Source organism: Mesobacterium pallidum, from assembly GCF_019966535.1.
Taxonomy (GTDB): Bacteria; Pseudomonadota; Alphaproteobacteria; order Rhodobacterales; family Rhodobacteraceae; genus Mesobacterium; species Mesobacterium pallidum.
The window spans coordinates 111,591-339,906 of the sequence record NZ_JAIMID010000002.1; the positions used below are offsets into that span (position 1 = coordinate 111,591).

At 67.3% G+C, this 228,316-nt stretch carries 196 protein-coding genes and 5 tRNA genes (2 of these 201 only partly in view); 89 read left to right on the forward strand and 112 right to left on the reverse strand.

The features are described 5' to 3' along the window. The 3 genes in view from MF270_RS03300 to MF270_RS03310 are tightly spaced (at most 29 nt apart) and all read left to right on the forward strand, a layout consistent with a single transcriptional unit that may run on beyond the window. Positions 1–146: the 3' portion of a manganese/iron ABC transporter ATP-binding protein gene (locus tag MF270_RS03300; RefSeq protein WP_238364436.1), read on the forward strand. It extends 712 nt beyond the left edge of the window; only the last 146 of its 858 coding nucleotides appear in the window; its start codon lies off the left edge, out of view; its stop codon occupies positions 144–146. Between the two features lie 29 nt (positions 147–175). Further along, complete coding sequence (locus MF270_RS03305) at positions 176–994, forward strand: metal ABC transporter permease (protein WP_238364821.1); 819 nt, start codon at positions 176–178, stop codon at positions 992–994. Beyond that, entirely contained in the window at positions 991–1,821 is an 831-nt protein-coding gene (locus tag MF270_RS03310; RefSeq protein ID WP_238364437.1) for a metal ABC transporter permease, read from the forward strand. Before MF270_RS03305 ends, MF270_RS03310 begins: the two co-directional genes overlap by 4 nt. A 127-nt stretch (positions 1,822–1,948) precedes the next feature. On the opposite strand, the gene MF270_RS03315 is transcribed toward MF270_RS03310, so the two are convergent. After that, on the reverse strand, positions 1,949–3,121 hold the full coding sequence (locus tag MF270_RS03315; RefSeq protein ID WP_238364438.1) for an ROK family transcriptional regulator: 1,173 nt from the start codon (positions 3,119–3,121) through the stop codon (positions 1,949–1,951). A 169-nt stretch (positions 3,122–3,290) separates the two neighbouring features. Here MF270_RS03315 and MF270_RS03320 point away from each other — a divergent pair, with 169 nt between their 5' ends. The 4 genes from MF270_RS03320 to MF270_RS03335 all read left to right on the forward strand — a co-directional run bounded on the left by MF270_RS03320 (position 3,291) and on the right by MF270_RS03335 (position 6,533). Beyond that, positions 3,291–4,313 carry a sugar ABC transporter substrate-binding protein gene (locus MF270_RS03320; protein ID WP_238364439.1) on the forward strand — a complete coding sequence of 341 codons (1,023 nt, stop codon included), beginning with the start codon at positions 3,291–3,293 and terminating at the stop codon, positions 4,311–4,313. A 131-nt stretch (positions 4,314–4,444) separates the two neighbouring features. Then, on the forward strand, positions 4,445–5,515 hold the full coding sequence (locus tag MF270_RS03325; protein ID WP_238364440.1) for an ABC transporter permease: 1,071 nt from the start codon (positions 4,445–4,447) through the stop codon (positions 5,513–5,515). Next, positions 5,512–5,694 (forward strand): hypothetical protein, encoded by a 183-nt coding sequence (locus MF270_RS03330; RefSeq protein ID WP_238364441.1) that lies wholly within the window; start codon positions 5,512–5,514, stop codon positions 5,692–5,694. Before MF270_RS03325 ends, MF270_RS03330 begins: the two co-directional genes overlap by 4 nt. Before the next feature lie 62 nt (positions 5,695–5,756). Beyond that, positions 5,757–6,533, forward strand: coding sequence for an ATP-binding cassette domain-containing protein (locus tag MF270_RS03335; protein WP_238364442.1), 777 nt, complete (start codon positions 5,757–5,759; stop codon positions 6,531–6,533). Positions 6,534–6,803: 270 nt separating this feature from the next. Here MF270_RS03335 and MF270_RS03340 read toward each other — a convergent pair. The 7 genes from MF270_RS03340 to MF270_RS03370 form a co-directional block, all read right to left on the reverse strand. After that, positions 6,804–6,880 (reverse strand) — tRNA-Asp (locus tag MF270_RS03340). Between the two features lie 19 nt (positions 6,881–6,899). Further along, positions 6,900–8,432: a hypothetical protein gene (locus tag MF270_RS03345; protein WP_238364443.1), complete on the reverse strand. Its 1,533-nt coding sequence runs from the start codon at positions 8,430–8,432 to the stop codon at positions 6,900–6,902. Further along, complete coding sequence (locus MF270_RS03350; RefSeq protein WP_238364444.1) at positions 8,429–9,847, reverse strand: hypothetical protein; 1,419 nt, start codon at positions 9,845–9,847, stop codon at positions 8,429–8,431. Before MF270_RS03350 ends, MF270_RS03345 begins: the two co-directional genes overlap by 4 nt. A 3-nt stretch (positions 9,848–9,850) precedes the next feature. Then, positions 9,851–10,066 carry a hypothetical protein gene (locus tag MF270_RS03355; protein ID WP_238364445.1) on the reverse strand — a complete coding sequence of 72 codons (216 nt, stop codon included), beginning with the start codon at positions 10,064–10,066 and terminating at the stop codon, positions 9,851–9,853. A gap of 175 nt (positions 10,067–10,241) precedes the next feature. Further along, positions 10,242–10,317 (reverse strand) — tRNA-Val (locus MF270_RS03360). Positions 10,318–10,601: 284 nt separating this feature from the next. Next, positions 10,602–10,676 (reverse strand) — tRNA-Val (locus tag MF270_RS03365). Positions 10,677–10,695: 19 nt separating this feature from the next. Further along, positions 10,696–11,139 (reverse strand): HU family DNA-binding protein, encoded by a 444-nt coding sequence (locus MF270_RS03370; RefSeq protein ID WP_238364446.1) that lies wholly within the window; start codon positions 11,137–11,139, stop codon positions 10,696–10,698. A gap of 420 nt (positions 11,140–11,559) precedes the next feature. Here MF270_RS03370 and MF270_RS03375 point away from each other — a divergent pair, with 420 nt between their 5' ends. Beyond that, positions 11,560–11,745, forward strand: a complete 186-nt coding sequence (locus tag MF270_RS03375; protein WP_238364447.1) for a hypothetical protein — start codon at positions 11,560–11,562, stop codon at positions 11,743–11,745. Between the two features lie 103 nt (positions 11,746–11,848). On the opposite strand, the gene lon is transcribed toward MF270_RS03375, so the two are convergent. Next, positions 11,849–14,254 (reverse strand): endopeptidase La, encoded by a 2,406-nt coding sequence (lon, locus tag MF270_RS03380; protein WP_238364448.1) that lies wholly within the window; start codon positions 14,252–14,254, stop codon positions 11,849–11,851. A gap of 270 nt (positions 14,255–14,524) precedes the next feature. Next, entirely contained in the window at positions 14,525–15,655 is a 1,131-nt protein-coding gene (gene tgt / locus MF270_RS03385; protein ID WP_238364449.1) for a tRNA guanosine(34) transglycosylase Tgt, read from the reverse strand. A gap of 93 nt (positions 15,656–15,748) precedes the next feature. Between tgt and MF270_RS03390 the strand changes: the two genes are divergently transcribed. Further along, on the forward strand, positions 15,749–16,636 hold the full coding sequence (locus tag MF270_RS03390) for an SPFH domain-containing protein (RefSeq protein ID WP_238364450.1): 888 nt from the start codon (positions 15,749–15,751) through the stop codon (positions 16,634–16,636). Next, positions 16,636–16,917, forward strand: coding sequence for a hypothetical protein (locus MF270_RS03395; protein ID WP_238364451.1), 282 nt, complete (start codon positions 16,636–16,638; stop codon positions 16,915–16,917). The genes MF270_RS03390 and MF270_RS03395 overlap by 1 nt, the downstream gene beginning before the upstream one ends. Positions 16,918–17,006: 89 nt before the next feature. Here the strand turns inward: MF270_RS03395 and hisI are convergent, their stop codons facing one another. Further along, on the reverse strand, positions 17,007–17,366 hold the full coding sequence (gene hisI / locus MF270_RS03400; RefSeq protein ID WP_238364452.1) for a phosphoribosyl-AMP cyclohydrolase: 360 nt from the start codon (positions 17,364–17,366) through the stop codon (positions 17,007–17,009). Between the two features lie 82 nt (positions 17,367–17,448). Between hisI and MF270_RS03405 the strand changes: the two genes are divergently transcribed. Further along, positions 17,449–17,901, forward strand: a complete 453-nt coding sequence (locus MF270_RS03405) for an iron-sulfur cluster assembly scaffold protein (protein ID WP_238364453.1) — start codon at positions 17,449–17,451, stop codon at positions 17,899–17,901. Between the two features lie 78 nt (positions 17,902–17,979). Continuing rightward, entirely contained in the window at positions 17,980–19,404 is a 1,425-nt protein-coding gene (locus tag MF270_RS03410; protein ID WP_238364454.1) for a methyl-accepting chemotaxis protein, read from the forward strand. A 191-nt stretch (positions 19,405–19,595) separates the two neighbouring features. Here the strand turns inward: MF270_RS03410 and MF270_RS28130 are convergent, their stop codons facing one another. The 5 genes from MF270_RS28130 to sciP all read right to left on the reverse strand — a co-directional run bounded on the left by MF270_RS28130 (position 19,596) and on the right by sciP (position 25,330). Beyond that, positions 19,596–19,718 carry a hypothetical protein gene (locus MF270_RS28130; protein WP_272490669.1) on the reverse strand — a complete coding sequence of 41 codons (123 nt, stop codon included), beginning with the start codon at positions 19,716–19,718 and terminating at the stop codon, positions 19,596–19,598. Positions 19,719–19,838: 120 nt separating this feature from the next. Further along, the gene (gene recG / locus MF270_RS03415) at positions 19,839–21,929 is read right to left on the reverse strand and encodes an ATP-dependent DNA helicase RecG (RefSeq protein ID WP_238364455.1); all 2,091 of its coding nucleotides are present in this window, start codon (positions 21,927–21,929) and stop codon (positions 19,839–19,841) included. Continuing rightward, a complete protein-coding gene (gene ligA / locus MF270_RS03420) occupies positions 21,926–24,043 on the reverse strand; it encodes an NAD-dependent DNA ligase LigA (RefSeq protein ID WP_238364456.1) in 2,118 nt (705 codons plus the stop codon). The genes recG and ligA overlap by 4 nt, the downstream gene beginning before the upstream one ends. 198 nt (positions 24,044–24,241) lie before the next feature. Beyond that, entirely contained in the window at positions 24,242–24,958 is a 717-nt protein-coding gene (gene ctrA, locus MF270_RS03425; RefSeq protein ID WP_238364457.1) for a response regulator transcription factor CtrA, read from the reverse strand. Positions 24,959–25,051: 93 nt separating this feature from the next. Further along, positions 25,052–25,330, reverse strand: a complete 279-nt coding sequence (gene sciP / locus MF270_RS03430) for a CtrA inhibitor SciP (protein WP_238364458.1) — start codon at positions 25,328–25,330, stop codon at positions 25,052–25,054. Between the two features lie 150 nt (positions 25,331–25,480). Here sciP and mnmA point away from each other — a divergent pair, with 150 nt between their 5' ends. Continuing rightward, positions 25,481–26,626 carry a tRNA 2-thiouridine(34) synthase MnmA gene (gene mnmA / locus MF270_RS03435; protein WP_238364459.1) on the forward strand — a complete coding sequence of 382 codons (1,146 nt, stop codon included), beginning with the start codon at positions 25,481–25,483 and terminating at the stop codon, positions 26,624–26,626. A 3-nt stretch (positions 26,627–26,629) separates the two neighbouring features. Here the strand turns inward: mnmA and MF270_RS03440 are convergent, their stop codons facing one another. The 8 genes from MF270_RS03440 to cysG all read right to left on the reverse strand — a co-directional run bounded on the left by MF270_RS03440 (position 26,630) and on the right by cysG (position 38,398). Further along, on the reverse strand, positions 26,630–27,271 hold the full coding sequence (locus tag MF270_RS03440; RefSeq protein WP_238364460.1) for a Hint domain-containing protein: 642 nt from the start codon (positions 27,269–27,271) through the stop codon (positions 26,630–26,632). 332 nt (positions 27,272–27,603) lie between these two features. Beyond that, entirely contained in the window at positions 27,604–31,047 is a 3,444-nt protein-coding gene (locus MF270_RS03445) for an Ig-like domain-containing protein (protein WP_238364461.1), read from the reverse strand. Between the two features lie 690 nt (positions 31,048–31,737). Next, positions 31,738–32,856, reverse strand: a complete 1,119-nt coding sequence (gene nagA, locus MF270_RS03450) for an N-acetylglucosamine-6-phosphate deacetylase (RefSeq protein ID WP_238364462.1) — start codon at positions 32,854–32,856, stop codon at positions 31,738–31,740. Continuing rightward, positions 32,853–33,698: a glucosamine kinase nucleotide-binding domain-containing protein gene (locus MF270_RS03455; RefSeq protein ID WP_238364463.1), complete on the reverse strand. Its 846-nt coding sequence runs from the start codon at positions 33,696–33,698 to the stop codon at positions 32,853–32,855. Before MF270_RS03455 ends, nagA begins: the two co-directional genes overlap by 4 nt. A gap of 39 nt (positions 33,699–33,737) precedes the next feature. Continuing rightward, a complete protein-coding gene (cueR, locus tag MF270_RS03460) occupies positions 33,738–34,136 on the reverse strand; it encodes a Cu(I)-responsive transcriptional regulator (RefSeq protein ID WP_238364464.1) in 399 nt (132 codons plus the stop codon). After that, the gene (locus MF270_RS03465; RefSeq protein ID WP_238364465.1) at positions 34,133–36,610 is read right to left on the reverse strand and encodes a heavy metal translocating P-type ATPase; all 2,478 of its coding nucleotides are present in this window, start codon (positions 36,608–36,610) and stop codon (positions 34,133–34,135) included. The genes cueR and MF270_RS03465 overlap by 4 nt, the downstream gene beginning before the upstream one ends. An 87-nt stretch (positions 36,611–36,697) precedes the next feature. Further along, the gene (locus MF270_RS03470) at positions 36,698–36,910 is read right to left on the reverse strand and encodes a heavy-metal-associated domain-containing protein (protein ID WP_238364466.1); all 213 of its coding nucleotides are present in this window, start codon (positions 36,908–36,910) and stop codon (positions 36,698–36,700) included. Between the two features lie 60 nt (positions 36,911–36,970). Continuing rightward, entirely contained in the window at positions 36,971–38,398 is a 1,428-nt protein-coding gene (cysG, locus tag MF270_RS03475) for a siroheme synthase CysG (protein WP_238364467.1), read from the reverse strand. 117 nt (positions 38,399–38,515) lie between these two features. Between cysG and MF270_RS03480 the strand changes: the two genes are divergently transcribed. Further along, positions 38,516–39,523 carry a glycosyl transferase family protein gene (locus MF270_RS03480; protein WP_238364468.1) on the forward strand — a complete coding sequence of 336 codons (1,008 nt, stop codon included), beginning with the start codon at positions 38,516–38,518 and terminating at the stop codon, positions 39,521–39,523. A gap of 289 nt (positions 39,524–39,812) precedes the next feature. Here the strand turns inward: MF270_RS03480 and MF270_RS03485 are convergent, their stop codons facing one another. From MF270_RS03485 to MF270_RS03500, 4 genes are all read right to left on the reverse strand, one after another. Further along, complete coding sequence (locus MF270_RS03485) at positions 39,813–40,715, reverse strand: dimethyl sulfoxide reductase anchor subunit family protein (protein WP_238364469.1); 903 nt, start codon at positions 40,713–40,715, stop codon at positions 39,813–39,815. Between the two features lies 1 nt (position 40,716). Then, on the reverse strand, positions 40,717–41,445 hold the full coding sequence (locus MF270_RS03490; protein ID WP_238364470.1) for a 4Fe-4S dicluster domain-containing protein: 729 nt from the start codon (positions 41,443–41,445) through the stop codon (positions 40,717–40,719). Between the two features lie 16 nt (positions 41,446–41,461). Beyond that, positions 41,462–41,998, reverse strand: coding sequence for a DUF6882 domain-containing protein (locus tag MF270_RS03495; RefSeq protein ID WP_238364471.1), 537 nt, complete (start codon positions 41,996–41,998; stop codon positions 41,462–41,464). An 84-nt stretch (positions 41,999–42,082) separates the two neighbouring features. After that, on the reverse strand, positions 42,083–44,905 hold the full coding sequence (locus MF270_RS03500) for a molybdopterin oxidoreductase family protein (RefSeq protein ID WP_238364472.1): 2,823 nt from the start codon (positions 44,903–44,905) through the stop codon (positions 42,083–42,085). 171 nt (positions 44,906–45,076) lie between these two features. On the opposite strand from MF270_RS03500, the gene MF270_RS03505 reads away from it, so the two are divergent. Further along, positions 45,077–46,054, forward strand: coding sequence for a LysR family transcriptional regulator (locus MF270_RS03505; RefSeq protein ID WP_238364473.1), 978 nt, complete (start codon positions 45,077–45,079; stop codon positions 46,052–46,054). 145 nt (positions 46,055–46,199) lie between these two features. Here the strand turns inward: MF270_RS03505 and MF270_RS03510 are convergent, their stop codons facing one another. Genes MF270_RS03510 through MF270_RS03525 form a run of 4 tightly spaced genes read right to left on the reverse strand, consistent with a single transcriptional unit; the run spans position 46,200 to position 49,401 of the window. Beyond that, a complete protein-coding gene (locus tag MF270_RS03510) occupies positions 46,200–46,922 on the reverse strand; it encodes an ATP-binding cassette domain-containing protein (RefSeq protein ID WP_238364474.1) in 723 nt (240 codons plus the stop codon). Beyond that, positions 46,919–47,626, reverse strand: coding sequence for an ABC transporter ATP-binding protein (locus MF270_RS03515; protein ID WP_238364475.1), 708 nt, complete (start codon positions 47,624–47,626; stop codon positions 46,919–46,921). Before MF270_RS03515 ends, MF270_RS03510 begins: the two co-directional genes overlap by 4 nt. Next, the gene (locus MF270_RS03520) at positions 47,608–48,372 is read right to left on the reverse strand and encodes an ABC transporter permease (RefSeq protein ID WP_238364476.1); all 765 of its coding nucleotides are present in this window, start codon (positions 48,370–48,372) and stop codon (positions 47,608–47,610) included. The genes MF270_RS03515 and MF270_RS03520 overlap by 19 nt, the downstream gene beginning before the upstream one ends. Before the next feature lie 33 nt (positions 48,373–48,405). Beyond that, a complete protein-coding gene (locus MF270_RS03525) occupies positions 48,406–49,401 on the reverse strand; it encodes an ABC transporter substrate-binding protein (protein ID WP_238364477.1) in 996 nt (331 codons plus the stop codon). Between the two features lie 181 nt (positions 49,402–49,582). Here MF270_RS03525 and MF270_RS03530 point away from each other — a divergent pair, with 181 nt between their 5' ends. Beyond that, positions 49,583–50,413 carry an ABC transporter permease gene (locus tag MF270_RS03530; protein WP_238364478.1) on the forward strand — a complete coding sequence of 277 codons (831 nt, stop codon included), beginning with the start codon at positions 49,583–49,585 and terminating at the stop codon, positions 50,411–50,413. A gap of 34 nt (positions 50,414–50,447) precedes the next feature. Here the strand turns inward: MF270_RS03530 and MF270_RS03535 are convergent, their stop codons facing one another. Next, entirely contained in the window at positions 50,448–50,846 is a 399-nt protein-coding gene (locus tag MF270_RS03535) for a hypothetical protein (RefSeq protein ID WP_238364479.1), read from the reverse strand. A gap of 1 nt (position 50,847) precedes the next feature. Next, positions 50,848–51,225 (reverse strand): ElaB/YgaM/YqjD family protein, encoded by a 378-nt coding sequence (locus MF270_RS03540; RefSeq protein WP_238364480.1) that lies wholly within the window; start codon positions 51,223–51,225, stop codon positions 50,848–50,850. 163 nt (positions 51,226–51,388) lie between these two features. Here MF270_RS03540 and MF270_RS03545 point away from each other — a divergent pair, with 163 nt between their 5' ends. Further along, complete coding sequence (locus tag MF270_RS03545; RefSeq protein WP_238364481.1) at positions 51,389–51,553, forward strand: DUF1328 domain-containing protein; 165 nt, start codon at positions 51,389–51,391, stop codon at positions 51,551–51,553. Between the two features lie 116 nt (positions 51,554–51,669). Here the strand turns inward: MF270_RS03545 and MF270_RS03550 are convergent, their stop codons facing one another. Then, entirely contained in the window at positions 51,670–52,482 is an 813-nt protein-coding gene (locus tag MF270_RS03550) for a response regulator (RefSeq protein ID WP_238364482.1), read from the reverse strand. Positions 52,483–52,589: 107 nt separating this feature from the next. On the opposite strand from MF270_RS03550, the gene MF270_RS03555 reads away from it, so the two are divergent. From MF270_RS03555 to MF270_RS03570, 4 genes are read left to right on the forward strand one after another with little or no spacing between them, the layout of a single operon-like run. Continuing rightward, positions 52,590–52,760 carry a NepR family anti-sigma factor gene (locus MF270_RS03555; RefSeq protein ID WP_238364483.1) on the forward strand — a complete coding sequence of 57 codons (171 nt, stop codon included), beginning with the start codon at positions 52,590–52,592 and terminating at the stop codon, positions 52,758–52,760. Next, a complete protein-coding gene (locus MF270_RS03560) occupies positions 52,760–53,353 on the forward strand; it encodes an RNA polymerase sigma factor (RefSeq protein ID WP_238364484.1) in 594 nt (197 codons plus the stop codon). Before MF270_RS03555 ends, MF270_RS03560 begins: the two co-directional genes overlap by 1 nt. Then, positions 53,353–55,089, forward strand: a complete 1,737-nt coding sequence (locus MF270_RS03565) for a sensor histidine kinase (RefSeq protein WP_238364485.1) — start codon at positions 53,353–53,355, stop codon at positions 55,087–55,089. Before MF270_RS03560 ends, MF270_RS03565 begins: the two co-directional genes overlap by 1 nt. Continuing rightward, positions 55,086–56,636 (forward strand): phospholipase D family protein, encoded by a 1,551-nt coding sequence (locus tag MF270_RS03570; protein WP_238364486.1) that lies wholly within the window; start codon positions 55,086–55,088, stop codon positions 56,634–56,636. The genes MF270_RS03565 and MF270_RS03570 overlap by 4 nt, the downstream gene beginning before the upstream one ends. 93 nt (positions 56,637–56,729) lie before the next feature. On the opposite strand, the gene MF270_RS03575 is transcribed toward MF270_RS03570, so the two are convergent. The 7 genes from MF270_RS03575 to MF270_RS03605 form a co-directional block, all read right to left on the reverse strand. Then, positions 56,730–57,146 (reverse strand): PRC-barrel domain-containing protein, encoded by a 417-nt coding sequence (locus MF270_RS03575; protein WP_238364487.1) that lies wholly within the window; start codon positions 57,144–57,146, stop codon positions 56,730–56,732. A 164-nt stretch (positions 57,147–57,310) separates the two neighbouring features. Further along, positions 57,311–57,805 (reverse strand): hypothetical protein, encoded by a 495-nt coding sequence (locus MF270_RS03580; RefSeq protein WP_238364488.1) that lies wholly within the window; start codon positions 57,803–57,805, stop codon positions 57,311–57,313. 171 nt (positions 57,806–57,976) lie between these two features. Further along, a complete protein-coding gene (locus MF270_RS03585) occupies positions 57,977–58,741 on the reverse strand; it encodes a FadR/GntR family transcriptional regulator (protein ID WP_238364489.1) in 765 nt (254 codons plus the stop codon). Beyond that, positions 58,716–59,669: an ABC transporter ATP-binding protein gene (locus tag MF270_RS03590; protein ID WP_238364490.1), complete on the reverse strand. Its 954-nt coding sequence runs from the start codon at positions 59,667–59,669 to the stop codon at positions 58,716–58,718. The genes MF270_RS03585 and MF270_RS03590 overlap by 26 nt, the downstream gene beginning before the upstream one ends. Continuing rightward, on the reverse strand, positions 59,666–61,546 hold the full coding sequence (locus MF270_RS03595) for a dipeptide/oligopeptide/nickel ABC transporter permease/ATP-binding protein (RefSeq protein WP_238364491.1): 1,881 nt from the start codon (positions 61,544–61,546) through the stop codon (positions 59,666–59,668). The genes MF270_RS03590 and MF270_RS03595 overlap by 4 nt, the downstream gene beginning before the upstream one ends. Beyond that, positions 61,543–62,490 (reverse strand): ABC transporter permease, encoded by a 948-nt coding sequence (locus MF270_RS03600; RefSeq protein WP_238364492.1) that lies wholly within the window; start codon positions 62,488–62,490, stop codon positions 61,543–61,545. The genes MF270_RS03595 and MF270_RS03600 overlap by 4 nt, the downstream gene beginning before the upstream one ends. Positions 62,491–62,672: 182 nt before the next feature. Next, the gene (locus tag MF270_RS03605; protein ID WP_238364493.1) at positions 62,673–64,256 is read right to left on the reverse strand and encodes an ABC transporter substrate-binding protein; all 1,584 of its coding nucleotides are present in this window, start codon (positions 64,254–64,256) and stop codon (positions 62,673–62,675) included. 119 nt (positions 64,257–64,375) lie between these two features. Between MF270_RS03605 and MF270_RS03610 the strand changes: the two genes are divergently transcribed. Together MF270_RS03610 and MF270_RS03615 are read left to right on the forward strand one after the other, a co-directional pair. After that, on the forward strand, positions 64,376–65,038 hold the full coding sequence (locus MF270_RS03610; protein ID WP_238364494.1) for a DUF1028 domain-containing protein: 663 nt from the start codon (positions 64,376–64,378) through the stop codon (positions 65,036–65,038). Next, entirely contained in the window at positions 65,031–66,236 is a 1,206-nt protein-coding gene (locus MF270_RS03615) for a M20 family metallo-hydrolase (protein ID WP_238364495.1), read from the forward strand. Before MF270_RS03610 ends, MF270_RS03615 begins: the two co-directional genes overlap by 8 nt. Positions 66,237–66,258: 22 nt before the next feature. Here MF270_RS03615 and arsJ read toward each other — a convergent pair whose 3' ends face one another. The 6 genes from arsJ to MF270_RS03655 all read right to left on the reverse strand — a co-directional run bounded on the left by arsJ (position 66,259) and on the right by MF270_RS03655 (position 79,925). Continuing rightward, the gene (gene arsJ / locus MF270_RS03620) at positions 66,259–67,482 is read right to left on the reverse strand and encodes an organoarsenical effux MFS transporter ArsJ (RefSeq protein WP_418887856.1); all 1,224 of its coding nucleotides are present in this window, start codon (positions 67,480–67,482) and stop codon (positions 66,259–66,261) included. A gap of 71 nt (positions 67,483–67,553) precedes the next feature. Next, positions 67,554–68,549, reverse strand: a complete 996-nt coding sequence (locus tag MF270_RS03625; protein ID WP_238364496.1) for an ArsJ-associated glyceraldehyde-3-phosphate dehydrogenase — start codon at positions 68,547–68,549, stop codon at positions 67,554–67,556. Positions 68,550–68,639: 90 nt separating this feature from the next. Next, positions 68,640–72,779 (reverse strand): calcium-binding protein, encoded by a 4,140-nt coding sequence (locus MF270_RS28335; protein ID WP_238364497.1) that lies wholly within the window; start codon positions 72,777–72,779, stop codon positions 68,640–68,642. A 103-nt stretch (positions 72,780–72,882) separates the two neighbouring features. Beyond that, complete coding sequence (locus tag MF270_RS03635) at positions 72,883–74,631, reverse strand: calcium-binding protein (RefSeq protein ID WP_238364498.1); 1,749 nt, start codon at positions 74,629–74,631, stop codon at positions 72,883–72,885. Positions 74,632–74,690: 59 nt separating this feature from the next. Beyond that, positions 74,691–77,393, reverse strand: coding sequence for a calcium-binding protein (locus tag MF270_RS28140; protein ID WP_272490670.1), 2,703 nt, complete (start codon positions 77,391–77,393; stop codon positions 74,691–74,693). Positions 77,394–77,549: 156 nt separating this feature from the next. After that, positions 77,550–79,925: a calcium-binding protein gene (locus tag MF270_RS03655; protein WP_238364499.1), complete on the reverse strand. Its 2,376-nt coding sequence runs from the start codon at positions 79,923–79,925 to the stop codon at positions 77,550–77,552. A 166-nt stretch (positions 79,926–80,091) separates the two neighbouring features. On the opposite strand from MF270_RS03655, the gene MF270_RS03660 reads away from it, so the two are divergent. The 15 genes from MF270_RS03660 (at position 80,092) to MF270_RS03730 (ending at position 99,951) form a co-directional block, all read left to right on the forward strand. After that, the gene (locus tag MF270_RS03660; RefSeq protein WP_238364500.1) at positions 80,092–80,748 is read left to right on the forward strand and encodes a hypothetical protein; all 657 of its coding nucleotides are present in this window, start codon (positions 80,092–80,094) and stop codon (positions 80,746–80,748) included. A 355-nt stretch (positions 80,749–81,103) separates the two neighbouring features. Further along, entirely contained in the window at positions 81,104–82,390 is a 1,287-nt protein-coding gene (gene urtA / locus MF270_RS03665; RefSeq protein WP_238364501.1) for an urea ABC transporter substrate-binding protein, read from the forward strand. Between the two features lie 86 nt (positions 82,391–82,476). Next, on the forward strand, positions 82,477–84,435 hold the full coding sequence (gene urtB / locus MF270_RS03670) for an urea ABC transporter permease subunit UrtB (RefSeq protein WP_238364502.1): 1,959 nt from the start codon (positions 82,477–82,479) through the stop codon (positions 84,433–84,435). Positions 84,436–84,448: 13 nt separating this feature from the next. Continuing rightward, the gene (urtC, locus tag MF270_RS03675; protein WP_418887857.1) at positions 84,449–85,708 is read left to right on the forward strand and encodes an urea ABC transporter permease subunit UrtC; all 1,260 of its coding nucleotides are present in this window, start codon (positions 84,449–84,451) and stop codon (positions 85,706–85,708) included. After that, positions 85,705–86,445 carry an urea ABC transporter ATP-binding protein UrtD gene (urtD, locus tag MF270_RS03680; RefSeq protein ID WP_238364504.1) on the forward strand — a complete coding sequence of 247 codons (741 nt, stop codon included), beginning with the start codon at positions 85,705–85,707 and terminating at the stop codon, positions 86,443–86,445. The genes urtC and urtD overlap by 4 nt, the downstream gene beginning before the upstream one ends. 16 nt (positions 86,446–86,461) lie before the next feature. Beyond that, complete coding sequence (urtE, locus tag MF270_RS03685) at positions 86,462–87,157, forward strand: urea ABC transporter ATP-binding subunit UrtE (RefSeq protein ID WP_238364824.1); 696 nt, start codon at positions 86,462–86,464, stop codon at positions 87,155–87,157. A gap of 125 nt (positions 87,158–87,282) precedes the next feature. Continuing rightward, entirely contained in the window at positions 87,283–87,867 is a 585-nt protein-coding gene (locus tag MF270_RS03690) for an ANTAR domain-containing response regulator (RefSeq protein ID WP_238364505.1), read from the forward strand. Then, a complete protein-coding gene (locus tag MF270_RS03695; RefSeq protein WP_238364506.1) occupies positions 87,864–89,045 on the forward strand; it encodes a CmpA/NrtA family ABC transporter substrate-binding protein in 1,182 nt (393 codons plus the stop codon). Before MF270_RS03690 ends, MF270_RS03695 begins: the two co-directional genes overlap by 4 nt. Positions 89,046–89,316: 271 nt before the next feature. After that, on the forward strand, positions 89,317–90,684 hold the full coding sequence (locus MF270_RS03700; RefSeq protein WP_238364507.1) for a CmpA/NrtA family ABC transporter substrate-binding protein: 1,368 nt from the start codon (positions 89,317–89,319) through the stop codon (positions 90,682–90,684). A 111-nt stretch (positions 90,685–90,795) separates the two neighbouring features. Then, entirely contained in the window at positions 90,796–91,881 is a 1,086-nt protein-coding gene (locus MF270_RS03705) for an ABC transporter permease (RefSeq protein ID WP_238364508.1), read from the forward strand. Between the two features lie 46 nt (positions 91,882–91,927). Continuing rightward, on the forward strand, positions 91,928–93,610 hold the full coding sequence (locus MF270_RS03710) for an ABC transporter ATP-binding protein (protein ID WP_238364509.1): 1,683 nt from the start codon (positions 91,928–91,930) through the stop codon (positions 93,608–93,610). 5 nt (positions 93,611–93,615) lie between these two features. After that, positions 93,616–94,545, forward strand: coding sequence for a GAF domain-containing protein (locus tag MF270_RS03715; protein ID WP_238364510.1), 930 nt, complete (start codon positions 93,616–93,618; stop codon positions 94,543–94,545). 14 nt (positions 94,546–94,559) lie between these two features. Further along, complete coding sequence (gene nirB / locus MF270_RS03720) at positions 94,560–96,995, forward strand: nitrite reductase large subunit NirB (RefSeq protein WP_238364511.1); 2,436 nt, start codon at positions 94,560–94,562, stop codon at positions 96,993–96,995. After that, positions 96,992–97,327: a nitrite reductase small subunit NirD gene (gene nirD / locus MF270_RS03725; protein ID WP_238364512.1), complete on the forward strand. Its 336-nt coding sequence runs from the start codon at positions 96,992–96,994 to the stop codon at positions 97,325–97,327. The genes nirB and nirD overlap by 4 nt, the downstream gene beginning before the upstream one ends. Beyond that, positions 97,327–99,951 (forward strand): nitrate reductase, encoded by a 2,625-nt coding sequence (locus tag MF270_RS03730; RefSeq protein WP_238364513.1) that lies wholly within the window; start codon positions 97,327–97,329, stop codon positions 99,949–99,951. Before nirD ends, MF270_RS03730 begins: the two co-directional genes overlap by 1 nt. A gap of 1 nt (position 99,952) precedes the next feature. Here the strand turns inward: MF270_RS03730 and MF270_RS03735 are convergent, their stop codons facing one another. Together MF270_RS03735 and MF270_RS03740 are read right to left on the reverse strand one after the other, a co-directional pair. After that, positions 99,953–100,696, reverse strand: coding sequence for an SDR family NAD(P)-dependent oxidoreductase (locus tag MF270_RS03735; protein ID WP_238364514.1), 744 nt, complete (start codon positions 100,694–100,696; stop codon positions 99,953–99,955). A gap of 562 nt (positions 100,697–101,258) precedes the next feature. Continuing rightward, the gene (locus MF270_RS03740) at positions 101,259–102,521 is read right to left on the reverse strand and encodes a cytochrome P450 (RefSeq protein ID WP_238364515.1); all 1,263 of its coding nucleotides are present in this window, start codon (positions 102,519–102,521) and stop codon (positions 101,259–101,261) included. A 210-nt stretch (positions 102,522–102,731) separates the two neighbouring features. Here MF270_RS03740 and MF270_RS03745 point away from each other — a divergent pair, with 210 nt between their 5' ends. Then, complete coding sequence (locus MF270_RS03745) at positions 102,732–103,694, forward strand: LysR substrate-binding domain-containing protein (protein ID WP_238364516.1); 963 nt, start codon at positions 102,732–102,734, stop codon at positions 103,692–103,694. A 22-nt stretch (positions 103,695–103,716) separates the two neighbouring features. Here MF270_RS03745 and MF270_RS03750 read toward each other — a convergent pair whose 3' ends face one another. The 11 genes from MF270_RS03750 to MF270_RS03800 form a co-directional block, all read right to left on the reverse strand. After that, positions 103,717–104,040: a 2Fe-2S iron-sulfur cluster-binding protein gene (locus tag MF270_RS03750; protein ID WP_238364517.1), complete on the reverse strand. Its 324-nt coding sequence runs from the start codon at positions 104,038–104,040 to the stop codon at positions 103,717–103,719. Positions 104,041–104,145: 105 nt separating this feature from the next. Continuing rightward, on the reverse strand, positions 104,146–105,144 hold the full coding sequence (locus MF270_RS03755) for an amidohydrolase family protein (protein WP_238364518.1): 999 nt from the start codon (positions 105,142–105,144) through the stop codon (positions 104,146–104,148). Next, a complete protein-coding gene (locus MF270_RS03760; RefSeq protein WP_238364519.1) occupies positions 105,141–107,090 on the reverse strand; it encodes a TRAP transporter permease in 1,950 nt (649 codons plus the stop codon). Before MF270_RS03760 ends, MF270_RS03755 begins: the two co-directional genes overlap by 4 nt. Before the next feature lie 102 nt (positions 107,091–107,192). Next, entirely contained in the window at positions 107,193–108,155 is a 963-nt protein-coding gene (locus MF270_RS03765) for a TAXI family TRAP transporter solute-binding subunit (protein WP_238364520.1), read from the reverse strand. A gap of 59 nt (positions 108,156–108,214) precedes the next feature. Next, positions 108,215–109,630, reverse strand: coding sequence for an aminomethyl transferase family protein (locus MF270_RS03770; protein ID WP_238364521.1), 1,416 nt, complete (start codon positions 109,628–109,630; stop codon positions 108,215–108,217). 155 nt (positions 109,631–109,785) lie between these two features. Further along, positions 109,786–110,697: a LysR substrate-binding domain-containing protein gene (locus MF270_RS03775; RefSeq protein ID WP_238364522.1), complete on the reverse strand. Its 912-nt coding sequence runs from the start codon at positions 110,695–110,697 to the stop codon at positions 109,786–109,788. A gap of 138 nt (positions 110,698–110,835) precedes the next feature. Then, positions 110,836–111,852 (reverse strand): TRAP transporter substrate-binding protein, encoded by a 1,017-nt coding sequence (locus MF270_RS03780; protein WP_238364523.1) that lies wholly within the window; start codon positions 111,850–111,852, stop codon positions 110,836–110,838. Positions 111,853–111,985: 133 nt separating this feature from the next. Beyond that, positions 111,986–112,960, reverse strand: coding sequence for a VOC family protein (locus tag MF270_RS03785; protein ID WP_238364524.1), 975 nt, complete (start codon positions 112,958–112,960; stop codon positions 111,986–111,988). A gap of 21 nt (positions 112,961–112,981) precedes the next feature. Continuing rightward, a complete protein-coding gene (locus MF270_RS03790; protein ID WP_238364525.1) occupies positions 112,982–113,863 on the reverse strand; it encodes a fumarylacetoacetate hydrolase family protein in 882 nt (293 codons plus the stop codon). Between the two features lie 19 nt (positions 113,864–113,882). Then, entirely contained in the window at positions 113,883–115,568 is a 1,686-nt protein-coding gene (locus tag MF270_RS03795) for an FAD-dependent oxidoreductase (RefSeq protein ID WP_238364526.1), read from the reverse strand. Between the two features lie 93 nt (positions 115,569–115,661). Continuing rightward, positions 115,662–116,621, reverse strand: a complete 960-nt coding sequence (locus tag MF270_RS03800) for a LysR substrate-binding domain-containing protein (protein WP_238364527.1) — start codon at positions 116,619–116,621, stop codon at positions 115,662–115,664. 161 nt (positions 116,622–116,782) lie between these two features. Between MF270_RS03800 and MF270_RS03805 the strand changes: the two genes are divergently transcribed. Both MF270_RS03805 and MF270_RS03810 read left to right on the forward strand, forming a co-directional pair. Beyond that, the gene (locus MF270_RS03805) at positions 116,783–117,304 is read left to right on the forward strand and encodes a TRAP transporter small permease (protein WP_238364528.1); all 522 of its coding nucleotides are present in this window, start codon (positions 116,783–116,785) and stop codon (positions 117,302–117,304) included. Next, positions 117,301–118,584: a TRAP transporter large permease gene (locus MF270_RS03810; RefSeq protein ID WP_238364529.1), complete on the forward strand. Its 1,284-nt coding sequence runs from the start codon at positions 117,301–117,303 to the stop codon at positions 118,582–118,584. Before MF270_RS03805 ends, MF270_RS03810 begins: the two co-directional genes overlap by 4 nt. A 45-nt stretch (positions 118,585–118,629) precedes the next feature. Here MF270_RS03810 and MF270_RS03815 read toward each other — a convergent pair whose 3' ends face one another. The 7 genes from MF270_RS03815 to MF270_RS03845 all read right to left on the reverse strand — a co-directional run bounded on the left by MF270_RS03815 (position 118,630) and on the right by MF270_RS03845 (position 125,942). Next, positions 118,630–120,090: an aldehyde dehydrogenase family protein gene (locus MF270_RS03815; protein WP_238364530.1), complete on the reverse strand. Its 1,461-nt coding sequence runs from the start codon at positions 120,088–120,090 to the stop codon at positions 118,630–118,632. A 39-nt stretch (positions 120,091–120,129) separates the two neighbouring features. Further along, entirely contained in the window at positions 120,130–121,074 is a 945-nt protein-coding gene (locus MF270_RS03820; protein ID WP_238364531.1) for a glutathione S-transferase family protein, read from the reverse strand. 38 nt (positions 121,075–121,112) lie between these two features. Beyond that, positions 121,113–121,895: an SDR family NAD(P)-dependent oxidoreductase gene (locus MF270_RS03825; RefSeq protein ID WP_238364532.1), complete on the reverse strand. Its 783-nt coding sequence runs from the start codon at positions 121,893–121,895 to the stop codon at positions 121,113–121,115. Between the two features lie 179 nt (positions 121,896–122,074). Next, the gene (locus tag MF270_RS03830) at positions 122,075–123,565 is read right to left on the reverse strand and encodes an amidohydrolase family protein (RefSeq protein ID WP_238364533.1); all 1,491 of its coding nucleotides are present in this window, start codon (positions 123,563–123,565) and stop codon (positions 122,075–122,077) included. 142 nt (positions 123,566–123,707) lie between these two features. Then, entirely contained in the window at positions 123,708–124,652 is a 945-nt protein-coding gene (locus tag MF270_RS03835) for an alpha/beta hydrolase (protein WP_238364534.1), read from the reverse strand. Then, positions 124,652–125,518, reverse strand: coding sequence for a fumarylacetoacetate hydrolase family protein (locus MF270_RS03840; RefSeq protein WP_238364535.1), 867 nt, complete (start codon positions 125,516–125,518; stop codon positions 124,652–124,654). The genes MF270_RS03835 and MF270_RS03840 overlap by 1 nt, the downstream gene beginning before the upstream one ends. Before the next feature lie 22 nt (positions 125,519–125,540). Further along, a complete protein-coding gene (locus tag MF270_RS03845) occupies positions 125,541–125,942 on the reverse strand; it encodes a nuclear transport factor 2 family protein (RefSeq protein WP_238364536.1) in 402 nt (133 codons plus the stop codon). Between the two features lie 199 nt (positions 125,943–126,141). Between MF270_RS03845 and MF270_RS03850 the strand changes: the two genes are divergently transcribed. Continuing rightward, positions 126,142–126,615, forward strand: a complete 474-nt coding sequence (locus MF270_RS03850; RefSeq protein WP_238364537.1) for an Lrp/AsnC family transcriptional regulator — start codon at positions 126,142–126,144, stop codon at positions 126,613–126,615. Positions 126,616–126,621: 6 nt separating this feature from the next. Here MF270_RS03850 and MF270_RS03855 read toward each other — a convergent pair whose 3' ends face one another. Then, positions 126,622–127,053, reverse strand: a complete 432-nt coding sequence (locus MF270_RS03855) for an NADPH-dependent FMN reductase (protein WP_238364538.1) — start codon at positions 127,051–127,053, stop codon at positions 126,622–126,624. Between the two features lie 339 nt (positions 127,054–127,392). Between MF270_RS03855 and mdeB the strand changes: the two genes are divergently transcribed. From mdeB to MF270_RS03880, 5 genes are all read left to right on the forward strand, one after another. Next, the gene (mdeB, locus tag MF270_RS03860) at positions 127,393–130,074 is read left to right on the forward strand and encodes an alpha-ketoglutarate dehydrogenase (protein ID WP_238364539.1); all 2,682 of its coding nucleotides are present in this window, start codon (positions 127,393–127,395) and stop codon (positions 130,072–130,074) included. 11 nt (positions 130,075–130,085) lie between these two features. Beyond that, positions 130,086–131,375, forward strand: coding sequence for a 2-oxo acid dehydrogenase subunit E2 (locus tag MF270_RS03865; RefSeq protein ID WP_238364540.1), 1,290 nt, complete (start codon positions 130,086–130,088; stop codon positions 131,373–131,375). A gap of 10 nt (positions 131,376–131,385) precedes the next feature. Then, positions 131,386–132,795, forward strand: a complete 1,410-nt coding sequence (gene lpdA / locus MF270_RS03870) for a dihydrolipoyl dehydrogenase (protein ID WP_238364541.1) — start codon at positions 131,386–131,388, stop codon at positions 132,793–132,795. A gap of 199 nt (positions 132,796–132,994) precedes the next feature. Beyond that, entirely contained in the window at positions 132,995–133,588 is a 594-nt protein-coding gene (locus tag MF270_RS03875; RefSeq protein WP_238364542.1) for a VOC family protein, read from the forward strand. Positions 133,589–133,654: 66 nt separating this feature from the next. Further along, entirely contained in the window at positions 133,655–135,328 is a 1,674-nt protein-coding gene (locus MF270_RS03880) for an FAD-dependent monooxygenase (RefSeq protein ID WP_238364543.1), read from the forward strand. A 391-nt stretch (positions 135,329–135,719) separates the two neighbouring features. Here the strand turns inward: MF270_RS03880 and MF270_RS03885 are convergent. Beyond that, a tRNA-His gene (locus MF270_RS03885) sits at positions 135,720–135,796 on the reverse strand. 247 nt (positions 135,797–136,043) lie between these two features. Here MF270_RS03885 and MF270_RS03890 point away from each other — a divergent pair. The 3 genes from MF270_RS03890 to MF270_RS03900 all read left to right on the forward strand — a co-directional run bounded on the left by MF270_RS03890 (position 136,044) and on the right by MF270_RS03900 (position 137,655). Continuing rightward, positions 136,044–137,039: an NADPH:quinone oxidoreductase family protein gene (locus tag MF270_RS03890; protein WP_238364544.1), complete on the forward strand. Its 996-nt coding sequence runs from the start codon at positions 136,044–136,046 to the stop codon at positions 137,037–137,039. A 68-nt stretch (positions 137,040–137,107) separates the two neighbouring features. Then, a complete protein-coding gene (locus tag MF270_RS03895; RefSeq protein ID WP_238364545.1) occupies positions 137,108–137,326 on the forward strand; it encodes a DUF6324 family protein in 219 nt (72 codons plus the stop codon). A gap of 80 nt (positions 137,327–137,406) precedes the next feature. Next, positions 137,407–137,655 carry a hypothetical protein gene (locus tag MF270_RS03900; RefSeq protein ID WP_238364546.1) on the forward strand — a complete coding sequence of 83 codons (249 nt, stop codon included), beginning with the start codon at positions 137,407–137,409 and terminating at the stop codon, positions 137,653–137,655. A gap of 206 nt (positions 137,656–137,861) precedes the next feature. Here the strand turns inward: MF270_RS03900 and MF270_RS03905 are convergent, their stop codons facing one another. The 5 genes from MF270_RS03905 to MF270_RS03930 form a co-directional block, all read right to left on the reverse strand. Next, positions 137,862–140,837 (reverse strand): Rne/Rng family ribonuclease, encoded by a 2,976-nt coding sequence (locus MF270_RS03905; protein ID WP_238364547.1) that lies wholly within the window; start codon positions 140,835–140,837, stop codon positions 137,862–137,864. Between the two features lie 538 nt (positions 140,838–141,375). Next, the gene (locus MF270_RS03910) at positions 141,376–142,251 is read right to left on the reverse strand and encodes an NAD(P)-dependent oxidoreductase (protein WP_238364548.1); all 876 of its coding nucleotides are present in this window, start codon (positions 142,249–142,251) and stop codon (positions 141,376–141,378) included. 395 nt (positions 142,252–142,646) lie between these two features. Beyond that, positions 142,647–143,054, reverse strand: coding sequence for a DUF1499 domain-containing protein (locus MF270_RS28340; RefSeq protein WP_418887858.1), 408 nt, complete (start codon positions 143,052–143,054; stop codon positions 142,647–142,649). 32 nt (positions 143,055–143,086) lie between these two features. After that, positions 143,087–144,055, reverse strand: coding sequence for an agmatinase (gene speB / locus MF270_RS03925; RefSeq protein ID WP_238364549.1), 969 nt, complete (start codon positions 144,053–144,055; stop codon positions 143,087–143,089). A 3-nt stretch (positions 144,056–144,058) separates the two neighbouring features. After that, positions 144,059–145,222 carry a M20 aminoacylase family protein gene (locus tag MF270_RS03930; protein ID WP_238364826.1) on the reverse strand — a complete coding sequence of 388 codons (1,164 nt, stop codon included), beginning with the start codon at positions 145,220–145,222 and terminating at the stop codon, positions 144,059–144,061. 63 nt (positions 145,223–145,285) lie between these two features. On the opposite strand from MF270_RS03930, the gene mazG reads away from it, so the two are divergent. The 4 genes from mazG to MF270_RS03950 all read left to right on the forward strand — a co-directional run bounded on the left by mazG (position 145,286) and on the right by MF270_RS03950 (position 148,808). Next, entirely contained in the window at positions 145,286–146,116 is an 831-nt protein-coding gene (gene mazG, locus MF270_RS03935; protein ID WP_238364550.1) for a nucleoside triphosphate pyrophosphohydrolase, read from the forward strand. A gap of 66 nt (positions 146,117–146,182) precedes the next feature. Continuing rightward, a complete protein-coding gene (locus tag MF270_RS03940) occupies positions 146,183–147,187 on the forward strand; it encodes a Fe(3+) ABC transporter substrate-binding protein (RefSeq protein WP_238364551.1) in 1,005 nt (334 codons plus the stop codon). A gap of 236 nt (positions 147,188–147,423) precedes the next feature. Further along, positions 147,424–148,365, forward strand: coding sequence for a nucleoside hydrolase (locus MF270_RS03945; RefSeq protein WP_238364552.1), 942 nt, complete (start codon positions 147,424–147,426; stop codon positions 148,363–148,365). Further along, the gene (locus MF270_RS03950; RefSeq protein ID WP_238364553.1) at positions 148,362–148,808 is read left to right on the forward strand and encodes a GNAT family N-acetyltransferase; all 447 of its coding nucleotides are present in this window, start codon (positions 148,362–148,364) and stop codon (positions 148,806–148,808) included. The genes MF270_RS03945 and MF270_RS03950 overlap by 4 nt, the downstream gene beginning before the upstream one ends. Before the next feature lie 4 nt (positions 148,809–148,812). Here MF270_RS03950 and MF270_RS03955 read toward each other — a convergent pair whose 3' ends face one another. Further along, positions 148,813–149,325 carry a hypothetical protein gene (locus tag MF270_RS03955; RefSeq protein WP_238364554.1) on the reverse strand — a complete coding sequence of 171 codons (513 nt, stop codon included), beginning with the start codon at positions 149,323–149,325 and terminating at the stop codon, positions 148,813–148,815. Between the two features lie 127 nt (positions 149,326–149,452). Between MF270_RS03955 and MF270_RS03960 the strand changes: the two genes are divergently transcribed. Both MF270_RS03960 and MF270_RS03965 read left to right on the forward strand, forming a co-directional pair. Then, the gene (locus MF270_RS03960) at positions 149,453–149,863 is read left to right on the forward strand and encodes a SufE family protein (protein ID WP_238364555.1); all 411 of its coding nucleotides are present in this window, start codon (positions 149,453–149,455) and stop codon (positions 149,861–149,863) included. A 145-nt stretch (positions 149,864–150,008) separates the two neighbouring features. After that, complete coding sequence (locus MF270_RS03965) at positions 150,009–151,232, forward strand: N-acetylmuramoyl-L-alanine amidase (protein WP_238364556.1); 1,224 nt, start codon at positions 150,009–150,011, stop codon at positions 151,230–151,232. A gap of 380 nt (positions 151,233–151,612) precedes the next feature. Here MF270_RS03965 and MF270_RS03970 read toward each other — a convergent pair whose 3' ends face one another. From MF270_RS03970 to purM, 4 genes are all read right to left on the reverse strand, one after another. Next, positions 151,613–153,031: a protein adenylyltransferase SelO gene (locus MF270_RS03970; protein ID WP_238364557.1), complete on the reverse strand. Its 1,419-nt coding sequence runs from the start codon at positions 153,029–153,031 to the stop codon at positions 151,613–151,615. A gap of 197 nt (positions 153,032–153,228) precedes the next feature. Then, complete coding sequence (gene rnd, locus MF270_RS03975; protein ID WP_238364827.1) at positions 153,229–154,383, reverse strand: ribonuclease D; 1,155 nt, start codon at positions 154,381–154,383, stop codon at positions 153,229–153,231. A gap of 80 nt (positions 154,384–154,463) precedes the next feature. Further along, positions 154,464–155,048, reverse strand: coding sequence for a phosphoribosylglycinamide formyltransferase (gene purN, locus MF270_RS03980; RefSeq protein ID WP_336245988.1), 585 nt, complete (start codon positions 155,046–155,048; stop codon positions 154,464–154,466). After that, on the reverse strand, positions 155,045–156,091 hold the full coding sequence (gene purM, locus MF270_RS03985) for a phosphoribosylformylglycinamidine cyclo-ligase (protein ID WP_238364558.1): 1,047 nt from the start codon (positions 156,089–156,091) through the stop codon (positions 155,045–155,047). The genes purN and purM overlap by 4 nt, the downstream gene beginning before the upstream one ends. Positions 156,092–156,712: 621 nt before the next feature. Here purM and MF270_RS03990 point away from each other — a divergent pair. After that, a tRNA-Ile gene (locus MF270_RS03990) sits at positions 156,713–156,789 on the forward strand. A 43-nt stretch (positions 156,790–156,832) separates the two neighbouring features. On the opposite strand, the gene MF270_RS03995 is transcribed toward MF270_RS03990, so the two are convergent. The 9 genes from MF270_RS03995 to MF270_RS04035 all read right to left on the reverse strand — a co-directional run bounded on the left by MF270_RS03995 (position 156,833) and on the right by MF270_RS04035 (position 167,846). Next, the gene (locus MF270_RS03995) at positions 156,833–157,624 is read right to left on the reverse strand and encodes a crotonase/enoyl-CoA hydratase family protein (RefSeq protein ID WP_238364559.1); all 792 of its coding nucleotides are present in this window, start codon (positions 157,622–157,624) and stop codon (positions 156,833–156,835) included. Then, positions 157,621–158,505 (reverse strand): hydroxymethylglutaryl-CoA lyase, encoded by an 885-nt coding sequence (locus MF270_RS04000; protein ID WP_238364560.1) that lies wholly within the window; start codon positions 158,503–158,505, stop codon positions 157,621–157,623. Before MF270_RS04000 ends, MF270_RS03995 begins: the two co-directional genes overlap by 4 nt. Beyond that, positions 158,502–160,493, reverse strand: a complete 1,992-nt coding sequence (locus tag MF270_RS04005; protein WP_238364561.1) for an acetyl/propionyl/methylcrotonyl-CoA carboxylase subunit alpha — start codon at positions 160,491–160,493, stop codon at positions 158,502–158,504. The genes MF270_RS04000 and MF270_RS04005 overlap by 4 nt, the downstream gene beginning before the upstream one ends. A 2-nt stretch (positions 160,494–160,495) precedes the next feature. Then, entirely contained in the window at positions 160,496–162,103 is a 1,608-nt protein-coding gene (locus MF270_RS04010) for a carboxyl transferase domain-containing protein (RefSeq protein WP_238364562.1), read from the reverse strand. Positions 162,104–162,189: 86 nt separating this feature from the next. Further along, the gene (locus tag MF270_RS04015) at positions 162,190–163,479 is read right to left on the reverse strand and encodes a TRAP transporter large permease (protein WP_238364563.1); all 1,290 of its coding nucleotides are present in this window, start codon (positions 163,477–163,479) and stop codon (positions 162,190–162,192) included. 78 nt (positions 163,480–163,557) lie between these two features. Beyond that, entirely contained in the window at positions 163,558–164,547 is a 990-nt protein-coding gene (locus MF270_RS04020; protein ID WP_238364564.1) for a TRAP transporter substrate-binding protein, read from the reverse strand. A gap of 36 nt (positions 164,548–164,583) precedes the next feature. Further along, positions 164,584–165,069, reverse strand: a complete 486-nt coding sequence (locus tag MF270_RS04025; RefSeq protein WP_238364565.1) for a TRAP transporter small permease — start codon at positions 165,067–165,069, stop codon at positions 164,584–164,586. A 39-nt stretch (positions 165,070–165,108) separates the two neighbouring features. Further along, positions 165,109–166,248 (reverse strand): FAS1-like dehydratase domain-containing protein, encoded by a 1,140-nt coding sequence (locus tag MF270_RS04030; protein WP_238364566.1) that lies wholly within the window; start codon positions 166,246–166,248, stop codon positions 165,109–165,111. A gap of 38 nt (positions 166,249–166,286) precedes the next feature. Beyond that, on the reverse strand, positions 166,287–167,846 hold the full coding sequence (locus MF270_RS04035; protein ID WP_238364567.1) for an acyl-CoA synthetase: 1,560 nt from the start codon (positions 167,844–167,846) through the stop codon (positions 166,287–166,289). 146 nt (positions 167,847–167,992) lie between these two features. On the opposite strand from MF270_RS04035, the gene MF270_RS04040 reads away from it, so the two are divergent. From MF270_RS04040 to MF270_RS04050, 3 genes are read left to right on the forward strand one after another with little or no spacing between them, the layout of a single operon-like run. After that, positions 167,993–168,778: an IclR family transcriptional regulator gene (locus MF270_RS04040; protein ID WP_238364568.1), complete on the forward strand. Its 786-nt coding sequence runs from the start codon at positions 167,993–167,995 to the stop codon at positions 168,776–168,778. A gap of 3 nt (positions 168,779–168,781) precedes the next feature. Next, positions 168,782–169,204, forward strand: a complete 423-nt coding sequence (locus MF270_RS04045) for a PaaI family thioesterase (protein WP_238364569.1) — start codon at positions 168,782–168,784, stop codon at positions 169,202–169,204. After that, the gene (locus MF270_RS04050) at positions 169,201–170,427 is read left to right on the forward strand and encodes a CaiB/BaiF CoA transferase family protein (RefSeq protein ID WP_238364570.1); all 1,227 of its coding nucleotides are present in this window, start codon (positions 169,201–169,203) and stop codon (positions 170,425–170,427) included. The genes MF270_RS04045 and MF270_RS04050 overlap by 4 nt, the downstream gene beginning before the upstream one ends. 143 nt (positions 170,428–170,570) lie before the next feature. On the opposite strand, the gene MF270_RS04055 is transcribed toward MF270_RS04050, so the two are convergent. From MF270_RS04055 to yajC, 5 genes are read right to left on the reverse strand one after another with little or no spacing between them, the layout of a single operon-like run. Next, positions 170,571–170,924, reverse strand: a complete 354-nt coding sequence (locus tag MF270_RS04055; RefSeq protein ID WP_238364571.1) for an Mth938-like domain-containing protein — start codon at positions 170,922–170,924, stop codon at positions 170,571–170,573. 39 nt (positions 170,925–170,963) lie between these two features. After that, the gene (locus MF270_RS04060) at positions 170,964–171,728 is read right to left on the reverse strand and encodes a sulfite exporter TauE/SafE family protein (protein WP_238364572.1); all 765 of its coding nucleotides are present in this window, start codon (positions 171,726–171,728) and stop codon (positions 170,964–170,966) included. Continuing rightward, the gene (gene secF, locus MF270_RS04065) at positions 171,721–172,698 is read right to left on the reverse strand and encodes a protein translocase subunit SecF (RefSeq protein WP_238364573.1); all 978 of its coding nucleotides are present in this window, start codon (positions 172,696–172,698) and stop codon (positions 171,721–171,723) included. The genes MF270_RS04060 and secF overlap by 8 nt, the downstream gene beginning before the upstream one ends. A gap of 1 nt (position 172,699) precedes the next feature. Continuing rightward, complete coding sequence (gene secD / locus MF270_RS04070; RefSeq protein WP_238364574.1) at positions 172,700–174,361, reverse strand: protein translocase subunit SecD; 1,662 nt, start codon at positions 174,359–174,361, stop codon at positions 172,700–172,702. An 18-nt stretch (positions 174,362–174,379) separates the two neighbouring features. Beyond that, entirely contained in the window at positions 174,380–174,667 is a 288-nt protein-coding gene (yajC, locus tag MF270_RS04075) for a preprotein translocase subunit YajC (protein WP_238364575.1), read from the reverse strand. Between the two features lie 229 nt (positions 174,668–174,896). On the opposite strand from yajC, the gene MF270_RS04080 reads away from it, so the two are divergent. The 4 genes from MF270_RS04080 to MF270_RS04095 all read left to right on the forward strand — a co-directional run bounded on the left by MF270_RS04080 (position 174,897) and on the right by MF270_RS04095 (position 180,204). Next, positions 174,897–176,672, forward strand: coding sequence for a pentapeptide repeat-containing protein (locus tag MF270_RS04080; RefSeq protein WP_238364576.1), 1,776 nt, complete (start codon positions 174,897–174,899; stop codon positions 176,670–176,672). A 73-nt stretch (positions 176,673–176,745) separates the two neighbouring features. Then, on the forward strand, positions 176,746–178,038 hold the full coding sequence (serS, locus tag MF270_RS04085; protein WP_238364577.1) for a serine--tRNA ligase: 1,293 nt from the start codon (positions 176,746–176,748) through the stop codon (positions 178,036–178,038). 126 nt (positions 178,039–178,164) lie between these two features. Continuing rightward, positions 178,165–178,890, forward strand: a complete 726-nt coding sequence (locus MF270_RS04090) for a hypothetical protein (RefSeq protein ID WP_238364578.1) — start codon at positions 178,165–178,167, stop codon at positions 178,888–178,890. A gap of 426 nt (positions 178,891–179,316) precedes the next feature. Then, entirely contained in the window at positions 179,317–180,204 is an 888-nt protein-coding gene (locus MF270_RS04095) for a Hint domain-containing protein (RefSeq protein WP_238364579.1), read from the forward strand. Between the two features lie 52 nt (positions 180,205–180,256). Here MF270_RS04095 and MF270_RS04100 read toward each other — a convergent pair whose 3' ends face one another. Further along, on the reverse strand, positions 180,257–181,147 hold the full coding sequence (locus MF270_RS04100) for a LysR family transcriptional regulator (RefSeq protein ID WP_238364580.1): 891 nt from the start codon (positions 181,145–181,147) through the stop codon (positions 180,257–180,259). Between the two features lie 121 nt (positions 181,148–181,268). Here MF270_RS04100 and MF270_RS04105 point away from each other — a divergent pair, with 121 nt between their 5' ends. Beyond that, on the forward strand, positions 181,269–181,700 hold the full coding sequence (locus MF270_RS04105; protein WP_238364581.1) for a hypothetical protein: 432 nt from the start codon (positions 181,269–181,271) through the stop codon (positions 181,698–181,700). Beyond that, positions 181,700–184,330 carry an ATP-binding protein gene (locus tag MF270_RS04110; protein WP_238364582.1) on the forward strand — a complete coding sequence of 877 codons (2,631 nt, stop codon included), beginning with the start codon at positions 181,700–181,702 and terminating at the stop codon, positions 184,328–184,330. The genes MF270_RS04105 and MF270_RS04110 overlap by 1 nt, the downstream gene beginning before the upstream one ends. A 149-nt stretch (positions 184,331–184,479) precedes the next feature. On the opposite strand, the gene MF270_RS04115 is transcribed toward MF270_RS04110, so the two are convergent. Continuing rightward, complete coding sequence (locus MF270_RS04115; protein WP_238364583.1) at positions 184,480–186,084, reverse strand: CHAT domain-containing protein; 1,605 nt, start codon at positions 186,082–186,084, stop codon at positions 184,480–184,482. Positions 186,085–186,211: 127 nt separating this feature from the next. On the opposite strand from MF270_RS04115, the gene MF270_RS04120 reads away from it, so the two are divergent. Beyond that, entirely contained in the window at positions 186,212–186,856 is a 645-nt protein-coding gene (locus MF270_RS04120; RefSeq protein WP_238364584.1) for a nucleoside/nucleotide kinase family protein, read from the forward strand. Here the strand turns inward: MF270_RS04120 and MF270_RS04125 are convergent. Continuing rightward, positions 186,832–187,599, reverse strand: a complete 768-nt coding sequence (locus MF270_RS04125; protein WP_238364585.1) for an alpha/beta fold hydrolase — start codon at positions 187,597–187,599, stop codon at positions 186,832–186,834. The two genes, MF270_RS04120 and MF270_RS04125, sit on opposite strands and share 25 nt — an antisense overlap. Before the next feature lie 195 nt (positions 187,600–187,794). Further along, the gene (locus MF270_RS04130) at positions 187,795–189,495 is read right to left on the reverse strand and encodes a thiamine pyrophosphate-requiring protein (protein WP_238364586.1); all 1,701 of its coding nucleotides are present in this window, start codon (positions 189,493–189,495) and stop codon (positions 187,795–187,797) included. A gap of 123 nt (positions 189,496–189,618) precedes the next feature. Here MF270_RS04130 and speB (MF270_RS04135) point away from each other — a divergent pair, with 123 nt between their 5' ends. Further along, complete coding sequence (speB, locus tag MF270_RS04135) at positions 189,619–190,566, forward strand: agmatinase (RefSeq protein ID WP_238364587.1); 948 nt, start codon at positions 189,619–189,621, stop codon at positions 190,564–190,566. Between the two features lie 198 nt (positions 190,567–190,764). On the opposite strand, the gene MF270_RS04140 is transcribed toward speB (MF270_RS04135), so the two are convergent. Then, positions 190,765–191,808: a LacI family DNA-binding transcriptional regulator gene (locus MF270_RS04140; RefSeq protein WP_238364588.1), complete on the reverse strand. Its 1,044-nt coding sequence runs from the start codon at positions 191,806–191,808 to the stop codon at positions 190,765–190,767. Between the two features lie 195 nt (positions 191,809–192,003). Here MF270_RS04140 and MF270_RS04145 point away from each other — a divergent pair, with 195 nt between their 5' ends. The 11 genes from MF270_RS04145 to MF270_RS04195 all read left to right on the forward strand — a co-directional run bounded on the left by MF270_RS04145 (position 192,004) and on the right by MF270_RS04195 (position 204,525). Next, positions 192,004–193,239: an ABC transporter substrate-binding protein gene (locus MF270_RS04145; protein ID WP_238364589.1), complete on the forward strand. Its 1,236-nt coding sequence runs from the start codon at positions 192,004–192,006 to the stop codon at positions 193,237–193,239. A 64-nt stretch (positions 193,240–193,303) separates the two neighbouring features. Next, a complete protein-coding gene (locus tag MF270_RS04150; RefSeq protein ID WP_238364590.1) occupies positions 193,304–194,194 on the forward strand; it encodes a carbohydrate ABC transporter permease in 891 nt (296 codons plus the stop codon). A 37-nt stretch (positions 194,195–194,231) separates the two neighbouring features. Further along, positions 194,232–195,128, forward strand: a complete 897-nt coding sequence (locus MF270_RS04155; protein ID WP_238364829.1) for a carbohydrate ABC transporter permease — start codon at positions 194,232–194,234, stop codon at positions 195,126–195,128. 310 nt (positions 195,129–195,438) lie between these two features. Continuing rightward, entirely contained in the window at positions 195,439–196,527 is a 1,089-nt protein-coding gene (locus tag MF270_RS04160; protein WP_238364591.1) for an ABC transporter ATP-binding protein, read from the forward strand. A gap of 25 nt (positions 196,528–196,552) precedes the next feature. Then, positions 196,553–197,302, forward strand: a complete 750-nt coding sequence (locus tag MF270_RS04165) for a sugar phosphate isomerase/epimerase family protein (protein WP_238364592.1) — start codon at positions 196,553–196,555, stop codon at positions 197,300–197,302. A gap of 8 nt (positions 197,303–197,310) precedes the next feature. Then, positions 197,311–198,444, forward strand: a complete 1,134-nt coding sequence (locus MF270_RS04170; RefSeq protein WP_238364593.1) for a Gfo/Idh/MocA family protein — start codon at positions 197,311–197,313, stop codon at positions 198,442–198,444. 60 nt (positions 198,445–198,504) lie between these two features. Further along, entirely contained in the window at positions 198,505–199,527 is a 1,023-nt protein-coding gene (gene mgrA, locus MF270_RS04175) for an L-glyceraldehyde 3-phosphate reductase (protein WP_238364594.1), read from the forward strand. A 367-nt stretch (positions 199,528–199,894) separates the two neighbouring features. After that, positions 199,895–201,493 carry a glycoside hydrolase family 43 protein gene (locus MF270_RS04180; RefSeq protein ID WP_238364595.1) on the forward strand — a complete coding sequence of 533 codons (1,599 nt, stop codon included), beginning with the start codon at positions 199,895–199,897 and terminating at the stop codon, positions 201,491–201,493. Then, positions 201,490–202,314 carry a TolB family protein gene (locus MF270_RS04185; RefSeq protein WP_238364596.1) on the forward strand — a complete coding sequence of 275 codons (825 nt, stop codon included), beginning with the start codon at positions 201,490–201,492 and terminating at the stop codon, positions 202,312–202,314. The genes MF270_RS04180 and MF270_RS04185 overlap by 4 nt, the downstream gene beginning before the upstream one ends. A 16-nt stretch (positions 202,315–202,330) precedes the next feature. Continuing rightward, positions 202,331–203,389, forward strand: coding sequence for a sugar phosphate isomerase/epimerase family protein (locus tag MF270_RS04190; RefSeq protein WP_238364597.1), 1,059 nt, complete (start codon positions 202,331–202,333; stop codon positions 203,387–203,389). After that, a complete protein-coding gene (locus MF270_RS04195; protein WP_238364598.1) occupies positions 203,389–204,525 on the forward strand; it encodes a Gfo/Idh/MocA family protein in 1,137 nt (378 codons plus the stop codon). The genes MF270_RS04190 and MF270_RS04195 overlap by 1 nt, the downstream gene beginning before the upstream one ends. A gap of 377 nt (positions 204,526–204,902) precedes the next feature. Here the strand turns inward: MF270_RS04195 and MF270_RS28145 are convergent, their stop codons facing one another. The 3 genes from MF270_RS28145 to MF270_RS04220 form a co-directional block, all read right to left on the reverse strand. Further along, positions 204,903–207,500 (reverse strand): M10 family metallopeptidase, encoded by a 2,598-nt coding sequence (locus tag MF270_RS28145; RefSeq protein ID WP_272490672.1) that lies wholly within the window; start codon positions 207,498–207,500, stop codon positions 204,903–204,905. Positions 207,501–207,536: 36 nt separating this feature from the next. Continuing rightward, a complete protein-coding gene (locus MF270_RS04215) occupies positions 207,537–207,914 on the reverse strand; it encodes a hypothetical protein (RefSeq protein WP_238364599.1) in 378 nt (125 codons plus the stop codon). Between the two features lie 233 nt (positions 207,915–208,147). Continuing rightward, positions 208,148–209,098 (reverse strand): GlxA family transcriptional regulator, encoded by a 951-nt coding sequence (locus MF270_RS04220; protein WP_238364600.1) that lies wholly within the window; start codon positions 209,096–209,098, stop codon positions 208,148–208,150. Between the two features lie 90 nt (positions 209,099–209,188). Between MF270_RS04220 and MF270_RS04225 the strand changes: the two genes are divergently transcribed. The 5 genes from MF270_RS04225 (at position 209,189) to purU (ending at position 215,196) form a co-directional block, all read left to right on the forward strand. Beyond that, the gene (locus MF270_RS04225; RefSeq protein WP_238364601.1) at positions 209,189–210,451 is read left to right on the forward strand and encodes a sarcosine oxidase subunit beta family protein; all 1,263 of its coding nucleotides are present in this window, start codon (positions 209,189–209,191) and stop codon (positions 210,449–210,451) included. A gap of 10 nt (positions 210,452–210,461) precedes the next feature. Beyond that, positions 210,462–210,740 (forward strand): sarcosine oxidase subunit delta, encoded by a 279-nt coding sequence (locus MF270_RS04230; RefSeq protein ID WP_238364602.1) that lies wholly within the window; start codon positions 210,462–210,464, stop codon positions 210,738–210,740. Further along, complete coding sequence (locus tag MF270_RS04235; protein WP_238364603.1) at positions 210,737–213,682, forward strand: sarcosine oxidase subunit alpha family protein; 2,946 nt, start codon at positions 210,737–210,739, stop codon at positions 213,680–213,682. The genes MF270_RS04230 and MF270_RS04235 overlap by 4 nt, the downstream gene beginning before the upstream one ends. Then, positions 213,675–214,220 (forward strand): sarcosine oxidase subunit gamma, encoded by a 546-nt coding sequence (locus tag MF270_RS04240; RefSeq protein WP_238364604.1) that lies wholly within the window; start codon positions 213,675–213,677, stop codon positions 214,218–214,220. Before MF270_RS04235 ends, MF270_RS04240 begins: the two co-directional genes overlap by 8 nt. A gap of 91 nt (positions 214,221–214,311) precedes the next feature. Next, a complete protein-coding gene (gene purU, locus MF270_RS04245) occupies positions 214,312–215,196 on the forward strand; it encodes a formyltetrahydrofolate deformylase (protein ID WP_238364605.1) in 885 nt (294 codons plus the stop codon). Positions 215,197–215,243: 47 nt separating this feature from the next. On the opposite strand, the gene MF270_RS04250 is transcribed toward purU, so the two are convergent. Genes MF270_RS04250 through MF270_RS04290 form a run of 9 tightly spaced genes read right to left on the reverse strand, consistent with a single transcriptional unit; the run spans position 215,244 to position 222,077 of the window. Next, the gene (locus tag MF270_RS04250) at positions 215,244–215,636 is read right to left on the reverse strand and encodes a CBS domain-containing protein (protein WP_238364606.1); all 393 of its coding nucleotides are present in this window, start codon (positions 215,634–215,636) and stop codon (positions 215,244–215,246) included. Further along, positions 215,629–215,796, reverse strand: coding sequence for a hypothetical protein (locus tag MF270_RS04255; protein ID WP_238364607.1), 168 nt, complete (start codon positions 215,794–215,796; stop codon positions 215,629–215,631). The genes MF270_RS04250 and MF270_RS04255 overlap by 8 nt, the downstream gene beginning before the upstream one ends. A gap of 3 nt (positions 215,797–215,799) precedes the next feature. Next, positions 215,800–216,777, reverse strand: a complete 978-nt coding sequence (locus tag MF270_RS04260) for an FAD:protein FMN transferase (protein WP_238364608.1) — start codon at positions 216,775–216,777, stop codon at positions 215,800–215,802. A gap of 4 nt (positions 216,778–216,781) precedes the next feature. Beyond that, positions 216,782–218,002, reverse strand: coding sequence for an NADH:ubiquinone reductase (Na(+)-transporting) subunit F (gene nqrF / locus MF270_RS04265; RefSeq protein ID WP_238364609.1), 1,221 nt, complete (start codon positions 218,000–218,002; stop codon positions 216,782–216,784). Next, positions 217,999–218,610 (reverse strand): NADH:ubiquinone reductase (Na(+)-transporting) subunit E, encoded by a 612-nt coding sequence (nqrE, locus tag MF270_RS04270; RefSeq protein ID WP_238364610.1) that lies wholly within the window; start codon positions 218,608–218,610, stop codon positions 217,999–218,001. The genes nqrF and nqrE overlap by 4 nt, the downstream gene beginning before the upstream one ends. After that, on the reverse strand, positions 218,607–219,266 hold the full coding sequence (locus tag MF270_RS04275) for an NADH:ubiquinone reductase (Na(+)-transporting) subunit D (RefSeq protein ID WP_238364611.1): 660 nt from the start codon (positions 219,264–219,266) through the stop codon (positions 218,607–218,609). Before MF270_RS04275 ends, nqrE begins: the two co-directional genes overlap by 4 nt. 3 nt (positions 219,267–219,269) lie before the next feature. After that, the gene (locus tag MF270_RS04280; protein ID WP_238364612.1) at positions 219,270–220,064 is read right to left on the reverse strand and encodes an FMN-binding protein; all 795 of its coding nucleotides are present in this window, start codon (positions 220,062–220,064) and stop codon (positions 219,270–219,272) included. Next, positions 220,057–220,839, reverse strand: a complete 783-nt coding sequence (locus MF270_RS04285; protein WP_238364613.1) for an RnfABCDGE type electron transport complex subunit D — start codon at positions 220,837–220,839, stop codon at positions 220,057–220,059. The genes MF270_RS04280 and MF270_RS04285 overlap by 8 nt, the downstream gene beginning before the upstream one ends. Then, positions 220,836–222,077 carry a Na(+)-translocating NADH-quinone reductase subunit A gene (locus MF270_RS04290; protein ID WP_238364614.1) on the reverse strand — a complete coding sequence of 414 codons (1,242 nt, stop codon included), beginning with the start codon at positions 222,075–222,077 and terminating at the stop codon, positions 220,836–220,838. The genes MF270_RS04285 and MF270_RS04290 overlap by 4 nt, the downstream gene beginning before the upstream one ends. 165 nt (positions 222,078–222,242) lie before the next feature. Between MF270_RS04290 and MF270_RS04295 the strand changes: the two genes are divergently transcribed. The 5 genes from MF270_RS04295 to MF270_RS04315 all read left to right on the forward strand — a co-directional run bounded on the left by MF270_RS04295 (position 222,243) and on the right by MF270_RS04315 (position 227,529). Next, the gene (locus MF270_RS04295; RefSeq protein ID WP_238364615.1) at positions 222,243–223,445 is read left to right on the forward strand and encodes a cytochrome c3 family protein; all 1,203 of its coding nucleotides are present in this window, start codon (positions 222,243–222,245) and stop codon (positions 223,443–223,445) included. A gap of 182 nt (positions 223,446–223,627) precedes the next feature. Next, on the forward strand, positions 223,628–224,689 hold the full coding sequence (locus MF270_RS04300) for an extracellular solute-binding protein (RefSeq protein WP_238364616.1): 1,062 nt from the start codon (positions 223,628–223,630) through the stop codon (positions 224,687–224,689). A gap of 49 nt (positions 224,690–224,738) precedes the next feature. Continuing rightward, positions 224,739–225,824, forward strand: a complete 1,086-nt coding sequence (locus MF270_RS04305; protein ID WP_238364617.1) for an ABC transporter ATP-binding protein — start codon at positions 224,739–224,741, stop codon at positions 225,822–225,824. Continuing rightward, complete coding sequence (locus tag MF270_RS04310) at positions 225,824–226,681, forward strand: ABC transporter permease (protein WP_238364618.1); 858 nt, start codon at positions 225,824–225,826, stop codon at positions 226,679–226,681. The genes MF270_RS04305 and MF270_RS04310 overlap by 1 nt, the downstream gene beginning before the upstream one ends. After that, positions 226,678–227,529: an ABC transporter permease gene (locus MF270_RS04315; protein ID WP_238364619.1), complete on the forward strand. Its 852-nt coding sequence runs from the start codon at positions 226,678–226,680 to the stop codon at positions 227,527–227,529. Before MF270_RS04310 ends, MF270_RS04315 begins: the two co-directional genes overlap by 4 nt. A 1-nt stretch (position 227,530) precedes the next feature. Here MF270_RS04315 and MF270_RS04320 read toward each other — a convergent pair whose 3' ends face one another. Beyond that, a protein-coding gene (locus MF270_RS04320; RefSeq protein ID WP_238364620.1) for a GNAT family N-acetyltransferase crosses the window boundary here: on the reverse strand, positions 227,531–228,316 show its 3' portion. The gene runs 48 nt beyond the window's last position; 786 of the gene's 834 nt are visible here — the last part of the coding sequence; the start codon falls outside the window, past its right edge — the gene reads right to left on this strand; the stop codon is at positions 227,531–227,533.

Here is a 228,316-nt window from a genome sequence, read left to right on the forward strand (position 1 = left end):
AACAGGCCTTCGGCGGCGTGCTGCGCCACTTCACCCTGGGCGGAGAGGCGCTGCACGACGATGACGACCCGCGCCGCGTCACGATCCTGACCGACGACGAGCGTCCCTTCGTCCATTACGGCGACCCGGCGGAGGGCGACAGGTGAGCTGGCTCGAACCCTTTTTCTACACTTACATGGTCAACGCCATGTGGGTCTCGGCCCTGGTCGGCGGGGTCTGCGCCTTCCTCTCGGCCTACCTGATGCTCAAGGGCTGGTCACTGATCGGCGACGCGCTGTCCCACTCGGTCGTGCCCGGCGTCGCGGGGGCCTACATGCTGGGCCTGCCCTTTGCCCTTGGCGCCTTCCTGTCGGGCGGACTGGCGGCGGGCGCGATGCTGTTCCTGTCGGACCGCTCGGGGCTCAAGGTCGACGTGGTGATCGGGCTGATCTTCACCAGCTTCTTCGGGCTGGGGCTGTTCATGGTCTCGCTGAACCCGATGGCGATCTCGGTCCAGACGATCACCATGGGCAACATCCTTGCCATCACGCCCGAAGACACGCTGCAACTGGCGCTGATCGGCTTTGTCTCGCTCGCCGTGCTGCTGGCCAAGTGGAAGGACCTCATGGTCACCTTCTTCGACGAAACCCATGCCCGCACCATCGGGCTGCGCGTGGGGCTGCTGAAGGCCACCTTCTTCGCGCTCCTGTCGGCCTGCGTGGTGGCAGCGATGCAGACCGTGGGCGCCTTCCTCGTCATCGCCATGGTGGTGACGCCGGGCGCCACGGCCTACCTCCTCTGCGACCGCTTCCCGCGGCTCTTGGCCCTGTCGGTCGCCATCGGTGCCGGCACCAGTTTCGCCGGCGCCTACATCAGCTATTTCCTCGACGGCGCGACCGGTGGCGTCATCGTCTGCCTGCAGACCACGATCTTCCTCGCCGCCTTCCTGCTGGCCCCCAAGCACGGCCTGCTCGCCGCCCGCCGGAAAGCCCGCGCGGCGCTGGAGGCGCTATGATCGACACCCTCCTGCTGCCGCTGCAATTTCCGTTCATGCAGAATGCCCTGCTGATCTGCATTCTCGTCTCGGTGCCCACTGCGCTGCTGTCATGCTTCCTCGTGCTCAAAGGCTGGGCGCTGATGGGCGACGCGATCAGCCACGCGATCCTGCCGGGCGTGGTGCTGGCCTATGTCCTTGGCCTGCCGCTGATCCTCGGCGCCTTCGTCGCGGGCATGGTGACCTCGCTGATGACCGGGTTCCTGAGCGAGAACAGCCGGGTCAAGCAGGACACGATCATGGGCGTCGTCTTCTCGGGCATGTTCGGGCTGGGGATCGTGCTTTACACCGCGATCGAAAGCGACATCCACCTCGACCACGTGCTCTTTGGCAACATGCTGGGGGTCGGGGCGCAGGACCTCTGGACCGCCGGCACGATCTCTCTCCTCGTCAGCGCGGGCCTGCTGCTGAAATGGCGCGACCTTGTGCTCCATGCCTTCGACGCGGCCCAGGCCCGCGCCTCGGGCCTGCCCGTTCAGGCGCTGCACTACGGCCTGCTGGTGGCGCTGTCGCTGACCATCGTCGCGACGCTCTCGGCCACCGGCCTCATCCTCGCGGTCGGCCTGCTGATCGCACCCGGCGCCATCGCCTTCCTCACCACGCGCCGCTTCGGCCAGATGCTGGCCGTGGCCACCGCCGCCTGCCTTTTCTCAATGATCGCAGGGACCTACGCGAGCTTCTTCATCGACAGCGCCCCGGCCCCGACGATCATCCTGATCCTCACCGGCCTGTTCCTCATCGCCTTCACCGCCCGGCAACTCGCGACCCGCCGCGCCAGCCGGGCCTGACCCCTTCCCTTTCATTATTCCATAAATACTCAATTCCGACCTCTCCGCAGCAAGACCGGCCCGGGGGACGCCCCCCTTTCATCTTTCCACAAATATGCAGATCCGACGCCGCCACGGGCGCCAAAGGTCAGGTCAGAAAGAACTGCGACAGGATCGGCGCCGCCGCAGCCCCCATGGCGCGGGCATTGCCGCCCACCGCCGCCGCCTCGATCCGCGGCGCGATCAACCCGCGCAGGTCAAGCTGCGCCAGCTCCTCCCGCGTCTGCGCCACGAGCCTCTCGCGCACCGCCTCGGGAAAGGCACCGTCGATCAGCACCGCCTCGAAATCGATGACGCAGCAGACACTCCGCGCCGCATGGGCCAGCGCCCGGGCGGACCCGGCGATCCAGCCGTCCAGCGCCGCGCCAAAGCCGGACCAGTCCTGCGGCATCCGCCATAGCGCGCCCGTATCGGCGCCCATGCTCGCCAGTTCGGCCTCCAAGAGATACAGCGAGGCGGCATCCAGCAGCGGCACCTCGTGCCCCGCCGGCCCCGGCACCGAAAGCGACCCCAGCGCCCCCGCATTGCGCTGCCGCCCGTCGATCACAGCGGAATTCATCACAACCCCGCCGCCGATGAAGGAGCCGATGAAGAAATACGCGTAGTCATAGAACGCCCGGCCCCGGCCGAACATCTGCTCGGCCCGGCAGGCGGCGGTGGCGTCGTTCTCGGTGATCAGCGGCAGGTCGGTGAACCGCGCCAGCTCCTTGGCAAAGTCGATCTCGCGCCAGGTGACGAAATCCTCGGGTGCGCCCAGCACCTCGCCCCAGCTCCAGATCTCGTTCGGGGCGGCGATGCCGATGCCCGACAGGCGTGCCTGCTGGCGCGGCGTCAGGTCGGCAGAGAGCACACGCATCCCCTCGCGCAGGAACGAGAAGATCTCGTCCGGCATCGGGTAGCGATAGGTGACCAGAAGCTGGCCCAGCACCTCTCCGTGCAGGTTCATGACCACCAGGTCCGAGGATCGCCGCCCGATCTTGAGGCCAAAGGACAGCGCCCCGTCCGGGTCGATCGCCATGGGGATCGAGGGCTTGCCCACCCGCCCCCGCTGCGGTTCCCCGCGCAACAGGAACCCGTCCGCCTCGAGCTTGCGCAGGATGTTCGACACGGTCTGCGCCGACAGGTCCGTGCGCTTGGCGATCTCGCTGCCCGGCATGGCCCCGTGGCGCTGGATCAGCGACAGGATCAGCCGTTCGTTCATGGCGCGCACGCCCACCTGGTTCACCCCCGGGCGCAGGTCGCGAATCTCGTTCCCGTCCATGGTGGCTCCTCCTTGCGCAACCATGGCAAAGGCAAATTAGTAAATCAACTGGATTTATTAATTGACGCGGTGACGGGAATCGCCCAGATTGCTCTCAACCCGTTGGAGGACGGGGCCAGCCCAGGCGTCGGGGCAAGGACGACGCAGACATCGTTTCTGGGAGGAAACCATGAAAAGACTTCTCGCTTGCAGCGCAGCGGCGCTTGCCTTTGCAGCCACCACGGCCAGTGCCGGCAGCCACGGCGGCGGCAGCGCCTGCCTGATCACCAAGACCGATACCAACCCCTTCTTCGTCAAGATGCGCGAAGGTGCGGCCGCCAAGGCCGAAGAGCTGGGGCTCACGCTGAATTCCTATGCCGGCAAGGTCGACGGTGACAACGAAACGCAAGTGGCGGCGGTGGAAACCTGCATCGCCAACGGCGTGGACGGGATCCTGATCACCGCCTCCAGCACCTCGGCCATCGTGCCGTCGCTGCAGCAGGCGCGTGACGCCGGCATCCTGGTGATCGCGCTCGACACCCCGCTCGAGCCGGCGGATGCGGCCGACATGACCTTTGCCACCGACAACTTCCTGGCCGGTGAGCTGATCGGCAAATGGGCCGCCGCCAAGCTGGGCGACGAGGCCGCCAATGCCAAGATCGGCATGCTCGACCTCGCCATCAGCCAGCCGACTGTCGGCGTGCTGCGCGACCAGGGCTTCATGACCGGCTTCGGCATCGACACCAAGGACCCCAACCAGTGGGGCGACGAGGACGATCCGCGCATCGTCGGCCATGACGTGACCGCCGGCAACCAGGAAGGCGGCCGGACCGCGATGGAGAACCTGCTGGCCAAGGATCCGACGATCAACGTGGTCTACACGATCAACGAACCCGCCGCCGCCGGCGCCTACGAAGCGCTGAAGGCCCTCGGCCGCGAGAACGACGTGATCATCGTGTCGGTCGACGGCGGCTGCCCGGGCGTGGCGGATGTCGAGGCCGGCGTGATCGGCGCGACCTCGCAGCAATACCCGCTGCTGATGGCCTCCAAGGGGATCGAGGCGATCGCCGCCTTTGCCAAGGACGGCACCAAGCCCGAGGCGACCGAGGGCAAGAGCTTCTTCGACACCGGCGTGGCCCTGGTCACCGACGAGCCCGTCGAGGGCGTCGAGTCGATCTCGGTCGCAGAGGGCAAGGACCTCTGCTGGGGCTGATACCCCGCTTCGGCCAGGCGGGCGCGCCCCGCCTGGCCCTTTACTGAACCCATCCGACACCGCAGACTGACCCTACGGGCACGGACAGGCGTCGCCTGGCTGTCCCCGTGCGCCATGGGAGGAACAGCGTCATGAGCAATACCGACAGCTTCGAGGACGTGGTCAGAACACGCCGAGAAGAGACACACGCGGAATTCACGGACAGCCGCAAGGGCCTGCTGGGGGCCTTCCACCATGCCCTGCACACGACGCCGGCACTGGTGCCGCTGATCGTGCTTCTGGCCGCGGTGGTCGTCTTCGGCCTGGTGCTGGGGTCCAAGTTCTTCTCGCCCTTCGCGCTGACGCTGATCCTGCAACAGGTGCAGATCGTCGGCGTGCTGGCCGCGGCGCAAAGCCTGGTCATCCTGACCGCCGGCATCGACCTGTCGGTCGGCGCGCTGGCGGTGCTGAGCTCGGTCGTGATGGGCCAGTTCACCTTTCGCTACGGCATCCCGCCGGTGGTCGCGGTCGCCATGGGGCTTGCCTTCGGAACCGCCGTGGGCGCGGTCAACGGCTGGCTGGTGAGCCGCGTCAAGCTGCCCCCGTTCATCGTCACGCTGGGCATGTGGCAGATCGTGCTGGCCGCCAACTACCTCTATTCCCGGAACGAGACGATCCGTGCCCAGGACATCGAGGAACAGGCCGGCTTCCTGCAATTCATGGGCACGACGCTCAAGGTTGGCGGGGCCAATTTCACCTTCGGCGTGATCCTCATGCTGCTCCTGGTGCTGGCACTGGCCTACATGCTGCGCTCGACCGCCTGGGGCCGCCACGTCTATGCCGTGGGCGACGACCCCGAGGCCGCCAAGCTGGCCGGTGTCAACGTCCACAGGACGATCATGTCGGTCTACATGCTGGTCGGCTTCATCTGCGCGCTGGCCGGCTGGGTCATGATCGGCCGCTTCGGCTCGGTCTCGCCCTCGGCCACGACCGGGGTCATCGGCAACATCCAGTCGATCACGGCCGTGGTGATCGGGGGCATCTCGCTCTTCGGCGGACGCGGCTCGATCCTCGGCGCCTTCTTCGGCGCGCTGATCGTCGGCGTGTTCGAGCTGGGCCTCAGGATGGCCGGCGCCAACCCGCAATGGACCTACCTGCTGATCGGCACGCTCATCATCGGCGCCGTCACCGTGGACCAGTGGATCCGGAAGGTGACCGCATGACCCGCCTGGCCAATCTGCACCGCCGCGCGCCCTTCGATCCTTTCTCGGCGGAAAAACCCGCCGGGGCGGCGGGAGAACCCGCCATGGCGGCGGGAAAACCCGCCGGGGCGGCGGGAAAACCCGCCGGGGCGGCGGGAAAACCCGCCGGGGACCAGTGGATCCGCAAGGTCAGCGCGTAACGCCTCACCCGGCGGGCACGATCCGCCGGGCCACCGCACCAAAGCGTAGGGAGGAGACACCCATGCAACCCATTCTTCAAGGCCGCGGACTGACCAAGCGTTATGGCAAGGTGACCGCGCTCGACCGTTGCGATTTCGACCTGATGCCGGGGGAAATCCTGGCCGTGATCGGCGACAACGGGGCCGGAAAATCGACCCTGATCAAGGCCGTCTCGGGCGCCGTGATCCCGGACGAGGGCGAAGTGCATCTCGACGGCAAGCCGATCCGCTTCCAGTCGCCCATCGACGCCCGCGACGCGGGGATCGAGACGGTTTACCAGACCCTCGCCATGTCCCCCGCCCTGTCGATCGCCGACAACATGTTCATGGGCCGCGAGATCCGGCAGAAGGGCCTGATGGGCAAGCTGCTCAAGCGGCTCGACAAGGCCGAGATGCAGCGCATCGCGCGGGAAAAGCTGAACGATCTCGGGCTGATGACGATCCAGAACATCAACCAGGCGGTCGAAACGCTGTCGGGCGGGCAACGCCAGGGCGTGGCCGTGGCCCGGGCGGCGGCCTTCGGCTCCAAGGTCATCATCCTGGACGAGCCGACCGCGGCGCTCGGGGTCAAGGAAAGCCGCCGCGTGCTCGACCTGATCCAGGACGTGAAATCGCGCGGCATCCCGATCATCCTGATCTCGCACAACATGCCGCATGTGTTCGAGGTCGCCGACCGCATCCACGTCCACCGCCTTGGCCGCCGCCTCTGCGTCATCGACCCCAAGGATTACACCATGTCCGACGCCGTGGCCTTCATGACCGGCGCCAAGGAACCACCCGAGGCGCAACAGGCCGCCTGAAGCAAACGACAGGCCGCGCAGCCCCTGCGCGGCCTTTCTCATGGCGCAGCCCCCCGCCTGTCATCTGTCCGGAAATATGCGCATCCGACCGCGCAGCCGGGCGCACCACCCTGCCGTCACGCCACGTTGCGGCCACGCTCCCCGCACCCTTTCATTATTCCAAAAATACTCAAATCCGGCGGCCCCACCTGGCGCCTCCGCCCGTGTTGACGCCGCGCCGAAAGCCAAAAGGCCCCCCGGTTTCCCGGAGGGCCTTTTCGATCGCAGCAGTGGCGCGGTTGACGGGGCTCGAACCCGCGACCCCCGGCGTGACAGGCCGGTACTCTAACCAACTGAGCTACAACCGCCCGCTGCGTGGGATGCGTCCTAACGGCCCGCGCGGGGGGCGTCAAGCGCTTCCGACACCTCATTCGACACTTGCGCGCCAAGAATGTCTGTGGTCAGCGCGGGCAGGCGTTTCGGCGCCGCGTCGATCCCTGCAACCTGCCCAGGCCCCCGCACCGCAAGGAAGGTGCCAAGGTTGTCCTCGGCCGTCTCGCGATCGGTTTCCCAGAAGATCCGCGCGCCGTGATCGCCATGGATCACCACGGTCACGTCTTCGCGCCCATCGAGCACCTCAAGCGCCCTCAGCAGCCGCGTGTTGGTGCACTCGGACTGGTCCCAGAAGGCGCTAAAGATCTCCTGATCCGTCGCGCCGGGCCAGACCCGCGCCGGCATCCGCCAGTCGCGCATCGGCTTCAGCGCGCAATCCCGGTCCAGCACGAAGGGATGGTGTGGCAGCAGCAGGTGCGCGATCAGCGCGTCGCCGGGCTGCAAGCCGGCCATCCGGTCCTCGAGATCGTCGATCACCGCGAGCACCACGCCCGCGCGCGAAAAGAACCCGAGGTCCGAGGCGCGGTCGCCGCGCAGCGCGTCCCAGCCATCGGCCACCAGCGCGCGATACAGCCGGATGTTCCGGCCGCCGAGGTTGTCGCGGTAATCCTGGTGCAGCGCCAGCAGGGCCAGCCACAGCCGCTGCGGCACCGCGCGCGTTTTCGGCGCAACGCCGCGCATGTCGGCGGCGCGGGTATAGGTGCGGCAGCCGATGCGCGGATCGTCTCCGCAAAGGTCAAGGAAGTTGGTCTGCACCACGTCCACCCGGTAGCCCGCATCCAGCAGCTGCGCGGCCAGGCGGTTCTCCTTCAGCGCAAAGCTGAACGCCGAGCCGCCGGCATGTTCGTGGTAATGATCGTCCCGGTCGGTCTGCCCGAACACCGCGCCAAGCGAGCGATAGGTGTTCGGCGCGACCGATTGCACGTTGCCATAGGCGCGGAACCCGGCGGCGGCATAGGCGTCCAGCACCTGCCTTCCGGGATGGTCCCCGGCCGGGTCCGACCCCGGCACCAGCGGCGATTGCTGCTCGTCGAGGATCAGGTGCACGTAGATACCCCGGTCCGGGTCGCCCGCCGGCAGGCCTTCGGCCCCCTGCCCGGCCAGCAGCGGCGCCTGGGGCGTCGCGAGGCCACCCAGGAAGAAGACGAAGGCAAAGACCGGCACGACCAGCAGCAGCGTCTGCTCGACGCGGCGCCAGGCGAGGAACAGCGTGACCAGCAACACGTAGGGCGCAACGGCAAAGCCGATGCCAAGCCCCGGGTGCAGCGCATTGGCCGCCCGCGCATTTGCGCCGGTCAGGAAATAGACGTCCAGAAAGCACAGAAGCATCGCCAGGAAGGCGATGCGGTAGTGGCGCGAGCCGCGCAGCAGCCATCCGACCCCCGCCCCGGCCGCGCCGAACAGCGCGGTGAGGCCAAGGACTTCGACCGAAACGAAGGCATAGCCCAGCTCGACCAGGTGCACGCCCGGCAGGCCCGCCAGCAGCAGGCCCGCCGCGAAGACGCGCAGCCGCTCGGGGCCGGTCATTTTTTCGTCCAGGCGAACAGCGTGCGGCCGTTCTCCTCGAACACGTGCTCGGCGGTGATCTCGGCCTGGGCCGCGATCAGGGCGCGGCAGCGTTCGGTCGTGTAGTCGTCGAACACGTCCTCGCGCACGGCCAGCAGGCCCTGCACCATCGGGTCGCGCTTGGGCACGAACTCGATCACGCCGGTGGGCGCCAGCGACAGGAACCAGGCGACGACCTCATCGAGCGGCAGGTTGCCGGCGATGCACATGTGGTGGATGACCGCCAGCGCGACCATGCCGTCGGCCCCGCCCGCGCGGGTGCCAAGGCCCTTGCGCTCGCGCTGCTGCCAGCCCATGTCCGGGCTCGGATCGCCCAGGTCCATGTAAAGCGGCATCAGTCCTGGGTGGCCCTTTTTCGTCCGCGTGCGCCAGGCCGCTTCCAGCGAATCGGCGTCGGCGTCGAGGATCACGGCCCGCTCCGCGCCGCCTTCCAGCGCGGCGAGCGAGAAGTCACCGGTGTTGCCGCCGATGTCCCAGACCGTGCCGGGCTTGGACACGCCCGCCCAGTCACGCACAAAGGCCAGCTTGGTGTCGCGCATCCCGTCGGAATAGGAATTGGCGGCGGCATAGGTCTTCCAGTAGCTCGCCGGCCGCTTGGCCGAGTCGAGCCCGGCGACGAAGTCGCGCATCTGCTTCAGGATCGCCCCGTAGCGGGCCTTCGGCAGCCTGGCCGCCTGCGCCCGGTCGCGCCCGATCTCGGAGCTTTCGCGGATCACCGCCCGGCCATGCAGCCAGACATGCAGGAAGCCCGACATCGAGGTCATCAGCTTGCGGCGCGGCAGGATCGCCAGCGCATCCTCGAAGGCGATGCCGGCCATCGAGCCGCGGTAGAGCCGCTGGAAGCCGACCCCGGCCCAGGCCTCGATCAGCAGGGGCAGCAGGAACTGGCGGCAGAACTGGTTGTAGCCGCCCCAGGCCTCGCCCTCGCGATAACGGCGCACGGACATGGCGTCGATATGCACCGCGCGCCCACCGACGAATTGCATGTTGTAGGCGGTGGCGTCCGAGAACACGAAGCCCGCGTCAAAGGCGAGGATCTGCGCATCGAGATGCGCCAGCGCGGCCTCTTTCAGTTGCGAGAATACCCATTCGTAGGGGTAGGAAATCAGCGGCACCACCGGGTGCTCGTAAAGCGCGGCGGCATGGTCGCCCCGGGCCCCGGGATACAGCGCCAGCTGCTCGGCACTGGCCGCGAGGCGCAGCGTCGGCAGCATCAGCCCGGCGTCGGAGAGGGTCTTCAGGATGCCGCTGTCATGGACATCGGCAAAGCTCTCGGCGGCGCGGGGCATGACGGCGCGGACGATCCGGCGGCCGTCACGGAAGACATAGCCGCCGGGGTCGCGAAAGGACCCCAGGTCACGGACGGGCTGGTTCATGGATCAGCTCTCGGCCTGGTCGTCTGCGGTCTGCGCCTTGTTCAGGCCGAAGAGGCCCAGCACCCGGTCCCGCACACCGCGGATCGCCACCATGGCCGCCGCGAAGCCGCCGATCAGCGCCTGCAGCACGATCGAGCCGGTGATCGGGTCGATATAGGCCAGCGCCGGGGCGGTGGAGGTTGCCAGCAGGATGCCGGCGGTCAGGAGAGTGCGTTTCATGGGTTAATCCCTCTGTCTGCTGCCAAGTCGCAGGGGTGTTGAATGCGTCCCGCTGCCACGGGATTGTCCGATATTCAGGAAACAATCCCCGAGAAGCTGGGCGAAATGATGGCGCAATGAGAACGAATTGATGAGGATTCGACTCAAGGCATTCTGGCAGGGTCAGAGGGGGGAATGGTGGGTCGTGAGAGGCTCGAACTCCCGACATCTTCGGTGTAAACGAAGCGCTCTACCAACTGAGCTAACGACCCGGTGACGGCGGATTTACCCGGCACGGGCGGGCATGGCAAGACCTTTGGTGGCGCGATCCTGGCCGGGGCGCGCCCCCCCCTGCTTTCACTTTTCCCAAAATACTCTCGCCGAAGGCCGGCGCGCCGCTGCGCCAGGCGATCGGCCGGCATGAGGGGCGCTGCCCCTCAAACTCCCCGGAGTTTATCGGCAAGATGAAGAGGGATCGGCGCGTACGTCAGGTGCAGCGCGGGGCTGGCCCCCAACGCAAAAGACGCGGCCCGTTCAGGACCGCGTCTTCGCTATCTGGTGGGTGATAAGAGATTTGAACTCCTGACATCTTCGATGTGAACGAAGCGCTCTACCACTGAGCTAATCACCCTGTGGCGGGCGATATAGACTCACTCGGCGGCGTCTGCAAGAGGGTCTTCGCCGTCGGTGGCATCTTCTTCGTCGGCCGCGCGCAGGGCCTGGCGGATGCGGGCCACGATGAGGCGGCCGTTCTCGAGCTCGTCCTGCCGCGAGACCTTGATCCGGCCCAGCGGCTGGAGGTTCATGCGGCGGCCCGCCGCCAGTTCCTCGCCCAGGATGGCGAGCACTTCCTCGACCACGGGCTTGGCGAATTTCTTGCGGATGCCGGTCTGTTCGACCACGCGGTCGATCAGCTCTCCGCGGCGCAGCTCGGGCACCTCGCCCTGCTCGGGCGCGTCGGCGGCCGGAAGCGGGGCGGCCTCCTGGGCGATCTCGGGCGCCTCTGCCGGGGTGGGCGCGGGCTTGCTGCGGCGCGCCGTACTGGCCCGGGTGGTCGAGCTGCGGGGGGTGGTCTTGCGAGTCGTGGTCGCCATCTGTGATCTACCTGTCTGTCCCTGTCGGTGTCCGGAGCAGCGCGGCCGAATTGCACGCGCAGGGTCCGGGCCCCTTGCCGTTCCGATGGCGGGGTCAGACCGGCCCCGGGCAACTTCTGTCGCCTTCGCTTGGCCCGCCAGACGAGTCGCCGCCGATCATCTGTTCCGAGTTTAGGCAAAAGCCCGGCTGGAATCTACCCAGATGTAGCGGGAAACTCAATGATATCCGCAAGATATCCGATGGCTTGATGCCCGCCCGGGGCAAGCGGGCGGGAAACCACGCCGGGCCGATCAACCCGCAGAGGTTTCCCTTTTGCGAACAATTCGTTGCCGGGCCGGAAACCGCGCCGGCGCATTGACCTTGTGTCCGCGATATCGGACACTTGGGGTGTTGAAACGACACCTTCGGGGGAAGATTACATGAAAAAACTCGCATTGGGCCTTTTGCTGGCCGCATCGCTGGCGGGCACCGCCATGGCCGGCAACCCGGAAGCACCGCGCATGGACCCGGTGGTCATCGAGGCGGGCGCCGCCTCCTCCTCGAGCGCGGCGGCCATCGTGGCGATCCTCGCCTTCTCGATCCTGGCCGCGGCCGTGTCGAACTGATCCGGCGCGGCCCTGCCAGGCCGCCCGACCCTGACGCCGCAAAAAGGCCCGCCGGATTGCTCCGACGGGCCTTGTTCTTGTGCAGGCCCAAAGGCCCGGGGGATCAGTGGGCCGTGGCCCCTGCCCCGCCATCCTTGGAGAGCGCCGCGGCAGCGGCAGCCTCTTCGGCCGCCTCGTCCCACTCCACCGGCTCGGGCGCGCGCACCAGCGCCAGCTTGAGCACTTCGGAGACGTGGGTGACGGGGATGATCTCGAGCCCCTCCTTCACGTTGTCGGGGATCTCGGGCAGGTCCTTTTCATTCTCTTGCGGAATGAGAACCGTCTTGACCCCGCCGCGCAGCGCCGCCAGCAGTTTTTCCTTGAGCCCGCCGATGGCGGAGGCATTGCCCCGCAGCGTCACCTCGCCGGTCATGGCGATGTCACGGCGCACCGGGATGCCGGTCAGCACCGACACGATGGCCGTCACCATGGCGAGACCCGCCGAGGGGCCATCCTTGGGCGTGGCGCCGTCCGGCACGTGGACGTGGATGTCCATCTTGTCGAACTTGGGCGGCTTGACCCCGATCTGCGGCGCGATGGACCGCACGTAGCTGGACGCCGCGTCGATCGATTCCTTCATCACGTCGCCGAGCTTGCCGGTGGTCTTCATCCGACCCTTGCCGGGCAGCTTGAGCGCCTCGATGTGCAGAAGGTCCCCGCCGACGCTGGTATAGGCCAGCCCGGTGACAACGCCCACCTGGTCCTCCTGCTCGGCCAGGCCGTAGCGGAATTTCTTGACCCCCAGGAAATCGTCGAGGTTGTCGGCCGTGACGGTGACGGTTTCGACCTCCTTCTTGACGATCTTGGTGATCGCTTTCCGCGCCAGCTTGCCCAGCTCGCGTTCCAGGTTCCGCACGCCGGCCTCGCGGGTGTAGCGGCGGATCATCTCCATCATCGCCTCGTCGGTGACCGCGAACTCGCCCTTGCGCAACCCGTGGTTCTTGATCTGCTTGGGCAGCAGGTGCCGCTTGGCGATCTCGAGCTTCTCGTCCTCGGTGTAGCCGGCCAGGCTGATGATCTCCATCCGGTCCAGCAGCGGCCCGGGCATGTTGTAGGAGTTCGCCGTGGTCAGGAACATCACGTTGGAAAGGTCATATTCGACCTCGAGGTAATGGTCCACGAAGGTGCCGTTCTGTTCGGGATCGAGCACCTCGAGCATGGCCGAGGCCGGGTCGCCACGGAAGTCCTGCCCCATCTTGTCGATCTCGTCGAGCAGGATGAGCGGGTTCGTGGTCTTGGCCTTTTTCAGCGACTGGATGATCTTGCCGGGCATCGAGCCGATATAGGTCCGACGGTGGCCGCGGATCTCGGATTCGTCGCGCACGCCGCCGAGGCTGATGCGGATGAACTCGCGCCCCGTGGCCTTGGCGACCGACTTGCCCAGCGAGGTCTTACCCACGCCCGGAGGGCCGACGAGGCACAGGATCGGCCCCTTCAGCTTGGCCGAGCGCTGCTGCACGGCCAGGTATTCGACGATGCGTTCCTTGACCTTCTCGAGACCGTAATGGTCGTTGTCCAGAACCTCCTGAGCGTTGTTCAGGTTCTTCTTCACGCGCGACTTCACGCCCCACGGGATCGACAGCATCCAGTCGAGGTAATTGCGCACGACGGTCGCCTCGGCGCTCATCGGGCTCATCGACTTGAGCTTCTTGACCTCGGCATCGGCTTTTTCGCGAGCCTCTTTCGACAGCTTGGCCTCGGCGATCCGGCCTTCCAGTTCGGCGATCTCGTTCGCGCCGTCCTCGCCGTCGCCCAGCTCCTTCTGAATGGCCTTCATTTGCTCATTCAGGTAGTATTCGCGCTGGGTGCGCTCCATCTGCGATTTCACGCGGGTCTTGATCTTTTTCTCGACCTGGAGGACGGACATTTCGCCCTGCATATGGCCATAGACCTTTTCCAGCCGGTCGCTGATCGACAGGGTCTCGAGCAGTTCCTGCTTTTCCTGCACCTCGATGCCGAGATGCCCGCCGACGAGGTCGGCCAGCTTGGCCGGCTCGGTCGTTTCCGCGACCGAGGACAGCGCCTCTTCGGGGATGTTCTTCTTGACCTTGGCGTAGCGTTCGAACTCTTCGGCCACCGTGCGCACCAGCGCGGTGAGCGAGGCGGAATCGCCCGGCATCTCGGTCAGGTACTCGGCGCGGGCTTCAAAGAAGTCCTCGTTCTCGAGGTATTCGACGATGCGCACGCGGGCCTGACCCTCGACCAGCACCTTCACGGTGCCATCGGGAAGCTTGAGCAATTGCAGCACATTGGCCAGCACGCCGGCCTTATAGATGCCCTTGGGTTCGGGATCGTCATCCGACGGGTCCATCTGGCTGGCCAGAAGGATCTGCTTGTCGTCGGCCATCACCTCTTCCAGGGCCTTGACCGATTTTTCACGGCCAACGAAGAGCGGGACGATCATGTGGGGGAACACCACGATGTCGCGCAGCGGGAGGACCGGGTAAGAGGCGTTGAGGGGCTCTTGCATATCGTTTCCTTGTTCTCGGCAAGACGGTCCCGCCCCGTATCCGGCAGCTTTGACCGTCTCCTGTCAGCTTAGTGAACGTGGGGGTCGCCCCCCGACGTTTCAAGCTTGTCATGCAAGGATCAGAATGACGGCTCCGCGAGCGGGGCACAAGGCGATAGCCACAGATTAAAGCAATTCGCAGGCCCGTCGCGGACCGGGAGATCATCCTTCGCGCGCGACGCGCCGCGAAGGCCCCGGTCTCGCGGGCCGGACGCATGGCGCCCCCCCCGATCAGAGCGGGGCGATGTCGCCCTTGGCGCGCTCGGCGTGGAACGCGGCCTCCCATTCCGCGAAAGTGCCGGCGGCGATGGCGTCGCGCATGCCCTGCATGATCTCCTGGAAGTAATGCAGGTTGTGCCAGGTCAGCAGCATGCCCGAGATCATCTCGCCCGCGCGGAAGACATGGTGCAGGTAGGCGCGGGAATAGCCGGTGCAGGCCGGGCAGGCGCACGCCTCGTCCAGGGGGCGCGGATCGTCGGCATGGCGGGCGTTCTTGATGTTGACCTGGCCCCGCCGGGTCCAGGCCTGCCCGGTGCGGCCCGAACGCGAGGGCAGCACGCAATCCATCATGTCCACGCCGCGCTTGACCGCGCCGACGATGTCGTCGGGCTTGCCCACCCCCATCAGGTAGCGCGGCTTGTCCACCGGCAGCATGGCGGGCGCATAGTCGAGCACGCCGAACATCGCCTCCTGCCCCTCGCCCACGGCGAGGCCGCCGATGGCGTAGCCGTCAAAGCCGATGGCCTTCAGCGCCTCGGCGCTTTCCCCGCGCAGCTCCTCGGTGACACCGCCCTGCTGGATGCCGAAGAGCGCATAACCCGGCCGGTCGCCGAAGGCATCGCGCGACCGCTGCGCCCAGCGCATCGACAGGCGCATGGACCTGGCCACGTCCTCGTCCGTCGCGGGCAGCGCGGGGCATTCGTCGAAGGCCATGACGATGTCGGACCCCAGCAGCTTCTGGATCTCCATCGACCGTTCGGGGGTCAGTTCGTGTTTCGAGCCGTCGATATGACTGCGGAAGGTCACGCCCTCCTCGGTCAGCTTGCGCAACTCGGCCAGGCTCATGACCTGGAAGCCGCCCGAGTCGGTCAGGATCGGCTTGTCCCAGTTCATGAACCTGTGCAGCCCGCCCAGCCGCGCCACCCGCTCGGCCGTGGGGCGCAGCATCAGGTGGTAGGTGTTGCCCAGCAGGATGTCGGCCCCCGTCGCGGCCACGCTTTCGGGCAGCATTGCCTTGACCGTCGCCGCCGTGCCCACCGGCATGAAGGCCGGCGTGCGGATCTGCCCGCGCGGGGTCGTGATCACGCCCGTCCGGGCCGCCCCGTCCGCGGCGTTCAGGGTGAATGCGAACCTGTTGCTCATCTGCGCCGCCCTGCCCCAGGGGCAAGGTCCCGAATTGAAAAGATCGTGACGCCCCCCGATATAGGAGGCGGACCCCGATTTGAAGGATTGATTATGGAAGAGATGGTGCTTGACCTGCTGGCCGGGAATATCTGGCTGATCCTGCTGGCATTGCTGTTGATCGTGGTGGTGCTCACCGGCGTGCGGATCGTGCCGCAGGCCGACAAATACGTGGTCGAACGCTTTGGCCGTCTGCACGCGGTGCTGGGGCCGGGCATCAACATCATCGTTCCCTTCCTCGACCGGGTGGCGCACCGGATCTCGATCCTTGAACGCCAGCTGCCGACCATGAGCCAGGATGCCATCACGCTCGACAACGTGCTGGTGCAGGTCGACACCAGCGTGTTCTACCGCATCATCGAGCCGGAAAAGACCGTCTACCGGATCCGCGACATCGACGCGGCGATCTCGACCACCGTAGCGGGCATCGTCCGGTCGGAGATTGGCAAGATGGAGCTGGACCAGGTGCAGTCGAACCGCGGGACGCTGACGGCGACCATCAAGGACCAGCTCTTTGCCGTGGTCGATGACTGGGGGATCGAGGTGACGCGGGCGGAACTGCTGGACGTCAACCTCGACCAGGCGACGCGGTCGGCGATGCTGCAGCAGCTGAACGCCGAACGGGCGCGGCGCGCCCAGGTGACCGAGGCCGAGGGCAAGAAACGCGCGGTGGAACTGGCCGCCGATGCGGAACTTTATGCCGCCGAGCAGATCGCCAAGGCCCGCCGCATCCAGGCCGATGCCGAGGCCTATGCGACCGAGGTCGTGGCCAAAGCCATCGCCGACAACGGGCTCGAGGCGGCGCAATACCAGGTGGCGCTGAAGCAGGTCGAGGCGCTCAATTCGCTGGGCAAGGGCGAGGGCAACCAGACGGTGATCCTGCCGGCCGACGCGATCTCGGCCTTCCAGAATGCATTCGGCCTGCTGAAGGGACGCGGCTGATGGGGGGCTTGCATCATGGGCTATGGTGGCTTTGGGGATCGCTGGCGCTGGTGCTGCTGATCCTCGAGGTGCTGGTGGCGCCGGGATTTGTCTTCCTCGGCTTTGCCATCGGCGCGGCGGCGGTGGCGCTGCTGTTCCTCCTGGCCGGGCCGGTGACGGGCCTGCCCATGACGCTGGTGCTGGTGGCGGCGGTGGCGCTGGTCAGCTGGCTGGTGCTGCGGCGGGTCTTTGCCGCGCCCGGCAGCGAGAAGAAGATCATTCGCCACGATATCAACGATTGATCCGCGTGGCTGGCCGAAGATGGGGGCCAGCCCCCAGGGCGCCAAGGCGCCCTTCCCCCGAGGTATTTTTGAAACAATGAAGAGTGGGGTCAGGTCATGGGGGCCATGAGTTCGATTTCCTCGCCGTCGCGGAGCGCGGTGTAGAAGCAGGAGCGGCGGTTGGTGTGGCAGGCGGGGCCGGCCTGGCGGACCACGGCGAGCAGGCAGTCGCGGTCGCAATCGACCCGCAGGTCGACCAGCTCCTGCACATGACCCGAGGTTTCGCCCTTGATCCAGAAGCTTTGCCGCGAGCGCGACCAATAGGTGACACGGCCGGTGTCCAGCGTGCGGGTCACCGCCTCGGCGGTCATCCAGGCCATCATCAGCACCTCGCCGGTGCCCTCGGCCTGGGCGATGCAGGGGATGAGGCCGGCGTCGTTGTAGACCAAGGTCGCAGGATCGAACGTCATCGGTGAAAACCCTTTTGCATGTCGCGGCTGCGCGCCTATGTATGGCAGAGATCACCTGAAGGAAATGCCCCAAGGACCTGCCATGGCTGCCGATAGCGACCTGATCAAGCTCTACTCCTCGAAGATCCTCGCCCTGGCCGCGGATATCCCGCACCTGGGCCGGCTGGATGCGCCCGGGGCCAGCGTCAAGAAACGCTCGCCGCTCTGCGGGTCGACCGTGACCGTGGACCTCACGCTGAAGGACGGCAAGGTGGCCGACTATGCGCAGGACGTGAAGGCCTGTGCGCTGGGCCAGGCTGCCGCCAGCGTGGTCGGCGGCGCCATCATCGGCGCCAGCCGGGACGAGGTCGCGGCGGCGCGGGATGGGCTGAAAGAGATGCTCAAGAAGGACGGGCCCACGCCCCCTGCCCCCTTCGACGGGCTCGAAGTGCTGCGCCCGGCGCGGGATTACAAGAACCGCCATGCCTCGATCATGCTGACGCTGGATGCCGCGCTCGAGGCGATGGACGAGGCCGCGCGGGCCGACTGCGCATAAGCGCGTGAGCGGATTGCGCTTAATCGACCGGTAACCTCCTTGTCCTAGCCTGCTGTCCGGTTCGCGCAGGAAAGGGACATGATGAAGCCTGAGATGGAGTTCGACGTGCCGGCCTCCGTACCGGACGATGATGGCTCGGGCCTGATGAACCGGCTGGCAGCGACGGCCTCGTCCCTCGGCTACGAGATCGTCGAGATCGCCGGGCTTTTCGACAGCATCAACGCGCGGGCCGCGCGGCAAACCGACGTCATCTCAATCCTGCAGACCGCGGCCGACCGCATCGCCGGCGCCAATGCCGGGGTGCGCGGCGCCATCGCCGATGTGACCCATGCGACCGAGCAGACCCGCGAGTCCATGCGCCGGTCGCTGACCATGGTGCGCGAGTCGGGTCAGCGGTCGAGCGCGGTGGCCGCCTGGGTCACCGACCTGCACGCCAACACCGATGCGGTGTCGCAGCTGGTCGAGGCGGTGAAGGTCAACAACAACCAGATCGCCGAGATCGCCATCCAGGTCCAGGTGCTCGCGGTCAATGCCAAGATCGAGGCGATCCGCGCCGGCGAGGCGGGGCGCGGCTTTTCCGTCGTCGCCAATGCGATCAACGAGTTGTCGCAAAGCACCGCCCACGCGGCCGAGACGATCAATGCCAACGTGCGGTCACTGACCGGCTGGGTCGAGGGTCTGCGCAACGGGGCCGAGAACGCGGCGGGCGATGCCGGGGCCGTGCTGGAACAGGCCGGCCGGATCGACGGGGCGCTGCACGAGATCGAGGCGCAGGTGGACGAATCGCACGTCAAGGCACTGTCGATCCAACGCCTCGGCGCCGAGGTCGAGGAGGCCGCCGGCGCCCTGCGCAACCCGCTGGACGAGATCGGCGAGCAGGCGCGCGAGACCGGGCTGCAGATCCGCGATATGACAGCCCGCGTGCAGGAGTTGATCGATTCATCGGAAACGATGGTGCAGGACAGCGTGGCGCTTGGCGGCGCCTCCGACGACCAGCCCTTCATCGACTGTGTGCAGGCCGTGGCCGCGCGCGTCGGCGCCCTGTTCGAAGAGGCGCTGGAGGCGCGGCGCCTGAGCGAACGCGATCTTTTCGACACCCGTTACCGCGAGATCCCGGGCGTGCGGCCGCGCCAGTTCCGCACCGCCTATCTCGATTTCGCGGACTCGGTGCTGCCAAAGGTGCAGGAACCGATCCTGCGCTTTGACGACCGCGTGGTGTTCTGCGCCTGCGTGGATGTGAACGGCTACCTGCCGACCCACAACCTGAAATTCTCGCATCCGCCGGGCGAGGACGAGGTCTGGAACACCGCCCATTGCCGCAACCGGCGCATCTTTGACGACCGCGTGGGGCTCAAGGCCGGGCGGTCCAAGGCGCCCTTCCTCATGCAGGTCTATCGCCGCGACATGGGCGGCGGCGCGTTCCGGATGATGAAGGACCTGTCGGCACCGATCTGGGTGCGGGATCGCCACTGGGGCGGCGTGCGGCTGGCCTACAGTTTCTGACCCGCGCACAAGAAAAAACCGCCGCACCCGGGGGATGCCGGGGCGGCGGAAGGAAACAGCGATCCCGTGATCGGGGCCGGATGGGGGCGGAAGAGGCAGAACCACCCCGGAAGGCTGATCAGGCAGTGACAGCGGCGCGCACCGGTTGGGACAGAGATGCGCCGGCGCCCGTCACGGGACACGCAGGCAGGTCAGGCGAAAACGGGGATATGCAGGGCGGCGACCAGAAGGACGCCCAGAGCGGCGACACCAAGCGCATCCTCGATAAGGTGCATGTCCTGGCGGGCCATCAGCCGGGTGAAGCGTGTGATCATCTTTCCGTCTCCTGTTCTCTCCGTTTCGTTGCTTATTTGTTCTCACATCCTTAACGATCTGTAAAGAACTTTTTGCGAACATTTGAGAACAAATGAGGTTTTGAGAAGAACGGAGAGGGACTAACCCACTGAAATCAAACGGATCGCCTCGTCCTGCCCGGTCAGCCAAAGCAGCAGGCGCGCAGCCTTTCCGCGGTCCGTTTCCAACGCGGGATCGTCGTTCAACAGCTTGCGGGCATCGCTTTGGGCGACGGCCATGAGGCCAGCCTGCGATTCCATGTCGGCGATCCGGAACCGTGGCAGGCCGGATTGCGCGGTGCCGATCAGGTCGCCCGCCCCGCGCATCTCGAGGTCGACCTCGGAGATGCGGAACCCGTCCTCGGTGTCGCGCAGGGTGGTGAGGCGCTTTTCGCCGCCCTCGGACAGCGGCGCCTGGTACATCAGCAGGCAGGTCGAGTCCTGGTCGCCCCGCCCCACCCGTCCGCGCAACTGGTGCAGCTGCGCGAGGCCGAAGATCTCGGCCCGCTCGATCACCATGATCGTGGCGTTGGGCACGTTGACGCCGACCTCGATCACCGTGGTCGCGACCAGCACCTGGGTCCGCCCGGCCTGGAAATCGGCCATGGCGGCATCCTTGTCGGCGGGCGGCATCTGGCCGTGCACCAGCCCGACATGGCCTTCGCCCAAGGCGGCGCGCAGGTGGCGGAACCGGTCCTCGGCCGCGGCAAGGTCAGTGTTCTCGGATTCGTCGACCAGCGGGCAGACCCAGTAGGCCTGGCGCCCCTCGGCGATGGCGCGGCGCAGGTGACCCACGACCTCCTCCATCCGACCGGTCGACACCAGCGCGGTCTTGATCGGCTTGCGCCCCGGCGGCTTTTCGTCAAGCACCGAGACGTCCATGTCGCCGTATTGCGCCAGCGCCAGGCTGCGCGGGATCGGCGTCGCGGTCATCACCAGCACGTCCGGCGCCTGCCCCTTGCGGCCAAGTTCCAGCCGTTGCCGCACGCCGAACCGGTGCTGTTCATCGACCACCGCCAGCCGCAGGTCGTGGAAGACCACGTCCTTCTGGAACACGGCGTGTGTGCCGACCAGCACCTGGATCTCGCCCGACGCCAGCGCGGCCAGCTTGGCCCGCCGCTCGGCCCCCTTGTCGCGCCCGGTCAGGATCTCGACCCGCACGCCGGCGCTGGCGGCCATCGGCTGCAAGCCTTCAAGATGCTGCCGCGCCAGGATCTCGGTCGGGGCCATCATGACGCCCTGCCCGCCCGCCTCGACCGCGATCAGCAGCGCGAGGAAGGCGACCAGCGTCTTGCCGGCCCCCACGTCGCCCTGCAACAGGCGGTTCATGCGGTGCCCGCGCCCCATGTCGGCCGCGATCTCCTGCACGGCCCGCACCTGGGCGCCGGTTGGCGCGAAACCGAGCGATTCCAGAACCTTGCGCTGCAAATCTCCCGTACCATGGGTTTCCCGCCCCTTGGCCTTGCGCAGCGTTTCTCGGGCCAGCGCAAGGGTCAGTTGATGCGCCAGGAATTCGTCATAGGCCAGCCGCGCCCGCGCCGGGGCCGTCGGTGCAAGGTCGGCCGCGCTGCGCGGCGCATGGGCCTGAACCAACGCCACGTGCCAGCTGGGCCAGCCCTCCTTGGCATGCTGCAACGGGTCGATCCATTCGGGCAGGTCCACGGCCCGGGCCAGCGCCGAGACCACCGCCTTGTGCATGGTCTTGCGCGTGATGCCGGCGGTCAGCGGGTAGACCGGCTCGAACTCCGGCAGCTCGCCCTCTTCATCAAGGGCAAGGATGTGGTCGGGATGGACCATCTGCGGAATGCCGTCGAAATACTCGACCTTGCCGGACACGAGCCGCCGCGCGCCCTCGGGCAGCTGGCGTTTCAGGTAATCGCCCCGGGCATGGAAGAACACCAGCTGGAACGCCAACTTGCTGTCGCGCACGTCGATCCGGTAGGCCCGCCCGCGCCCCGAGGCCGGGCGATGCGTGCCGATCTCGACCTCGACGGTGAGCGTCGCAGGCAGCTCGGCCCCGTCGATCGTGTCGCGCCGCCGGCGGTCGATCACCCCGTGCGGCAGGGTGTACAGCAGGTCGCGGGGCCGAAGAACATGCATGTTCTCCAACACCTTGGCGATCTTGGGCCCGACACCGTCCAGCGTCGTCAGCTCCGCGAAGAGCGGAAACAGGACCTCGGGCCGACCGCTCATGCGTCGCCGATCAGCGCCAGCCAGGCGTCCTCGTCGATGGTCTCGATCCCGAGCTCGGCCGCCTTCTTGGCCTTGGAGCCCGCGCCTGGCCCCGCGACCAGCAGGTCGGTCTTGGCGCTGACGCTACCCGAGACCTTGGCGCCCAGCGATTCCGCCCGCGCCTTGGCCTCGGACCGGGTCATTTTCTCGAGCGTGCCGGTGAAGACCACCGTCTTGCCGGCAACGGGCGAGTCGGCCTCGGGGCGCGCGGCCTCTTCGACATCGAGCATCGCGGCCAGCCGGTCGATCGAGGCGCGCTCGGCCTCCTGCGCGAAGGCGGTCACGACGCTGCGCGCCATGACCTCGCCCACGCCGTCGATGCTGAGCAGGTCGTCCCAGGCCTCGCCTTCGAGCGGTTCGGCGGCGCCCATCGCGGCCTCGAAGGCGGCCCAACTGCCGTAATGCCGCGCCAGCAGCCCGCTGGCGCTTTCACCGACATGGCGGATGCCAAGGGCAAAGATCAGCTTGGCCAGCGGGATGCGGCGCCGCTCGTCAATGGCGTCGAAAAGGTTCGACGCGGATTTCTCGCCCCAGCCCTCGCGGTTCTTGAGCTGTTGCAGGCCAGACCCGTAGTGGTCGCGCAGCGTGAAGATGTCGGCGGGCTCCTTGATCCAGCCGTCGCGGTAGAATTGTTCGACCTGCTTCGCGCCCAGCCCCTCGATGTCGAAGGCCCCGCGCGAGACGAAATGCTTCAGCTTTTCAATGGCCTGCGCGGGGCAGATCAGCCCACCCGAACAGCGGCGGACCGCGTCACCTTCCTCGCGGATCGCCTCTGATCCGCATTCCGGGCAGGTGGTGGGAAAGGCGAAGGGCTGCGCGGCTTCGGGGCGTTTCGACAGGTCCACGTCGGCGATTTTCGGGATCACGTCGCCGGCACGGTAGACCTGAACCCAGTCGCCGACGCGGATGTCCTTGCCGTCGCGGATCACCTCGCCTTTGCTGTCGCGCCCGTCGATGTAATCCTCGTTGTGCAGGGTGGCGTTCGACACCACGACGCCGCCGACGGTCACGGGCTGCAACCGCGCCACGGGGCTGAGCGCGCCGGTGCGGCCGACCTGGATGTCGATCGCCTCGAGCCAGGTCCAGGCAAGCTCGGCCGGGAACTTGTGCGCGGTGGCCCAGCGCGGCGTAGTCGAGCGGAAGCCAAGCCGCCGTTGCAGCCCGAGGTCGTCGACCTTGTAGACCACCCCGTCGATGTCGTAGCCGAGCGTGGCGCGCTGTTCTTCGATGGCGTGGTAATGGGCCAGCAGCTCGGCCGGGCCGTCACAGGTCACGGTCAGCGGGTTGGTCTGGAAACCCAGCGAGTCCAGCCGCTTGATCGCACCCATCTGCGTCTCGGACAGGGGCTCCGACAGCGCGCCCCAGGCGTAGGCGAAAAAGCGCAGCGGCCGGTCGCGGGTGATCGACGGGTCGAGCTGGCGCAGCGAGCCGGCGGCGGCATTGCGGGGGTTGGCAAAGGTCTTGCCGCCGCGCTCGGCCTGGCGCGTGTTCAGCGCCTCGAAATCGGCGTGGCTCATGTAGACCTCGCCGCGCACTTCCAGCACCTCCGGCGCGCCATCAAGTGTCACGGGGATGTCGTCGATGGTGCGCGCGTTCTCGGTCACGTTCTCGCCTACCGCACCGTCGCCGCGGGTGGCCGCGTGGACCAACTCGCCGTTTTCGTAGCGCAGGGACAGGGACAGCCCGTCGATCTTGGGCTCTGCGGTATAGGTCAGCGGGTCATCCGCGCCGAGACCGAGGTAGCGACGGATGCGGGCATCGAACTCGGTCACCTCCTCGCCCTCGAAGAGGTTGTCGAGCGACAGCATCCGCACCGCGTGGGTGATCTTGCCGAACCCCTCGGCAACCGGCGCGCCGACCATGTCCGACGGGCTGTCGGACCGCTTCAACGACGGAAACCGCGCCTCGATCCCGGCATTGCGGCGCTTGAGCGCGTCGTACTCGGCATCCGAGATTTGCGGCGCGTCCTCGGCATGGTAGGCGCGGTTGGCCACCGCCAGCAAGTCCGCCAGGCGAGCAAGTTCTTCGCGCGCCTCGGCCTCGGTCAGCTGTTCGACCGGCGTCTCCTGGCTCATGGCATCCCCGTTTCCTTGACCCGCGCGCATCCGCGCCGTTGCGTTGAAACTGATAGGACGCGGCGGCGCCTGCGTCCAGAAGGGGCATGCCAGAAATAGAGACCCCGATGTCCCTGGGCAGGACACCGGGGTCGGCACCGCGCAAAGGGGAAACGCGGTGCCAGGGAAGGCGGCCTGCCGATGGGCAGGGCCGTTCTTTCAGGCGCCGAGCGCGAGACGCGGGTTGGAGAGCGACTTGGGTTCGGGATCGCGCAGCACGTAGCCCCGGCCCCACACCGTTTCGATGTGGTTCTCCCCGCCCGTCGCCTCGCTCAGCTTCTTGCGAAGCTTGCAGATGAAGACGTCGATGATCTTGAGCTCGGGTTCGTCCATGCCGCCGTAGAGGTGGTTGAGGAACATTTCCTTGGTCAGCGTCGTGCCCTTGCGCAGCGACAGCAGTTCCAGCATCTGGTATTCCTTGCCGGTCAGATGCACCGGCTGGCCATCCACCTCGACCGTCTTGGCGTCGAGGTTGACCGAGATGGTGCCCGTCCGGATGATCGACTGCGAATGGCCCTTGGAGCGGCGGATGATCGCATGGATGCGCGCGACCAGCTCTTCGCGGTGGAAGGGCTTGGTCATGTAGTCGTCGGCGCCAAAGCCGAAGCCCTTGATCTTGTTCTCGGTGTCGTCGGACCCCGACAGGATCAGGATCGGCGTCTCGATCCGCGCCATACGCAATTGGCGCAGCACCTCGTGACCGTTCATGTCGGGCAGGTTGAGGTCCAGGAGGATCAGGTCGTAGTCGTAAAGTTTCGCGAGGTCGATGCCCTCTTCGCCAAGGTCCGTCGAATAGACGTTCAGGTTGGCATGGGTGAGCATGAGTTCAATACTCTTTGAAGTCGTAGGGTCGTCTTCGACCAATAGCACACGCATATCGCACTTTCTCCGCTTGAGTCCGGTTAGCAGCTACGGTGCCGAACAAAGGTTAATGACCAATTACCACGAATTAATTTTTAGATGATCTCCTTAAAGTTGTCTATACCTTTGTAACGCGGTTGCTTTCAGCGCATCCTCCCCATGCTCGGTCACCGCCTCTACCCATGAGCGAAACTCCTCTTCGCTCAGGTCATAACGTTCCAGCGCCTCGTCGCGGGTGAGAAGCCCGTAGACCACGCCGCGGACCACGGCGGACTTGCGGGACGCCACCCATCGGGTCGTGTCCGGCGGAGGCAGATCGGCACGGCTCATGACGCTGCCATCGGGGAGAGTGACCGCGCGGGGGCCATCGACTTTCTTCAGAAACATCTCGGCTGTCCAGGTAGATCTCGTCGGATTTCAATCCTGCGCGAGAGCGCTTAACGGGACATGAAGCCACCCCTTGTAGATAGATCGCATTTTCCTATATTCTCCGGGCTTTCCCGCCCTGACCGCCCCAGATCACAAGGCCGCTGACCCATGGCACTCGACCGCGACACCGCGCTGAATTCCCTCGGCTTTCCCAAGCCGCCCTCCGAGACGCGCGTCGTCGTCGCCATGTCGGGCGGCGTCGATTCCTCGGTGGTCGCCGCGCAGCTGGCCGAGGAAGGTTATGACGTGGTGGGCGTGACCTTGCAGCTGTATGACCACGGCGCGGCGCTGGCCAAGAAGGGCGCCTGCTGCGCCGGGATCGACATCCACGACGCCCGCCGCGTGGCCGAAGAGATGGGCTTTCCGCACTATGTGCTCGACTACGAGAACATCTTCCAGGAGGCGGTGATCGAGGAGTTCGCCGACAGCTACCTGGGCGGCGCGACCCCCGTGCCCTGCATCCGCTGCAACGAGCGGGTCAAGTTCAAGGACCTGCTGGAAACCGCGCGCGATCTCGACGCCGATTGCATGGCGACGGGGCATTACATCCAGCGCAAGATGGGCGTGAATGGCCCCGAGCTGCATTCCGCCGCCGATGCGCGCCGCGACCAGAGCTATTTCCTGTTCTCGACCACGCCCGAGCAGCTCGAGTTCCTGCGCTTCCCGCTGGGCCACCTGCCGTCAAAGGACGCGACGCGCGCGCTGGCCGAGAAATACGGGCTGAGCGTCGCGGCAAAGCCCGACAGCCAGGACATCTGCTTCGTGCCCGACGGCAATTATGCCGGCGTGATCGAGAAACTGCGCCCCGGCGCGGCCGAGCCGGGCGAGATCGTCCATGCGGATGGCCGGGTGCTGGGCACGCATGAGGGCGTGATCCATTACACCATCGGCCAGCGTCGGGGGCTGGGCATCGGCGGGCTCAGCGATCCGCTGTATGTCGTGAAACTGGACGTGGACGCCAAACAGGTCGTAGTCGGCCCCAAGGAAATGCTGGCGACCCGGATCATCCCGGTGCGCGAGATCAACTGGCTGGGGGATGCGCCCTTTACCTCGCAAACCGAATGGCACCTGTCGGTCAAGGTCCGCTCCACCCGTCCTCCGCGCGAGGCGATCCTGCGGCCGATTTCCGAGACCGAGGCAGAGGTCGAACTGCTGACCGCCGAGGAAGGCGTCAGCCCGGGCCAGGCCTGCGTCTTCTACGACCCGGCCAGCAGCCGCATCCACGGCGGCGGCTGGATCTGGCGCGGCTACTGACCCCTAACGACCGGCGAGGATCTTGACGTCGGTCGCCGTCAGCGACACGCGGGCGGTCTTGTAGGTGCTCTCCCCGTCCTCGGTTTCCAGCTCGGGGAAGATCGCGAGGATCTCCTGCCGCTGATGCACGCCGAGGCCACCAAGGGCCAGGTCTCCGGGCTGGAAACTTTCCGACCAGGCGCCATCGGCCACGATCAGCTCGTGCTGGTCGAAGAGGAAGTGGTAATAGGTCACGCCATCGGGCGCCGGGTCGGGCGTGATGCCTTCGAAGATCGTCAGGTGGGTGGCGGCGGCCAGCACCTCGTCCTCGCCGAACCACAGCTGGGTGCGGGCGTTCGATATCATCATCCGGTGCTGCGGCGACAGCCGCATGTCGCGCAACGGCAGCTGGTTGCCCAGCGCCCCGGCGGCGATGCGGACCGGGCGCAGGTCGGGGGCATAGGCCAACTCGGACGAGGTCAGGTGCCGCCGGCCGCACCAGCGGACCGGCTGGTAGCCACGGTCGCGGGTCAGCACCAGGTCACCGGGGCCCAGGCTTTCGACCGGCATCTCGCCGCGGATGGTCTTGATCCGGGTGCCGGCCGTGAAACACGGCGTCACCAGGTCGCGCGCCTTGGGAAGGCCGGACGAGGTCGGGTCGGTCAAGACAGGACTGGACAAGGCACACGCTCCCACACGGCGTCCCGGGGCGTCCTCCCGGATCGGGCCAATATGACCACGCAATCCGGGCAAGATTAAGGCAAAACCTGAGAAACTTCCCGGAACTCACGGAAAAGTATCAATTTTTCGTTCGACCGATAAATCGCAAGACGGCCGGGGACTTGGCTGCCCCCGGCCGGTTTTCGTGCGCATGTCTGACTTTTGCCCCCCACGCGCACGGCTGCATATTCCGTCATGCGCGACGCAGCAGGCCCTGGCCCCCACGGCCAGACCTGGTGCGGTGTGCGCATCCCTTGCGGGATGCGCAGCAAGGGGCGTTACTTGATCAGCAGTTTCGCCTCGTGCTTCTTCAGCGACCGGCGGGCGGCGGCATAGGCCTCGATGCCCTCCTGGGTCTTCAGCTCGGGGAACAGCTCGAGGATCTCCGAGCGCTGCGAGTTGCCGATGCCGTCCAGCGTATAATGGCCGGGCTGGAAGCTTTCCGTCCAGGCGCCGTTCGACAGCACGACCTCGTGCTGGTCGAACATGAAGTGGACGTATTCGACACCCAGCGTGCCCACCTCGTCGACCCCTTCGAGACCGGTCAGGTGCTTGGCCGCGACCAGCACTTCGCGTTCCTCGAAGTAGAGCGCCGATTTCTCGTTGTTGACGAGAATGCGGTGGTTGGGGCTGACCAGCATGTCATGCTCGGGCAGGTTCTCGCCCAGCGACCCGGCCTGGACCAGGATCGGCCGCAGGTGCGGATTGCGCGCCAGCTCGTGGCCGGTCAGCTTCTTGCGGCCGTACCAACGGATCTCCTGGATGCCGTTGTCCCGGGTGATGATCCGGTCGCCTTCGCGCAGCTCTTCCACCAACCGTTCGCCGATCGGGGTCGCGATCACCGTGCCGGGCGTGAAGCAGGGCATGATGATGTTCTCGATCTCGACGAAATCCGCCTGGCCCAGCAGCGCACCGTCGTCGCCGAAGAACTCGACAAAGCCGTCTTCGCGGTCGGCTGAGGTGTAGGTCACGCTGAGCGAGCCGCCGGTCGGAACCGAGTTCGACAGGTCGAGCGTGTCGTAATCCTCGGGCTCGCCGTCGCTGTCACGGACACCGGCCGGGCCGCCGCCACCGTCGATCTGGTCGCCCACCGACGCCCCGTCGAAGAAGTCGCGGTTGTCGCCGCCCGACATGGTGTCCGCGCCGTCGCCGCCGATCAGGGTGTCGTCACCGCCCCCGCCGACCAGGCTGTCTTCGTCGATGCCGCCGTCAAGGATGTCGTTGCCCGACCCGCCCAGCAGCGTGTCATCGTCGTCGCCGCCGATGATCGTGTCATCGCCAAGCCCGCCGATCAGGCTGTCGCGGTCGTTCTCGGGGACCGGGTCGAACCCGTCCACGATCTCGAGCGCGATCGGGGCCGAGCCGTCGATGTAGTCGTTGTCCTGGCCGCCGTCGATCGTGTCGGACCCGTGCCCGCCCAGCAGCGAGTCGTCGCCCTGGTTGCCGGTGATGAAGTCGTCGTCGATCCCCGCGTCGACCGTGTCGTTGCCCTGGCCGCCGTCGATGGTGTCATCGTCGTCGCCGGTCATGATCAGGTCGTCGCCCTGCCCGCCCTGGACGCTGTCGCGGCCATCGTCGGTGTTGGGGTCGCTGTCGAAGCCCAGGACCGGGAAGAACGGATCGTCGCCGGCGTAGTTCGAGAAGGTGTCGAAGCCCGCGATGATCGTGTCGTTGCCGCCGCCGCCGTCGATGGTATCGGCGCCCTGCACGTCGACGATGTAATCGTCGCCCAGGTTGCCCTGCACCAGGTCGTCGTCGATGCCCGGCAGGATCGTGTCGTCGCCGTCGCCGCCCACGATGGTGTCGGCATCGTCGCCGGTGTCGATCACGTCCGCTCCGCCGGTGCCGGTGACATCGTCAAGGTCGTCCAGCGGATCCGGGTCCTCGTCCAGCCCGTCGAACGGGTCGAGCGCCTGCAGCGAGGGATCGACGGGGAAGATATCGGTGTCGATCCGGCCCTCGTCGCCGCCGCCGGTCTCGGACACGGTGACGGTGACCGACGCGGTGTCGGTGCCGCCATTGCCGTCGCTGACGGTGTATTCGAAGGTGTCATCCCCCAGGAAGCCGGTGTTCGGCGTGTAGAGGATGGTGCCATCGGGCAGGATCGACGCGGTGCCGTTGGCCGGGGTGGTGACCGCGGTCACGGTCAGCGGGTCGCCGTCCGGATCGGTGTCGTTGCCCAGCACGTCGACCACGATCGGCGTCATCGGGTAGGTGGTGTCGGTGTCGTCGGTCGCGACCGGCGGCTCGTTCTCGCCCGCGGTCACGGTGACGATCACGCGGCCGATGTCCGTGCCGCCGTTGCCGTCATCGACGGTGTAGGTGATCGTGTCCTCTCCGGTGAAGCCGGTGTCGGGCGTGTAATCGATCGTGCCATCGGGGTTGATCGTCGCGGTGCCGTTGACCGGGTCGCTGACGTCGGTCACGGTCAGCGGGTCGCCATCCGGGTCGGTGTCGTTGTCGAGAACGGGGATCGTGACCGTCTCGTCCTCGGGCGTGGTGGCCGCGTCGTCGAAGGCGACGGGATCGCCGTTGCCGTCGGTCACGGTGACAACGACCTGGGCGGTGTCGGTGCCGCCGTTGCCGTCATCGACAGTGTAGGTGATCGTGTCCTCGCCGGTGAAACCGGTGTCGGGCGTGTAGTCGATCGTGCCATCGGGGTTGATGGTCACGGTGCCGTTGGGCGAATCCGCATCCGTCACCGTCAGCGGGTCGCCATCCGGGTCGGTGTCGTTGTCCAGCACCGGGATCGTGACCGTCTCGCCCTCGGGCGTGGTCGCGGTGTCGTCGTTGGCCTCGGGGTCGTTGTTCGGGTTGAACACGTTGATCGTGACCACGGCGCTGTCGGTCAGCCCGTCCGGGTCGGTGATCGTGTAGTTGATCGTGTCGGTGCCGGTGAAGCCGACGGGCGGGGTATAGTCCAGCGTGCCATCGGGATTGACGGTCACGGTGCCGCCCCCGGTCGAGGTCGCCTCGGTCACCGAGATCGGGTCGCCGTCCGGGTCACTGTCGTTGGCCAGCACCGCGATGGTCGCCACGCTGTCCATCGGCACGTCGGCCATGTCGTCGACGGCATCGGGCGCCTCGTTGACATCCGCATCGACGGTCGAGAAATGCAGGTCCGAGATCAGCGCGCCCTGCTCGCCCGTGCCGCCGTTGGCGTACTGGAACTCGATCCGGGCCACCGGGCCGTCGATCGAGATCAGGGTCGAGGAGTTGGCCGCTTCCCAGTCGGTGGTGACGTTGCCGTCCAGCGTGTTGCCGGTCAGGCCCACGTCCGCGCCGGGGGTGAAGGTCACCGGGACCTCGTTGCCGTCGGCGTCGTAGGCGACGATGGTCAGGTAATCTTCCCAGGTCTCGCCCGCGCTTTCGGCCAGGTCACCGCCGGTGCCGGCGTCCACGTCTTCCACGCGGAACGTGACGTTCTGCACCTCGTCGCCGTACAGCGGGTCGGCGGACGAGAAATTGATGACCGTCGCCGAGGTATCGGTGACGGTACCGGCATCGCCGCCCTCTCCGAACACCTTGAGGAAGGAGTTGGGCGAGAACGGCTCGCCATCGGCCACGTAGCCAAATGCATTGAAGGTGAATGCCTGGGCGGAGGCATCCAGCGGGGTGAACCCGACCTCGACCTCGACACCGCCTGCATCGACAGATTGCACGGCGCCCATGTCGGTTCCGTAGCTGCCAAACAAGCCCCAGCTAAAAATAAGATCAGCCATCTCAACGACCCTTTTCCACTTGCACCCGGGACAGACCCGGACCGCGTCATCGGCGGTGGCGGTGCGACGCGCACCACCGATTTTTCGTTCCATTCGGCCATGCCAACGCGGGAACAAGGGTCTGTGACAGCTGCGCATGTCCTGTCGGAAACGCGTGGCAGCTGTGCGCAAGGACGCATCCGGCGAAACGCCAGGCCCTCTCGCACCCTTGCACCCATGCGGATGCATAACGGTTCAGTGGCCGCCCCCGTGGCCAGCAGATTTAACCCCCCAGTTGGGCTGGCACCTTGATACCCCTCGGCCCGCTCCGCCACAAAGCGGAAAATGACAGGAATGGGGCAGACTGACCGCCGAAGTCCCTTGGATTCCGTCACAATCCCCGGCATGGGCAACAATTGTAAAACCGCCATTGTTTCCGGTTTCCTTCGAATTTTGGGTAAATTCGACCGAGGCCAGGGGGGCGATCCAACCGAACCGGCCGGAATCCGCCGCTCTGCCCCGCGGGCTGTTCGCGGGCCTGAAACAATGGCGTCGGCCCGGAATGTGGCACGAATTGGGCGCCTCTCCGGGCGGCAGTCGCGGGCCGGATTATCCCGCCACGAGAAACAAACATGCCGATTGCACGTATTGAGGCCAGTCGCGGAAACAGCCACCGCAACGAAACGCGAATCATTTTAGAAAAAATGTTGGTTAACGCGCCGCGCGGCCGGACACACGGTGCAGGCCGCCATCCGGTGCCAGGCAGATCACCGGCGCCGAAAGGCCCGGCGCCAGCCGGCCGAGGTCGTCGCGACCGATCAGCGCAGCCGGACGGCGGGTGGCCATGGCCAGCACCTCGGGCAGCGGCCAGCCGACATCGCCGGTCATCACCGCGATGGCGCGGGCAAGGTCGAGGTCGGCCCCCGCCAGCGTGCCATCGGCCAGCGTCAGCCGACCGCCCTGCCGCCGGATCTCGCGCCCGTCGAGCGTGAAGTCCGCCAGATCCGTCCCCGCCACGGCCATGGCGTCGCTGACCAGGAACGCCCCCTGCCCGCCCCGCGCCCTCAGCGCGATGCGCAGGGTGACCGGGTCGACGTGGTGCCCGTCGGCGATGATCCCCATGGCGACATCCCCGTCCAGCGCAGCGCCGACGAGACCGGGCGCCCGGTGGCCAAGGCCCGACATGGCGTTGAACAGATGCGTGACGCAGCGCGCCCCGGCGGCGAAGGCCGCCGTCGCACCGGCTTGGTCGCAGTCGCTGTGGCCCAGCGAGACCAGCACGCCCGCCCCCGCCAGCGCGGCGATCTGCACCGGGGTCGCGCTTTCCGGCGCGAGGGTGATCTTGAGGCACGGCAGCGCCCTGGCCGCGTCGAGGTAGGTCGCGAGATCCGCGTCCTCCATCGGCCGGATGAGGCGTTCGGAATGCGCCCCCTTGCGGCGCGGATCGAGGTGCGGCCCCTCGAGATGCAGACCCGCGATGCCCGGCACGCCCTGCCGGCACGCCTCGGTCGCGGCGGCGATGGCAGCGCTTGTGGTGGCGCGGTCGGCAGTGATCAACGTCGGCAGGATCGCGGCGCAGCCCAGCGCCATATGCGCCTCGGCCATGCGCCGCAGGGTGGCGACGGAGGGCGCATCGCCCAGCATCACGCCGCCGCCGCCGTTCACCTGCAGATCGACGAAACCGGGCATGAGGATGCCGGAGGTCTCTTCAGCCAGTGCATCGGTTTCCGGGCGGATCGCGGCGATCGTCTCGCCCTCCAGCACCAGCTCGTGGCCGTCCAGCAGGCGCTCGCCGTCAAAGATGCGCGCCCCGCGCAGCACCCGGCTCATGCGCGCCGCGCCAGGCTGAGCGCGCCGTCCAGCGGCCCGCCACCGGGCGGGCTGACGGTCAGCTCCGGCATCTGCGCCTGCCACGAGGTCGCCAGCCCGCCCAGCCAGCAGAGCCTATGCCCCGGCACCCAGCCCAACGCACCCAGACCGCGCCGCAGGTAATCGGCGCCCTGGTCGAGGATCGCCCGTGCCGTCGGGTCCTCGGCCGTCTCGAAAACCAGCCCGGCATGTTGCGCCAGTTCGGAGGACCGCGCCGACATGGCCAAGGCGACCACGGCGTTCGCATCGCCGCACCGGGCCATCACGGCGCGGTAGAGCGCCCCCTCGGGCTCCAGCCCGTCCACCGCGCGCAGGCTCGCGGCCAGCGCCGCGCGGCCCAGCCAGGCGCCCGAGGCCTCGTCGCCCAGCACCACGCCCCAGCCGCCGATGTAACGCACCGCGCCACCCTGCTGCGCCGCCAGGAACGACCCGGTGCCGGTCGAGATCACGGCCCCATCGCCCGCGCCCAGCGCGCCGATCACGGTAGAAAGCCGGTCGTCCGAAACGCCCATCCGCCAGCCGGGAAAGCCGTCGCGGACCTGGGCCATGTGGGCGTCGGACAACACCCCGGCCAGCGCGAAATGCCAGGGCAGCGCCCCCAGCGCCGCGCCCGAAACGCCCGCCTGTGCCGCCGCCTCGCGGATCGCCGCGCGGATGTTGGCCAGCGCCCCCGGCAGGTCGGCCGAGACATTGGCCGGCCCGCCCGTCGCCTCGTACCTGTGGCCGGCGATCACCAGCGCCACGCGGCAGCCGGTGCCGCCGCCATCGACGGCGGCATGGTCAGGGATCGGAGCGTTGGTCATAGGCGCACCAAGGCCCAAGCGCGGCCAAAGCGCAAGGGCTCAGGCGCGCGCCAGCCCGTCCGACAGGTCCGACAGGATCGGGCAATCGGGCCGGTCGTCGCCGTGGCAGGCGTGGACGAGATGCGCCAGCGTGTCCCGCATCTGCCTCAGCTCCGCCAACCGTACGTCGATCCGGGCCAGGTGATCCTCGGCCAGTTGCTTGACGTCGGCGCTGGCGCGATCCCGGTCGGCATAAAACGCCATCAGCTCGCGGCAATCCTCGATCGAGAACCCCAGTCCCCGCGCCCGGCCGATGAAGGCCAGCCGGTGCAGGTCGCTGTCGTCGCAGGCACGGTAGCCGTTGGACGACCGCTTGGGCTGGATCAGCCCGATGTCCTCGTAATATCGGATGGTCTTGGCGGGCAGCCCGCTGGCTTTTGCGACGTCCGAGATGTTCATGCGGTTGCTTCCGTGTAGCTGGCCGCGCCCGCCCGGTCGGCAAGGACCGGGCACACGAAGCGCAGGCGCAGCGCGTTGGTCAGCACAAAGACCGAGGACAGCGCCATGGCCCCGGCCCCCAGCATCGGCGAGAGCATCCAGCCGAACGCCGGGTAGAAGACGCCCGCCGCGACCGGGATCAGCAGCACGTTGTAGCCGAAGGCCCAGCCAAGGTTCTGGCGGATGTTGCGCAGCGTCGCGCGCGACAGGGCCACGGCGTTCACGACACCCTGGATGGCGCCGGACATGAGCACAACGTCGGCGGTTTCCACGGCCACGTCAGTGCCGGTGCCGATGGCGAGGCCAACGTCGGCGGCGGCCAGGGCGGGGGCGTCGTTGATCCCGTCGCCGACGAAGGCGACCCGGCCCTGCGCCTGCAGGCCCTTGACGGCGTCGACCTTGCCCTCGGGCAGGACCTCGGCCACCACTTCGTCGATGCCAAGCTGGCCTGCGATGGCACTCGCCGTCGCCCGGGTGTCGCCGGTGATCATCGCCACGCGCAGGCCCTGGGCCTTGAGCGCGGCAATGGCCTCCTTCGCGCCCGGCTTGACCGGGTCCGATACGCCCAGCACGCCCGCCAAAGCGCCATCGATGGCGACATAGAGCGGCGTGTGACCGGCGCCGACGAAAGCGGGCTCGGTCGCCGCGATGCCTTCGCGCACCATGTAGCGCAGCGCGCCGATGCGCACCTCGCGCCCGTCCACGCGGGCCGCGATGCCGTAGCCGGTGACCGAGGTGAAGCCTTCCACCACGCTGTCGCCCCCTTGCGGGGCCGCCGCCACCACGGCCCGCGCGACCGGATGCTCGGAAGCACTCTCGGCCGCCGCCGCGATGCGCAGCAGGGCGTCACGGGTCCAATCGCCGTGCAGCTCCACGTCGGTCAGTTCCGGCTTGCCCTGGGTCAGCGTGCCGGTCTTGTCGAAAGCGACGACCTCGACCCCCTCAAGTGCCTGCAGCGCGTCGCCTTTGCGGAACAGCACGCCCATCTCGGCCGCCCGCCCCGTGCCGACCATGATCGAGGTCGGCGTGGCAAGGCCCATGGCACAGGGGCAGGCGATGATCAGCACCGAAACCCCGGCGACCAGCGCATGGGTCAGCGCGGGTGCGGGGCCGAAGACCAGCCAGACAAGGACCGTCAGCAGCGCCAGCCCCATGACGGCGGGCACGAACCACAGGGTGATCCGGTCGACGAGGCCCTGGATCGGCAGCTTGGCGGCCTGGGCATCCTCGACCATGTGGATGATGCGCGACAGCGTGGTGCCCGCGCCGACGGCCGTGGCCCGCACGGTCAGCGCACCCGCACCGTTCACCGTGCCGCCGGTGATGGCATCGCCCCGCCCCTTGCCGACCGGGATCGGTTCGCCCGTCAGCATGGATTCGTCGACGAAGCTTTGGCCGTCCAGCACCTCGGCATCGACCGGGACGCGGGTGCCGGGGCGGATCAGCAGGGTGTCACCCGTGGCCACGGTGTCGACCGGAACCTCGACCTGCGCGCCATCGCGCAGGACAATCGCCGTGTCGGGGCGCAGACCGACGAGACGGCGGATCGCCTCGCCCGTGCGGCCCTTGGCGCGGGCCTCGAGCGTGCGACCCAGCAGGATCAGCACGACGATCACCGCCGCCGCCTCGAAATAGACCGCGCGGGCGGTGTCGGGCAGCAGGCCGGGGGCAAAGGTCGCCACCGAGGAATAGCCGAAGGCCGCCAGCGTGCCGACGGCCACCAGCGCATTCATGTCGGGCGCGCCGCGCAAGAGCGCCGGAATGCCCTTTGCATAGAACAGCCGGCCCGGCCCGGCCAACACGATGGCGGTCAGGAGAAATTGCAGCACCCACGAGGTCTGCTGGCCGATGGTCGCCATGACCCAATGGTGGAACGGCGGATAGAGATGCCCGCCCATCTCGACCACGAAGACAGGCAGCGTCAGAGCGGCGGCCAGCCACATCTTGCGCGACAGCGCCTCCGCTTCGGCCGCCTTGCGGTCGGTGGTGGGCGCGTTGACCTCGGCATCGCGGGGCTTGGCCGGGTAGCCGATGGCCTGCGTCGCGGCCAAGAGGTCGGCCAGCGCCACCTGTCCGTCGAAATAGCGCACCCGCGCGGTTTCCGAGGCGAGGTTCACCGTCGCCTCCAGCACCCCCGGTACCGCGGCCAGCGCCTTGTCGACCCGGCCGACGCACGAGGCGCAGGACATGCCCTCGACCTCCAGCTCGACCTCGGCGATGCGGGCGGGGTAGCCTGCGGTCTCAAGCGCGGCGATCACGGCGCCTGCGTTTGCCGGGCCGTCAAACCGGACCTTTCCGCTCTCGCCAGCCAAGTTGACCGAGGCGTCGGTTACGCCCTCGATCCGGTCCAATGCGCGTTCGGCACGGCCCGCACAGGCGGCGCAGGACATGCCATCGATGTGGAAACTCAAGGTGGACGGGGCTGCGGCAGACATGGGGAATCCTCTCAGAATCGGTTCTCCCGATACCAGATAAGGTTTCCACTTACTGGAAGGTCAAGGGCCGTTTGCGATCTTTCCCGCTCAGGCAGGCTGGCCGGTGTAGCCCTCTTCCGCAAGCGCGGCGATCAGCGCGCCCGTGTCGGCCCCGTCATGAGTCACCACGGCCCGGCCGGGATCAAGCGTCACCGCGGCTGATCGCACGCCCGCGACGCCGGTCAGCGCCGAGGTCGCATGTTTCACGCAGTTCCCGCAGGTCATGCCGGTCACGGTGAGGGTCAGGGTTTCAAGCGCCATCTTTCGCTCCTACATTCTGTCGCCAAGGATGTGGCGCCGCGTCGCGCGCGGCGCAAGAGGTCACACGCCCAGCGACGCCTCGGGGACCACGTCGAGGCCCCGCGCCTCGGACCGGTGATGCACCCAGTTCAGCGTGTCGCGCAGGCGCACGACGCTGCCGACGATGATGACCGCCGGGCCCTTGATCTGCTGATCGGCCACGGCGCCCTCGATATCCGCCAGCGTGCCGGTCGCGACCTTCTGCGTCGGCAGGGTGCCGTTCTCGATCACCGCGACGGGCATGTCGGCGGGCACGCCCCGGGTCAGGAAGCCGTCGATCAGCGCCGGCAGGTTGCCCAGCCCCATGTAGATCGCCGCCGTCTGGCCCTTGCGGATCAGCACTTGCCAGTCGAGCTCGAGCATCCCGTCCTTGCCATGGCCGGTGACAAAGACCGCCGATTGCGCGTGGTCGCGATGGGTCAGCGGGATGCCCGCATAGGCGCCGCAGCCGGCGGCCGCCGTGATCCCCGGTACCACCTGAAAGCCGATCCCGGCCTCGGCCAGCCGCGCGATCTCTTCGCCGCCACGGCCAAAGATGAAGGGATCGCCCCCCTTGAGGCGCAGCACCCGGTTGCCCTCCTGCGCCAGCCGCACGAGCATCTCGGAAATGCCCTCCTGCGGGACGGCATGGTCCGCGCGGCGCTTGCCAACATAGACCCGTTTCGCGTCGGGGCTGACGAGGTCCATGATCGCCGGGCTCACCAGCGCATCATAGAGCACCACGTCGGCGCGCTGCATCAGGCGCAGCGCCTTGAAGGTCAGAAGGTCCGGATCGCCCGGCCCCGCGCCGACCAGGTAGACCTCGCCCTGCGCCGGGGTGCCCTCTCCGGCGCCCAGTTCCATGGCGATCTGCTGCTCGGCCCGCATCTCGTCGCCCGCCAGGAAGAAATCGCCCGCCGGCCCCTCGATCAGCCCCTCGTAGAAACGGCGACGGCGCTTGCCGTCGGGGATCGCGGCGGCGATCTGGTCCTTGAACCGTCCCATGAAGGCGCCCAGCGCGCCGAAACCGCGCGGCAGCGTCGCCTCGATCCGGGCGCGCAGGATGCGGGCGATGGGCGGGGCCGCGCCGCCGGTGGTGATCGCCACGGTGATCGGCGCGCGGTCGACGATCGACGGGACGACAAAATCGCCCGCCTCGGTGATGTCGGCGATGTTGCTGAGGACCCCCGCGACCTTGGCCGAGGCGCGCAGCGCCGCGTCCCGCTCCGGATCGCGCGAGGCGCCATAGGCCAGCACGCAGCCGACCAGGTCGCCCGGCTCGGCCGCCCGCGCAACCCGCGTCACCGCCCCACGCAGCGCCTGCACCTCGGGGCCCGGGTCCGAGTCGCAGATGACCACCTCGCCCCCCGCCTCGAGCACGCGCGCCGCGCGGCGCGCCGCGACGGCCGTGCCGCCATCGATGAGCACTTTTCTGCCCTTGAGATCGAGGAAAATCGGCAGGTAATCCATGGTCTTCTCCTTTGCCCGGCAACAATCGCAGGCAACCCCGGCGCTTGTCCACCGATTGCGCCAAAGTGGCAAGAGATCGCCTTTGCCCCGGCGCGCGAAGCGGCCTATCCTGTGACCATGCTCAGTGAACCTCACCCCTTTGCCCAATTCGTCGCCATCCTCGGGCGCGGCAAGACCAAGCAGCGCCACCTGACCCGGGCCGAGGCCCGCGAGTCGATGGCGATGATCCTGCGCGGCGAAGCCCTGCCCGAACAGATCGGCGCCTATCTCATGCTGCTCCGCCTCAAGGAGGAGAGCCCCGAAGAGATCGCCGGTTTCGTCGACGGCACGCGGGACACGTTCCGCAAGCCGCCCGATGCGCCGCTGGTCGATCTGGACTGGTCGTCCTATGCCGGCAAGCGCACGCAGCTGCCGTGGTTCCTGCTGTCGGTGCTGGCGCTGGTCGGTGCGGGCCACCGGGTCTGCCTGCACGGGACCGAAGGCCACACCGCCGGGCGGCTTTACACCCGCGACGTGCTGACCGCGCTGGGGCTGCCGGTCTCGACTTCGCTTGGTGAGGCCGGGGCACAGATCAAGGCACAGGGCTTCTCTTACCTGCCGCTCGAGGCGATGAGCCCCAAGCTGCGCGAACTGATCGAGCTGCGGCCCATCCTTGGCCTGCGGTCCCCGGTGCATTCGTTCTCGCGCCTTTTGAACCCGTTCGACGCGCCGGCGGTGATGCAGGGGATCTTCCACCGCGGCTTCATGGACATCCACGCGGGCGCGGCGCAGGCGCTGGCGATCCATCGTTGCGCCGTGTTCCGCGGCGAAGGCGGCGAGATCGAGCGTCGGCCCAACAAGCCGGTCGAGGTCTGGACCACGGAAGGCACCGCCGATGCCCGGGTCGAGACCTGGCCCGCCCTGCTGCCGAACGGCCATGCCCCGGCGGAGGAAGAGATGGACCCGGCCCTGTTGCTCGGCGTCTGGCGCGGCGAGATCACCCATGCCTACGGCGAGGCGGCGGCCATCGGCACGCTGGCCATGGCGCTGCGCTGCATGGGTCTGACGCGGTCGATCGTCGACGCCGAGGCGCAGGCGCGCGGGCTCTGGCAGGCGCGCGACCGGGCGCGGTTGGTGGCGGCCTGAGGGGTTAGAAAGTCCCACAGATCGCGCAGTGCGCAACCTCAACGACGCGCGCTGAGCTGAGAGCGCGCGATTCTGCGGCATGGCCTCGCAATGCGGAGCCGTGCAAGGGCCAGTCCGCGGGGTGGCGCTGAAACGCTTGAACGGGGCACTTTATCCCCGCCAAGTCCGAACGACCTCTCCCGGTGGGCGAGACGGTTGCCAAGCGCCAGCCCGGTGGGGCGGACTGGCGCTCGCGCGGCGGCCTTCGGCCTTGATTCCGCACGGGGTGCATCGTCACCAAGGCAGGACATCAGACCTTGGCCGGCCCACGCCCGTAGTACAGCGCCTGCACATGCTCGGCCTGGGCAAAGAACAGCCAGCGCGCGGCCAGCAGCCCGGCCACATGGCTCGGCACCGCGACCAGTGCCAACGCATGCCCGGCCGGGAAGGCCAGCAGCAGCACCGCCGGCAGCGCGCACATCAGCCCCAGCGCAATCCAGCGCAGTTTCAGCGCATGTTTGCGCGCCACCCGGAACCCCATCTCGCGCAGCAGGTAATTCTCGCCCGCATGCGGCGGCTCGAGCAGGCGGACGCGGCCGATGGGGCCGAGGCCGGTGGCCGTCTCCATCGTGCTGCCCGCTTCGGCAAAACGCGTGTCGCCCTTGATCCAGGCGGCGATCTGAACGGCGCCGAGCACAAGCATCAGCACACCCGCAAGCCGGACCTGCCCCGCCAGCAGCGCCCCGCCGGCCAGCGCGTTCGACAGGAACAGCGCCGGGGTCAGCCGCATGTTCCAACGCGGCACCGCCCGCAGCTGGGTGTAGATCATCGCCGTGCAAAGCACCGTGCCGAGGCTCAGCACCGCGCCCAGCCAGCCGACCGGGCCCAGCCAGAGCGCCTGCCCCGGCGCCTCGAGCAGCATCCGGCCCAGCGCCACGGGCGCCACGATCAGCAGGGCCGCGACCGACAAGACTCCTTCGCGCGATAGCCAGGAGGTGCGCCATTGCGAGAAGGCCTTCACCGCGTTCTTCGGGTTGGCGAGGTGGAAGACCGAGGCCAGAAGCCCCCCCACCGCCAGCGCATAGCCGATGAAGAAGAAGGCAAAGGCCACCCAGCCGGAGACATCCGGCATCCCGAGCCCGAGAAAGGCCAAGAGCCCGAAGCCGAGCCCGGAAAAGGCGGTGAAGAAGATGACGGAAGGCGCCGGATGCATGTCAAAGCGCCCCCAGCGCGCGGTCGATCCAGGCCAGCAGGCCCTTCGGCTCTTCGGCCACGGGCTCAAGCTGCGCTTCGACGCTGCCCTTGAGGCGGGGCGGCAGGTACTTGTTCACGGGGCGTGTGCCCTGTTCGGGCATCAGGTCCATGCCGCCCCGCGCGGCCACCAGCCGCGAGACGTTGCTCTCGGGGTCCGCGAAATCACCGAAATGCCGCGCGCCGGCCGGGCAGGTGCGCACGCAGGCGGGGACGCGGTCTACTTCGGGGATGTTGTCGTTGTAGATCCGGTCGATGCAGAGCGTGCATTTCTTCATCACGCCGGCCGCCAGGTCCAGCTCGCGCGCGCCATAGGGGCAGGCCCAGGCGCAGAGGCCGCAGCCCATGCAATCGCCCTCGTCCACCAGCACGATCCCGTCCTCGGTGCGCTTGTAGCTGGCACCGGTGGGGCAGACGGTGACGCAGGGCGCGTCCTCGCAATGCAGGCAGGATTTCGGGAAATGGGTGACCTGGGCGCATCCGCTCTCGGGCTGCACCTCGAAGCTGTGCACGCGGTTGAGGAAGGTGCCCGACGGGTCCGCGCCGTAGGGGTCCTGGTCGGACAGCGGCGCGCCATGGCCGGAAGTGTTCCATTCCTTGCAATTGACCACGCAGGCGTGGCAACCGACGCAGGTATCCAGGTCGATGACGAGGCCCAGCTTGGCCTCGGTGCGGTCGGGAAGGCCGGTCATGCCCGGCCCCCGCGGCTCAGTGCACCCAGGCGAGCGGCCCGATGGCAAAGAACAGCCGCACCTTGCCGTTCACCGGCGCGGAATAGACCATGGGCCGCCCCGCCAGCCGGGCGGCGATGTTGGTCAGGTGCCAGGCTTCCTCGATCGGGACGGCAAGCATCCTTTCGGTCAGCGGCTGAAAGCCATGCGCCCGGCCATAGGCGCGCGCCGTATCGGCCGCCTGGCGCGTTTCGATGGTGATATGCGTCTCGGGCAGCGCCCAGCCCCACATCCAGCTGCCCGACCCCTCGATCCAGGAGCCGATGATGTCGAAGCCCGCCCGGCAGCGCGCCCCGTCGGCATGGGTAAAGGTAAACAGCCCCGCCTCCACGTCCATGTCCCAGCGCCCGCCGGGGTCCGAGATGCGGAAGGCGTCGTAAAGCGCCACGCTGCTGTCGGTCACCTCGGTGCAGGCGTCGCGCAACAGCGCGGTGAAATCGGCGGGTTGCGGGGCCAGCACCGGTTCTGTCCCGTCCGGCGCGAGGTAGATCGCATTCGCCCCGTGATTGCACATGGTCCTGCCCTCCGTCTGTTCGTTGGACGTCAGTCATGCCACGAATTGGTGAATCCTTTATGGCCGCGCCAAGGATTTTCCGGGTCATGTGAAATCGTCTCCGTAGGTCAGCCGGTCCGGGCCCTGCCCGACCGGGCTTTTCTGCGCGGGCAGGCGCGGCTCGGACGGGCCGCGGGTCGTGGCGCGCTCGATCCGCACGCGCAGGTCGAACCAGGCGGCCTGGCCGGTGATCGGGTCGGAATTCGCCCAGCGCAGCCCGTCGCCCTTGGGCGGCAGAAGCTCAGCGATGAGGTGGTTCAGAAGAAAGCCGTCGGTGGCCTCGGGCGCGTTCTCGGACAATGCCCAGGCGCCGCGCTTCTTGCCGATGGCGTTCCAGGTCCAGAGCGTCTGGCCGTTGACCGCATCCATCCGCGCGACCGGCACCTTGATGCGGCCGTGATGGGACGTGAGATACGCCCAGTCGCCTTCGGCAAACCCCTGCGCCTCCCAGATGTCGCCGGGCACGAAGAGCTTGTTGACGTTGGTGATCTGCCGCAGCCAAGCGTTCTGGCTGCCCCAGGAATGATACATGTGCATCGGACGCTGGGTGATCGCGTGCAGGGGGAAATCGGCAAGGTCGACCGTCTCCCCTTCGAAGGGCGGGTACCAACTGGGCAGCGGGGTAAAGCAGCGCTTGATCCGGTCGCGTAAGTGGTCGGGCGGCTGGCGGTCGCCATGCCCTTCGGCGGCGCGCTGGAACCTGGCCAGCGGCTCGAGCCAGAGGTTGAAGACGTAGGGCTGCGGCGCGTCGAAGATCCCGCGCTCCACCGCCCAGCCTTGATACGCGGCGTTCCAGGGTTTGAAGAACTGCGCCTCTTCGGGGATATGGCTGATCCAGAAGCCGCCGTTGTCGATGTAGCGCTGCAATTGCTCAGGATTCGGCGCGCCGCGCCCTGCCCCGGTGCCATCGCCACGCCAGCCGGCCAGCGGGCCGACACCGGGGCGGCGCTGGTGGTTGACGATATAGTCCGCGTAATCCTCGTAGACCGCGTCGCCCTTGGCATCGACAAAGCCCGGCAGGCCCAGCCGCACCCCCAGTTCGATCAGCGCGGACTGGAAGCCCTTCACGTCGCGGTCCGGCTCGACCACCGGCCAGCGGATCGCATCGGCGGCGGCATCCGCCTCGCAGATCGGGCGGTCGAGCAAGCTGATGCAATCGTGCCGCTCGAGATAGGTCGTGTCGGGCAGGATCAGGTCGGCATAGGCCACCATCTCGGAACTATACGCGTCCGAGTAGATGATGCGCGGAATGACATACTCCCCGCTTTCGTCGGTGTCGGTCAGCATGTCGATGACCTGTGCCGTGTTCATCGACGAGTTCCACGCCATGTTCGCCATGTAAAGAAACAGCGTGTCGATCCGGTACGGATCGCCCGCATGGGCATTGGCGATGACCATATGCATAAGGCCATGGGCCGAGAGCGGGTTTTCCCAGCTGAACGCCTTGTCGATCCGCTTGGGCTGGCCTTGCGGGTCGAGCAACAGGTGCTCGGGCCCCAGCGGATAGCCCAGGTGCGGCCCGTCCAGCGGCTGGCCGGGCGTGGCCCCGGCATGGGGCCGCGGATGCGCCTCGGGCGGCTTGGGATAGGGCGGCTTGAAACGGAAGCCGCCGGGGGTTTCGACGCTGCCCAGCACGATCTGCAGCACATGCAGCGCGCGGGCGGTCTGGAAGCCGTTGGAATGGGCGCTGATCCCGCGCATGGCGTGAAAGCTGACGGGACGGCCGATCATGGTCTGGTGCCGCTCGCCCTTCCAGTCGGTCCAGGGGCGGTTCAGCACGATCTCTTCGTCGAAAGCGACCCGCGCCAATTCCGCCGCGATCGACCGGATGCGCGCGGCGGGGATGCCGCAGCGCCCGGCCACCGCCTCGGGCGCGTATTGCGCGTCCATGTAGGTTTCGGCGAGCAGCTGGAACACCGGGCGATAGCTCACGCCCGCCTGCCGCAGGGTCTGGGTCAGCGCGGGTTTGACGCCCGGCGCGTCGTAGGGCGCGGGCTTGCCGGTGGCGCGGTCGATGACCAGCGGCTTGCCGTCGTCGCCCCGCAGGAACAGGCCCCGCCCCGCGCCGTCGCCGTCATGCACGAGGAACCCGGCGTTGGTGTAGCGGCAGAGGTAGTCGAGATCGACCTTCCCGGCGCACAGAAGCTCGTGGATCAGCGACAGGATGAACAGCCCGTCGGTGCCCGGCGTGATCCCGACCCAATCGTCGGCGATGGCGTTGTAGCCGGTGCGCACGGGGTTCACTCCGATCACCCGCCCGCCCCGCGCCTTCAGCTGGCCAAGGCCGATCTTGATCGGGTTGCTGTCATGGTCCTCGGCCACGCCGAAGATCATGCAAAGCTTCGTGCGCTCCCAATCCGGCTGGCCGAATTCCCAGAAGGCGCCGCCCATGGTGTAGATGCCCGCCGCCGCCATGTTCACGGAACAAAAGCCCCCGTGCGCCGCGTAATTGGGCGTGCCGAAGGCCTGCGCCCACCAGCCGGTGAACGACTGGCTCTGGTCACGGCCGGTGAAGAAGGCCAGCTTTTCCGGCGCCGTCTCGCGCAGCGGGGCCAGCCAGCCGGCGGCGATGGAAAGCGCCTCGTCCCAGCCGATCTCCTCGAACTGCCCAGACCCGCGCGGGCCGACGCGCTTGAGCGGTGCCCGCAGGCGCGCGGGCGAATAGTGCTGCATGATCCCGGCCGAGCCCTTGGCGCAGAGCACGCCGCGATTGACCGGGTGGTCGCGATTGCCCTCGATATAGCGCACCTTGCCGCCGTCCAGATGCACGTTGATGCCGCAGCGGCAGGCGCACATGTAGCAGGTGGTCTGGCGAATCTCGTCCGACACCTTGGGCGAAGGCCGGGCCGCCGCGCGCTGGTCACTCATCTGTCATCCGGGGGAAAACCCTCTTGGCTCAACCGCTTGCGGCGCATCGTTCATGGGCGTCATGGGGCGATCAAAGCATATCCAGTTTATAGTGCCAATCTTATTGGATGAGTCCAGTTCAGCTTATTGACTTTGCCAATCAGTTCGATTGATCTGCGCGCAGGAGGCGCCATGACCATCAACCTTAAACATCTCGAAGTGCTGCACGCCGTCGTCGTCGCCGGCGGCATCGGCAAGGCCACGCGGCTGACCGGGCTGTCGCAGCCGACGATCTCGCAGCAGATCGCCAAGTTCGAGGAGGAATTGGGCTGCCAGCTTCTCCTCCGCAAGCGGTCCAAGGCGATCGAGCTGACGGCGGCGGGCGAGTTCTGGTTCCGCACCGCCAAGGACGTGCTGGGCCGCATGACCGAGGCCGAGGAGACGCACCGCAACACCTTCGGCACCGACCGGCTGGCGATCCGCGTCGGCACGCCTCCGTCCCTGCGCGGGCATTTCATCGAGGGCGCGGCCCGGATCGCGCTGCAGCAGGGCAAGTTCTCGCGCTTTGAATTCGTCTGGGGGATCGACAGCGAAGAGATCGTCGAGATGATGGAGACGCGCAAGATCAACTGCGCCGTGGTCAGCGCGGCCAGCGTGGAGGATCGCGGCAACACGCTGGCGGTCGAGCGGCTGTTCACCGACCAGATCGTCTGGGTCGTCCCCGCCTCGGTCCCCGAAGAGAGCGTCGCCGCCGTGCTGCGTGGCGACGCCCCCGGCCCCGAGGCGGATGCGCTGAAACGCTACGTGGACGTGACGACCAGCGTGGTGCCCTGGCACGGGATCTCGGACACCTGGTTCCGCGAGCACCTGCCCTTTGCCCTGCCCTATTTTTCCTGCATGACCCACCAGGCGGCGGTAGACATCACCGCCGGCGGGATCGCCACCTGCCATTGCCCGGTCTCGCTGATCCCCAACCTCTCCGACCAGATGCGGTCTCGCATCCGCACCTATGCGCTGAACGAGGTGACGCGCGACGCGGTGTTCTGCATGCCGCGGCACCTGTTGTCGCTGAAGCCGTTTGCGGAGTTCCAGAAGGCGATCTGCGGCTTCATGCGGGACCAGTATGACAACGGGCGGGTGCGGATGGACTTGTTGCCTTTGCCGGTGTGACCTTTGCCGTCAGTGCATGTTGAGAGCTGCGTGGGGGCCGTCTGCCCCGTCGCCATTGTCTCTCGGACCAATGGCGCGACAAGGGCGACCCCCGAAGGTATTTAAGAAACAATGAAGGAGTGGGGTGTTCTCTTGTCCGAAAGACCTAGGCGCGGCTGAGGGCTGTGTAGGCGTCGAGGAGGGAGGTGGTGCCGGTATTGGAGAGGACTTCGGACGGGGTACCATCGGCGCGCAGGGTGCCCTCGGCCAGCAGCAGGATGCGGTCGGCGTTTTCCACCTCGTCCACCAGGTGGGTGGCCCAGAGGATGGCGGTGCCGCTGTCCTTGGCAAGGCGATGCATCGTGGCGACGAGCGCGGCGCGGGAGGTGGCGTCGAGGCCGGCCGAGGGTTCGTCCATGATCAAGAGCTCGGGGCGGTTGATGAGGGCGCGGGCGATCTCGACCCGGCGCTGCTGGCCGCCCGAGAGGGTGCGGACGGGGCGCGAGAGCATGTCGCTCAGGCCGAAATCAGCGGCAAGCTGGTCTATGCGGGCGGCAAGGTCCGACCCGCTGAGACCGAAGAGCCGGCCGTGAAAGCTTAGGTTTGCCTGGACCGACATGTCCAGATCGACCGAGCGGGCCTGGAAGACCACGCCGAGGCGGCGCAGGATCTGCGAGGACGCGGCGCCATGGGACTCGCCGAAGAGCGTGAGAGCACCGCCATCGGGCGCAAAGAGCCCGGCGATCAGCTGGAACAGCGTCGACTTGCCCGCGCCGTTCGGGCCAAGCAGGCCCACGTATTGCCCGGGGCCGATGTCGAAGGAGACGCCGCGCAACGCCTCGGTCGCGCCGTAGGATTTGCGCAGATCACGGGTCGACAGGACGCTCATGGTTCGGCTCCGAAATCGGTGGTGAGGGCGCGGATCGTCCCCGCGTCGCGGTCTGCGCGCGGCTGGTCGATCCGCAGCTTGCGACGGATCGTGGCGGGGCTGCCGCCCAGCACCACGACCTTGTCGGCCAGGCGGGCGGCATCCTCGGGTTCATGCGTGACCAGCACCACCGATGGGCCGCGATCCGCGACGATGCGGGCGACCAGCGCCAGCAGCTCGCGCGCCAAAGGGCGGTCGAGAGAGACGAAGGGTTCGTCCAGCAGCAGTAGGCGCGGCGAGACGGCGAGCGCGCGCGCCAGCGCCACGCGGCGCTGCATGCCGCCCGAAAGGGCGCCGGGCAGGCGATCCTCGGCGCCCGCAAGGCCCATCTCGGCCAGCAGGGCGCGGGCCTCGGCGCGCGTCACCTCGGGGGCGACGGCGCGGATGTTCTCGGTCGCCGAGAGCCAGGGCAGGAGGCGCGGGTCCTGGAAGACGATGCCGGGCACCGGCGCCGCCTCGGGCGGGCGGCCGTCCAGCGCGACCATGCCGTCGTAGTCGCGGTCGAGCCCGGCGATGAGGCGCAAGAGCGTCGACTTGCCGACGCCCGAGGGGCCGAGCACGGCCAGAACCTCGCCCGGGGCCAGCGTCAGCGACAGCGGGCCCAGCACGGGCACGCCGCCGAACGCCTTGACCGCAAGATCGATCTTCAGCCCCTCGTCCGCCACCCCAGCACCTTTCGTTCAAGCCCCCGCATCACGCCGTATTCGAAGGCCATCACCACCGTCATGAAGGCCATCGTATAGGCAAGGATCCCGGTGATGTCGAAGTTCTGGAAATAGATGCCGACGCGAAAGCCCACCCCGCCGTCGCTGCCCAGCACCTCGAAGACCAGCACGATCTTCCAGATCAGCGACAGGCCGGTGCGGGCGGCGGCCAGCGCATAGGGCATGAGCTGCGGCAGCACGAACAGGCGCAGCCGGCGGACCATCGGCACGCGGTAGGCGCGGGCCAGTTCCGCGACGCCGTTGTCCAGCGCGCGGACCCCTTCGCGCATGGTGGTTGCGACCAGCGGGGTCTTGTTGATCACCACCGCGAGAACCAGCGCCATCTCGCTGAGACCCAGCCAGATGTAGCAGGCGATGGCGACCACGATGGCCGGCACGTTCAGCCCGATGACGACCCATGGCCCGAACAGGCGATCCGCCCCGCGAAACCGACCCAGCGCGCCGCCGATCAGCGAGCCCAGCACCATGGCGAGGACGAACGCCAACGCCGCCCGGCCCAGCGTCTGGCCAAGGTCGTCCCAGAAGACGCTGCGCCCCGCCAGGTCCCATAGCCGCCCGGCGACGCGGGCGGGCGACGGGAACAGGCGGTGATCTGCGGCCAGGGCAGCCAATTGCCAAAGACACAGCAGGAGCGGCAAGGACAGCCACTCCTGCAGGCCCGGTCCGGGCTTGGGCCGGGCGCTCATGCGCGCCACCGGGGTCTTGCGGTCATGAAGGCCTCAGTAGCTGAAGCCCGACCAGAAGGTGCCCTGGTCCATCGTGTCCGAGGCGCCGACAAGGTCCTCGCCGCCGTACTCGGCCATCAGCGCAAAGGCCTTGGCGGCCGCGTCGACGGTGGACTGGTCGTAGCTGGTCACGATGCCCGCGCGGCAATCGTCACGCAGCGTTTCGAAAAGTGTCTGGCTGTCCTTGGCGCCCATGATCTCGCGCATCGCGTCCCAGGCGGCGTCATCCGACTTGAGGATCTGCTTGGCCTCGAAGGAGGCCCGGAGGAAGGCGGTCAGCGCCTCGGGCTTGGCCTCGGCGGTTTCCTCGCGGAAGACCCAGGACAGCAGCGGCGGCTTGGGGTCGATCCCCATCTCGTCCATCATGTGCGCGACCGAGACCAGCTCGGTGTTGCCGGCCGCCTTGGCGCGGGCGTTGAAGTGCCAGAAGTTCAGCGCGGCGTCGATGTCGCCATTGCCGAGCAGCTCGTTGATCAGCGGCGGGGCGCCGAACTTGGCGGTGACCACCTCGGCCAGCTTCTCGCCCCCCGTCAGCTTGCCGTAATAGGCCTGCAACGCGATCCAGGACTTGTCGAGCGGCCCTCCGGCGATGCCGATGGTCTTGCCCTTCAGATCCTCGACCGAGGCGATGTCCGAGTCCGCAGGCACCATCACCCCGCCCACGGCCAGCGAATGCGGCACGGTCTGCATCGCCTCGCCGTTCGCGCGCAGGCTGGCGACCCAGACGAAATCCGACAGAATCACGTCGGTGTCCCCGGACATGAGCGAGACATGGCCGGCCTGCTTGCCCACCACATCGCGCAGCACCAGCTCGAACCCGTGCTTGGCGTCGAGGCCGTTCTGCTGGATCACCTCCATCTCCCAGCGGGCGGTGCCGGTCAGCATCACGCCCACGGTTAACTGGGGCAGGTCGCTGGCCGGCGCCAGCGTGCCCAGGGGCGCCACGGCGCCCGCCAGCATCAGCGCGGCGAATCTGCGTCGCTTGATCATGATCTTTCCTCCCTGGTCGGCGCATCCTTCAGCGCCGGTCTTGCATTCAAGCACGTGCATCGCGCCCGAATTCCTCCTAACCTGCAGCGTGACGTGTCGGCCGGTCGGCTGCACCCCGCCAATTGGTCGTATTGGCCAAAGCCAAGCGCCCCGGCACGTCTGTGCAAAGCGGAGGAAAATCATGCAGTCAACGACGATACAGGGCAGCGCCGGGAATGGCTACCTGCTGGGCCTGTGGGCCGTCACGGAACGGGAGCTGCTCAAGTTCCTGCGCCAGCGCGAGCGGCTGATCTCGGCCATCGTGCGACCGTCGCTGTGGCTGTTCATCTTTGCCGCGGGGTTTCGCAACGTGCTGGGCGTGTCGATCATCCCGCCCTACGAGACCTACACGACCTACCAGGAATACATCCTGCCGGGACTCATCGGAATCGTGATCCTGTTCCAGTGCATGCAATCGGCCCTGTCGATGGTCTATGACAAGGAGGCCGGAGTAATGCGCGTCATGCTGGTCAGCCCCCTGCCCCGCAGCTTCCTGCTGTTCGCCAAGATCCTTGGCGCGACAGTGCTGGCCATCGCGCAGATCTATGCCTTCCTTGCGTTGGCGGCCGCCTTCGGCATCTTCTTTCCGGGCTGGGGGACGCTGACGATCCTGCCGGCCATCGTGCTGGGCGGGCTGATGATGGGGGCCATCGGCCTCTTGATCACCGTCTACACGCGGCAGATCGAGAACTTTGCCGGCATGATGAACTTCGTCATCTTCCCGATGTTCTTCCTCAGCTCGGCGCTTTACCCGCTGTGGAAGTTCCGCGACGCGGGCGCGGATGCGATGTTCTGGGTGGCGCAGGTGAACCCCTTCACCCACATGGTCGAGCTGGTGCGCCATGCCGCTTACGGCAAGGTGCCGTGGATCTCGCTGGCAGTGGTTCTGGCGGTGTCGGTGCTGGCCTTCGCGCTGGCGGCGCGGGGATACGATCCGAACCGGGGCGCCATCCGGCGGGTCAAGCGCGGATAGGAAACGGGCGCCCCAAGGGGCGCCCGGTTTCGGCTTAGTGATGGGGGTCGTCCGCGCCGTTCGGCTTGGGCCGGGACATGGCCTGCCGGGTGCTTTGCCCGGCGGCGATGCCGGCAGTCAGCGCCTCGGCGATCCCGACGACCATGGCCGCGTTGCCGGCGGGATAGGTCGGATGGGTCATCGCGGCGGGCGGGACGGCGTGCAGGGGCACACGGGTGCGCTTGACGGCGACGGCCGCACAGATCAGCCCCAACCCGACATAGGCGGCACCCAGCACCAGCGCCGCCGTCAGCACGTCGGATGCGGCAACGATCGCGACCCAGGCCGCGATGCTGAAGAACCCGATGCCGATCACCAGGAACAGCAGCGACACAAAGCCGAAGGCCGTCCGCTTGGCGGCATCACGGGCGGCATGTGTGACCGTCGCGAACATGTCAGCGGCGGGAGCTCATCAGCAGGCCGACGACGAAACCGATGCCGGCCGCGATGCCCACGGCCGCGCCGGGATTCTCGCGCACGCTCGTCTCGGCCCGGTGGGCGGCGGCGGTCAGCTGGTCCTGCGCGTAGCGGACATTGTCTTCGCCCTTGGCGCGCAGCTCGGCGGCGGTGGCCTTGACGTTTTCCTTGGCCGCCGTGCCCTGGGCGCGGCCCAGTTCGGCCAGCGACGAGGTCAGCTTTGAGATGTCCTCGCGGATCGTGGCGAGCTGCTTTTCGATGCTGTCCTGTTCCATCTCGGCTTTTTCCTTTTCGAGTTCGGGCTTGCCGTTGGACGCCTTCGCCTTGACGCTTGCGGGAGCTTGAGCGGTGGCCATGTCAGCCTCCTGTCATATACGTTGCGATCTCTGTCGAAACGCGCCACGCGGCTCGGGAGTTCCAAAATTAATTACCGGAAAATTCCGGAACCGCCATCGCCCCTTCCGTGTTTCTCCAACATGACAGCGCCACGACGGCGCCGCAACATGAAAGGAACATATCATGCTTGGCTGGGCACTTACCTTCCTCGTGGTCGCTCTCATCGCGGCCGTCTTCGGATTTGGCGGAATCGCCAGCGCATCCGCCGGGATCGCGCAGATCCTGTTCTTCATCTTCCTGATCCTCTTCGTGATCACCATCATCGCCCGCGCGGTCCGCAAGGTCTGACGGGGGATGGCGCCGGGGCGGGTCCACTCCCCGACCCCGGGCAGCCGAACAGGCACCACGAACGAAAAACGCCCGCGTCCGAAGACGCGGGCGTTTTCATTTTGACGTCGGAAAATTCAGACGCCCAGCGTCTCGGTGGACGAGAAGAACATCGCCTGGCTGATCGCCGACTGCACCTGTTCCTCGGAATAGGGCTTGGTGATGACGAAAGCCGGCTCGGGCCGGTCGCCGGTCAGCAGCCGCTCTGGGAAGGCGGTGATGAAGATCACCGGGATGTCGCCGAAATCGCGCAGGATGTCGTTGACCGCGTCGATGCCCGACGAATTGTCGGCCAACTGAATGTCCGACAGGATCAGGTCGGGCTTTTCCTGCTTGGCCAGTTGCACTGCCCCGTCGCGGGTCCGGGCGACGCCGGTGATGGCATGGCCCATGTCGGCCACGATGCTTTGCAGGTCGAGCGCGATGATCGCCTCGTCCTCGATGATCAGGACACGTCCGGTCACGCTGCTCTCCATTTCCTTGCGCGCGGCCGACAACAGCTCCTGCGCTTCGCTCGGCGAGGCGTCGATCACCTCGGCCACTTCCTCGAGGGTGAAGCCCTCGATCACGGCCATCAGCAGCACCTCGCGCGAATTCGGCGTCAGCGACGCCATGTGCGACTGGGCCCGGCGGGCGATCTCGCTGTCTTCCTCGGCCACGGGGGTGCCGGCGCTGGTCCAGATCGCATGGAAGGCGCGGAACAGCGCCACCCGGGGCGACGAGGCCCCGTCGAAGATCGACCTGTCGCTCAGCAGCGCCTCGAGCGTGGCGGCGGCAAAGGCGTCACCGGATCTCTGGCTGCCCGTCAGCGCGCGCGCGTACCGGCGCAGGTAGGGAAGTACCGACCCGACCTGCTCTGCGAGACCCAGGGGTTGACCTTGCTCAGACATATTTTTTGCCCTTTCCGTGATTTTCTTTGGAACCCAACGTAGGCTGGTGGCGTTAGGTTCCCGATCAAAGCAAAAAAAGTGCGCGGGGGCAGCCCAGCGAGGAGAGTATGGGAAAGACAAACGCCAAGACCAACCTCGAAAGCCAGATCGAGGAGAACCTGAGAAAGGTCTACCAGCGCACGGTCGAGGAAGACGTGCCGGACCGGTTCAAGGACCTGCTGTCCCGGCTCAAGGCCATGGACGGTGAGCAGCCAAGGCATCAAGAGGACAACAGCTGATGAGCGACGCCAGTTCGGGGTCGGATCGCCCCGTCGCGGATCCCCGCGACGAGATCCTTGACCATTTGCCTTCGCTCCGCGCCTTTGCCATGTCGCTGACCCGGAACTCCGCCCAGGCGGACGACCTCGTTCAGGATTCGATCGAGAAAGCGTGGAAGAACATCGACAAGTTCCAGGTGGGCACCAACATGCGGGCCTGGCTCTTCACGATCCTGCGCAACACCTTCTATTCGCACCGCCGCAAGGCCAAGCGCGAGGTCGCCGACGTGGACGGCATCATGGCCGAAAGCCTGTCGGAAAAGCCCGGCCATGACGGTCGCCTGGCGATGAACGACTTTGAAAAGGCCTTTGCCCAGTTGCCGGACGAACAGCGCGAGGCGCTGATCCTGGTGGGCGCGACCGGCTTTGCCTATGAAGAGGCCGCCGAGATGTGCGGCGTCGCCGTCGGCACGATCAAGAGCCGCATCAACCGCGGCCGCGCCAAGCTGACCGAGCTGATGAACCTTGGCGAAGACGAGACACTCGAGATGACCGACAAGGCCACCATGGCGGTCGTCGCCAACGGCCATGTGCCAAGGAGTTTCTCGGCTTGATGACACGACCCGGGCGGGCGAGCGACGGGCTCGCCTTCAGGGTCGCGGCGATGCTTGCCGTGGCCCTCCTGCCCCTCGGCCTGATCGCCGTGTGGCAGACCGCCGCCCTCATCGACGAAACCCGCGCCGGCAATCGCTCGGACCTGCTGGCCCTCACCTCCGAGGCCGCGGGGGGCGAGGAAAGCCAACTGCGCTTTGCCTTCGGGGCCGCGCGTGCCGTCGCCGCGATGATGCCCGACATGGCCGACTCGCCCGACTGTTCGGACCGGCTGGCCTCGGTCGTCAACAGCTCGGGCGGCGCCTTCACCTACATCTCCTTCGTCGAGCCGGACGGGATCGCCCGCTGCGGCTCGAACCGGCAGGAAACGGACCTGTCCCAGCGGCCTGCCTACCTGGCCATCGCCGAAAGCGCGCGGCCGCATGTCATGATGGTGCCCAACCCCACGGTCAGCGGTGAGCCGGTCGTGGTGCTGGGCGTGCCGGTCTCGGGCCCCTCGGGCCCGGCCGATTACCTCGGCCATGTGCTGCTGTCGGTCCCGGTCGAGCGCCTGTATTACCGCTATGACGGCAACCCCGAAGAGCGGCCGCTCGAAATCATCACCTTCAACGCCGACGGCGACGTGCTGAGCGCCGAGAACGGGCTGGACCGCGCGGACCTGCGCCTGCCGGCGGGCCATCCGCTCGACCGGTTCGTGGGACAGCCGCAGACCTCCTTCATCGCCCGCAACCGGCTGGGCGAGGAACGCATCTTTGCCGTCGTGCCCATCGTGCCCGGCCTGGTCTACGCGCTGGGGTCCTGGCAGCCGGCCACCACCTTTATCGGCCAGGGCGCGCTGCGGCTGGCCGTGCCGCTGCTGTTCCCGCTGCTGATGTGGGTGGCCAGCCTTGCGGTCGCCTACGTCACCGTTGCCCGGCTGGTGATCCGCCCCACGCGCAACCTGCGCGCCCGGATGCTGATGTTCATGCGCTCGCGCGCGGTCATGTCGCCCAATTATGACATGTTCGTCCCGCGCGAGCTGCGCGAGATCGAGGGAACCTGGATTCGCATCGCGGAAAGCGTGATCCAGGACGAGGCCGAGATGGAGGATGTGCTGCGCGACAAGGAGGCCCTGCTGCGCGAGGTCCATCACCGGGTCAAGAACAACCTCCAGCTCATCGCCTCGATCCTCAACATGAAGATCCGCAAGTCGCGCGACAACCCCGAGGCGCGCACCGCCCTCAAGGAGGTGCAGGAACGGGTGATGTCGCTGGCCACCGTGCACCGCAACCTTTACGAGACCACGTTGCAGGGCCGCGTGCGCGCGGACGAGCTGCTCGAGGCCAATGTCAGTCGCATCGTGCAGGCCGGGCTCGAGGCCGGCACCGTCACGGTCGACAGCGATTTCGCGCCGGTGATCCTATATCCCGACCAGGCAGTGCCGCTGTCGCTGATCGCGGCCGAGGTTCTGAACAACGCGCTGAAATACCTCGGCCGGCCCGCGGATGGCACCAAGCCGCGCATCGGGATCCAGCTGCGGCAGTCCGAGGACGGCAAGACCGCGCACTTCCGCATCGAGAACACGCTGGGCACCCGCGTGGCGGCCGAGATCGCGCCCAGCTCGGGGCTGGGCAGCCAGCTGGTGTCGGCCTTCGCCACCCAGCTCGACGGCACGCTCGAGATCTCGGACGGCCCCGACCTCTACGTGCTCGAGCTGACCTTTCCGCTGATGGACAAGCCCGAAAGCTTTGTCCCATGACCGGCACCAGGACCGGGCGCGACCTGCGCGTGCTGGTCACGGCGGCCGAGGCCTACCCGGCCTTCGAGGCCCGGGCCCTGGCCGCCCGCGAAGAAATCCTGCTGGCCTTCCGCATCTTCGATCCGATGACCAGGCTGCGCAGCGACGGCGCGCGCAAGCTGGGCCTTCGGACCTGGGCCGACCTGGTCGAGCACAAGCTGCGCGAGGGGGTGACGGTCCGCGCCTGGCTGTCGGATTTCGACCCCGTCGGCGCGCCCGAACTGCACGAGATCTGCTGGCATTCCATCCGCATCCTCTGCGGCGTGCGCGAGGCGGCGGGGCCCGGCGCCGGCCGGCTCGACCTTTACGCCTGCCTGCACCCGGCGCGGGTCGGCGCCCTGCCCCGACTGCTGTTCCAGCCGGTTGTGCGGCTGCGCCTGCGCAAGGCGAAACAGGGCCTCGACGCCCTGCCCGAGGAACGGCGCTTCACCTCCATGGCCGAGCGGCCGCGCCTGCGCCGCATCCTGGAACGCCCGCGCGGCCAGGTCGATCTGCACCCGGCGAGCCATCACCAGAAGGTGGCCGTCTTTGACCGCGAATGGCTGTATATCGGCGGGCTCGACCTCGATGAGCGGCGCTGGGACACGCCCGCCCATGACCGCCCCACGCAAGAGACCTGGCACGACGTGCAGGTGCTGGTGCAGGATCCGGCGCTTGCCCGCGCCGGGGCCGAGCATGTCTCGAGCGTGAACGAGGTGGTGGGCGGCGAGCGGCCCGCGCCGCAGACTCCCGGCGTGCTGCGCACCCTGTCTCGCAAGCATACCGAGGGCAATTTCTGGTCCATGTCGCCGCGCCCCGTGGCGCAGGAGCTGCAGGACCGGCACCTCGAACGGATCGCCCGGGCCGAGCGTCTGATCTACCTCGAGACGCAGTTCTTCCGCGACCGCAAGATCGCCTCGGCCCTTGCGCGACGGGCGGCGCAGGCACCGGGCCTGTCGGTCATCATGGTCCTTCCGGCCGCGCCCGAACCGATGGCCTTTCTGAAAAGCCCCGGACTTGACGCGCGCTATGGCGAGTACCTGCAGGCCCATTGCCTGCGCAAGCTGCGCCGCGCCTTCACGGGGCGGCACCTGATCGCCAGCCCGGCACAGCCGCGTCGCATGAACGGCACGGACACCGATGTCGAGCGCGCCGAGATCCACGATGCGCCGCTGGTCTACCTGCATTCCAAGGTGTCGATCTTCGACGAGACCGCCGCCATCGTCTCCTCGGCCAACCTGAACGGCCGGTCGATGCGCTGGGATACCGAGGCCGGGATCGAGCTGACCGACCCCACCGAGATCGCCGCCCTGCGCGCCCGGGTGATGGGCGCCTGGCTGCCGGCCGAGGAACGCGGCGATCCAGCCGTTCTGTTGCTGACCCGCGCCCTGCCGCGCTGGAAACGGCTGGTGATGGAAAACCGCGACCTGGCGCCCGAACAGCGGCGGGGGCTTCTGGTACCCTACGATCTCAAGGCGGTGCAGGAGGCCGGCACCCCCGTCCCCGGCATGCCCGAAGAGATGGTCTGACACGCAACGGGCGGCGGCCGTCGCCCGGCGCCGCCCGAAGTCATATCGACTGTCATCAAGAGAAAATCACGCGTCCGGCGGGCGCGCCCCGGGCTAATGGCCCAGCGCTTCCAGCTCGGTCCCCGTCATCGGCACGTAGACCACCGCCGGCCGATCGGCGAGCCGCACCACGTCGAGGTTCTTGGCATCCAGAGTGACGACGGTTTCGCCAAACCCAAGAAAACCGCCCACGACCATGCGGGCGGATGCCAGGTGCCCGTCACCCGAGGTCCTGACCCCGATCACCGTGCCGACGTGCCGCCCCATCGAATCGTAGACGCGGGCGCCCTCAAGTTCGCTGCGCAGGATGTTGGGGGCCCTGCGGCCAGCGTCGATCCGCTCGACCTCGGCTGCTCTCTGCGCCGCGACCGGGTGGACAGGGGCCACCGCGACCAGCGCCAGTGCCAGCGACAGGAAAAGGACCACGCCCGACAAGGGGCGCAGCCTCAGCGGCTCCTCTCTCCTAGACATGTGTCGATCCTTCTATGCCTTTACGTGCTTGCGTTTGACTCCTGAACGCACGATCCGCGGTGCCGGTTCCCACCCGATGTCCCGAAATCTTCACAATGCGACGCGAAAGCCCCCCGGCCCTTGGGACCGGGGGGCAGGTCTTGCCCCGGGGGCGAGACGCGCGATCAGCTGTGTTCCAGCTCCTGGTACTCGGCGCCCGATTCCTCGACCTTTTCGACCGCGACCTTGGTGAAGGCGTCGATCAGGGCCGAGAAATAGTCGTCGGTGTCCGGCGCCGTGCCGTAAGCGCCCGGCTTGGCGGCAAGGCCGATCGGCATCGAGGCCAGCGGCGTCGCGCCCGAGGCAGTGTAGACGTGGACATAGCCCACCATGCGGTTCCAGGCCGGGGCATCGGCCGAGGTCGGCGTCTGCTCGAGCTCGAGATCGGCGATCTCGACCACGTAGCGGATGTCCTCGCCCCAGGAATACTCGGCCAGGGCAGCACCCAGCGAGCTTTCGAGGCCCGCTTCCAGCTCGGTCCAGCGCTGGTTGGCATCCATCGAGTTGAAGGCCTCGACGCCTTGGATGACGTCGACATCGGCGGCCGGAGCCTGCTCCTGGGCGATGACGGGGGCGGCGGCCATCATGAGGCCAGCGACAAGGGGAAGTGCGCGTTTCATGTCTCGTTCCTTTCGGTTTTGCGGACGACGCCGGTGCGCCGTGGCTTGTGGAAAGTGAACAGGATCTGTGCGCAATTGGTTCCGGGATTTATTTTCGCGCCGGCCGAGCTTTTTATGGAACCCGTTGACAAGGCTTGAAAAACTTCCGTCCGGCTTTGCGGAACCGGGCCGTCATACCGACATGAAGCGGCGCGCGATCTCGGTTTCCTGGTCCGCCATCATGCGCCAGGCGCCCTCCATATGCGAGCGCATGATGGCGCGCGCATCCTCGGACCGTCCCTCGCGCAGGGCGTCGATCAGGCGCAGCTGGTGGTCGCGGCCGCGCGACCAGAGCTCGTGGTTCGGCAGCGCGTAAAGCTCGCGGATCACGGTCAGGTCGGCCAGCATCGTGACCATGAAGTCGATGACGAAGGACAAGAGCGCATTGCCCGATTGCTGCGCCAGCACCGCGTGGAAGCGCAGCGAGTTGACGTGCTGGTCGCGTTCCTCCTCGAGCGTGGTGGCGGGCGCGTCGTAGGTGCTGACGATCCCCGCAAGCTGCTCCAGCACCGTCTCGGGCAACTGCCCGGCCAGGCTGGCGGCCAGTTCCGGTTCCAGCGCGGTGCGCAGCTGGTAGATGTCGCGCACCGACAGGTCCTTGAAGTAGAAGTAGTTCCCCAAGAGACCCTTGGCCCGGCGGGCCGAGACCTCGTGCACGAAATTCCCGCCCCCCGGCCCCGTGCGCGTCTTGATGAGGCCCTGCGCCTCGAGCACGCGCATCGCCTCGCGCACCGTGCCCTTGGACCGGCCGAACCGCTCCATCAGCTCGGGTTCGGACGGCAGCCGGTCACCCGGCCGCAGCCCCTCGCTCACCACCCAGTCCTTGATCGCCTCGGCGACCTGGACGGGACGGGACTGGCGCGGCTCGGGCTCAGAGCGGGTGGTGGCACGCGGCAAACTGGTCGTCTCCCATGCGTTCCAGGGGCGGGTCCTGGCGGTGGCAGATGTCGCTGGCCCGCGGACAGCGCCCGGCAAAGGCGCAGCCCGGCGGCGGGTTCAGCGGGTCGGGGAGTTCGGTGCCCTTTTGTTCGGGCGCGGTCAAGGGCCGACCGACCACCGGCGCGGACGAGGCCAGCAGGTGGGTATAGGGATGCTTGGGGTTGGCAAAGATTTCTTCCGCCTTCCCGACCTCGACCACGGCGCCAAAGTACAGAACCACGATGCGGTCGCTCACCGCTTCGACCACGGCGAGGTCGTGGCTGATGAAGAGATAGGTGAGGTTGAATTCCGCGCGAAGCCGCGCCAGCAGGTTCAGCACCTGCGCCTGGACGGAGACATCCAGCGCAGACACCGGCTCATCGAGGATGATGATCCGCGGCGCCGCGGCCAGCGCCCGGGCAATGCCGATCCGTTGCGCCTGCCCGCCGGAAAATTCATGCGGGTAGCGGTCCAGGAATTCCTCGCGCAGGTTCACGCTGTCGAAGATGTCGGCGATCCGCTGCGCCCGGTCCCGCCGCCCCATGCCGTAGAGGCGTTTCAGCGGCGACTCCATGATCTGGCGGATGGTCTTGCGCGGGTTGAGGCTGCTGATCGGGTCCTGGAAGACATACTGGATCAGCTTGCCGAACTCGGCCGGGTTGCCGGTGTCGGGCGCCTTGCCCTCGATCTCGATGGTCCCGGTCGTGGGCTCCAAGAGCCCCACCAGCATCCGCGCCAGCGTGGACTTGCCGCAGCCCGATTCGCCCACGATGCCCAGCGTCTCGCCCTGTTGCACGTCAAGGCTCAGCGGCCGCACCGCCCGCACCCCCGGTTTCTCCGGCCCGAAAAGCGTCTTGGGCAGTGGGAAGGTCTTGGAAAGATCGGTGAGTTTCAGCGCGAGGGTCATGCGATCTCCTCCTCGGGGAACAGGCAGCGGACGGCGCGGGGGGCGCCGGCGCGGGGGGCGCCGCCGCGCAGGGCCACGTCGCCCATGCGGCATTCGTCCCGCGCCTTGTCGCAGCGGGGCGCAAAGGCGCAGCCCTCGGGCAGGTTGTCGACCACGGGCGGCAGGCCGGGGATGGCGGCAAGCTCGCGCCGTCCCTGCCCCAGCTCGGGCACGCAGGCGATGAGCCGCTTGGTATAGGGATGCGCGGGGGCGTCGAGCACCTCTTGCGTCGGCCCCTCCTCGACGATCCGGCCGGCGTACATCACCGCCACCCGGTCGCAGAGCTGCGCCACCACGCCGAAATCATGGGTGATGAAGATGATCGCCAGCCCGCGCGACCGCCGCAGGTCATCGAGCAGTGCCAGGATCTGCGCCTGCACCGTCACGTCGAGCGCGGTTGTCGGCTCGTCCGCGATGATGACCTCGGGGTCATTGGCGAGGCTCATGGCGATGCTGACGCGCTGCCGCATCCCGCCCGACATCTCGTGCGGGTAATTGTCCAGCCGGCTTTCGGCGTTGGGAATGCGCACGTCCTTCAGCAGCGACAGCGCCTTCTTCCGCGCCTCGCGGTTCGACACGTTGTGATGCGACCGGATCGCCTCGACCAGCTGGTCGCCGACCTTGTAAAGCGGATGCAGCGTCGACAGCGGGTCCTGGAAGATATAGGCCACCTTGTCGCCCCGCGCCTGCCGCAGCTTCTCGAAGGGCATGTCCAGCAGGTCCTCGCCGTTCAGCCGCACGGCCCCGCCGGTCACGACACCCGGAGGCGAGGCGACCAGCCCCATCACCGACAGCGCGGTGACCGACTTGCCCGAGCCGGATTCGCCAATGACCCCAAGGCATTCGCCCGGCCGCACCGACAGCGTGACGCCGCCGACGGCCTTGTAGACGCGCTTCTTGACGTGGAACTGGGTTTCCAGCTCGCGGATGTCCATCAGCGCATCGCTGCCCGCCGGGATCGGCCCCTTGCGGTCCACCTTCGTGCGCGCCATCGGCCGGCTCAGCGCGCCGGACTTCAGCCGCGGGTCGAGCGCATCGCGCACCCCGTCGCCCAGCAGGTTGATCGACATGACGATGAGAAAGATCATGACCCCCGGCACGATGGACGTATGCGGCGCAGTGATCAGCGCCGCCCGCGCCTCGCCCAGCATCGACCCCAGGTCGGCCTGCGGCGGCTGGCTCCCCAGCCCCAGGAACGACAGCCCGGCCGTCTCGAGGATCATCCAGCCCACCGTCGTGGACATGGCGATGATGATCACGGGCAGCACGTTGGGCAGAAGCTCGGTCAGCATGATCCGCATGTGGCCCATGCCGGCCAGCCGCGCGGCGTCGATGAACTCGCGCCCCGCCAGCCCCACGGCGATCCCGCGGATGTTGCGGGCAAAGAACGGGATGTTGACCGCCGCCACGGCGATCAGCGCATTTATCAGCCCCGGCCCCAGCGCGGCCACGATGGCCAGCGCCAGCAGGATGTAGGGAAAGGCCATCAGCATGTCGATCACGCGCATGATGACGTTGTCGACCCGTCCGCCGAAGTAGCCCGCGACGATCCCCACGGCCGACCCGATCACGGCGGCGATGACAGCGGCGGCAAACCCGACGGCCAGGCTCAGCCGCGTCCCCCACAGCAGCCGCGACAGCAGGTCCCGACCCAGATGGTCCGTCCCCAGCAGCGCGCCCTCGGTAAACGGCCGCTTGAACCGGTTGCCAGTGTCGATCACGTCCGGATCGACCAGCGGCAGCAGCGGCGTGATCAGCACCAGAGCCAAGATCAGCGACAACACGACCGCGCCCATGGCGGCCAGGCGATTGCGGAACAGAAGCGCCAGGAAGTTCATGTCTTGATCCTCGGGTCGAGAAGGCTCTGCGCCACGTCCACCGCGATGTTGAACAGCACGTAGCAGGCGGCGACAAAGACGACGCCCCCCTGCACCAGCAGGATGTCGCGCTTGAGGATGGCATCGACCAGCATCCGGCCCACGCCGGGCCACTGGAACACGATCTCGATGAAGACCGACCCGGACAGCACGAAGCCCGCCTGGATCCCCAGAACCGGGATGATGCTGACCATGGCGGCCCGCAGCGCATGTCCCATGATCACGCGGCTCTCGCGCACCCCCTTGGCCCGGGCGGTGCGGATGTAATCCTGCCGCAGCACCTCCAGCATGGCCGAGCGTGACAGCCGCGCCACCACGCCCGTGGCGACGGCGGCCAGCGCCAGCGCGGGCATGATCAGGTGCCTCAGCAGATCCGGCAGATCCCCCCCGCCATAGATCGCGTACATCCCCGACACCGGCAGCCAGCGCAGGTTCACGGCAAACAGCAGGATCATCATCATGCCCAGGAAGAACGACGGGATCGAGATCCCGACCAGCACGGTGAAGGTGATCGCCTTGTCGGCAAAGCCATACTGCCGCGCAGCCGAAACGACCCCCGCCAGGATCCCCAGCACCGCGCAAAGCACCCAGGCCGTCCCCGCCAGCACCAGCGTCGCCTGGAACCGCTCCACGATCTCGTCCAGCACCGGCCGGTTCAGGCTGAACGACCGCCCGAAATCGCCGGTCACCATGTTGCCGAGCCAGATGAAATACCGCGCCACCAAGGGCTTGTCCAAACCAAGATCGCGGTTCAGCTTCTCCACGTTGTCCGGCGTCGCGTAGGACCCCAGGATCGCCGTCGCCGGATCGCCCGGGATCATCGCCATGATCAGGAACACGATCACCGTGATCCCCAGAAGCACCGGGATCGCCGAGACCAATCGCTTGAGTATGTAGGAGCCCATTCTGCGCCCTCCTGGCCAGGAATGTCCCCAAGACACCCAGATCCGCCGGGACGCCGCCAACCGATCACCCGACCGGCCGGACCGCGACACGCCCCTGCTTCATTGTTTCAAAAATACCTTGGGGGGTCCGGGGGGCAACGCCCCCCGGCGGGTCGGGCGCCGCGCGGCGCCCGAAACCCGGATCAGTTCTTGGTCACGCTTTCCAGCTGCAACAGGAACGACGGCTCGAGCGAGAAATCCTCCACCCGGTCCGAAGTCACCGCGTTCTGCTTCCAGTTCGCAACGAAGACCCAGGGCGCGTCCTCCTGCACGATCGCCTGCATCTCCTTGTAAAGGCGTGCGCGTTCGGCCTGGTCGGTCTCGGTCCGCGCCGCTTCCAGCAGTTCGTCCACCTCAGGGTTGGAATAATAGCCCGAGTTGAACCCGCCCTTGTCGGGCCAGGCATCGGTGCGCAGCGCGAGGTAGGGCAAAGTGTCCGGATCGTTGGTCATCCAGGCCATCTCGGCCATGTCCGCCTTGCCCTCCAGCCCCGGGTTCACCTCGCCCAGGAAGGTGTTCCACTCGTAGGTCTCGATCTTCACATCGAGGCCCACGGCGGCAAGGTCCGCTTGGATCGCCGTGCCCATCGCGATGGGGTCGAGCATGCCCGAGCCCCCTTCGGTCACGTAGAAGGTCAGCTCTGCCCCCTCGGCCCCGGCCTCGGCCAGCAGCGCGCGCGCCTTCTCGGGGTCATAGGGATAGGGGTCGAGATCGGCGTTATAGGCCCAGGCAAAGGCCGGCGGCGTCGGGCCGGCAGCGACCTCGGCCGTGCCTTCCAGCACGTCGTTGACGATGGCCTCCTTGTTGATCGCGTAGTTCAGCGCCTGCCGCACCCGCTTGTCGGCCGTGGGCCCTTCCTTGGCGTTCAGGATCAGGAACCAGACGTGGGGGCCGGCCTGCTCGACCACGCGGAAGTCATCGCCCTGGAACTGGCTCAGCGCCGTCGGCGGCACCTCGACCATCATGTCGATCCCGCCGGCCAGCATCTCGGCCACGCGGGTGTTGGCATCGGTGATGGGGCGGAAGACGACCGCCTCGGTCCCGGCCGGATCGCCCCAGTACTCGGGGTTCCTCTCGATCACCACCGCCTCGTTCGACCGCCATTCGGCGAACTTGAACGGGCCGGTGCCGACCGGGTTGCGGCCAAAGTCCGCGCCGTTCGCCTCGACCGCGGCGGGTGAGACCATCAGGCCCGTGGGATAGGCCAGGTTCGACAGGAAGGGCGCATAGGGCGCGTTCAGCGTGAACTTGACGGTCAGGTCGTCCACCACCTCGGTCGCCTCGACGGCAGAGAAGAAGAAGGCCAGCGGGAACGGGCCGGTGTCGTGGAACGGGTGGCTTTCATCCAGCATGCGGTCGAAATTGAACTTCACCGCTTCGGCGTTGAAGGGCGTGCCGTCGTGGAACATCACCCCCTCGCGCAGCGTGAAGGTATACTCCGTCCCGTCCTCGCTGATCTCCCAGCCCGTGGCCAGCGCCGGCGCCACCTCGAGCGTGCCGGGCTCGTACCGCACCAGCCCCTCGTAAAGGTTCACGAGGATGCGGAAATCGTTCACGGCGGTGACGGCGGCGGGGTCCAGCGCCTTCGGCTCGGCGATCTGCCCGACGATCAGCACGCCCGGCGGCGTCTGCGCCTGCGCGGCCTGCCCCATCGGCAGAACGGCCATGGCCAGCGCGACAGAGGCAGCGGTGAGCACGCCGCGACGCTTCCAGAATCCTGGTTTCATATTGAAAACTCCCTGTTTCATCGGATGAATTTGTGATTTTGATTGCCTTGGAATTATCATGATAATTTGATCCGGTCAATTTATCATGATAGAAATGCACGTAAAAGGGATGGGCTCGCATGACATTTTCGCTTCTTGCCAAGGATTCAGGCACCGGCGCCATCGGGGGCGCCGCCGCGACGGGGTCGCTCTGCGTCGGCGGCTGGGTGCTGCGCGGCGCCTGGGGCAAGGGGATATCCGCCAGCCAGGGCGCCGCGCCCTCGACCCTGTGGGGCGAGAACGTGCTGGACGGCATGGCCGCCGGGCTGACGGCGACCGATGCCGTGGCCAAGGTGACGGGCGCCGACGCGGGCCGTGCCGCGCGCCAGCTTTCCGCGCTCGACATGAGCGGCGGGGCCGGCGTCCACAGCGGATCGGACAATTCTGCCGTGGTGGCCGAACGGCTTTTCGACGGCGGAGTCGCGGCGGGCAACATGCTGGCCTCGGCTGACGTCGCTGACGCCCTCGCCGACGGCTACCTGTCGATGCGCGGCGATTTCGCCCTGCGCCTGCTGGCCGGCCTGCGCGCGGCCGAGGCGGCGGGTAGCGACTTTCGCGGCCTGCAATCGGCCGCCCTGCTGATCCTGCACCCCGACCGCGCCCCCTTGACCCTGCGGGTGGATTTTTCCGACGATCCGCTGACGGCCCTCGAGACCCTGCACCGCCATGCCACGACCGGCGACTACGCCGACTGGACGCGGCAGGTCCCCACGATCAATGATCCGGAGCGTGTCCTTGACTGATCCGACCACCCTCGGCCAGGAGGCCGCCCATTGGCTCAAACGCCTCGAAGCCTGTTCCGAAGACGGCCCGGGCGTCACCCGCCTGCCCTTCACCCCGCAGCACCGCGCCGCGCTGGACGTGCTGCGCGACCTCTATGCGTCGGCCGGGCTCGAAACGCATCTCGACGCCGCCGGCACGCTGGTCGGGCGGCGCGGCGACGGCCCCGCCCTGCTGATGGGCAGCCACCAGGATTCGGTCCGCTCGGGCGGCGCCTATGACGGCATCATGGGCGTGGTCCTGCCCGCCCTCGCCGTCAAGCACGCCAAGGACCTGCCCATCGCGGTCGAGGTGCTGGCCTTCGCCGACGAGGAAGGCGTGCGCTTTCCCACCGCCCTCGTCGGCTCCCGCGCCCTCTCGGGCCGCGTCCCGCCGGACGCGCTGGCGATGCAGGACTCCAGCGGCATTTCGATGGCTGCGGCGATGGAGGGCTTCGGGCTGGCACCCGCCAAGGTGCCATCCCTCGCCCGCGATCCGACAACCGTTCTGGGCTACCTCGAGACCCATATCGAACAGGGCCCGGTGCTGGAAACAGCGGGCGAAGCGCTGGGCGTCGTCACTGCCATCTGCGGGATCGAACGGCATTCCGTCACCTTCACCGGCCAGGCCGGCCACGCGGGCACCCTGCCGATGGAGGGGCGCCGCGACGCGCTCACCGGTGCCGCCGCGCTGGTGACCGAGGTCGAGCGGCTGGCGCGCAACACCCCCGGACTGCGCGGCACGGTGGGCGAGTTGCATGTCTTTCCGAACGCCGTCAACGCCGTCCCCGGAGCCGTGCGCCTGACGGTGGAGCTGCGCAGCGCCGACGATGCCCAGCGTACGGCGGCAGGGCACGAACTGACCACCTTCGCGCACGAGATCGCCCGCGCCAGGGGGCTGACACTCGACATGGCCCGCAGCTACGCCCAGCCCGCCGCGCCCTGCGATCAAGGCATGCGCGGCGCCCTGCAAGCGGCCGTCCGGCGCGCGGGCGGCAAGGGCCTCGAACTGCCCTCGGGCGCGACCCACGACGCCTCGGCTGTGGCAGATCTCTGCCCGATGGCCATGCTCTTCGTCCGCTGTCGGGACGGCGTCAGCCACGTTCCCGAGGAATATTCATCGCCCGAGGACATGGGGCTCGCCATCGCGACCATCTCGGACTTTATCTCAAATTTGAAGTGACTTGCACACCAAACCTCGCGCATCACTTGAGCCGAGACAGCCGCCCCACCGCCAGTGCCGACAACGCGAGCATCACGGCCGCCGTCCCCAGCATCAGCGGCAGCCCACCCAGCTGGTAGGACAGCCCCGACAGAAGCGTGCCCAAAAGCCGCCCGGCCGCATTGGCCATGTAGTAGAACCCGACGTCCATTGTCACCCGCTCGCCGCTGGTGAAGGCCAGGATCAGGTAGGAATGCAGCGAGGAGTTGACCGCGAACAGCGCGCCGAACACCAGCAGCCCCAGCACCAGCGTCCAGGTCAGCCAAGGCGCCGGCCCGCCCGCCACGAGGGCGGCAACCGCCAGCACCACCGGCACCGCGACCAGCGCGCTGACCCAACCTTGCGCGGCGCGCACCGGCTCGACGCCCCGCAGGATGCGCGGCGCCAGCGCCTGCACCCCGCCGTAAAGGATGATCCACAGCGCCATGAACCCGCCGACCAGGAAGAACGCCTGCCGCGCGCCCTCCTCGGTGCCATCGCTCAGCACGCCGTGGAAATAGATCGGGATGCCGACCACGAACCACACGTCCCGCGCGCCGAACAGGAACACCCGCGCCAGCGACAGCCAGTTGACCCGCGCGTCCTTGCTGAACACCTCGGAAAACTTGGCCCCCTTGCGCCCCGCCGGCAGCCCCGGCGGCATCCGCAGCGCCACCGCCAGAAGGATCACCGCCAGCACGGCGGCCATGCCCAGCACGGCGCCCTTGAACCCGGCCACGGCCAGCAGCGCGGCGCCCAGGAAGAACCCCAGCCCCTTCACCGCGTTCTTGGATCCGGTCAGCCAGGCGACCCAGCGAAACAGCCCCTCGCCCGGCGCCAGCAGCTTGACCGCTGACTTCGACGACATCTTGGCCAGATCCTTGGCCACCCCCGAGACGCCCTGCACGCACATGACATAGACGACCGAGGCCCAAAGCCCCCAGCCCGGGTCCAGCCGCGCCAGCGCCAGCAACGCCAGCACCTGCAGCCCCAGCCCGGCATAGAGCGTCCGCGTCAACCCGAAGCGCGCGGCGATCCAGCCGGCCGACAGGTTGGTCACGATCCCCGCGACCTCGTAAAGCAGGAACAGGTAGGCCAGCTGCACCGGGCTGAACCCCAGCCCCTTGAAATGCAGCAGCACCAGCATCCGCAGCGCGCCATCGGTCAGCATGAAGGCCCAGTAGGCCGCCGTCACCGCCACGTAGGCCGCAATGCCTTTCTCAGCCACGCCCCAGATCCCTCTTCATCTTGCCCATAAACTCCGGGGGTGTGGGGGCTGGCCCCCACTCCGACCGCGCCTCACAGAGCGTCGCCCACCATTCGTGCCACGTCCACAAGCCGATGCGCATAGCCCCATTCGTTGTCGTACCAAGCGTAGATCTTCACCTGAGTCCCGGCGATCACCATGGTCGAGGGCGCATCCACGATGGAACTCCGCGGATCGTTCACATAATCGGTCGACACGAGCGGCCGCTCCTCAAAGCCCAGGATGCCCTTGAGCGGGCCGTCCGCTGCGGCTTTCAGCGCCGCGTTCACCTCTTCGACGGTCACCTCGCGCTTCACCTCGAAGACGCAATCGGTCAGCGAGGCGTTCAGAAGCGGCACCCGCACCGCGTGGCCGTTAAGCCGCCCCGTCAGCTCGGGGAAGATCTGCGTGATCGCCTTGGCGCTGCCCGTGGTCGTCGGGATCAGCGAATTCAGCGCCGAACGCGCGCGGCGCAGGTCCTTGGCGGGGCGGTCGACGATGGTCTGGGTGTTGGTCACGTCGTGGATCGTGGTGATCGACCCGTGCCGGATCCCGAACGTCTCGTGGATCACCTTGACCACCGGCGCCAGGCAATTGGTCGTGCAGGAGGCCGCCGTGACGATGCGCTGCGACCCGTCGTAGACCTCGGAGTTCACGCCGAAGACGATGTTGGCGGCCTCGTCTTCCTTGACCGGGGCCGAGACCACAACCTTCTTCACGCCCGCGTCGAAATAGGGCTGCAGCTTGGCGGCGGTCTTGAAGGCGCCGGTGCAGTCGATGACCACGTCCACGCCCGCGAGCGGCAGGGCCGCCGGGTCACGTTCCCCGTGCACCGGCAGGGCCGTGCCGTCGATTGTGATCGTGTCGCCCTCCACGCCGAACGCGGCGGGCCAGCGGCCATGGACCGTGTCGAACTCGAGCAGGTGCGCATGCATCGCCGCATCGCCCACGGCATCGTTCAGCCAGGCGATCCGCGCGCCGCTTTCCAGCAGGGGCCGCAGGGCCAGTTTCCCGATCCGGCCGAGGCCGTTGATGGCATAGGTGGTCATGACGTCTCTCCGCAGCGATGCGGCGCAGTTATGCCACGGCTGCGGCCCCCGGCAAGCGCGCCGGAGACCCCGTCATCAATCCGTTACACGTCAGAGCAGGGTGATGTCGTCGAGAAGCCCGGCATTCGACGCGAGCCCGGTGAGGGTCAGCGAGCTCTCCGCGCCGAAGCTCAGCACCAGCGATCCGCTTGCCACATCGCTGATCGCATCCAGCCCGGCCTGGTCGAACGTGCCCGCCCAGAGGCCCGTTGCGAGCTGCAGCGCGTCGGTGCCGCCCTCGTAATCCTCGATCACCACATGGCCGATGGTTGCGGCAAGGACAAAGCTGTCCGCCCCCGCCCCGCCGGTCAGGCTGTCGTCACCGGCGACACTGTAAAGCGTGTCCCACCCGCCGCCCGCCCAGACCGCGTCGTGGCCCGCGGCGTCGGCGTTGTCATGCCAGGTGTCAAAGCCCTTGCCCAGCAGCACCACGTCCGCCCCGTCTCCGCCAAAGACAAGGTCGTCACCCGCCTCGGCCAGCAGGGTGTCATCGCCCGACCCGCCCCGGATCGTATCGGCACCGTTGCCGCCCAGGATGGAATCGCTGCCCGCCTCGCCGTCGATATTGTCCGCACCGTCCAGGGCGATGATCGTGTCATTGCCCGCGCCGCCGTAGACCGTGTCGGCGCCGAAGGGACCGTCCTGCGCGAGGTCCTGGAACAGGTCGTCGCCTTCGCCCAGCATGACCGTGTCGCGCCCGAGCCCGCCGTAGACGGTATCGTTGCCACCCCCGGCAAAGACCAGGTCGGCGCCGGCATTGCCCAGCAGCAGGTCGTCCCCGCCCCGCGCCTCGAGCGTGTCCTTGCCCTCGCCGCCGTACATGGTGCTGGCCTCGTCGAACTCTTCAACCAGGCGGTCGTTGCCCTTGCCGCCGCTGTAGGTGTCCTGCCCCATGCCGCCGAAGAGCCGGTCGTTGCCCTTGCGCCCGTCGAGGAAATCGTCCCCCGCGCCGCCCAGCAGCGTGTCGTCATCGGCGCGCCCGTCGAGCCAGTCGTTGCCCGCTCCGCCGACGAGGCTGTCGTCGCCCCAGTCGCCGACCAGGCTGTCGTCGCCGGCCTCGCCCCGCAGCGTGTCGTTGAAGTCCAAGCCGATAAGCGTGTCGTTGCCGTCGCCGCCGTCGAGGCTGTCATGGCCCGTTTCGCCGTTCAGGCTGTCGTCGCCGCTGCCGCCCAGCAGCGTGTCGTTGCCCGACCCGCCCAGCAGCGTGTCGTTGCCGCCCCGCCCGTCGAGCAGGTCGGCATTCGAGCCGGCCGCGACGCTGTCGTCGCCATCGTCGAGCCCTTCGATGGCCAGGGTGTACTTCCCGGCGCTATGGCTGCTGCGCGCGTTGATGTAATAGGTCCCGGTCGTCTCGGCGGTATAGGTCAGCCGCGCGCCGGGCGACAGGTGGCGCCCCTCGTAAGCACTGGTGCCCGGAATCGCGTTGCCCTCGGCATCGCGCAGGTTGGCGATCCAGGAATGGGTCAGCGGGCGTTCCAGGTTGACCGAATCGTCGCCCTCCATGGTGATGAAATAGGTGGTGCCCGCCGTCATCTCGACCGCGTACCAATCCCTGTCCTTGCCGAAATTGATCCACGCGGTGACAGGCGCATCTTCGGTCAGCGTGCCATGGTGCAGGAGGGACGAGCCGACATCGTCGTAGCGCTGCTCGATCTCGACCTGGTAATCGCCCGTGTAGAGGTGCGAGGTCGAGGTCGCGTACCTGTCGCCAAAGCGCGAGCCGACCTCGATGTAATACAGCCCGCCCTTGTCGGCGACAAAGATGTCACGGGCATACGAGACCCCATTGGAGCTGTAGGTCGCATCGTAGAACTCGTTCTGCTTGACGCCGTCCGCATCATATATGCCCCACAGGGACTTGTAGGGGATGTCATCCGCATCGTCGGCGTCCGAGTTGCGCATGTAGATCTGGTAGGCCTGCCCTGCCTCGAGCTCGACGGCGATCCAGTCGAGGTCGCTGTCAAAGTCGAGCTTGCCCGTGACTGTGCCATCCAGTTCAAGCAGGGCCGTGGTCGAGGGGCCGGCGGCGTAGTCATCCGTGCCGAATTCCGTCACCAGCACGGAATAGGTGCCAGCGTAATTTTCGTAGTCCGACCCGACGTTGATCTGCCACTCGCCCCCGTCGGCGTTGATCAGGACACGCCGGGCATTGCCGCCCGCGCCGGAATCGTAGTCGCCCCCGTTGACCATGCGCAAACCATCCGGCTGGATCAGCGATTTCAGAAGGGGATCGGCCAGGGTACCGTCGCCGGTCGCCGTGCCCAGCACGTCGATCTGGTAATGCTTGCCCGCCTCGAGCGTGGCGGTGAACCGGTCGATGTCGTCTGCGACTTCCAGCTCACCCATGGCCATGGTGCCGACCGTCAGCGCGCCCGCCGTGCCCGGCAAGCGATCGTAATCGTCCACGGTCTCTTCGAGGAACATGGTGTAGGTGCCGATATCGGTGGCATTGCCGACCACGTGGTAGGTGCCGGTCTTGTTTGCGATGAACGAGAACTCGGCCGCGTACGTGCGCGAATTGAAAGCTTGTTGGGCAAAACTCCAGTAGGTGCCGTCCGCGTCGTAGAGCCCGCCAGAAAACGGTGACCGTGTCGTGCCCATCCCGGTCAGGCTGCCCTCGAGCCGAACGGTGTAGGCCTGCCCCTCGGCCAGGTCCATGGCGACCCAGTCCCGGTCGCTGATGTGCTGGTTCTCGAGCACGACCGTCCCGCCGACCGCGAGGCTTTGCGCGGTCTCGGGCGTCATGCCCGCGTCGTCGATGAATTCCTGCACGCCCACGGTATAGGTGCCGATCCCGGCATAGGCCGACAGGTAATAGGTGCCGCTGGTCTCGGGCGTGTAGAGCAGCCGCGCGTCGCTCGACTGCCCGCCGGACGAGTCCCCGGTGTCCGCGATCAAGGTGCCTCTGCTGTCGTAGAGACCTTCGATGGTGGAATTGCTTGCCGTGCCGTAGCCGGGGTCGGTGGTGCGCGTCATGGCGTCGAACTGGTAGGCCACCCCCGCCTCGAGCGTGACCGCGACCCAGTCCCTGTCGGACACGAACTGCTGGTCCACCAGGATCTTGCCCCCGACCGCGACGTTCAGCGCCGTTTCGGGCGTGGTGCCGGCATCGTCGGCATACTCGATGTAGCGGAACGTGTGCGTGCCGACACTGCCGCCGAGCCTCAGGTAGTAGGTGCCGCTCTCTTGCGGCGTGTGGAACATCCGTGCGTCGCCGCCGACTCCGCCGCTGGTGACCCCCCCGTTCAACCAGGCATAGGATTCGTCGTAGATCGAGAGGATCGCCGGGTCCCGGTCGCTGCCGTAGCTTTCATCCGTGTCGCGGCCCATGAGGTCGAACTGGTAGACCCGCCAGGCCTCCAGCGTCACCGCCACAAGGTCACGATCGCTGGACGTGGATTGCTCGAGCATGAGCAGCTCGCCAAGGGCCAGGCTGACCGACGTCTCGCGCGAATCGCCGGCGTCATCCACGTCTTCCTTGACCGACACCGTGTAGCTGCCTTCGCGACCGCTGGCGGAGAGGTAATAGGTGCCGCTTGTCGCGACCGTGTAGAACAGGCGCGCGTCGTTGTATGGGCCGTCCGAGGCGTCGGTCGAGTAGGACAGCAGCCTGCCGCCGGCATCGTAGAGCCCGTCGATGGTGGTGTCGGTGCTGGTGCCAAGGCTGGAATGGGTCGCGAAGCCCGAGACGTCGAACTGGTAGCGGGTGCCGGCCACCAGATCGATCGCGAACCAGTCGTGGTCTGCGAACGAGACGGAAAAGACGCCCGTGGCGGTGCCGCCGATGGCGACAGAGGCGGTCGTGCTTGTCCCGGCCGCGAAGTCGTCGCCGATGTCCGTCAGGCTGACCGTGTAGGTCCCCTGGTAGCTGGAATAAGAGCCTGCGCGCAGGTAGTAGGTCCCCGCCTCGGTGGGCTGGAAGTAGATCCGGGCGTTGTAGCCTCCGCCAGAGGCATAGTCTGCAAAGCCGAGATTAACGCCCGCAGCGTCGCTGATCCCGAAGATGTAGGGGTTGTACAGTGTCCCCATGTCGGTCGCGCTGCCCTCGTGGTCGATCTGATACAGCAGCCCCGGCTCGAGCGTCATGGCGAACCAGTCCACGTCGTTGCCCGGGTTGATCTCTCCGGTGGCGGAATCGTTCATGGCAAGCACGCCAGTCGTGTTGATATCGGCGGAATAGTCGTCGGGCACAGAATCACCTTTGGCGTTGAAGGACTTGTCTGGCCATGCCTGTCAGAAATTACATGCTCCGGTCAATTGAATTGACGCAAAGGCCATACACGCCATGCGTGCATCACACCAGCACGATGTCGCCCAGCAGCCCGGCGGTGCTTGTCAGCCCCTCGAAGGTCAGCGTCGCGGTGCTGTCCCAGTGCAGCACCAACGCGCCCGTTGACAGGTCGCTCAGCTGGTTCAGCCGCGCCTGGGTCAGCGGGCCGTTCCAGAGGCCGGCGTCGAATTCCAGCCGGTCGGTGCCGGGGGTGTAATCGGTGATGACCATGTCGCCGACCCCGGGACCGAAGACAAAGCTGTCCGCCCCCCCTCCTCCGGTCAGCGTGTCGTTGCCCCCGAGGCTGCGCAGCGTGTCGGCGCCGGCGCCCGCATAGACCAGGTCGTCGCCCCATTGGCCCTGGTCGCTGTCCTGCCACAGGTCGTCGCCGGGGCGCAGGACGACGTGGTCGCGCCCCTCGCCGCCCCAGACGGTGTCGTTGCCGTCCCCGCCGTCGATGTAGTCGGCATTCGGGCCGCCGTTCAGCGCGTCGTCGCCGCCGCCGCCATAGATCGTGTCGTCGCCCTGGTTGCCGTCGATCCGGTCGCGGCCGGCGCTGATCGCGCTATCGCCGAACAGCGTGTCGGGTGCCTTGCCGCCGCGCAGCGTGTCGTGCCCCGCCCCGCCGCGCAGGAAATCCGCGCCGCCGCCCCCCAGCAGGCGGTCGTTGCCGGCTTCGCCGCGCACCGAATCCATGCCGCGGCCATAGCCCTGCACCTCGTCCTCGAACAGGTCGTCGCCCTCGCCCAGCCAGATCTCGTCCGGGCCGTCGCCGCCGCGCACGCTGTCATTGCCCGCCCCCGCGAGGATCGTGTCGGCCTGGGTGCCGCCCAGGATCAGCGAATGGCCCGAGCCCTCGATGATCAGGTCCGCGCCCTGCCGGCCCGAGATCGTGGCATCGGCCCCGGTCTGCACCAGCTCGTCCGCATCGTCGGTGCCGTAGAGGGAGGTCATGACGTCCAGGCGGTCGATGACGACCCGCTCGACCCCCGTGACCACGCTGGTCAGGACCGTGCCGTCCGGTTCGGTCACCTGCACCCAGCCCGCGCGCAGGTCGACGGCGATGGCGGCAAAGCGCGTGTCGCGGGTCGAGGTGTTCAGCTCGTCCCACCCCTCCCCGCCGTCGTAGGTGTCCACGCCAAGGTCGAGCCGCAGCGTGTCGTCGCCGGCGCCCCCACGCAGCCAGTCGTCACCATCCCCGCCCCAGATCGCATCCGCGTCCTCCTGGCCGACCACGGTGTCGTTGCCGGCGCCGCCGCGCAGCTCGTTCCGGCCGCCCTCGCCGTAGATCAGGTCGTCACCGGGGCCGCCGTAGATCGTGTCATGGCCCAGCCCGCCCCAGATCGTGTCATTGCCCGCCTCGCCCGACAGGGCATCGGCCCACTTGCCGCCCCAGATCGCGTCGTTGCCGGTGCCGCCCTCTATCACGTCGGCGCCGGACTGGCCGTGCAGCCGGTCGTCGCCCGGGCCGCCAAAGACCAGGTCGGCGCCATCGCCAGCCTCGACCAGGCCGTTGCCGACGCCCTCGTAGATGAAATCGCCCGCCGCGCCGCCGCGCAGCGTGTCGTCGCCGTCTTCGCCGTCGATATGGCCGGGGTTGTCGCCGCCGTCGATCAGGTCGTGGCCCGAACCGCCAAAGAGATAGTCGATCCCGGGCCCGCCAAGGATCGTGTCATCCCCGTCGAGCCCGTAATAGGTGTCGGTCCCGGCCAGCAGGTCGACGAGGTCGGCCGCATCCGTCCCGAAGAGGGAATCGTCGCCCGTGGTCGGCATGGGGCCCGTCCTGTTGCCAGCATCTGGCCGGACCCTAGCCCATACGGGTTATGCGGCGGTTAACCAAGCACGATGTCGGCCAGCAGCCCTGCATTGCCCGCGAGCCCGTCGAAGGTCACCGAGGCGCCGCCGCCGAAGTCGAGCACCAGGTCGCCCCGGGCATCCAGCCCCGACAGCGCGTCCAGCCGGGCCTGGTCCAGCACCCCGCCCCAAAGCGCGGCGTCGAAGACCAGCGCGTCGATGCCGCGGTCGTAGTCGAGGATGGTCATCGCGCCGATCCCGGCGGCAAAGTGGAACGTGTCCGCCCCGCCTTCGCCCTTCAGCCTGTCGTCGCCGCCCGCCGAATGGAAGGTATCGGCGCCGCGCCCGCCGGTGACGGTGTCGTCGCCATAGGCCGCTTGCGGGTCGTCCCACCAGGTATCGGCGCCGTCGCCCAGGCTTACCGTGTCGCGGCCGCCACCGCCGAACACGAGGTCGTCACCGTCGCCGCCCGACAGGTTGTCGCCCTGGTCGCCGCCGTAAAGGGAATCGTTGCCGCCGTTTCCGCTGATACGGTCGCTGCCGGAATGGCCGCGCAAGTCATCATCGCCATGGCCGCCGGACAGGGAATCGTTGCCGGCGCCGCCGTAGATCGTGTCGGCATCGGCGCCGGTCTCCGGCCGGCCGCCGTCGCGGATCATGTCATTCCCGGCCCCGCCGTAGTTCAGGTCGCGCCCGTTGCCGCCGTCCAGCGAATCCGCGTGATCGCCGCCGTAAAGCGTGTCTTCCCAGTCGCCGCCGTTCAGGCTGTCATCGCCGCGGTGGCCCATCAGCAGGTCATTGCCTGCCTCGCCGTCGATCCTGTCCCAGCCGCCGTAGCCCAGCCCGGTGTCGTCGCCGCTGCCCAGCGCGAGCCAGTCGAACCCGGTGCCGCCATCGGCCAGGTCGTCGCCCGACCCGCTGCGCAGGGTGTCGTCGCCCGCCCGCCCCTCGAGCCGGTCGGCACCGGCGTCCGATCCGAACCAGTTGGCCCCATCGTCGCCGTAGAACCGCACGTCTGCGCGGGACGAGAGGATGGATATCCCTTCGACATCGTAAAGCGTGAGGGGAGTGACGGCGGTGCCGCCCACCGTCCCGGACCAGATGCCATCGCCAAGGTCGATAACCATGGTGCCGGTCGCGCCGCCATGGTCGTCCACGATCGTGTCCTGCCCCATGCCGCCGTAGTAAAGGTCGGCGCCCGGCCCGGTGCGCAGGATGTCATGGCCCGCCCCGGCATAAAGCGTGTCGTCGCCCGCGCCCCCCGCCAGGTCGTCCGGCCCGTCGCCGCCACGCAGCACATCCGCGCCTTCTTCCCCGCGCAGGGTGTCGGCATCATGGCCGCCCTCGAGCACGTCATCCCCGAGGTTGCCATAAAGCCGGTCGCGGCCCGGACCGCCGATCAGCAGGTCCAGCCCCGGCCCGCCAAAGATCTCGTCATTGCCCTCGCCACCACGCAGGGTATCGGCGCCAGTGCCGCCGGTCACCCGGTCGTCGCCGCCCAGCCCGTCGTAGACGTCATGCCCGGCCAGCAGCTCGATGACATCGTCGGTCTCGTAGCCCACGGCGCGGTCGTCGCCCTCGGTCGGCAGGCGCCAAAGCTCCTGGTCAAAGACCTGGCCCGTCATCGCGCCCGTCCCGCTGCCGTCGGTCCAGCCGATGAAGAGCCGGTCGTCCGCAAGCTCGGTCACGAAGGGGTCGGCACGCACCGCGCCGATGGCCACGTCCGCGTCGATCGTCAGCACGGGCGAAAGCGGGGTGCCGTCATCGGCAAGCACCCGGGCCCGCAGCTCGGCGGCAAAGCCGGTCGCCGTTTCGGTCACATGGGTCCAGGTCGCGACAAGGCCGCCCCAGGACAGGACGGCCAGGTCCATGTCGGCCCGCGCCGCCTCGGCCGCGCTCATGGTCTCGGTGTCGAAGGCGTTGTAGCTGCGCCCGATCGCCAGCTCGATCCGCCAGCGGTCGCCGCCCGCCTCGTTCAGACCATAGGCGATGTAGCGACCGCCCGGCACGCCCCGGACTCCGCCGCTCATCTCGGGATTGAAGGTGGTGTCGGTCAACCGGCTGCCCGTGACATCGAGGTAATGCGCCCCGCGCACCTCGAAAGAGGACCCGTCGCCAAAGAGCAGCCAGTTGCCGGCCATCACGACGACCCGGTCTTCCCCGTGGATCGCAAGATCCTTGAACGGCAGGCCACGCCAGCCGGTGTTGGGCACGTCAAGCTCTTCCCCGGTGCGGCCGCCGGAGGCGTCGAAATACTGCGCATAGGCGCCGCTGCGCCCGTCATGCCAGATGGCCAGGAAGCCGCCGTCCGAGGTCGGCGCCAGCTGCGGCGCCGAGGAATGCCAGACCCGGGATTCGGCCAGGTCGAAGACCTCGCTGCGCGGCGTGCCCGAGGCGTTGAAGACCCGCGCGCGGGCGGTGCCGTCGCCGGCGGCGTCGTAATCGGTCCAGGCGACGACGATGCGGTCATTCGCCAGGCGGATGATCTCGGTATCGGCCTGGCGGCCGGCGGCGCCGGTGTTGACCTGGAACAGGTCGCCCTGCAGCGTGCCGTCCGGCGCGTAGATGCCGCCGACCAGCGCCGCCGCGTCGGTGTCTCCGCCCGGGCCGGGCTGCGCGGGCGAGACGGCCTGGCTCCAGGCCGCAAAGATGTTGCCGTTGCTCAGCAGGATCGACGCGCCCTGCGTGCCCCCGTCGCCATAAGTGCCCAGCGCAAAGGCGTCCCCAAGTCCTGCCAGCATGTCCCCATCCTTACGTCATGCAAGTCGGGACCTTGGCACCGCAGCCACGCGCGAATGACAACCCTGCCCCTGCGGCAGCCGCGTGGGCTGTCACCGAAAAGCAAGGGGCCGCCGCGATCCGCGACGGCCCCCGACAGGCTGCGATGAAAAGCCCGGTCAGACCAGCACGATATCGGCCAGAAGCCCCGCGTTCGTGGCGAGCCCCTCGAAGGTGATCGACCCGCCACCGGCGAACTCGAGCACCAGCGTGCCGCTCGTGGTGTCCGACAGCGCGTCCAGCCCCGCCTGGGTCAGCGACCCGCCGAACAGGGCCGCGGCGAAGGTCAGGTCATCCTCGCCCACCGCGTAGTCAGTGATGACCATGTCGCCGATGGTGGCGGCAAAGACAAAGCTGTCGGACCCGGCGCCGCCGGTCATGGTGTCGTCTCCGCCCACCGCGTTGATCGTGTCCCAGCCGCCGCCGGCATAGACCCGGTCGTCGCCAAAGGTGGTCTGGTTGTCGTCCCACCAGGTGTCGTTGCCGGTGCCCATGATGGCCAGGTCCATGCCCAGCCCGCCGGCGATCACGTCATTGCCGGCGCCGCCGTCCAGCGTGTCGCCCTGCGCGCCGCCGTACAGCGTGTCATAGCCGTTGGCGCCGGTCAGCACGTCGGCCCCGTCCTGGCCGCGCAGGTCGTCGCCGCCCGCGCCGCCGTGGATCGTGTCGTCGCCGAGCCCGCCCCAGACCGTGTCCGACAGCCCCTGCGAGGTGTCGGTGTAGCTGTCGTTGCCATCGCCGAGATAGGCCAGGTCGGTGCCGTCGCCGCCAAAGACCACGTCATGCCAGGCGCCGGCATTGATCACGTCCGCACCGCCCTGGCCGTAGATCGTGTCGGCCCCCTTGCCGCCATAGAGGTCGTCATTGCCGGTGCCGCCCTCGATGTGCTCGGCGCCGCCGCCGCCGTAGACCGTGTCGTTGCCGTCACCGCCGTAGATCGTGTCGTCGCCATAGGGCGAGCCTTGCGTGCTGTCATAGTAGATGTCGGTGCCGGCACCGAGAAAGACCATGTCGGCCCCCGACCCGCCGACCACCGTGTCGGCGCCAAGGCCCGCATAGATCACGTCGCCTTGGTCGCCGCCGTCGATGAAATCGCCGCCATCCTCGCCGTAGATCGTGTCGGCGCCGGAAAAGCCCAGCATGTAGTCGGTGCCGTCATGGCCAAAGAGGTAGCCGTTGCCCGAACTGCCGTCGACCGAAAGGTCCAGCGCCACATTCTCGAACCCCGTGCCGTCGATCTCGATCGTCTCGAGCTCGGCGCCGTTGGCCAGCGCCTCGAGGATGTCACCGGTCAGCGTGACCAGCTCTTCTCCGCCCACCGACAGGGTCGCACTGGCGACCGACAAGCTGGACAGCTGGCCCAGCAGCCACTCGAAGGTCGGGACGTCAGCATAGATCGACAGCCAGTTGTAATCGGTGAAGTCGATGGCGTAGAAATCCACGTCGCCGATGCCGTCGATCTCACCAAAGACCGAGGTATTGATATCGACGATGTAGGAGTCGGACCTTGCCGCCAAACGGGCAGCCAACGCCCAAGTATCCGCCGCGTCGCCCGTATCGGTAAAGTATTCGAACCCGGCTTCATCGACCGCATACCAGGTGTCCCAGCCATCGCTCAGCATCAGCTCGTAGGTGCCGGTCGAGCCCTCGGCGCCTTCGACCGAGACGTAGACCGTGCCCTCGATCACGTTGTTCCAGTCGTGCAGGTCGATATTGTTCCAGTCGATGGCCCAAAGGTCATAGCCCGGCCCGTCCGAGGTGATCTCGTTGCCCTGCCCGTCATAGACCCGCACACGCGGGTAAAGCTGCGACATGTCCATCAGCTCGAGCAGCGTCTCGGCCAGGTCGCCGAGATCGTTGCCGATCTCGCCCACCACCTCAAGCGTCACCTCGCCCAGGGTCAGCGTGACCGACCCGTCCGGCAGCGACAGCGCGGCCCGCTCGTTGCCATCGTCGAACAGCGTCACGCCGGTCAGCGAGGTGGCCGACAGATCATCCAGGATATCGTTGATCTCGGCCTGGCTGAGCGCCGAAGGGTCGCTCAGCAGGTTCACGCTGTCCAAGAGCAGCCAGATGTCGTCGAAGGACCCCGGCAGCGCGCCGTCCAGCACCAGTTCCTGCGTGCCCGAGGTGATGGCGATGCCGCTGGCGTCAAAGCTCAGCTCGAGGATCTCGGTCAGGCCGTCGATGTCGGTGAAGACCAGCGAATCGAACTCGCCCGTGGCGAACCCGCCATCGATGGCCGCCTCGAGCTCGGCGATGGTGCCGACCGGACCGATGCCGCTGCCCGACAGGATCGCGACGTTGCCGCTGTCCGAGATCACCTCGATCTCGGACGCGGCGATCGAGGTGAAGGTCCAGGCGCCCGAGTCGCCGAGCAGCCAGAGCGCATCCTCGTAATCGAGCGCGAAGTCGATGATCGGGGTGAAATCGAACGCGCCTTCCAGGCCGCGCAGAACCTCGGAATTCACGGTAAACGTTGTGGTAATCGCCATCGGACCAATGTCCCCATTTATGTACTTCTTCAAGCTTCTGAATATCTGACGCAGGGCGGCCTGTCACTGTGCAACGGGGGCGAATATGCCGCGAATGCCGAAAAGGTCGCGCCCGTGGTCAACCGCGGCTTGCGCGGCGGGGGGCCGGCTGCCACATCCTGCGCCCATGTGCCTGCGATCCGTCCTGCTTGCCTTGCTGACCTGCCTGCCCGGATTTGCCGCGGCCGACGGCTGGGAGGTTTCGGCGGGGCGCGGCAGCAGCCACCACCTGCGGCACGCGGGCGGCGCGCTTTATACCAGCTTTTTCGGAGAGCCTCCGGGCACCGGCGATGATTTCGGCCTGTCGGACCTGACCAGCCAGCCGGGCGGCGTCGCGGTGGATGCCGCGTCGCACTGGGCCCTGCGCCGCAGCGGCACGCTGCACGAAGGCGGCGCGCGGCTGCGCTACAGTGTCGGGCTGGAGCACGGCCGCGCACGAATCGACCTGCCGGGCGGCCTGGGCATCTTTACCGACCCCGCGCTGGCGCGGGTCGAGAGCTGGACACTCGAGGCCAGGCTGATCGCCGACAGCCCGCCCCTGCGCCTTGGCCGGGCCGAACTGCGCCACGGGGCCGAGATCGGCGCCCTGGCCACCCGCTACCGGGCGCGGCTGACCTCGGCGCTGCTGGACATCCGCACCGACGCCAGCATGGCCACCCCCTTCGTCGGGCTGGGGATCACGCTTTCCACCACTGCCGCACCGCGCATGGGCCTGCGGGCCGGGGGCCGCGCCTACGGGAACGGGGGCCGCGAAGCCCGGCTCGAGCTCTTTGCCGGATTCTGACCCCGCCGGGTGAAACGACACTTGGTATGCAATTTGCGGCATTCCTGTGCACCAAGCCTTGCTCATTCGCACAAATATTCACCACATGCTCATTTTTTTGACCAAGAATTAATCACCGCCTCTGCCCACCTGACGTTTCGGCAGCCGCGCGTTGCCATTCGCACCCGCAGCGCCATGAGCTTACGCAGCCGGTCGACAGATACCTGGGACGGACCGGCCTGCGGCACAGGCCTCGGGGGACCTGAGACAGCCAAGGCAGCGCCGCATGGGACATTAGCAACCACACCCGTCAGAGGTGGCACCAGGGCCCGTCCGGGCGCGGCGCCGATGACGACGGGGACGAGGAGATCAAGGGATGACTTTCATCAAGAAGACGCTGGCCGCCAGCACCGCCGTTCTGGCCCTGACTGCCGCCGCGCAGGCACAGGACGTGAGCTGCCCGATCAAGGTCGGCGTTCTGCATTCGCTCAGCGGCACCATGGCCATTTCCGAGACCACGCTGAAGGACACGATCCTGATGCTGGTCGACCAGCAGAACGAAAAGGGCGGCCTGCTGGGCTGCGAACTGGAAGCCGTGGTCGTCGACCCTGCCTCGGACTGGCCGCTCTTCGCCGAAAAGGCGCGCGAGCTGCTGACCGTGCACGAGGTCGACGTGATCTTCGGCAACTGGACGAGCGTGTCGCGCAAATCCGTGCTGCCCGTGATCGAAGAGCTGAACGGCCTGCTGTTCTACCCCGTCCAGTACGAGGGTGAAGAGAGCTCCAAGAACGTGTTCTACACCGGCGCCGCGCCGAACCAGCAGGCGATCCCGGCCACCGACTACTTCCTCGAGGAACTGGGCGTCGAGAAATTCGCGCTGCTGGGCACCGACTACGTCTATCCCCGCACCACGAACAACATCCTCGAGGCCTACCTCAAGGACAATGGCATCGCCGAGGAAGACATCTTCGTCAACTACACCCCCTTCGGCCACTCGGACTGGTCCAAGATCGTGGCTGACGTCGTGGCCCTGGGCGCCGACGGCAAGAAGGTCGGCGTGATCTCGACCATCAACGGCGACGCCAACATCGGCTTCTACAAGGAACTCGCGGCCGCCGGCATCAGCGCCGACGACATCCCCGTCGTCGCCTTCTCGGTCGGCGAAGAGGAACTGTCGGGCCTCGACACCTCGAACCTCGTCGGTCACCTGGCCGCATGGAACTACTTCCAGTCCGCCGACACCGAGGCCAACGCCGAGTTCGTCGAGACCTGGAAAGCCAAGATGGGCGAAGAGCGCGTCACCAACGACCCGATGGAAGCCCATTACATCGGCTTCAACATGTGGGTGAACGCCGTGACCGAAGCGGGCACCACCGACGTGGACACCGTGGAACAGGCGATGATCGGCCAGACCTTCCCGAACCTGACCGGCGGGATCGCCGAGATGCTGCCGAACCACCACCTGAGCAAGCCGGTCCTGATCGGCGAGATCCAGGCTGACGGCCAGTTCGACATCATCAGCGAAACCGACGTCGTGCCGGGCGACGCCTGGACCGACTTCCTGCCGGAATCGGCCGTCCTGATCTCGGATTGGAAAGACCTCAAGTGCGGCATGTACAACACCGAGACCAAGACCTGCGTGCAGCTGAAGTCCAACTACTGATCTGACCACCAGATCCGGGGGCAAGGTGCCGCGCGTGCCTTGCCCCTTTTCGGCACTGCCCTTCCCTCTGCAGACGGGATCTTCCTATGCTCCGGCCTCTCCTCGCGGCGCTTCTCTGCGTCTCCCCCATATTCGCAAGCGCCCAGACGGCCCAGCCGATGCAGGACATCCTGCAGGACAACCGGCAGCTTATCGAAGACAGTTCGCGTCGCACCATCCAGCCCGCCATCGACGCCATTGCCGGATCGGGCCTGCCCCAGGCGCAGACCGTGCTCGAGACCTGGCAGGCGCGCGAGATGTGGCAGCGCGAAAGCGACGGGCTGTTCTTTCGCGGCGCGGAAATCGACCGTGACACCATCGAGCTGTTCGATTTCGACACCGGTGAGAGCCTGGGGCCAACGCCGGACGACGGGCTGGACCAGCTCAAGCCCAACTCGGGCATCCAGGGCCTGATCGGCAACGCGCTGGTGCAGTTCCAGCTGATGGACCCCAACCCTGCCCGCCGGCTTGACGCGCTGACCGCGCTTGGCCGCGACGCCGAGGCGAGCCACCTTGCCCCGCTGCGCGCCTCGATCGAGGGCGAAAGCGATCCGGCCATCAGGGCGCAGAAGGAACGGCTGGAACGCCTGCTGACCATTTCCTACGGCGAGACCGACGAGGAGCGCATCGAGGCGATCAAGTCCGTTTCGACCGATCTCGGGGTCGACGTGCGCGCCACGCTCAACCCGCTGGTTGCCACCACCCGCCGCGTCGTGGCCGGCGAGGCCGCGCCCGAGCGGGCCAACGTCGCCCGGGTCCTGCGCCCCGGCACGGATGCCCTGCCCCGCGAGGACGCCTACCAGATGCTGGTCAGTGCAAACCTTGCCGCGCCGCGCATCAGCATGAACGACATGCGCCTCGCGCTGGCCGAGCACATCGACGGCGGCACGGTCGGCGGCGTGCCGGTGGCCGAGCTGAACACCATCGCGGCCCGCGAACGCGCCTACAAGGCGCTGGCCGACCAGGGCCTTGTCCCGCCGACCGTGCTGTCGGGCGAGGTCGACGATGCCCTCGCCGCGCATACCTTCTACGACGAATATGCCGAAAGCTCGCCCGCCGTGACCGAAAGCGCGACCTACGCGCTGGAAGCCATCGCGCTGCGCGTCGGCGCCAACCAGGCGCTCGATCTGGGCCTTGACGCGCTGTCGCTGGCCTCGATCTACTTCCTGGCCGCCATCGGCCTTGCCATCACCTTCGGCGTGATGGGGGTCATCAACATGGCCCATGGCGAATTCATCATGATGGGCGCCTATACCGGCTACGTGGTACAGCAGTTCATCCCGAACCACACCGCGTCGATCCTCGTGGCGATCCCGCTGGCCTTTGCCGTCACCTTCGCCGCCGGCGTCGCGATGGAGCGGCTGGTGATCCGCTACCTCTATTCCCGCCCGCTCGAGACGCTGCTGGCCACCTTCGGCATCTCGATCGCACTGCAGCAGCTGGCCAAGAACATCTTCGGCACCCAGGCCCGGCCGCTGACCGCGCCCGGCTGGCTGGACGGGTCCTGGGTCATGAACGACGTGGTGTCCATCAGCTACATCCGCATCGCGATCTTCGTGCTGGCGCTGATCTTCCTCGGCTTCTTCATCTTCCTGATGCAGAAGACGCGGCTGGGGCTTGAGACCCGCGCCGTGACGCAGAACCCGCGCATGGCGGCCAGCATGGGCATCAACCCCAACAAGGTGAACATGATCACCTTCGGGCTGGGCTCCGGCATCGCCGGCATCGCGGGCGTCGCCATAGGGCTTTACGCCCAGGTGACCTCGGAAATCGGGCAGGCCTATATCGTGCAAAGCTTCATGACCGTGGTCGTGGGCGGCGTCGGCAACATCTGGGGCACCCTGCTGGGCGCCGGGATGATCGGCGTGCTGCAAAAGGGGATCGAATGGTTCAACCCGTCGAACACCCTCGCGGCCCAGACCTACATGATCGTCTTCATCATCATCTTCATCCAGTTCCGGCCGCGCGGCATCATCGCGCTCAAGGGCCGCGCGGCGGAGGCCTGATCCCATGGCAGACATGACCGCAACCCCCGGCTTCGGCACCCCGCCCCGCAGCTTCTTCCTGCGCACCCCGAGCGTGCTGATCTTCATCCTGGTGCTCGCGATCTTCACAATCGGCGTGACGCTGATGTCCGAGGCGATGGGGACCGGGGTCATCTCGACCTCTTTCGTCAAGACGCTGGGCAAGACGCTGTGCCTGTGCCTCATCGCCATCGCGATGGACCTGGTCTGGGGCTACACCGGCATCCTGAGCCTTGGCCACTTCGCCTTCTTCGGGCTTGGCGGCTACATGATCGGCATGTGGCTGATGTATGCCCGCACGAAGGAAATCGTCGTCGGCTCGCTGGCCAATGTGGCGATCCCGCCCACGGACCAGGAGGTGGTGGACGCCATCGGCACGCAGATCTTCGGCGTGGTCGGATCGTCCGACTTCCCGACCGTGTGGATGTTCGCCCATTCGCTGCCCCTGCAGCTGCTGATGGTCGTGCTGGTTCCGGGCATCCTGGCGCTGGTCTTCGGCTGGCTGGCCTTCCGCAGCCGCGTCACGGGCGTCTACCTGTCGATCTTGACGCAGGCGATGACGCTGGCGCTGTCGCTCTACCTCTTCCAGAACGATTCCGGCCTGCGCGGCAACAACGGCCTCTCGGGCCTGCAGAACCTGCCCGGGCTGGGCGATGTCAGCCAGGACTGGATCTCGCTCTGGTTCCTCTGGGCCTCTGCCCTCGCGCTTGGCCTTGGCTACCTGCTGGCGGCCTGGCTGGTGTCGGGCAAGTTCGGCTCGGTCCTGCGCGGCATCCGTGACAACGAACAGCGCGTGCGCTTCCTGGGCTACTCGGTCGAGGGGTACAAGCTGGTGATCTTCACCGTCACGGCCTGCATCGCGGGCATTGCCGGGGCGCTTTATTACCCGCAGGCGGGCATCATCAACCCGGCCGAGATCGCGCCCATCGCCTCGATCTACCTCGCGGTCTGGGTCGCCATCGGTGGACGCGGCCGGCTATACGGCGCGGTCATCGGCGCGGCCTTCGTCAGCCTGGTGTCGACCTATTTCACCGGCGGACAGGCGCCCGACATCCCGCTGGGCTTTTACACCATCCAATGGGTCGACTGGTGGCTGATCCTGCTGGGCCTTTCGTTCGTGCTGGTCACGCTGTTTGCCCCCGCGGGCATTGGCGGCCTCGTGGACCTCTGGCTCGAGCGCAAGCGGCCCGACCGCCACGGCGCCGACCTTGGCCCGGACCAGGGCGCCCTGCGCGAGAAGGAGGCACAGGAATGAGCACGCTGCTTGAAGTCTCGGGCGTCTCGGTCACCTTCGACGGGTTCCGCGCCATCAACAACCTCAGCTTCCAGATCGGCGAGGCGGAAATGCGCGCCATCATCGGGCCGAACGGGGCGGGCAAAACCACCTTCATGGACATCGTGACCGGCAAGACCAAGCCGAACGAGGGCCGCATCCTTTACGGCGACAAGGGCGAGAACCTGCTCAAGATGTCCGAGGCCAAGATCGCCCAGGCCGGCATCGGGCGGAAGTTCCAGAAGCCCACGGTGTTCGAGGACCAGACCGTCCACGAAAACCTGCTGATGGCGCTGCAGAACGACCGGCGGCCGTTCTCGGTGATCTTCTGGAAGCCGAAACGCCCCGACATACTGCGGGTCGAGGAGCTGGCCTCCGAGATCGGCCTGACCGACCAACTGGAACGCAAGGCGGGCGAGTTGAGCCATGGCCAGAAGCAATGGCTCGAGATCGGGATGCTGCTGGCGCAGGAGCCGCGCCTGCTGTTCGTCGACGAACCCGCCGCCGGCATGACCCCGGCCGAGCGCGAGCACACGACGTCCATCCTTGTCGAGGTGGCCAAGAAACGCGCTGTGGTCGTGGTCGAACACGACATGGAATTCGTCCGCCGCCTGAACTGCAAGGTGACCGTGCTGCACGAAGGGTCAGTGCTGGCCGAGGGCAGCCTGGATCACGTCACGTCCAACCAGGAGGTCGTCGATGTCTACCTTGGCCGCTGAAGCCCCCACCAAGACCATGCTCGAGATCGAGGGGCTGACCCTGCATTACGGGCACAGCCAGATCCTGAACGGGGTCGACCTCAAGGCCGCCAAGGGCGAGGTCACCTGCGTCATGGGCACCAACGGGGTGGGCAAGACCTCTCTGATGAAGGCGATCACCGGCGCGCATCCGCGCTCCGGCGGGCGCATGGTGCTGGATGGCGAAGAGCTGCCGGTCCTGCCCTCGCACATCCTGGCGCAGAAGGGCGTCGCCTACGTGCCGCAGGGGCGCGAGATCTTTCCCCTGCTGACCGTGCGCGAGAACATGGAGACGGCCTTTGCCTGCCTGCCGAAATCGGACCATGTCATCCCCGACCACATCTACGAGCTCTTCCCCATTCTGAAGGAGTTCCTGCACCGGCGCGGCGGGGACCTGTCGGGCGGACAACAGCAGCAGCTGGCGATTGCCCGGGCGCTGATCACGCGGCCCAAGCTCTTGATCCTTGACGAGCCGACCGAGGGCATCCAGCCCAACATCATCCAGCAGATCGGCCGGGTGATCGAGCTGCTGCGGGACCAGGGCGAGATGGCGATCGTGCTGGTCGAGCAGTATTTCGACTTTGCCTACACCCTTGCCGACCGCTTCACCGTGCTGCGGCGCGGGTCGGTCATGCTGGAAGGGCGCAAGGGAGACCATGCGCGCGAGACGATCCTGGCGGGGGTGTCGGTATGATCTTTCGCGTGGTGCCCGTGTCGCGGGTCGCGCTGGGGGGCTGCTTGCCCCCCAGACCCCCCAGGAGTTTACTTGGCAAGATGAAGAGGGATCTGGTGCGCTGCCTGGGGGTTTTCGCCTAGGCCATGGCAACGCGGCTGAAGATCATCGTCGTCGAAAAGGACCCCGAACGCGTGCGCATCATCGTGGACGGGCTCAAGGAGCTTGGGGACCACGACATCCACGTCATCACCGAGGAAAGCGCGCTGGCCCGCAGGGTGAGCGAGCAAAACCCGGATATCGTGCTGATCGACATCGCCAACCCCTCGCGCGACGTGCTGGAGGAACTGACGCTCGCCGCCTCGCCCAATGAGCGGCCCGTGGCGATGTTCGTGGACCAGAGCGACAATTCCATGACCCGCGCGGCCATCGAGGCCGGGGTGTCGGCCTATGTGGTCGGAGGGCTGCGGCCCGAGCGCATCCGGCCGATCCTTGATGCCGCGATCACCCGGTTCCACATGTTCCAGCGGATGCGGCGCGAGCTCGAGGCGACCAAGCAGGCGCTGGAGGAACGCAAGACCATCGACCGCGCCAAGGGCATCCTGATGCGCCGCCGCGGGATCGACGAGGACGCGGCCTATGGCCTGCTGCGCAAGACGGCGATGGACCAGGGGCGCAAGCTGATCCAGGTCGCCGAGGCGCTGGTCACCGCATCGGACCTTTTGGGATGAACGCCGGTCTGCGTATCCCCGTGGCCTATGTGCCGCTTGTCGACGCCGCGCCCCTGATCATCGCGCAGGAGCTGGGGTTCGCCGCCGAGGAGGGCATCACGCTCGAGTTGATGAAGGCGCCGTCCTGGTCGGTGGTGCGCGACGCGCTGACCCTGGGCCAGGCGGATCTCGCGCACCTGCTGGCGCCGCTGCCGGTGGCGATCGGGCTGGGGCTTGCGCCCTCGCCCGTGCAGCTCGAGGTGGCGATGGTGCTGTCGATCAACGGCTCGGTCATCGGCGCCGCGCGGGACCTCGCGGCACGCGTCGCCAAGGCCGCGCCCACGGCCGGGTTCCTCGATGCCTTTTCGGTCGGGCGGGCCCTCTTGTCGGTCGGCCCGCGCGCGCTGCGGGTGGGCATCCCCTTCCCCTTCTCGACCCATTACGAACTGGTGGATTACTGGCTGGGCGCCATCGACCCCGCCGCCCGCGACCGGTTGCAGATCCACACCGTGCCACCCCCGCGCATGTCCGAGGCCGTGGCCGCAGGCGAGATCGACCTGTTCTGCGTCGGCGAGCCCTGGGGCTCCGAAGCGGTCGAGGAGGGCACGGCCGAGCTCCTGCTGCCCGGCCGGGCGATCTGGAACCATGCGCCGGAAAAGGTGCTGGCCTTGCGCAAGGGCTGGGACCTTGAGCAGCCCGCCGCGCTGCATGCCGCGATCCGCGCGATCTGGCGCGCCGGGCGCTGGCTGTCGCAGCCGGGCAACCGGTCCTCGGCCAGCGAGATCCTGTCGCGGCCCGAATACCTCGACGTCTCGCCCCTGCTGATCGACCGCGCCCTGTCGGGCCGCTTCGTCGTCTCGCCCCGGGGCGAGCGGCGCGACTGCCCGGTCTTCGTCTGCTTTCACCAGGGCGCCGCCAACTTTCCCTGGCGCAGCCAGGGCCGCTGGTTCGGGCATCGCCTGGCCCTGCGCACCGGGCTGGAGCAAGGCGACGCCATCGCCACCGCCGGCGCGATCTTCCGCTCGGACATCTACCGCGCCGCCATGGCCGAGATGCCCTCGGCCCTGCCCACGTCGTCCTCCAAGGTCGAGGGCGGGTTGCCCCAGGACCTTGCGGTCCCGGCGGTGGGCGGCGACCTGATTCTGCGCGCGGATCGTTTCTTTGATGGCGCGGTTTTCGACCCCAGCCTGCCGGAGTGACCAGCATTTAGGCAAACGCGTGCACGGGTCCTGCATAATGCTGTGCCTCAATCGAATGTTTTTGCCGCGATCGCGGAATCAAGGCAAAAGGGACATATCCGAACAATGGCGTTCGGGTTCTTCACACCCTCCTCCCCGAATGACCGGGACGCCGAGCAAAGCCGCTCGACACCCTGCGCCTCTTTTCGCGCAAGGCTGTCGGCGGCTTTTTCCGTTTTTACCGCCCCCCAGGGACCAAGCGACCAGGGGGACAACCACAGGGACCAAAGACATGACGCGACTTTCTGCACTGCTGGCTGCGACGACCATGCTGGTGACCCCGGCCATGGCCGAGATGCTGGAACTGGAAAAAGACGAACTGACCTTCGGCTTCATCAAGCTGACCGACATGGCGCCGCTGGCCGTCGCCTATGAACAGGGCTATTTCCTCGACGAAGGGCTTTTCGTCACGCTGGAAGCCCAGGCCAACTGGAAGGTGCTGCTGGACGGCGTGATCGACGGCAAGCTCGACGGCGCGCATATGCTGGCCGGCCAACCGCTGGCCGCCACGATCGGCTACGGCACCGAGGCGCATATCGTCACCCCCTTCTCGATGGACCTGAACGGCAACGGCATCACCGTGTCGAACGAAGTCTGGGAAGAGATGAAGCCGAATATCCCCACCATGGAGGACGGCCGCCCGCAGCACCCGATCAGCGCCGCCGCGCTGGCGCCGGTGGTCGAAAACTACAAGAGCCAGGGCAAGCCCTTCAACATGGGCATGGTCTTCCCCGTTTCGACCCACAATTATGAACTGCGCTACTGGCTGGCCGCCGGCGGGCTGCACCCGGGCTTTTACGGCCCCGACAACGTGACCGGCCAGATCGGCGCCGATGTGTTCCTGTCGGTCACCCCGCCGCCGCAGATGCCCGCCACCCTCGAGGCCGGCACGATCCACGGCTATTGCGTGGGCGAGCCCTGGAACCAGCAGGCCGTCTTCAAGGGCATCGGCGTTCCGGTCATCACCGATTACGAGCTGTGGAAGAACAACCCCGAGAAGGTCTTTGGCCTGTCGGCCGAGTTCACCGAGGAAAACCCGAACACCACGCTCGCCATCACCAAGGCGTTGATCCGCGCGGCCATGTGGCTTGATGAGAACGACAACGCCAACCGACCCGAGGCGGTCGAGATCCTGTCGCGCCCCGAGTATGTCGGCGCCGATTACGAGGTGATCGCCAACTCGATGACCGGCACCTTCGAATACGAAAAGGGCGACACCCGCGAGGTGCCCGACTTCAACGTGTTCTTCCGCTACAACGCGACCTACCCGTTCTACTCGGACGCCGTCTGGTACCTGACCCAGATGCGCCGCTGGGGCCAGATCGCCGAGGCCAAGCCCGACAGCTGGTACGACGAGGTCGCCAAGTCGGTCTACAAGCCCGAGATCTACCTCGAGGCGGCCCGCCTGCTGGTCGACGAAGGCCTGGCGAACGAGGCCGACTTCCCCTGGGACAGCGACGGCTACAAGGCGCCGACCCCGGCCGAGGACGTGATCGACGGCATCGCCTATGACGGCCGCGCCCCGAACGCCTATCTCGAGACCCTCTCGATCGGTCTCAAGGGCGAACAGATCATCGTCGGCACCGAAGTGCAGGGCTAACCCCCTCCTCCTCTCTCTCCCCTCCCAAGGGACGGTGGGCGGGGCGATGCGCAAGCGAGCGTCGCCCACCGGACCAATACGACCCAGCCCCGACCCGCAAGGACCAGCCCCATGACCACCGCCGACCCGAATTTCGCCGCCGCGCAGGAAGCCAAGGAAGCCCGGCGCGCCCGTCTCTTTACCCGCATCAACAAGGCCGACGCCTGGTTCAAGGTGCTGGGCCTCGCCTGGATCACGCCGATCCTCAAGGCCGCCGCCGGGGACAACCCGCGCACGCAAGTCACGGAGATCTGGCGCCTGCTGGTCGTGCCGCTGCTGGCCATCCTCGGCTTTTTGCTGCTCTGGGGCACGCTCGCGCCCAAGGTGCAGACCTCGCTTGGCGCCGTGCCCGGCCCCGCCGCGGTCTGGGAAGAGGCCGTGAACCTGCATGCCGACGCGCAGGCCAAGGCCGTCAAGCAGGCCAAGTTCGAGGAAATGGTCGACAAGCGCAACCAGAAGCTGATAGACGCCGGCCGCGCGGACGAGGTCAAGGACGTCGCCTATACCGGCGCGCCCAGCTACTACGCGCAGATCTGGACCTCGATCAAGACGGTGTTCTTCGGCTTCCTGATCGGCTCGGCCATCGCCATCCCGCTGGGCATCCTCGCCGGCCTCTCGGCCACCGCCAACTCGGCCATCAACCCGCTGGTGCAGATCTTCAAGCCGGTCTCGCCGCTGGCCTGGCTGCCCATCGTCACCATGATCGTCTCGGCGGTCTACACCACCAACGACGGGCTCTTTGCCAAGTCCTTCCTGATCTCGGCCATCACCGTGACGCTCTGTTCGCTCTGGCCGACGCTGATCAACACCGCGCTTGGCGTCGCCTCGATCGACAAGGACCTCGTCTCGGTCTCGAAGGTGCTCAAGATGAACACCTGGACCAAGATCACCAAGCTGGTCCTGCCCTCGGCCCTGCCGCTGATCTTCACCGGCCTGCGCCTGTCGCTCGGTGTGGGCTGGATGGTGCTGATCGCGGCCGAGATGCTGGCCCAGAACCCCGGCTTGGGCAAGTTCGTCTGGGACGAGTTCCAGAACGGGTCGTCGCAGTCGCTCGCCAAGATCATGGTCGCCGTCTTCACCATCGGGATCATCGGCTTCCTGCTCGACCGCGTGATGTTCGCCCTGCAATCGCTCTTCACCTTCTCGAACAACCGCTGACCCCCGCGCTCAAGGAGCGAAGCGGTAGCGCAGAAAGGAAAAGACCATGGGTATTCTCAACTTCGAAAATGTCTCCAAGTCGTTCGGCCAGGGCACCCACGCGTCCCACGTGCTGAAGGACATCGACCTCGAGGTGCGGGAAGGCGAATTCCTCGTCCTTCTCGGCTTCTCGGGCACCGGCAAGACCACGCTGATCAACCTGATGGCGGGGCTCGAGCAGCCTTCGAAAGGCCAGGTCACGTTCAAGGGCAAGCCCATCGACGGCCCGGGCCCCGAACGCGGCGTGATCTTCCAGAACTATTCGCTGATGCCCTGGCTCACGGTCGAAGGCAACGTCATGCTCGCCATCGACACCGTCTTCCCCCGCATGCCCAAGGCGGAAAAGGCCGCGAAAGCCGCGCATTACATCAAGATGGTGGGCCTTTCCCACGCCGTCGCCCGGCGCCCGGCCGAGCTGTCGGGCGGGATGCGCCAGCGGGTCAACGTCGCCCGGGCGCTGGCGATGAAGCCCGAGGTGCTGCTGCTGGACGAACCCCTGTCCGCGCTCGACGCGCTCACCCGCGCCAACCTCGCGGACGAGATCGAACACATCTGGTCCGAGGAAAAGCAGACCTGCGTGCTGATCACCAACGACGTGGACGAGGCGATCCTGCTGGCCGACCGCATCATCGCCCTGACGCCCGACGGCACTCTGGGCGAGGAATTCCCGGTCACCCTGCCCCGCCCGCGCGACCGCGGCGCGATGAACCATGACGAGACCTTCAAGGCCCTGCGCGCGAAGGTCACCACCTACCTCATGGACATCGGGATCGAGGCCCGCGCCGAGGGCTCGCGCCTGCTGCCCGACGTGACGCCGATCCACGGCGTGCCCACGGCCGTGGCCAAGGCGCAGGAAGGTCTGATCGACGAACGCTTTCTCACCTTCGAGCAGCTGCACAAGATCTACCCGACCCCCAAGGGCCCGCTGACGGTGGTCGAGGATTTCAACCTCAAGGTCGACCGGGGCGAGTTCATCTCGCTCATCGGCCACTCGGGCTGCGGCAAGTCCACGGTGCTGACCATGGCCGCCGGGCTGAACGACATCTCGAAGGGCGTCATCAAGCTGGACGGGCGCGGCGTCATGGGGGCCGACCCCGAACGCGCGGTGGTGTTCCAGTCGCCGAACCTCTTTCCCTGGCTGACCGCCAAGGAGAACGTCGCCATCGGTGTCGACAAGGTCTACCCCAAGGCCAGCCAGGCCGAACGCCAGGACGTGATCGAATACTACCTTGAACGCGTCGGCCTGGGCGACAGCATGGACAAGCCCGCGTCCGACATGTCGAACGGCATGCGCCAGCGGGTCGGGATCGCGCGGGCCTTCGCGCTCAGCCCCAAGCTGCTGCTGCTGGATGAACCCTTCGGCATGCTCGACAGCCTCACGAGGTGGGAGCTGCAGGAAGTGCTGATGGAGGTCTGGTCGCGCACCAAGGTGACCGCAATCTGCGTCACCCACGACGTGGACGAGGCGATCATGCTGGCCGACCGCGTGGTCATGATGACCAACGGGCCCCAGGCCACCATCGGCAAGATCGTCAACGTCGACCTGCCCCGGCCCCGGTCGCGCAAGGCGCTGCTGGAACACCCCGATTACTACAATTACCGCGAGCAGGTCCTGAACTTCCTCGAGGAATACGAACACGGCGCCAAGCCGAAATCCAAGCCGGCCCAAGCGGCCATCGCGGCGGAGTGACAGACATGGACATTGCAATCGACACGCCGACCCGCACCTTCATCGAGGTGACAGAGGTCTGGGTGCCCGAGGGGGACCGGCTGGTCCTCGCCAAGGGCGAATACGGCACGCTCTCGGCCTTCGAGGAGGCGTCCCGCGCCACCTCCTTTGCCAAGGGCGAGGGCCTGCCGGGCAAGGCCTGGAGCGAGGCGCGGCCCGTGGTGCTGAAAGCCTTCGACGGCAGCTATTTCAAGCGCACCGAAGCCGCGGCCGAGGCGGGGCTGACCAGCGCCGTCGCGATCCCGGTCTTCGACGGCGCCGCCCTGATGGCCGTGCTCGTCGTGCTCTGCGGTGATGACGGCGAACGCACCGGCGCGATCGAGGTCTGGGCCGAGAAGGACGGCCTGCTGATGCTCGACGACGGCTACTACGGCGCCGCCAAGCATTTCGAATGGGTCAGCCAGCACACCCATTTCCCGCGCGGGCAAGGCCTGCCGGGCGGGGTCTGGGCCGCGCGCACGCCGATCCTGATGCGCGATCTGGGTTCCGGCTACCGCTTCATCCGCGCCGAAAGCGCGGGCAAGGCCGGGCTGACCACCGGCCTTGGCCTGCCGATCCCGACGCCCTCGGGCACCGATTACGTGCTGACGCTGCTGTCGGCCCGCGGCACCCCCATCGCCCGGAGGTTCGAGATCTGGGACGCCCGCGCCGCCAAGCGCGGCGCCAAGGGCGGCGCGGTTCTGGCCGACGGCATCTGCGCCCGCGAAGGCGCGCTGTGGGACGAGGACAGCCCGCGCGAGGCACGCGTCTGGCAAGGCCCCATCGGCCAGGTGCTGGGCACCGGCCTGCCGGTGGTCGAAACCGGCGCCGGCATCGCGGCAGGCTACACCTCGATGGTCGCCCTGCCCCTCTACGGCGCGGATGGGCTTGCCCATGTCGTCGCCTGGTATCTCTGAAGGAGGCCCCTCAGATGCAGAAACTCGTTGTCATCGGGGCCGGAATGGCCTCTGGTCGCGCCCTCGAACACCTGATCGAGGCCGACCCCACCGCCTACGACATCACCCTTTTCAACGCCGAGCCGCGCGGGAACTACAACCGCATCATGCTGAGCCCGGTGCTGTCTGGCGAAAAATCCTTTGAGGAAATCGTCACCCATGACGAGGATTGGTATGCCGTCCACGGCATCACCACCCGGTTCGGCGAAAAGGTCGTATCCATCGACCGCGACCGCAAAGTGGTCATCGGCGAGAACGGCGAAGTGCCCTACGACAAGCTGGTGTTCGGCACCGGGTCGTCGGCCTTCATCATCCCCTGCCCGGGCCATGACCTGCCCGGCGTGGTCGCCTTCCGCGACCTCGAGGATACCACTGCCATGTCCGAGGCGTCGGCGACGCCGGGGGCCCGGGCCGTGGTGATCGGCGGCGGCCTTCTTGGGCTGGAAGCCGCCGCCGGTCTGAGGTTGCGCGGCATGGAGGTGACGGTGCTGCACCTCGCCGGCCACCTGATGGAGCGGCAGCTCGACCCCTCGGCCGGCTACCTGCTGCAAAAGGACCTGGAACGCCGCGGCATCACCGTGCTGACCGAGGCCTCGACCAAGGAGATCTACGGCAACGGCAAGGTCGAGGGCGTCCGCCTTGTCGACGGCACCGACCTGCCCGCAGACATCGTGGTCATGGCCGTGGGCATCCGCCCGCAGGTCCAGCTGGCCAAGGACAGCGGCCTCGCCGTGGGCCGCGCGATCCACGTGGATGCGCAGATGGTGACCAGCGACCCCGACATCTACGCGGTCGGCGAATGCGTGGAGTTCGAGGGCAACGTCTTCGGCCTTGTCGCGCCGCTGTACGACCAGGCCAAGGTGCTGGCGAAAACCCTGCTGGGGCAGGATGATACCTTCGTGGTCAAGCAGCTGTCGACCAAGCTCAAGGTCACGGGTTGCGATCTGTTCAGCGCGGGCGATTTCGCCGATGGCGACACGCGCGAGGACATCGTCTTCCGCGACCCGGCACGGGGCGTCTACAAGCGCCTGGTGATCGAGGGCGACAAGCTGGTGGGCGCCGTCATGTACGGCGACACCGCCGACAGCAACTGGTTCTTCGGCCTGATCAAGGACGGTGCCGACATCGCCGAGATGCGCGATACGCTGATCTTTGGCCCGGCCTTCCAGGGGGGTGCCCAGGCGGACCCTTTGGCAGCCGTTGCAGCCTTGCCGGATGATGCGGAAATCTGCGGCTGCAACGGCGTATGCAAGGGCGACATCGTCGCCGCGATCAAGGCCGGGGCGACCGACCTGGGCGCGGTGAAGGCCACGACCAAGGCCAGCGCCTCCTGCGGGACCTGCACGGGGCTCGTCGAACAGGTGCTGGCCGTGACCCTGGGCGACGATTTCAAGATGCCCGCCGCCCAGCCGATGTGCGGCTGCACGGACCTCACGCACGAGGACGTGCGGCGCCTCATCAAGGCGTCCGAACTGAAATCCATGCCCGCCGTCTGGCAGGAGCTGGGGTGGAAGACCAAGGACGGCTGCCATGTCTGCCGCCCGGCGCTGAACTTCTACCTGCTGGCCGACTGGCCGCTGGACTACAAGGACGACCTGCAAAGCCGCTTCATCAACGAACGCAAGCACGCCAACATCCAGAAGGACGGCACGTTCAGCGTCATGCCGCGCATGTGGGGCGGGATCACCACCCCCGATGAGCTGCGCGCCATCGCCGATGCGGCCGACAAGTACGGCGTGCCCACGGTCAAGGTGACCGGCGGCCAGCGCATCGACCTGCTGGGCGTCAAGGGCGAAGACCTGCCGGCCATCTGGAAGGACCTGAACGACGCCGGCATGGTCTCGGGCCAAGCCTATTCCAAGGGTCTGCGCACCGTGAAGACCTGCGTCGGCACCGACCATTGCCGGTTCGGCACGCAGGATTCGACGGGCCTCGGGATCAAGCTGGAAAAGGCGCTCTGGGGGTCCTGGACCCCGCACAAGGTCAAGCTGGCCGTCTCGGGCTGCCCCCGCAACTGCGCGGAAGCCACCTGCAAGGACGTGGGCGTGATCTGCGTCGACAGCGGCTACCAGGTCGGTGTCGCGGGCGCCGCGGGCATGGACGTGAAGGAGACCGAGCGCCTGGCCGACGTGAAGACCGAAGAAGAGGTGCTCGACTACACCCGCGCCTTCATCCAGCTCTACCGCGAGAACGCCAAGTACCTCGACCGGCCCTACAAGTGGGTCGCCAAGGTCGGGCTCGACTGGGTCAAGCAACAGGTGGTCGAAGACGTCGCCAACCGCCAGGCGCTCGTGGACCGGTTCGAGCTGAGCCAGAGCATCTACCGCAAGGACCCCTGGGCGGAGCACGTGGCCCGCGAACAGCCGCGCTACGCCCCCATCGCCAACCTCGTGCAGGAGGCCGCAGAATGACCAACTGGATCGACATAGGTGCGCTCGAGGACATCCCCCAGCGCGGCGCCCGCGTGGTCAAGACGGCGCGCGGCTGCGTCGCCGTGTTCCGCACCGGCGAGGACGAGGTCCATGCGCTGGACGATCGCTGCCCGCACAAGGGCGGCCCGCTGAGCGAGGGGATCGTGCATGGGGGCAGCGTCACCTGCCCGCTGCACAACTGGGTGTTCGATCTGAATTCAGGGGTGGCAAAGGGGGCGGACGAGGGACAGGTCGCCACCTACGCTGCACGGGTGGAAGACGGGCGCATCCTTCTGGACGCCACCGATCTCGTCGCGCGGAGTGCCGCCTGATGGCCGAGGTGTCCGAAATCAAGTCGACCTGCGCCTATTGCGGCGTGGGATGCGGTGTCCTGCTGCGCCCGGACGGCGCGGGGGGGCTGTCGGTCCGGGGCGACCCGGACCACCCGGCGAATTTCGGGCGCCTCTGCTCAAAGGGCGCGGCGCTGGGTGAGACGGTGGGCCATGAGGCCCGCCTGTTGCACCCGCTGGTGAACGGGCAGCGCGCCGGATGGGATGACGCACTGCAAACCGTCGCCGACCGGTTCACCGAGACGCTGGCCGACCACGGGCCGGGCAGCGTTGCGCTCTACGTCTCGGGGCAATTGCTGACCGAGGATTACTACGTCGCCAACAAGCTCGCCAAGGGTTTCATGGGGACGGCGAATATCGACACGAATTCAAGGCTGTGCATGGCCTCGACCGTGGCCGGCCACAAGCGCGCTTTCGGCACCGACACCGTGCCGGGGCAGTACACCGACCTGGAAGAGGCCGACCTGGTGGTGCTGGTGGGATCGAACCTTGCCTGGTGCCACCCGGTGCTGTTCCAGCGCATCGCGGCGGCGCGCAAGGCGCGGCCGGGGATGCGCGTCGTGGTCATCGACCCGCGCCGCACGGCCAGCTGCGACGGCGCCGACCTGCACCTTGCCATCGCGCCGGGGGCGGACGTGGCCGTCTTCAACACGCTCTTGCGCAAGATCCACGAACAGGGCGCGCTGGATGCCGCCTTCCTCGCCCATACCGAAGGGTTCGATGCCGCGCTCGAGGCCGCCTGGGCCGACATCGGTGCCGAAACGGGCCTGTCGGACCGCGAGCTGGCCGAGTTCTGCGCGATGTGGCTGCGCACGGAAAAGGTCGTGACGGTCTTCAGCCAGGGCGTGAACCAGTCCGAGAATGGCACCGACAAGGTCAACGCGATCCTGAACTGCCACCTCGCCACCGGGCGTATCGGGCGACCCGGCATGGGCCCGTTCAGCGTCACCGGCCAGCCCAACGCCATGGGCGGGCGCGAAGTCGGCGGCCTCGCCAACATGCTGGCCTGCCATCTGGACCTCGAAAACCCCGCCCACCGCGAAGCCGTGGGCCGGTTCTGGGACGCGCCGGTCGCGATCCCCGACCGCGCGGGCCTCAAGGCCGTGGACATGTTCCGAGCGGTGGGCGACGGGCGGATCAAGGCGATCTGGATCATACACACCAACCCCGTCGTGTCCCTGCCCGAAGCGGACGCGGTGCGCGCGGCCATAGAGGGATGCGATTTCGTCGTCGTCTCGGACATCACCGGCGAGGCGGACACCGCCAAGCTGGCCCACGTGGTCCTGCCGGCCACGGGCTGGGCGGAAAAGGACGGCACCGTCACGAATTCCGAACGCCGCATCTCGCGCCAGCGGCCCGTGCTGCCGGTGCCGGGCGAGGCGCGGCCCGACTGGGCGATCCTGGCCGAGGTGGGCCGCCGCATGGGCTGGCAGAGCGCGTTTTCCTGGGATGGCCCGGCCGAGATCTTTGACGAATACGCGCGTATGTCGGGGATGGCGGCGGGGTTTGGCCGCGACTTCGACATCTCGGGCCTCGCGGGGCTCAGCCCGGCCGAGTTCGACGCGATGGCCCCCGTGCAATGGCCGGTGACGTCCAGCCGCACCGGCGGCCGGTTCTTTGCCGATGGCCAGTTCTTCCACGACGGGGGCAAGGCGCGTTTCCTGCCCGTCAGCTCGCCCGCCCCCGCCCTGCCCGACGGCACGCTGCGCCTGAACACCGGCCGGGTGCGCGACCAGTGGCACACGATGACGCGCACGGGTCTCTCGCCCCGCCTCAACCGCCACCTGGGCGAGCCCTACCTGGAAATCCACCCCCGCGATGCCGAGGCGTTGGGGCTGGAGCCTGCCGGCCTCGCCACTGTGTCGAACGCCCATGGCCAGTCGATCCTGCGCGTGATGACCAGCGACCGGGTGCTGCCGGGGTCCTGCTTTGCGCCGATGCACTGGACGGGCGAGACGGCCTCGGCCGCGCGGATCAACACCTCGGTCACCGCGGTGACCGACCCGATCTCGGGCCAGCCATCCAGCAAGTCGGCCCGCGTGAGCGTCGCGCCCTTCCGCGCCGCCTGGTTCGGTTTCGCATTGAGCGAATCCAAACCCGCGCCCGACTGCGCCTACTGGACCCGGACGCGCAGTGCCAAGGGCTGGCGGATGGAGTTGGCCGGGGAAGCCGCCCCCGCCGACTGGACCGAGGCCGCTCGCGCCATGCTGGGCGCGCGCGGCGAGGCGGTGACGATCGAGGACCCGCGCCGGGGCCTCTTCCGCGTCGCCTTTGTCGAAGACGGCCGCATCACCGCCGCGCTCTTTGCCGGGCCGCAGCCGGTGGCGCTGGCGCGCGACTACCTCGACGGGCTGCTGGGCGGAGAGGACCTGCACCTGCTGGCCGGCCGCGCCGGGGCCGACCGTCCCGATCCGGGCCCGACGCTGTGCGCCTGCTTCAACGTCGGCATCAACACCATCGTGCAAGCCATTGAACAAAAAGGCCTGATGACCGTCGAGGCCATCGGCGCCGCGCTGGAAGCAGGCACCAATTGCGGATCCTGCAAGCCCGAGATCGCGGCGCTGATCGCCCGCCACGCGACGCCGCCGGCCGCGGCGGCCGAGTGACTCAGATGCTCATGCCGCCATCGACCATGTGCAGGGTCCCGGTGGCAAAGGCCGACATGTCCGAGGCCAGGTAAAGCGCGGCGCGCGCCACCTCCTCGGGCGTGCCGTGGCGGCCCATGGGGATGATGGAATTGAAGAATTCGGTGCCGTCATGGCCGGTGGCGGCGGTGAACCCGTCCTCGACCGCCTGCTGGAAGCCGTTCGAGATCGGCCCGGGATGCAGCGTGTTCACCCGGATGCCGCGCGGGGCCAGTTCCTTGGCCAGCACCCGCATCAGCCCCACCTGCGCATGTTTCGCGGTGATGTAGCCGTAAACACCCGGGTCCCCCGTGACCCCCGCCACCGAGGATGTGATGATGAGGCTGCCCCCGTCGCGCATCCTGGGCACCCCGGCCTGCGCACACAGGAACGCGCCCCGGACGTGGACGGCGAGCACCGCGTCGAAGGTCTCGACCGGGTAGTCGGCGATGGGCGCCACGGTGCCGAAATTCCCGGCGTTGGAAAAGAGCACGTCGATCGGGCCGAAGCGCGCCACCGCCGCGTCGATGTAGCCTTGGGTCGAGGCCGGATCGGTCACGTCGCCGGCAAGGCAAAGCACCTCTCCGTCCAGTCCCAGCGCCTGCGCGTCGGGCGCGACCAGGTCCACCAGCGTGACCTGCGCGCCTTCGTCCTGGAACAGCCGTGCCGAGGCGGCACCGATCGAGCCTCCGCCCCCGGTGATCAGGCAATGTCGGCCCTGAAGCATGTTGGCTGGCATATGTGTCCTCCCCCTATTGCAGGCGGCAGGATGGACGCAGGCGCTCGCCGGGCGCAAGGGGCGATGCCTGTGGACGGCGTCGACGCGGGGTCCGGACTGCCCCGTCGTCATTGTCTCTCGATCATCGGCGCGACACCGGCCAGCCCCTGTGGTATATCGGACAGGTGAAAGCGGATCGGACCACGCGCATGTGCCAGGGATTCCGAATAGATGGACAGGAAGAGATCGTACCGCCGCCCCGGTTGGACCGGGGGAGCTCTGGATCCACGATCCAACGACCCGATCCCAAGCGCAGGCGCGCGGCCCTGCAGGTCCGCGAACCTGCGCGAATATTTCGCGCAGGTCGTTGAACAGGCGTTTGGCAGACGGGCATAGGGACCGCCCGAGCCATGCACCCGGGGCTGGTCGCCCCATGCCCTTCGCAACCTTTCTTGCGCGGGAACCGGAGCGAAGGAAAAAAAAAATCTCCTCGCGCCGACCGAACACCCGAACCAACCGCAACACGCTGCGGACGGGGCCTTGGGTAGCGAGGATCAGGAGCCGAGCCCTGTCAGGCGCCGTTCAGCCGAACCCATAGGGACTTCGGACCCCGGAACGTGATGGTCGGGATCCAGTCGATCTCCTGATTTTCGACAAGCTGGAGGCGTGGAAAGGCGGCCGACAATTCTTCCAGCAGCACGCGCATTTCCAGCCGGGCGAGCGGCGCGCCTAGGCACATGTGCAGCCCCTTCCCGAACGCGAAATGGTCTCGCGCATTGCGTCGTTCGATGTCGAACACCTCGCCATCGTCGAAATGCCCCTCGTCCCGGTTGGCCGAACCAAGGGCCAGCAACACGACCTCGCCTTTCCTGACAAGCTGACCTGCGATCTCCAGGTCTTCGAGTGCCTGCCGGCGCCATGTCACGACAGACGATGCGTGTCGCAGGCCTTCTTCGACGGCGGCGCCAGCAAGGGAGGGATCGGCCACGAGTTTCGCCCATTGGTCCGGCGCGGACAGAAGTTCATTCAGTAGGTTGCCCGAAGCGTTCGTGGTGGTTTCATGCCCCGCGAGGAGGAGCGCAAAGAGCATGGACTCGATCTGGTTGATCGTCAGGATCGAATCGTCACCGCCGCGCATTTCCAGAAGGAAGCTCGGGTAATCGTCGGCCGGGGTCTTGTGGCGAGCGGCCACAATCCCTTTCGTGTAGGTCCAGAAATCGACGATCTCTCGACTGGCGTCCATCACCTCGTCATGGTCGAGCTTGCCGAACATCAACAAGAGCCGCTTGTCCGCCCATGCCTTGATCTTGAGCGGATCCACACCGGTTTCGCCCAGCAGCAGGAACAGCACGCGTGCCGGGAACTCGTAGATCATCGCGTCGATGATATCGACGGTATCGCGCCCCCTGAGCTCGGCGATGTAGTCGCGGACGAGCGCCCGAATGGCATCTTCGTACCCCGCGAAGACCTTGACGTTGAGAAACCGCGCCGCGATCCGGCGAATATGCATATGCGCCGGGCCATCGAGGTTCACGTGCACGGGTTCCGCAGTGTAGTCGGAGGCCGCGAAAAAGCCGAGAGCCTCTTGCGGGACCGGGCAGATCGGGGCGCTTGCGACAAACGCCGAAAACCGCAGGTTGTCGCGAAACACGGCCTCGATATCGGCGCGGCGCGTCACGACCCAGACACCAAGGTCGGGCTGGTAGAAGATCGGACATTCGCGGCGGGCCCGGCGGAAGAAACTGTACATCCCCTCGTGCCGATAAGGGTCATATTCCGTGCCGATACCGCTTACCGGACAGCCACCGGCCAAATTCTGGGTCATCTGAGACATGCTTGCGTTCCTCCCGCGCGTTTCGGCCGATGGCACCCGCGACCTGCGCGCCGTGGAACCGGGCCTCCGTCTCGGCGGCCCGCTCCACACCACGGGATCAGGCGAAACCGACTGTTGCAGGCTAACGGGGAAATGGGCGTGCCAAAAAGATGCCGATAGCGCGTTGCCGATGCCGGGAAAACATCGCATCTTCTGCTCGGGGAGGATGCCATGGCGATAAAGTTGACCCATATCCGGGATGTCATCGCAGCGGCCGAAACCGGCAGCCTGCGGGGCGCATCGCGCAAACTCGGCATTGCCCAGCCGGCCATCAGCCGCAGCATCCGGGAAGTCGAGAGTGACCTCGGGGCGACCCTGTTCGAGCGCCATCAGAGAGGGATTCGACTGACCGCGATCGGCCAGGCGTTCCTTGGTCGTGCGCGGCTTGTCGAATCCGAATTGCGTCGGGCCCGCGAAGAGGTCAACCAGTTGCAAGGGGAACTGACGGGCCAGATCTCCGTGGCCATGTCGGCCGTTTCGACATTCGTCATGATGCCGACTGCCGTTCAGACCTTTTCACGGAAATATCCCGATGCCGTCGTCAAAGTGACGGAAAGCTTCTTTCAGGAGGCCGAAGCCGCCCTTGCATCCGGGCAGATAGATTTCTACGTCGGTCCCTACCAGCCTCCGGGCTCACACTCTCCTTTCGTGCATGAAAAACTGTACGATCAGGTCCGGGTCGTGATTGCCCGCAAGGGCCATCCGCTGGCGAACGCGTCCCGATTGTCCGACCTCGTGGATGCCGGCTGGGTCAAGCAGACACTGTCCGAACGGGCCAGCGAAGCCGATTTCGAGCTGTCCTTCACCAAGCGCGACCTGCCCGTGCCACGCATCAAGATGCAGACGACGTCAGCCACCGCGACGCTGCTCGCGGTGGCCAACAGTGACCTTCTGACCATCGTCCCGGTGAACATGCTGGGGTCGCCGGTCGATACCAACATGTTCGATGTCGTGGCTCTGGATCAGCACCTGACGGCCCCGCCCATCTGTCTCGTGCGTCGGGCCGATCTGCCGCTCACGCCGATGGCCGAGTATTTCGCCGACATGGTCCGGCGGGTCGGGTTGCGTCAGGACCAGAAGGCCAAGACCCTGACGGCAAGCCCCAAATCGGTGACGGCGGGCCTGCAGGACTGAAGCGTTGATGCGGTGGGCCGCCTTACGCCTGACCCGGCGGGACAATGACAGTGGCGCCGCAGAATGCATCGATGATGACGACCTGACAGGACAGGCGGCTGGTCGGCACGCGGTCCGCCTCGGTGAAGTCGAGCATGTCGTCTTCGCTGTCCGAGGGCCCGCCCGCGATGGCGAACCCCGCGTCGGACAGATGGACATGACAGGTCGCGCAGGCCAGCGCGCCGCCGCAATCGGCCAGAATGCCGGGAACGTCGTTGGCGACCGCCGCCTCCATCAGGGTTTGGCCCGTCTTCGCCGGGATTTCCATCTTGCGTCCATCGGACAGGCAGAACGTGATGTTCGGCATTAATCAACCCTTCCGGTTTGTGTTTGAACACCCCTGACGCACGAACTGCGCGGCCGGCAACATGTCAAAATCCCCGGCCCGATACCCGTTGGATATCGCGCAGGGTCATGCCTCGGTCGACAGGCGCAACAACTGCTCGGCATTGCGGCGCATGACCTTGTCGCGGTCCAGGTCGCTGAGCGGCACGCTCAGAATGGCATCAATCGACGCTCCGACCGGGCCGAACGGGGCATCCGACGCGAAGACGATGTTTTCGGCGCCAAAGAACTGGAATCCGGTGGGAAATCCGGATGTTCCGCCGAACATCGCCGTGTCGGCGTAAAGCATCCGGAAATACTCGGCATGGGGGCGCTTGAGCGACGCGATCACGCCCGAGTAATCTTCGTCCGGCGTCCGGCTTCCCAGGACCTCCATGCCCGGACCGATCCGCCCGTCGAAGAACGGGATCATGCCGCCCAGGTGATGGGTGATGAGCTTGAGGTCCGGGTGACGGTCGAAAACGCCCGAGAAGATCAGCCGCGAAACCGCCACGGAGGTTTCGTATGGCCAGCCGAAACACCACCACATCTCGTACCGCGAGCGCGCCTCGGCCGCGTAATCCGTCATCGCCGCCGTGCGGGCAGGATGCAGCCAGACCGGCAGGTCATGGCGCGCCATGGCCGCAAAGACCGGCGCGTATTCCGGGCGGTCCAGCGGTTGGCCGTCAATGTTCGTGTAGATCTGGATGCCGCGCGCACCAAGGTCGTTCACGGCGCGGTCGATTTCGGCCAGCGAGCCTTCGACGTCGTTCAGGGCAACGGTCGCGACGAAGGCCGGGAAGCGGTCGGGAAACGTCGCACAGATCTCTGCCATTTCGTCATTCGCGTGTTTCGCAAGGTCGATGGCAAGGGCGGGGTCGGCCACCTCTTCCAGCACCGGGTGCGGCAGGGCGATCACCTGGCGATACGCGCCGTGCCGATCCATGTCGCGAAACCGGGCGTCAAGGTCGACCACCTCGGGCACCTGCTTCATGCGTGCCGACAGGTTCCCGAGGCCGCGCGACGCCGATTCCAGCCGTTCAAGATACGACCTCGGAAAAAGATGTGTGTAGATGTCGATGATCACGTGCGGCCCTCCCCGGCGGCAAGGGCGCCCGGCGACAGGGCGCGGCGTTGAAACCAATCGGAACCGACAAGCAGGCCCCCCAGACCCAACCCCGCGAGGTTGAGCCAGTGACTGCCCCCGAAGAGGTTCACCGGAACAAGCAGCCCGACGCCTGCAAGCACATAGGCGATGCGCGTCGACACCGGGATCAGTCGCAGCGAATAGCCCGTGAACCCGGCGGCGATGAACCAGACCGCCGCCAGGGCGGTGACGATGTCGATACCGGTCTCGACCGGTCCACCGCGCAGAAGCATCGTGTCGGAAAAGATGAACAGGAACGGAATGACGAAGGCCGACCAGCCAAAGCGGACGGCGGCAAACCCGGTCCGCATCGGGCTCGACCCGCTGATCGATGCCGCGGCAAAGGCCCCGATGGCGACGGGCGGCGTGATCATGGACAGCATGCCGTAGTAGAATATGAACAGATGCGCCGCGATCGGGTCCAGCCCGATCTCGATCAGGGCCGGGGCGACCAGTGTCGCCAGCAGGATGTAGACGCCGACCGTGGGCATCCCCATGCCCAGCACGATGCTCACGGCTCCGGTCAGGGCAAGCAGGGCCAGAACGCTTCCCCCGGCCAGTGCGACCAGCGACAGGGCGAGCGAAAAGCTCAATCCCGTGATGTTCAGAACGCCGATCACGATCCCCGCAAGCGGCGCGATCATGAAGATGTCGAGCACACCAAGACCGGTGGTGCGGAACACGTCCAGCAGGCTGGCTGCGCGCAGTTGCTGGCCGCGGTATCCAAGCAGCACGCCGCTCAGCAGCACCGCGCACAACGCGTAGATGGCCGACAGGTCCAGCGAGTAGTTCAGCCAGAAGATCCCGGCGATCAGGATCGCGAAGGGGATCGGGATGTACCACCCTGCCCTGAGCACATCCCCGGTGCGAGGAATATCTGCGGCCGGGACCCGGGCGATGCCGTGCCGCGCGGCTTCAAGGTCGACCTGTATGAACAGGGCCGCGAAATAGATCACCGCAGGGATCAGCGCAGCCATGGCAATGGTGGCATAGGACACCTGCAGAAATTCGGCCATCAGGAAAGCCGCGATGCCCATGACAGGCGGCATCAACTGTCCACCGGTCGACGCCACGGATTCGACCGCCGCCGCGACATGTGGGCGGTAGCCGGCGCGCTTCATCATCGGGATCGTGACGACCCCCGTCGACACCACATTGGCCACGACACTGCCCGAGATCGTGCCGAACAGGGCCGAGGCAATGATCGCGATCTTCGCCTGCCCGCCGCGAAAGCGACCCATGAGCGCCATCGCGATATCCGTGAAGAACCCCGAACCGCCCGACAGGAAAAGACCCTGCCCGAACAGCACGAAGGCGACCACCACCGTTGCGACGATCATCGTCGGTGTTCCAAGGATCGCGCTGGTGTTCCAGGTCAGGTAGGACGCGAGGCTGTTGACCGAAACCTTGCGCCCCATCAGGTCGCCCGGCAGCAGATAGGCGGTCAGCCCCAAGACCAGAAACGCCGCTGCCACCAGCATGATCGGAAGGCCGGCCGTCCGGCGGGCGCCTTCCAGCAACAGCGGGATCAGAATGAAGCCCGCAACAAGGCTCGACGTCGTCTTGAACGTCGCGGTCGAGACCTCGGGAAACCGGAGTGCGACGAACAGGCATGTCGCCATGCCGATCAGTGCAAGCAGGGCGTCGTACCACGGCACCGGCCCGGACCTGGCCCGCCCCGCACCGGCGGGCACGTGGAGGTAGACCAGGGCCGTTGCGATGCCAAGCATCACCGCCCCGAACTGCTCGGGATAGACCAGGATGCCGACACGCCGCAGCAGGTCAAACGCCCAGATGATTGTGCCCAGTGGCAGCGCGATCGCCAGTCCCGCGATCAACGCCGAAACGACCCTTGAGGAACCGGTCGGGACCTCTGACGTGTTCATGGCGGTAGCCTCCCTGTGTGCGGAGTTCGTCTGCTCCGAAACACTCAAATCAACGTGTTTCGCGTGCGAGGCAGGCTGCCGCCTGCCCCGAACGACGGCCGTTCAGCCCTCGGGCGTGCCAAGGCCGATCTCGCCGTATGCGGTCTCTGCGCCGGGGTGATAGGCCACGCCCGGCACCTTGGGTGCCATCTTGGACGGATCGAAGCGCGACATCGCCTTGTAGGTATCGGCCAGCATGTCCTTGTTCGCGTAGACCGCCTTGGTGATCGTCGCGACGGTGTCCTCGGGAACCGTATCCGCGCAGAACATCACGATGTCGAAGGTGATCACATTGGTCGGAGCCACGATTTGCGGCGCCTTCTCATTCGGTTCCACGAGCGAGAAATAGGCCCCCGGCAAGTTGCGGTTCAGCGCCTCCGAGTTCGCATCGGTCGCGTCGATCTGCAGGGCCTTGAGCCCACCTACGGAACTGTCGACTTCAAGCACCTTGGCCGTTCCGATAGAGAAGGCGAAGGTGTCGTTGCGACCGGTCGAGAAGTCGTCTGCTGCCTGGACGATGCTCTGGGCCGGGATCGACGTGACGTCGTCGCGGGTCAGTCCGCCAAGCGCAAGGAACGTTTCGTAGACCGCCCCGATGGCGAGTTGCGCATTCAGCTCGCTCGGGACGCGCTTGCCCTTGAGGTCGGCGACCGTTTCGACTTCGGAATCCTTGCGGACATAGATCGCAAGCTGCGACGGCAGCACCGCCGCCACCATGCGCAGGTTCGGATGCGCGCCGTCCGAGTTGTAATAGGCATCGCCATTGACGAAGTAGGCCAGATCGAAGGCGATGTTTATTCCGCATTCGGCCTCGCCCCCCGCGACCGCCGGCATGGGCGAGCCGCCGGCAGGCACGACGACCATGCGCAGGTCCGTCGTTTGACTGACGGTCTTGGCGATGGCCGATCCGACCGAATGGGCCAGGCCGCCCGGGCTGGTGGTCGACAGCGTGACCAACTGGGCACTCGCCGTCGTGGCACAAAGCGCGACAAGGGTCGCAATGGCCGTTGAACAGGTCCTATTCATGGTGGTCTCCTCCCTGAGACAAACTTGAACGCTCGTGGCGCGTGGGGTCACGCGTCCGGTCAGGCCGCCGATCTTCCGAGGCCGGATTTCTTCATTTTCTGGACCGCAAGGGCATAGGGCGCAGGCGCCACCGTTGCGCGTACCGGGATCTGGCGATGCCTTTCGACATGCGGTTTTCCTGTGCCGCCGTCGGGCTCTCCCCAGACGATCGTGACAGGCGTACCCGTCTGTGCGCAGGCTTCATCGACCACGGCGATGGACAGCTGTTCGCGTTCGTTCGAGCTGTATCCGCAGAAGCCGGACATCCCGATGAGCTCGCCCCCGGAACTGCGCACCTCGTCCGCCTGGGGAAAGCCGTAGGATGCGACGGGCATTTCGATGGACTTGCAGGGCACGCCGGGCGCGTACATGGACGCGTGGATCGCGGCGACATCCTCCTTGTTCCAGACCAAGGTCACCTTGCGGCGCTGCGGCCGGTCGGCCAGCACCTCGAGCGCCTCGCGCCCGACGAAATCATGGTCGAACCCGATCAGGCGGCCCAGCCCCATGTCATAGGGTGTCAGGTAGTACTCTTCGATGGACCGGCCTACGAAACTTCCGCTGAGCTGCGCCTGCCCGGCCCAGCTGTCGGCCGGCAGCCAGTCGCGAAAGGCTTTCAGATCAGGCGACGAATAGATGGCCGACACCGGGTAAGCGAGCCATCCGCCCTCGCTTGGCGTCGAAAAATATGCCAGTCGTCCGGCCTGCCTGAGCCCATGCGCCCTGCCCGCGTCCAACAGCGCGGCCCGGACCTTTTCGCCGTCTTTATAGGGGCCGGACAGTTCGACACCCTTGTGACCGGCCATGCCATGCCGAAGCGCCCGGACATCGCAGCCCGCAATCCTGACCATCTTCGTGTTGAAGAACTTGATCTCGGGGGCGCCGCCTTCGACGACGGACTGGAAGATCGCTTCGGCATTCGGGCCGTCCATTCCAAATCGAAAATACGTCCGGCCCTGGGTGTTGGCCGAGGTCTGGTAATCGCGGGTGATCGTGACGTCGTAGCCACCCGAGACTGCGTTGAAGGCAACCCAATCCTGCAAATGCATCCCCGAGATGAGCTCGAACGTGTCGTCCCCGATCCACTGCAGGACGGATTCGCCGATGACTTGGCCCTGCGGATTGCAGGCGATGTACTGCTTGGCCTTGCCCGGGGCAAAGTTGGCAAAGCTGTTGATCCCGAGACACGTCAGGAGCCTCAGCGCATCCGGCCCCTTGAGGAAGGTTTCGGGCATGTGATGAGACTGATCGAACAGGACCGCCGTCTCGCGCCAGGCGCGCTGTTCGTCGCGCCAATTGGTGACCTCGGCCGGTACGGGCGACGGACCGGGGCGATTGCGGCTGTGAGGCGCGCGGGTTTCGTTCCGGAAATAGGTCACGAGATCCGGGTGGTCGTCGATCAGCCTCTGCAAGGATCTTTGCGTTGTGTTCGGCATGTGCCTCTCCCTCCTGCCGCGCATCGCCTGGGTGTCAAATCATGACCCGATGCGCCATTTCTGGCCATGAGACTGCCGACAAAGATGAACTCGGAACAGATGGCATAATCTGAAAGGTGATACGCATTCCGTATCACGATCCGGCGCGGCCACCGCTAGGGCGCGACAGGATTGATGGCCAGCGCCGTGCGCTTGATCATGTCGGCGAAATACTCGGCCAGCGGGGTCAACGGCATCCCCGTCCGCCGGATGAGACAGATTTGCGTGCCCTGCATTTTCTCGGCTATGTCGAGCACCGAAAAGAGCGCGCTGTCGATCGGCGGGCTCAACATGCTGCGCGGCAGGATCGTCAACAGGTCGCTGTTCGCCACGGCCACCAGGGTCGTCGTTGCCGAGGTCGTATTCATGACCACGTTGGGCCGCATCAGACCTTCGTCCAGAAACGGACGCGCGATATAGGCTTCGTTGGCGCGTTCGGCCAGGGCCGGGCGCACCCACTCGGCATCGACCAGTTCCGCAAGCGTCCGGCATTGTGCCAAGGGGTGGCCCTTGCGCGAGATCACCACCCATTCATGGTCGAACAACTTTTCGACGATCAGGCGCCCTTCGTTCGTCACCTCGCGAAACGGGCCGACACAGAAATCGATCTGCCCGTTGAGAACCTGCGCTTCCACGGCGTGAAAAAAGGCTTCGGTGATCTTGAGTTGCGCGGCGGGGTACTTGGCGCGGAAGGTCCGCACGGCTTTCGGCATGAGCGCCAGCGACGAGACACCGGACATGGCGACGGACACCTCCCCGACCAGCTGACCGCCAAGCTGGTCGATCTCTTCCCGCGCCCGGCGGAGTTCGGACTGAACCGCGACCGCGCGTTTCAGGAAGGCATCGCCCATGGCCGTCAGGCGCACACCCTGCTGGTGGCGTTCGAACAAAGGGACGCCAAGTTCCTGTTCGACCTCTCTTATGCTTCGCGTGATCGACGGCTGGGCAATGCCCAGATGCCGCGCCGCCGCGCGCAGGCTCCCCAGTTCTGCGGCCGCGATGATATCCCTGAGATGCGTGAGTTTCATGGTCGTCATCTCTCCTACAATCTCCAGTTTGCAGCGTATGGCATCTCTGGCCGTCAAGCCACGGACACAGGGTGACGTCAGAAACGAAAAGCCAGCCGCGACGGGCGGCTGGCTGCTTGGGTCTCCGGGTGGTTTCGGTCAGCTTTGCGGCGGTACGGCGGCCGAGATCGTCTCGTAATCCGATTTCATCTGCGGATCACCGTCGACGATCGCTTTGACCACGGGCGTGATCTGGTCGAGATAGGCGCGCGTTTCCTGGTCGCTCATCCGGATCACGGTTCCACCGGACGCTTCCCAGGCCGCTTCCATCTTGTCTGCATTGGCCAGGTGTGCGGCCACGACGCTTTCGGCTTTCTGCGCCTCGTCCAGCACGATCCGGGCAAGGTCCGGCCCGATCATGGCCAGGAAGTCCTTGTTGATGACCGCCCCGACGGTCGTGTAATTGCCCGGCAGATAGGTCACGTTCTTGGCGGCGTCGTACATCTTGAACGCGTTGACCACGCTCATGCTGTTGGTGGCCGCATCGATCGTTCCGGTTTGAAGCCCCGGCAGGACCTCGCCCAGTGGCATGGCGACGGGGGCCGCGCCAACCGCCTTGAGCGGTTCGTTCAGCAAGGGAGTCGCGCCGCCGCTGCGCACCTTCTTGCCGCTGAAATCCGCCACCGTTTCGATCGGGTCCTTCGATATGATGACCCCCTGCCCATCGATCAGGACAGTCAGCGGCTGAACGCCGGCTCCGGCCCCGAAATCGGACAACAGCGACCGCACCTGCGGCGACTGGAACGTGGCCATCGCGGCTTCGGGTGACTGGAACAGGACACCGGCATCAAGCACGGCAAACCGCGGGTCGAGCGTCGAGAAGAAACCGATGATCGAAAAGGAAACCTCGATCGTGCCCATGGCCACGCCTTCGATCGCGGCAGGCAGCTGCCCCAACTGGTTCGCGGGATAAAGCTGGACGTCGATCTGTCCGTTGCTGCCTGCCTCCACGCCCTTTTCAAAGGCGACCATATAGGCGTAAACCACATCCTTTTCGGTCGGCGGGATCGGGGCCGAGACCTTCAGCACATAGTCCTGGGCCATCGCGCCCATCGGGACGAGTGTGGCCAAGGCAACGCCGCAAAGCGCGGCTTTCATGTTGGATTTCATTGTCATTTACGTGTCCTCCCTGACATCGCGAGGCGGCTGTCGTTCGCGCAGACGCTTCATGGTTCGATAGTGTTCGCGCGCCTGACCTCCAAGATTGCAGGCGCGTTCCCGCGATGCCCATGCGGCATCGCGGTCCGTCTCAGGCCGGCTCGGTCTCGGCTTCGTAGTTGTGCACGAAGTCCGACGGGATCTCTGGCCCCCAAAGGTAGATCGAGTCCTCGGCCGGATAATCTCCGGCGTCCCAGTCGTGGTCCGATGGAATGTAGTCGATATCGGCTGAGTATTCCGAATAGCTGCCCCAGGGGTCCTTGACGTAGTGAAAGTAATTCGAGCCAAGGACATGCCGGCCAAGGCCCCAGCCCTTCTGGTAGCCCTTGTCCGCCATCTGCATGGCCCCGAGACCGATCTGGTTCACGTCGTTCACATCCCACGAGCAATGGTGGAGCCCGGGCGCGGACGATTTCGCAAAGGCGATCAGGTGGTGATCAGAGCCGTGAATCCCGTGCATGAAGCAGATGCCGTCGCCGGAGCGGTCAGAAAGCCGAAGTCCCAGGTTGCGGGAATAGAACGACAGCGAGTCCGGCACCGACGGTGTGAACACCAGCAGGTGGGCCAGTCTTCTTGGCCTGACGCGGACCGCATGGGCGCGCTGCATCGAACCCATCTGGCCGGCCGGCACGGACGACATGTCGAACGACGACTTTTCGTCCGGGGACGTCTTTTCGGCGATCTTGACTTCGATCATGGTTCCGAACGGATCCATGAAGAAAAAGCCCGTGGTCTCATGGTCGTAGTAGTTTGGAACGTCTACCAGCCGCACGCCGTTCCGTTCGATCCTGCGGCGCAGGCGCTCGAAATCTTCCTCGAAGACGGCAAAGCTCAGGTGACGTAGTTTCTTCGTTGCATCCTCGGACAGGCTCGCCCAGCGATGTTCGGACCCCGTGGTGAAAAGGCCCAGCCCCTGCCCTTCTTCCCGGACGTCCAGGCCGAAGCTCGTGTAAAAGTCCTGGGCTATTCTAAGATCCGGGACGCTCATATGGAACGTGTCCATCGAATGGATGCCCAGTTCACCGGGACGCCTGGTTGCCCCGACCTTGCCGTTGATAGCAGTCATGGTTTCCTCCCTGCCACCGGATCAGGCCGATTTGGCCAGCATGTCGTTTTGCGCGTCGCGGATCGGGTTCGACAGGACGCCAAGTCCCGTGATCTCCACCTCGCAGACATCGCCGTCTTTCATCCAGAGCTTGGGGTCGCGCGCGAGACCGACACCTGACGGCGTTCCGGTCACGATCACATCGCCGGGCCGCAGGGTCATGAAGTCCGAGCAGATCGAGACAAGCTCGGCGACAGAGAACACCATCGAGTCGATGGGCGCCTGCTGGACGACCTGACCGTTGAGCCGCGTGATCAAGGTCAGGCCCTGGCAGCCCGCCGGCAATGCGTCCGACGTCACGAAGACCGGACCGAACGCGCCGGTATCGTCAAAATTCTTGCCCGCGGTCCATTGTGGCGCTTTGAACTGGTAGTCGCGCACGGAGGCATCATTGAAGATCGAGTACCCCGCCACGTGGTCGAGCGCCCGGTCGACAGGGACGTTTCGCGCCTCGCGCCCGATGATGGCAACCAGTTCCCCCTCGTAGTCGAGCTGTTCCGAGACATCGGGGCGCAGGATGGGTGCGCCATGACCGATGAGAGAGGAGTTGAAGCGGCCGAAAAGGGTCGGATAATCCGGCTGCTCGAAACCACTCTCTGCCGAGTGGTCCGAATAATTCAGCCCGACGCAAACGATCTTTTCGGGGTCCGACACCGGCGGCATCAGGACGACCTTGTCCAGGTCGATCACGGCGCCCTTTGCAAGCACGGCATGGGCACGCGGCAGGGCATCCTGGCCGCTGCGCAAGAGCGACAGGAGCGATCCCGGATATCCCGGGGCGTCCTCGGTCAGTCCCCGGAACCCGGTGTCGGTCTCGACCGCGAGGCCTTTGCGTCCGTTCTGGCTGAAGCTGGCAAATTTCATCTGGGTGTCTTCCTTCTGGTCAGGCGACATCGGCGACCGTTCGGGCGCCGGCATGTGCTGTCACGATGTCAAAAACGCATCGGGCGTCGTCGGCCGATGCATGGTCCCCCCGCCACGCGACGATCTGGTCGGGACGAACAAGCGTGAATGCCCCCTCGTAGAGGTCCATTGCGACGGGTTCGTTCGAGATATCCACGACCTCCAGGTCGATGCCCCGCTGCCGGGCCTCACCGCGCATGGCCGCAACCGTCGGATCGGACGGGTGGACACACAGCAGGGTCCAGTCGAACCCGAACGCATCGAACAGGGAACGACCGTCGGCAAGCCAGGCATGCGGCGCACGACCGCCCGGCTTGGCCGTCGGCACGTAGACCGACGGCGCATCGGGCGGGACCGGGGTGCGATCGTCGACGATCACGGGGGATCCGTCATATCGCGCCCCAAAGGTAAATCCGGGGATCGTGAACTCGCGGGCGGCATGGCTGCCCAGATAGGCGCCTGCCCGCGCACGTGCTGCATCCCCAGCCGGGCCGGCGTCCTGGATCGCGGGCGATGGCACATACAGACCGACCGAATCCGCAAAGCGAAGCGCGAAGGTCGTGTTCCGGATGGCAACGGGGCGCCGCTCGGCCTCGTAGCTGGCAACCAGGTCGGGCGCGGCCTGTCCCTTGATGACCGCCGCGAGCTTCCAGCCGATATTCACGGCATCCTCGATGGCGGTGTTGTAGCCCATGCCGCCGGTCGGTGTGAAAAGGTGGATGGCGTCGCCGCCAAGCAAGACCCGCCCGTCCAAGAACGTCTCGGCCACCAAGGCCCGGCCGGCCAGCCACGAGGCGATTCCGGTGACCGTGAACGGAAGGTCCCGGCCCACGGCCTGCAGGAAAAGCGCACCGGCTTCCGCCTCGCTCATCCTGTTGGCGTCTTCACCTTCCCGCAATTGCGTCTGCAGCACGAACGAACCACGCCCGTCGACCGTCGCCAATAGTGCGCGGCGCTTGCGATTGAAGGTCCAGTACATCCAGGCGCGCGGGATCTTCAGGTCATAAAACGCGGGCGCATCCAGATAGATCGACAGCATGTTGCCGCCCATGAAGTCGCGCTGCCGTGTCTCGCCCCCGCTGTAGCGGATGCCAAGCTGTTTTCGGACCGTGCTGCTGCCGCCATCGGCCCCGAACAGGTAGCGCGCCCGGATCTGGTAGGCCCGCCCTGTCGTTTCGCGCAGATTGGCCAGAACGCCCGTGTCATCCTGTGCGAACCCCTCCAGTTCGGTTTCGAACCAGATCGACACGGTGGGCAGGCCCTGCGCCTTTCGGCACAGCGTCTGCTCGACAAGGCTTTGCGGAACACGATGTGGCAGTTCCGCGCCGTTCCACACATGCGCCTGCTGGCGCAGGAAAGTCGCGGCATCGCGGGACGCGGGCATCTTGTGGCGCGCCAGTTCATGACCGGAAAAGGTCGTGAAATAGGCGACGTCGGTCGGATGATCGTCCGGCATCCCGAGCGCGCGGATTTCATCGGCGAAGCCAAGCCGCCGGTAATGTTCCATGGTCCGTGCCTGCGTCGCATTCGCCTGCGGCGCCGTCGCGACCGTCGCTTCGCGGTCGACCAGGATGACCCTGATACCGCGCCGCCCCAATTCGTTGGCAAGCATCAGCCCGCAAGGCCCTGCGCCCACGATCAGGACATCGGTTTCCACCGGTTTCATCTCGCCCTCCCTCTGGCCTGTTCCAGGGGACACTGGCCGAGCAAGAGCGATACCGATAGATTTCAGAAATGTCGGTGCGATACGGAAATGCTATCAGACAGGTTCGAACCCGGTTTTCGCCGCTTCCCGGATCAGGTGCGTCAGAAACTCTCCCGCCGGGGTCAGGCCGATCCCGGCGCGGTGCACCATCATGATCGGCGGGGCCGCAAAGGATTCGTCGAGTTCGAATTGTCGAAGCAAGCCGATCAAAAGCGGCGACTCGACCCATTGAACCGGCAACATCGCCAGAAGATCCGACTCCACAAGCGCCGTGAGGATCGACAACGCCGACTGACACTGCGTGACAACCCGCGGCGGCGGAAGCGCATTGTCGGAAAACACCTGGTTCAGTTCATCCCCGGCATCATGGGTGATCGAGGTCGCCAGCCAATCCGCTCCGGCCAGATCGGCAAGACGAGTGGCGCCAGCCATCGGATGCTCCTTGCGGCCCACGACGACCCTTTCATTGTCGAACAGCTTTTCCACGTTCAGCTCGGCCGCCTCCGATTCCGCTGGCACCGGACCGACGTAAATGTCGATCTGGCCATTTCGCAGGTCCTTTTCGAGCGTCGGCATGAACCCTTCGATGATGCGCAGGCGGACCGACGGATAGCGCCGCCGAAAGGTTCGCAGCGACTTGGAAAACAGGCCCAGATGCCCGGCGATCGAGAGACCGACAACCAGTTCGCCCTCGACTCCGTCCTGCTGCTGATGCACCGCTTCGCGGGCCCGGCGCACTTCGCCGAGGATCATCGTTGCACGCGTCAGGAACCCTTCGCCGATCGGCGTGAGCCTGACGCCACGCGCTTCGCGAATGAACAATTGCGCGCCCAGCGAATGCTCGAGTTCCTGTATCGACCGGGTGATCGCCGGCTGGGCCAAGCCAAGCGCGCGCGCGGCTGCCCGCAGGCTGCCGTGTTCGGCCACGGCCACGAAATCGCGAAGTTGGTTGAATTTCATCGCTGTCTGATAGCGTTTTTCGATCACCGTGACAATCAGCTCCGCATTTCGCATCACCAACTGTCAAGCTTTTCCGGACCTTGTGGATAAGCGATACAAATTTCGCATCAGAGCGACGATTGTTGCATCTAACCGATAGCAATCATCCGGGTAGAACCTGTGGAGGGTCAAGGTGCGGCCTGTCCGCTGGGGACAGGTGGCGCCGGGAGGAGAAAATGGAAAAAGTCATGGGAAAATGCATGGCCGCCGTCCAGGTGGTGCTGGGGCTGATCCTGATCGCCATGGTGGGGTTGTCCGTCTGGAACGTGGTCGCCCGGTACGTGTTCAATGCGGCCCTGCTCTGGGCCGACGAGGTCGCGGTCTACGCCATGATCGTCATCACCTGGTTCGGGGCGATCGTGGCAGCGTGGCGCCGCGCCGACATCGCGATGTCGTTGGTCGTCGACATGCTTGGGCCCCCTTGGCGGCGCGCGCTGGCCGTCATTCAAAGCCTTGTCACCGCCGGTGCCTGTGGATGGGTGACCTGGCTGTCCTACGGATACGTCCTGCGCGTGTTCAAGTTCGGCATGACGAGCGATGCCGCCCACATCCCGATGTGGATCGTGCACGGGTCGATCACCCTGAGCCTGGCCAGTATCGCCTTGATCGCGCTTTGGCGGGTGGCCGGGTTGCTGGCCGTCGGTCCGGATCGGGCGCAGCCCTACGAAACCCTTACCGCGGAGAACACATCGTCATGACTTTCGCGCTTGGCCTTCTTCCTGCGACGCTGCTTCTGTTCGGCGTCCCGATCTTCGTTGTCCTGCTCACGGCCTCGGTCGTCGCACTGGCCTTCTTCATGAACATTCCGATGACGGCCGTGCACCAGAACCTGTTCGGGTCAATCAGTTCTTCCGGCCTCCTCGCGGTTCCGTATTTCATCTTTGCCGGGGAGCTCATGTCACGCGGCACGGTGTCCCTGAGGCTGGTCGACTTCGTTCGGAGCTTTGTCGGCGGTCTCCCCGGCGCGCTTGGGGTCACCACGGTCGGGACGGCCACCGTCTTCGGTGCGATATCCGGGTCAAGCGCGGCGGCGGTGGCATCGGTGGGCAAGGTCATGCACCCCGAGATGAAGAAAGACGGCTATCCCGGTCCGTTCTCGGCCGGGATGATCACGTCTGTCAGCGCCATCGGCATCATCATCCCGCCGTCAATTCCGATGATCGTCTACGGCGCATCCTCCGAAACTTCGATTCCCAGGCTCTACGCGGCCGGTGTCTTGCCGGGCCTCCTTCTGGCCGGGGTGCTTGCGGCCTACATCATGGTCCGGGCACGTGTCGGCGGTTTCGGTTCCCGGTCGCGGCCGACCCTCACGGGCATCGCCAGCGCCATGCAACGGGCCGTCTGGGCCCTTGGCGCACCGGTCATCGTGCTGGGAGGCATCTACGGCGGCATCTTCTCTCCGACCGAGGCCGCCGCCGTCGCCTGTTTCTACGCCATGGTCGTCACGCGCTTCATCTTCCGCGAACTGTCCTGGCGGGACATCCTCGACTGTGCGGTCACGTCCATTCTCTTCTCGGCTCAGATCCTCGTCATCGTGGCTGCCGCGGGGCTCTTTTCGTGGATACTCACCGTCAACCAGATCCCGCAAAGCATGGTGGCCTGGATCGTCTCGATGGATATCTCGGCTTGGCAATTCCTGCTTGCCGTCAACATCATGCTGCTTCTCTGGGGCTGCGTGATGGATCCGCTGTCGGCCATCCTGCTGTTGACACCCATCCTGATCCCGATCGTGGACGCGCTTGAGATCGACAAGGTTCACTTCGGGATCGTGATGACGCTGAACCTCGCCATCGGCTTGTTCACACCGCCCTTCGGGATCAACATTTTCGTGGCGCAGTCAGCCCTGCGCATGAACACGAAGGATATCTACAAAGGCACCCTGCCCTTCTTCCTCGTGTTCGTCGTGATACTTGGGTTCATCACGTTCATTCCGCAGATATCGCTGTTCAGCATGAACGCTCTCATGTTCGGAAACTGAGGCAGACGCGGGCCGGGGTGAAAACCCCGGCCGTCGTTTGTGATGTCAGAACGGATAGTGGCCGGGCCCTGTCGTCACCGTCGTCAGGCGGATCTCGGTGAAATCCTCGACCGCGTAGTGCCCCGACCGGCCCCAGCCGGAATCCTTCACCCCCCCGTTCGGAAGCGACGCTTCGCCCGCCATGGTCGATCCGTTCACGTGGACGATCCCCGTGTCGAACCGCTGGGCCATGGCCAAACCGCGTGCCGCGTCACCGGTCATGATGGCCGCGCTCAGCCCGAAAGGTGTGTTCTGCGCCCTTGCGAATGCCTCTTCGGGATCGTCAAAGGCTTCGACCACCAGAAGCGGGCCGAAGGTTTCGTCGCATCCATTGGCCGCCGGCGATCCGGGCGGCACATCGGCGAGGATGGTCGGCGCGTGAACGCGGCCGGTGCGCTGCCCACCCGTCACCAGCTTTGCCCCCGCGGTCAGTGCCTCGTGAATCCGCGCCTCGGTCTTTTCGACTGCCGTATAGTTGATGAGCGGGCCAATGACAACGCCGGCCTCCAGCGGGTCGCCGGATTTCAGGGCGGCCGTGCGGGTCGCAAGACGTGCGACAAAGTCATCGTGCACCGTACGGGCCACATAGACCTTGCGCGTGTTCATGCAGATCTGGCCCTGGTGGAAGAACGCACCGAAGTTCACCGCGCGGGCCGCGTGGTCCAGATCGGCATCCTCCAGCACGATCATCGGATTGTACCCGCCCAGCTCGAAAACGGTGCGCTTGAGCGCGCGGCCCGCCCGTTCGCCAAGGATCCGCGCTGTCCGGTCCGAGCCCGTGAAGTTGATGCACCTCACATGCGGGCTTTCAAAGAAGACATCGGCGATTCCGGCCGCGTCGCCGGGCGCGTGGGTGATCACGTTGATCGTGCCCGGCGGGAAGCCCGCTTCGTGAAAGATCTCGGCCTGAACAAGTCCGGCAGACATCGGCGCAAGCTCGGACGGCTTGATCACGACGGTGTTTCCGAATGCCATCGGCAGCACGATTGTCCGCCACGCCAGGAAGAACGCCCCGTTCCAGGGCGTGAAACCCGCCACGACCCCCAGCGGCTTGCGCGTTGCCATCGCCATCCGTCCGGGCGTGTCGCTGCGCAGCAGATCGCCGTAGGGCAGATATCCCCAGGACGCCGCCTGCCTGAGCAGGTTGGCGGACAATTTCACCTGGAACGACGCAAAGGCACGTCCGGTCCCCGCCTCGACCGCCAGCAGGTGAACGATCTCATCGTGGCGTCGTTCGGTGATGTCGGCAGCCCTGAGGAACAGAAGCTGCCGTTCCCCGGGCGTCATGTTCGCCCAGGCCGGAAAGGCCGACTGGGCGGCAGCGACCGCCGCCTCTGCCTCGGGGCGTCCCCCGGCAGCCACCTTGGCGACAACGCTGTCATCCAGCGGGTTCGTGACGTCGAAGGTCGGCCCTACGTCTTCCGCCCAGACGCCTCCGACATAATGGGTGTTTGGCAATGGGTTCATGTGGCGGGTCCTCCCGATTTGTCTGACCGCGTGATCGTGTCAGGGCGTGGCGGGCTTCGGCGTCAGCCGGGCGCCCGGAAAATTCAGGATCGCCGCCTGAAGAGCGGGCAAGCCGCGCAGCCGATCGTAGTAGGCAGCGACGGCAGGCAAGGATCCGTCCGCCCAAGAGCCGCTTTCGTCCAGATCGTCGGACCGGATCAGCTCGGCGCCCCAGAACAGGTCGGCCATCGTGACGTCGTCACCGAAAAGCCAGGGCCCCGCCTGCCGGGCCAACCGGACCTCGAGCGCGGTAAACGCGCGTGCGACCGCGTCCCGCGCGGCGGCAATTTCGCCCTCTGAAAACAGCTGGTCCGCGGCCGATTGCTCCTTGTCGCGCTTTGCCTCGTAGGCGGCGCGCAAGGCCCGGTCGTCTCCGTATTCCTCGATCAGTGCGGTGCACCTGCGCACCTTGCTGGCCGCGAATGCATTCCGCGGCGCGCCTGCCGGGATGACCTGAACCGCAAGATTCTGATAATTCGGCAGATCGTCGATCATGGAAAGCTCTGCGAGGATGTCGTCCCTGATCCCGTCGGGCACCAGCGTCGCGCCTGCCATCCCGTCAATCGCCAGGCAGATCCGCAGGGAGTCGACCAGGATGTCGCCGCTGACAGAGTCGATGAGGGTTGGCACGACGCAGGCATCGCAGCCACTGGTCGCGACCGAGGTCGTGCCAAGATGCCGGTGCGACAGCCGCAGCCCGGCAGCGGCGCACCCCTCGACACGGCTGCGCACATAGACCGGATCGTAGGTCTCGCCCTGGAAGATATCCAGCACATGCGACCAGTGATCGAGGCCCAGTTGGGCAAGCACGGCCCGTACCTTTTGCGAACAGATCGAGTTGGGCGCATGAAACAGGTGCAGGCCCGGATTTGGTCCCGCCCCGACCTGCATCCCGGGAAATCGGTCCAACAGCGGGGCGATGAACGCCTGATTTGCATGTGCCATGTGTCGGAGTGTCCTGTGCCTGGAAAGATGAACGTGAATCAGTGCATCACGGACCCGCCGTCGACGACGATTGTCTGGCCGGTCATGAAGTCGCTTTCAGCGGACAGCAGGAAACCGACGGCACCCGTCAGGTCGGCAGGCATCTGGTCGCGCGGCAGACACCGCGACGCCACGGTCATCCGATTGATGTCGGCGGTATCGTCAGCCTCGGCGATACCTTCGCTCAGCGTGAAGCCGGGGGTCAGGCAATTCACGCGGACCCCGTCCGCGCCGCATTCGCGCGCAAGGACCCGGGTCAAGGCGATGACGGCCCCCTTGGACGCCGTGTAGTGCAGCAGCCCCGGCGTTCCCTTGAACGCGGTGCCCGAGGCAATGTTGACGATCTTGCCGTAGCCGGCCTGGCGCATGCCCGGCATCACGGCGCGAATGACCTCGAATGTCCCGCGCACGTTCGTGGACAGCACCCGGTCGAAATCTTCCGACGAAATCGCTTCGAAGGGACCGGGACGCAGCGAGGCGAAGATCGCGGCATTGTTGACGAGGCCGGTGATCGCTCCGACCCTGTCCGTGGCCTCTGCCACGAAATCCGCAACAGCCGGGCCATCGGTGATATCGCAGACACCCCCGGTCACGTCTGCGCCATGGCCCCGTAACTCGGCGACCAGTTCGTCCGGGCTGACGATATCGCACAGGGCCAGGCGGGCCCCGTCTGCGGCCAGTGCCCGGGCATATTCCGCGCCAATCCCCTGTGCGGCCCCGGTCACGATGATCATTCGTCCCGCAAGCCGTTCGGCTTGATCCGATCCGCGTGGCTGTCGCATGTCGCGTTTCCTCCCAAATCCTCTGTTCACTTGCGATTAGTACGACATGGCGGGGATCGCAGAAGATGGCATCATCGTCAGGATGATACCATTTCACTATCGCCACCGGATGCAGCCGCCGGGCACGAAAGGCTCCCCGCCTGCGTCTCCCGCGGCGCGGAGCCTGAAACCACGCGCGCCTATCCCCCGTAGGCGCTTGAGATTGCCGATTTCATCGCTTCGAGGTCGGCGGCATCGAGGTAGGTTCCGTTCGTGAAGACCCCGGCAATCGACGCCATGTTCGCGGCCGACTCGAGCGGGTTCGCGTCAAGCACGACCAGGTCCGCGTCGAACCCGGGAGCGACAACACCCACCGTGTCCGGACGCCCAAGGAACGCGCCGACATTGAACGTTGTCATCTGAAGAATGGACAGAGGGGACAGGCCAGCCTGTTCAAGCTCTGCAAATTCCTGGTGCAGGGAGAACCCCGGGATCAGCCAGATACCCCCCACGTCAGACCCAGCCATCATCTTGACACCCGCATCATGCATGTTCGCGACCACCCGCGTCTGGAGGTCGTACATCGCGGTCACCGCGGCCTTGGTCTCCGGGCTGAGTTCCGTGTCGAACTGTTCGCCCATCTGCTCCCAAAGAGCGCGGGTCTTCGGATGCAGGAAGCGCAGATTGGCGTCCGTCCGATACGCGGCATCGCCGCCACGGCTCATGGTCCGAAGCCGGATGAGCGTGGGCACCTGCCATACATCATGCGCGACGAAACGGGTGGCGACCGCAGCGCACATGTCGGGATCGAAACTTCCGACCAGCCCGGTCAGCGCGGGCGCGAGCCGTGCGCCGGTATAAAGCAGAGGGTTGAGAAGGAACGTGGGTGGCAAGGTGACCGGCCCGTTTGCGGCCTGGGTCATGCGCGCCCGGATGGGTTCGCCGGCCCTTGCGCAGTCAAGCATGATGCCCGGCGTTGCGCCCAGATGCTCGAAGACATCCCAGCCCGCGTCGATCGCGTCCGCTGTCGAAAGCGCCGTCGGCAGGTGGCCGGCGACATCGAAACCAAGCGCTTCGGCTTCGGTCAAAGCCGCCAGCACGCCCTCGCGCGGGCCGCCAACGACTTTCAGGAAATCCGACCCTGCGGCCATTTGCGCCGCGACGAACCCGCGGGCCGCCTCGGGCGTCGGCGCCTGCCCCAGATAGATGTCGCCGGTCACCTGTAGCGCCTCTGGCGCGACCAGCGCTCCCGATGCGATGGCCTCGTTCAATGCGCGGGCTGCCGCGATGACCTCGGCCGAGCCGGACATCTGGCGAAAGCCCGTCACGCCATTGGCCAGCAGCAGGTCCAGCTTTGCGCTGTCACCGGTCTCGTCACCGCCCGAATGGTCATGGTCGGTGACGGCATCGGCGTCACCCGACAACACGTGCACGTGCATGTCGTTGTAGCCGGGAACAACGAACCGGCCGGCCCCCTCGATGATCCGGTAGGACGGGTCGATGGCGGCGGCACCGTCCTGGACGGCCTCGATGCGTCCCATCCGAAGCAGGATCGTCCTCGCCTCGGCGATGTCGCCCGTCCGGGTGTCGACCACCGAAACATCACGCAGCGCAATGCCGTCTGCGTTCTGGGCCTGCGCCGCGCCCGCGGCCGCGCCCATGGCGAGCACGACTGCCGCGCCCTGCCACAACCGTTTCCAATCTTTTTTCATGCCATCCTCCCATGATGGTCACGCAGGCAAAGCCTGCTCCCGAGATCAGGCTAAGGACCTCGGGCTGCGTCCAGCAGGTGCTGAAAGTGTCAGAGCGATACCGATCCTTTATCGGACCCCGTCACGCGACGTCGGCGCTGGCCGACTTCAGCGCGAAAGCAAGCTGATCGTCCTGGAATGCGCCGCCGCATCGGTGGAAATCGATGCAATGGCCCGCATCCCTGACAATGTCGGAACTTACCGTGCCCGCTGATGAAAAGGCCCTGCCGAAATCGTCCACCAGGTCAGGCGTCGTGATCCAGAGCGCTTCGTGTTCGCCCATGCGCGCATGAACCGGGACCCGGACCCGCGCCGCGATATCACGAACGCGGTCTTGCCAGCCGCCAGTGATGTCGAGCAGTTCGTTGAGCGGGCAATGCGTGTTCGCAACATGGCTCGCTTCGGGCATGCCTGCGCCCCGCGTCTCTGCCGGGCCGAACATGACCTGATCCTTCATCGGTGCGGGCAAGTCCACGAAGTACACCTGCGGGAACTGCGCATAGGCTTCCGCGCTTTCGGGCGGCGTCTTCAGCCCGACACCGGAAACCGCGATCCCGACAAGGGTCCACGCGGGCTGCAGGGCGGCCATGGAAATGACCACCGCGCCTCCGATCGAATGTCCGATCATGAAAACCGGCGCAGAGGTGCCGAAATCCTCAAGCAGCGCGGGGATCCGGGGCACGAGGTATTCGGCATTCTTCTGGATCAGGTCGGGTGCATCAGGAAGTTGGGTCGACCCCCCATAGCCGGGCCTGTCGACCGCGATCACGTCGAACCCCTGGTCGGCTGCGCGTTGCAGCAGGGAATGGCCCTCGATGTCGAAGTATCGCGACGTGTAGGTCCCCCCGTGCACGGCCAGGACAAGCGGTCTGTTCGCCCCGTCCCCTGTCGTGCCGCGCACGCGCAGTCCGGTAAGCGTGCCGCCATCGACGACGACCTCGAAGTTTTCGACTTTGCCTGTGCTCATGTCTATCTCCTCCCTTGGACCCGCCCCGACCGTCCAGGCGGTCGGGACCCTTGTTTCCATCACGCCACGATCACCCGGTTTTCTATCGCGCCCAGACCTTCGATCTCTGCCCGGACGACGTCGCCAGGCTTCAGGAACTCCGGCGGTTCCCTGGACACGCCAACGCCACTGGGTGTCCCGGTCGCAAGGATGTCGCCCGGTTTAAGCGTCATCACCTGCGACAGGTACGCGATCTGTTCGTAGATATCGAAGATCATGTCCCCGGTGCTAGCGCGTTGCTTTTCGACCCCGTTCACCGTCAGTGTCAGGTTCAGGGCAAGCGGATCCGCCACTTCGTGGTCAAGCGTGAGCCATGGCCCGGTCGGGCCATGCGTATCGAAGGACTTGCCAAGTGTCATGGTCGAGGTCCGGAACTGCCAGTCCCGCACCGACACGTCGTTCGTGACCATGTAGCCACCGATCACGGCGCGCGCCGCCTCTGCCGGGACGTTGCGGCATTCCGTTCCGATCACCACGGCGAGTTCGATTTCGTAATCAAGCTGATCGCTGACGGACGGCATGACGATACCGTCGAACGGACCGCCGATGCAGCTGACCTGCTTGTTGAACCACAGCTGGTACTTGGGGACTTCAAGACCGAGCTTCCGGGCTTCCTCGCCATGGTCGGAATAGTTCATTCCGATCGCAAGGAATTTCTCCGGGGCCGGAACGGGCGCATGAAGACGGACCTCGCTCAGGGGCAGCGCCTGACCGGCATCCGCATCGACCGAGCGATACAGGTCGCGCGCCCGGTCGCCTGCCTTGAGGAAACCCGCGACGGTCGTCGGCAGGTCGGGGGCCGCGACGCTCAGGTCGACAACAACATCCCCGATCACCTTGCCCAGCCTGGCGGCCGTCGAACCCGTGGAAAAACTGGCTAGCGACATGCTCACACTCCTCTTTCGCGGCTCACACCGGCACCGGCGCGTTGTGGCAGGTATTGAGCAGCCAGACACCGTCGAGACGGATCCAGGTCTGTGTCGTCACCGCATCGAACTTCAGGATGTCCCCTGTCGCAAGCACTTCGAGCGTCTGGGAAAGCGGCCCCGTCATCACGGCGAAGTCTCCGTAGCACCGGATATTGAGGTCTCCGCGCGTCAGGTCGCGGAATGCATAGCCATGCCGCATGGCATCCATGTAGGCCGGCTTGTCGTCGGTCTTGCCGTTGAGATGGATATGGACCAGATCGTCGGCCAGCATCGCCTCGAGCACATCTGGCCGCGCCTGCAAGAGCGCCGCACACCGCTGCGCCTCGCGCGCAGCCAGTTCGGCCACACTCGCTCCATCCGGGACAATGGATTGCTCGATCATCGGGTCTCTCCTGGGTGGTCCTGTTCGCCTGTCACGTCGGCCGTGACCCGCAAACCGTAGTCGTGCGGCTTGCGGTTGAGATGACTGCAATCACTTGCCGCCGATATCAAAGAGGCATCGCAAAAACCGATTTGCCATGTGCCCGAAACAAGCCGGACGCAGTAGATCATGCCGCAAGGACCAGACCCACGAGGCAATCATGCTGAAGCGCACGCTCGACAAGACAGATATGAGAATTCTGAAGGAGCTTCAGGCGAACGGACGGCTGACGAACGTCGAACTGTCGAACCGGATCGGCCTGTCGCCGTCCCCCTGCCTTGCCCGCGTGCGACAGTTGGAACGCGATGGAGTGCTGCGCGGCTATGTTGCGCTGGCCGACCCCGAAGCGCTTGGCCTGTCGCTGAACGTGTTCGTTCAGGTCACGCTGGAACGGCAGGTCGAAACCTCGCTTGCCAAGTTCGAAGCGAAAATGCGTGTGTTTCCCGAGGTGATGGAATGCTACCTGATGACGGGCGATAGCGACTACCTGGTCAGGCTGGTCGTGCCTGACCTGGCCGCACTCGAACGGTTCATCCTGAAGGAACTGACGACCATTCCCGGCGTCTCGAACATCAGGTCGAGCTTTGCCCTCAAGCAGGTGAAATACAAGACCGAGCTGCCGACCGAAGCCTGAGGACGCCTATCCCAACCGCTCGATCAGGGCGGCGAAACGCGCGGCGAAATCTCCGACGAACGCCCGGACGGACGCGTCTTCGATGACACCCTCGTGCGAAATCATGTCCGGAGTCCGGAAGGTTATGTATGTCTCACCCGGCATCACAAACGCCCCCTGGATAGAGAGGATCTGGCGTAGGTGCTGCTGCCCGACGGCGGTTCCGATCCCGCCCGGAGACGCACCCGTCATCGCGATCACGCGGTCGCGCCAGACGTTCCTGGCCGGCGGTTTGGACCCCCAGTCGATCGCGTTCTTGAGCAGCGCCGGCACGGATCGATTGTATTCCGGCATCACAATGCAGATGGCATCGGTCCCGCTGATTTCGCGTATGAACCTGCGCACTGCTTCGGGGCGATCCGGTTCGAGATCCCCGTTGTAGAAGGGCATGTCATCCATCTTCAGCTAGCGGAACGAAAGCCCCTCGGGTGCATGACGCTCGATCGCGCGGGCCAGCCGCAGGTTGATCGACCCGGTGCGCAGACTTCCCACGAGCATGGCGGCAGTGCGTTTGGACATCGTGATCCTCCTTGATCTGAAGCCGGTCTAGCCGGGCGCCGGGAACCCGGCCAAGCGGGAATCACGTCGTATCTCGCCACTTCGGCAGGACATGCTTCAGAACCGTCCTCAGCCGCAGGATCTGCCGCGAGGCCGGTCTGCGGCCCGCGTCTTCGGCACCACCTGTTCCGGCGCGACACCTAGACTCGGATCAACACGAAAGCATCCGAGGCGAGACCGATGACACAGCCCCCCAACCACCGAGAGCTGGACGAAGATCCGATTGAAACCCGTGAATGGCTGGACGCCCTGGCATCGGTCACCGAGCGGGACGGACACGCGCGCGCCGCCTATCTGCTTCGGCGTATCGAAGAGGCCGCGCGGCGCGAGGGCGTCTTCCAAAGCGGTCAGCCCTATTCATCCTATCGCAACACGATTCCCGTTCCCCAGCAGGGCCCCTACCCCGGTGACCTCGAGATCGAAGAGCGCCTCACGTCGATCATGCGCTGGAATGCGCTCGCCATCGTCGTGCGGGCCAACAATGCCTATGGCGGTCTTGGCGGGCACATTGCCTCTTATGCCTCGGCCGCGGAAATATTCGAAACGGGCTTCAACCACTTCTTCCGGGCCCGAACCGAAGACTTCGGCGGTGACCTTGTCTACTACCAGCCGCACTCCGCGCCGGGTGTATATGCCCGGGCCTTCCTCGAAGGCCGCCTTGACGAAGAGCAGCTTGCGCATTACCGGCGCGAAGTCGGGGGCAAGGGCCTGTGCTCCTACCCCCATCCATGGCTGATGCCGGATTTCTGGCAATTCCCGACCGGGTCCATGGGGATCGGGCCGCTGAATGCGATCTACCAGGCCCGATACATGCGCTACCTGGGGCATCGCGGCCTGGCCGACACGACCGACCGCCACGTCTGGGGCGTCTTCGGTGACGGCGAAATGGACGAACCGGAATCGATTGCCGGGCTGACACTCGCCGCCCGCGAAGGGCTCGACAATCTTACCTTCATCGTGAACTGCAACCTGCAGCGTCTTGACGGCCCCGTGCGCGGAAACGGGCAGATTATCCAGGAACTGGAGAGCCTGTTCATCGGTGCGGGCTGGAACGTCATCAAGGTGCTTTGGGGGTCCGAATGGGACGGGCTGTTTGCCCGCGACACCGACGACGTGCTTCTGCGCCGGTTCTCGGAAACGGTCGACGGCCAGTACCAGGATCTTGGTTCGAAGGACGGCGACTACAATCGCACCCGGTTCTTCGACGCCGACCCCGCAACCAAGGCGCTTGTCGCGCATATGACCGACGAGGAAATCAATCGTCTCAAGCGCGGCGGACATGACTTCCGGAAACTCCATGCAGCGTTTGCCGCCGCCAAGGCGCACAAGGGGCGGCCCACCGTCATTCTGGCCAAGACCAAGAAGGGGTTCGGCATGGGCAATGCCGGGGAAAGCCGCAACACCGCCCACCAGGCCAAGAAGCTCGATGTCGGCGCCCTGGCCGAGTACCGGGATCGGTTCCAGCTGCCGTTGACTGACGAACAGCTCGAACGACTGGAGTTTCTCAAACCCGATCCGGACAGCCCCGAAATGACCTACCTGCGCGCGCGGCGCGCGGCGCTTGGCGGGCCGATCCCGTCACGCGCGCCGCACACGGTCAAGGACGCGCCGCCAAGCGTGCCCAAGCGCGACACCTATGCCAAGTTCGCGCTCGCGCCCGATGGCCGGGAAATGTCCACGACCATGGCCGCGATCCGGATGATGAGCGCCCTGCTCAAGACCAAGTCCTTCGGCCCCCGCATCGTCCCGATCGTTGCCGACGAGGCCCGGACATTCGGCATGGACAACCTGTTCCGCCAAATCGGGATCTACGCCCCGACCGGGCAACTGTACGAACCCGAAGATGCCGCGTCGATGCTGTTTTACAAGGAGGCGCAGAACGGGCAGCTGCTGGAAGAAGGCATCACCGAAGCCGGCGCGATTTCGTCCTGGGCGGCGGCGGCCACGTCGCATTCGATCCACGACGTGGCGACCCTGCCCTTCTATATCTACTATTCGATGTTCGGGTTCCAGCGGGTCGGCGATCTTATCTGGGCTGCGGCGGATCAGCGGTCCCGGGGGTTCCTGCTGGGCGCGACGGCAGGCAAGACCACGCTGTCGGGCGAAGGGTTGCAGCACCAGGATGGGACCAGCCTGCTTGTCGCCGCGACCGTGCCGAATTGCCGGTCCTACGACCCTGCCTACGCCTACGAACTGGCTGTCATCCTCGATCACGGCATGCAACGCATGTTCGCCGAACAGCAGGACGAGTTCTTCTACATCACCGTGATGAATGAATCCTACGCCCAGCCGGACATGCCCGACGGGATCGAAGAGGACCTTCTGCGCGGCCTCTATCGCATCGCGCAGGCGGGCGACGACACTGCCGAAACCCGTGTCCGTCTGCTGGGCTCGGGCACCATCCTGAACGAAGTTCTGGCCGCCGCAGACCTGCTTGCGTCGGACTTCGGCATCGCCTCGGACGTCTTCAGCGCAACAAGCTACAGCGAACTTGCGCGCGAGGCCGCGGAAACCGAGCGCCAGAACCGCTATGCCCCCGGCCAGACTGTCCGGACCGCGCACGTGGCACGGATGCTCCCCGGCCCGATGCCGGTCATCGCCGCGACCGATTACGTCCGCGCCCTGCCGGCCATGATCGCGCCCTATGTCCAGGGCCGGTTCGTCACCCTCGGGACGGATGGGTTCGGTCGCTCGGACCAGCGCGCGGCCTTGCGCGACTTCTTCGAAGTGGACCGGCGCCATATCGCCCTGGCGGCCATCGAAGCGCTGGTGCGTCAGGGCGCGGTGTCCGCCGACCTTCTGGACCAAGCGCTGCAGGCCTTCGGCATCGAACGGGCCGCGCCGGCCCCGTGGACCGTGTGAAAGGGAAAGACATGACCGGGATCATCGACATCGCGGTTCCGGACATTGGTGATTTCGCGGACGTGCCCGTTCTCGAAGTCCCGGTCTCCGTGGGCGACACGATTGAAAAGGACGACACGATCCTCGTGCTCGAATCCGACAAGGCGACGCTGGACGTGCCGAGTGACGTCAGCGGGCGCGTGGCCGAGGTGCTCGTGAGCGAAGGCGACCGGGTTTCCCCCGGCACGCTTGTCCTGCGGATCGCCCCGTCGGGCACTGCCGCCGCAGAAAAGCCCCCGGCAACCCCGACCCCGTCCCCGCCCCCGCCCCCGACCCCGACCCCGGCCGTCCCGGCGCCCGAAGTGGCACGGGACATTGCCGTCGCCCGGCCCCCCGACCCCAAGCCGCACCAGCGCAAAGCGTCGACCGGCAGCCACGCGTCCCCGTCCGTGCGCAAGCTCGCCCGCGACCTTGGCGTCGACGTCAGCTGCGTGTCGGGTACCGGCCGCAAAGGGCGTATCACGCCAGACGATCTGCACGGACATGTGCGGACGGCGCTGTCCCGGCAGGAACAGGGTTCCGACAAGGGCGCCCTGTCCGGCTTGCCCGACTGGCCCAAGGTCGACCATGCGAAATACGGCGAGATCGAGCGCATCGAACTGTCACGGATCGCACGGATTTCCGGACCTGCGCTCGCACGGAACGCGATGGTCATTCCGCATGTCACCAATTTCGAGGTGGCCGATGTGACCGACCTGGACGCGTTCCGGGCATCGCTGAATGCCGAAGGCGCCGAGACGAAACTGAGCCTGCTGCCCTTTGTCGTGAAGGCGGTCGCGCACACGCTCGGCGCCCACCCGCGATTCAACGCGTCGGTCGACGGCGCCCATCTCGTCCTCAAGAAATACATCAACATCGGTGTGGCGACCGACACCACCGAGGGACTTGTCGTTCCGGTCGTGACGGCAGCGGACACAAAAAGCGTGGGCGCCATCGCCCGTGAGATGGCGGCGCTTGCCGCAGAGGCCCGTGCCGGGAAACTGCGCCCCGAAAAGATGCTGGGTGCGACCTTCACGATCTCGTCGCTTGGCGGCATCGGCGGGACGAACTTCACGCCGATCATAAACGCACCCGAAGTCGCCATCCTCGGGATGACCCGCGCCGCGATCCAACCGGTCTGGGACGGGCAAGGCTTTGCGCCACGCCTGATCCAGCCGCTGTCCCTGTCCTGGGATCACAGGGCGGTCGACGGCGTCGCCGCGGCGAAATTCCTCGTTCACCTCAAGACCCTGCTGTCGGATTTCCGACGCATCAGCCTTTGAGGGGATGGCCATGACCGCAACGACCACCCCTTCGGCGAAACACACCGCGCTGCTTGTGATCGGCGCAGGCCCCGGTGGCTACGCCGCCGCGTTCCGCGCAGCGGACCTTGGCAAATCCGTGACCCTCGTCGACCGCCGGGCGACCCTTGGCGGCGTCTGCCTGAATGTCGGATGCATCCCGTCCAAGGCCCTGCTTCACGCCGCGCAATCCGTCGCGGACGCATCCGACGCGTCCGCCTTCGGAGTGTCCTTTGGCAAGCCAAGCGTCGACCTCGACGCGTTGCGCGACTGGAAAGACGGCGTCATCACCCGGCTGACCCAAGGCCTTGCGGGCCTCGCGCGGCGCCGAAAAGTCGATGTCCTGCAGGGCGAGGCCGCATTCATGTCAGACCGCGAGGTCACGGTCTCGGGTCCGGACGGCGTGCACCGCGTGACATTTGACGACGCAATCATCGCGACCGGATCGGTCCCGGTCACGTTGCCCTTTCTTCCGAAGGATCCACGGATCATCGACAGCACCGGCGCGCTCGCGATCGCCAGGGTTCCTGACCACCTGGTCATCCTGGGCGGCGGGGTCATCGGGCTGGAAATGGCGCAGGTCTACCAGGCCCTGGGCAGTCGGATCACGATCGTCGAGATGGCAACCCAGATCATCCCGAGCGCGGACGCGGCACTTGTCAAACCGCTGGCGGACCGCATCGGCCGGCGCTACGACATGCGCCTGGGAACCACGCTCAAGGCGGCCCAGGCCCACAAGGACGACCTGCAGCTGTTCCTGTCCGGCCCCGAGGGAGAGACGGACATCCGCTGCGATGCCCTTCTTGTCGCGGTGGGCCGAAGGCCCGATTTGTCGGCGCTTGCGATCGCGCAGGCGGGCCTGTCCCCGGACCGCCAGGGCTTTCTGCCAGTGAACAGCCGGATGCAAACACAGGTCCCGCACATCTACGCGATTGGCGACATCGCGGATGGGCCCATGCTGGCGCACAAGGCGGCCCATCAGGGCAAGACCGCCGCCGAGGCCATATGCGGCCTGCGCAGCCATTTCGACCCGGTCACGATCCCGTCGGTCGCCTACACCGCCCCGGAAGTGGCCTGGGCCGGGTTGACAGAGACCGAAGCCAAGGCGCAGGGCATCGAGATCGACATCTCGTCCTTTCCGTGGGCCGCGTCGGGTCGTGCGATGTCCATGGGCGACGCGACCGGCGTGACGCGCCTGATCACTGACCGCGCGTCCGGCCGGGTTCTTGGCGTCGGGATCACCGGCGCACATGCGGGCGAGTTGATCGCCGAGGGCGTCCTCGCGATCGAAATGGGGGCCGATGCCGCCGATCTCGCGCTGTCCGTGCACCCACATCCGACACTCTCGGAAACGCTCGGCTTCGCGGCCGAGGCCCGCGAGGGGACGCTGACAGACCTCTGACCCGTCCGGACAGATCTGGACAGATCGACAAGACCGCCGGTGCCCTGCGCCAGGCGGTCTTTTTTGCCCTGATCCCAGTGATGCCGGGTCAGCATCACACCCCCCAAGTTGCCATCTGAAACCCGTTGCGCGGCACGGCCATAGTGTCCGTGACCGGCGGCACGTTGCGCCGCGGCCCAAACGTCCAAGGAGGAGAAACATGAAAGACGTCCCTGAAATCGGGGTAAAGCCCGTCCTGCATCACGTCACGTTCAAGACGACGCGTCTGGATGAAATGCTGGCATGGTACGAAGCCGTGATCGGCTGCACACCGAACTTCAAGTTCGAAGGCGGGTCCTGGACCACGAACGACGCCGCCAACCACCGCCTCGCGTTCCTGCAGACCCCCAAGATCAGCGATGACCCCGGCAAGCTAGAACACGCGGGCCTGCACCACACCGCGTTCGAATTCCCGTCCTTCGAAGACCTGATGGCGAATTATTCGCGTCTCGCGGATGGGGGCATCGTTCCGCATATCTGCCTCGATCACGGGCTGACCATGTCATTCTATTACGTCGATCCCGACGGGAACAGCGTGGAGCTTCAAAGCGACAATTTCGGGGACTGGGCCAAGTCCACCGAGTTCATGCGGACCTCCGAAGAGTTCGCCCGCGAACCCATCGGCGTGGAAGTAGACCCGCCCAAGATGGCCCTGGCCCTGGCCGAAGGCGTCCCCGTCAAGGAGATCCTCGTGCGGTCCCGCAAGGGCGAATACCTGCCCGACGTTCCCGGCGACATCCGCCTTCCCGGCTGACCCGGTGCCGAGGCCCCGGCACATCGGGGCCTCCATGACTCCTCAAGCATACGAAAGTGTCCCCAAATGCTGCGTCCCGAAATGACCCCTGAAGTCGTCATCGTCGGAGCCGGTCCAGCCGGACTTTCCCTTGCCATCGAACTGGGAATGCGCGGCGTCCGGTGTCTGATCGTCGAACGCGACGACCGGCGCGGATGGGCGCCGCGCGCAAAGACGACGCACAGCCGGACCCGCGAACACATGCGCCGCTGGGGCATTGCAGACAAACTTGCCGAGGCCTCGCCTTTCGGGGTCGACTATCCCTGTCACATCCTGTTCGTGACCCGCATGGGCGGCTATCTGCTCAAGAAATTCGAACACGCGCTGGATTGTCGGCCGGACCGCAACGAAGACTATTCGGAACACGGTCAATGGATACCACAATACAAGCTCGAAGAGGTGCTGCTGACCCATGCCCGCAGCCTCGACACGGTCTCCATTCGCAACGGATGCGAGTTTCTCGGGCTCGATCAGGATAGCGATGCGGTCCAGATCCACCTCAAGGACACGACCACCGGCGCGGTCGAGACCATGTCGGCATCCTACCTGGTGGGCGCCGATGGCGCACGCAGTTCGGTGCGCGATGCCATCGGGGCAAGAATGGTCGGAACCTACGGTTTGTCGCGCAATTACAACGTGATCTTCCGGTCGCGCGGGCTTGCACAGGCGCATCCCCACGGGCCCGGCATCATGTATTGGCAGATCAACGCAGAGGTGCCCAGTCTCATCGGACCCATGGATCAGGACGACCTTTGGTTCTTCATGCCGACCAACGTCGGCACGGACGTCACGCTGTCTGCGGCCGATGCCGAACAGCTCATTCGCCTGTCCACGGGTTTGGATGTTGATTACGAAGTGCTGAGTTCCGACGAATGGGTCGCAAGCCGGTTTCTCGCGGACCGATACCGGAATGGACGGGCTTTCCTGATCGGAGACGCCTGCCATCTTCATCCGCCGTTCGGAGGTTTCGGCATGAACCTCGGGGTGAGCGACGCGGTCGACCTCGGGTGGAAACTCGCCGCCACGCTGGGGGGCTGGGCCGGCCCGGCGCTGCTGGACAGCTACGCGACAGAGCGCCGGCAAGCCCACGAGATCGTCCTGGACGCGGCCGAATCGAACCATGGCACTCTTGCCAACGATCTGATCCGTCCCAACATCGAAGCAGCGTCTTCCGAAGGCGCCCGGACCCGGGCCGACCTGTGCGGCTTGATCGAACGCGCCAAACGGGCCGAATTCTACGCCCGAGGCGTCGTGCTGGGCTATTGCTACAGGGGATCGGATATCGTCATCGACGACGGATCCCAGGAAGAATGGGTGCCGACCGTGGACTACGCCCCGCGCGCCATACCCGGCTGCATCGCGCCGCACCACTGGTTGTCTGACGGCAGCTCACTGTATGATCATTTCGGCGACGGCTTTACGCTTCTGGTGACCAGAGGCGGTCACGAAAGCGGCCGCAGGGCCGCAGCGCAAGATGCCTTGCGACTGGGCATACCACTCAAGATCCTGGACATGCAGACCGAGGCGCTTTCTGCACGATACGGAACTGACATGACCCTCATCCGGCCGGATCAGCATATCGCTTGGCGCGGAAACACCTGGCCGGGCTCGGGGATCCTGGCCCAATCCGTTGGATCTGGTACCTCGGATGCGCGCGTGCAGGCATCCGGAACTGCGGAACCGCAGTTCGCCCCCGAATGAATGGCCAGGCCTTCGTCTGATTGCGTCGGCCCAGGCTCGGCAGATGATCCGGGCCGGCGATCAATCCGACCAAGCAAAGCCGTCTCGGGCCCACGCTCCTGGGAGCCCACGCTCGTAGGTCTGCCCTGTTCAGGTTCGATGCGATGTGGGACGCCTCACGCGTACCGGGACATCATCGGTCCTTCAGCACGTCGGTCATGTTGACGATCGGGTCGCGAGTGCCTGAGCGTCTTCACGCGTTGGACAAACAGCTTGCAACCATGGCGCTGCGCCACCTTGGTCCGTGAGATGAAATGCATCCAACCACCGGGGCTTTGATCGCCGCATTTCACCCTTCGCAGCAGCGACAGGCACGCTCACACGACATCTTCCACTGAGTGTTTTGATTTTATGGTACCGCCTCCCTGGCTTGAACAGGGGACCTCTGGATCCACAATCCAGCGCTCTAACCAACTGAGCTAAGGCGGCACTCTGACTTGGCGGTGCGTGGCGAAATTCGCAGGTTCAGACCCGCAGGATCGCTGCCCCGTCAAGCGTGGGAGGCCACTAGCACAGCCCCGGAAGGGTTTGCAAGAGCGTTTGTGACAAAGCGGTGCGGGCAGCCGCCACGGCGCGCAGCAGCCGGCAATTTCCGCCCGCCGGAACATGGTTCCGCGCATGGTTGACAGGCGCCGCCCGGCGCGTCCTAGTGGCGCCAAGGACGGAGGAGTGGACGATGAAAGCCATGCTGAGCAAAGCCCCCGGCGGGCCCGAGACCCTGGAATTGACCGAGCTGCCGACGCCCGAGCCCGGCCCCGGCCAGGTGCGCCTGCGGGTCCATGCGGCGGGGCTGAATTTTCCCGACACGCTGATCATCCGCGACCTCTACCAGATGAAGCCGCCCCGCCCCTTTGCCCCCGGCGGCGAGGTCTCGGGCCAGGTCGAGGCCCTGGGCGAAGGCGTCACCGGCTTGGCCGTCGGCGACCGGGTGCTGGCCATCACCGGCTTTGGCGGCTTTGCCACCCATGTGCTGGCCGATTTCGCCCGGATCGTGAAGATCCCCGACGCCATGCCCTATGACGAGGCCGCGTGCTTTGTCTTCACCTACGGCACCTCGTACCACGCGCTCAAGGACCGGGCGGCCCTGCAGCCGGGCGAGTCGCTGCTGATCCTCGGGGCGGCCGGCGGCGTGGGCGTCGCGGCGATCGAGCTGGGAAAGGCCATGGGCGCGCGGGTCATCGCGGCGGTATCGTCCGAGGAAAAGGCCGCCTTCTGCCGCGAGGTCGGGGCGGACGAGACCGTCACCTACCCGCGCGAGATGGACCGCGCCGCGCAACGCGCCCTGTCGGACCGGATCAAGGCGTTGACGGGCGGCACCGGAGTCGACGTGGTCTACGACGCGGTGGGCGGCGATTACGCCGAACCGGCGATCCGGGCGCTGGCCTGGAAGGGGCGCTTTCTGGTCGTGGGCTTTCCGGCCGGTATTCCCAGCATTCCGCTGAACCTGACCCTGCTCAAGGGCTGCCAGATCCTCGGCGTCTTCTGGGGCGACGCGGTGCGGCGCGATCCGGCGGGCCATGCGGCCAACATGGCGGACCTCATGCGCCTTTACGCGGCGGGCCAGGTGCGGCCCCGCATCCTCGACCGCTTCCCGCTCGACCGGGCGGCCGAGGCGCTGAGCCTGATGCAGGACCGCAAGGTGCAGGGCAAGGTGGTGCTGATCCCCGGCTAGGGCCCTCTTGCCTTTCGCCGGCCAATCGCGCTATCGCGGATGCCAGCACCGGATGACGAGGGCGCCCCATGGGTATCAACGACGAACGCGACATCGAGGCCAACCTGCAGATCGGCCCGACCGACCAGGGCATGGTGCGTCTCTTCATCGACGCCGGGTCGTTCGAGATCCCGATGGATTTCACCCCCGAAGAGGCCGAGGAAATCGCGGACGAAATCCGCGCCGCGGCCCAGGCCGCCGTACTGATGGCCGGCAAAGGCGGCAAGGGCGGGAAGAAGAAGCGCTGAGCGTCGCCTTGGGCAACGTCCTGAAACGCCGGCTGATCCGGACCTGGTCCGTTCTTTTCTTGTCTGTTTGGCTGAGCGGCATGACCGCCAGCCTGATGGCCAGTGCCTGCCAAAAAGACCGCAATAACGGCCAGAGGAAACTGCGCGTCTGCACGATCTCCCTCACGGCCGGGGCCTGGATGCCCCTTGTCAGCGCACGGGAACGGGCGCGGAACTCGATCCTGCATCTCGAGCGCGGCATCGCGTTGTGGCAACTCGGGCGTAAGACCGAAGCCCAAGCTGCCTTTCAGCAAGCCTACAGGAACGCTCAAGCCACACCCGGGCCGTAGTCGCCCACCTGCACAGCCGCGTTGTCGACCTGCGTGACTCCGATCTCTTCGCGCTCTGACGTGCTGCCGTGCTCGGTGACGGCGAGGACTGACCTCGCCGCCCCCCCTTTCGCGCGGCCGCCCATTAGGGCGGACAAGCCCCCGGCGCAACGAAAAAGGCCCGGCACATCCGGCCGGGCCTTTCCCTCATCCTGTCATCAAGGCGCTCAGCGCCCGATGGACCACCAGCCACGGCGCTTGGGCTTGTCGTCGTCCTCTTCGGCCTCGCCCCCCGCGCCAACCGGCTCGGGCTGCGGCTCGGCCGGAGCCTCGGCGGTCTCCTCGACGGCCGGCTCGGCGGGTGCCTCTTCGGTCGGCGCAGTCTCTTCGGCCACCGGCTCGGCTGCCTCTTCGGCGGCCGCGACCGTCTCGTCCTGCGGCTCGGGCGTTGTTTCCGCCTCTGCCACCGGCGCGGCCTCGGCGGCCGTCACGTCGGTCTCGGGCACCTCCGGCTCGGCCTCGGCGACCGGCGTGGTTGCGCCGGCTTCCTCGGAGAGCGGCGCGGCGCTGCCGGCGCTGTCGCCTGCTTCGGCGACCAGATCGGCCGGCTGCTCGGCCGCGTCCTCGGCGGCCACGGGCGCCTTTACCTCGGGTGCGTTCTGATCGGCAGACGCCGCCTCGGGGCCAGCCTCCGCGACCGGGGCATCCTCGGTCTTCTTCTTGCGAGACACCGTCCGCTTGCGCGGCGCCTTGGGCTTCGGCTCTGCTTCGGCGGCCTCGGGTTCAGCCTTGGTCGCACCCGTTGCCTCGGCCTCCGCCTCGGGCTGGGCCTCGCCTTCGCCCTCGGTGGATTTCTTCGACCGGGAGCGCGACCGCGACCGGGAGCGCGACGACTTCTTGGGCTTTTCCTCGGCCTCGGCCTCGACTTCGGCATCTGCCCCGCCGGCGGCGGCTTCGGCGTCAGCCTCGGCTTCGGCCGCGCTGTCTTCGGCCTCGTCCGAGCCATCGTCATCGGACGACTCGTCGCCCTGATCGCCGGTCTCTGCATCGCCATTGCCCGACGACGATTTCCGCCGCCGACGCCGACGGCGCCGCTTCTTGGGCTTCTGTTCCTCGTCGCCCTCCGGGGTCTCGGGGGCCGACGTCGTTTCGGCCTCTTCGGCCTCCTCGATCTCGTCCTCTTCGATCTCCGGCTCGTCGAAATCCTCGGCCACGAGCGCGTTTACCGACACCACGGGCGCCGTCGCCTCGGGCACGGACCGGGTCGCGGTCTTGAACTTCTCCATGGTGAAGTCGGGCGACACCAGGTGCGGCTCACCCTCGATCCGCACGGACATGCCGTAGCGCAGCTCGATCTGGGCGACATGCTCGCGCTTCTGGTTCATCAGGTAGTTGGCAATGCCGACCGGGCACTTGACCAGCACTTCGCGCGACCGGCGGCGGGTGCCTTCCTCCTCGATCTGGCGCAGGATGTTCAACGCCATGTTGTCGTCCGACCGGATCAGGCCGGTGCCGTGGCAGGCCGGGCACGGCTGGGTCGTCGCCTCGATCATGCCGGGGCGCAGGCGCTGGCGCGACATCTCGAGCAGGCCAAAGCCCGAAATCCGGCCCACCTGGATGCGGGCGCGGTCGGTCTTGAGCTTGTCCTTCAGCTTCTTCTCGACGGCGGCGTTGTTCTTGCGCTCGTCCATGTCGATGAAGTCGATGACGATGAGGCCCGCAAGGTCGCGCAGACGCAGCTGGCGCGCGACCTCCTCGGCCGCCTCCAGGTTGGTCTTGAGCGCGGTCTCCTCGATCGAGCCTTCCTTGGTGGCCCGTCCGGAGTTCACGTCGATGGCGACCAGCGCCTCGGTCACGCCGATCACGATGTAGCCGCCGGATTTCAGCTGCACGGTCGGGTTGAACATGCCCGACAGGTAGGATTCCACCTGGTAGCGCGCAAACAGCGGCATCGCTTCCTGGTAGTTCTTCACGTTCTTGGCGTGGGACGGCATGATCATCTTCATGAAGTCCTTGGCGTTGCGGTAGCCCCGCTCGCCTTCCACCAGCACCTCGTCGATCTCGCGGCTGTAGAGATCGCGGATCGAGCGCTTGATGAGGTCGCCTTCCTCGTAGATCTTGGCCGGTGCGATCGACTTGAGCGTCAGCTCGCGGATCTGTTCCCAGAGCCGCTGCAGGTACTCGTAGTCGCGCTTGATCTCGGTCTTGGTCCGCTTGGCCCCGGCGGTGCGCACGATCAGGCCCGCGCCGGTCGGCACGTCGATCTCGGCGGCGATCTCTTTCAGTTTCTTGCGATCGGCGGCATTGGTGATCTTGCGGCTGATGCCACCGCCACGGGCGGTGTTGGGCATCAGCACGCAGTAGCGGCCGGCCAGGCTCAGGTAGGTGGTCAGCGCGGCGCCCTTGTTGCCCCGCTCTTCCTTGACGACCTGCACCAGCAGGATCTGCCGGACCTTGATGACTTCCTGGATCTTGTACTTGCGCGGACGCGGCTTGCGCGGCGGACGGATGTCCTCCTCGTCGTCTTCCTCGGCGACGGATTCGATCTCAGAGGCGGCGTCGTCCTCGTCGTCGCCATCCTCCTCGTCATCCGTGCTGAACTCGGCCGCCCGGGCGGGGGCCTCGTCAGCCATGTCCTCGTCGGCCTCGGCTGCGACCGGGGCCTCCGCGCTTTCCACGCCTTCCTCGACCGGAACGGCCGCGACCGTCTCCATCGGCGACAGGCCCTCGGCGTCGTCCAACCCCTCGACGGCGTCATCGCCCTCGAGCTCGATGGTCTCCATCCCGGCGGGGACCTTCGTTTCCACCGCGTCCTTCACGTCGGTCCTGGCCGCCTTCGAGCGCGAGGACGAACGCCGCCGCGACCGCGACGGTTTCTTTTCCTCGGCCTCGTCCCGGGCCTTCATGGCCTCGGCATAGGCGCGCTCTTCTTCCATGAGCGCTTCGCGATCCGCGACGGGGATCTGGTAGTAATCCGGGTGGATCTCGGAAAAGGCGAGGAACCCGTGCCGGTTGCCGCCGTAATCGACAAAGGCGGCCTGAAGGCTGGGTTCGACCCGCGTTACCTTTGCGAGGTAGATGTTGCCGGCGAGCTGCCGCTTGTTGTCCGATTCAAAGTCGAATTCCTCGACCTTGTTGCCGTCCACCACCACGACGCGGGTTTCTTCCGCGTGGGTGGCGTCGATGAGCATCTTCTTTGCCATGATGTCCTAATGCATCGCGCGCGCCATCCCCGGGCCCCGAAGGACCTGCGGGAAGGTGGCGGCGATGTCTGTCAATGGCGATCGAGGGCGCAATGCGGCGGGGGGCTTTGAGGCCCCTGTACCTGCCGACAACGTGTTCCGCGCGCCTCATCGCGTTTCTTCTCCGGCCGTCCCGGGCGGTGGTTCCGCCGGTCGACCCATTAGCGGCCCGTCGCACGTGGCGGTCCGGGCATTCGGGTGGAGCCCCGAAAGGCTCCAAATCGGTCTGTCATCCGACGGGGGCGTTCAGCGCCTGCACCAGCAGATGACAGCGAATCTCTCACAGGTTTCGCGGACGTGTCGCGTCGCCAAACCTGTCTTTCAACATAAGGGAGAGGCGCGGCCAAATACAATGGCCAATATTCAATGCGTCCCATTTCGCGCCGCACAGGACAGGGCGCCCGCCTGCCCTTTCATTATTCCGCAAATACTCCCGCCGGAGGCACCGGTCGGGGCCCGCCCCGACCGGTTTTGGGCGTGGCGCGCTCACGCGCCGCCCTCAGCCGTCGAAGGCCCGCAACCGCTTGATCAGGCTCGAGGTATCCCAGCGCCCACCGCCCAGCTTCTGCACCTCCTTGTAAAACTGGTCCACGAGGGCCGTCACCGGCAGGCTGGCGCCGTTCTCGTTGGCTTCCTCGAGGCAGATGCCAAGGTCCTTGCGCATCCAGTCCACGGCAAAGCCATGCTCGAAATGATCGTCCAGCATGGTCTCGTAGCGGTTCGACATCTGCCACGACCCGGCCGCGCCCTGGCTGATCACCTCGACCACCTTGCGCCCGTCCATGCCCGATTTCTCGGCGAAATGCAGCGCCTCGCTGAGCCCCTGCACCAGCCCCGCAATGGCGATCTGGTTGCACATCTTGGTGATCTGCCCGGCGCCGCTTTCGCCCAACCGCCGGCAGATGCGGGCATAGGCGTCGATCACCGGCGCGACCCTGTCGAAGACGCCTTCGTCCCCGCCGCACATGACCGACAGCACGCCGTTCTCGGCCCCCGCCTGCCCGCCCGAGATCGGCGCGTCGACAAAGCCGATCCCGGCCTCCTTGGCGGCACCGTAAAGCTCGCGCGTGACCAATGCAGAGACGGTGGTGTGATCGACAAAGGCCGCGCCCGCGTCCATCCCGGCAAAGGCGCCATCCTCCCCAAGGCAGACTGCCCGCAGATCGTCATCGTTGCCGACGCAGGAAAACACGATTTCGGCCCCTTGCGCCGCCTCGCGCGGGGTCGCCGCTGCCGCGCCGCCATGCTCTGCGGCCCATTTCTCCGCCTTGGCCGCGGTGCGGTTGTAGACCGTCACCTCGTGCCCCTTGGCCGCCAGGTGCCCCGCCATCGGGTAGCCCATCACGCCCAGTCCCAGGAATGCCACCTTTGCCATTGCTCGCCTCCTTCGCCCGCGAATTCACATGTCGGGCGAACCCTACGCCGCCCCGCGCGCCGTGAAAACCGGCTTTCCCGCAACCTGGCACCGGCGGATGCGCAAGACCCCGCCCGGCGATGCGGCAGGTGCTTCGCAGGGCGAAAAGGTCGTGCTAGGATTGCGCCATGCTGACCCGTCTCGCCTGTCTCGCAGTTCTTGCCACCAGTCCCGCCCTTGCCGATGGCACCATGGGCGGCAAGGTGATCGACTGCTACTGCACCGACAGCCAGGGCGCCCGGATCGAATTGGGAGAGGTCATCTGCCTCAGCGTCGGCGGGCGCATCTTCACCGCGCAATGCCAGATGTCGCTGAACGTGCCGATGTGGCGCGAGCTAAACGAGGGCTGCGCCTCTTCAAGCCTTGAGGGCCGCGATCCATCCGTCAAGGCGCGCCTTGTTCACGCCCATGTCGCCTTTTCCGAAGCGCAGGCGCGCGAAAAGGCGCAGGTCGCCGCCGCTCGTGTCGACCGTGGTGTAATCGGGAAACCCCCAAAGCTGTGAGCGGGTCACGTAGGTGATCCGCCCCTCCTCGACCGTGCCGGCGAGCGCCTCTGTGCGCTCGGTCGCCTGCGCGATGGCGTCCAGTTCGGCCAGCCGGTCCGCCTGGCCACGCAGGATGCGCATGGCGCCGCCCTCGAGGTCGCGATTGCCGTCGAAGGTCAGCGGGATGTGCCAGCGCTCCGGGTCGCTGGGCGCGATCCGCACCCAGAGCGCGAAACTCGCCACCATGATGAGAACGAGAACGCCAAAGAAACCCCACATGCCAACCGCCTTTCCTTGCTGCAAAGCAGAACCTAGCCCGCCTGCCGCCGTGTCCAGCCCCAAAGGCTGATGATCTCGACTGCCACATGCGCCCCGGCGACGCTGGTGATGTTGGCGCTGTCGAAAGGCGGAGAGACCTCGACCACGTCGCCGCCCAGAACCTCTGTCCCGGCCATGCCGCGCAGGATCGCGGCGGCCTGCCAGCTGCTCAGCCCGCCCCAGACCGGCGTGCCGGTGCCGGGGGCGAAGGCGGGATCGAGACAATCGATGTCAAAGGTGAGGTATACGCCGTAACCCTCCGTGATATCACGGATTCTGCGCGCCACGGCCTGCGGGCCGATGGCATGGCATTCCGGCGCGTCGATGATGTGGAAATCCAGCGGTTCGGGGTTGTCGGTGCGGATGCCGACCTGGACGCTGCGGGCCGGGTCCACCAAGCCTTCCTTGACGGCCTTGTACATGAAGGTGCCGTGGTCGATGCGGCTGCGGTCGTCATCGGCCCAGGTGTCGCCATGGGCGTCGAATTGCACCACCGAGAGCTTGCCGAACTTCGCCGCGTAAGCGCGCAGGATCGGGAGCGTAATCGAATGATCGCCCCCAAGGCAGACCGAGGCCGCACCGGCCTCGAGAATGCCGCCCACGTGGCGCTCGATCCGCGCCGGGACATCGGGCGTATGGGCGTAGTCAAAGGGCATGTCGCCGTAATCCACGATGTCGAATTCCGACATCGGATCGTAGCCCCAGCCATAGGGCGCATCGGGGCTTTGCAGCGCGCTCGCCGCGCGGATCTCTCGGGGCCCGAGCCGCGTGCCGGGCCGGTTCGTCACCGATTGGTCGAAGGGGATGCCGGTCACGGCGATATCGACGCCCGCAAGGTCCTTGGTATAGCGCCGCCGCAGGAAGGACGTGGCGCCGGCAAAGGTGTTCTCGTAGCTCGGGCCACGCAAGCTTTGCCGCGTAAACGCTTCGTCCGCCGTATTTTTCGCGTCTTCAAGCGACATGGATCACTCCGCCGGCAGCGCGGTCTCGATCAGCCGCGCAAAGAAGGACGCGCCCACCGGCGCGATCTCGTCGTTGAAATCATAGGCCGGGTGGTGGCAGCCTGGCGTGTCGCCCTGGCCGACATTCAGGTAGGCACCGGGCCGCGCCTCGAGCATGTAGGAAAAATCCTCTCCGGCCATGACCGGGCGGCGGTTGTCGTCGACCTTGTCGGGGCCGACCACACCGCGCGCCACCTCGGCGGCAAAGGCTGCCTGTTCGGGGTGGTTGATGGTCGGCGGGTAGCCGCGCTCATAGCTCACCTCGGCCGTCATGTCATAGGCTTCGGCCGTGCTTTTCACGATCTGACGCATGCGCCGCTCGGCCAGGTCCCGCACCTCGGGCGCGAAACTGCGCACCGTACCGCCGATCACCGCCGTCTCGGGCACGATGTTGAAGGCCGTCCCGCAATGGATCGAGGTGACGCTGACCACCAGCTGGTCCAGCGCATCCACGTTGCGGCTGACGATGGTCTGCAGCCCCTGCACGATGGCCACGGCGGTCATCACCGGGTCCTTGGCCTGGTAGGGCATGGCGGCGTGACCGCCCCGGCCTTTCACCGTGATCTTGAACTCGTCCACGGCGGCCATCATGGCGCCGGGGTTCACGAGGATATGCCCCTCGGGGTCCTGCGGCGTGTTGTGCACGCCGTAGACCTCGGCCACGTCGAACCGGTCCATGATCCCCTCTTCGACCATGATCCGGCCGCCGCCGTCGTTCTCTTCGGCCGGCTGGAAAATCAGCGCCACGCGGCCGGCGAAATTGCGCGTCTCGGCCAGGTACTTGGCCGCGCCCAGCAGCATGGTGGTGTGGCCGTCATGGCCGCAGGTATGCGCCAGCCCCGGAACGGTCGAGGACCAGTCGGTGCCCGACAGATCCTCCATCGGCAGGGCGTCCATGTCGGCGCGCAGCCCGATGGTGCGGCCCGGAGCCTTGCCCTCGATGATCGCCACGACGCCGCTGTTGGCTATCCCCTCGTGGATCTCGTCCACGCCGAATTCCTTGAGACGCTCGACCACGAAAGCCGCGGTCTTGTGGCAGTTGAGGCCCAGTTCCGGGTGCTGATGGATATGGCGGCGCCATTCCTTCATCTCGTCGGCATAGCCGGCAATGCGGTTGACGATGGGCATCGGCTGGACTCCTTTGGGCGGCTCGGTCAGGGTCAGCATGATCACCAGACGAGGCAAGATGCAATGCGAGACGAGCTGATCCACGATTCGAGCGGCGGCATGGAGCGGCTGCGCGAGATCATGCGCCGGCTGCGCGACCCCGAGACCGGCTGCCCCTGGGATATCGAACAGGATTTCGCCACCATCGCCCCCTACACGATCGAGGAAGCCTACGAGGTCGCCGACGCGATCGAGCGCAAGGCCTGGGACGAGCTGCGCGGAGAGCTGGGCGACCTGCTGTTCCAGTCCGTGTTCCACGCCCAGATGGCCGAGGACGCCGGCCTTTTCGATTTCGAGGACGTGGTGCGCGACATCAGCGACAAGATGGTCAGCCGCCACCCGCATGTCTTCGGCGAGGAAAGCCGCGACAAGTCGGCCGAGCAGCAGACCGTCGACTGGGAAAAGGTCAAGGCCGCGGAACGGGCCGCCAAGGCCCAGACCGGCGTGCTGGACGGTGTCGCGGTGGGCCTGCCGGCGCTTCTGCGCGCCTACAAGCTGCAAAAGCGGGCTGCGCGGGTGGGCTTTGACTGGCCCGAGGTGACCCAGGTGCTGGACAAGATCGCCGAGGAAGCGGGCGAGCTGGTCGAGGCCCGCGAAAATTTGACCGAGGCCCAGGTGGCCGAGGAAATGGGCGACCTGCTGTTCGTGATGGCCAACCTGTCGCGCCATCTGGGGGTCGAACCCGAGGCCGCCCTGCGCGCCGCCAATGCCAAGTTCACCCGCCGTTTCAGCCACATAGAGGCCGAACTTGCCGCGCGCGGCAAGACGCCGGCCCAGTCGGACCTGGCCGAGATGGACGCGCTTTGGAACGAGGTCCGGGCGCGGGACAAGGCGGACGCCGAGAAGTCCGAGTAAATTATTCAGGTATTGACCTGACCAAAAGACTCAGGGATACCTCCCTCAAATTCGAAGGAGGACACCATGTCTCAACGTTTCGCCCTGGCCGGCCTTGCCGCGCTGTTGGCCACCACCGCCGTTGCCGAAGAGGTCAACGTCTATTCCTATCGCCAGCCCGAGCTGATCAAGCCGCTGACCGATGAGTTCACCGCCGAGACCGGCATCACGGTGAACGTCGCTTACCTGGACAAGGGCATGGTCGAGCGCCTGACCGCCGAGGGCGACCGCTCGCCCGCCGACGTGGTGCTGACCGTCGACATCTCGCGCCTGGCCGCCGTGGTGAACGCAGGCGTGACCCAGCCGGTCACCAGCGAGGTCATGGCCGCCAACGTGCCCGAGCAGTACCGCGATCCCGAGGGCCACTGGTGGGGCCTGACGACCCGCGCCCGGATCGTCTATGCCTCGAAAGACCGCGTGGACCCGTCCGAGATCACCACCTACGAGGATCTCGCATCCGAGAAGTGGAAGGGCCGCATCTGCACCCGGTCGGGGACCCATGCCTACAACGTCGCCCTGACCTCGGCCGTGATCGAGCACCTGGGCGAGGAAGGCGCGAAGACCTGGCTGCAGGGCATCAAGGACAACCTGGCCCGCAAGCCGCAGGGCAACGACCGCGCCCAGGTCAAGGCGATCTGGTCGGGCGAATGCGACATCGCCATCGGCAACACCTATTACATGGGCAAGATGCTCGAGGATACCGAAGAGCAGGAATGGGCCAACTCGGTCAACGTGCTGTTCCCGGAATTCGAGGCCGGCGGCACCCATGTGAACATCTCGGGCGTGGCCATGGTGAAATCGGCGCCGCATCCCGAGAACGCGCTGAAGTTCATGGAATTCCTGACCTCGCCCACGGCGCAGCAGATCTATGCCAAGGCGAACTACGAATACCCGATCGCGCCCGGCACGCCGGCCGATCCGCTGGTCGAAGGCTGGGGGGAGTTCACCGCCGATCCGACCAACCTGATGACGCTCGCCGGGCACCGCCCCGACGCGCTGCGCATCACCGAAGAGATCGACTTCGACAACTGACCTGAATTCGGCGGGCTCCACGCATCCCGCTCGCCGATTATGCGGGCCGTGCCTTGACGGGCGCGGCCCGCGTCTTTTTCCGCCATACCGGAATTGCAACGCAGGGTCGCGTAACCCGTTACGTGCATTCTCCTTGATCGCCATGGACCAAAATGTCAGGACCGTGGAACCCGGGCCTGTTTGCCCGGGCGGACCTGGGACATCCGGACACTGGCAGAACATGGGAAGGGCACGACATGGCTCCGCGCAAGATCATCATCGACACCGATCCGGGGCAGGACGACGCCGTCGCCATCCTGATGGCGCTGGCCAGCCCGGACGAGCTCGAGGTGCTCGGCATCACGGCCGTGGCGGGCAACGTGCCGCTGCCGCTGACCCAGAAGAACGCCCGCATCGTGCTGGAACTGGCCGGGCGCACCGATATTCCCGTGTTCGCCGGATGCGACGCGCCGATGAAGCGCCCGCTGGTCACGGCCGAGCATGTGCATGGCAAGACCGGCCTCGACGGCCCCAGCCTGCCCGACCCGACCATGCCGCTGCAGGACAAGCACGGCGTCGATTTCATCATCGAAACGCTGCGCAGCGAACCGCCGGGAACCGTGACGCTTTGTCCGCTCGGACCGCTGACGAACATCGCGACGGCCTTTGCCACCGCGCCGGACATCGTCGACCGGGTGCAGCAGATCGTGCTGATGGGCGGCGCTTATTTCGAGGTCGGCAACATCACGCCGGCGGCCGAGTTCAACATCTACGTCGACCCCGAGGCCGCGGCCATCGTCTTTGAATCCGGCATCGACATCGTCGTCCTGCCGCTCGACGTGACGCACAAGGCGCTGGTGACGGGGCCGCGCAACATCGCGTTCCGCGCGCTTGGCACCCCGGCGGGCGAGGCCGTCGCCGCCATGACGGATTTCTTCGAACGTTTCGACAAGGAGAAATACGGCAGCGACGGCGCCCCGCTGCACGACCCCTGCGTCACCGCCTATCTGCTCAAGCCCGAGCTCTTCTCCGGTCGCCACATCAACGTCGAGATCGAGACGGTCTCCGAACTGACCCTGGGCATGACCGTTGCCGATTGGTGGGGCATCACCGACCGGGCCAAGAACGCGACCTTCATCGGCGATCTCGACGCGGACGGGTTCTTTGCCCTGCTGACCGAAAGGCTGGGCCGGCTGTGACCGCGCTCCACATCGCCACGCCCGAGGATGTGGACCGGCTGCTGCCGATGATCGCGGCCTTTCACGTCGAGATGGGGATCGAGCGCAGCGACGCCCAACGCGCCGAGGTGCTGGGCCCCCTGCTCGACGGCATCCCCCACGGCGTCGCCTACCTGATCGGCCCGCGCCGCAGCCCGGTCGGCTATATCGTCATCACCTTCGGCTACGCGATCGAACTGGGTGGGATCGAGGCCTTCATCGACGAGTTCTGGATCCGCCCCGCCGTGCGCGGCCGGGGCATGGGGTCGGAGGTGCTGGCCGACCTCGGGCCCGCGCTGGGGCAGCATGGCGTCAAGGCGCTGCATCTCGAGGTCAAACGCGAGGATGCGGCGGCGCAAAAGCTCTATACGCGCAACCATTTCCGGCTGCGCGACGGCTATTGCCTGATGACGCGCAAGCTCTGAGCGTTCAGCGGCGGGCGCTGGCCTCGTTGCCCCGGCCCCGCACGGTGACCCGGCGCACGCCCTCCAGCGCCTCGAGGTCGAGATACAGCGCCGCTGTCACGGTGCGCGAGGCGACCGAGCCCGTGGCCGGCGCGCGCCGGGGCGTCACCACCTCGAAGGTGTAGACCAGCGTATCGGCGCTTGACGCCTCTTCGTCCTGCACGATCCGCGCATCATAGGGCCCCTGCCGGTCCGACACGCCCGTCACCCGCACCACGGCGCCGCCGGGCAGCCGGTCGATCCCCATGTCGGTGATCTGGGCGATGGCATTGCCGGGATAGACCTCATCCCGGCGCGAAAAGGCACCCAGCCGCGGCAGCAGCGGGTTGCGCGCCTCGCCGTCGACCTCGGTCACCTGGCCACGGCCGAACCAGTTCGCCGGATTGATCGCGCTGTCGCGGATGTAGCCGCAGCCCGAGAGGCCAAGCGCCAGCACGAGGGCCCCGATCGCGGGTCGCCGGATGACGGATATGCGCATGCTCTGCCCTCTTGCTGCTCGTGCGACCGGGATAACGCACCACGCGGACTTTGAAAAGCACCGGCGGCCCTCTGGACCTTGGACGCGGCGGGCCTTAGGTGCAGGGAAACCGCAGGAGACACCGCCCATGGCCAGCGAGACCTTTGAAACCATCGTGGAAGATTTCGAGTTCCTCGAGGATTGGGAGGACCGCTACCGCTATGTCATCGAGGAGGGGAAGAAGATGGAGCCCCTGCCCGATGCGTTGAAGGTCCCGGCGACCAAGGTGAACGGTTGCGCCAGCCAGGTCTGGCTGCACCCGGTGATCGAGGGCGCGACCTTCCGGTTCGACGGCGAAAGCGACGCGATGATCGTGAACGGGCTGATCGCCCTGCTGCGCCACCTGTACAACGGGCTGTCGCTTTCCGAGGTGCTCGAGGTCGACGCCCGGGCCGAGATGGCGCGGCTGGGTCTCAACGATCACCTCTCGGCGCAGCGGTCCAACGGGCTACGCGCGATGATCGAACGCATTCGCGAAACCGCCGCCACGGCGGCCTGAGGCGCCGCCCGGCATCGTGCCCGCGGAACCGGTTTCTCCGGGCGCGGATCGCCAAGCGTCGTTGCCGCGCAAAGTGATCGGAAAACCGGTTCCCACTTTTCCGTTTGCGCTTTACCCTGCCGCCAAACAACAGGGGATGACCCCGATGCGAGCGGTCCTGATTTTTCTCACGGCAGTCCTGCTGTCCGCGCCCCTTGCGGCGCAGCAGCAGGATTTCAGCGGGCTCGCCCGGGTCGATCCCGCGACCAGCGGCGTCACCGACGACGGCGATGGCCTGCGGATCGAGCTGGGGCTGAGCCAGGGCGTGCCCTGGCGGCTCTTCACCCTGTCGGAGCCGGATCGCCTGGTGGTCGATTTCCGCGAGGTCGACTGGTCAGGCACCACGCCCCAGGGCCTTGACCGAAGCGCCCGCATCGCGACCCTGCGCACCGGGGCCTTCCGCCCGGGCTGGTCGCGGATGGTGGCCGACCTGGCCCAGCCCATGGTGGTGGCCGAGGCCGGGATGCAGGTGGCAGCCGACGGCTCAGGCGCGCGGCTCACCGTGGTGCTGGCCCCTACCGACCGCGCGGGCTTCGACGCCGCCGCCGGCGCGCCGCATGATCCGCGCTGGGACCTGCCGCCTGCCCTGCAGACCAGCAGCCCCCGCGCCCGGCCCGCCGACGGGCGGCCGCTGGTCGTCGTGCTCGACCCCGGCCATGGTGGCATCGACCCGGGCGCCGAGGCCGGCGGCGTGGTCGAAGCCGAGTTGATGCTGCAGCTGGCGCGCGAGCTGCGCGAGGCCCTGCGCCGCGCCGGCGGCTTCGAAGTCGTTCTGACCCGCGACGACGACAGCTTTGTCTCGCTCGAGCGGCGCGTGGCCATCGGGCACGAGGCGCGGGCCGACATCTTCGTGTCGCTCCATGCCGATATCGTCGACCAGGGGGTGGCGCGGGGCACCACCGTCTATACGCTGTCGCAAGGCGCCTCCGACAAGGCCTCGGCCGCGCTGGCCGAGCGGCATGACCGCGACGACATCCTCGCCGGGCTGGACCTGTCGGGGGCGGATGACGTGGTGGCCGGCATCCTGATGGACCTCGCGCGACAGGACACCAGCCCGCGCTCGCTGGCGCTGGCAAAAGCCTTGCTGACCAGCATCGAGGCCTCGACCGGCCACGTGAACCGCCGTGCGCTGCGCAGCGCCGGGTTCTCGGTGCTGAAGGCGGCCGATATCCCCTCGGTGCTGGTCGAGGCGGGGTTCCTGTCGACCGAGGCCGACCGCAAGCGGCTGACCGACCCGGACTGGCGGGCGAAGTTCACCGCCGGGGTCGTCGCGGGGTTGCAGGCCTGGGCGCTGGACGATGCGGCGGCAGCCGAGTTGCGGCGGCGGTAGGGGGCCGGGAGGGCGACATGACCCGCGTGGGTGGATGTCCGGTCCCCACAAACCCCGCTCCATTTCATTATTCACGGTCGTGGAACGCGCTCAGCAACACACGCTCGGGATCACCACAGGCGCCAGGCACGGAGACGCGCATCGTCGGGCCGCGGTGCGGCGATCCAACGGTTGTATTGGGCACTTTATCCCAGCCACGTCCGAAAGACACGTGAGCGGAGCGCCCAACCCCATCAAATCGCCGCGCCGTGGGTGCGGCCCGGCAATGCGCGGCGGCCTTGCGGCCTTGATTCCGCGCTGGGTCCAAAATGGCGATGGCGGTTTGTTCTGAGATGCTCGGGACGATCTTCAGGAACTGACCTGCCTCGGCACCGCCGCCCTCACGTCCCGCAGAACGTGGCCGGGACCTCTTCGTCCTCGGTCGGCGGGCGCATCAGGTCGGCGGCCTCGGACTGGTCCTCGTAGGGCCGCGCGAGCACCGACATCAGCCGTTCGAACGGAGCCATGTCGCCGGCGACGGCGGCGGCGATCATCTCTTCCATCCGGTGGTTGCGGGGGATGAAGGCGGGGTTGGCCGCCCGCATCACCACCTCGGGGTCGGGCTCCCCCTCGAGCCGGCGCCGCCAACCGGCCTCCCACTCATCGAAAGCCGCGGGATCGAGGAACTGGTCCCGCGCCGCGCCCGTGGCCAAGGCCCGGAAGGTGTTGGTGAAATCGGCTTGGTTCTCGGCCATGCGGTCCATCAGATCGCCGATCAGCGCGGCATCGCCGGGCTCTTCACGGCTCAGCCCCAGCTTGGCCCGGAACCGCCGCAGCCAGGCCGCGCGCAGCGTCTCGCCCATGCCCTGCACGATCTGGGTATACTCCTCCACCGCCGCGTCCTGGTCATCGGCCAGGGTGATCAGCGCGGTGGCCAGCTGCGCCACGTTCCAGACCGCGATATTGGGTTGGTTTCCATAGGCATAGCGCCCCATCCGGTCGATCGAGGAATAGACCCGCATCGGGTGAAACCGGTCCAGAAAGGCACAGGGGCCATAGTCGATCGTCTCGCCCGAGAGCGCGCAATTGTCGGTGTTCATGACCCCGTGGATAAAGCCGACCGACATCCAGGCCGCGACCAGTTCCGCCTGCGCGCGGGCCACCGCGACAAGCAGCCCGCGCGGGCCGTCGGCCTCGGGGTAATGCCGGTCGATGGTGTAATGGGTGAGCCGCTGGACAGCGTCCTTCTGGCCGCGTGCGGCAAAGACCTGGAAGGTGCCGACGCGGATATGGCTGGCGGCGACGCGGGTCAGCACGGCGCCGGGCAGCCAGGTCTCGCGGCGGATCTCTTCGCCCGTCGCCACGGCCGCGAGCGCCCGGGTCGTGGGGATGCCGAGCGCATGCATCGCCTCGCTCACCACGTATTCGCGCAGCACCGGGCCTAGCCAGGCCCGACCGTCGCCATTGCGCGAGAACGGCGTGGGGCCCGAGCCCTTGAGCTGGACGTCGCGGCGACGCCCCTGCCCGTCCACGACCTCTCCCAGCAGGATCGCGCGGCCGTCGCCCAACTGCGGGTTCCAGTTGCCGAACTGGTGCCCGGCATAAAGCTGCGCCAGCGGCTCGGCCCCCTCGGGCACGGCATTGCCGGAAAAGACCTGCGCCTGCTCGAGCGCCTCGCCGGGGGACACGCCCAGTTCGGCCGCCAGCGCGGTGTTGAAGGCCAGCAGCCCCGGCGCCTTGACCGGGGTCGGGTCGAGCCGCGCGTAGAAAACGCCCGGCAGGCGGGCATAGGAATTGTCGAAGGGGAGATGCAGGGTCATGGGGGGAAGGTAGGCGCTTGGAGCGGGGTTTGCCAGAGGGCACAAGCGGCCCCCACCACCGGAACAGGTCCGCGCCTGGTCGGACAGTGTTGATGCGGACAGTGCTGCGGCGGACAGTCGGACGTGTCGCGCAAATTACCCCGAAGCGGCCCGGCGATTTGCAACACCCGGCGCGCGGGATCGCGCGTCGGGTCCGCTCAGACCTCGATCACCGTGACCGAGCTGCCCTTGGCCGAGAGCGCGATCTTGCCCTCGCACAGCCGCAGCGCGTCGTTGCCGAAAAGCTCGCGGCGCCAGCCGGTCAGCGCGGGCGCGTCACGCTCTCCGCCCGCGATGGCATCGAGATCGGCGGCCGAGGCGACCAGCCGCGGCGCGACGCCCGCGTCCTCGGTCTTGGCCTTCAGCAGCACGCGCAGCAGGTCCGCCAGTGCCGGGTTTACCTGCAGCTTTTCCTGCCGGCGATCGATCTCGGGCAGCTCGGACTTGGGGCAGTTCACCCCGACCTTCACCGCCTCCATGATCCCCTCGGCGATGTCGCCCTTGCGCGCCTCGCGCAAGAGCAGCCGCGAACGGCCCAGATCGTTCAGGTTCATCGGCTTGGTCGAGGCCAGCTCGACCAGTGCGTCGTCCTTGAACACCCGGTTGCGCGGCACGTCGCGCGATTGCGCGTAGCGCTCGCGGAAGGCCGCGAGTTCGCGCACGATGGCCAGGAACCGGGGCGAATTGGTGCGGGTCTTGACCCGCTTCCAGGCCTCCTCAGGGCGGGTGGCATAGGTCTCGGGGTCGGTCAGGATCCCCAGTTCCTCCTGCACCCAACGGGCGCGGCCATTGTCGGCCAGCGCCTGCGACAGGAATTCGTAGATGTCGCGCAGATGCGTCACGTCGGCCAGCGCGTATTTCTGCTGGGCCTCGGTCAGCGGGCGCCGCGACCAGTCGGTAAACCGCGAGGATTTGTCGAGCGATTGCTTGGCGATCTTGCGCACCAGCGTCTCGTAGCCGACCTGTTCGCCAAAGCCGCAGACCATCGCCGCCACCTGGGTGTCGAACAGCGGATCAGGGAAAACCGCGGCATCGACGTAGAAGATCTCGAGATCCTGCCGCGCGGCGTGGAAGACCTTGACCACCGAGGTATCGCGGAAGAGCGCGTAAAGCGGCTCCATCGACACGTCGCCCTCGATCGGGTCGATCAGCACGGCCTCTCCGTCATCGCCCGGCAGGGCCATCTGGATCAGGCAAAGCTTGGAATAATAGGTGCGTTCGCGCAGGAATTCCGTGTCGATCGTCACGTATTCAGCATCATGCGCCTTCTGGCAGAAGGCGGCGAATTCTTCGGTCGTGGTGATGATCTTCAAACTGGCCTCGGGCATCTGTGAGTGGTCCGGCACTCCCCTTTGCCGGGACGGCCTTGGCCGTCACGGGATCGTAATATTGCCTAGAGCCGGGGTTGTACAGAGCCGCAGAAGGCACGCAGGCATTCCGGGTAGAGGATATGTTCCTCGGTCAACACACGGGCCGCGAGGGTCTCGGGCGTGTCGCTGGGCAGGATGGGAACGCGGCGCTGACCCAGGATCGGGCCGTCGTCAAGCCTGGGCGTCACGAGGTGGACGGTGCAGCCCGCCTCGGTCTCGCCGGCCTCTATGGCGCGGGCATGGGTGTGCAGCCCGCGGTACTTGGGCAGCAGAGAGGGGTGGATGTTCAGCATCCGCCCGTCCCATTGGCTGGTAAACCCTTCGGTCAGGACGCGCATGAACCCGGCCAGGCAGATGACATCGGGGGAATGCTTGAGGATCTCGTCCTGCAGCGCCGCCTCGAATGCCGGTCGGTCGCCCTTGTAGGGCCGGTGATCCACCACTGCCGTCGGGATGCCCATGGCGGCGGCACGGGCGAGCCCGCCGGCATCCGCGTTGTTCGACAGCACGAGGCAGGGCCGGCCGGGGTGGTCGCCCACCATGCTCTCGGCCAGCGAGACCATGTTGGACCCCCCGCCCGAGACCAGGATCGCGACGCGGATCGTCACTTGAGCGCGCCCGTGTAGCTGACGCCTTCACCGCCCGTGACGGTGCCGAGGGTGCAGACCTCTTCGCCCGCCTCCCGCAGCAGCGCGGCCAGCGCCTCGGCGCGGGCAGGCTCGACCACGAGGATCATGCCGATGCCGCAGTTGAAGGTCTTGAGCATCTCGCCCTCGGCGATCCCGCCGACCTGTTGCAGCCAGCCGAAGACGCCCGGCAGCTGCCACGCGCCCAGGTCGATGGTCGCGCCCATGCCTTCGGGCAGGACACGCGGCAGGTTCTCGGTCAACCCGCCGCCGGTGATATGGGCCAGCGCGTGCACGCCGCCCGCGCGGACCGCGTCCAGCGCCTGTCGGACATACAGCCGCGTGGGCGCCAGCAGGGCCGCGCCCAGCGTGCCCTCGCCCCAGGGGCAATCGGCGTCCCAGCCAAGGCCCGAGATCTCGACCAGCTTGCGCACGAGGGAATAGCCGTTGGAATGCACGCCGTTGGACCCGAGGCCCAGCAGCACGTCGCCCTCGCTCACGCCCTTGGGCAGGTCCTCGCCCCGTTCCATCGCGCCGACGGCAAAGCCCGCAAGGTCGAAATCGCCCGCGTGGTACATGCCCGGCATCTCGGCCGTCTCACCGCCGATCAGCGCGCAGCCGGACTGCACGCAACCCTCGGCGATGCCCTCGATGATCGTGGCCGCTTGCTCGGTCGCGAGCTTGCCGGTGGCGAAGTAATCGAGAAAAAACAGCGGCTCCGCCCCCTGGCAGACCAGGTCGTTGACGCACATGGCGACAAGGTCGATGCCGATGGTGGCGACATTGCCGGTGTCGATGGCGATGCGCAGCTTGGTGCCCACCCCGTCGGTCGCCGCGACCAGCACCGGGTCGAGGTAGCCTGCGTCCTTCAGATCGAAAAGCGCGCCGAAACCGCCGAGCCCGGACATGACGCCGGGACGGGTCGTCCGCTTGGCGGCGGGCTTGATCCGGTCGACCAGCGCATTGCCCGCGTCGATATCCACACCCGCATCCGCGTAGGTGATGCCTTTCTTGCCGTCGCTCATCCGCCGATCCTCGCCGCTGAAATCGCGCCCCGCTTAGCGCAAGGCGGGCCGCATGACCAGAGGGCGCGCGCGGGCAAATGTGCGCGCCGGGCGGAATTGGCGGGCGCGCGGGCGCGGCGCATCGGCCAGTTGCGCCGCCGGGCCCCGCTGCCAGTCTGGCCGGCGGGATGACAGGGGATTGGCGCCGGCGTGGACACAGAGACATTGGCCGCAGCGGCCAGGACGTCGCGGGCGCTATTTTCCCTGGTCGCAGGAGACCCGAGCCTTGATGGGCCTGGTTGGGATCGTCGCGTCGATCTTGCTGATTGGCGTGACCGTGCTCATCCCCTGACATGGCATCTTGCCGTTGTGCGCCAAAGTGAAGAAACGCGCCTCCCTGCCCCTCCTCATCGCAGGCTGAGGCAAGACCTCCAGCGCCGGACCCAGGCCCAAGAGGCGGCCCTTCCACCGCCAAGGCCAACGCGCAGGTCCGCGCCATCCGCGGCGGCCTCGTCCGCGCGCGCATCCGTGCCAGCCTCGTCGTGCTCATCCTCGGCGCCCCGCTCGCCTATGCCTTGCTGCGCGGCGCGCTCGCCCTTCTGCCTTGACGGCCCCGGCCCGTCTGGTAGTGAAACGGTCGGCGGGCCTGTAGCTCAATTGGTTAGAGCAGGGCGCTCATAACGCCTTGGTTGCGGGTTCAAGTCCTGCCGGGCCTACCACGGTCATCCCGCCCCCCTCACCCTTCCGCGCGGCCCGATGCGGTCATGCGCGCCGGCGCCAGGCCGGGGTTTCGCGGGCAAAGAAGGCGGCGATGCCCTCCTGCGCCTCGCGGGTTTCCCAGCGGTCCGCGAGGGCCGCCGCCGTGAGCCCGGCTGCGGCGACGGGGTCTGTCCCGGCCAGCGTCCGGCAGAGCGCCTTGGCCGCCGAGACCGCCCCCGGCGCGCAGTCCAGCACGGCGGCGATCTCTTCTTCGATGGCGGCGTCCAGCCCCTCGGCCGGGCAGATCCGCGCCACCAGCCCCGCGCGCTGCAGGAAGGCGGTGTCGAAGGGCCGCGCGGTGAAGAAGACCTGCCGCGCAAAGGCTTCGCCCAGGCGGGCGACCACGAAAGGGCCGATGGTGGCCGGGATCAGGCCCAGCCGCGTCTCGGTCAGGGCAAAGCGCGTGGACTCTTCGGCGATGACGATGTCGCAGACCGCGACCAGGCCGATGCCGCCGCCATAGGCCGCCCCGTGCACCCGCCCGATGACCGGGTGCGGCAGCGCGTTCCACAGGCCCAGCATCCGCGCCAGCGTCATCGCCTCGCGCATCTTGCCGGCCCGGTCGGCATCGGCCTGGGCGCGCATCCAGCCAAGGTCCCCGCCAGCGCAAAAGCTGGGCCCGGCGCCGGCCAGCACCACGGCGCGCAGGGTGTCGTCCGCGGCCAGCGCCTCGGCCGCCGCGGTCATCTCGGCGATCATGGCCGCGTTCATGGCGTTGTGCTTTTCGGGCCGCGACAGGGTGACCGTGACGACGCCGCGCGCGTCACGCTCCATGCGAATGGTCTGGTCGGTCATGCGGATGTCTCCGTCGTGCGGGGGGTCGAGCGCCGCGAGAGCCCGGCGACGAACCGTTCGGCCGCGGCAAGGGCGGCGCGGTCGATGCCGGTGGCAAGGCCCTGCCCCTCGAGCATCTCGACCAGCGCGGTGGTGGACAGGTTGCCCGGGGCGCCCGGCGCGTAGGGGCAGCCGCCAAGGCCGCCGACCGCGCTGTCGAAGACGCGCAGGCCAAGGTCCAGCGCCACGGCCACGTTTGCCAGCGCCCGGCCGCCGGTGTCGTGGAAATGCCCCGCCAGCCGCGCGGCCGGGACAAGGTCCAGCACCGCCTCGATCATGGCCCGGGTCGCTTCGGGCGTGGCGCGGCCGATCGTGTCGGCCAGCGAGATCTCGTAGCAGCCCATCCGGTCCAATGCGCTGGCCACGCCGCGCACCGCGCCCGGGTCCACCGGCCCCGTGTAGGGGCAGTCGACCGCGCAGGAGACATAGCCCCGCACCGGCAGTCCCGCGGCGCGGGCGGCCGCCATCAGCGGGGCAAAGCGCGCGAGGCTCTCGTCTATGCTGCAGTTGATATTCCGGGCGCTGAACGCCTCGGAGGCGGAGGCAAAGACCGCCACCTCGTCCGCGCCCGCTGCCATCGCCGCCTCGACCCCCCTGAGGTTCGGCGTCAGCACCGCGTAGCGGGTGCCGGGGGCGCGGGCGATGCCGGCCATCACCTCGGCTGCGTCGGCCAGTTGCGGCACCCATTTCGGCGACACGAAACTGGTCGCCTCGATCCTTTCGATCTTGGCGGCGGACAGCAGGTCGACCAGCGCAATCTTGTCGGCCGTGGGGATCGGGGTGGACTCGTTCTGCAAGCCGTCCCGCGGGCCGACCTCGAAGATGCGGACGGCGCGGGTCATGCCGGCACCGCCGCGAGCGTGACCAGCACGCTGCCGCCCTCGACCGCCTCGCCGCGGGTGCAGCGCACCTCGGCCACCGTCCCGTCGCGCGGGGCCAGCAGCGCGGTCTCCATCTTCATCGCCTCCATGACGCCAAGGCGCGCGCCCCCGGTCACCGCGTCGCCCACGGCCACGTCCAGCGTGACGATCACGCCGGTCATCGGCGCCAGCACGCTGTCGCTGGTATCGACCAGCGCCGCGCTGCCCGCACGGGCGTCGGGCAGCAGCAGCTCGCGCGTCACACCCCCCGCCAGGACCGACAGAAGGCGGCCGCCGTCGCGCGGCGCCACGTGCACCGTGGCCTCGGCCCGCGCCCGCGTCGGGCCGGCGCGCAGCGCGATCCGGGCGCCGTCGCGGGTCAGCCCGGCCAGCTCGAGCGGCGCGCCGCCGCCCAGCTGAAAGCCGATCCTGCCGCCGGGTTCGAGCGTCAGCCGGCAGGCCAGCGGCGTGCCCTGCCACAGGAAAGTCAGCGCATGGCTGGCCCGGCCCCAGCTGCGCCAGCCAAGATGCGGCGCCGCCGGGTCGATGCCCAGCGCCGCGATGGCGGCAAAGGCCAGGTGCAGGTCGCCGGGCGGGTCCTCTGCCGTCAGCGCCGCGAGGTCGCGCGCGATGAGGCCGGTGTCGAACTGCCCGGCGGCAAAGCCCGCATGGCCCGCCAACGCCGCCAGGAACTCGACATTGGTGGCGGTGCCCACCACCTGGGTGCCGCGCAGCGCCCCGAGCAGCGCCAGCCGGGCGGTGTCGCGATCGGGCCCGTGGGTGATGATCTTGGCAATCATCGGGTCGTAGAACGGGCTGATCGCATCGCCGCTGCGCACGCCGGTGTCGATGCGCGCCCCGGTGCCGAAGCCAAGCTGCGCGATCCGGCCGGTCGCGGGCAGGAATCCGCGGGCCGGGTCCTCGGCGTACAGCCGCGCCTCGATCGCATGGCCGGTGATCGAGATGTCCGCCTGCCGCAGGGGCAAAGGCTCACCGGCCGCGACGCGGATCTGCCATTCGACCAGATCGACACCGGTGATCGCCTCGGTCACCGGGTGCTCGACCTGCAGGCGGGTGTTCATCTCCATGAACCAGAAGCCGTCGGCGCGCAGCGGGCCCGAGCCGTCGGCGATGAACTCGATCGTGCCCGCGCCGGTGTAGTCGATGGCCTCGGCGGCCCGGACCGCCGCCTCGGTCATGGCGCGGCGGACGTCTTCGGTCATGCCGGGCGCCGGCGCTTCCTCGATCACCTTCTGGTGGCGGCGTTGCAGCGAACAGTCCCGCTCGAAAAGATGAACCACCGTGCCGTGGCTGTCGCCAAAGACCTGCACCTCGATGTGGCGCGGGGCGGTGATGTATTTCTCGATCAGCACGTGCGGATCGCCGAACGACGCCTGCCCCTCGCGCCGGGCCGAGGCGAGCGCCTCGGCGAACTCGGCGGGCCGGTCGACCTTGCGCATCCCCTTGCCGCCGCCCCCGGCGCGGGCCTTGATCAGCACCGGGTAGCCGATGCGCGCGGCCTCGGCGGCCAGCAGGTCCGGGTCCTGGCCCTCTCCGTGATAGCCCGGCACCACCGGCACGCCGGCCTGCTCCATCAGCGCCTTGGCCGCGTCCTTGAGGCCCATGGCGCGGATCGCCTGCGCCGAGGGGCCGATGAAGGTCAGCCCCGCCGCCTCGACCGCCTCGACGAAGGCGGGGTTCTCGGACAGGAACCCGTAGCCGGGATGGACCGCCTGCGCGCCGGTGGCACGGGCGGCGGCGATGATGCGCTCGGCCACCAGGTAGCTTTCGGAGGCCGGCGAGGGACCGATAGGCACCGCCTCGTCGGCCAGCGCCACGTGCAGCGCCCCGGCATCGGCGTCGGAATGCACCGCGACGGTGGCGATCCCCATGGCGCGGGCGGTGCGGATGATCCGGCAGGCGATTTCGCCCCGGTTCGCGATCAGTATCTTGGAGAAAGTCGGGGTCATCATCACATCCTGAACAGGCCGAATTTCGTATCCGCGATCGGCGCGTTCAGCGCCGCGCGCAGCGACAGGGCGACCACGTCGCGGGTCTTGCGCGGGTCGATGATCCCGTCGTCCCAAAGCCGGGCCGAGCCGTAGAGCGGTTTCGACTGCCGCTCGAACATGTCGAGCGTGGGCTGCTTGAAGGCGGCCTCCTCGCTTTCGGACCAGCTGCCGCCCTTTGCCTCGATCGCGGCGCGGCGCACGTCGGCCAGCACGCCCGAGGCCTGCGCCCCGCCCATCACCGCGATCCGCGCATTGGGCCACATCCAGACAAAGCGTGGCCCGAAGGCGCGCCCGCACATGCCGTAGTTCCCCGCCCCGTAGGATCCGCCGACGATCACCGTCACCTTGGGCACCGAGGCGGTCGAGACGGCGGTGACCAGCTTGGCGCCGTCCTTGGCGATCCCGCCGGCCTCGTATTTCGAGCCGACCATGAAGCCGGTGATGTTCTGCAGGAACAGCAGCGGGATCTTGCGCTGGCAGCACAGCTCGATGAAATGCGCGCCCTTGGTCGAGCTTTCGGAGAAGAGCACCCCGTTGTTGGCGATGATCCCGACCGGCACGCCGTCGACATGCGCAAATCCGGTGACCAGCGTGGTGCCGTAGCGCGGCTTGAACTCGGCAAAGTCCGACCCGTCCACCAGCCGCGCGATCAGCTCGCGCGCGTCATAGGGCGTCTTTTCACTGGCCGGCACGATGCCCATGACCTCGTCCGGATCGTACAGCGGCGCACGCGGGGCGCGAAAATCCACGTCCGGGCGCGGCGCGGGGCCGAGGTGGCTGACGATCTCGCGCGCCAGGGCCAGCGCGTGGCCATCGTCATCGGCCAGGTAATCGGCCACGCCCGACAGCCGCGTATGGGTGTCGCCGCCGCCCAGCGTTTCGGCATCGACGATCTCGCCCGTAGCGACCTTGACCAGCGGCGGCCCGGCCAGGAAGATCGTCCCCTGTTCGCGCACGATGATGGTCTGGTCGCTCATCGCCGGCACGTAGGCGCCGCCCGCCGTGCACGACCCCATGACCACCGCGATCTGGGCGATGCCCATGGCCGACATCCGCGCCTGGTTAAAGAAGATGCGGCCGAAGTGATCGCGGTCGGGAAAGACCTCGTCCTGGTTGTTGAGGTTGGCGCCGCCGCTGTCGACCAGGTAGATGCAAGGCAGATGGTTTTCCTCGGCGATCTCCTGCGCGCGCAGGTGTTTCTTGACCGTCATCGGAAAGTAGGTGCCGCCCTTCACCGTGGCATCGTTGCACAGGATCATGCAGTCGCGCCCCTCGACCCGGCCGATCCCGGCGATGGCCCCGGCCGAGGGCACTTCGTCCCCGTACATGCCCGTCGCGGCGAAAAGGCCGACCTCGAGGAAGGGCGAGCCGGGGTCGAGCAGCCCGGCGATCCGGTCGCGCGGCAGCAGCTTGCCCCGCGCCTCGTGCCGCTGGCGCGCGCTGTCGGACCCGCCCTGCATGATCCGCGCCGCGGTCTCTTCGATCTCGGCGCAGTGCGCCTGCATCGCGGCGGCGTTCTCGGCAAAGCCGGGGGCAGTCGGGCCCAGGCTGCTGGTCAGGATGCTCATCTGGTTCGGTCTCCGTTCGGTCTTGGGCGCAGCTCTCCCGGCCCGCGGCGGCGGGGGCGCTGGACGGCTGCGGGTTGGGCGCGGTGTCAGCGGGACATGAGGTCGGGCAGGAACAGGGTGATCTCGGGGATGCTGAGCAGCAGGATCAGCACCACGATCTCCATCCCCAGGAAGGGCAGGATGCCGCGAAAGATGGTGCCCAGCGGCACTCGGGTCTGCGCCGCCGCGACATAGGCGTTGAGGCCAAGCGGCGGGGTCAGAAGGCCGATCTCGACCGTCTTGGTGACGACGATGCCGAACCAGACCGGGTCATAATCCAGCGCCATCGCGGTGGGAAAGGCCAGCGGCATGGCCAGCGACAGGATCGCGAGCTGGTCCATGAACATACCCATGATGAGCAGCAGCAGGATGATCAGCCCCATGATCACCGCGCGCGGCAGCTCGGTCACCGCGACCCATTCGAGCATCCCGTGGGTGATGCGCGTAAAGGCCAGGTAGTTGGAAAAGATCGCCGAGCAGGCGACGATGGCGACGATCATCACCGTCGCCCGCACTGCCCCGCTGACCGAGCGGTTGAACTGCGCAAAGCTCAGCGTGCGCTGCGCCAGCACGATCAGCAGCGAGCCCATGACCCCCAGCGCCGCCGCCTCGGAGGGCGAGGCGATGCCGCCGTAGATCGCGCCGATCACGGCGATCATCAGCAGAACCATCGGGATCACGTGGCGGCTTTCGCGCACCGCCGTCTTCAGCACGAAGGGGTCGCCCTTGGGCGCCTGGTCGGTCGTTTCGGCGACGATCTTGATGACCACCGCGAGGCCGATCGCGGTCAGCAGGCCGGGGATGATCCCGGCGATGAACAGCTTGCCGATCGAGGTCTCGGTCAGCACGCCGTAGACCACCAGCACGATCGAGGGCGGCACCACCACCGCCAGCGTGCCGCCGACGCTGACCACGGCCGCCGCCAGCCGGTCGGAATAGTTGTGCGCCCGCATCTGCGGATAGGCCGAGGCCGCCATCGCCGCCGTCGAGGCGGTCGAGCTGCCGACCAGCGCCGCCAGCAGCACCGAGGCGGCCACAGTGGCCATGGCCAGCCCGCCCTTGACGTGGCCGATCCAGGATTGGCAGGCGATGATCGCCCGCCGGGTGACGTCGCCCGCCGTCAGCAGCTCGGCCATCAGGATGAACAGCGGGATGGCGACAAGGATGAAGGACGCCGAACTGTCGAAGAAGGTCCGCTCGAGCACCGCGAGCGCCGGGCGCGGGCCCAGCTGCGCGGCCAGCCCCAGGGTCCCCGCGATCCCCATCGCAAAGGCGATGGGCACGCGGAAGGCCATGAGCGCGGCCATGACGACGACAATGGCAAGAAAGGTCAGCATGAGTGGCCCGCCAAAAATTTGAGTGTGGGAAAGCCGCCGCGAGGGGCGGCTTTCATCGCCTTGCGTGGGTTGGCGGCCTTACTGGCTGGTCAGAGCCCGGTAACTGTCGAGCACGGCCTGCGCCTTATCGTTGCCCAGCCGTTCCAGCCAATCGGTGCTGACCAACTCGAGCTCATGCGTGACCTCGGCCAGCTCTTCGTCGGTAAAGCTGTAGGTGTCGATGCCCTCGGCCTTCCACTGCGCCACCAGCTCCGAGACCGAGGCGTCCTGCGCCTGCGCAACATGCAGCGCCGTCTCGTCGCCAAGGCGGATCATCTCGGCCTGCGTTTCGGCCGGCAAGGCGTCGAACAGGTCGCTGCGCACCACCATGACAAAGCTGTAGCCGCCAAAGGAGCCGTTGGTCGAAATGTGGCTGACCACCTCGTTCAGCTTGTAGCCGGGCACCGAGGCCAGCGGGAACAGTACCGCGTCCAGTCGGCCGCGTTCGACGGCCGTGTAGACCTCGGGCCCGGGGATCGAGATGCCGACCCCGCCCAGCGCCCGCGCCGTCATCGCCTGGGTCGACCCCGAGGTGCGCACGTCAAGCGAGGTCCAGTCAGACGGCTTGCCCAGCCGCGTCCTGGCCAGCACCTGGTAGGGCGGCAGCACGAAGCCGAAGACCGGCGTGACCCCGGTGGCCAGGATCTCGTCGCGCAGCGGGCCGTCCTTGATCATCGCCTGCAGCGCGCGGGTCCCCTGCTCGGCCGAGCCGTAAAAGCCCGGCAGCGCGACAACCGAGTTCAGCGGCAGCACGTCGGCGTGGTAGGGCGTGCCCAGCAGCGCCGCATCGAGGATGCCGCTTTTCACCGCGTCGAGCTGCGCCTTGGACTTGGCGGCCTGCTGCGACGGGAAGTGTTCAAAGGTGATCTCTCCGCCCGTGGCCTCCTGCACGGCGGCCATCCATTTCGACGTCCCCTCGACCGAGACGATGTGGCTGGTCGACTGGAAATCCCCCAGGCGCAGGGTCTCGGCCTGGGCGACACCGGCCAGCGCCAGCGCGGCGGCCAGGGTGCCGATACAACGTGTCATGACTTTCATTGGTTTCTCCTCCCTAAGATCGTTGGTTCAGGTCGCTGCCGGCGCGCGCCTTTGCAGCGCGTCGTGCAGCAGCCGCAGGACCAGCACGCCGCATCCCAGCGGGATGGCGGCATAGGCCCAGCCGAGCGGCCAGTCGATCACCCCGTATTCCACGTCCCCGTGGGCGATGGCGTGATAGGCGAACATGCCCGATTTCACAGTGACCGCGGCAAAGAAGGCCGCGGGCAACAGCAGGCGCAGCCGGGACACCAGCGCGCCGAAGACGCCGCGCATGTGTTCGGGCGTGAATTCCAGCGCCAGGTGGCCGCCGTCGCGAAAGACCCGCGACAGCGACAGGGTTGCAAGGGCCGGCATCAGGTACAGCTCGGTCAGTTCGAACTGGATCTGCACCGGCCGGTTGGCGAACAATCGCAACAGGATGTCCGCGTTGATCAGCGCCGCCACGGCGACAAGGCTGAGGCAGCCTGCAAGGTGCAGGATGTCCTCGATCTTGCTCAGGATCTTCTCAAGCATCGGCCTTGCCTCCTCCGTGCCGTTGCGGGGCCGGTCGCGTCAGCGCTTGGGCAGCTCGACGATGGCCGAACCCATGGCCGATTGCTCGCCGTCCTGCTGCTCGGCGCGCTGCCGGATCTCGACCAGGAAGCGGCCATCCTCTTCGAACTTTCGCACCACGGTGCCGTGGATCAGGATGATGTCGCCCTCGGGGTTGTGCCGGCGCACCTGGCACTTGGCCTGGCGCAGGAAGCCGTCGTCGCCCATCCAGTTGGTGACCTGGTGGGTCAGCCAGGACGTCCGCTCGGGGCCGTAGTCATAGGCGCCGGGGGCACCGACCTCGAGCGCGAATTCCTCTTCCCAATGCACCCGCTCGGGGCAGTCGGGAATGCCGTAGCGGTTCTTGGGCCCGGCGCTGGGGTGTTTCTGCTGAAGCTGCCAGGCCAGCTTGTTGGCGCGGATGTAAAGCCCGCCCCAGCCCTGCGCATAGGCGATGAAGCCGGTGGCCGTCATCGGCCCCTTGACCATGGTCGGCAGCTCCTGACCTTCGGTCACGTCGTCCCAGTAGCGGGTCTCGGCGCCGCGGATCTCTTCCTGCTCGTAGTACTTGTAGTAGGCCTGCAGCTCTTCGTCGGTCCAGACGCGGCGCCCCTTGGCCTTGGCCTCGGTGTACTTGGTGCCGTTCTCGCGCGCCTGGTCGCGGTCGGTGCGGAAACACCAGCTGTCGGCATCGGCCACCAGCTCGCCCGTGGCGGCGTCGTAGAAATCCACGTGGTAGATCTGCTGCACGGCGCGGCCGGCAAAGCGGGTGTTGTGCTCGATCAGGTCCTTCAGCACCGCCTCGGTGCGGAATTCCATGTTGCGGGTGATGGTCTTGTGCCAGTTCCAGTTGGCGCCCGACCACATGGCATGGACGCCCGGCAATCCGCCGACATAGCCCGAGATGATGCGGTTGGTCGCGAACAGGAAGCTCGGCAGCGCGATCACGTCGCCGTACTTGGTGCCCTTGGCATAGTCGGGGTCGCACCACAGCGGGTTGTCGTCGCCGATGCCATGGGCGTAGTGGCGAATGTTGTCGCGGGTCGCCTCGTAGCACCAGGGCTCGACCGTCTTCTCGACCTTCACGCCGATGCGCTGGCGCAGATCGTCCAGCCCCTCCTGCGTGATCTTGGGGAATTTCTTGTGGGTCATGTCGTTCATCTGTCTTCTCTCCTCAGAAGGTGTGACGGGCGCGCGGATCAGTCCGCGGCTTCGAATTTCGCGGCTTCGCGGTCGCGCAGGATCTTGCGGTTGACCTTGCCGGCGGGGGTCTTGGGCAGCTCGGTCACGAACTCGACCTGGCGCGGGTATTCATGGCGGGCGAGGCGGGCGCGGACATGGTCCTGGATGTCCTGCACCAGGCCCTCGGTCTCGTCGGTCTTGAGAATGATGAAGGCCTTGACCACCAGACCGCGCACCGCATCGGGCGCGCCGATCACGCCGCATTCGGCGACGGCCGGGTGGCTGAGCACCGCATCCTCGACCTCGACCGCGCCGATGGTCCAGCCGGCCGAGATGATGACGTCGTCCGCCCGGCCGCCGTGGTAGAAATAGCCATCCGCATCGACCCGACCGAGGTCCTTGGTCGGGAACCACGCGCCGCGCTTGCGCACCATCAGCTCGCCCGTTTCGCCGGGATCGGCGGGGCTGCCGTCGGGCCGCTGGACCTGCACCTCGACCCCCGGCACGGCCTTGCCCATGGCGCCGTCGCGCACCTCGAGGTCATCGGCCCCGGGGTAGTTCGAGATGATGACACCGATCTCGGTCGTGCCGTACATCGACCGCACCTTGGTGCCAAAGACCCGCTCCACATACTGCGCGGTCTCGCTGTCGATCGGCTCTCCGGTAAAGGACAGCTTGTCGAACCGGTAGGTGAACTGCTCGGCCGCGCCGGAATTGCGCATCATCCGGTAATGGGTCGCGGCGGCGGTCAGGTTGGTGATGCCGAAATCCTGCAGCGCGCGCAGCAGCCGCACCGGGTCGAACTTGCCGCTGAAGGTGCCGGTCGACACGCCCATGGCCAGCGGCGCCAGCGTGCCATGCCAGAGGCCATGCCCCCAGGCCGGCGAGGACGGGCAGAAGAACCGGTCGCCAGGGCGGATGCCGGTGGCGTAAAGCGCGGCCACCATCAGCGTCACGATGGACTGGTGCGAATGCTGCACAGCCGCCGGCAGCGCCCGGGTCGTGCCCGAGGTGTATTGCAAAACCGCCAGGTCGCGCCCCGTGGTATCCCAGTCGAACCGCTCGGGCAGATCGTCGAGGCTGCCCAGGAACGCCGCGTCCACCACGATCACGTCCGAGGCGCCGCCTTCCACGGCCTCGGGGGCCTTCTCGGCATTGGTAAAGAAGATCTTGGGCTGGCAATCGCCGACCCGCAGCCGGATGCCCTCGGGCCCGAACAGCGAGAACAGCGGCACCGCCACCGCCCCCGCCTTGATGACCCCGAAAAGCGCGCAGTAGAACGCAAGCGACGGGTCGATCATGACCGCCACGCGGTCGCCCTTGGCGATGCCGCGCGCCACCAGGAAATGCGCGATCTGCGATGAGCGGCGGGCGATCTCTTCGAAGGTGACGATTTCGTCGGCCCCGTCCGCATGGGCGATCCGCAGGGCGACGGCATCGCCGTCCGCGTGCCGGTCGATGCATTCGTGGGCGATGTTGAACCGCTCGGTGGTGCCGTCGAACAGCGCCCACAGACCCTCTTTCGAGTAGTGCTTTTGCGCATCTGCGTAGGACGTGAATTCCGTCAAGCGGGTCATTCCGTCTGCCTCCCATTCCCTTGTCTCGGGGCGCCGCTTGGGCGTCACCCGTCTCGTTGACAACGGTAGAGATTGAGATCAATCATTGTCAATACGCCAATATCATTGTATATATGCAATGAAATCAGGCCAAACAGGTGACCGAAATGGACAGTGAACAGACATCATCCGCGGCGAAACGACAGGTGCCCGCCGTGGCCCGCGCCCTTGCAATACTGCGGTTTCTGGCCAGGTCGAGCGAACCGGTCGGGGTCAATCCGATGGCGCGCGAGCTGGACCTGGTGCCCAGCACCTGCATGCACATCCTGCGCACCCTTCAGGACGAGGGGCTGGTGGATTTTGATTCGCAGACCAAGCGCTACACGATCGGAATCGGCATCCTGCCGCTGGCCCGGGCCGCGCTTCAGCGCAACTCGTTCTCGACCCTGATCCAGCCGCAGCTGTCGGACCTGTCGACCCGGTTCGGCGTCACCAGCATCGCCACGCAGCTGGCCGAGCCGAACCAGATGATCGTTGTTGCCCTGTCGCAATCGACCCTGCCCTTCCGGTTGCAGGTCGACCTTGGCAGCCGCTTTCCCGCGCTGATCAGCGCGACCGGGCGGCTGTTCGCGGCCTTCAACGTCACCGACGAAGCCGCGCTGCGGGCGGGGTTCGACAAGCTGGTCTGGGACCACCCGCCGGCCTTCGATACCTGGCTCGAGGAAGTGCGCGAGGCGCGGACGCGCGGCTACTCGGTCGACCAGGGCAGCTACATCTCGGGCGTCACGGTCGTGGCCGTGCCGGTCTTTGGCAGCAGCGGCCGCATGGTCCGGTCGATCGTCGCCATAGGCATCTCGGAGCGGCTCAAGGACAAGGAAGTCCCGCGGCTTGCCAGCGCCATGCAGAAGGTCCGTGACCACATCCAGGACCTGCAGATCGAAACAGGGAGTTGAGGAATGACAGCGACAGACAGCCTGCCCGAGGGGTGGAAGCCCCTGCGCACGGCCGGGTTCATGGACCAGATCGGGCCGGTCCTGGCCTCGGTGACGGACAGCAGCCACTACGGGCTGCAGACGACCGAGATGCACCAGAACCATATCGGCCTCGTGCATGGCGGTGTGCTGACCAGCCTGCTCGACCAGGTGATGGCCCTTGTGGCCTGGAACGCGGCCGACCGGCAGCCGACCGTGACGGTGCAGATGGACACGCGGTTCCTGGGCGCTGCCCGGGCGGGCGATTTCCTGGCGGCGCAGGCGCGCATCCGCCATGTCACGCGGTCGCTGATTTTTGTCGACGCGGAGATCACCTGCAAGCACCAGCCGATCGCCAGCGCCTCGGCGATCATGAAAATCTCGAGACAGGCAGGAACATCCGCATGACCGACACCGACACCGACACGCATCGCACCGGCCCGCTGGCCGGGATCAAGGTGCTCGACTTCTCGCGCATCCTTTCGGGGCCCTATGCCAGCATGGTGCTGGCCGATCTCGGCGCCGAGGTGATCAAGATCGAACCGATGGACACGGGCGACGAGACGCGCAATTTCCCGCCCTTCCAAGGCCAGCTCAGCCACTACTACATCGCGCTGAACCGCTCCAAGCAAAGCCTGGCGCTGAACCTCAAGTCACCCGAAGGCGTGCAGATCGCCCGCGACCTGGCCGCGCAATCCGACATCCTGCTCGAGAACTTCCGCCCCGGCGTCATGGACCGCCTCGGCCTCGGATACGGGACGCTGGCGGGGGACAACCCGCGGCTGCTCTACTGCTCGATCACCGGCTTCGGCGCGGACAGCCCGCTGGGCGACAAGCCGGCCTTCGACATCGTGGCGCAGGCCCTGTCGGGCGTCATGAGCGTCAACTGCGAACCCGGCCAGGCGCCGAACAAGCTGGGCGTGCCGCTGGGCGACATGGCGGGCAGCATCTTTTCCGTCTTCGGCCTGCTGGCCGCGTTGCACGAACGCAATGCCACCGGCCGGGGCCGCCACGTCGAGGTCGCGATGCTCGACAGCCTGATCGCGCTGCAAGGTTACCTGTCGCAGATCTACTTCGTCACCGGTCAAAGCCCGCAGCCGGTCGGCACACAGCATCCCAGCATCGTGCCCTATGGGTCCTTTCCCACCTCGGACGGCCACGTGATCGTCGCCTGCCTGACCGACCGGTTCTGGCAGAATTTCGCGCGCTGCCTCGGCCATGACGCGCTGATCGAGGACCCGCGCTTCGCGCTCTACGACCAGCGGCTGGCCAATCGCGCGGCGCTGCAGGCGCTGATCGAGGCGCGGATGACCCGCGACAGCACCGCCTACTGGCTCGACCGGCTGACCGCCTTCGACGTGCCGAACGCGCCGATCCTGTCGATCGGCGACGCGCTCGAACAGCCCCATGTCGCGGCGCGCGGCCTGCTGGAAACCACCGAGCACCCGACCGAGGGCGCCATGCGCATGGTGCGCGGCCCGATCCGGTTCGACGGGCAGGGGCCCGCGCCGGCCCGGGCGCCCAGCCTGCTCGGCCAGGACAGCGCCGAGGTTCTGGCCCGCGGCCTCGGCTATTCCGAGGCCGAGTTGTCGGATCTCGTCGCCCGCGGCGTCGTCGGCACCCGCGGCTGAGCGGGGCCAACAGCCCCCGGCTACGCAGCCCGGATGCCGCGTTCGCCGCCCCCCTGCTTCATTGTTTCAAAAATACCTCGGGGGGAGTCGCCCATGGCGACGGGGGGCTGGCCCCCCTTCCCCGCCCACAACAATCGCCAGCCTCAGACCGGCAGCGCCGCCACGGCCACGCGCCGCCCCTCGCTCAAGAGCACGTTGTAGGTCCGGCAGGCCGAAGGCGAGCCCATCGGGTCCGCCGCCAGCCCCTCCGCCTCGAGCCGCTGGCGCAGGGCCGCCGGCAGGTGCGCGATCTCGGCGCCCATGCCAACGAACAGCACGTCGACCTTGCCCACCAGCGCCAGCAGCGTGTCCACGTCCTCGAGCCCGCCCCAGGCGGTCAGCCCGTCGGGGCCAAGGCAGATCGCGCCCTCGACCACCTTGCCGCCGATGCGGAAGAACCCCGGCCCGTAGCCGTCGACCGGCAGGCTGTCGTTGTATTCGATTTCGGTCAGTCGCATCGCGTCACTCCTTTGCGGCGCCATAGCATGGGCGCGGCCCTAGTCCCAGAGCGGCAGGCCCGACAGGGCCGAGGCGGCGATCATGCCATAGGCGGCCCAGCGGTAGACCCGCTCCCGCTCGGGGCGGAACATCGCCGCCCCGGCCATGTTGCCCAGCAGGTTCGGCAGCACGACCACGAGCCCCAGCACCACCGGCACCAGTTCCATCCAGCCGCGCCAGGCGACCAGCCCCATGAAGAAGATGTCGAAGACGAAAAGGTAGACCAGGTTGTTGGCCCGCACCACCTGCGCCGGCTTGCCGCTGGCCATGTAAAGCAGGATCACCGGCGGCCCCGGAATGCCCGCCACCCCCCCGGTGATGCCGCCCACCGCGCCGGTGCCGATCACCAGCGGCCGCGTCATCGGCCCGCGATAACGAAAGCCCGAGACCAGCAGCACCGTCAGCACCAGCGCCAGCACCGAGATCACGTAGCGGATCACCTCGGGCTCCAGCACCGCCAGCAGCGCCACGCCCACGGGCAGCGTCGCCACCATGCCGGTGATCAGCCGCACCAGGTCGGGCCGGTCGGCGTCGCGCCAGCCACGCGGCAGGTTGGGAATGGGGCCGAAGAAATCCATGATGACCAGCGTCACCAGCGCCCAGATCGGCGGCAGGATCTGCCCCGCGATGGGCAGGTAGACCATCGCCGTGCCAAAGCCCGCAAAGCCGCGCACGAGGCCGGCAACGGTGCCCGCCAGCACGAGGACCACGAGCTGCAAGGGGGTCAGGCCGACCTCCGCGAGGCCGGCCCAGAGGTCAGGCATCGTCGCCCGACGTGGTGAATTGCGTCCCGGCCGTGGTCTTGTCGGGCCGCGACCAGTCACGTTTCACGCCCAGCATCAGCACGATGTTCTTGGCCACGTAGACCGACGAATAGGTGCCGACCACGATGCCCCAGGTGATGGCAAAGACGAAGCCGCGGATGACGTCTCCGCCCAGCACCAGCAACGCGATCAGCGCGACCAGCGTGGTGCCGGATGTCATCAGGGTCCGGCTCAGCGTTTCGTTCACGGTGAGGTTCATCAGGTCCCGCAGCTCCATCTTGCGGTACTTGATGAGGTTCTCGCGCAGCCGGTCGAAGATCACCACCGTGTCGTTGATCGAATAGCCGACGATGGTCAGCAGCGCCGCGATGGTGGCGAGGTCGAACCGGATCTGCAGGACGGAAAAGACCCCGATGGTCAGGATCACGTCATGCATCAATGCGGCCACGGCGCCGACCGAGAACTGCCATTCGAAGCGCAGCCAGATGTAGAACAGGATCGCCGCGATGGCCGCGCCCAGGGCGTAGATCGCGGTCAGGATCAGCTCTCCGGACACTTTCGGCCCGACGCTTTCGACGCTGGTGAACCGGATGTCCGGTGCTACCGTTTGCAGCGCGGCCTCGACATTCGCCACGAGGTCCGCGGCCACGCTTTCCTCGCCTTCCTGGGCCTGGATGCGGATCATCGCCACGTTGCGATCCGCGCCGAAGCCCGGATCGAACACCTGGGTGATCGATACATCCCCCAGCTCGAGCGGTTGCAGCGCGTCGCGATAGGTGCCGATGTCGATTGCCTGCGCGCTTTCCGTGCGGATCGTCGTGCCGCCGCGGAAGTCGATGCCGAAGTTCAGACCGATGAAGGCCCAGGCCGCCAGCGACAGGACCACGGCCAGGATGGACGCCCCCAGCGTGTAGCGCGCGTAGCGGAAGAAATCCCAGTTGGTGTTCTCGGGGACGAGGCGCAGGCGCATCTCAGACCTCCAGCGTCTTGGGGCGGCGGCGTTCGAACCACATGACGATCAGCAGGCGCGTCACGAAGATCGCCGTGAAGACAGATGTCATGATGCCGAGGCCGAGCGTGATGGCAAAGCCGCGCACCGGGCCGGAGCCCAGGGCGAAAAGGATCACCGCCACGATGAAGGTGGTGATGTTGGCGTCGAGGATGGCCGAGAGTGCCTTGTCATAGCCCAGTTGGATCGCGCGGCTGGGGCCGCGGGCGGTCTTCAGCTCTTCGCGGATGCGTTCGAACACCAGCACGTTGGCGTCGACCGCCATGCCGATGGTCAGCACGATCCCCGCGATGCCCGGCAGCGTCAGGGTGCCGCCGATGATCGACAGAAGTCCGAAGATCAGCGCGACGTTCACCAGCAGGGCAATGTTGGCGAAGATGCCGAAAAGCCCGTAGCTGAGCCCCATGAACAGCATGACGGCGGCAAAGGCGACGATGCAGGCGATCTTGCCCGCCTCGATGCTGTCCGCGCCCAGTTCCGGCCCGATGGTCCGTTCCTCGAGGAACGACAGCTCGGCCGGCAGGGCCCCGGCGCGCAGCAGCACGGCCAGCTGGGTGCTTTCCTCGACGGTGAAATTGCCGGTGATGATGCCCGACCCGCCGGGGATGTGGCTCTGGATCACGGGGGCCGAAATCACCTCGTCATCGAGCACGATGGCAAAGGGGTTGCCGATATTCTCGGCCGTGTAATCGCCAAAGCGCCGCGCGCCCGAGGCGCCAAAGCGGAAGGTCACCGCCGGCCGCCCGTTCTGGTCGAACGAGGGCTGCGCATCCACCAGGTCCTCGCCGGTCACGACCGGGGCTTCCTCCAGGATGTAATAAACGCCCTCTTCGTCGAGCGAGGGCAGGACCTCGTTGCCGATGCCGGGCCGTTCGTCGGGGTTCGAGCTGCGGCTGACCACCGGCTGGAAGGTCAGCTGCGCCGTGGTGCCGATGATCTCTTTCAGTTCCGAGGCCGAGCCGATGCCCGGCACCTGGATCAGGATGCGGTCGCTGCCCTGGCGCTGGATCGTCGGCTCGCGCGTGCCGACCTCGTCGATGCGGCGGCGGATGATTTCCAGCGATTGCCGCACGGTGCGGTCGTCGCTGGCGATCATCTCGGCCTCGGACAGCTGCACGGTCAGCACGTCGCCCTCGCCCGTGACCACGATGTCGGTCGTGGCGCCGCCTGTGAGCGAGACCACCGGCTGTGCCAGCCCGCGCGCCACTTCCAGCGCCCGCGCCATGCCCGAAGGCTCGCCGATCTGCACCCGCAGCACGCCCGGCTCGGCATTCTGCCGCCGGATCGCGCCGACGGTGTCCCGCTCGGGCCGCAGCGCATCGCGCAGCTCGGGCCAAAGCGCGGTCATCCGCGCCTCGTAGACGTCGGTCACCTCGACCTCGGCCAGCAGGTGCGCCCCGCCCCGCAGGTCGAGGCCAAGGTTCACCAGCCCCGAGGGCAGCCACTCCGGCCAGGCCTCGGCCTGCGCGGTCAGGGCGTCGTTGGCGCCCTGCATCTCGATGGCCTGGATGGCGTCGTTATGGCCCTCGACACGGCCGTAGAACAGGTTTGGCGCCGCGTAGAACAGGCCCAGGGCGACGATGCCCCAGATCACCACGCGCTTCCAGAGGTCGATCTGCATCATGGCGCGGGGCCTTTCGGATCAGCTTTCGGCGGGTTCGGTCTTGGAGGTCACCTGGGCAATGGTGCTCTGCACCACCCGGACCTTCACGCCCTCGGCGATCTCGACCTCGAGCTCGCCGTTGTCGCGCACTTTCACGACCTTGCCGATGATCCCGCCCTGGGTGACCACCTGGTCGCCGCGCCGGAGCGAGCTGACCATGTTCTGGTGATCCTTCATCTTTTTCTGCTGCGGCCGGATCAGCAGGAAATACATGATCGCGAAGATCAGGATGAGCGGGATGAACTGGGCGATTGCGCCACCTTCCATGGGACACCTCTTTGATGCGTTGCTACGCGTTGTTGCGGCCCCATGGGAGCCCGCGGATTTCGGCGGAACCTATGCGCGGGGGGGCGGATGTGCAAGGCGGCGCGCGTCGGGTTTTGCGGGAAATGGGGGGTGCGGGCGGGCGAGGAGGGGGTGGAGGACGGCTTTGGGTTGTGCGGGGCGGGGGTGTTGGGCAATGTCTGCGCAAGTCGAACGCCGGGATTTGCACCTGATGGAAACCACGATCACCCTGCCGATCCCGCCCGAGACGTTCCGCGCCCTTGCCGCGCTCGGCGTCATCGCTCTGGTCACGCTGGTGATCGGCGGACTTCTCGCGCTGGCAGGGCGCATGGACAAACAGCAACCCTCGACGCTCCAGAAGGACCTCGGGATGGAGCGTTTCGCCCCCGGTCTCTTCCGCCTTTTCGCTGGTGTCTGGATCGTCGTCGCAGGCATCCTCCTTTTCGGCTTGCTGGGTCTGATCTTCGATGTGCTCTGGTACCCGATGCCGGATACGCCGCCTTCACCGATCGCGCAGCTTTGGAGCAATGTCACCAGTGATGCCGACAGTCCGGAATGGAATTTTCGTTACAGGCTGGCCCAGATTGCTGCGCTGACGACGGTCCTCGGGGCCGTGATTGCGCTGCCCTTCACTTTGATTCGGGTCGCTCACTCAGCCAGACAAACGGACGCAACTGAACAGGGCCTCGTAACTGATAGGATAAATAAGGCTGTCGAAGGTTTGGGCAGCGAGAAGACCGTCAGCCGTATTGGGCGACCTGTCACGATCCTGAGCGGCGAAGTGAGCCCACACATAGTCGAAGGTCTGGCGAGCCCGACCTTCGAACTTCCGTCTGCAAGTCGGGAAACAAGTAGATGGCAGGCCAGTGAAGAGTCCGAAAATGGCGAAATCCTCGCAACTAAGTGGGGAATTTCATTCGAAACTTTTGAAAAGACTGAAACTCAAATCGAGTACCAAGGCGAACCCTTCACGCCGGCGCCCGAAGTGGTGGTCGCAGAGCAAGGCGACTGGCAGGTCTTCTCGGAATCCGTCCCCAACCTCGAAGTCCGCATCGGCGCCATCCACGCCCTTGGCCGCATCGCCCGCGAGAACCTCGATTTCCACGTGCAGATCATGCAGATCCTCTGCGCCTATATCCGGCAGAACAGCCCGCTGGAGTCTGCGCAAGACTTGCCAGACCTGCCCATGCCGAATGGTTGGGAAGACTCCGCAGCGCAGACGGACTGGGATGAATGGCGGATGTCGCAACGGGCAACGCTGCGCCAATGGGCAGCGACCCTGACGCCCCGCGCCGACATCCAGACCGCGCTTGAGGTCATCGGACGCCGTAATCACGATCAACGCGACGCCGAAGCACGGGCACATGGCGGCAACGGCAGCTTTGTCTTTGCGCAGCCGGTGCCGCCCTTTCCTGACCTGCCGGCCGAACAGACTGAGCGCCGCCCGGCTCTTGCCGAGTGGAAATCGCAGCTTGCCTCGTGGCGCAGCACGTTCCGCTCGTACCAAGGCTACCGGCTCGACCTGCGGCGCTGCAACCTTCAGGGCTACGACCTGTCCAAACTGAACCTGCAGGGGGCTTACCTCGGCGGGGCGGAGATGCAGGGGGCGGACCTCGGCAGGGCGGAGATGCAGGGGGCGGTCCTCCGCGTGGCGGAGATGCAGGGGGCGGACCTCGGCAGGGCGGAGATCGACTCCGCCACCGACCTCAGCGCGGCTACTCTCCGAGGTGCCGCGCTGAGGTCGGTGGATTGTACATCCGTACCACAAATTTCGGCGCATGTCCCGGATATGTTCGGCGACGCCTCGGTCACGCTGCCTGACGACGGGGGACCGGACAGCACTGACTGGCCTCCGCATTGGCCGAAGATCGACCTAGACGGCTGGGTAGAAATCGACGGCGAACGCGTCTTCCGCTTCACCCATGAATGGCGCAAGTGGCAACGCTCCCTCGAGACCGGAAAGACATACGTTCCGCCGACCGAGTAGCCCCCTACCCTTTCCCTTAACCATGCCGTAGTACCGTCCGCGACGAATCCGACGACCCTAGGGGAGGCCCTCCATGCACGACATCCGCGCCATTCGCGAGAATCCCGCCGCCTTCGACGCGGCCCTCGCCCGCCGGGGCCTCTCGCCGCAATCGCCCGCGCTGCTGGCGCTGGACGCCGAGCGCCGCGCCGCGATCCTCGCCGCCGAGACCGCGCAGGCCGAGCAGAACAAGGCCTCCAAGTCCGTGGGCGCCGCCAAGGCCAAGGGTGACGAGGCCGAGTTCGAGCGGTTGCGCGCGCTGGTCGCCGACAAGAAGGCCGAGGTCGCCGCGATGAACGCCCGCGCCAAGGAGCTTGACGCCGAGCTGACCGACCTGCTGCTGGGCCTGCCCAACCTGCCCTATGATGACGTGCCCGATGGCAAGGACGAGGCGGATAACGTCGAGATCAAGCGCTGGGGCACGCCGCGCGACTTCGATTTCCAGCCGAAAGAGCATTACGAGCTGGAAGGCGTGAAGCCGGGCATGGATTTCGAGACGGCGGCCAAGCTTTCCGGCTCGCGCTTTGTCGTGCTCTCGGGCGGGGTGGTGCGCATCCACCGGGCGCTGGCGCAATTCATGCTGGATACGCATGTCGAGGAAAACGGGCTGTCGGAGACCTGGACCCCCGTGCTGGTGCGCGAAGAGATGATGGTCGGCACCGGCCAGCTGCCGAAATTCGGCGAGGACAGCTATCTGACGCGCGAAGGCTGGTGGCTGGTGCCCACGGCCGAGGTGACGCTGACCAACATCGTCAACGGCTCCACGGTCGAGGAATCCTATCTGCCCCGCCGCTACGTGGCCCATACGCAATGCTTCCGGTCCGAGGCGGGCAGCGCGGGCAAGGACACGTCCGGCATGCTGCGCCAGCACCAGTTCGAGAAGGTCGAGATGGTCTCGGTCACCCATCCCGATGCCTCCGACGACGAGCACAAGCGCATGACCGCCTGCGCCGAGGGGATCCTGGAAAAGCTGGGCCTGCCCTACCGCACGGTTGTGCTCTGCACCGGCGACATGGGCGCCGGCGCGCGGCGGACCCATGACATCGAGGTCTGGCTGCCGGGGCAGGATACCTATCGCGAGATCTCCTCGGTCTCGACCTGCGGCGATTACCAGGCGCGTCGGATGAACGCGCGGTTCAAGCCCGAAGGCGGTGGCAAGCCCGAGTTCCTGCACACGCTGAACGGCTCGGGCCTGGCCGTGGGCCGGGCGCTGATCGCGGTGCTCGAGAACGGCCAGCAGGAAGACGGCTCGGTCGACCTGCCCGCGGCGCTTTACCCCTACCTCGGCGGCAAGACCCGCCTCGCGGCAGACGGCACGCTTGCGTGAGACCCCCAAGATCCTTCTGACGAAGGATCTTGCACGGCCGCCCCGCCCGCAGAATTTTCGTCAGAAAATTCTGCCCGGGACCAGTCGGAGCGGGAACCGGACGCAAGCTCCGGGCGTTTGGATGCCATGAACCGCACCCTGCCCCTTCTCACCTTCCTGTCGGCGCTGGCCTTCGCGCTCGCGCCCTTCCTTGCCGAGAACTTCGCCGGGTTCCGCCCCGACCAGTTCCCCGTGCCGCAGGACAACCCGCCCGTGCAACCGGCGGGCTGGGCCTTTGCGATCTGGGGGCTGATCTACATCTGGCTCATCCTCGGGACGGCCTACGGGGCTTTCCGGCGCGCCGGCCACCCGGATTGGGCACGCCTTTGGCCCTGGCTGCTCGCCTCGCTGCTGCCCGGCGTGTTCTGGCTCGAACTCGCCCAGGCCTCCTTCCTCTGGGCGACCGCGCTGATCTGGTGGATGGCCGTCACGGCGATTGCGGCCCTGTTCAACGCCGCCGACCGGAACCGCTGGATGCAACGCTGGCCGGTGTCGATCTATGCCGGATGGCTGACCGCCGCCGCAAGTGTCAGCGTCGGGCTTGCCCTTGGCGGCTACGGTGTGCTGGGCCCGCAGACCTCTGCCGTTGTCGCGCTGCTGCTCATCCTCGCCATCGCCCTGCCCGTCCAGTGGTCCCGGCCGGATGCGCCGGGCTATGGCGCCGCGGTGACCTGGGCGCTTGCCGGCGTAGCCGCGGCCAATGCCGGCGACGGGAGCCTTGGCCTGGCAGTCGCGGCAGGCGTGGCGGCCCTGACGGTGGCAGGGGTGGCGCTGTTCAAGAGCGCGCAGACCGCCCACCGGCCGTTGCCCTGACAGCAACAGTCCGGTGTCGGACAGCGAGAGAGCCTAAAAAAGCAGCAACAATGCGTCACACGACTGCCTCGCTTCCGCCCAGATGTCGACATATTCACACATGACGTTGCGTTAACTTTCGCATCCAGCGCCGTCGGAGCCGATGAGCGCTTTTATGTTATTTTTCAATACGTTGCAAATTTTTTCTGCCGCCAGCACGCATTTGGCCCCAATGAGGTGTGCGCAGGAAAATCGCTGTCCTTACAATTGATTAACATCTGAACAACTTCAAATGCGCGAAGCGTAACAACCTGTGGTTGCTTGAAAAATCAGACCCTGCCCGGCCAACGAGGCGATTGACAGCGCCAGCCTTTACACACCAATTGGTCGATCAGTAACGCGAAGCATTCGCGGACACCCGTAGTTTCAACAGTGGGGCACCTTACCATGGCCACCTTCGATTTTTCTTCTTACCTTAGCTACAAAACCAGCAGCACAACCTACAACTACCAGGCCGCGAGTTCGACCAACGCAACCGGAACACTCAGCGACGGTGGCCTGGGCGACGGCAGCACGTTCGAGCTGAACGAAGAACTCCTTGCCGGCTATGACTATGTCGGCACTGTGACGGTCGGCGGGGTCACGGCTGTCCTGGTGAAGGGCAACGGAAACGACTACCGCCTGTATTCCTCGCTCGACCAGACGACGGCGTTGTCTACTTTCGGCACGTCGTTCCAGCAATCGGTGGTTTCGACCGATCCCGTCACCCCCTGCTTCCTCACCGGCACCCTGATCGCCACCGACAAGGGTGAAGTCGCGGTCGAGGACCTGGCGATCGGCGACATGGTGAAGACCGCCGACGGCGACCTGCGTCCGATCCTGTGGATCGGCACCCGCGTCATCGACACGCGCTTTGGTCCGGCCGAGCGTCTGCGCCCGGTCCGCTTTGCCGCGGGATCGCTGGGCAACGGCCTGCCGCACAGCGACCTGATGGTCACCGCCGACCACGCGATGCTGGTCGTCGGCATCCTGGCCCATGCGGGCGCACTGGTGAACGGGACCTCGATCACCTCGGTTCCGCTGGCAGAGCTTGGTCAGACCTACACCGTCTACCACATCGAGACCGAGCACCAGGAACTCATCCTGGCGAACGGCGCGATCGCGGAGAGCTTTGTCGACAACATGGACCGCTCGGCCTTCGACAATTACGACCAGTTCGTTGCGCTCTACGGCAAGGGTGCTCCGGTCCAGGAGCTTGACCTGCCCCGCGCCATGAGCCCGCGCCAACTGCCGCTGGCCGCGCGCCGCATGCTGGGCCTGACCGAAGCGGCCTGACGGCGGTCGGACAGATCGACGGGGCGGCCCCTCGGGGCCGCCCGTTTGCCCGTCACTGCTCGGGCACCTCGGCCTCCTGCGCGGCTCGCAAGAAGGCGCTCAGCACCGGGGTCTGCGGATCCTGGTGCAGCGTCACCACCCCGACCGCCGGCGCCCGCCCCCCCGCGTCGAGCGGCAGCAGATCCAGGTCATGCCCCGCGGCCAGGAACGCGGCCATGGCATCGGGCAGGATCGTGCAAAGCCCGCCCTCGATCACGTGGGTGACGAGGGCGATGGTGGAATTGGCCTCGACCAGCGGGGTCGGGCTGACCCCGGCGTCCATGAACTGGCGATTGATGATGCGGCGGTTCTGCATGTCGGGCGTCAGCAGGCACAGGGGCACCGCCGCCACCTCGTCCCAGCCGACATGGCTGCGTCCGGCAAAGGGCCCGTCCCGCCGTGTCACCAGCCGGTAGCGTTCGCGGTAAAGCGGCTGCGTGGTCATCCGCCCCAGCGGCTCGTTGTCGAGATAGGTCACCCCGGCGTCGGCGTCGAGGTTCTCGATCATCTCGAGAATCTCGATCGACGACCGCGACAGCATGGTGAAGCTGACGTTCGGATGCGCGGTGACGAAACGCGACGTCAGCCGCGCCGCCTGGGTCAGCGCGGTGGGGATCACCGCGAGCCGCAAATGCCCCGACATCCCGGCGTGCGAGGCGCGCATCTCGTCGCGCAGCCGCCGCGTGTCGCCGACGATCTGCCGGGCGCGTTCCAGCGCGCGCTGCCCCTCGGGCGTCAACCCGCCGTAGCGCGACCCGCGCCGCACCAGTTGCACGCCCAGCGTCTCCTCGAGCTGCCGGATCCCGGTCGAGAGCGTCGGCTGGGTGATCCCGAGGCTGTGCGCCGCGCGGCCGAAATGCTGCTCCTTGGCGAGGGCAAGGAACATCTCGAGCTTGGCAATCATGCGAATATCCCTTCGGGCTGCGCGATTTCAATAGAGATTCTCTATCCTCCAAGGCCCCGCCCTGCAACATGACGGCAGAGTTCATTTGCCGCCCCGCGCGGCGCCACGCTAGCATCGGGGCATGAGCAAGACATCCGATATCCCCCCGCGCCGCCTGTTCATGGCGCTTGCCGGTGCCGCCCTCGCCGGCGCCTTCGGCACCTGGATCACGGGCCTCGGCGCGGCCTGGCCCGCGCTGTTGGTGCCGCTGTCGCTGGCGCTTTTCGCGGCCGTCTGGGCCGGGTCCACGCCGCGCGAGCTGCGCCGCGCCCTGCCCTGGATTCTGGCCGGGCTGGTCGGCGTGCAGCTGGCGCTGTGGCTCCCGCTGATCCTGGCGTTCTACGTCCAGGGCGGGGGCGCGGCGCAGCTGGGCCATGCGGTGGGCGCCGCGCTGGTCACGACGCTTGCGGTCGGCTGGTATGTCGGCACCCAGCACTGGGGCCTGGCGCTGGCGACGCTGGCGCTGGCCGCCGTGCTTCTGACCTGGCGCCGGATGGGACAGAAGGAGCCGTGATGCGCCATCTCATCTGCCTTTTCGCCTGCGCGCTCGCGCTGCTTGCCACGGCCCCGCGCGCGCAGGAGGTCGACGCCTCGCTCTATGACGAGCTGGTCGCCCTCACCGCCGGGGACATGGGCGAGGACGCCGCCCGGCTGATCCTGCGCCATGGCTATGCCGAGCACCTCGGGGACGTCGACACGGTGGCCGAGCTGGCCGCATTGCCCGCGGCCTACGCGCCCTCGGCCGGGAACCGGCTGACGGCGGCCATGCTGCATTACCCGATGGGCCGTGTCATCGACATCCTGCACGAGATGGGGCGCGGCAGCGACGTGGTGCTGGCCTGGCACATCGAATACCGCCTGCGCTGGCGCGCCGGGCAGGAGGCGGACGCCTGGGCCGACGTGCAGACCATCCTCGACAGCCTCGCCCCGGCGGAGCTGGGCTGGGACGACCCTTCGCTCACGTCGCTGCTGGCCGATGCCGCCGTGCTGGCGTTTCGCGCGGGGCAGATCGAGGCGGCGGAGGGCTACTTTGCCCGCGCAAAGACCTGCGGCGAGATGCCCTGCGCGGCCGACGTGGTGCAGGGCTGGGGCCAGGGCTACCTTGACGCCGAGCCGCGCGAAGGACTGCGGCCCGACCCGGCCGTACTGCTGGCCGCGGCCGAGGCGCATGTGCCGCTGATCTACGCAGACCAGAACGGGATGATGGCGGCCCTGCGCCGCGAGCACGCGTTCGCGACCGGCGGCGGCCCGGCGCTGCTGAGCGCCGCGCTGACCCGGGGCGGCACCCCGGCCGAGCTGCGCCAGATGGCCGAACGGCTGGTCTCGGCCGACCAGCGGGCCCGAATGGCGATGACCTATTACGGCGTGCTGAACGAGCTGCGCGGCCGGGCAGAGCGCGGCGCGATGATGCCCGTTGACGAGGTGGTGGAGGACACGATCTTTGACGACACCGCGTTGCGCATCACCAATGCGCTCGAGACCTTCCCGATGCTGATGCCGCTGTTGCGCGGCTCGGACGGGCCGGGTCACGCGCTGGTGGCGGGGCTGATGGAGGCGCGGTTGCGCGCCGGCATGGGCCACACCGAGGACGCTCTGGCGCAGGTCATCGGGCTGATCGCCGCCGGACGCGATGCAGGTCACGGCGACACGACGCTGGCCGCCTTTCACGCCGATGCCTGGGCGCTGGCGCGGATGCTGGGCCGCGACGCACTGGCGCAGGAGGCCTGGGCGCGGTTTGCCCCCTGCCTCGACGCCCCCTGCCCCGAGGACCTCGTGGCGCGGGTCTTCGAGCCGCCGTTCGACCTGCCGACCCCCGGCCCCGTCGGGCTGCCGCAGGACAAGGCGGCGGCCTTCCAGGCGCCCGAGATCGAGCGGATCTTTCCAGGCGACCTCCTTGTCCTGTCCGAGCTCTACCGCGCCGGAAACTCCCAGGACCGGCCGATGGATTCCGCCCGCAACGCGCTGATTTCCATCAACTACGCGCTGCGGGCCGAGGGCATCGCCCCCGCCACCCTGCGCGACCGCGCCGCGGCCGCGATGGACACGCTGATCTATGCCGGGCGCTATGCCGATGCGGCGGACGTGGGCGACCGCACCCTCGACCGCCTGCCCGAAGGCAGCCCCGTTCTGGCCGACCCCGATGCCGCCTGGTTCTGGCGCATCCGTGGCCGCGCCGCGCAGCGTCTGGGACAGCCACGGGCCGAAACCTACTACGCCCGCGCTATCGATCTCTCGGTGGGAGAGAGCCTCCTGCTCGACCTCATGGACACCTCCTACACGGACCTTCTGGATCGGGCGCTCGACAAGGCGCCCTCGCGTGAGATGCGGGCCCGGCTGCGCGCCCGGCAGGGCCGGCTCGAGGAAGCGGCCGAGCTGATCCTGGCCGAACGGCGCGCGCGCGAGGCCGGCGGCACCGGCTCGCGCGAGGTGGCGGCGGGGCGTTTCACGGCCCGGGCCGAAGTGGCGTTGCAGCACGGACGGCTGGACGATCACGTGGCGCTGCTGGCCCGCGCGGCAGCGGCGACCGAAGGCGCGGTGCCCCCCGACCTCGGCCCGGTCTATGCCCGGTTCTGGGACATGCGCGGGCTCGCCTGGCAGGAGGCAGCCTATCGCGAGGCCGCCGGCCAGCCGCTGGCCGCCGCCCGCCTGCGCGCGCTTGGCGGCCCGGTCGACTGGATGCCCGCGACCTGGGCACCGCTGCCTGCCCGCGTCGGGCCCGAGCATGACCAGGGCTTTGCCGACAGCTCGGGCGGCTTCTCCAGCAATTCGAGCTACGACAAGATCCGCCACCTGATCGACTTCCGCGACCGAGGCAATTACGAGGCTGCCGCCGCGCTGATGACGGGCTACCGCTGGGTCGCCCTCGGGGCCGAGGCGAACGGCGCCTATGTCGATGCGCAGACGCTGTGGCAGATGGCCTTTACCTTCGCGCGGGGCGGCGACACCGGGGTGGCGTTCGATCTGATGAACCGCGCCGCGCGCATCGCCGCCACGCTGAGTTTCGAGGGCGCGGGCGGCGCCGGGGGCGGCACCTTGCAGCTGCTGGAACGCGACCGCTGGCGGTACCTTCTGTTCGTCGACATCGCCTGGGCGCGGCTCTCGGGCCAGGCGCCGGAGGAAATGCTGGTGGTGTCGCGCTACTAAGCGCGCCGATGGAAATGCGCTACTAAGCGCGCCGATGGAAATGCGCTACTAAGCGCGCCGATGGAGATGCGCGACTAAGCGCGCAGATGGAATTGCGCGACTGAACGCTCAAACGGAAGCCCGCCACCCGGCGCGCCGATAACCCTGCGCTAACCACCCCGCGGCGCCCCGCCTTCGCCCACCACCACGAAGGGCGCCCAGGCCGAAGGATGCGCAAGGCTCGGATCGACGCCATCTGCCATCAGCGCCAGCGTCGCGCGGCGCAGTGCCTCGGCCCGTCCCAGGCCAGGGTCCTCGGCCAGCCGCGCCAGCGTGTCGGCCGTAAGCCGCGCCGCCACGTCGTCGCGCACGGGCCAGTGCGACACGAGGATCGCCCGCGCGCCTGCAAACAGGAAGGCCCGCGCCAGCCCCGACAGCCCCTCGGCCCCCGGCGTGCCATCCCCGGCGGCCGTGTTGCAGGCCGACAGGATCACCCAGTCGGCATCGAGCGTCAGCGCCGAGGCCTCGGAGGCGGTCAGCAACCCGTCATCGGCCGCGCAGGCCACCTTTGGCGGGGTAAAGGCCAGCGCCGGCTCGGCCAGCCCCGAGATGTCGCCGGTGATCAGCCCGTGCGTGGCAAAGGACAGCACCGTGACGCCCGTGAGGTCCGCCGCCTTGACCGATGCCTCCGACGCCTCGGGCCCGAGCCGCAGCTCGGCCGCGCCGGGGAACAGCTGCGCGATCCGGCGCAGTTCGCGCGCGGTGCCGGGCAAAGAGGGCAATTGCCGGATCGCGTCCAGCTGCGTGCCCGTGTCGCCGAAGAAATCACCAATCGACCGCGAGGCGACCTGTAGCGGCGCCTCGGCCCCGCCGAAGACCGGATCGCCGAACCCCGCAAAGCGCGGTACGCGCGGGGCCGCCGCGATGCCCGCCCGGATCGACCCCAGGCTCGCCACCGCCGGCAGCGTCGTCGTGGCATAGCGCCGGGCCAGCCAGGGTGCCTCGGCCAGCGGGCCATTGTGGGGCGCGGTCAGCAGGACCGACAGCGGCAGGCTCGACAGCGGGCCGTCCTTGACCACGAACAGGCTGTCGGCCCCCCCAAGCGCCCCCGCGACCGGCGCGATCAGCGCGGCATACAGCGCATGGGCGGTGCCTGTGTCGAACGCCGCCTCGGCCGGGGTATCGTCCTCGAGCGCCGCCGCCCCGCGCGACGGGCCGGTCGGGTCGAGATCGGCCCTGAGCGCGCGGACCGCCGCCTCGACCTCCGCCGCGCCCATGTCCGACCGGTGCCAGGCGGTGGCATCGGGGCTCACGGCCCAGACATAGGTTGCGGCATTGGACGACAGGATCAGCAGCAGCGCCTCGCCGGGGGCCAGCAGCGCCTGCACCTCGGCATAGGACAGCGGCCGCGGGCTCGCCATCTCGGCGTAATCGGGGAAATCGCGGCGGATCTCGGCATCCAGCGCCTCGACCTCGTCCGACAGGCGGCGGATTTCGGCCCGTGTCGAATCCGCGTTTGCGCCCGGGTCGGCCAGGGCGCGCGTCAGCCGGGCGAGGTCGGCTTCGGCCGCCTGGCGCGCCCGGATGCGCGTCCCCAGCGGTCCGTCCCCGGCCGCCGCCCGCACCCCGACCTGCGCCACGGCGCGGGCCGCCTGCGTCGCCAGCACCCATTGCGCGCCTTCAAAGGCGCGGCCGGCCAGCGCCTCGGCCTCTTCGGCGCGGCTCTGGGGGGCGGTCAGCATGAGAGAGAGGACAAGCAGGAGCGTTCTGCGCATGGGTCGGGTAATCCGGCAGGTGACTGGCCCCATGCTAGCCGCGCCGCTGCCCCCGCGGCAAGCCCGGCGACGCCTGGTTGCGGCCCGCCCCCGCGCGGCGCTATGCATGAACCAAGGAGGACCCGCCATGCCCCAGACCCAGCACGCGCCCCGGGTAATCGACCCCGAGGCGTTGGCCGCGCAGATCCGCGCCCTGCCCGGCACCGGCCGCCAGCTGATCGCCTTTGCCGGCCCGCCGGGCGCGGGCAAGTCGACCCTTGCCGAAGACCTCGTGGCCCGGCTCGGTCCCGAGGCGGCGGTGGTGCCGATGGATGGCTTTCACCTCGACAATGTCCTGCTCGATGCGCGCGGGCTGCGGCCCCGCAAGGGCGCGCCGCAGACCTTCGACGCCGCCGGGATTTCCCATGCGATCAGGCGATTGCGCGGGGAAGATCACGTGATCCTGCCGGCCTTCGACCGCACGCTCGACAAGGCCATCGCCGGCGTGGTCGAGATCGGCCCGGCGCAGCGGCTCTGCCTGGTCGAAGGCAATTACCTGCTCTCCACCGACGGCCCCTGGGCCGGGCTTGCACCGCTCTTCGACCTGCGCGTGGCGCTGGACGTGCCGATGGACGTGCTGGAATCGCGGCTGGTGCAGCGCTGGCTGGACCACGGGATGGACCCCGACGCCGCCCGCGCCCGGGCCGAGGGGAACGACCTGCCCAACGCCCGCTTCGTGCGAGAGACGATGGGCCCCGTCGACCTGGTCTACGCCCCGCCCGTCACAGGGTGACGGCCCAGCCAGGCGGCGATGCCCCGCGCCAGCCCCTCGGGGTCGGCGACCTGCGGTACATGACCGGTGTCCATCCGCATCACCTCGAGCGCGGGAATCCCGTCGCACATCATGTCCTGCGCCTCGGGCAGGACCGACCGGTCGCGCCCGGCTCGGACATAAAGCTTGGGAAGCGTGGCGAACCCCGGACCAGCCGGCGTGGCGATCCGGTAGCCGGCAGCGGGTTGCGGCGTCAGCCTCCGCGCCGCCGCGCGCGCGACATCCTCGGGCAGGTCCTGAAAGAAATGCGCCATGGCAGCCGCTTCGGGCACGCTGCTGCTGCGCCCGCCTTCTGCATGCAGCACATGCGGCGTGACCCCGATCCGCCGCCCCGGCCCGGCGATCCGCTGCTGGATGTCGTCGAAGGTCTCTCCGCCCGGCAGCAGCATCCCGGCGATCCAGATGCCGTGGCTCACCCGGTCCGGGAACCAGGTCGCCCCCGACGTCACCAGCATCCCGCCCCCGGAGTGCCCGACCAGCGCGACCGGGCCGTCCAACGCCTCCATGGCATCGGCGAGGCAGGCGCGAAAGTCCTCCGGCGTGACCGCGCTCACTGGCACTGCGTGATGCCCATCCCCCGGCAAGGCCAATGCCCGCGCCGCGATCCCCCGCGCCGCCAAGGCGGGCACGAGGTCATCCCAGACCCAGGGCCCGGCCCAGGCCCCGTGGATCAACAGAAGTGTCGGGAAAGCGGCGTCACTCATCCCGCGACGCTAGCCGCGCACACGCCGCACTCCAAGCCCCCGCCCGCAAAAGCGCGCAACATCAGCTTCTTGCGCCCATGCTTTCATCTTTCAGAAAATATGCACATGCAACGCAGCCACGGGGCACCCCGCTCGCGGTACGCGCCCCCCTGCCTTTCATTATTCCGCAAATACTCAAATCCGACGCCCGCCGCCTCACACCACCTTGACGTTCAACAGCGCACAGCGCCGCTCGGTCCCGATCACCTGCAGTGCGTCTTCGATGGCCCCGGCCAGGTCCTCGGGCCGCTCGACCGCCCGCGCCCAGGCGCGGCTCGCCTCGGCCACCTTGCAGAAATCCGGCACCGGGCTGAGGCCCGTCAGCGGCATCTGGTTCGCCTTCGCCGCCGCCCCGTCCGGGTAGAGCCCGGCGACCGAGGCCCGCACCGCCCCCCATTCGCCGTTGTTCACCACGACGATGAGGATCGGCAGCGCCAACGCCTCGGCAATCTGGTGGCAGGCGACGGGGTTGGCGAACATGTAGCTGCCGTCCCCGGGCACCGCGACGCAAAGCCGTTCCGGGTCGGCCAATTGCGCCCCCAGCGCGGCGGGAAAGGACCAGCCGAGCCCGCCGGAATGCGGTTCCTGGAACCAGGAGCCATGCTCATGACGCTCGCAGGCCCCCAGCACGCCCCCGAGTTCCGAGAACACCCGCGCTCGGCGCCCCGCCAGCGCCTCCGACAGCACCCGGCTGACGAAGGGCTTGGTCATCGCGTCGCCCCTCGGCTGGGCGCTTGCCGTGATCCGGTCCCGTTCGCGCCCGCTCGCCTCCGCCAGCCTTGCGCGGCGGGCGGCCAGCTGCGCCTCGTCCCGCGGCAGGTCGGTCATCGCGGCAATCAACGCCGGGATCGTCCGCGCGCTTTCGCCGGTGATCGACAGGTCCGACCGGAAATTCCGCACCGGGGTGCGCGAGAACAGCGGGTCCGGCCCCATATGCGCGACCCGGGCGCCGGGTTTCGGCGCATGGGCATCCGGCATCCAGGGTGCGATGCAGTCGAGCACCAGCACCGCGTCGGCCTCGGCCAGCCACGGCCCCGGATCGGCCCCGACATGACAGGGGTGATCGGTCGGGATCGCGAGATGCGTCGCCCACCAGGAACAGACGGCAATCCCCCAGTCCTCGGCCCAATTCGCGAAAGCCGCAAAGCTCGCCGCATCCCCCGCCCCGCGCTGCGCGATGACCAGCGGCGCCTCGGCCCCGGCCAGCCAGCTCGCCAGCGTGGCGATGGCGTCCGGGTTGGGCGCCGCCTCGGCCGGGCGCATCGTCGGGGCGGCGCCAAGGCCTTCGGTCCCGATCTCCTCGCACAGCACCTCGCGCGGGATCGACAGGTAGACCGGCCCCTTGGGGGTCGAGGACGCGATGGCGTGGGCGCGGTCCAGCAGCTCGGGCACCTGCTCGGGGAACTTCAGCTCGTACTCCCATTTGGCGGACTCGCGCACGAGCGCCGCCTGGTCGCGCATCTCCTGCCCCCAGCCGATGGGCACGGTGCGGGCGCCAAACCGGCCCTGCTCGGTCACCGGGGTGCGGCCCGACATCAGGATCATCGGCACATGCTCGCAGGCCGCGTTGATCGCGCCGATGGCGCCGTTGGCCAGCCCTACGTTGGTGTGCAGCATCACCGCCTGCGGCCGGCCCGTCGCCAGGTAATACCCATGCGCCATCCCCAGCGCGGCATGTTCATGCGGCATGACCAGGGCGCGCGGCAGCTCTATCCCCTCGGCGGCAGCCTGCGCGAGCCCCTCGATGATGGGCGGAAAATCCGTGCCGGAATTGGCAAAGACCACGTCGACGCCCAGCGCCTTGAGCCGCGGAAAGATCGCGCCGCCTGCCGTGATGCGCGCTTCGGTATCGGTCATGTCCCCACTCCTCCCCTCGGGTCCTTGCCGGCACCGTCCCCCATCATGCCGCGAATGTCGAGAGCCGGCCTTGACCCCGCCCCGCCCCCGCGCTTGGCTGCACGCAATCATCCGGAGAACCACATGTCCCATGGCTACGAGACCGGCCGCCTGAACCTGCCCTTCACCGGCATCGCCACCTTCGGCAAGTATCCCTACCAGCCCGACTGGGACGCGATCGACGCCGATGTCTGCATCCTGGGCGCACCCTTCGATGCGGGCACGCAATGGCGGGCCGGGGCGCGGTTCGGGCCGCGCGGGATCCGCGAGGCCTCGACCCTGTTCAGCTTTGGCCATGCGGGCGCCTATGACCACGAGGACGACGTGACCTACCTCGACGGCGCGCGGATCGTTGACCTTGGCGATGCTGACATCATCCACACGGACACCGTCCAGAGCCACGCCAATATCGCCCACGGCGTGCGCAGGATCCTCGCGGCCGGGGCGCTGCCGGTGGTGCTGGGGGGCGATCATTCGGTCAACATCCCCTGTATCGAGGCCTTTGCCGGCCACGGCCCGCTGCATATCGTGCAGATCGACGCCCATCTCGATTTCGTCGACGCACGCCACGGCGTCACGCGCGGCCACGGCAACCCGATGCGCCGGGCGGCAGAAAAGGACTACGTGACCGGGCTCACACAACTCGGCATCCGCAATGTGTCCTCCACGGCCCGCGAAGGCTACGAGGACGCGCGCCGCTTCGGCTCGGACATCCAGTCGGTGCGGCAGGTCCGCGCCATGGGAGTCGCGGCCGCCGCCGACCGTGTGCCGGCCGGCGCCGATCTCTACCTCACCATCGACATCGACGGCTTCGATCCATCGATCGCGCCGGGCACCGGCACGCCCAGCCACGGCGGGTTTCTCTACTACGAGGTGCTGGAACTCATCGCCCTGCTGGCGAAACGCCACCGCATCGTCGGCATCGACCTGGTCGAGGTCGCGCCGGACTACGACCCGACCGGCAGCACCTCGATCCTGGCCGCGCAGCTGCTGCTGAACACCATCGGCCGGATCCTCCACGCCCGGGCGTGAGCCTGGACGCGACCGTTGGTGGGGGCGCTGCCCCCCGTCACCTTTGGTGACGCCCCCCGAGGTATTTGGAAAACAATGAAGTCCCGGGCGCGCGCCCCTTTCCTTCATTGTTTCTCAAATACCTCGGGGAGCGCGAGGGGCTGGCCCCTCGCATCCGACACCGGACAATGGCCTAAAGCGTCGTATGAAGTCCGTCCGTCAGACCACTGATTTCAGTCCGGTTTTCGGCCGCGAGGTCGAATCGCGCACGATCAGTTCGACCCCGACCTTGCGGTTGCCGGCGGCCCGGCGCGAGCCGCCGCGCAGCTGTTCGAGCAGCAGCGAGGCCGCCTCCTGCCCCAGCCGCCGGCGGTCCTGGCGCACAGTCGTCAGCGCGGGCACGTAGTAGCCCGACATCTCGATGTCGTCGAAGCCGACCACCGAGATGTCGCCCGGCACCTCCACCCCCGCCGCCGTGAGCGTCGAGATCAACCCGAAGGCGACGAGGTCGGAGGCGCAGAAGACCGCCGTCGGGCGGTCCTCCATCGCCAGGATGCGGCGCGCGGCCTCGGCGCCCGATTCCAGCGAGAAGTCGCCGCGGATGATCCAGTCGTCCCGGGCCGGCAGGTCCAGCGCGGCGCGGGCGGCCAGCATGCCTTCGCGCCGCACGCGGGTCAGAACGTTGCCCTTGGGGCCTGTCACGTGGGCGATCTTGCGGTGCCCGAGATCGTAGAGGTGCCGGATCGCCTGTTGCGCCCCGTCGAAATTGTCGCTGCAGACCTTGGGAAAGCCCGCCTCGTGCACCCATTCGCAGGCAAAGACGATCTGGTCCTCGACCTCGTTCTCGGCCAGCAGCGCAAGATCCGCCTGCGACATGCCGCCGTCGAGAGAGATCATCCCGTCGATCCGTCCATCGAGGAAATAATCCACGACCACGCGGCCCTTGTCATGTTGCCCGGCCGTGTCGGTGATCAGCACCGAGTAATCGCTGTCGCGCAGTTCGGCGCTGATGCCGGCGATGATCTGGCTGAAGAAATGGTTGCCAAGGTTCGGCACCAGCACCAGCACCGCCCCCGCGCGCCGCTTGCGCAGGTTCCGGGCGGCCTGGTTGACCCGGTAGCCGGTGACGCGAATCGCCTCGAACACCGCCTCGCGGGTGCTGTCGGTCAGCAATTCGGGATTCGACAGCGCGCGGCTGACCGTGGCCGTCGAGACCCCCGCCTCGCGCGCGACATCCTTGATACTCGTGCTTTTCTGAACCAACGGTCCCGTCCTTCAAAGGCCGCCCGACCTGTAGCACCGAATTTTCTTCGTTGACAGGCACGCAAGGTGAATATTAGAAATGTAATCGTTTTCATGCAAGGGCAAGAGGATGACCCCTTCGCATGTAAACGATTTCAAGGCGCGCTGACGCCATGGATTGACGGGCCGCATCAGATGGCCCGAAGGGAGGAAGACATGACACACATTCGTACCATCCTGGGCGCGACCACGGCGCTTTGCGTGGCCGGCGCGGCCCAGGCGGCCGATCTCGAAGTGACCCATTGGTGGACCTCGGGCGGCGAGGCGGCCGCGGTGGCCGAGTTGGCCAAGGCCTTTGACGCAAAGACCGAGCACACCTGGGTCGACGGCGCCATTGCAGGTTCGGGCAGCACGGCGCGTCCGATCATGATCAGCCGCATCACCGGGGGCGACCCGATGGCGGCCACCCAGTTCAACCATGGCCGCCAGGCCGAGGAACTGGTCGAGGCCGGCCTGATGCGCGACCTGACCGACATCGCCGAGGCCGGCAAGTGGCGCGAGGTGATCAACCCGCCGTCGCTGCTGGACGCCTGCACCGTGGACGGCCGGGTCTATTGCGCCCCGCTCAACATCCATTCGTGGCAATGGCTGTGGCTGAGCCACAAAGCCTACGAGGACGCCGGCATCCCGGTCCCGACCACCTGGGACGAATTCGTCGCCGCGGCCCCGGCGCTGGCCGAAGCGGGCAAGATCCCGATGGCCATGGGCAAGCAGGGCTGGCAGCAATCGGGCGCCTTCAACGTCATGATCCTGTCGCTGCTGCCGCCCGAGGTCTACCTGGGCGTCTACCAGGACAAGAATGCCGAGATCGCCGCCGGGCCGGAAGTGGCCAGGATCTTTGCCGCCGCGGCCGCCGCGCGCGAGATGTCCAAGGATTCGAACGTGCAGGACTGGAACCAGGCCACCAACCTGGTGATCACCGGCCAGGCTGGCGGGCAGATCATGGGCGACTGGGCGCAGGGTGAATTCCAGGTGGCCGGCATGACCGCGGGCGAGGATTACACCTGCCTGCCCGGGCTCGGCGTCAACAAGACGCTGCAGGCCGGTGGCGATGCCTTCTATTTCCCCGTACTCGACGACGAAGAGCTGACTGCCGCGCAAGGCGAGCTGGCCGCGCTGCTGCTCGAGCCGGAAACCCAGGTGGCCTTCAACCTCAAGAAAGGCTCGCTGCCGGTGCGCGGCGACGTCGACCTCGAGGCGGCCAACGACTGCATGAAGAAGGGCCTCGAGATCCTGGCCTCGGGCGATGCGCTGCCTGACGTGAACATCCTGATCTCGTCCGACACACGGGTGCAGATCGAGGAGCTCTTTGTCGAGTTCTTCGCCGACGCATCAATCACGCCGGAAGACGCGCAGGCGCGTTACGCCGACATCATCGCAGACGCAGACTGATCGCGACAGCCGGGCCCCCGACCGGGGGTCCGGCACAACCGCTCATGTCATGACGGGAGGCGACATGTCCGCTTCACGACCCAATCGGCTGTTCCGGAACAAGTCCGCCAAGATTGCCGCGATCCCGATGATCCTGACCGCCATGGTGGTCTTTGTCGGTGGCACGATCTGGACGGTAGCCTACAGCTTTACCAATTCGAAACTGTTGCCACGCTGGAAGCTGGTCGGCCTTGACCAGTACGAACGCCTCTGGGACAGCCGACGCTGGCTGGTCTCGATCGAGAACCTGTTCCTCTATGGCCTGTTCATGCTGGTGCTGAGCTTTGTCATCGGCTTTGTCCTGGCCGCGCTGATGGACCAGAAGATCCGGTTCGAGAACACGTTCCGCACCATCATGCTTTACCCCTTTGCGCTGAGCTTCATCGTGACGGGGCTGGTCTGGCAATGGATACTCAACCCTGACTTCGGCGTGCAGCACATCGTGCGCAGCCTCGGGTTCGAAAATTTCACTTTCGACCCGCTCTATACCGCCGACATCGCGCTTTACGGCGTCATGATCGCCGGGCTGTGGCAGGGGTCGGGGCTGATCATGGTGCTGATGCTGGCGGGCCTGCGCGGCATCGACCAGGAGATCTGGAAGGCCTCCCGCGTGGACGGGATCCCGGCGTGGAAGACCTATGTCTTCATAATCATCCCGATGATGAAACCCGTCTTCATCACCACCCTGGTGCTGATCGCCTCGTCCATCGTCAAGGTCTACGACCTGATCGTGGCCCAGACCGGCGGCGGTCCCGGCCTGTCGACCGAGATGCCGGCCAAATATGTCTACGACTACCTCTTCGGGGCGCAGAACCTCGGCCAGGGCTTTGCCGCATCGACCATGATGCTGCTGGCGGTGCTGGTCGTCGTCATCCCCTGGGCCATGCTTGAATTCGGAGGCAAGAAACGTGTCTGATCCCGCTTCACTCAACGCGGCGGGCGCCAGCGCCGGCATGATCGCCGGCCAGCTTGACGGACCGCGCGGGCCAAAGCCCCGCAAACGCTTCTCGCGCCAGAACATCTTTATCTACGGCACGCTGATCGTGGTGGCGCTTTACTACCTGTTGCCGCTCTATGTCATGATCGTCACCTCGCTCAAGGGGATGCCCGAGATCCGGATGGGCAACATCTTTTCCCCGCCGGTCGAGATCACCTTCGAGCCCTGGGTCAAGGCCTGGTCCCAGGCCTGCACGGGTCTCAATTGCGACGGGCTGAGCCGGGGCTTCTGGAACTCGGTGCGCATCACGATCCCCTCGGTGATCCTGTCGATCGCGATCGCATCGGTGAACGGCTATGCGCTGGCCAACTGGCGGTTCAAGGGGGCGGATGCGTTTTTCACCATCCTGATCTTCGGCGCCTTCATCCCCTACCAGGTGATGCTGTACCCGATCGTGATCATGCTGCGCGAGATCGGCCTTTACGGCACGCTCTGGGGCCTTGTGATCGTGCACTCGGTCTTCGGGATGCCGATCCTGACGCTCTTGTTCCGCAACTACTTCACCTCGCTGCCCGAAGAGCTGTTCAAGGCCGCACGGGTGGACGGGGCCGGGTTCTGGCGGATCTACTTCCAGATCATGCTGCCGATGTCGCTGCCGATCTTCGTGGTCGCGATGATCCTGCAGGTCACGGGGATCTGGAACGATTTCCTGTTCGGCGTGGTCTACACCAAGCCCGACCTCTACCCGATGACGGTGCAGCTGAACAACATCGTCAACTCGGTCCAGGGGGTCAAGGAATACAACGTCAACATGGCCGCGACCCTGCTAACAGGGCTGGTGCCGCTGGTGATCTACTTCGTCTCGGGCAAGCTGTTCGTGCGCGGGATCGCCGCTGGGGCGGTGAAGGGATGACGGTCTTGACCTCTTCAGTCGCCTTCCCTTCGATTTCAGGCGCCAGGGGCAGCGCCGGCCCCCGGGGGGTCGTAAAGCGCCGCCCCGTCACGCCGAGAGCATGCCCTCCCGGATCGGCGCACCTCCAGTGCGACGGGGCGGGCCGGCGCTGCCCGGCGGGCCGCCGGGCGGGACATGACAGCTGGCGCACCAGGCCGCCCCGCCGGACCGGGGCGCTGCCCCGGACCCCGAGGTATATGGAAAACAATGAAGCAGGGGGGGCCGCCCAAGGTGGCGCCCGCCGCACAAAGACACACATGGGGCCGAACCGATGACCACCAGTGATCCAAGCATCGAGATCAAGAACCTGCACCTCAGCTTTGGCGCGGTGCAGGTGCTGAAGGACCTGAACCTGACGATCGCCAAGGGGGAATTCCTTGTCCTGCTGGGTTCGTCCGGCTGCGGCAAGTCCACCCTGCTGAACTGCATCGCCGGGCTGCTGGACGTCACCGACGGGCAGATCTGGATCGGCGGCAAGAACGTCACCTGGGCCGAGCCAAGCGAGCGCGGCATCGGCATGGTGTTCCAGTCCTACGCGCTGTATCCGCAGATGACGGTCGAGGGGAACCTGAGCTTCGGCCTCAAGAACGCCGGGATGAGCAAGGCCGAGATCGCGCAGCGCGTCGCCCGCGCCGCCGAGGTGTTGCAGATCGAGCCGCTGCTCAAGCGCAAACCCGCCGCGCTGTCGGGCGGGCAGCGCCAGCGGGTCGCAATCGGCCGGGCACTGGTGCGCGACGTGGACGTGTTCCTGTTCGACGAGCCCTTGTCGAACCTCGACGCCAAGCTGCGCGCGGACCTCAGGGTCGAGATCAAGCAGCTGCACCAGACGCTGGGCAACACGATGATCTACGTCACCCATGACCAGATCGAGGCGATGACCCTGGCCGACCGGATCGCGATCATGCGCTCGGGGCTGGTGCAGCAGCTGGCCTCCCCGCACGAGATCTACAACCGGCCCTCGAACCTGTACGTCGCCGGGTTTATCGGCTCGCCCACGATGAACTTTTTCGAGGGGCAGTTGGACGGCGCGGGCCATTTCACCGGCACCGGCGTCGATTTCGCCACCACCGGCTACGACTTTGCCGGCCCCGCGACGGCCGGCCCCGTGGTGCTGGGCATCCGCCCCGAGCATATCGCGGCGATGGAGGCCGCGGCCGCCATGCCGGTGCGCCTGGACAGCCGGGTCGAGCTGGTCGAGCCGCTGGGTTCGGACACGTTGGTGCGGGTGAACGTCGCCGGCCGCTCGCTTTGGGTGCGGCTGGACGGGCAGGTGCAGATCCGGTCCGGCGATCCACTGGCCATCGGGTTCGACCCGGCACTGACGCATATCTTCGACAAGACCACCGAAACGCGGCTGTAACGGCCAATAACGAAAGGACAGAGACATGGACGTCTCCTTCCAACTCTATTCCGCGCGCGAGTTCACCCCCTGGGAGGACGTGCTGCAGATGATCGCCGGGCTGGGCTACACCCAGGTCGAAGGCTTCGGCGGGGTCTACACCGACCCGGCGGCCTTCAAGGCGCTGCTGGACCAGAACGGGTTGACCATGCCATCCGGGCATTTCTTCCCGATCACCTCGTTCGAGGATGATTTCACGACCTCGATGGCCGCCGCCAAGCAGCTGGGGATGGAGCGGGTGTTCTGCCCCGCTCCCACGGATGAGTACCGCAACGGCGCCGATGCCGCCGCCTGGATCCAGCTTGCCAAACGGCTGGAAACGGCGGCCAAGCGGGTGCAGGATGCCGGCCTGCGCTTTGGCTGGCACAACCACCACTGGGAATTCATGCCCCTTGCGGGCGGCGAGATCGCGATGGAGCTGATCCTCGAGCACGCGCCCTCGATCGAGTGGGAAATGGACGTGGCCTGGGTCGTGCGCGGCGGGGCCGATCCGCTTGACTGGATCAAGAGCCACGCGGATCGCATCACCACCGCCCATGTCAAGGACATCGCCCCTGAGGGGGACTGCGCGGACGAGGATGGATGGGCCGATGTCGGCACCGGCACCATGGACTGGCCGGCGATCATGGCCGCGCTGCGCGGCGTCGGCGCGGACCTGTTCGTGATGGAGCATGACAAGCCCTCCGATGCGACGCGCTTCGCCACCCGCTCCATCGCGTCGTTCAAGACATTCTGAGGTATCCCATGAGCAACACACTTGGCATCGGCGTGATCGGCTGCGGCAACATTTCCGCCGCCTACATGCGCCTCGCCCCCCTGTTCCGCGGCATCGAGATGCGTGCCTGCGCCGACATCAGCGCAGAGGCCGCCAAGACCCGGGCCGAGGAATTCGGCCTGAAGGCGCTGAGCATCGACGACCTGCTGGCCGCCGATGACGTGGACATCGTCGTCAACCTGACCGTTCCCAACGCGCATTTCGAGGTCTCTAGCCGGGTGCTGGAGGCGGGCAAGCACGTCTATTCGGAAAAGCCCTTCGTGCTGAGCGCCGAAGAGGGCGAGGCCCTGCGCAAGGTCGCCGACGAAAAGGGCCTGCGCGTGGGCTCGGCCCCCGACACCTTCCTTGGCGGCGCGCACCAGCTGGCGCGCAAGCTGGTGGACGAAGGCGCGGTGGGTGAGATCAAGTCCGGCACCTGTTTCGTGCAATCCCCGGGGATGGAGATGTGGCACCCCAACCCCGATTTCTTCTTCCAGCCCGGTGGCGGCCCGATCCTGGACCTGGGCCCCTACTACGTGTCGAACCTGGTGCAGCTGCTGGGGCCGGTCAAACGCGTGACGGCCATGTCGTCGAGCGCGCAGGAGTATCGCACCATCACCTCGCAGCCGCGCCATGGCGAGAAGATCAAGGTCGAGACCCCGACCACGATCCACGCCATCCTCCAGTTCGAAAGCGGCGCACAGGTCACCTATTGCGCAAGCTGGGACGTCTGGCAGCACGGCCACTCCAACATGGAGCTTTACGGGCTGAACGGCACCCTGCATGTGCCCGACCCGAACTTCTTTGGTGGCGAGGTGCGGATGACGCAGAAGTCCGCCTATGTGAACGCGCCGGGCTGGGATCATCCCTTTGCGGTCGCCAACGGCGTCGACGGGCGCGGCACGCCCAGCGCGAACTACCGCTGCGCGGGGCTGGCGGACATGGGGGCCGCGATCCTCGACGGGCGGCCGCACCGCTGCGGGCTGGAGTTCGCGCTGCACGTGGTGGACGTGATGACCGCGATCCTGAAGGCAGGCGAGACCGGCAACGCGGTCGACATCGCCACCACCTGCACGCGCCCCGAAGCGCTCGACCCCGAGGCCGCGCGCGCCCTGCTCGCGTGACGCCTTATGCCCCGGGGGCGCTGGCTCCCGGGGCGCATCCCATCACTCACGGACCGCCCCATGCCCTACTCTGCCGCCCCTGACCGCTACGACCGCATGGTCTATCGCCGCTGCGGCCGTTCCGGCCTCAAGCTGCCGGCGATCAGCCTTGGACTCTGGCACAATTTCGGCGACGACACCCCGCACGCGGTCAAGCGGGCCATGGCGCGGACGGCCTTTGATCACGGGATCACGCATTTCGACCTCGCCAACAATTACGGGCCCGAGTACGGCGCGGCGGAAACTGCCTTTGGCCGGCTGATGGCCGAGGATTTCCGGCCCTACCGGGACGAGCTGATCATTTCGTCCAAGGCGGGCTACGACATGTGGCCGGGCCCCTATGGCGAGTGGGGCTCGCGCAAGTACCTGATCGCGTCCTGTGACCAGTCGCTCAAGCGCATGGGGCTCGATTACGTCGATATCTTCTATTCGCATCGCTTCGACCCCGACACGCCGCTCGAGGAAACCATGGGCGCACTTGACCAGATCGTGCGGTCGGGAAAGGCGCTTTATGCCGGGATCTCGTCGTACAATGCCGCGCAGACGCGGGCGGCGGCGGCGATCCTTAAGGACCTCGGCACGCCCTGCCTGATCCACCAGCCAAGCTACAACATGCTGAACCGCTGGGTCGAACGGGACGGTCTGCTGGATACGCTGGACGCGTCGGGCGTGGGCTGCATCGCCTTCATGCCGCTGGCGCAGGGACTGCTGACTGGCAAGTACCTGGGCGGGCTGGCCGAGGGGTCGCGTGCCACGCAGGGCAAGTCGCTGAACCCCGCGATGGTCTCGCCTCGCGCGGTCGAGGCGCTGAACACCCTGAACGAGATCGCGGCGGCGCGCGGCCAGACGCTGGCGCAGATGGCCATCGCCTGGGTGCTGCGCGGCGGCGTGACCTCGGCGCTGATCGGCGCGTCGAAGCCGTCGCAGATCACCGATTGCGTGGGCGCCATCGGGAACCTCGCGTTCACGCCCGAAGAGTTGGCCGAGATCGACCGGCTTGCGGACGAGAAAAAGTTCGCGGAATGGGCGGCGGAGGGGGCATGATGGCCTGTCACCCCGCTTCATCCCCACAGGCGCGAAACTCCTCGTTGATGCGCGCGCCTATTGACGGTCCCCCCCGGCGGCACGCCGGGCAGCGCCCGCCGGGGCTCCGCCCGTTCAGGCCTGAAATGGTCCACTGGACCATTTCCGACCAGCCTTCACCCCTCCCCCCGGGAGGGCGCTATTGCATCGTTTCAACAGGCGCTTGCGTACCGTTTATGGCACTGGCCCGCGCTCATTCACTGTTCCGATGCGCCCCCCCAGGGTCGGGCGCTGCCCTTACCGCTCCCGTCGACCCTCGCGCCAAAGCCCTCGCACCGAGGACCGGCGCCTTGCCCGCCTCCTTCACCACCCCCGAAAGCCCCACCCCATGATCCGCAACCCGATCCTGCCCGGCTTCAACCCCGACCCCTCGATCTGCCGCGTGGGTGACGAGTACTTCATCGCCACCTCGACCTTCGAATGGTACCCCGGCGTGCAGATCCACCGCTCGACCGACCTGGTGAACTGGGACCTCGTGGCACGGCCCCTGAACCGCGCCAGCCAGCTGGACATGCGGGGCAATCCCGACAGCTGCGGCATCTGGGCCCCCTGCCTCAGCCATGACGGCGAGAAATTCTGGCTGGTCTACACCGACGTCAAGCGCAACGAAGGCAACTTCAAGGACGCGCACAATTACATCGTCACCTGCGACACCATCGACGGCGACTGGTCCGACCCGACCTTCGTCAGCTCGCACGGCTTCGACCCGTCGCTGTTCCACGACGACAATGGCCGGAAATACTGGCTGGTGCTGCGCTGGAACCACATCTCGAACTCGGTCGGCGGCAACCCCAAGCACCGCGCCTTCGACGGCATCCTGTGCCAGGAATGGAGCGAACGGGACGGCCTCATCGGCCCCATCAAGGTCATCTCGCACGGCTCGAAACTGGGCCTGACCGAGGGGCCGCACCTATCGAAGCGCGACGGCTGGTACTACCTCACCGTGGCCGAGGGCGGCACGGGCTACGACCATGCCGTGACAATGGCCCGGTCGCGCGACATCTGGGGGCCCTACGCGCTGCACCCCGACACGCACCTGATCACCGCCAAGGACGCGCCCGACGCGCCCTTGCAACGCGCCGGCCACGGCCAGATCGTCGAGACGCCGGACGGGCGCACCTACCACACGCATCTCTGCTCGCGCCCCCTGCCGGGGCTCGAGAAACGCTTCTCTCCGCTCGGGCGCGAAACCGCGATCCAGGAATGCGAATGGCGGGACGACGGCTGGCTTTACGCCAAGCACGGGCCGGTGCCGCAGGTCGAGGTGCCGGGCCTCACAGACGCCCAGCCGCGCCCCACGCGCCCGGTCTGCCGGACCTTCAACACCAGGACCCTGCCGCCCGAGTTCCAATGGCTGCGCACCCCGCAGCCCGAGCGGCTGTTCACCCTCACCGGCAAGGCCCTGCGCCTGACGGGCCGCGAAAGCGTCGGCAGCTGGTTCGAACAATCCCTCGTCGCCCGCCGGCAGGAGCACCTGAGCTACCGCGCGGAAACCGTTGTCGATTTCCGCCCCCAAAGCTACCAGCAGATGGCCGGCCTCACGACCTATTACAACCGCCACAAGTTCCACTTTGCCGGCGTCACGAAACACCCAGAGGCGGGGCTGAGCCTGTTCATCCTGTCGTGCCCGGGCATGTGGCCGGACGGGCAGATGAGCTACCCGATGCAGCCGCGCCCCATCAACGAAGGCCCCGTCGACCTCGCCGTCATCGTCACCGGCGCCACCCAGCAATTCTGGTGGCGGCAGGGACAGGACTGGAACCCGCTGGGGCCCGAACTCGACGCCGCCGTCATCTCGGACGAAGGCGGCCGGGGCGAGCATGGGTCCTTCACCGGCGCCTTCGTCGGCATGCTGTGCTTCGACACCACCGGGCTGGGCCGCACGGCCGATTTCGCCCGCTTCGACTACCACCCGGTGGGCGCATGAGATCGCATATCGAGACATATGACATCGAGACCGGCCTCGCGACCTCGGTGCTGGTCCACGAGGGCCATGTCGAGGCGCCCAACTGGACACCGGACGGCACGGCGCTGATCGTCAACGGCGGCGGGCTCCTCTACCGGGTGCCGCTGGACGCGCCCGCGCTGCACCGGATCGACACCGGCGATTTGCAGCGGCTGAACAACGACCACGGGATTTCCCCGGACGGCACGACGCTGGTGGTCAGCCAGTCGGCGCAGCCCTTCACCTCGTGCATTTACACTCTTCCGATCGCGGGCGGCACGCCTAGCCGTGTCACCGCCGAGACGCCCAGCTGGTGGCACGGCTGGTCGCCTGACGGCGAAACGCTCGCCTATACGGCCAAGCGCGGAGAGGACTGGGGCATCTGGACCATCCCCACGGGTGGCGGCCCCGAGACCTGCGTTCTCAAGGGCGGCGGCCATTACGACGGGCCGGATTACACGCCGGGTGGCGAGTGGATCTGGTTCAACTCGGACCGCGGCAGCTCGATGGAGCTCTGGCGCGTCCGCCCCGATGGCAGCGACGCGCAGCAGATGACCGAAGACGACCGGGTCAACTGGTTCCCCCACCCCTCGCCCGACGGGCAGCACATCCTCTACCTCGCCTACGAGGAGGGGACTGAAGGCCACCCGCCCAACCGCAACGTCCAGCTGCGGCTGATGCCGGCCTCGGGTGGAAGCCCCCGCATCCTCATCGACCTCTTCGGCGGCCAGGGCACGATCAACGTGCCCTGCTGTTCGCCCGATGCCCGCCACTTCGCCTACGTGCGATATTCAGACACATGACCCCCGGAGGATCACAATGCCCGGCATGATCAAGGGACCGGCCCTTTTCCTCGCCCAGTTCGCGGGTGACCAAGCGCCGTTCGACAGCCTCGAGAACATCACCAAATGGGCCGCGGGCCTTGGCTACAAGGGCGTGCAGATCCCGACCTTCGTCGGGTCCCTGTTCGACCTCGACAAGGCGGCGGACAGCGACACCTATTGCGACGAAATCAAGGGGATCTGCGCCGATGCGGGCGTCGAGATCACCGAGCTCTCGACCCACCTGCAGGGCCAACTAGTCGCGGTGAACCCGGCCTATGACACGGCCTTCGACGCCTTTGCGCCCGCATCTGTCCATGGAAACCCCAAGGCGCGCCAGGAATGGGCCGTCGACCAGGTCAAGAAGGCCGCCGTGGCCTCCCGCCGCCTGGGTTTGTCGACCACCGTCAGCTTCACAGGCTCGCTCGCCTTTCCCTACCTCTACCCCTGGCCGCAGCGCCCCGCCGGGCTGATCGAGGAAACCTTTGCCGAGCTCGCCCGCCGCTGGGTCCCGATCTTCGACCATTACGACGAAAACGGCGTCGACATCGGCTTTGAAATCCACCCCGGCGAAGACGTCTTCGACGGCGCGACATGGGAGATGTTCCAGGACGCCTGCCGCGATCACCCCCGTGCGCGCATCAACTACGACCCGTCGCATTTCCTGCTGCAGGGCATGGACTATCTGTCGTTCATCGACATCTACCACGAGCGGATCTGCGCCTTCCACGTCAAGGACGCCGAGTTCAACCCGGATGGCCGGCAAGGCGTCTACTCGGGCTACCAGCCCTGGCTGAACCGCGCCGGGCGCTTCCGGTCGCTCGGCGACGGGCAGGTGGATTTCAAGGGCATCTTCTCGCGCCTCGCCACCCATGGCTACGACAGCTGGGCGGTGCTGGAATGGGAATGCTGTCTGAAATCGCCCGAGCAAGGCGCGGCTGAAGGCGCTCCCTTCATTGCCGGGCACATCATCGAGGTGACGGACAAGGCCTTCGACGATTTCGCCGGGGGCGAGACCGACCTGGGCGCCATCCGCAAGATGCTGGGGATCGCCTGATGCGCAAGTTGAGACTTGGGATGGTCGGCGGCGGCCAGGGCGCCTTCATCGGCGGGGTTCACCGCATCGCGGCCCGCATCGACGGGCAGTGGGAGCTGGTGGCAGGGGCGCTGTCCGCGTCGCCCGACAAGGCGCGTGCCTCGGGCGCGGAGCTGGGGCTGGACCCCGCCCGCACCTACACCAGCTACGAAGAGATGGCGGCAGCCGAGGCCGCCCGCGCGGACGGCATCGACGCGGTGGCCATCGTCACCCCGAACCACATGCATGCGGGGCCCGCCGTGGCCTTCCTGCACGCCGGCATCCACGTCATCTGCGACAAGCCCCTCGCCGCGACCATGGCGCAGGCCGAAGAGATCGCGCAGGCCGCCCGCGACAGCGGCAAGCTCTTCATCCTGACGCATAACTACACCGGCTACCCGCTGATCCGGCAAGCGCGCGAGATGATCGCGAAGGGCGATCTCGGCGACCTGCGCCTCGTCCATGTCGAATACGTGCAGGACTGGCTGGCCGAAGAGACGGACCCCGACAACAAGCAGGCCGACTGGCGCACCGACCCCGCGCGGTCCGGCGCGGGCGGCTGCGTGGGCGACATCGGCACCCATGCCTTCAACCTCGCCTCCTACGTGACGGGGCTGGAAACGGAACGGCTGGCGGCCGACCTCGACGCCTTCGTGCCCGGCCGCAAGGTGGATGACAACGTCCAGGTGCTCTTGCGCTTCAAGGGCGGGGCCAAGGGGATGCTTTGGGCCAGCCAGGTCGCCGTGGGGAACGAGAACGCCCTGCGCCTGCGCGTCCACGGCACGAAAGGCGGGATCGACTGGGCGCAGGAAAACCCCAACGTGATGACCTTCACCCGCTACGGCGAACCCAGGCAGATGCTCACCCGCGCCGGCGCCGGCGCCACCCCCGCCGGCCTGCGCGGCACCCGCACGCCGGGCGGCCACCCCGAGGGCTACCTCGAAGGCTTCGCCACGATCTACGCCGAGGCGGCGGCCCTCGTCCGCCATGCCAATGACGGCACCCCCCTGCCCGAAGGCGTGCACACGCCGGACATCGAGGATGGCCTACTTGGCATGCGCTTCATCGCCGCCTGCATCGACAGCTCATCGAAGGACGCGGCCTGGACGGATCTCTGATCCGCTCTTCATTGTGCCTCTAAACTCCGGGGAGCGTGAGGGGCTGGCCCCTCACATCCACCCTCATCACATGCTGGAAACGCCCGAAACGAGGCGCCAACCCCTCGCGCCGGAGGCGCGGGACAGCAAGAGCGAGGGGCCCAGCCCCTCGCGCCGGAGGCGCGGTGCAGGAAAAGCGAGGGGCGCAGTTCCTCGCGCCGGAGGCGCAACACGAAAAAGCGAGGGGCCAGCCCCTCGCGCTCCCCGAGGTATTTGGAAAACAATGAAGGAGGGGGCGCGGCGCTCTCCACATGCGCGAAAGCGGCCCCGAACTGGGGCCGCTTTCCTGGCGCCGCAAGGCGCTGAACCTGCATGCGCGGGACGCGCATTCCGCTGGATCAGGCGAACCAGTCCGCGGTGAGGGCGCCGTCCTCGACGATGTCCCACCTGAAGATATGCGCCACGTCCTCAAGCACGGTGTCGCCGTCGCTGTCGAATTGCAGCCAGGCACCGTCCTCGCCCTGGGTGAGCACCAGCCAGCCGGTGTCGATCGCCGCCTGCGCCGTCGTGCTGCGCGCCGCCAGGATGTCGGACATGTCGATCAGGTCGCCTTCGCCGAGGTCGAAGTCGCGGATCTCGTCGCCGGCATCGGCCATCGCGCCGAAGACGAACAGGTCCGCCCCGCTGCCACCCTCGAGCCGGTCCACGCCGCCGCCGCCGACCAGCACGTCATCGTCGTTCTGGCCCCGCAGCGTGTCGATGCCGTCGCCGCCCAGCAGCACGTCGTTGCCGTTCTTCCCATCCAGCCGGTCGTCGCCCTCGCCCGCATCCAGCGTGTCGTCGCCGTCGTCGCCGCGCAGGCGGTCGTCGCCCGCGCCGGTGGTGATCATGTCGTTGCCGTCACCGCCATTGGCCTTGTCGTCCCCGAGCCCGCCGTCGAGCGTGTCGTCGCCATCGTCGCCGCGCAGGTTGTCATTGCCCATGCCGCCGATCAGCAGGTCGTTGCCGTCCTCGCCGCGCAGCGCATCGTTGTCCATGCCGCCGTCGAGCGTGTCGTCGCCGGCCCCGCCGCGCAGGTTGTCGCGGTCCATGCCACCGTTGAGCCGGTCGTTGCCCTCGTCGCCACGGGCCGAATCGCGCCCCATGCCGCCGTCGAAGACATCGTCGCCCTCGTCGCCGTAGAACCGGTCGTTGCCGAAGCCGCCGATCATCTCGTCCGCGCCGGCCCCGCCGTAGAAGCGGTCGTCGCCCTCGCCGCCGTCGAAGGTGTCGTTGCCGCCGTAGCCGTAGACCCGGTCGCTGCCGGCATTGCCGGTCACGGCGTTGTCGGCCTCGTTGCCGTAAACCGTGTCATTGCCGGCGCCCAGCACCACGTCTTCGATCACCGTGCCCGCCGCGATCGAGAAATCCTCGGTGTCGATGCGGCCGATCTGCGTGCCGTCGAGGTAGATCCGCGCCTTGTAGGTCAGGGCGCTGAGATCGAGCGTGTCATGCCCGCCGTCGACATCTTCGAGAACGCTCGACGCGAAGTCCCAGTTGTCGGCGAAGGCGTCGGTGTAGACATAGGTGGTGTCGCCCACGCCCGAGCCGATCGAGCCGCCGGTGCCGCCGGTGCCCCCCGTGTCACCCGTCCCGCCCGTGTCTCCGGTGCCGCCCGTGCCGCCGGTGTTGCCCAGCCCGGTCACGGCGCCGACGCCGACCGAGGCGTTGACCCCGGCAAGGAAGGCCAGCTGCGTGGCGACGCCCGGGTTGTTTTCGTAGACGTTCAGCCAGCTGCCGCCGGTGCCCGAGGCCAGCACCACGTGGCCGCCCGACAGCGCGTCGCTTTCGGCGATGCCCAGCGCGGCCAGCAGGGCCGAGAGGTCCACGAGATCCCCGCCCGCGACCGAGAAGTCGGTGATCATGTCGCCCGCCTCATCCAGCGCGGCATAGGCAAAGACGTCCGATCCGCTGCCGCCGGTGAGCGTGTCCGCCCCGACGCCGCCGCTGATCGTGTCGTCTCCGGCCCCGCCATCGACCAGGTCGGCCCCGCCGCGCGCCTGGATCTCGTTGTCCGCACCGTTGCCGGTGATCGTGTCATCGCCCCAGCCGGTGGCCGCGTTCTCGATCACGGTGCCGCGGGCGATCGACAGGTTGCCGACCTCGCCGCGGATGTCGGACCAGGTCTCGGCCAGCAGGCTCAGGCGCTGGTTGGCGCCGGTGCCGCCCACGTCGATCGTGTCGGTGCCGTCGCTGTCGTGGATTGCCACGGCCCAGTCGGCATTCAGGTCCATGCCGAACTGCGCCGTGTTGGTGTTCTGGCCGTAGACGGTGTCGCCAAGGTTGGTGTTGGTCAGCGTGCCGTAGAGGTTCTGGATCGCCAGGATGTCGGCCAGCTGCGCCGTCGCCAGGTAGTTCCAGCTCGAGCTGTCGTAGGTGTTGTCGGTCTGGCTGAAGTAGCTCATCACCGTGGTGTGCCAGCTGTCGTTGGCATAATGCGCATCGGTGCCGAAGTTGGCGCTGCCGTTGTAATTGCCGGCATGGCCCAGACCCAGCGCATGTCCGATCTCGTGGATGTAGGTCTGCAGGTAATAGCCGCCGTAATTCACCCAGGACTTGTGGACGTTGATGGTCGACTGGGTGATCGTCTCGCCGATGGTCCAGCTTTGCGCATAGGCGCCGGCGTAGTTGTCGTCGAAGGTCAGGTCCGCGGTGCCGGTGGTCAGCTGGAAATTGATCCCCGAGACCGCCGTCCAGGCGTCCAGCGCCTGCACCACCACGGCCTTGCCGTCGAGGTTGAGGCCCGAGATGTTGTAGGTCAGCGTGTCGCCGGTCTGGATGTCGAAACTGCGGGCCGAATAGCCGTTCGACTGCCAGTAGCCATCGGTCAGCTGCAGGGCGACCTGGTCCAGCGTATAGGTCGGCAGGGTGGCCGAGACGCTGCTGACAGCGGTGGAGCCGGTCTGGCCGAGGTGGCTGTCATAGCTCGTGTTCGAGGGATCGAGCGTTTGGCACATGATGCACATGAGGAGAGTACCTTGGAAGGGCCGGGCTTAGCGCGGCAGGTTGGAAACGCGCAGCAGCTCGGCCGCGAAATCTTGGAAGAACGAGGCGTCGAGCGGGCGGTCGCTCATCACCATGTCGAGGATGGGCCCGGTTTCGGGCGCGCCGTCGCCGCGGCTCCAGACCAGTCGCGCCGAAAGGCCGACCGGCGTCACCCGCAGCGCATCGAGCCGCACCCGAAGCGCCGGGTCGGCCTTGCGCAGCTGCGCCTCGAAGGCGCCGCAAAGCGCGGCCGGGGCGGCGCTGGGGCACGAGAAGGTGGGATGTGTTGCCATCGTGGCCGCATGGGCCCCGGTGTCGGGCGCCAGCACCAGCCCGGCCGAAAAGGCCATGGGCAACAGGGTGAACAGGGGACGGAATACGATCATCGGTTGGGTCCTTGGGTTTCAGGTTGGAAACCGACCGTTCTGATCGTTGGGGGTCCTTGTGCAGGCCAAGCGCAGCGGATGCGCGACCGGATTTCGGTAAGATCGGGGCATCGTTTCCGAAATCGGGACAATACCGGGCATTGCTGCCGGATTGTCTCCGATACCCGGAGGCGTAAAGCGCGGAATTTGCTGAAAGTTTTAGTGATTCACGAGATGTGGCCAATCCGTGGCGCTCAGGCCCGGTCCTGCGCCTCCCGGCGCGTCTGGCTGGGCGTCTCGCCGAACTCGGCGCGGTAGCGGTCGGCGAAATGGGCCTGCGCGGCGAAACCCGTCATCGCCGCGATCTCGGAGACCGGCAGGCGGGAGCGCGCCAGCATCTCGCGCGCGGTCCCGAGCCGCAGGCTTCGGTATTTCTGCATGACGCTGACGCCCAGCGCGGCCTGGAACTGCCGTTCCAGCTGCCGGGGCGATAGGCCGATCAGCCCGGCCAGCTGCCCCAGCGCCAGCGGGTCGGCGATGTGGCTCTCCATCAGCTCGAGCGCTTCGGCCACCGGGCGCGGCAGGGGGCCATAGCGGGCGGCGACGCTGGCCTGTTGCGGCGCGTCGGCCACGCGGATCTCGGTCTGGATGAACCAGTCGCTGACCTGGGCCGCGAATGCCGCCCCCTGCTCGGCCGACAGGATCGCGTGCATCATGTCAAGCGGTGCGGTCCCCCCGGCGCAGGTATAGCGGTCGCGGTCGATCACGTAGAGCCGCCGTTCCAGCATCGTGCCGCCCGCGATCTCGCGCAGCGCGTCGAGGTGGTGCCAGTGGACGGTCATCCGCCGGCTCTCCATCAGCCCCGCGCGCACCAGCACAGCCCCGCCGCCCGAGATGCCGCCCAGCGGTACGCCGCGCCGGTCGAGTTCGCGCAGCCAGGCAAAGAGCGTCGCATCCCGCACCGCCAGCGGATCGCCCCCGGCCACGACGAAGACCAGGTCGAACGCGTACCCGGCGTCGGCCAGCGCGACGGTGTCCAGCGAGGCGGGCAGCGACGACCGCACCGGCCCGCCCGTGACCGACAGCGGCACGATGTCGTACTGCGGACGGCCCAGGAACAGGTTCGCCGCCCGCAACGGCTCCAGCGCCGCGGCGGTGCTCATCATCGCGTATCCCTCGATCAGGACAAAGCCGATCCGCCGCATGTCGTGATTCCGATAATCAAAGTCCCGTTTCCGACAGACCATGCCGCGTTGCAGCGGCTATCACAAGGGCAACAAGGATCGGAGCACGGCATGGGCGTTTTCGGGGGCTTTTCAGGTCTCAGGGTCATCAAGGAGGCCCTGACAGGTCACAAGGGATGGGGCGCGCTGTGGCGCAACCCCGACCCTCAACCCGCCTATGACATCATCATCGTCGGCGGCGGCGGGCATGGCCTTGCGACCGCGTATCACCTGGCGAAAACCTTCGGCCAGGCGCGCATCGCGGTGCTGGAAAAGGGCTGGCTGGGCTCGGGCAACATCGGCCGCAACACGACGATCATCCGGTCGAACTACCTGCTGCCCGGCAACCAGCCGTTCTACGAATTCTCCATGAAGCTGTGGGAGAGCATGGAGCAGGACCTGAACTTCAACGCCATGGTCTCGCAGCGCACGATCATCAACCTGTTCCACAGCGACGGCCAGCGCGATGCCTACCGGCGGCGCGGCAACGCGATGCACATGACCGGCGCGGGCGGCACGCTGCTGAGCCAGGCCCAGCTGCGCGAGATCGCGCCGTTCCTCAATTTCGACAACGCCCGTTTCCCGATCAAGGGCGGGCTGCGGCAGGAACGCGCCGGCACCGCGCGCCACGACGGGGTCGCCTGGGGCTATGCCCGCGCCGCCGACCGGCTGGGCGTGGACATCATCCAGAACTGCGAGGTCACCGGCTTCCGGATCGAGAACGGCACCATCAAGGGCGTCGAGACCTCGCGCGGCTATATCGGCGCAGGCAAGGTCGGCGTGGCGGTGGCGGGCTCGTCCTCGCGCGTGATGGAGAAGGCCGGGATGCGCCTGCCGATCGAAAGCCATGTACTCCAGGCCTTCGTCAGCGAAGGGCTGAAGCCGGTCATCCCCGGCGTCATCACCTTTGGCGCGGGGCATTTCTATGTCAGCCAGTCCGACAAGGGAGGGCTGGTCTTTGGCGGCGACATCGACGGCTACAATTCCTACGCCCAGCGCGGCAACCTGCCGGTGGTCGAGGACGTGATCGAAGGCGGCATGGCCCTGATGCCCATGCTCGGCCGCGCGCGCCTGCTGCGCAGCTGGGGCGGGGTCATGGACATGTCGATGGACGGCTCGCCGATCATCGACCGCACCGGCGTGGACGGGCTCTTCTTCAACGGCGGCTGGTGCTACGGCGGCTTCAAGGCGACGCCCGCTTCGGGCTACGTCTTTGCCCACCTGCTGGCGACGGGGCAGCCGCACGAGACCGCGACCGCCTTCCGCATGGACCGCTTTGCGCGCGGGCATGTGATCGATGAAAAGGGCGTTGGCGCCCAACCGAACCTGCATTGAAGGGCCTGCCATGCTGATCCCGCACCCCCTGCTTGGCCTGCGCGACGCGCAGGAATTCACCTACCTCGGCGACGCTGCGCTGATCAACCGCCCCGACCCTGCGGCCGAGGACGCCGAGGCGCGCTTTGCCGACTATGTCTTCCTGCGCGACAACCCGGCCGGCATGCACCGCGAGCTGTGGTACCACGAACAGGGCGACCGGTCCTGGCTGGTCGTCACGCGCGACACCACCACCCATGAAATCCTCGGCGCGGAACTGGCGACCGACGTGGCGGGAGCCCGCGCATGAGACGTCTCGATGGCGGTCTGATCGACCGCAGCAAACCGCTGATGTTCACCTTCAATGGCAAGCGGTTGACGGGGCTCGCGGGCGACACGCTTGCCTCGGCGCTGATGGCAAACGGCGTGCAGCTGGTCGGGCGCAGCTTCAAGTACCACCGCCCGCGCGGGATCTTTTCCGCCGGGTCCGAGGAGCCGAACGCGCTGGTGACCCTGGGCCAGGGCGCCACGCAGGAGCCGAACAGCCGCGCCACGGTCGTGGAACTCTTCGACGGGCTCGAGGCGCGCAGCCAGAACCATGTCGGCCCGCTGGGGCGTGACCTCCTGGCGGTGAATGACCTGTTCGCGCCCTTCTTCGCGGCGGGGTTCTACTACAAGACCTTCATGTGGCCCCGCGCCTTCTGGGAAAAGCTCTATGAACCGGCGATCCGCCGCGCGGCGGGTCTGGGTGAGCTGTCGATGGAGGCGGACAGTGCCGCCTATGATCGTGGCTACCTGCATCCCGACCTGCTGGTGATCGGCGGCGGTGCGGCGGGCCTGATGGCTGCCCTGACCGCGAGCCGCGCGGGCGCCAGCGTCGTGCTGGCGGACGAGGACAGCCGCCTCGGTGGTCGGACGCTGGCCGAGGGTGGCACCATCGACGACCGCCCCGCGCCCGACTGGGTGGCCGAGGCGGTGGCCGAGCTGCAAAGCCTTCCCAACGTGCGGATCATGACCCGCACCACCGTCTTCGGCGTCTATGACCACGGAATCTTTGGCGCGGTCGAGCGGGTGTCGGATCACCTGAAGGACGCAGGGGGCCGCGTGCGCCAGACCCTCTGGCGGATCACCGCGAAACGCGCCGTACTCGCCTCGGGCGCGACCGAGCGGCATATCCCGTTCCGCGACAACGACCGGCCCGGGATCATGCTGTCGGGCGCGATGCGCGCCTATGCCAACCGCTGGGCCGTGGGACCTCAACGGAAGGAGGGCGACCTTGTCGCGATCTTCACCAACAATGACGACGGCCACCGGACGGCACAGGCGTTGGCCGCCAAGGGCGTTCCGCTGCTGGGCGTGATCGACAGCCGCGCCGGGGCGAAGGGCCTCGGCGGCTACCAGACCTTTGCCGGGGCGACTGTCACCGGCACGCGCGGCCGCCACGGGATCAGCAGCATCGAGCTGACCCGCGACGGCCAGTCGGAATGGCTGGAATGCGGCGCGCTGGGGGTTGCCGGCGGATGGAACCCGAACGTGCACCTCGCCTCGCACCACCGGGGGCGGCCGGTGTGGGATGCTGAGCGGCTCACCTTCGTCCCCGGCACCGATGGCCCCACCGGCCTGCGGATTGCGGGCGCGGCGCGGGGGCACGGCTCGACCGCCCTTGCGCTGGCTGATGGCGCCGCCGCCGCCCGCGCAGTGCTCAGCGACCTGGGCCGCGCGGCGGCGGAGGAACCGCTACCCCGCGCCTCGGACGAGCCCGCCGGGATCGAGCCCTTCTGGCACGTCCCCGGCAAGGGCCGCGCCTGGGTGGATTTCCAGAACGACGTGACCGTCAAGGACATCAAGCTCGCCCACCAGGAGAACATGCGCCCGGTCGAGCATCTCAAGCGCTGGACCACGCTCGGCATGGCCACCGACCAGGGCAAGACGGCCAACGTCACCGCCCTGGCCGTGATGGCCGAGCTGACCGGCAAGACCATCCCCGAGACCGGCTCGACCATCTTCCGCCCGCCCTACACGCCCGTCTCGATGGGTGTGCTGGGCGGCGGCGACACCGGCGCACACTTCCGTCCCCGTCGCCTGACTCCCACCCATCACTGGGCCGAGGCGCAGGGCGCGGTCTTTGTCGAGGTCGGCCCCTGGATGCGGGCGCAGTACTTCCCGCGGGCCGGCGAGACCCATTGGCGCGAGACCGTGGACCGCGAGGCGCTGGCCGTGCGCGCGGGCGTCGGGATCTGCGACGTGACCACGCTGGGCAAGATCGACGTACAGGGCAAGGACGCGGGCGAGTTCCTGAACCGCATCTACGCCAACATGATGGCGACGCTGCCGGTGGGCCGCGTCCGCTATGGCCTGATGCTGCGCGAGGACGGGCATGCTTATGACGACGGCACCTGCGCTCGGATGGGCGAGACGCATTTTGTCGTTACCACCACGACCGCGAATGCCGGGCTGGTCTACCAGCGGATGGAATTCGCGCGCCAATGCCTCTGGCCCGACCTCGACGTGACGCTGATTTCGACCACCGACGCCTGGGCGCAGATCGCCGTGGCGGGGCCGAAATCGCGCGAATTGCTGGAACGGGTCGTGGACGGATTCGACCTGTCGAACGAGGCCTTCCCCTTCATGGCCTGCGCCGACATGACGGTCTGCGGCGGCCTGAGGGCGCGGCTCTTCCGCATCTCCTTCTCGGGTGAGCTGGCCTATGAGATCGCCGTGCCGGCCCGTTACGGCGCCGCGCTGATGCAGCGGCTGATGGAGCAAGGCGCGGACCTTGGCGTCACCCCCTACGGCACCGAGGCGCTGGGCGTGCTGCGCATCGAGAAGGGCCATGCCGCCGGCAACGAGCTGAACGGCCAGACCACCGCGACGATGCTCGGCCTCGGCCGCATGGTGTCGCGGAAAAAGGACAGCATCGGCGCGGTCATGTCCCGCCGCGAGGGGCTGTCCGGGGATCGCCGCAGGCTGGTCGGGCTGGTCCCCTTGCAGCCGCGCGATCCCGTCGTGGCCGGGTCGCACCTCGTCGCCCCCGGCGATCCGGTCGACCTGGCCCACGACGCCGGGTGGATCACCTCGGCCTGCTACTCGCCCCATCTCGGCCACGCGATCGGGCTGGCCTATCTGGAAGATGGCGACACCCGCATGGGGCAGCAAATCATCGCCGCCAATCCGCTGGAAGGCCAAAGCGTCGCGATGCGCGTCGTCTCGGCCCATTTCGTCGACCCGGAAGGAGCGCGTCTTCGTGACTGACCTGACCCCCATCACCGCCCTTGGCGGTTCGGCCCCGCGCATCGCCCGGTTCGCCGACATGACCCTCAGCGAAAACGCCGGGCTCGCGCTGGCCTCGCTGTCGATGCCGCGCGGGGCCGCCCCGCCCGCGCCTTTCGGCCTGGCCCTGCCCGGCCCGGGCAGGCTGGTCGCGGCCCCGCCCTATGGCGCCTTCTGGATGGGCCCGGACAGTTGGATGGTGTCGGGCGAAGGCCTGGCCGAGACCGACTTTGCCGCCGCCCTCGCCGCCGAGGCGTCGGGCGCGCGGATCACCGAGCAGACGGACGGGTTCGCCGCCTTCGACATCGCCGGACCCGAGGCGGGGATCGCAGCCCTGCTGGAACGCCTGGTGAACCTGCGCCCCGAGGCCGTCGCCCCCGGTTGCGGCACGCGCACAGGATTTGAGCACATGTCGGTTTTCATCTTGCGTCCCGCGCCGGGCCGCGTGACTCTGCTTGGCATGCGGTCCGCCGCGGCTAGCGTCTGGCACGGACTCGAGACGACCCTCGGACGCCTTTGACACATCGACCGCGCCGGCCCCCTGGCCGGGCGGACCTGCAATCCCTCTCCCGCGCCGCGCGCCGGCTGCCCCCGACCACCAAGGATCCCCGATGACCAAGTTCTGCCTCACCGTCACCTGCCCCTCAAAGCGCGGCATCGTCGCCGCCGTCTCGACCTTCCTCAGCAACAACGGCTGCAACATCACCGACTCGGCCCAGTTCGATGACCCCGAGACCGGCAACTTCTTCATGCGTGTGAGCTTCGTGCCGGAAACCGGCGCCGCGCTGGCCGAGCTGGACGAGAAATTCGCCGAGGCCGCCAAGCCGCTGGACCTCGACTATGCCTTCCATGACGAGGCGACCAAGATGAAGGTCGTGATCATGGTCAGCCGTTTTGGCCACTGCCTGAACGACCTGCTCTACCGCTGGCGCATCGGCGCCCTGCCGATCGAGATCGTGGCCGTGATCAGCAACCACATGGATTACCAGAAGGTCGTCGTGAACCACGACATTCCGTACTACAACATCAAGGTCACGAAAGAGAACAAGCCCCAGGCCGAGGCGGCGATCATGCAGGTGGTGACGGATACCGGGGCCGAGCTGGTGGTGCTGGCGCGTTACATGCAGATCCTTTCGGACGAGATGTGCCAGAAGATGTCCGGCCGGATCATCAACATCCACCATTCCTTCCTGCCCAGCTTCAAGGGCGCGAACCCCTACAAGCAGGCCTATGCGCGCGGGGTCAAGCTGATCGGCGCGACCTCGCATTACGTGACCGCCGACCTCGACGAGGGCCCGATCATCGAGCAGGACATCATCCGCGTCACCCATGCGCAAAGCAACGACGATTACGTGTCGCTTGGCCGGGATGTTGAGGCGCAGGTGCTGGCACGGGCGATCCATGCCCATGCCCATCACCGGGCCTTCCTCAATGGCAACAAGACGGTGGTTTTCCCGGCCTCGCCCGGCAGCTATTCGTCCGAAAAGATGGGCTGAATGCCCTCTGCCCTGCGCCGTGTTCTGCGGCGCGGGGCAACCCCGGCCTAGCCGAGGTCGAGGAAGGCGCGCAGCAGGTCTTCGCGCGTCAGCAGGCCGACAAGCCGCCCCGCCTCGGTCACCGGGTAGGCACGGAAGGGCTGCGACTGGAAGGTCTCGGCCGCCGCGATGATGTCGAGATCGGCGGGCAGGCCGACCACGGCCTGGCTCATGTGGTCCTGCACCGTGCCCGACCATTGGCGGTAGTAGCTGGCGTTCAGGGCCGCGCCAAAGCAATCCTTGGGCGACAGGACTCCCAAAAGCTCTCCCGTCCCGTCGCAGATGCAGGCCAGCGGCTGGCCAGAGGCGGTGAGCCGCGCGATGGCCTCGCGCATCGGCGTCTCCGGCGCCAGCCGCAGCACATCGCGGGTCAGGATGGCGGCGATCTCGCGCTCAGCCATGGGTCTTGGCCTTCTGGCGGCGCGGGCAGACCTCGCATGCGCCGGCGCAGGAGGCAAGCCCGCCGCAGCTGTCGCTGGGCGGCCGGCCGGTGAGCATCAGGCCAAGGGCGAGGCCGCCGATGGCCAGCAGGAACAGGGCGAAGACCAACAGCAGTTCCATCGCTCAGGTCCTTTCGATCAGGTCGGGCATCAGCCCCGTGGCGACCAGCTTGGGCGCATCGCTGCCGGCGAGGATCAGGAGCGCGTCGAGGTCATGCGCCTCGGCCAGCCCCCGCGCGCCGTCGGCCCCCGCCGCCATCAGCGCGGTGGCCCAGCCGTCCGCCTCCATCGCCGTGTCCGCCCGCAACGTGACCGACAGCAGCGCGCTGGCCCGTGGTCCGGCGGCGTCCGGCGCGATGATGTGGCCGTAGGTCCGGTCGGCGAAATCGTAGCCGTTCACCTTGTTGCCCGAGGTGGCGAGGGCGCCGTCTATTCTGAGAACGGCCAGGAGGCCCGTGCCTCCGGCGCGCGGGTCCTCGACCCCGGCGCGCCAGGCACGGCCCTCGGGGTGGCGGCCCCAGGCGGTGACCTCTCCGCCGAACTCGATGAATCCCGACGCGACCCCGTGTCCCTGCGCCAACGTGGCGAGCCTGTCCAGCGCGTAGCCCTTGGCGATCCCGCAGGGGTCGAAGGTCGCGCCGGATACCGCCTTGACCAGCCGCGCGCCGTCGAGGCCGACCTGCCGCCAGTCGGGCCGGTCCGAGCCCTCGGTGATCGGCCCGAACCCGTAGCGTGCCACCAGCGGTCCCACCGTGGGGTCGAACTGGCCGCCGCTCGCCTCAGCGATTTTCAACGCCGATTGCGCGACCGCCGTAAGGTCCGGGCCAGCCGCGACCTCCCCGGCCGCGCGGTTGAAGGCGCTGACACTGCTGTCCGCGCGCCAGGGCGATAGCGCGGCGTCAAGGCCCGCGAGCAGGTCCGCAGCCTGCGCGGCGAAGGCGTCCGGCACCACATTGTCCGGCAAGCTCGCCGTCCAGCTTGTGCCGAAGGCAAGGCCCGAGGCGCGCACCAGCGGCGCCGCCCGCCCGATCACGGGGGTCAGCGCCAGCGCGCCGCCCAAGGCCAGCATGCGGCGCCTTGAAAAGGTCGTCTGGTGTCTCATCGCCTCACCCTCCGAAATCGTCGTTATAGATCATGTGCCGTTCCACCCCCAGCTTGCGCAGGGTCGAAATCACCGCCGAGATCATCAGCGGCGGGCCGCACAGGTAGTATTCGCAGGCCTCGGGCGCGGGATGGCCGGCCATGTGCCGTTCCAGCACCGAATGGATGAAGCCGGTCGGCCCCTGCCATCGGTCGCCCGGACCCGGGTCCGACAGCGCTGGCACCCAGGTGAAGTTCGGATGGGCCGCGTGGATGGCCTCGAACTCCTCGACATAGAACAGGTCCGCCACCGTGCGCGCGCCGTAAAAGTAGGTGATCTTGCGGCCGGTGCCGAGGCCAACCTGCTCGTGCACCATCGACCGTAGCGGCGCCATGCCGACGCCGCCGCCCACCAGCACGATATCGCGGGCGGTGTCCTGTACGTGGAACTCGCCGAAGGGGCCCGAGACCTCGACCCGGTCGCCGGGCGTGCGCGAGAACAGCCAGGACGACACGAGGCCCGGCGGCACCGTCCGTTCCTGCCCCGCCGGCGGCACCGCGAGGCGGATGTTGAAGACGAGCGTGCCCGCATCCTCGGGCCGGTTGGCGACGGAATAGGCGCGGGTCACCGGCGCGTCCGAGCGGGCCGTCAGCCCCGCCCAGCCGGCATGGTCCCAGGCCAGCGCATGGGCCGGGTCGATGGCGATGTCCCGGAAGGCAATGTCATAGGCCGGGGCAGTCAGCTGCATGAAGCCGCCGGCGCGGAACGGGATCTCGCGCGGCGCGGTCGGGCGCAGCACCAGCTCGCGAATGAGCGGCGCCATCATGCGGTTCGACACCACCTCGCAGGGGAAGGTCTCGGCCGCGAGAATGTCGCCGGGGACGGTGACCGCGACGTCTCCGCCCAGCACCAGCTGACACGCGAGGCGCAGGTTGGCGCGGCGCTCGGCGGCCGAGAGCAGCCCCCTCTCGGTCGGTTGCAGCGCGTTGCAGCCCGGCCCCGTCGCCGTGACGCGGCAGAGCCCGCAGGTGCCGCTGCCGCCGCAGCCCGCCGGGATCGGCAGGCCCGCGCTGTGCAGCGTGGACAGCAGCGTCTCTCCCTGCCGCGCGGTGATCGGCGGGCCGTCGTTGACCGTGACCGCGCTGGCCCCGCGCGGCGCCCAGGCGGCGCGGGCCGCCAGTAGCCCGAGGCTGAGCAGCAGCACCAGCGCGATCATGATGCCTGAGCCGATGAGGATCTCGGTCATGACGCCCCCATCTGCGCAAAGGCGGAAAAGCCCAGCGCCAGCATGCCCGTGAGCAGGAAGGCGACGCCGAGACCCCGCAGCCCCGCCGGCAAGTCGGCATAGGCCAGCCGCGTGCGGATCGCGGCCAGCAGGACCACGGCCAGCGCGAAGCCGGCCCCGGCGCCGAGGCCGAAGACGGTGCTTTCGGCCAGGTCATAGCGCCGCTCGACCATGAAGAGGCTGCCGGCCAGGATCGCGCATTGCACGGTCAAGAGAGGCAGGAAGGACCCGAAGGCCGCGTGGATCGTCGGCACGAAGCGTTGCAGCAGGATTTCCAGCAATTGCACCGTCGCCGCGATCACGCCGATGAAGGCCAGCAGCGCGAGGTAGCTGAGGTCGATCGCCGGGTAGCCCGCCCAGCCCCAGGCGCCGGGGGCCAGCAGCAGGTCGTAGACCAGCCGGTTCAGCGGCACGGTCAGCCCCATGACAAAGGTCACGGCCACGCCGAGGCCCAGCGCCGTCTCGACCCGCCGCGACAGCGCAAGGAATGTGCAGAGGCCCAGGAAGAACGACAGCGGCATGTTCTCGACGAACATCGACCGCAGGAAAAGGGCGAACAGATCGCTCATTCCGCCGCCTCCGGGTGGTCGGGGGGCTGGTGGGAGAGTGGCTCGGCCTGCTCGGGGAGGATCGTGCGGATCGCCCAGACGGCGAGGCCCAAGAGGAAGAAGGCGCTGGGGGCCAGCAGCATGAGGTTCAGGGGCGTGTACCAGCCGCCGGTCTCCACCGTCGGCAGCACCGGCCAGCCCATCAGGCTGCCCTTGCCAAAGATCTCGCGGATGGACCCGATCACGACCAGGATCAGCGAATAGCCGAAGCCATTGCCGGCCGCATCGACCACGGAGGGCAGCACTGGATTGCTGCGCGCAAAACTTTCGGTCCGGCCAAGGACGAGGCAGTTTGTGGTGATCAGGCTGACGAAGACCGACAGCCGCTGGCTGATGTCGAAGAGATACGCCTGCAACACCTGGTCGATCACGATCACCAGAGAGGCAACGATGAGGATCTGCACGATCAGCCGGATGCTGACCGGAATATGCTGGCGGATCAGGCTGATGGCCGCCGCCGAGAGCACCAGCACCACGGTCAGCGACACCGACATGGTCAGCGCCGTGTCGAGCGAGGTGGTGACGGCGAGCGCCGAGCAGATGCCGAGGATCTGCAGCGTCACCGGGTTCTCGTGGATCAGCGGGGTCAGGAAGGTCTGGCGCAGCGGGGGACGCATGGGTCAGAACTCCTGCCGCCGGATCGCGTCGATGACCGCGCCGTAGCCGTTATCGCCCAGCCAGAAGCGCACCATCTGCGTGACCCCGCGCCCGGTGCGGCTGGCGCCGGTGATGCCGTCGACCTCGTAGGGCGATACGGACGGCCCGCGCGCCACGGCGAATTTCATCGTGCCGGCGGGGTCGCGGACCTCGGTCCCGGCCCAGCCCGATTGCCAGGCCTCTTCCTCGATCCGGGCGCCAAGGCCGGGGGTCTCGGATTGCCGCGTCACGGTGAGGCCGGCGATGGTGTTCATGTCACCCGAAAGGGCGATCATCGCCTCAAGCGGGCCGTTGTAGCCGGCGCCGATCAGGGGGAAGATCACCGTTTCCACCCGGCCCTCGCGGCGCACGATGTAGACCTGCACGTAGCGCGGGCGGGCGCCGATCCCGGCGATGTCGGTCTCGGGGTCGAGCGCGATGTAATTGGCCGGGTCCTGCAAGGCGGCGTCCAGCGTCTCGGGCGTCACGTCCCGCGCGGCCATGCCGGTCTCGAGGTCGACGACGACGGTCGCCAGGTCTCCGCCCGTAGCCAGCAGATCACGCATGCCGGGGATGGCGCTGACCAGCGCCTCAAGCCGCAGCTGGGTTTCGGCCGCGCGGTTGGCGGCCTGGATCGGGCGCAGGACGACCGTCGCGCCGGTCACGAAGACCGAGCAGACCGCGGCGACGAGCATCGCGACGAAGATCGTCTTGCCCCGGTCGTCGTTCGGCCGGGCAAGGAAGCCGCGCCAGAGCGCGAGGGGGGAGCGGTCAGCCATGGTGTCGTCTCCGTCGGCTGCGCCACGCAAGCAGCGCGAGTTCGTCCAGCAGGGGGGCGGCAAGGTTGGCCAGCAGCGCGGCGCTGAGCGCGACCTGCAAGGCGCTGGCGCTGGTCCAGGCGCCCAGGAACAGCGCGACCAGCCCACCGTAAAGCAGCCCCTGTCCCCAGCGGCCGGATTGGGTCGAAGCGGATGTGACCGGATCGCAGACCAGCAGTGCCATCGGCGCGAGGATCGCAGGCGCCACAAAGGGGTCGAGCACCGGCAGCCCAGCCAGCGCGGCGAAGGTCAGCGCGATGGCCGCGCCGCCGATGAGGCGCATGGAGTAGAGACCGAAGGCGAGCGCCACGACCAGCGTGCCCAGCGCGCCCCAGGCCGCGGGGATCGCGAGATCCGGCCAGGGCGCGGCGGGGTAGCCGAAGCCGAGGAAGGCCACGGCGACCGTCGCCGGATGCAGGATGTTGCGGCCCCAGCCGCCGAACACCAGCTCTCCGATCACCACGCCGAAGCTGGCGCCAAGGACAAATGCGACGGGGCCAAGGCCGGTTGGGGCGAGCATGGCGATGGCGAGTGCCGTGACGATGCCTGCCAGCGAGGGCGGCTGTGCGCGGATCATGAGGAAGATGAGCTGCCAGCCGTAAACCACGGCCAGTGCGGACAAAAGCCGCAACAGGCCGTCGCCGCGCATGGCCATCAGCCAGGTCGCGGCCAGTGGCGCCATTGCGAGCACGAGCACCAGCGCCACCGTCTCGCGCGACCACAGACCCCGGATCATGCCACGCCCTCCTCGACGGCGGCCCGGTCGATCAGGGCACGCAGCTGGCGGGCGATGCGCGGCTCGGCCCCGGTGAGGTAGTCGACGAGGGCGAGGTCTTCCTCGACCAGCGACAGGGCGCCCAGCGCCGTGGCGGTCTCGGTGTCCCCGGCCGAAATGGCGCGGATCAGCGGCATGACCGGGACGACCCCGCCCAGCGCCCGGTCGAGCCCGGCGGTCGGGATCACCGGCAGCGGCCGCGCGGTCCGGCTGAGGGCGGCGCGCAGCCAATGCGGCGGCTTTTCCGGCGGCGGGGCCATCAGCACCGTCACCTGGTGACTGCCCCAGCGGACCCAGCGCGCGGGCGCGCCGTCGATGGCCGAGCCGCCGAGGACCAGGTGGTTGCCGGGCACGACCTTTCCCAGCAGCAGTTCGCGCACATCCGCCCCGGCCTGCACGCGCTGCAACAGCGGCGTGCGCATCCCCGGGCCAGTCAGGGCGACGGTCTTGGTCGCCGGGATCATCCCCGTGCGGATCAGCGCGCCGATATCGGCCACCGCCTCGATATGGATGTCCCAGACCGGGCGGTCGAAACTGGCGGGCGCGTGGCGCAGCACATGCGGGCCGGCCAGGCCCAGAGGGTGCACGTCGGGCGCATCGATCAGGGTCACGCGGCCGGTGGCATGGCGCTGGTCGACCTCGGCCCCGCGCGGGCGGACCATCAGCACGGGGCCATCGGTCAGCCGGGTCAGCGCCTCGAGCCCCGCCTCGATCTCGGCGCCGCGGCTCCTCACCCAGTCCAGCGGCCGCCCTGCCCCGGGGCGCGTGTCATGGGCCATCACGAGGATCGCGGCGGGCCGGATGTCTCCGAACGCAGGGGAGGCACCGGGGCGCTGGCGGAAGGCGCGCCACAGGCCGGTGTTGGCCAGCAGCCGCCAGATCACGGGGCCGTCCATGGCATCCGGCACGTCAAAGACATGCCGCCCCGCCCCGGGCTCGTGGTAGAACAGCATGGACTTCAGCCGCTGCCCCCTGTCCATGTCGATGGACGCCACTTTTGCAGGCATCGGCGCGGTGATCGTGAAGGCATGGGCCTTGGTCGCCCGCAGAACCGGCTGCCCCTGCGCCACGACATCGCCCGGCGCGACCAGCAGCTCGACCCGGAAGTCGCCGCGAAAGGGCGACCGGATCGACGCCTCGGCGGTGATTCGCGTCTCGGTATGTGCCGACCCGCCCGCGCCGGCAGGGCCTGTGCCCATTGGGCGCAGCCCCTCTTGCGCGCGCGGTCCGATGGCTTCTTCTGACGCCACGTGAAGCTCCTTCGGCGCGAAATCGTCACAGCGATGCTATCGAAAATTTGTGGCAAAGCCAAATTCGATGTAGAGTCGGCTTTGCACAACCCGTTCATTTCGTAGGATTAATTCATGCATCTTATGCTCAGGAATACCGGACGGGGGTTTCGTCGCGCTGCGGCGGCCGCTGTCCTTGCCTGTCTTGCTGCCAGCCCGGCGCTGGCCCAGTCGGACACCCCCGCCGAAGCGCCGGCCGAGATCGAGGAACTGGCCGAGCAGTTGTCAACCTATGTCTTCCCCAAGGCCGGGCCCTACACGCCCGAGGCGATCGTGATCGGCAATGCGCGGCAGATCGAGGGCTGGGCGCGCTCGGCCCATGCGGATGCCTCGGCCGAGGCCTTTGCCCATTGGAATGCCGAAGGCGAGATCCCCGGCACCTGTGCCGTCTGCCACTCGGGCGCAGGCTTCCGCGCCTTCCACGGGCTCGACGGCAGCACACCCGGGCCGCTCGAATCGCCGATCCCGGTGGGCGGCGTGGTCGATTGCGAGACTTGCCACAGCCGGGGCCTTGCCGAGATCGACATGATCGCCCTGCCCTCGGGCGTGCAGCACCCGGCCGAGGCGGCCGAGGTGCCGTGCCTGACCTGCCACACCGGCCGGTCCTCGGGCGCGCAGGTGACGGCGGCGACGGCGGACATGGACCCGGACGCGGTGAACGCCGAGCTGCGGTTTATCAACCCGCATTACAAGGTGGCCGGGGCGACCTGGCTGGGTGGGTACGGCGGCATCGGCTACCACTACCCGGGCAAGACCTACTCGGGCCGCTTCCTGCATGCCAAGCCGGTGGCCACCTGCCTGGCCTGCCACGACCCGCACGCGCTGAGCGTGAACGAGGCGGTCTGCCTGACCTGCCACCAGACCGGCACGCCCGAAGAGATCCGCATCGCGCGGCAAAGCTACGATGGCAGCGGCGACACCGCCAAGGGGATCGCCGCCGACATCATGGCCAACGCGGGCCTGCTGATGGACCAGATGACCAGCTACGCCGCCAGCGTCGCGGGCATCGGGATGGTCTATGACGGCGGGCGCTACCCCTATTTCTTTGCCGATGCCAACATGGACGGGGTCATCGACGAGGCCGAGGGCCGCCCTGTCGCCTACAACGGCTGGACCCCGACCCTGCTGCGTGCGGCCTACAACTGGAAGGTCGTGACGGCCGACCCCGGGATCCACGTGCACAATGCGCCCTATGCGCTTGAATTGCTGTACGATTCCATCGAGTCGCTGGCCGAGGCCCAGGGCGCCGATTTCGGCGCGCTCGGCCTCTTGCGCTAGGCTACGGCCCGGGGGGCGCCGCACCGCCGGCGCCCCCGCCTTGGACAAGTTTCCAAACTGTCACGGTGGTTTCGCATTCGCGCGTCATCAAGGGGCGTTTCGTGTCGAACTAGAATTTGACCATTTGGTCAGACACGCGCATTCTGGCCGAAACAAGACGACATGACAGAGAGGATATTCACATGACCAAGACCCTTCTGATGGCCAGCACCCTGCTGGCCGGCCTTGCCGGGGCCGCGCAGGCCGACACGCTGCGGCTGCTGACCTGGGGCGGCTACGCGCCCGAGGACGTGGTGGCGATGTTCGAGGCAGAGACCGGCCACACGGTCGAGGTGACCTTGTCCAACAACGAGGAAATGATCGCCAAGCTGCGCGCCACCGGCGGCGGCGGGTTCGACCTCGCCCAGCCCAGCCAGGACCGGGTGATGGGCCCGCAGATGGAATTCGGCATCTACAAGCCGATGGACGTCAGCAAGCTGAACCAGGACCTCTTCATCCCGTCGATGCTGAAGGCGACCATGGCCAACACCACCGTGAACGGCGACGTCTATGGCGTCCCGCATGTCTGGGGCACCTCGGGTCTCGTACTGAACACGGCAGAGGCGGGCGACGTGGTCAAGGATTACACCGACCTCTGCGCGCCGGAAGTGGCGGGCAAGGTGTCCTACCGCCTCAAGCGTCCGACGCTGATCGGGTTCGCCTTCGCCATGGGCGAGGACCCGTTTGCCGCCTATGGCGACGAGGCCAAGTACCGCGAGATCATGGAAAAGGTCGAGGCCAAGCTGACCGAGTGCAAGGCCAACGTGAAGACCTACTGGGGTGGCGGCGACGAGCTGATGAACCTGGTGCGGTCGGGCGAGGTCACCGCCTCCATGGCCTGGGACACCGGCGGCTGGAAGCTGAACGACGACAATGCCGACATCACCTTCGTGGCCCCGGCCTCGGGCGCGCTGGGCTGGATCGACACCTTCGTGCTGCCTGCCAAGGGCCAGTCCGATGACGCGGCCTATGCCTGGATCAACTTTGTCATGCAGCCCGAGGTGGCGGCCAAGATCACCGCGGCGGCCGGCAACTTCACCGCCTCGGCCGGGGCGGACGAGTTCGCCGAAGCGGGGCTGAAGGCCAAGTACCAGGCCAGCTTCCCGCCAGAAGCGGTGGACAACATCAAGTGGTATCCGCCCGTCCCCGCGGGGCTGGAGGCCATCGAGGGCGAAGTGCTGGACCGCGTCCAGGCCGCCAACTGATGCTGACGGGCGGCTCCCGCGGGGGGCCGCCCAACCTCACGGATATCACATGACCCCTGATCTGGAATGCGTCGGCCTCGTCAAGCGGTTCGGCGATACGACGGCTGTCGACAACGTGTCCTTCTCGGTGCCGCCGGGCAGCTTCTTTTCGATCCTCGGGCCCTCGGGCTGCGGCAAGACGACGATCATGCGGATGATCGCGGGCTTTCTCGACCCGACCTCGGGCGATATCCGGATCAAGGGCGGCTCGGTGCTGGATACCCCGCCGAACAAGCGGCCGGTGAACATGGTGTTCCAGCATCTGGCCCTATTCCCCATGATGACGATTGCCGAGAACATCGGATATGGCCTGCGCCGGCGCGGCATGGGCAAGGCCGAGATCGCCCGCAAGGTCGACGAGGCGCTTGACCGGATCGGCCTGCCGGGCATCGGCGCGCGCAAGGTGGATGAGCTGTCGGGCGGGCAAAAGCAGCGCGTGGCCATCGCCCGCTGCATGGTGCTTGAGCCCGACGTGCTGCTGCTGGACGAACCGTTGGGCGCGCTGGACCTCAAGCTGCGCGAACACATGAAGGTCGAGCTGAAGGCGCTGCAAGCCGCGTTCGACACCACGTTCGTCTACATCACCCACGACCAGTCCGAGGCGCTGGTCATGTCCGACCAGATCGCCGTGATGAACGCCGGCCGGTTCGAGCAGGTGGGCACGGGCCAAGACCTCTACTACCGCCCCGACACGCCCTTTGTCGCCGGGTTCATCGGCGAGTCGAACCGCTGGAAGGGCCGGATCGAGGCCGTCGACGGCGGCCAGGTGCAACTGCGTACCGAGAGCGGCCTCGCCATGCGGGCGACCGGCGCGGGGCTGGCGCAGGGCGCGCGAGCCGAGATCTTTGTCCGGCCCGAATCCATCCGGCTGGCCAGCAGCGAGGATGCGCTGTCGGGTTTCGACAACCGCCTGCAGGGCACCGTCACAAGCCTGCTGTTCAACGGCGCCGCCTCCCGCGTTCTGGTCGAGGATGACGTGGGCGAGACGCTCGAGGTCACCCTGCCCCAGTCCGGCGAATTTTCCGCGCTGAAACGCGGCGACGCGGTGCATATCGGCTGGGGCGCGGGGCAAGCCACCTGCTTCGGGGCCGGCTGATGCGCAGCCAGTCCCGCATCGCCTTTTACCTGCTGCTGACGCCGCTGGTGCTGTGGCTGGGCCTGCTGATCGTGATCCCGCATATCGACATGCTGCTGATCTCGCTCAGGGAACGCATCAGCTTTGGTGTCTACGACCGGAGCCTGCTGCAATACGAAAAGGCCCTGACCGAACCGCTTTATCTGCGCACCTTCGCGCGCACGGCGGTGATGTCGATCCTCGCCACGGCGATCACGCTGATCATCGCCTTCCCGGTCGCCTATTACATCGCCAAGATGGCCAAGGGGCGGTTGCAACAGGTGCTGTTCCTGCTCTGCCTGATCCCGTTCTACGTCTCGGAGCTGGTGCGCACCTTCGGCTGGATGATCCTGCTGCGCGAGACCGGGATCGTGTCCAACCTGCTGCAATGGACCGGGCTGGCGGATCAGCCGGTCGAGCTGCTCTATACCGACGCCACCATGATGGTGGGCCTCGTCTACACCTCGATGCTGTTCATGGTCGTGCCTCTGGTCACGACGCTGGAAAGCCTCGACGACAGCGTGATCGAGGCGGGCTACGACCTTGGCGGCAATGGCTTTTCCGTGTTGCGAGAGATCATCATCCCCCATGCCATGCCCGGGATCGTCTCGGGCTGCATCGTGGTCTTCATGCTGTCGCTTGGCAACTACCTGACCCCCACCATGCTGGGCGGCAAGGACAGCCTGTGGTTCACGGAAATGATCTACAACCAGTTCATCGTCCGCTCGAACTGGGAACTGGGCGCGGCCTTCGGCTTCATGCTGCTGGTGCTGTCGTCCGTGATCGTCTGGGGCATGCTGGCGCTCACCGGCCGCACGTTGAAGGAGACGATGGGATGATCCCGACGATCCCCACCTCGCGCGCCTTCAGGCTGACCTACGGCGCCTATGTCGCGCTGTTCTTCCTCTACCTCGCGCTGCCGCTGACGGTGGTGGCGGTCTTTGCCTTCAACGACAGCCAGTTCCCGTCCCTGCCGTGGGATGGGTTCACCTGGGCCTGGTTCTTCGGCACCGAGCGCCCCCAGATCGGTGTCTTCCACGAACGCGGCATCCTGCGCGCCGTCGGCACCTCGGCCTTTGTCGCGGGTTGCGTGGCGGTGCTGTCGGTGGCGGTCGGCACGACCAACGCCTTCCTCTTCAACCGGTACGAGTTCCGCGGCAAGGGGCTGCTTTACGTGCTGATGCTGCTGCCGCTGGTGATCCCCGGCATCGTGCTGGGCATCTCGATCCTGATCTTTTCGTCCACGCTGGCGAACGGGATCTGGGATCTGGCGCAGATGGACATCCAGGCGCTGCGGCCGGGGCTTTTGCTGGTGATCCTCGGGCAGTTCAGCTTCATCACCACCATCGCCACTCTGGTGATCTCGGCCCGGCTGCAGAAATTCGACCGTACGCTGGAAGAGGCCGCGCTGAACCTCGGCGCCGATCGGCTGACGGCGGTGCGCACGATCACGCTGCCCTTCCTCGCCCCGGCGATGGTCGGCGCGGTCGTCGTGGCCTTCCTCATGAGCTTCGAGAACTTCAACACCACGCTGATGCTGGTGGGCTCCGACGCGCCGCTGACCATCGCCATGTTCGACCGGCTCAAGGAAGGCTCGACCCCACTTTTGAACGCGGTCTCGCTGCTGCTGATGCTGGGCTCGTCGCTGCTGGCGCTGCTGGTGATCCTGTTCCAGCGGCGGCCCTGATCTAGCCCAGCTCCATCGTCGCGATGGCCTGCAGGCTGGGCTGCGTCGCCGGCACCGCGCCGCGATACATCCGCGCGGTCGAGAACGGCACGGTGAACCCCTCCGCCTCCAGCGCGCGGCGCAGTTGGGTATTGGCTTCGGGCAGGTCGATGACCAGCGGCCCTTCGGGGCGCAGCAAGGCAATGTCGCGGATCAGCTCGAGCGCGGCGGCGCTGTCCGGCGCGATCACCGGCCCGATCTTGGTGCCGTTCTGGCAGGCCCGCCAAGTGGCAAAGCCCGCGATCTCTCCGCCCCGCTCAAGCACGCGGCTGTCCCGGGTGCCGCCTGCATCCCGCAGCCAGGCGGTCATGAAGGCGACACGGCCCTGCCCATTGGCCTGCGCATCCAGCGCCAGCAGCGCCGCGTCGTCGGCCGGAACCGCCGCCCGCACCGCGCCCGAGGCGCGGCCTTCAAGCCGCCCTTCGTGGCGCAGACTGGCGCCGACGCGTTTGAACCCCGAGGCGCGGTAATTCGCCTCCTGCGCCGGCACGCCGTCCAGCCCGACCGAGCGGTCCCCGGCATGGGCGAGGCCGGCGGTCCATGTGGCCATCCCGACCCCGCGCCCGCGCCAGTCCGGGTGGCAGATGTAAAGCCCTAGGAAGGCATGACGCGGGTCGTGGTTGACCACCGACACCGCCGCCACGGGCTGGCCATCCACAAGCGTGACGAAAAAGCCATCAGGATCGGCCGCGAGGAAGGCCGCGGCATCGTCCAGCCCGGGGTTCCAGCCCTCGGCCGCGGCCCATTC

Excerpts from the sequence above, each read along its gene's own strand:
- MF270_RS03305 (WP_238364821.1), top strand. The coding sequence starts at position 176 with ATGGTCAACGCCATGTGGGTCTCGGCCCTGGTCGGCGGGGTCTGCGCC.
- MF270_RS03310 (WP_238364437.1), top strand. The coding sequence starts at position 991 with ATGATCGACACCCTCCTGCTGCCGCTGCAATTTCCGTTCATGCAGAAT.
- MF270_RS03315 (WP_238364438.1), bottom strand. The coding sequence starts at position 3,121 with ATGGACGGGAACGAGATTCGCGACCTGCGCCCGGGGGTGAACCAGGTG.
- MF270_RS03320 (WP_238364439.1), top strand. The coding sequence starts at position 3,291 with ATGAAAAGACTTCTCGCTTGCAGCGCAGCGGCGCTTGCCTTTGCAGCC.
- MF270_RS03325 (WP_238364440.1), top strand. The coding sequence starts at position 4,445 with ATGAGCAATACCGACAGCTTCGAGGACGTGGTCAGAACACGCCGAGAA.
- MF270_RS03330 (WP_238364441.1), top strand. The coding sequence starts at position 5,512 with ATGACCCGCCTGGCCAATCTGCACCGCCGCGCGCCCTTCGATCCTTTC.
- MF270_RS03335 (WP_238364442.1), top strand. The coding sequence starts at position 5,757 with ATGCAACCCATTCTTCAAGGCCGCGGACTGACCAAGCGTTATGGCAAG.
- MF270_RS03345 (WP_238364443.1), bottom strand. The coding sequence starts at position 8,432 with ATGACCGGCCCCGAGCGGCTGCGCGTCTTCGCGGCGGGCCTGCTGCTG.
- MF270_RS03350 (WP_238364444.1), bottom strand. The coding sequence starts at position 9,847 with ATGAACCAGCCCGTCCGTGACCTGGGGTCCTTTCGCGACCCCGGCGGC.
- MF270_RS03355 (WP_238364445.1), bottom strand. The coding sequence starts at position 10,066 with ATGAAACGCACTCTCCTGACCGCCGGCATCCTGCTGGCAACCTCCACC.
- MF270_RS03370 (WP_238364446.1), bottom strand. The coding sequence starts at position 11,139 with ATGGCGACCACGACTCGCAAGACCACCCCCCGCAGCTCGACCACCCGG.
- MF270_RS03375 (WP_238364447.1), top strand. The coding sequence starts at position 11,560 with ATGAAAAAACTCGCATTGGGCCTTTTGCTGGCCGCATCGCTGGCGGGC.
- lon (WP_238364448.1), bottom strand. The coding sequence starts at position 14,254 with ATGCAAGAGCCCCTCAACGCCTCTTACCCGGTCCTCCCGCTGCGCGAC.
- tgt (WP_238364449.1), bottom strand. The coding sequence starts at position 15,655 with ATGAGCAACAGGTTCGCATTCACCCTGAACGCCGCGGACGGGGCGGCC.
- MF270_RS03390 (WP_238364450.1), top strand. The coding sequence starts at position 15,749 with ATGGAAGAGATGGTGCTTGACCTGCTGGCCGGGAATATCTGGCTGATC.
- MF270_RS03395 (WP_238364451.1), top strand. The coding sequence starts at position 16,636 with ATGGGGGGCTTGCATCATGGGCTATGGTGGCTTTGGGGATCGCTGGCG.
- hisI (WP_238364452.1), bottom strand. The coding sequence starts at position 17,366 with ATGACGTTCGATCCTGCGACCTTGGTCTACAACGACGCCGGCCTCATC.
- MF270_RS03405 (WP_238364453.1), top strand. The coding sequence starts at position 17,449 with ATGGCTGCCGATAGCGACCTGATCAAGCTCTACTCCTCGAAGATCCTC.
- MF270_RS03410 (WP_238364454.1), top strand. The coding sequence starts at position 17,980 with ATGATGAAGCCTGAGATGGAGTTCGACGTGCCGGCCTCCGTACCGGAC.
- MF270_RS28130 (WP_272490669.1), bottom strand. The coding sequence starts at position 19,718 with ATGATCACACGCTTCACCCGGCTGATGGCCCGCCAGGACATGCACCTT.
- recG (WP_238364455.1), bottom strand. The coding sequence starts at position 21,929 with ATGAGCGGTCGGCCCGAGGTCCTGTTTCCGCTCTTCGCGGAGCTGACG.
- ligA (WP_238364456.1), bottom strand. The coding sequence starts at position 24,043 with ATGAGCCAGGAGACGCCGGTCGAACAGCTGACCGAGGCCGAGGCGCGC.
- ctrA (WP_238364457.1), bottom strand. The coding sequence starts at position 24,958 with ATGCGTGTGCTATTGGTCGAAGACGACCCTACGACTTCAAAGAGTATT.
- sciP (WP_238364458.1), bottom strand. The coding sequence starts at position 25,330 with ATGTTTCTGAAGAAAGTCGATGGCCCCCGCGCGGTCACTCTCCCCGAT.
- mnmA (WP_238364459.1), top strand. The coding sequence starts at position 25,481 with ATGGCACTCGACCGCGACACCGCGCTGAATTCCCTCGGCTTTCCCAAG.
- MF270_RS03445 (WP_238364461.1), bottom strand. The coding sequence starts at position 31,047 with ATGGCTGATCTTATTTTTAGCTGGGGCTTGTTTGGCAGCTACGGAACC.
- nagA (WP_238364462.1), bottom strand. The coding sequence starts at position 32,856 with ATGAGCCGGGTGCTGCGCGGGGCGCGCATCTTTGACGGCGAGCGCCTG.
- MF270_RS03455 (WP_238364463.1), bottom strand. The coding sequence starts at position 33,698 with ATGACCAACGCTCCGATCCCTGACCATGCCGCCGTCGATGGCGGCGGC.
- cueR (WP_238364464.1), bottom strand. The coding sequence starts at position 34,136 with ATGAACATCTCGGACGTCGCAAAAGCCAGCGGGCTGCCCGCCAAGACC.
- MF270_RS03465 (WP_238364465.1), bottom strand. The coding sequence starts at position 36,610 with ATGTCTGCCGCAGCCCCGTCCACCTTGAGTTTCCACATCGATGGCATG.
- MF270_RS03470 (WP_238364466.1), bottom strand. The coding sequence starts at position 36,910 with ATGGCGCTTGAAACCCTGACCCTCACCGTGACCGGCATGACCTGCGGG.
- cysG (WP_238364467.1), bottom strand. The coding sequence starts at position 38,398 with ATGGATTACCTGCCGATTTTCCTCGATCTCAAGGGCAGAAAAGTGCTC.
- MF270_RS03480 (WP_238364468.1), top strand. The coding sequence starts at position 38,516 with ATGCTCAGTGAACCTCACCCCTTTGCCCAATTCGTCGCCATCCTCGGG.
- MF270_RS03485 (WP_238364469.1), bottom strand. The coding sequence starts at position 40,715 with ATGCATCCGGCGCCTTCCGTCATCTTCTTCACCGCCTTTTCCGGGCTC.
- MF270_RS03490 (WP_238364470.1), bottom strand. The coding sequence starts at position 41,445 with ATGACCGGCCTTCCCGACCGCACCGAGGCCAAGCTGGGCCTCGTCATC.
- MF270_RS03495 (WP_238364471.1), bottom strand. The coding sequence starts at position 41,998 with ATGTGCAATCACGGGGCGAATGCGATCTACCTCGCGCCGGACGGGACA.
- MF270_RS03500 (WP_238364472.1), bottom strand. The coding sequence starts at position 44,905 with ATGAGTGACCAGCGCGCGGCGGCCCGGCCTTCGCCCAAGGTGTCGGAC.
- MF270_RS03505 (WP_238364473.1), top strand. The coding sequence starts at position 45,077 with ATGACCATCAACCTTAAACATCTCGAAGTGCTGCACGCCGTCGTCGTC.
- MF270_RS03510 (WP_238364474.1), bottom strand. The coding sequence starts at position 46,922 with ATGAGCGTCCTGTCGACCCGTGATCTGCGCAAATCCTACGGCGCGACC.
- MF270_RS03520 (WP_238364476.1), bottom strand. The coding sequence starts at position 48,372 with ATGAGCGCCCGGCCCAAGCCCGGACCGGGCCTGCAGGAGTGGCTGTCC.
- MF270_RS03525 (WP_238364477.1), bottom strand. The coding sequence starts at position 49,401 with ATGATCAAGCGACGCAGATTCGCCGCGCTGATGCTGGCGGGCGCCGTG.
- MF270_RS03530 (WP_238364478.1), top strand. The coding sequence starts at position 49,583 with ATGCAGTCAACGACGATACAGGGCAGCGCCGGGAATGGCTACCTGCTG.
- MF270_RS03535 (WP_238364479.1), bottom strand. The coding sequence starts at position 50,846 with ATGTTCGCGACGGTCACACATGCCGCCCGTGATGCCGCCAAGCGGACG.
- MF270_RS03540 (WP_238364480.1), bottom strand. The coding sequence starts at position 51,225 with ATGGCCACCGCTCAAGCTCCCGCAAGCGTCAAGGCGAAGGCGTCCAAC.
- MF270_RS03545 (WP_238364481.1), top strand. The coding sequence starts at position 51,389 with ATGCTTGGCTGGGCACTTACCTTCCTCGTGGTCGCTCTCATCGCGGCC.
- MF270_RS03550 (WP_238364482.1), bottom strand. The coding sequence starts at position 52,482 with ATGTCTGAGCAAGGTCAACCCCTGGGTCTCGCAGAGCAGGTCGGGTCG.
- MF270_RS03555 (WP_238364483.1), top strand. The coding sequence starts at position 52,590 with ATGGGAAAGACAAACGCCAAGACCAACCTCGAAAGCCAGATCGAGGAG.
- MF270_RS03560 (WP_238364484.1), top strand. The coding sequence starts at position 52,760 with ATGAGCGACGCCAGTTCGGGGTCGGATCGCCCCGTCGCGGATCCCCGC.
- MF270_RS03565 (WP_238364485.1), top strand. The coding sequence starts at position 53,353 with ATGACACGACCCGGGCGGGCGAGCGACGGGCTCGCCTTCAGGGTCGCG.
- MF270_RS03570 (WP_238364486.1), top strand. The coding sequence starts at position 55,086 with ATGACCGGCACCAGGACCGGGCGCGACCTGCGCGTGCTGGTCACGGCG.
- MF270_RS03575 (WP_238364487.1), bottom strand. The coding sequence starts at position 57,146 with ATGTCTAGGAGAGAGGAGCCGCTGAGGCTGCGCCCCTTGTCGGGCGTG.
- MF270_RS03580 (WP_238364488.1), bottom strand. The coding sequence starts at position 57,805 with ATGAAACGCGCACTTCCCCTTGTCGCTGGCCTCATGATGGCCGCCGCC.
- MF270_RS03590 (WP_238364490.1), bottom strand. The coding sequence starts at position 59,669 with ATGACCCTCGCGCTGAAACTCACCGATCTTTCCAAGACCTTCCCACTG.
- MF270_RS03595 (WP_238364491.1), bottom strand. The coding sequence starts at position 61,546 with ATGAACTTCCTGGCGCTTCTGTTCCGCAATCGCCTGGCCGCCATGGGC.
- MF270_RS03600 (WP_238364492.1), bottom strand. The coding sequence starts at position 62,490 with ATGGGCTCCTACATACTCAAGCGATTGGTCTCGGCGATCCCGGTGCTT.
- MF270_RS03605 (WP_238364493.1), bottom strand. The coding sequence starts at position 64,256 with ATGAAACCAGGATTCTGGAAGCGTCGCGGCGTGCTCACCGCTGCCTCT.
- MF270_RS03610 (WP_238364494.1), top strand. The coding sequence starts at position 64,376 with ATGACATTTTCGCTTCTTGCCAAGGATTCAGGCACCGGCGCCATCGGG.
- MF270_RS03625 (WP_238364496.1), bottom strand. The coding sequence starts at position 68,549 with ATGACCACCTATGCCATCAACGGCCTCGGCCGGATCGGGAAACTGGCC.
- MF270_RS03635 (WP_238364498.1), bottom strand. The coding sequence starts at position 74,631 with ATGCCGACCACGGGCGACGATTCCCTCTTCGGGACGGATGCGGCCGAC.
- MF270_RS28140 (WP_272490670.1), bottom strand. The coding sequence starts at position 77,393 with ATGCTGGCAGGACTTGGGGACGCCTTTGCGCTGGGCACTTATGGCGAC.
- MF270_RS03655 (WP_238364499.1), bottom strand. The coding sequence starts at position 79,925 with ATGGCGATTACCACAACGTTTACCGTGAATTCCGAGGTTCTGCGCGGC.
- MF270_RS03660 (WP_238364500.1), top strand. The coding sequence starts at position 80,092 with ATGTGCCTGCGATCCGTCCTGCTTGCCTTGCTGACCTGCCTGCCCGGA.
- urtA (WP_238364501.1), top strand. The coding sequence starts at position 81,104 with ATGACTTTCATCAAGAAGACGCTGGCCGCCAGCACCGCCGTTCTGGCC.
- urtB (WP_238364502.1), top strand. The coding sequence starts at position 82,477 with ATGCTCCGGCCTCTCCTCGCGGCGCTTCTCTGCGTCTCCCCCATATTC.
- urtC (WP_418887857.1), top strand. The coding sequence starts at position 84,449 with ATGACCGCAACCCCCGGCTTCGGCACCCCGCCCCGCAGCTTCTTCCTG.
- urtD (WP_238364504.1), top strand. The coding sequence starts at position 85,705 with ATGAGCACGCTGCTTGAAGTCTCGGGCGTCTCGGTCACCTTCGACGGG.
- urtE (WP_238364824.1), top strand. The coding sequence starts at position 86,462 with ATGCTCGAGATCGAGGGGCTGACCCTGCATTACGGGCACAGCCAGATC.
- MF270_RS03690 (WP_238364505.1), top strand. The coding sequence starts at position 87,283 with ATGGCAACGCGGCTGAAGATCATCGTCGTCGAAAAGGACCCCGAACGC.
- MF270_RS03695 (WP_238364506.1), top strand. The coding sequence starts at position 87,864 with ATGAACGCCGGTCTGCGTATCCCCGTGGCCTATGTGCCGCTTGTCGAC.
- MF270_RS03700 (WP_238364507.1), top strand. The coding sequence starts at position 89,317 with ATGACGCGACTTTCTGCACTGCTGGCTGCGACGACCATGCTGGTGACC.
- MF270_RS03705 (WP_238364508.1), top strand. The coding sequence starts at position 90,796 with ATGACCACCGCCGACCCGAATTTCGCCGCCGCGCAGGAAGCCAAGGAA.
- MF270_RS03710 (WP_238364509.1), top strand. The coding sequence starts at position 91,928 with ATGGGTATTCTCAACTTCGAAAATGTCTCCAAGTCGTTCGGCCAGGGC.
- MF270_RS03715 (WP_238364510.1), top strand. The coding sequence starts at position 93,616 with ATGGACATTGCAATCGACACGCCGACCCGCACCTTCATCGAGGTGACA.
- nirB (WP_238364511.1), top strand. The coding sequence starts at position 94,560 with ATGCAGAAACTCGTTGTCATCGGGGCCGGAATGGCCTCTGGTCGCGCC.
- nirD (WP_238364512.1), top strand. The coding sequence starts at position 96,992 with ATGACCAACTGGATCGACATAGGTGCGCTCGAGGACATCCCCCAGCGC.
- MF270_RS03730 (WP_238364513.1), top strand. The coding sequence starts at position 97,327 with ATGGCCGAGGTGTCCGAAATCAAGTCGACCTGCGCCTATTGCGGCGTG.
- MF270_RS03735 (WP_238364514.1), bottom strand. The coding sequence starts at position 100,696 with ATGCTTCAGGGCCGACATTGCCTGATCACCGGGGGCGGAGGCTCGATC.
- MF270_RS03740 (WP_238364515.1), bottom strand. The coding sequence starts at position 102,521 with ATGTCTCAGATGACCCAGAATTTGGCCGGTGGCTGTCCGGTAAGCGGT.
- MF270_RS03745 (WP_238364516.1), top strand. The coding sequence starts at position 102,732 with ATGGCGATAAAGTTGACCCATATCCGGGATGTCATCGCAGCGGCCGAA.
- MF270_RS03750 (WP_238364517.1), bottom strand. The coding sequence starts at position 104,040 with ATGCCGAACATCACGTTCTGCCTGTCCGATGGACGCAAGATGGAAATC.
- MF270_RS03760 (WP_238364519.1), bottom strand. The coding sequence starts at position 107,090 with ATGAACACGTCAGAGGTCCCGACCGGTTCCTCAAGGGTCGTTTCGGCG.
- MF270_RS03765 (WP_238364520.1), bottom strand. The coding sequence starts at position 108,155 with ATGAATAGGACCTGTTCAACGGCCATTGCGACCCTTGTCGCGCTTTGT.
- MF270_RS03770 (WP_238364521.1), bottom strand. The coding sequence starts at position 109,630 with ATGCCGAACACAACGCAAAGATCCTTGCAGAGGCTGATCGACGACCAC.
- MF270_RS03775 (WP_238364522.1), bottom strand. The coding sequence starts at position 110,697 with ATGAAACTCACGCATCTCAGGGATATCATCGCGGCCGCAGAACTGGGG.
- MF270_RS03780 (WP_238364523.1), bottom strand. The coding sequence starts at position 111,852 with ATGACAATGAAATCCAACATGAAAGCCGCGCTTTGCGGCGTTGCCTTG.
- MF270_RS03785 (WP_238364524.1), bottom strand. The coding sequence starts at position 112,960 with ATGACTGCTATCAACGGCAAGGTCGGGGCAACCAGGCGTCCCGGTGAA.
- MF270_RS03790 (WP_238364525.1), bottom strand. The coding sequence starts at position 113,863 with ATGAAATTTGCCAGCTTCAGCCAGAACGGACGCAAAGGCCTCGCGGTC.
- MF270_RS03795 (WP_238364526.1), bottom strand. The coding sequence starts at position 115,568 with ATGAAACCGGTGGAAACCGATGTCCTGATCGTGGGCGCAGGGCCTTGC.
- MF270_RS03800 (WP_238364527.1), bottom strand. The coding sequence starts at position 116,621 with ATGCGAAATGCGGAGCTGATTGTCACGGTGATCGAAAAACGCTATCAG.
- MF270_RS03805 (WP_238364528.1), top strand. The coding sequence starts at position 116,783 with ATGGAAAAAGTCATGGGAAAATGCATGGCCGCCGTCCAGGTGGTGCTG.
- MF270_RS03810 (WP_238364529.1), top strand. The coding sequence starts at position 117,301 with ATGACTTTCGCGCTTGGCCTTCTTCCTGCGACGCTGCTTCTGTTCGGC.
- MF270_RS03815 (WP_238364530.1), bottom strand. The coding sequence starts at position 120,090 with ATGAACCCATTGCCAAACACCCATTATGTCGGAGGCGTCTGGGCGGAA.
- MF270_RS03820 (WP_238364531.1), bottom strand. The coding sequence starts at position 121,074 with ATGGCACATGCAAATCAGGCGTTCATCGCCCCGCTGTTGGACCGATTT.
- MF270_RS03825 (WP_238364532.1), bottom strand. The coding sequence starts at position 121,895 with ATGCGACAGCCACGCGGATCGGATCAAGCCGAACGGCTTGCGGGACGA.
- MF270_RS03835 (WP_238364534.1), bottom strand. The coding sequence starts at position 124,652 with ATGGAAACAAGGGTCCCGACCGCCTGGACGGTCGGGGCGGGTCCAAGG.
- MF270_RS03840 (WP_238364535.1), bottom strand. The coding sequence starts at position 125,518 with ATGTCGCTAGCCAGTTTTTCCACGGGTTCGACGGCCGCCAGGCTGGGC.
- MF270_RS03845 (WP_238364536.1), bottom strand. The coding sequence starts at position 125,942 with ATGATCGAGCAATCCATTGTCCCGGATGGAGCGAGTGTGGCCGAACTG.
- MF270_RS03850 (WP_238364537.1), top strand. The coding sequence starts at position 126,142 with ATGCTGAAGCGCACGCTCGACAAGACAGATATGAGAATTCTGAAGGAG.
- MF270_RS03855 (WP_238364538.1), bottom strand. The coding sequence starts at position 127,053 with ATGGATGACATGCCCTTCTACAACGGGGATCTCGAACCGGATCGCCCC.
- mdeB (WP_238364539.1), top strand. The coding sequence starts at position 127,393 with ATGACACAGCCCCCCAACCACCGAGAGCTGGACGAAGATCCGATTGAA.
- MF270_RS03865 (WP_238364540.1), top strand. The coding sequence starts at position 130,086 with ATGACCGGGATCATCGACATCGCGGTTCCGGACATTGGTGATTTCGCG.
- lpdA (WP_238364541.1), top strand. The coding sequence starts at position 131,386 with ATGACCGCAACGACCACCCCTTCGGCGAAACACACCGCGCTGCTTGTG.
- MF270_RS03875 (WP_238364542.1), top strand. The coding sequence starts at position 132,995 with ATGAAAGACGTCCCTGAAATCGGGGTAAAGCCCGTCCTGCATCACGTC.
- MF270_RS03880 (WP_238364543.1), top strand. The coding sequence starts at position 133,655 with ATGCTGCGTCCCGAAATGACCCCTGAAGTCGTCATCGTCGGAGCCGGT.
- MF270_RS03890 (WP_238364544.1), top strand. The coding sequence starts at position 136,044 with ATGAAAGCCATGCTGAGCAAAGCCCCCGGCGGGCCCGAGACCCTGGAA.
- MF270_RS03895 (WP_238364545.1), top strand. The coding sequence starts at position 137,108 with ATGGGTATCAACGACGAACGCGACATCGAGGCCAACCTGCAGATCGGC.
- MF270_RS03900 (WP_238364546.1), top strand. The coding sequence starts at position 137,407 with ATGACCGCCAGCCTGATGGCCAGTGCCTGCCAAAAAGACCGCAATAAC.
- MF270_RS03905 (WP_238364547.1), bottom strand. The coding sequence starts at position 140,837 with ATGGCAAAGAAGATGCTCATCGACGCCACCCACGCGGAAGAAACCCGC.
- MF270_RS03910 (WP_238364548.1), bottom strand. The coding sequence starts at position 142,251 with ATGGCAAAGGTGGCATTCCTGGGACTGGGCGTGATGGGCTACCCGATG.
- MF270_RS28340 (WP_418887858.1), bottom strand. The coding sequence starts at position 143,054 with ATGTGGGGTTTCTTTGGCGTTCTCGTTCTCATCATGGTGGCGAGTTTC.
- speB (WP_238364549.1), bottom strand. The coding sequence starts at position 144,055 with ATGTCGCTTGAAGACGCGAAAAATACGGCGGACGAAGCGTTTACGCGG.
- MF270_RS03930 (WP_238364826.1), bottom strand. The coding sequence starts at position 145,222 with ATGCCCATCGTCAACCGCATTGCCGGCTATGCCGACGAGATGAAGGAA.
- mazG (WP_238364550.1), top strand. The coding sequence starts at position 145,286 with ATGCGAGACGAGCTGATCCACGATTCGAGCGGCGGCATGGAGCGGCTG.
- MF270_RS03940 (WP_238364551.1), top strand. The coding sequence starts at position 146,183 with ATGTCTCAACGTTTCGCCCTGGCCGGCCTTGCCGCGCTGTTGGCCACC.
- MF270_RS03945 (WP_238364552.1), top strand. The coding sequence starts at position 147,424 with ATGGCTCCGCGCAAGATCATCATCGACACCGATCCGGGGCAGGACGAC.
- MF270_RS03955 (WP_238364554.1), bottom strand. The coding sequence starts at position 149,325 with ATGCGCATATCCGTCATCCGGCGACCCGCGATCGGGGCCCTCGTGCTG.
- MF270_RS03960 (WP_238364555.1), top strand. The coding sequence starts at position 149,453 with ATGGCCAGCGAGACCTTTGAAACCATCGTGGAAGATTTCGAGTTCCTC.
- MF270_RS03965 (WP_238364556.1), top strand. The coding sequence starts at position 150,009 with ATGCGAGCGGTCCTGATTTTTCTCACGGCAGTCCTGCTGTCCGCGCCC.
- MF270_RS03970 (WP_238364557.1), bottom strand. The coding sequence starts at position 153,031 with ATGACCCTGCATCTCCCCTTCGACAATTCCTATGCCCGCCTGCCGGGC.
- purM (WP_238364558.1), bottom strand. The coding sequence starts at position 156,091 with ATGAGCGACGGCAAGAAAGGCATCACCTACGCGGATGCGGGTGTGGAT.
- MF270_RS03995 (WP_238364559.1), bottom strand. The coding sequence starts at position 157,624 with ATGACCGACCAGACCATTCGCATGGAGCGTGACGCGCGCGGCGTCGTC.
- MF270_RS04000 (WP_238364560.1), bottom strand. The coding sequence starts at position 158,505 with ATGACCCGCGCCGTCCGCATCTTCGAGGTCGGCCCGCGGGACGGCTTG.
- MF270_RS04005 (WP_238364561.1), bottom strand. The coding sequence starts at position 160,493 with ATGACCCCGACTTTCTCCAAGATACTGATCGCGAACCGGGGCGAAATC.
- MF270_RS04010 (WP_238364562.1), bottom strand. The coding sequence starts at position 162,103 with ATGAGCATCCTGACCAGCAGCCTGGGCCCGACTGCCCCCGGCTTTGCC.
- MF270_RS04015 (WP_238364563.1), bottom strand. The coding sequence starts at position 163,479 with ATGCTGACCTTTCTTGCCATTGTCGTCGTCATGGCCGCGCTCATGGCC.
- MF270_RS04020 (WP_238364564.1), bottom strand. The coding sequence starts at position 164,547 with ATGACACGTTGTATCGGCACCCTGGCCGCCGCGCTGGCGCTGGCCGGT.
- MF270_RS04025 (WP_238364565.1), bottom strand. The coding sequence starts at position 165,069 with ATGCTTGAGAAGATCCTGAGCAAGATCGAGGACATCCTGCACCTTGCA.
- MF270_RS04030 (WP_238364566.1), bottom strand. The coding sequence starts at position 166,248 with ATGAACGACATGACCCACAAGAAATTCCCCAAGATCACGCAGGAGGGG.
- MF270_RS04035 (WP_238364567.1), bottom strand. The coding sequence starts at position 167,846 with ATGACCCGCTTGACGGAATTCACGTCCTACGCAGATGCGCAAAAGCAC.
- MF270_RS04040 (WP_238364568.1), top strand. The coding sequence starts at position 167,993 with ATGGACAGTGAACAGACATCATCCGCGGCGAAACGACAGGTGCCCGCC.
- MF270_RS04045 (WP_238364569.1), top strand. The coding sequence starts at position 168,782 with ATGACAGCGACAGACAGCCTGCCCGAGGGGTGGAAGCCCCTGCGCACG.
- MF270_RS04050 (WP_238364570.1), top strand. The coding sequence starts at position 169,201 with ATGACCGACACCGACACCGACACGCATCGCACCGGCCCGCTGGCCGGG.
- MF270_RS04055 (WP_238364571.1), bottom strand. The coding sequence starts at position 170,924 with ATGCGACTGACCGAAATCGAATACAACGACAGCCTGCCGGTCGACGGC.
- MF270_RS04060 (WP_238364572.1), bottom strand. The coding sequence starts at position 171,728 with ATGCCTGACCTCTGGGCCGGCCTCGCGGAGGTCGGCCTGACCCCCTTG.
- secF (WP_238364573.1), bottom strand. The coding sequence starts at position 172,698 with ATGCGCCTGCGCCTCGTCCCCGAGAACACCAACTGGGATTTCTTCCGC.
- secD (WP_238364574.1), bottom strand. The coding sequence starts at position 174,361 with ATGATGCAGATCGACCTCTGGAAGCGCGTGGTGATCTGGGGCATCGTC.
- yajC (WP_238364575.1), bottom strand. The coding sequence starts at position 174,667 with ATGGAAGGTGGCGCAATCGCCCAGTTCATCCCGCTCATCCTGATCTTC.
- MF270_RS04080 (WP_238364576.1), top strand. The coding sequence starts at position 174,897 with ATGGAAACCACGATCACCCTGCCGATCCCGCCCGAGACGTTCCGCGCC.
- serS (WP_238364577.1), top strand. The coding sequence starts at position 176,746 with ATGCACGACATCCGCGCCATTCGCGAGAATCCCGCCGCCTTCGACGCG.
- MF270_RS04090 (WP_238364578.1), top strand. The coding sequence starts at position 178,165 with ATGAACCGCACCCTGCCCCTTCTCACCTTCCTGTCGGCGCTGGCCTTC.
- MF270_RS04095 (WP_238364579.1), top strand. The coding sequence starts at position 179,317 with ATGGCCACCTTCGATTTTTCTTCTTACCTTAGCTACAAAACCAGCAGC.
- MF270_RS04100 (WP_238364580.1), bottom strand. The coding sequence starts at position 181,147 with ATGATTGCCAAGCTCGAGATGTTCCTTGCCCTCGCCAAGGAGCAGCAT.
- MF270_RS04105 (WP_238364581.1), top strand. The coding sequence starts at position 181,269 with ATGAGCAAGACATCCGATATCCCCCCGCGCCGCCTGTTCATGGCGCTT.
- MF270_RS04110 (WP_238364582.1), top strand. The coding sequence starts at position 181,700 with ATGCGCCATCTCATCTGCCTTTTCGCCTGCGCGCTCGCGCTGCTTGCC.
- MF270_RS04115 (WP_238364583.1), bottom strand. The coding sequence starts at position 186,084 with ATGCGCAGAACGCTCCTGCTTGTCCTCTCTCTCATGCTGACCGCCCCC.
- MF270_RS04120 (WP_238364584.1), top strand. The coding sequence starts at position 186,212 with ATGCCCCAGACCCAGCACGCGCCCCGGGTAATCGACCCCGAGGCGTTG.
- MF270_RS04125 (WP_238364585.1), bottom strand. The coding sequence starts at position 187,599 with ATGAGTGACGCCGCTTTCCCGACACTTCTGTTGATCCACGGGGCCTGG.
- MF270_RS04130 (WP_238364586.1), bottom strand. The coding sequence starts at position 189,495 with ATGACCGATACCGAAGCGCGCATCACGGCAGGCGGCGCGATCTTTCCG.
- speB (WP_238364587.1), top strand. The coding sequence starts at position 189,619 with ATGTCCCATGGCTACGAGACCGGCCGCCTGAACCTGCCCTTCACCGGC.
- MF270_RS04145 (WP_238364589.1), top strand. The coding sequence starts at position 192,004 with ATGACACACATTCGTACCATCCTGGGCGCGACCACGGCGCTTTGCGTG.
- MF270_RS04150 (WP_238364590.1), top strand. The coding sequence starts at position 193,304 with ATGTCCGCTTCACGACCCAATCGGCTGTTCCGGAACAAGTCCGCCAAG.
- MF270_RS04155 (WP_238364829.1), top strand. The coding sequence starts at position 194,232 with ATGATCGCCGGCCAGCTTGACGGACCGCGCGGGCCAAAGCCCCGCAAA.
- MF270_RS04160 (WP_238364591.1), top strand. The coding sequence starts at position 195,439 with ATGACCACCAGTGATCCAAGCATCGAGATCAAGAACCTGCACCTCAGC.
- MF270_RS04165 (WP_238364592.1), top strand. The coding sequence starts at position 196,553 with ATGGACGTCTCCTTCCAACTCTATTCCGCGCGCGAGTTCACCCCCTGG.
- MF270_RS04170 (WP_238364593.1), top strand. The coding sequence starts at position 197,311 with ATGAGCAACACACTTGGCATCGGCGTGATCGGCTGCGGCAACATTTCC.
- mgrA (WP_238364594.1), top strand. The coding sequence starts at position 198,505 with ATGCCCTACTCTGCCGCCCCTGACCGCTACGACCGCATGGTCTATCGC.
- MF270_RS04180 (WP_238364595.1), top strand. The coding sequence starts at position 199,895 with ATGATCCGCAACCCGATCCTGCCCGGCTTCAACCCCGACCCCTCGATC.
- MF270_RS04185 (WP_238364596.1), top strand. The coding sequence starts at position 201,490 with ATGAGATCGCATATCGAGACATATGACATCGAGACCGGCCTCGCGACC.
- MF270_RS04190 (WP_238364597.1), top strand. The coding sequence starts at position 202,331 with ATGCCCGGCATGATCAAGGGACCGGCCCTTTTCCTCGCCCAGTTCGCG.
- MF270_RS04195 (WP_238364598.1), top strand. The coding sequence starts at position 203,389 with ATGCGCAAGTTGAGACTTGGGATGGTCGGCGGCGGCCAGGGCGCCTTC.
- MF270_RS28145 (WP_272490672.1), bottom strand. The coding sequence starts at position 207,500 with ATGTGCCAAACGCTCGATCCCTCGAACACGAGCTATGACAGCCACCTC.
- MF270_RS04215 (WP_238364599.1), bottom strand. The coding sequence starts at position 207,914 with ATGATCGTATTCCGTCCCCTGTTCACCCTGTTGCCCATGGCCTTTTCG.
- MF270_RS04220 (WP_238364600.1), bottom strand. The coding sequence starts at position 209,098 with ATGCGGCGGATCGGCTTTGTCCTGATCGAGGGATACGCGATGATGAGC.
- MF270_RS04225 (WP_238364601.1), top strand. The coding sequence starts at position 209,189 with ATGGGCGTTTTCGGGGGCTTTTCAGGTCTCAGGGTCATCAAGGAGGCC.
- MF270_RS04230 (WP_238364602.1), top strand. The coding sequence starts at position 210,462 with ATGCTGATCCCGCACCCCCTGCTTGGCCTGCGCGACGCGCAGGAATTC.
- MF270_RS04235 (WP_238364603.1), top strand. The coding sequence starts at position 210,737 with ATGAGACGTCTCGATGGCGGTCTGATCGACCGCAGCAAACCGCTGATG.
- purU (WP_238364605.1), top strand. The coding sequence starts at position 214,312 with ATGACCAAGTTCTGCCTCACCGTCACCTGCCCCTCAAAGCGCGGCATC.
- MF270_RS04250 (WP_238364606.1), bottom strand. The coding sequence starts at position 215,636 with ATGGCTGAGCGCGAGATCGCCGCCATCCTGACCCGCGATGTGCTGCGG.
- MF270_RS04255 (WP_238364607.1), bottom strand. The coding sequence starts at position 215,796 with ATGGAACTGCTGTTGGTCTTCGCCCTGTTCCTGCTGGCCATCGGCGGC.
- MF270_RS04260 (WP_238364608.1), bottom strand. The coding sequence starts at position 216,777 with ATGAGACACCAGACGACCTTTTCAAGGCGCCGCATGCTGGCCTTGGGC.
- nqrF (WP_238364609.1), bottom strand. The coding sequence starts at position 218,002 with ATGACCGAGATCCTCATCGGCTCAGGCATCATGATCGCGCTGGTGCTG.
- nqrE (WP_238364610.1), bottom strand. The coding sequence starts at position 218,610 with ATGAGCGATCTGTTCGCCCTTTTCCTGCGGTCGATGTTCGTCGAGAAC.
- MF270_RS04275 (WP_238364611.1), bottom strand. The coding sequence starts at position 219,266 with ATGCGTCCCCCGCTGCGCCAGACCTTCCTGACCCCGCTGATCCACGAG.
- MF270_RS04280 (WP_238364612.1), bottom strand. The coding sequence starts at position 220,064 with ATGGCTGACCGCTCCCCCCTCGCGCTCTGGCGCGGCTTCCTTGCCCGG.
- MF270_RS04285 (WP_238364613.1), bottom strand. The coding sequence starts at position 220,839 with ATGATCCGGGGTCTGTGGTCGCGCGAGACGGTGGCGCTGGTGCTCGTG.
- MF270_RS04290 (WP_238364614.1), bottom strand. The coding sequence starts at position 222,077 with ATGGGCACAGGCCCTGCCGGCGCGGGCGGGTCGGCACATACCGAGACG.
- MF270_RS04295 (WP_238364615.1), top strand. The coding sequence starts at position 222,243 with ATGCATCTTATGCTCAGGAATACCGGACGGGGGTTTCGTCGCGCTGCG.
- MF270_RS04300 (WP_238364616.1), top strand. The coding sequence starts at position 223,628 with ATGACCAAGACCCTTCTGATGGCCAGCACCCTGCTGGCCGGCCTTGCC.
- MF270_RS04305 (WP_238364617.1), top strand. The coding sequence starts at position 224,739 with ATGACCCCTGATCTGGAATGCGTCGGCCTCGTCAAGCGGTTCGGCGAT.
- MF270_RS04310 (WP_238364618.1), top strand. The coding sequence starts at position 225,824 with ATGCGCAGCCAGTCCCGCATCGCCTTTTACCTGCTGCTGACGCCGCTG.
- MF270_RS04315 (WP_238364619.1), top strand. The coding sequence starts at position 226,678 with ATGATCCCGACGATCCCCACCTCGCGCGCCTTCAGGCTGACCTACGGC.